Source organism: Nonomuraea sp. B1E8 (genome assembly GCF_039871515.1).
Taxonomy (GTDB): Bacteria; Actinomycetota; Actinomycetes; order Streptosporangiales; family Streptosporangiaceae; genus Nonomuraea.
The window spans coordinates 168,825-368,257 of sequence record NZ_JBDPLS010000011.1 but is presented as its reverse complement, the minus strand read 5'-3'; the positions used below and the strand labels follow the sequence as shown (position 1 = coordinate 368,257).

The 199,433-nt window shown below is 71.2% G+C and carries 186 protein-coding genes, 2 rRNA genes and 2 pseudogenes (1 of these 190 only partly in view); 114 read left to right on the top strand and 76 right to left on the bottom strand.

Annotation, left to right across the window (positions count from 1 at the left end; genetic code table 11):
- Together ABGA98_RS32990 and rrf are read left to right on the top strand one after the other, a co-directional pair.
- A 23S ribosomal RNA gene (locus tag ABGA98_RS32990) occupies positions 1–112 on the top strand; the annotation flags it as partial.
- A 140-nt stretch (positions 113–252) separates the two neighbouring features.
- Positions 253–369 (top strand): 5S ribosomal RNA (gene rrf, locus ABGA98_RS32985).
- Between the two features lie 59 nt (positions 370–428).
- On the opposite strand, the gene ABGA98_RS32980 is transcribed toward rrf, so the two are convergent.
- A complete protein-coding gene (locus tag ABGA98_RS32980) occupies positions 429–1,175 on the bottom strand; it encodes a class I SAM-dependent methyltransferase (RefSeq protein ID WP_347622309.1) in 747 nt (248 codons plus the stop codon).
- Positions 1,176–2,474: 1,299 nt separating this feature from the next.
- Between ABGA98_RS32980 and ABGA98_RS32975 the strand changes: the two genes are divergently transcribed.
- Positions 2,475–3,728, top strand: coding sequence for a hypothetical protein (locus ABGA98_RS32975; RefSeq protein WP_347622308.1), 1,254 nt, complete (start codon positions 2,475–2,477; stop codon positions 3,726–3,728).
- A 92-nt stretch (positions 3,729–3,820) separates the two neighbouring features.
- Here ABGA98_RS32975 and ABGA98_RS32970 read toward each other — a convergent pair whose 3' ends face one another.
- Entirely contained in the window at positions 3,821–4,747 is a 927-nt protein-coding gene (locus ABGA98_RS32970) for an MBL fold metallo-hydrolase (RefSeq protein WP_347622307.1), read from the bottom strand.
- 112 nt (positions 4,748–4,859) lie between these two features.
- Here ABGA98_RS32970 and ABGA98_RS32965 point away from each other — a divergent pair, with 112 nt between their 5' ends.
- The gene (locus tag ABGA98_RS32965) at positions 4,860–5,279 is read left to right on the top strand and encodes a single-stranded DNA-binding protein (RefSeq protein WP_347622306.1); all 420 of its coding nucleotides are present in this window, start codon (positions 4,860–4,862) and stop codon (positions 5,277–5,279) included.
- Positions 5,280–5,510: 231 nt separating this feature from the next.
- Here ABGA98_RS32965 and ABGA98_RS32960 read toward each other — a convergent pair whose 3' ends face one another.
- A complete protein-coding gene (locus ABGA98_RS32960; protein WP_347622305.1) occupies positions 5,511–7,040 on the bottom strand; it encodes a DUF1015 domain-containing protein in 1,530 nt (509 codons plus the stop codon).
- A 110-nt stretch (positions 7,041–7,150) separates the two neighbouring features.
- On the opposite strand from ABGA98_RS32960, the gene ABGA98_RS32955 reads away from it, so the two are divergent.
- Entirely contained in the window at positions 7,151–7,573 is a 423-nt protein-coding gene (locus ABGA98_RS32955; protein WP_347622304.1) for a tetratricopeptide repeat protein, read from the top strand.
- A gap of 219 nt (positions 7,574–7,792) precedes the next feature.
- The gene (locus tag ABGA98_RS32950; protein ID WP_347622303.1) at positions 7,793–8,764 is read left to right on the top strand and encodes an HAD-IIA family hydrolase; all 972 of its coding nucleotides are present in this window, start codon (positions 7,793–7,795) and stop codon (positions 8,762–8,764) included.
- Positions 8,765–8,777: 13 nt separating this feature from the next.
- On the opposite strand, the gene ABGA98_RS32945 is transcribed toward ABGA98_RS32950, so the two are convergent.
- From ABGA98_RS32945 to ABGA98_RS32935, 3 genes are all read right to left on the bottom strand, one after another.
- Positions 8,778–9,554 (bottom strand): ABC transporter permease, encoded by a 777-nt coding sequence (locus tag ABGA98_RS32945; RefSeq protein WP_347622302.1) that lies wholly within the window; start codon positions 9,552–9,554, stop codon positions 8,778–8,780.
- Positions 9,551–10,303 (bottom strand): ATP-binding cassette domain-containing protein, encoded by a 753-nt coding sequence (locus ABGA98_RS32940; RefSeq protein WP_347622301.1) that lies wholly within the window; start codon positions 10,301–10,303, stop codon positions 9,551–9,553. The genes ABGA98_RS32945 and ABGA98_RS32940 overlap by 4 nt, the downstream gene beginning before the upstream one ends.
- Before the next feature lie 70 nt (positions 10,304–10,373).
- Entirely contained in the window at positions 10,374–10,721 is a 348-nt protein-coding gene (locus tag ABGA98_RS32935) for an SCP2 sterol-binding domain-containing protein (RefSeq protein ID WP_347622300.1), read from the bottom strand.
- A gap of 125 nt (positions 10,722–10,846) precedes the next feature.
- Between ABGA98_RS32935 and ABGA98_RS32930 the strand changes: the two genes are divergently transcribed.
- The 13 genes from ABGA98_RS32930 (at position 10,847) to ABGA98_RS32870 (ending at position 24,192) form a co-directional block, all read left to right on the top strand.
- Positions 10,847–11,044 (top strand): hypothetical protein, encoded by a 198-nt coding sequence (locus tag ABGA98_RS32930; protein WP_347622299.1) that lies wholly within the window; start codon positions 10,847–10,849, stop codon positions 11,042–11,044.
- Positions 11,041–11,853 (top strand): TlyA family RNA methyltransferase, encoded by an 813-nt coding sequence (locus ABGA98_RS32925; protein ID WP_347622298.1) that lies wholly within the window; start codon positions 11,041–11,043, stop codon positions 11,851–11,853. The genes ABGA98_RS32930 and ABGA98_RS32925 overlap by 4 nt, the downstream gene beginning before the upstream one ends.
- Positions 11,850–12,749: an NAD kinase gene (locus ABGA98_RS32920; RefSeq protein WP_347622297.1), complete on the top strand. Its 900-nt coding sequence runs from the start codon at positions 11,850–11,852 to the stop codon at positions 12,747–12,749. The genes ABGA98_RS32925 and ABGA98_RS32920 overlap by 4 nt, the downstream gene beginning before the upstream one ends.
- Before the next feature lie 156 nt (positions 12,750–12,905).
- Complete coding sequence (recN, locus tag ABGA98_RS32915; RefSeq protein ID WP_347622296.1) at positions 12,906–14,615, top strand: DNA repair protein RecN; 1,710 nt, start codon at positions 12,906–12,908, stop codon at positions 14,613–14,615.
- 73 nt (positions 14,616–14,688) lie between these two features.
- Positions 14,689–15,885: a putative cytokinetic ring protein SteA gene (gene steA / locus ABGA98_RS32910; protein WP_347622295.1), complete on the top strand. Its 1,197-nt coding sequence runs from the start codon at positions 14,689–14,691 to the stop codon at positions 15,883–15,885.
- Positions 15,882–16,862 (top strand): copper transporter, encoded by a 981-nt coding sequence (locus ABGA98_RS32905; RefSeq protein WP_347622294.1) that lies wholly within the window; start codon positions 15,882–15,884, stop codon positions 16,860–16,862. The genes steA and ABGA98_RS32905 overlap by 4 nt, the downstream gene beginning before the upstream one ends.
- 1 nt (position 16,863) lies before the next feature.
- On the top strand, positions 16,864–17,727 hold the full coding sequence (locus ABGA98_RS32900) for a hypothetical protein (protein ID WP_347622293.1): 864 nt from the start codon (positions 16,864–16,866) through the stop codon (positions 17,725–17,727).
- Positions 17,728–17,793: 66 nt separating this feature from the next.
- Positions 17,794–19,422 carry a lipid II flippase MurJ gene (locus tag ABGA98_RS32895; protein WP_347622292.1) on the top strand — a complete coding sequence of 543 codons (1,629 nt, stop codon included), beginning with the start codon at positions 17,794–17,796 and terminating at the stop codon, positions 19,420–19,422.
- A gap of 197 nt (positions 19,423–19,619) precedes the next feature.
- Positions 19,620–21,155 carry a glycosyltransferase family 4 protein gene (locus ABGA98_RS32890; protein ID WP_347622291.1) on the top strand — a complete coding sequence of 512 codons (1,536 nt, stop codon included), beginning with the start codon at positions 19,620–19,622 and terminating at the stop codon, positions 21,153–21,155.
- Between the two features lie 174 nt (positions 21,156–21,329).
- A complete protein-coding gene (locus ABGA98_RS32885) occupies positions 21,330–22,313 on the top strand; it encodes a TerC family protein (protein WP_347622290.1) in 984 nt (327 codons plus the stop codon).
- A 108-nt stretch (positions 22,314–22,421) separates the two neighbouring features.
- The gene (locus ABGA98_RS32880; RefSeq protein WP_347622289.1) at positions 22,422–23,069 is read left to right on the top strand and encodes a phosphatidylserine decarboxylase; all 648 of its coding nucleotides are present in this window, start codon (positions 22,422–22,424) and stop codon (positions 23,067–23,069) included.
- Positions 23,056–23,880 carry a CDP-diacylglycerol--serine O-phosphatidyltransferase gene (gene pssA / locus ABGA98_RS32875; RefSeq protein WP_347622288.1) on the top strand — a complete coding sequence of 275 codons (825 nt, stop codon included), beginning with the start codon at positions 23,056–23,058 and terminating at the stop codon, positions 23,878–23,880. The genes ABGA98_RS32880 and pssA overlap by 14 nt, the downstream gene beginning before the upstream one ends.
- 36 nt (positions 23,881–23,916) lie before the next feature.
- Positions 23,917–24,192 carry a hypothetical protein gene (locus ABGA98_RS32870; protein WP_347622287.1) on the top strand — a complete coding sequence of 92 codons (276 nt, stop codon included), beginning with the start codon at positions 23,917–23,919 and terminating at the stop codon, positions 24,190–24,192.
- A 17-nt stretch (positions 24,193–24,209) separates the two neighbouring features.
- On the opposite strand, the gene ABGA98_RS32865 is transcribed toward ABGA98_RS32870, so the two are convergent.
- Together ABGA98_RS32865 and ABGA98_RS32860 are read right to left on the bottom strand one after the other, a co-directional pair.
- On the bottom strand, positions 24,210–24,866 hold the full coding sequence (locus ABGA98_RS32865) for an MBL fold metallo-hydrolase (protein ID WP_347622286.1): 657 nt from the start codon (positions 24,864–24,866) through the stop codon (positions 24,210–24,212).
- Entirely contained in the window at positions 24,863–25,672 is an 810-nt protein-coding gene (locus ABGA98_RS32860; protein WP_347622285.1) for a maleylpyruvate isomerase family mycothiol-dependent enzyme, read from the bottom strand. The genes ABGA98_RS32865 and ABGA98_RS32860 overlap by 4 nt, the downstream gene beginning before the upstream one ends.
- Positions 25,673–25,886: 214 nt before the next feature.
- Here ABGA98_RS32860 and uvrA point away from each other — a divergent pair, with 214 nt between their 5' ends.
- Positions 25,887–28,727 carry an excinuclease ABC subunit UvrA gene (uvrA, locus tag ABGA98_RS32855; protein ID WP_347622284.1) on the top strand — a complete coding sequence of 947 codons (2,841 nt, stop codon included), beginning with the start codon at positions 25,887–25,889 and terminating at the stop codon, positions 28,725–28,727.
- 235 nt (positions 28,728–28,962) lie between these two features.
- Here uvrA and ABGA98_RS32850 read toward each other — a convergent pair whose 3' ends face one another.
- A complete protein-coding gene (locus ABGA98_RS32850; RefSeq protein WP_347622283.1) occupies positions 28,963–29,724 on the bottom strand; it encodes a DUF2306 domain-containing protein in 762 nt (253 codons plus the stop codon).
- A 164-nt stretch (positions 29,725–29,888) separates the two neighbouring features.
- Here ABGA98_RS32850 and ABGA98_RS32845 point away from each other — a divergent pair, with 164 nt between their 5' ends.
- The 7 genes from ABGA98_RS32845 to whiA all read left to right on the top strand — a co-directional run bounded on the left by ABGA98_RS32845 (position 29,889) and on the right by whiA (position 36,887).
- Positions 29,889–30,383 carry a Rieske (2Fe-2S) protein gene (locus ABGA98_RS32845; protein WP_347622282.1) on the top strand — a complete coding sequence of 165 codons (495 nt, stop codon included), beginning with the start codon at positions 29,889–29,891 and terminating at the stop codon, positions 30,381–30,383.
- Between the two features lie 148 nt (positions 30,384–30,531).
- Positions 30,532–30,981 (top strand): Rieske (2Fe-2S) protein, encoded by a 450-nt coding sequence (locus ABGA98_RS32840; RefSeq protein ID WP_347622281.1) that lies wholly within the window; start codon positions 30,532–30,534, stop codon positions 30,979–30,981.
- A gap of 46 nt (positions 30,982–31,027) precedes the next feature.
- Positions 31,028–31,489: a Rieske (2Fe-2S) protein gene (locus tag ABGA98_RS32835; RefSeq protein ID WP_347622280.1), complete on the top strand. Its 462-nt coding sequence runs from the start codon at positions 31,028–31,030 to the stop codon at positions 31,487–31,489.
- Between the two features lie 107 nt (positions 31,490–31,596).
- Entirely contained in the window at positions 31,597–33,501 is a 1,905-nt protein-coding gene (gene uvrC, locus ABGA98_RS32830) for an excinuclease ABC subunit UvrC (protein WP_347622325.1), read from the top strand.
- Positions 33,502–33,628: 127 nt separating this feature from the next.
- Positions 33,629–34,495 (top strand): RNase adapter RapZ, encoded by an 867-nt coding sequence (gene rapZ, locus ABGA98_RS32825; protein WP_347622279.1) that lies wholly within the window; start codon positions 33,629–33,631, stop codon positions 34,493–34,495.
- A 422-nt stretch (positions 34,496–34,917) separates the two neighbouring features.
- Complete coding sequence (gene yvcK / locus ABGA98_RS32820; protein ID WP_347622324.1) at positions 34,918–35,835, top strand: uridine diphosphate-N-acetylglucosamine-binding protein YvcK; 918 nt, start codon at positions 34,918–34,920, stop codon at positions 35,833–35,835.
- Between the two features lie 71 nt (positions 35,836–35,906).
- Complete coding sequence (gene whiA, locus ABGA98_RS32815) at positions 35,907–36,887, top strand: DNA-binding protein WhiA (RefSeq protein ID WP_026214667.1); 981 nt, start codon at positions 35,907–35,909, stop codon at positions 36,885–36,887.
- 228 nt (positions 36,888–37,115) lie between these two features.
- Here the strand turns inward: whiA and ABGA98_RS32810 are convergent, their stop codons facing one another.
- Positions 37,116–37,760, bottom strand: coding sequence for a hypothetical protein (locus ABGA98_RS32810; protein WP_347622278.1), 645 nt, complete (start codon positions 37,758–37,760; stop codon positions 37,116–37,118).
- A 186-nt stretch (positions 37,761–37,946) separates the two neighbouring features.
- Here ABGA98_RS32810 and gap point away from each other — a divergent pair, with 186 nt between their 5' ends.
- From gap to ABGA98_RS32785, 5 genes are all read left to right on the top strand, one after another.
- Positions 37,947–38,951: a type I glyceraldehyde-3-phosphate dehydrogenase gene (gap, locus tag ABGA98_RS32805; RefSeq protein WP_347622277.1), complete on the top strand. Its 1,005-nt coding sequence runs from the start codon at positions 37,947–37,949 to the stop codon at positions 38,949–38,951.
- 118 nt (positions 38,952–39,069) lie between these two features.
- Positions 39,070–40,269 carry a phosphoglycerate kinase gene (locus ABGA98_RS32800; protein WP_347622323.1) on the top strand — a complete coding sequence of 400 codons (1,200 nt, stop codon included), beginning with the start codon at positions 39,070–39,072 and terminating at the stop codon, positions 40,267–40,269.
- A 1-nt stretch (position 40,270) separates the two neighbouring features.
- Positions 40,271–41,053 carry a triose-phosphate isomerase gene (tpiA, locus tag ABGA98_RS32795; RefSeq protein ID WP_347622276.1) on the top strand — a complete coding sequence of 261 codons (783 nt, stop codon included), beginning with the start codon at positions 40,271–40,273 and terminating at the stop codon, positions 41,051–41,053.
- A 99-nt stretch (positions 41,054–41,152) separates the two neighbouring features.
- Entirely contained in the window at positions 41,153–41,383 is a 231-nt protein-coding gene (secG, locus tag ABGA98_RS32790) for a preprotein translocase subunit SecG (RefSeq protein ID WP_347622275.1), read from the top strand.
- Between the two features lie 74 nt (positions 41,384–41,457).
- Positions 41,458–41,802 (top strand): RNA polymerase-binding protein RbpA, encoded by a 345-nt coding sequence (locus tag ABGA98_RS32785; protein WP_132632554.1) that lies wholly within the window; start codon positions 41,458–41,460, stop codon positions 41,800–41,802.
- 72 nt (positions 41,803–41,874) lie between these two features.
- On the opposite strand, the gene ABGA98_RS32780 is transcribed toward ABGA98_RS32785, so the two are convergent.
- Positions 41,875–43,476: an amidohydrolase family protein gene (locus tag ABGA98_RS32780; protein ID WP_347622274.1), complete on the bottom strand. Its 1,602-nt coding sequence runs from the start codon at positions 43,474–43,476 to the stop codon at positions 41,875–41,877.
- A gap of 160 nt (positions 43,477–43,636) precedes the next feature.
- Between ABGA98_RS32780 and ABGA98_RS32775 the strand changes: the two genes are divergently transcribed.
- A complete protein-coding gene (locus tag ABGA98_RS32775; protein WP_347622273.1) occupies positions 43,637–44,659 on the top strand; it encodes a GNAT family N-acetyltransferase in 1,023 nt (340 codons plus the stop codon).
- A gap of 162 nt (positions 44,660–44,821) precedes the next feature.
- On the opposite strand, the pseudogene ABGA98_RS32770 reads toward ABGA98_RS32775, so the two are convergent.
- Positions 44,822–45,238: pseudogene (locus ABGA98_RS32770) on the bottom strand (Clp protease N-terminal domain-containing protein); the annotation flags it as partial.
- A 74-nt stretch (positions 45,239–45,312) separates the two neighbouring features.
- On the opposite strand from ABGA98_RS32770, the gene ABGA98_RS32765 reads away from it, so the two are divergent.
- From ABGA98_RS32765 to add, 3 genes are all read left to right on the top strand, one after another.
- Positions 45,313–46,077, top strand: a complete 765-nt coding sequence (locus ABGA98_RS32765; protein WP_347622272.1) for a hypothetical protein — start codon at positions 45,313–45,315, stop codon at positions 46,075–46,077.
- Between the two features lie 140 nt (positions 46,078–46,217).
- Positions 46,218–47,096 (top strand): oxidoreductase, encoded by an 879-nt coding sequence (locus tag ABGA98_RS32760; protein ID WP_347622271.1) that lies wholly within the window; start codon positions 46,218–46,220, stop codon positions 47,094–47,096.
- 201 nt (positions 47,097–47,297) lie between these two features.
- Complete coding sequence (add, locus tag ABGA98_RS32755; protein ID WP_347622270.1) at positions 47,298–48,317, top strand: adenosine deaminase; 1,020 nt, start codon at positions 47,298–47,300, stop codon at positions 48,315–48,317.
- Positions 48,318–48,402: 85 nt separating this feature from the next.
- Here the strand turns inward: add and pgl are convergent, their stop codons facing one another.
- The 6 genes from pgl to tkt all read right to left on the bottom strand — a co-directional run bounded on the left by pgl (position 48,403) and on the right by tkt (position 56,651).
- Positions 48,403–49,176 carry a 6-phosphogluconolactonase gene (pgl, locus tag ABGA98_RS32750; protein WP_347622269.1) on the bottom strand — a complete coding sequence of 258 codons (774 nt, stop codon included), beginning with the start codon at positions 49,174–49,176 and terminating at the stop codon, positions 48,403–48,405.
- Between the two features lie 64 nt (positions 49,177–49,240).
- Complete coding sequence (locus ABGA98_RS32745) at positions 49,241–50,155, bottom strand: glucose-6-phosphate dehydrogenase assembly protein OpcA (RefSeq protein ID WP_347622268.1); 915 nt, start codon at positions 50,153–50,155, stop codon at positions 49,241–49,243.
- Positions 50,156–50,216: 61 nt separating this feature from the next.
- Positions 50,217–51,746: a glucose-6-phosphate dehydrogenase gene (gene zwf / locus ABGA98_RS32740; RefSeq protein ID WP_347622322.1), complete on the bottom strand. Its 1,530-nt coding sequence runs from the start codon at positions 51,744–51,746 to the stop codon at positions 50,217–50,219.
- A 73-nt stretch (positions 51,747–51,819) separates the two neighbouring features.
- The gene (locus ABGA98_RS32735) at positions 51,820–53,445 is read right to left on the bottom strand and encodes a glucose-6-phosphate isomerase (protein ID WP_347622321.1); all 1,626 of its coding nucleotides are present in this window, start codon (positions 53,443–53,445) and stop codon (positions 51,820–51,822) included.
- The gene (tal, locus tag ABGA98_RS32730; protein WP_347622267.1) at positions 53,445–54,536 is read right to left on the bottom strand and encodes a transaldolase; all 1,092 of its coding nucleotides are present in this window, start codon (positions 54,534–54,536) and stop codon (positions 53,445–53,447) included. The genes ABGA98_RS32735 and tal overlap by 1 nt, the downstream gene beginning before the upstream one ends.
- A gap of 6 nt (positions 54,537–54,542) precedes the next feature.
- Positions 54,543–56,651: a transketolase gene (gene tkt / locus ABGA98_RS32725; RefSeq protein WP_347622266.1), complete on the bottom strand. Its 2,109-nt coding sequence runs from the start codon at positions 56,649–56,651 to the stop codon at positions 54,543–54,545.
- 256 nt (positions 56,652–56,907) lie between these two features.
- Here tkt and ABGA98_RS32720 point away from each other — a divergent pair, with 256 nt between their 5' ends.
- The 4 genes from ABGA98_RS32720 to ABGA98_RS32705 are packed head-to-tail and all read left to right on the top strand — an operon-like array spanning position 56,908 to position 59,633.
- Positions 56,908–57,852, top strand: a complete 945-nt coding sequence (locus ABGA98_RS32720) for a heme o synthase (RefSeq protein ID WP_347622265.1) — start codon at positions 56,908–56,910, stop codon at positions 57,850–57,852.
- Between the two features lie 53 nt (positions 57,853–57,905).
- Positions 57,906–58,289, top strand: a complete 384-nt coding sequence (locus tag ABGA98_RS32715) for a metalloregulator ArsR/SmtB family transcription factor (protein WP_347622264.1) — start codon at positions 57,906–57,908, stop codon at positions 58,287–58,289.
- Positions 58,286–58,453, top strand: coding sequence for a hypothetical protein (locus ABGA98_RS32710; RefSeq protein ID WP_347622263.1), 168 nt, complete (start codon positions 58,286–58,288; stop codon positions 58,451–58,453). Before ABGA98_RS32715 ends, ABGA98_RS32710 begins: the two co-directional genes overlap by 4 nt.
- Complete coding sequence (locus ABGA98_RS32705) at positions 58,440–59,633, top strand: PrsW family intramembrane metalloprotease (protein ID WP_347622262.1); 1,194 nt, start codon at positions 58,440–58,442, stop codon at positions 59,631–59,633. Before ABGA98_RS32710 ends, ABGA98_RS32705 begins: the two co-directional genes overlap by 14 nt.
- A 117-nt stretch (positions 59,634–59,750) precedes the next feature.
- Here ABGA98_RS32705 and ABGA98_RS32700 read toward each other — a convergent pair whose 3' ends face one another.
- Complete coding sequence (locus tag ABGA98_RS32700) at positions 59,751–60,737, bottom strand: COX15/CtaA family protein (protein WP_347622261.1); 987 nt, start codon at positions 60,735–60,737, stop codon at positions 59,751–59,753.
- Positions 60,738–60,841: 104 nt separating this feature from the next.
- Here ABGA98_RS32700 and ABGA98_RS32695 point away from each other — a divergent pair, with 104 nt between their 5' ends.
- Genes ABGA98_RS32695 through ABGA98_RS32665 form a run of 7 tightly spaced genes read left to right on the top strand, consistent with a single transcriptional unit; the run spans position 60,842 to position 67,302 of the window.
- Positions 60,842–61,999 carry an FAD-binding oxidoreductase gene (locus ABGA98_RS32695; RefSeq protein ID WP_347622320.1) on the top strand — a complete coding sequence of 386 codons (1,158 nt, stop codon included), beginning with the start codon at positions 60,842–60,844 and terminating at the stop codon, positions 61,997–61,999.
- Complete coding sequence (locus tag ABGA98_RS32690; RefSeq protein ID WP_347622260.1) at positions 61,996–62,238, top strand: (2Fe-2S)-binding protein; 243 nt, start codon at positions 61,996–61,998, stop codon at positions 62,236–62,238. Before ABGA98_RS32695 ends, ABGA98_RS32690 begins: the two co-directional genes overlap by 4 nt.
- Positions 62,235–63,686: an FAD-dependent oxidoreductase gene (locus ABGA98_RS32685; RefSeq protein WP_347622259.1), complete on the top strand. Its 1,452-nt coding sequence runs from the start codon at positions 62,235–62,237 to the stop codon at positions 63,684–63,686. The genes ABGA98_RS32690 and ABGA98_RS32685 overlap by 4 nt, the downstream gene beginning before the upstream one ends.
- A gap of 13 nt (positions 63,687–63,699) precedes the next feature.
- Positions 63,700–64,701: a proline racemase family protein gene (locus ABGA98_RS32680; RefSeq protein WP_347622258.1), complete on the top strand. Its 1,002-nt coding sequence runs from the start codon at positions 63,700–63,702 to the stop codon at positions 64,699–64,701.
- Entirely contained in the window at positions 64,698–65,678 is a 981-nt protein-coding gene (locus tag ABGA98_RS32675; RefSeq protein WP_347622257.1) for a proline racemase family protein, read from the top strand. Before ABGA98_RS32680 ends, ABGA98_RS32675 begins: the two co-directional genes overlap by 4 nt.
- Positions 65,675–66,619, top strand: coding sequence for an ornithine cyclodeaminase family protein (locus ABGA98_RS32670; RefSeq protein WP_347622256.1), 945 nt, complete (start codon positions 65,675–65,677; stop codon positions 66,617–66,619). Before ABGA98_RS32675 ends, ABGA98_RS32670 begins: the two co-directional genes overlap by 4 nt.
- 14 nt (positions 66,620–66,633) lie before the next feature.
- Positions 66,634–67,302, top strand: coding sequence for a GntR family transcriptional regulator (locus ABGA98_RS32665; RefSeq protein ID WP_347622255.1), 669 nt, complete (start codon positions 66,634–66,636; stop codon positions 67,300–67,302).
- Positions 67,303–67,666: 364 nt separating this feature from the next.
- Here ABGA98_RS32665 and ABGA98_RS32660 read toward each other — a convergent pair whose 3' ends face one another.
- A complete protein-coding gene (locus ABGA98_RS32660; RefSeq protein ID WP_347622254.1) occupies positions 67,667–68,587 on the bottom strand; it encodes an EamA family transporter in 921 nt (306 codons plus the stop codon).
- A 113-nt stretch (positions 68,588–68,700) separates the two neighbouring features.
- Here ABGA98_RS32660 and ABGA98_RS32655 point away from each other — a divergent pair, with 113 nt between their 5' ends.
- A complete protein-coding gene (locus ABGA98_RS32655) occupies positions 68,701–69,909 on the top strand; it encodes an MFS transporter (RefSeq protein WP_347622253.1) in 1,209 nt (402 codons plus the stop codon).
- 48 nt (positions 69,910–69,957) lie between these two features.
- Here the strand turns inward: ABGA98_RS32655 and ABGA98_RS32650 are convergent, their stop codons facing one another.
- Both ABGA98_RS32650 and ABGA98_RS32645 read right to left on the bottom strand, forming a co-directional pair.
- Positions 69,958–70,722 carry an ABC transporter permease gene (locus ABGA98_RS32650; protein ID WP_347622252.1) on the bottom strand — a complete coding sequence of 255 codons (765 nt, stop codon included), beginning with the start codon at positions 70,720–70,722 and terminating at the stop codon, positions 69,958–69,960.
- Between the two features lie 29 nt (positions 70,723–70,751).
- Positions 70,752–71,660 (bottom strand): ABC transporter ATP-binding protein, encoded by a 909-nt coding sequence (locus tag ABGA98_RS32645; RefSeq protein ID WP_347622251.1) that lies wholly within the window; start codon positions 71,658–71,660, stop codon positions 70,752–70,754.
- Between the two features lie 183 nt (positions 71,661–71,843).
- On the opposite strand from ABGA98_RS32645, the gene ABGA98_RS32640 reads away from it, so the two are divergent.
- The 12 genes from ABGA98_RS32640 to hisG all read left to right on the top strand — a co-directional run bounded on the left by ABGA98_RS32640 (position 71,844) and on the right by hisG (position 83,103).
- Positions 71,844–73,070, top strand: coding sequence for a multidrug effflux MFS transporter (locus ABGA98_RS32640; protein WP_347622250.1), 1,227 nt, complete (start codon positions 71,844–71,846; stop codon positions 73,068–73,070).
- Positions 73,071–73,161: 91 nt separating this feature from the next.
- Entirely contained in the window at positions 73,162–73,860 is a 699-nt protein-coding gene (locus ABGA98_RS32635) for a metalloregulator ArsR/SmtB family transcription factor (RefSeq protein ID WP_347622319.1), read from the top strand.
- Positions 73,857–75,269 carry a Fe-S cluster assembly protein SufB gene (gene sufB, locus ABGA98_RS32630; protein ID WP_347622249.1) on the top strand — a complete coding sequence of 471 codons (1,413 nt, stop codon included), beginning with the start codon at positions 73,857–73,859 and terminating at the stop codon, positions 75,267–75,269. Before ABGA98_RS32635 ends, sufB begins: the two co-directional genes overlap by 4 nt.
- Complete coding sequence (gene sufD / locus ABGA98_RS32625) at positions 75,269–76,393, top strand: Fe-S cluster assembly protein SufD (RefSeq protein ID WP_347622248.1); 1,125 nt, start codon at positions 75,269–75,271, stop codon at positions 76,391–76,393. Before sufB ends, sufD begins: the two co-directional genes overlap by 1 nt.
- Positions 76,390–76,710 (top strand): non-heme iron oxygenase ferredoxin subunit, encoded by a 321-nt coding sequence (locus ABGA98_RS32620; protein WP_347622247.1) that lies wholly within the window; start codon positions 76,390–76,392, stop codon positions 76,708–76,710. The genes sufD and ABGA98_RS32620 overlap by 4 nt, the downstream gene beginning before the upstream one ends.
- A 5-nt stretch (positions 76,711–76,715) precedes the next feature.
- A complete protein-coding gene (gene sufC / locus ABGA98_RS32615) occupies positions 76,716–77,462 on the top strand; it encodes a Fe-S cluster assembly ATPase SufC (protein WP_347622246.1) in 747 nt (248 codons plus the stop codon).
- A complete protein-coding gene (locus tag ABGA98_RS32610; RefSeq protein ID WP_347622245.1) occupies positions 77,459–78,715 on the top strand; it encodes a cysteine desulfurase in 1,257 nt (418 codons plus the stop codon). Before sufC ends, ABGA98_RS32610 begins: the two co-directional genes overlap by 4 nt.
- A 2-nt stretch (positions 78,716–78,717) precedes the next feature.
- Entirely contained in the window at positions 78,718–79,158 is a 441-nt protein-coding gene (gene sufU, locus ABGA98_RS32605) for a Fe-S cluster assembly sulfur transfer protein SufU (protein WP_132333233.1), read from the top strand.
- 61 nt (positions 79,159–79,219) lie between these two features.
- Complete coding sequence (locus ABGA98_RS32600) at positions 79,220–79,579, top strand: metal-sulfur cluster assembly factor (RefSeq protein WP_347622244.1); 360 nt, start codon at positions 79,220–79,222, stop codon at positions 79,577–79,579.
- 305 nt (positions 79,580–79,884) lie between these two features.
- Positions 79,885–81,654, top strand: a complete 1,770-nt coding sequence (locus tag ABGA98_RS32595; protein ID WP_347622243.1) for a DEAD/DEAH box helicase — start codon at positions 79,885–79,887, stop codon at positions 81,652–81,654.
- A 277-nt stretch (positions 81,655–81,931) separates the two neighbouring features.
- The gene (locus tag ABGA98_RS32590) at positions 81,932–82,195 is read left to right on the top strand and encodes a phosphoribosyl-ATP diphosphatase (protein WP_132593280.1); all 264 of its coding nucleotides are present in this window, start codon (positions 81,932–81,934) and stop codon (positions 82,193–82,195) included.
- 62 nt (positions 82,196–82,257) lie between these two features.
- A complete protein-coding gene (gene hisG / locus ABGA98_RS32585; protein ID WP_347622242.1) occupies positions 82,258–83,103 on the top strand; it encodes an ATP phosphoribosyltransferase in 846 nt (281 codons plus the stop codon).
- Positions 83,104–83,185: 82 nt separating this feature from the next.
- On the opposite strand, the gene ABGA98_RS32580 is transcribed toward hisG, so the two are convergent.
- Positions 83,186–84,211: an EAL domain-containing protein gene (locus ABGA98_RS32580; protein WP_347622241.1), complete on the bottom strand. Its 1,026-nt coding sequence runs from the start codon at positions 84,209–84,211 to the stop codon at positions 83,186–83,188.
- Positions 84,212–84,425: 214 nt separating this feature from the next.
- On the opposite strand from ABGA98_RS32580, the gene ABGA98_RS32575 reads away from it, so the two are divergent.
- The 13 genes from ABGA98_RS32575 to ABGA98_RS32515 all read left to right on the top strand — a co-directional run bounded on the left by ABGA98_RS32575 (position 84,426) and on the right by ABGA98_RS32515 (position 99,831).
- Entirely contained in the window at positions 84,426–85,154 is a 729-nt protein-coding gene (locus tag ABGA98_RS32575; protein WP_347622240.1) for an acVLRF1 family peptidyl-tRNA hydrolase, read from the top strand.
- Positions 85,155–85,284: 130 nt separating this feature from the next.
- The gene (locus ABGA98_RS32570) at positions 85,285–85,896 is read left to right on the top strand and encodes a Uma2 family endonuclease (RefSeq protein WP_347622239.1); all 612 of its coding nucleotides are present in this window, start codon (positions 85,285–85,287) and stop codon (positions 85,894–85,896) included.
- 270 nt (positions 85,897–86,166) lie between these two features.
- Positions 86,167–87,189 carry a substrate-binding domain-containing protein gene (locus ABGA98_RS32565; protein ID WP_347622238.1) on the top strand — a complete coding sequence of 341 codons (1,023 nt, stop codon included), beginning with the start codon at positions 86,167–86,169 and terminating at the stop codon, positions 87,187–87,189.
- A gap of 91 nt (positions 87,190–87,280) precedes the next feature.
- On the top strand, positions 87,281–87,937 hold the full coding sequence (locus tag ABGA98_RS32560) for a DUF1961 family protein (protein WP_347622237.1): 657 nt from the start codon (positions 87,281–87,283) through the stop codon (positions 87,935–87,937).
- Between the two features lie 125 nt (positions 87,938–88,062).
- On the top strand, positions 88,063–88,689 hold the full coding sequence (locus ABGA98_RS32555; RefSeq protein WP_347622236.1) for a DUF624 domain-containing protein: 627 nt from the start codon (positions 88,063–88,065) through the stop codon (positions 88,687–88,689).
- A 32-nt stretch (positions 88,690–88,721) separates the two neighbouring features.
- A complete protein-coding gene (locus tag ABGA98_RS32550) occupies positions 88,722–90,239 on the top strand; it encodes an extracellular solute-binding protein (protein WP_347622235.1) in 1,518 nt (505 codons plus the stop codon).
- Between the two features lie 62 nt (positions 90,240–90,301).
- Positions 90,302–91,279 carry an ABC transporter permease subunit gene (locus ABGA98_RS32545; protein WP_347622234.1) on the top strand — a complete coding sequence of 326 codons (978 nt, stop codon included), beginning with the start codon at positions 90,302–90,304 and terminating at the stop codon, positions 91,277–91,279.
- An 11-nt stretch (positions 91,280–91,290) separates the two neighbouring features.
- A complete protein-coding gene (locus tag ABGA98_RS32540) occupies positions 91,291–92,199 on the top strand; it encodes a carbohydrate ABC transporter permease (RefSeq protein WP_347622232.1) in 909 nt (302 codons plus the stop codon).
- A 35-nt stretch (positions 92,200–92,234) separates the two neighbouring features.
- Positions 92,235–94,814, top strand: a complete 2,580-nt coding sequence (locus ABGA98_RS32535; protein WP_347622231.1) for a Tat pathway signal sequence domain protein — start codon at positions 92,235–92,237, stop codon at positions 94,812–94,814.
- A 111-nt stretch (positions 94,815–94,925) separates the two neighbouring features.
- Positions 94,926–96,524, top strand: a complete 1,599-nt coding sequence (locus tag ABGA98_RS32530; RefSeq protein ID WP_347622230.1) for an ABC-F family ATP-binding cassette domain-containing protein — start codon at positions 94,926–94,928, stop codon at positions 96,522–96,524.
- A 113-nt stretch (positions 96,525–96,637) separates the two neighbouring features.
- The gene (locus ABGA98_RS32525; protein ID WP_125642298.1) at positions 96,638–96,853 is read left to right on the top strand and encodes a helix-turn-helix domain-containing protein; all 216 of its coding nucleotides are present in this window, start codon (positions 96,638–96,640) and stop codon (positions 96,851–96,853) included.
- A 147-nt stretch (positions 96,854–97,000) separates the two neighbouring features.
- The gene (locus ABGA98_RS32520) at positions 97,001–97,822 is read left to right on the top strand and encodes an enoyl-CoA hydratase/isomerase family protein (RefSeq protein ID WP_347622229.1); all 822 of its coding nucleotides are present in this window, start codon (positions 97,001–97,003) and stop codon (positions 97,820–97,822) included.
- Between the two features lie 119 nt (positions 97,823–97,941).
- Positions 97,942–99,831, top strand: coding sequence for an ABC transporter ATP-binding protein (locus ABGA98_RS32515; protein ID WP_347622228.1), 1,890 nt, complete (start codon positions 97,942–97,944; stop codon positions 99,829–99,831).
- Here ABGA98_RS32515 and ABGA98_RS32510 read toward each other — a convergent pair.
- Entirely contained in the window at positions 99,800–100,687 is an 888-nt protein-coding gene (locus ABGA98_RS32510) for a sulfotransferase (protein ID WP_347622227.1), read from the bottom strand. The genes ABGA98_RS32515 and ABGA98_RS32510 overlap by 32 nt on opposite strands.
- A gap of 88 nt (positions 100,688–100,775) precedes the next feature.
- Here ABGA98_RS32510 and ABGA98_RS32505 point away from each other — a divergent pair, with 88 nt between their 5' ends.
- Together ABGA98_RS32505 and ABGA98_RS32500 are read left to right on the top strand one after the other, a co-directional pair.
- On the top strand, positions 100,776–101,684 hold the full coding sequence (locus tag ABGA98_RS32505) for an LD-carboxypeptidase (protein ID WP_347622226.1): 909 nt from the start codon (positions 100,776–100,778) through the stop codon (positions 101,682–101,684).
- A gap of 31 nt (positions 101,685–101,715) precedes the next feature.
- Positions 101,716–102,597 carry a hypothetical protein gene (locus tag ABGA98_RS32500; protein WP_347622225.1) on the top strand — a complete coding sequence of 294 codons (882 nt, stop codon included), beginning with the start codon at positions 101,716–101,718 and terminating at the stop codon, positions 102,595–102,597.
- Positions 102,598–102,642: 45 nt separating this feature from the next.
- Here the strand turns inward: ABGA98_RS32500 and ABGA98_RS32495 are convergent, their stop codons facing one another.
- The 3 genes from ABGA98_RS32495 to ABGA98_RS32485 all read right to left on the bottom strand — a co-directional run bounded on the left by ABGA98_RS32495 (position 102,643) and on the right by ABGA98_RS32485 (position 106,844).
- The gene (locus ABGA98_RS32495) at positions 102,643–103,305 is read right to left on the bottom strand and encodes a hypothetical protein (RefSeq protein WP_347622224.1); all 663 of its coding nucleotides are present in this window, start codon (positions 103,303–103,305) and stop codon (positions 102,643–102,645) included.
- Positions 103,306–103,313: 8 nt separating this feature from the next.
- Complete coding sequence (locus ABGA98_RS32490; protein WP_347622223.1) at positions 103,314–105,626, bottom strand: excinuclease ABC subunit UvrA; 2,313 nt, start codon at positions 105,624–105,626, stop codon at positions 103,314–103,316.
- Between the two features lie 108 nt (positions 105,627–105,734).
- On the bottom strand, positions 105,735–106,844 hold the full coding sequence (locus ABGA98_RS32485; protein WP_347622222.1) for a PP2C family protein-serine/threonine phosphatase: 1,110 nt from the start codon (positions 106,842–106,844) through the stop codon (positions 105,735–105,737).
- 285 nt (positions 106,845–107,129) lie between these two features.
- Here ABGA98_RS32485 and ABGA98_RS32480 point away from each other — a divergent pair, with 285 nt between their 5' ends.
- Positions 107,130–107,975: an NAD-dependent protein deacetylase gene (locus ABGA98_RS32480; protein ID WP_347622221.1), complete on the top strand. Its 846-nt coding sequence runs from the start codon at positions 107,130–107,132 to the stop codon at positions 107,973–107,975.
- A gap of 68 nt (positions 107,976–108,043) precedes the next feature.
- Positions 108,044–108,421, top strand: a complete 378-nt coding sequence (locus ABGA98_RS32475) for a YchJ family metal-binding protein (protein WP_347622220.1) — start codon at positions 108,044–108,046, stop codon at positions 108,419–108,421.
- Positions 108,422–108,685: 264 nt separating this feature from the next.
- Here ABGA98_RS32475 and ABGA98_RS32470 read toward each other — a convergent pair whose 3' ends face one another.
- From ABGA98_RS32470 to ABGA98_RS32455, 4 genes and pseudogenes are all read right to left on the bottom strand, one after another.
- Positions 108,686–109,504 carry a hypothetical protein gene (locus ABGA98_RS32470; protein WP_347622219.1) on the bottom strand — a complete coding sequence of 273 codons (819 nt, stop codon included), beginning with the start codon at positions 109,502–109,504 and terminating at the stop codon, positions 108,686–108,688.
- A gap of 157 nt (positions 109,505–109,661) precedes the next feature.
- Positions 109,662–110,819, bottom strand: coding sequence for a hypothetical protein (locus tag ABGA98_RS32465; protein ID WP_347622218.1), 1,158 nt, complete (start codon positions 110,817–110,819; stop codon positions 109,662–109,664).
- A gap of 893 nt (positions 110,820–111,712) precedes the next feature.
- Entirely contained in the window at positions 111,713–112,081 is a 369-nt protein-coding gene (locus ABGA98_RS32460; protein WP_347622217.1) for a hypothetical protein, read from the bottom strand.
- 19 nt (positions 112,082–112,100) lie between these two features.
- Positions 112,101–112,648 (bottom strand): annotated as a pseudogene (locus ABGA98_RS32455) (transposase).
- Positions 112,649–112,947: 299 nt separating this feature from the next.
- Between ABGA98_RS32455 and ABGA98_RS32450 the strand changes: the two are divergent.
- Positions 112,948–113,409: an NUDIX domain-containing protein gene (locus ABGA98_RS32450; RefSeq protein WP_347622216.1), complete on the top strand. Its 462-nt coding sequence runs from the start codon at positions 112,948–112,950 to the stop codon at positions 113,407–113,409.
- A gap of 4 nt (positions 113,410–113,413) precedes the next feature.
- On the opposite strand, the gene ABGA98_RS32445 is transcribed toward ABGA98_RS32450, so the two are convergent.
- The 5 genes from ABGA98_RS32445 to ABGA98_RS32425 form a co-directional block, all read right to left on the bottom strand.
- Complete coding sequence (locus tag ABGA98_RS32445) at positions 113,414–114,244, bottom strand: SAM-dependent methyltransferase (RefSeq protein WP_347622215.1); 831 nt, start codon at positions 114,242–114,244, stop codon at positions 113,414–113,416.
- A gap of 122 nt (positions 114,245–114,366) precedes the next feature.
- Positions 114,367–115,362: a LacI family DNA-binding transcriptional regulator gene (locus ABGA98_RS32440; protein ID WP_347622214.1), complete on the bottom strand. Its 996-nt coding sequence runs from the start codon at positions 115,360–115,362 to the stop codon at positions 114,367–114,369.
- On the bottom strand, positions 115,359–116,243 hold the full coding sequence (locus ABGA98_RS32435) for a carbohydrate ABC transporter permease (protein ID WP_347622213.1): 885 nt from the start codon (positions 116,241–116,243) through the stop codon (positions 115,359–115,361). The genes ABGA98_RS32440 and ABGA98_RS32435 overlap by 4 nt, the downstream gene beginning before the upstream one ends.
- Entirely contained in the window at positions 116,243–117,127 is an 885-nt protein-coding gene (locus ABGA98_RS32430; protein WP_347622212.1) for a sugar ABC transporter permease, read from the bottom strand. Before ABGA98_RS32430 ends, ABGA98_RS32435 begins: the two co-directional genes overlap by 1 nt.
- The gene (locus ABGA98_RS32425) at positions 117,124–118,437 is read right to left on the bottom strand and encodes an extracellular solute-binding protein (protein WP_347622211.1); all 1,314 of its coding nucleotides are present in this window, start codon (positions 118,435–118,437) and stop codon (positions 117,124–117,126) included. Before ABGA98_RS32425 ends, ABGA98_RS32430 begins: the two co-directional genes overlap by 4 nt.
- A 178-nt stretch (positions 118,438–118,615) precedes the next feature.
- Between ABGA98_RS32425 and ABGA98_RS32420 the strand changes: the two genes are divergently transcribed.
- From ABGA98_RS32420 to ABGA98_RS32395, 6 genes are all read left to right on the top strand, one after another.
- Positions 118,616–120,607 (top strand): beta-galactosidase, encoded by a 1,992-nt coding sequence (locus tag ABGA98_RS32420; RefSeq protein WP_347622210.1) that lies wholly within the window; start codon positions 118,616–118,618, stop codon positions 120,605–120,607.
- A 9-nt stretch (positions 120,608–120,616) separates the two neighbouring features.
- A complete protein-coding gene (locus ABGA98_RS32415) occupies positions 120,617–120,874 on the top strand; it encodes a hypothetical protein (RefSeq protein WP_347622209.1) in 258 nt (85 codons plus the stop codon).
- Entirely contained in the window at positions 120,871–121,749 is an 879-nt protein-coding gene (locus ABGA98_RS32410) for a glycosyl hydrolase 53 family protein (RefSeq protein ID WP_347622208.1), read from the top strand. The genes ABGA98_RS32415 and ABGA98_RS32410 overlap by 4 nt, the downstream gene beginning before the upstream one ends.
- A gap of 61 nt (positions 121,750–121,810) precedes the next feature.
- The gene (locus ABGA98_RS32405; RefSeq protein WP_347622207.1) at positions 121,811–122,458 is read left to right on the top strand and encodes a nitroreductase family protein; all 648 of its coding nucleotides are present in this window, start codon (positions 121,811–121,813) and stop codon (positions 122,456–122,458) included.
- A 236-nt stretch (positions 122,459–122,694) separates the two neighbouring features.
- The gene (locus tag ABGA98_RS32400; RefSeq protein WP_347622206.1) at positions 122,695–123,681 is read left to right on the top strand and encodes an acetylxylan esterase; all 987 of its coding nucleotides are present in this window, start codon (positions 122,695–122,697) and stop codon (positions 123,679–123,681) included.
- A gap of 72 nt (positions 123,682–123,753) precedes the next feature.
- The gene (locus tag ABGA98_RS32395) at positions 123,754–124,584 is read left to right on the top strand and encodes an SAM-dependent methyltransferase (RefSeq protein WP_347622205.1); all 831 of its coding nucleotides are present in this window, start codon (positions 123,754–123,756) and stop codon (positions 124,582–124,584) included.
- Here ABGA98_RS32395 and ABGA98_RS32390 read toward each other — a convergent pair.
- From ABGA98_RS32390 to ABGA98_RS32330, 13 genes are all read right to left on the bottom strand, one after another.
- Positions 124,581–125,975 (bottom strand): GH1 family beta-glucosidase, encoded by a 1,395-nt coding sequence (locus ABGA98_RS32390; RefSeq protein WP_347622204.1) that lies wholly within the window; start codon positions 125,973–125,975, stop codon positions 124,581–124,583. The genes ABGA98_RS32395 and ABGA98_RS32390 overlap by 4 nt on opposite strands.
- Positions 125,972–128,287, bottom strand: a complete 2,316-nt coding sequence (gene yicI, locus ABGA98_RS32385; protein ID WP_347622203.1) for an alpha-xylosidase — start codon at positions 128,285–128,287, stop codon at positions 125,972–125,974. The genes ABGA98_RS32390 and yicI overlap by 4 nt, the downstream gene beginning before the upstream one ends.
- A gap of 77 nt (positions 128,288–128,364) precedes the next feature.
- Positions 128,365–130,374: a beta-galactosidase gene (locus ABGA98_RS32380; protein WP_347622202.1), complete on the bottom strand. Its 2,010-nt coding sequence runs from the start codon at positions 130,372–130,374 to the stop codon at positions 128,365–128,367.
- Positions 130,371–131,411 carry a LacI family DNA-binding transcriptional regulator gene (locus ABGA98_RS32375; protein ID WP_347622201.1) on the bottom strand — a complete coding sequence of 347 codons (1,041 nt, stop codon included), beginning with the start codon at positions 131,409–131,411 and terminating at the stop codon, positions 130,371–130,373. Before ABGA98_RS32375 ends, ABGA98_RS32380 begins: the two co-directional genes overlap by 4 nt.
- 396 nt (positions 131,412–131,807) lie before the next feature.
- Positions 131,808–132,812, bottom strand: a complete 1,005-nt coding sequence (locus ABGA98_RS32370; protein WP_347622200.1) for a LacI family DNA-binding transcriptional regulator — start codon at positions 132,810–132,812, stop codon at positions 131,808–131,810.
- The gene (locus ABGA98_RS32365) at positions 132,809–133,897 is read right to left on the bottom strand and encodes a Gfo/Idh/MocA family oxidoreductase (protein ID WP_347622199.1); all 1,089 of its coding nucleotides are present in this window, start codon (positions 133,895–133,897) and stop codon (positions 132,809–132,811) included. Before ABGA98_RS32365 ends, ABGA98_RS32370 begins: the two co-directional genes overlap by 4 nt.
- Complete coding sequence (locus ABGA98_RS32360) at positions 133,894–134,742, bottom strand: amidohydrolase family protein (RefSeq protein ID WP_347622198.1); 849 nt, start codon at positions 134,740–134,742, stop codon at positions 133,894–133,896. Before ABGA98_RS32360 ends, ABGA98_RS32365 begins: the two co-directional genes overlap by 4 nt.
- Entirely contained in the window at positions 134,739–135,227 is a 489-nt protein-coding gene (locus ABGA98_RS32355) for a VOC family protein (protein WP_347622197.1), read from the bottom strand. The genes ABGA98_RS32360 and ABGA98_RS32355 overlap by 4 nt, the downstream gene beginning before the upstream one ends.
- Positions 135,224–136,216 (bottom strand): transketolase C-terminal domain-containing protein, encoded by a 993-nt coding sequence (locus ABGA98_RS32350; RefSeq protein ID WP_347622196.1) that lies wholly within the window; start codon positions 136,214–136,216, stop codon positions 135,224–135,226. Before ABGA98_RS32350 ends, ABGA98_RS32355 begins: the two co-directional genes overlap by 4 nt.
- Positions 136,209–137,156 carry a thiamine pyrophosphate-dependent dehydrogenase E1 component subunit alpha gene (locus tag ABGA98_RS32345; RefSeq protein WP_347622195.1) on the bottom strand — a complete coding sequence of 316 codons (948 nt, stop codon included), beginning with the start codon at positions 137,154–137,156 and terminating at the stop codon, positions 136,209–136,211. Before ABGA98_RS32345 ends, ABGA98_RS32350 begins: the two co-directional genes overlap by 8 nt.
- On the bottom strand, positions 137,149–138,504 hold the full coding sequence (locus tag ABGA98_RS32340; RefSeq protein WP_347622194.1) for an adenylosuccinate lyase family protein: 1,356 nt from the start codon (positions 138,502–138,504) through the stop codon (positions 137,149–137,151). Before ABGA98_RS32340 ends, ABGA98_RS32345 begins: the two co-directional genes overlap by 8 nt.
- A 2-nt stretch (positions 138,505–138,506) precedes the next feature.
- Positions 138,507–139,265: an SDR family NAD(P)-dependent oxidoreductase gene (locus tag ABGA98_RS32335; protein ID WP_347622193.1), complete on the bottom strand. Its 759-nt coding sequence runs from the start codon at positions 139,263–139,265 to the stop codon at positions 138,507–138,509.
- 87 nt (positions 139,266–139,352) lie between these two features.
- The gene (locus ABGA98_RS32330; RefSeq protein ID WP_347622192.1) at positions 139,353–141,140 is read right to left on the bottom strand and encodes an aldehyde ferredoxin oxidoreductase C-terminal domain-containing protein; all 1,788 of its coding nucleotides are present in this window, start codon (positions 141,138–141,140) and stop codon (positions 139,353–139,355) included.
- A gap of 185 nt (positions 141,141–141,325) precedes the next feature.
- Between ABGA98_RS32330 and ABGA98_RS32325 the strand changes: the two genes are divergently transcribed.
- On the top strand, positions 141,326–141,514 hold the full coding sequence (locus tag ABGA98_RS32325; protein WP_347622191.1) for a hypothetical protein: 189 nt from the start codon (positions 141,326–141,328) through the stop codon (positions 141,512–141,514).
- Positions 141,515–141,617: 103 nt separating this feature from the next.
- Here ABGA98_RS32325 and ABGA98_RS32320 read toward each other — a convergent pair whose 3' ends face one another.
- Entirely contained in the window at positions 141,618–143,852 is a 2,235-nt protein-coding gene (locus ABGA98_RS32320) for a protein kinase (protein WP_347622190.1), read from the bottom strand.
- A gap of 207 nt (positions 143,853–144,059) precedes the next feature.
- Here ABGA98_RS32320 and ABGA98_RS32315 point away from each other — a divergent pair, with 207 nt between their 5' ends.
- Positions 144,060–144,989 carry a lytic murein transglycosylase gene (locus tag ABGA98_RS32315; RefSeq protein WP_347622189.1) on the top strand — a complete coding sequence of 310 codons (930 nt, stop codon included), beginning with the start codon at positions 144,060–144,062 and terminating at the stop codon, positions 144,987–144,989.
- On the opposite strand, the gene ABGA98_RS32310 is transcribed toward ABGA98_RS32315, so the two are convergent.
- The 3 genes from ABGA98_RS32310 to ABGA98_RS32300 all read right to left on the bottom strand — a co-directional run bounded on the left by ABGA98_RS32310 (position 144,952) and on the right by ABGA98_RS32300 (position 147,774).
- Positions 144,952–145,272, bottom strand: a complete 321-nt coding sequence (locus ABGA98_RS32310) for a hypothetical protein (RefSeq protein ID WP_347622188.1) — start codon at positions 145,270–145,272, stop codon at positions 144,952–144,954. The genes ABGA98_RS32315 and ABGA98_RS32310 overlap by 38 nt on opposite strands.
- A gap of 39 nt (positions 145,273–145,311) precedes the next feature.
- A complete protein-coding gene (locus ABGA98_RS32305) occupies positions 145,312–147,066 on the bottom strand; it encodes a glycoside hydrolase family 15 protein (RefSeq protein WP_347622187.1) in 1,755 nt (584 codons plus the stop codon).
- A 105-nt stretch (positions 147,067–147,171) separates the two neighbouring features.
- On the bottom strand, positions 147,172–147,774 hold the full coding sequence (locus ABGA98_RS32300) for a hypothetical protein (RefSeq protein ID WP_347622186.1): 603 nt from the start codon (positions 147,772–147,774) through the stop codon (positions 147,172–147,174).
- 63 nt (positions 147,775–147,837) lie between these two features.
- On the opposite strand from ABGA98_RS32300, the gene ABGA98_RS32295 reads away from it, so the two are divergent.
- Entirely contained in the window at positions 147,838–149,268 is a 1,431-nt protein-coding gene (locus ABGA98_RS32295; RefSeq protein ID WP_347622185.1) for a PLP-dependent aminotransferase family protein, read from the top strand.
- Positions 149,269–149,275: 7 nt separating this feature from the next.
- Here the strand turns inward: ABGA98_RS32295 and ABGA98_RS32290 are convergent, their stop codons facing one another.
- Complete coding sequence (locus ABGA98_RS32290; RefSeq protein ID WP_347622184.1) at positions 149,276–149,884, bottom strand: trimeric intracellular cation channel family protein; 609 nt, start codon at positions 149,882–149,884, stop codon at positions 149,276–149,278.
- An 11-nt stretch (positions 149,885–149,895) separates the two neighbouring features.
- Complete coding sequence (locus ABGA98_RS32285) at positions 149,896–151,392, bottom strand: oligopeptide:H+ symporter (protein WP_347622183.1); 1,497 nt, start codon at positions 151,390–151,392, stop codon at positions 149,896–149,898.
- Positions 151,393–151,526: 134 nt separating this feature from the next.
- On the opposite strand from ABGA98_RS32285, the gene ABGA98_RS32280 reads away from it, so the two are divergent.
- The 3 genes from ABGA98_RS32280 (at position 151,527) to ABGA98_RS32270 (ending at position 154,986) form a co-directional block, all read left to right on the top strand.
- Entirely contained in the window at positions 151,527–153,368 is a 1,842-nt protein-coding gene (locus ABGA98_RS32280; protein ID WP_347622182.1) for a long-chain fatty acid--CoA ligase, read from the top strand.
- A 104-nt stretch (positions 153,369–153,472) separates the two neighbouring features.
- Positions 153,473–154,330, top strand: a complete 858-nt coding sequence (locus tag ABGA98_RS32275; RefSeq protein ID WP_347622181.1) for a hypothetical protein — start codon at positions 153,473–153,475, stop codon at positions 154,328–154,330.
- A 152-nt stretch (positions 154,331–154,482) separates the two neighbouring features.
- Positions 154,483–154,986, top strand: a complete 504-nt coding sequence (locus ABGA98_RS32270; protein ID WP_347622180.1) for a hypothetical protein — start codon at positions 154,483–154,485, stop codon at positions 154,984–154,986.
- A 74-nt stretch (positions 154,987–155,060) separates the two neighbouring features.
- On the opposite strand, the gene ABGA98_RS32265 is transcribed toward ABGA98_RS32270, so the two are convergent.
- On the bottom strand, positions 155,061–155,708 hold the full coding sequence (locus ABGA98_RS32265; protein ID WP_347622179.1) for an NAD(P)H-binding protein: 648 nt from the start codon (positions 155,706–155,708) through the stop codon (positions 155,061–155,063).
- 104 nt (positions 155,709–155,812) lie between these two features.
- Here ABGA98_RS32265 and ABGA98_RS32260 point away from each other — a divergent pair, with 104 nt between their 5' ends.
- From ABGA98_RS32260 to ABGA98_RS32250, 3 genes are all read left to right on the top strand, one after another.
- Positions 155,813–156,181, top strand: a complete 369-nt coding sequence (locus ABGA98_RS32260) for a helix-turn-helix domain-containing protein (protein WP_347622178.1) — start codon at positions 155,813–155,815, stop codon at positions 156,179–156,181.
- A gap of 213 nt (positions 156,182–156,394) precedes the next feature.
- Complete coding sequence (gene moaA / locus ABGA98_RS32255; RefSeq protein WP_347622177.1) at positions 156,395–157,384, top strand: GTP 3',8-cyclase MoaA; 990 nt, start codon at positions 156,395–156,397, stop codon at positions 157,382–157,384.
- A gap of 153 nt (positions 157,385–157,537) precedes the next feature.
- Entirely contained in the window at positions 157,538–158,329 is a 792-nt protein-coding gene (locus ABGA98_RS32250; protein ID WP_347622176.1) for an NTP transferase domain-containing protein, read from the top strand.
- 299 nt (positions 158,330–158,628) lie between these two features.
- On the opposite strand, the gene ABGA98_RS32245 is transcribed toward ABGA98_RS32250, so the two are convergent.
- A complete protein-coding gene (locus tag ABGA98_RS32245) occupies positions 158,629–158,943 on the bottom strand; it encodes a DUF3099 domain-containing protein (RefSeq protein ID WP_347622175.1) in 315 nt (104 codons plus the stop codon).
- A 99-nt stretch (positions 158,944–159,042) separates the two neighbouring features.
- Between ABGA98_RS32245 and ABGA98_RS32240 the strand changes: the two genes are divergently transcribed.
- Positions 159,043–159,255, top strand: coding sequence for a dodecin (locus ABGA98_RS32240; RefSeq protein ID WP_347622174.1), 213 nt, complete (start codon positions 159,043–159,045; stop codon positions 159,253–159,255).
- Positions 159,256–159,696: 441 nt separating this feature from the next.
- Here ABGA98_RS32240 and ABGA98_RS32235 read toward each other — a convergent pair whose 3' ends face one another.
- Both ABGA98_RS32235 and ABGA98_RS32230 read right to left on the bottom strand, forming a co-directional pair.
- Positions 159,697–161,052, bottom strand: coding sequence for a metallopeptidase TldD-related protein (locus tag ABGA98_RS32235; RefSeq protein ID WP_347622318.1), 1,356 nt, complete (start codon positions 161,050–161,052; stop codon positions 159,697–159,699).
- A 62-nt stretch (positions 161,053–161,114) separates the two neighbouring features.
- On the bottom strand, positions 161,115–162,608 hold the full coding sequence (locus tag ABGA98_RS32230; RefSeq protein WP_347622173.1) for a TldD/PmbA family protein: 1,494 nt from the start codon (positions 162,606–162,608) through the stop codon (positions 161,115–161,117).
- A gap of 77 nt (positions 162,609–162,685) precedes the next feature.
- On the opposite strand from ABGA98_RS32230, the gene ABGA98_RS32225 reads away from it, so the two are divergent.
- A complete protein-coding gene (locus tag ABGA98_RS32225; protein ID WP_347622172.1) occupies positions 162,686–163,381 on the top strand; it encodes a beta-ketoacyl-ACP reductase in 696 nt (231 codons plus the stop codon).
- A gap of 1 nt (position 163,382) precedes the next feature.
- A complete protein-coding gene (fabI, locus tag ABGA98_RS32220; protein WP_347622171.1) occupies positions 163,383–164,147 on the top strand; it encodes an enoyl-ACP reductase FabI in 765 nt (254 codons plus the stop codon).
- 131 nt (positions 164,148–164,278) lie between these two features.
- On the opposite strand, the gene ABGA98_RS32215 is transcribed toward fabI, so the two are convergent.
- Positions 164,279–165,097, bottom strand: a complete 819-nt coding sequence (locus ABGA98_RS32215) for a hypothetical protein (protein WP_347622170.1) — start codon at positions 165,095–165,097, stop codon at positions 164,279–164,281.
- A gap of 127 nt (positions 165,098–165,224) precedes the next feature.
- The gene (locus ABGA98_RS32210; RefSeq protein ID WP_347622169.1) at positions 165,225–166,172 is read right to left on the bottom strand and encodes an aldo/keto reductase; all 948 of its coding nucleotides are present in this window, start codon (positions 166,170–166,172) and stop codon (positions 165,225–165,227) included.
- Between the two features lie 251 nt (positions 166,173–166,423).
- Between ABGA98_RS32210 and ABGA98_RS32205 the strand changes: the two genes are divergently transcribed.
- The 5 genes from ABGA98_RS32205 to mshC are packed head-to-tail and all read left to right on the top strand — an operon-like array spanning position 166,424 to position 170,377.
- Positions 166,424–167,110 carry an MSMEG_4193 family putative phosphomutase gene (locus ABGA98_RS32205; protein WP_347622317.1) on the top strand — a complete coding sequence of 229 codons (687 nt, stop codon included), beginning with the start codon at positions 166,424–166,426 and terminating at the stop codon, positions 167,108–167,110.
- Positions 167,111–167,119: 9 nt separating this feature from the next.
- Positions 167,120–167,668, top strand: a complete 549-nt coding sequence (locus tag ABGA98_RS32200; RefSeq protein WP_132516004.1) for a DUF3090 domain-containing protein — start codon at positions 167,120–167,122, stop codon at positions 167,666–167,668.
- A complete protein-coding gene (locus ABGA98_RS32195) occupies positions 167,665–168,429 on the top strand; it encodes an SCO1664 family protein (RefSeq protein ID WP_347622168.1) in 765 nt (254 codons plus the stop codon). Before ABGA98_RS32200 ends, ABGA98_RS32195 begins: the two co-directional genes overlap by 4 nt.
- Before the next feature lie 48 nt (positions 168,430–168,477).
- Positions 168,478–169,128 (top strand): NRDE family protein, encoded by a 651-nt coding sequence (locus ABGA98_RS32190; RefSeq protein ID WP_347622167.1) that lies wholly within the window; start codon positions 168,478–168,480, stop codon positions 169,126–169,128.
- Positions 169,129–169,138: 10 nt separating this feature from the next.
- Positions 169,139–170,377: a cysteine--1-D-myo-inosityl 2-amino-2-deoxy-alpha-D-glucopyranoside ligase gene (gene mshC, locus ABGA98_RS32185; RefSeq protein ID WP_347622166.1), complete on the top strand. Its 1,239-nt coding sequence runs from the start codon at positions 169,139–169,141 to the stop codon at positions 170,375–170,377.
- Positions 170,378–170,384: 7 nt separating this feature from the next.
- Here the strand turns inward: mshC and ABGA98_RS32180 are convergent, their stop codons facing one another.
- Genes ABGA98_RS32180 through ABGA98_RS32135 form a run of 10 tightly spaced genes read right to left on the bottom strand, consistent with a single transcriptional unit; the run spans position 170,385 to position 180,413 of the window.
- Positions 170,385–170,924 carry an isochorismatase family cysteine hydrolase gene (locus tag ABGA98_RS32180; protein WP_347622165.1) on the bottom strand — a complete coding sequence of 180 codons (540 nt, stop codon included), beginning with the start codon at positions 170,922–170,924 and terminating at the stop codon, positions 170,385–170,387.
- Positions 170,925–170,926: 2 nt separating this feature from the next.
- On the bottom strand, positions 170,927–171,889 hold the full coding sequence (locus ABGA98_RS32175; protein WP_347622164.1) for a UDP-glucuronic acid decarboxylase family protein: 963 nt from the start codon (positions 171,887–171,889) through the stop codon (positions 170,927–170,929).
- Positions 171,886–172,773 carry a glycosyltransferase family 9 protein gene (locus ABGA98_RS32170; RefSeq protein WP_347622163.1) on the bottom strand — a complete coding sequence of 296 codons (888 nt, stop codon included), beginning with the start codon at positions 172,771–172,773 and terminating at the stop codon, positions 171,886–171,888. Before ABGA98_RS32170 ends, ABGA98_RS32175 begins: the two co-directional genes overlap by 4 nt.
- A complete protein-coding gene (locus tag ABGA98_RS32165; RefSeq protein WP_347622162.1) occupies positions 172,764–173,438 on the bottom strand; it encodes an SDR family oxidoreductase in 675 nt (224 codons plus the stop codon). Before ABGA98_RS32165 ends, ABGA98_RS32170 begins: the two co-directional genes overlap by 10 nt.
- Positions 173,435–174,769, bottom strand: a complete 1,335-nt coding sequence (locus tag ABGA98_RS32160; protein ID WP_347622161.1) for a PfkB family carbohydrate kinase — start codon at positions 174,767–174,769, stop codon at positions 173,435–173,437. The genes ABGA98_RS32165 and ABGA98_RS32160 overlap by 4 nt, the downstream gene beginning before the upstream one ends.
- Positions 174,766–175,314, bottom strand: a complete 549-nt coding sequence (locus tag ABGA98_RS32155; protein ID WP_347622160.1) for an SIS domain-containing protein — start codon at positions 175,312–175,314, stop codon at positions 174,766–174,768. The genes ABGA98_RS32160 and ABGA98_RS32155 overlap by 4 nt, the downstream gene beginning before the upstream one ends.
- Positions 175,315–175,316: 2 nt before the next feature.
- Positions 175,317–176,504, bottom strand: a complete 1,188-nt coding sequence (locus ABGA98_RS32150) for a glycosyltransferase (protein WP_347622159.1) — start codon at positions 176,502–176,504, stop codon at positions 175,317–175,319.
- Entirely contained in the window at positions 176,501–177,760 is a 1,260-nt protein-coding gene (locus ABGA98_RS32145; RefSeq protein WP_347622158.1) for a glycosyltransferase family 9 protein, read from the bottom strand. Before ABGA98_RS32145 ends, ABGA98_RS32150 begins: the two co-directional genes overlap by 4 nt.
- Positions 177,757–178,773: a glycosyltransferase gene (locus tag ABGA98_RS32140; RefSeq protein WP_347622157.1), complete on the bottom strand. Its 1,017-nt coding sequence runs from the start codon at positions 178,771–178,773 to the stop codon at positions 177,757–177,759. The genes ABGA98_RS32145 and ABGA98_RS32140 overlap by 4 nt, the downstream gene beginning before the upstream one ends.
- Positions 178,770–180,413, bottom strand: coding sequence for a carbamoyltransferase C-terminal domain-containing protein (locus tag ABGA98_RS32135; RefSeq protein ID WP_347622156.1), 1,644 nt, complete (start codon positions 180,411–180,413; stop codon positions 178,770–178,772). The genes ABGA98_RS32140 and ABGA98_RS32135 overlap by 4 nt, the downstream gene beginning before the upstream one ends.
- Before the next feature lie 170 nt (positions 180,414–180,583).
- Between ABGA98_RS32135 and ABGA98_RS32130 the strand changes: the two genes are divergently transcribed.
- From ABGA98_RS32130 to ABGA98_RS32120, 3 genes are read left to right on the top strand one after another with little or no spacing between them, the layout of a single operon-like run.
- Positions 180,584–181,177 carry an HAD-IIIA family hydrolase gene (locus ABGA98_RS32130; RefSeq protein ID WP_347622155.1) on the top strand — a complete coding sequence of 198 codons (594 nt, stop codon included), beginning with the start codon at positions 180,584–180,586 and terminating at the stop codon, positions 181,175–181,177.
- A complete protein-coding gene (locus ABGA98_RS32125; protein ID WP_347622154.1) occupies positions 181,174–182,094 on the top strand; it encodes a glycosyltransferase in 921 nt (306 codons plus the stop codon). The genes ABGA98_RS32130 and ABGA98_RS32125 overlap by 4 nt, the downstream gene beginning before the upstream one ends.
- A 34-nt stretch (positions 182,095–182,128) precedes the next feature.
- Complete coding sequence (locus ABGA98_RS32120) at positions 182,129–182,431, top strand: WhiB family transcriptional regulator (RefSeq protein WP_347622316.1); 303 nt, start codon at positions 182,129–182,131, stop codon at positions 182,429–182,431.
- Here the strand turns inward: ABGA98_RS32120 and ABGA98_RS32115 are convergent.
- Positions 182,367–182,852: a peptide deformylase gene (locus tag ABGA98_RS32115; protein ID WP_347622153.1), complete on the bottom strand. Its 486-nt coding sequence runs from the start codon at positions 182,850–182,852 to the stop codon at positions 182,367–182,369. The two genes, ABGA98_RS32120 and ABGA98_RS32115, sit on opposite strands and share 65 nt — an antisense overlap.
- A 238-nt stretch (positions 182,853–183,090) precedes the next feature.
- Between ABGA98_RS32115 and ABGA98_RS32110 the strand changes: the two genes are divergently transcribed.
- Complete coding sequence (locus ABGA98_RS32110) at positions 183,091–184,242, top strand: uroporphyrinogen-III synthase (RefSeq protein ID WP_347622152.1); 1,152 nt, start codon at positions 183,091–183,093, stop codon at positions 184,240–184,242.
- Positions 184,239–184,976 (top strand): CbiX/SirB N-terminal domain-containing protein, encoded by a 738-nt coding sequence (locus tag ABGA98_RS32105; protein ID WP_347622151.1) that lies wholly within the window; start codon positions 184,239–184,241, stop codon positions 184,974–184,976. Before ABGA98_RS32110 ends, ABGA98_RS32105 begins: the two co-directional genes overlap by 4 nt.
- A gap of 33 nt (positions 184,977–185,009) precedes the next feature.
- Here ABGA98_RS32105 and ABGA98_RS32100 read toward each other — a convergent pair whose 3' ends face one another.
- Together ABGA98_RS32100 and ABGA98_RS32095 are read right to left on the bottom strand one after the other, a co-directional pair.
- Positions 185,010–185,564 (bottom strand): hypothetical protein, encoded by a 555-nt coding sequence (locus tag ABGA98_RS32100; RefSeq protein ID WP_347622150.1) that lies wholly within the window; start codon positions 185,562–185,564, stop codon positions 185,010–185,012.
- Between the two features lie 157 nt (positions 185,565–185,721).
- On the bottom strand, positions 185,722–186,576 hold the full coding sequence (locus tag ABGA98_RS32095) for a PAC2 family protein (RefSeq protein ID WP_132604671.1): 855 nt from the start codon (positions 186,574–186,576) through the stop codon (positions 185,722–185,724).
- Between the two features lie 373 nt (positions 186,577–186,949).
- Here ABGA98_RS32095 and metH point away from each other — a divergent pair, with 373 nt between their 5' ends.
- The 8 genes from metH to ABGA98_RS32055 all read left to right on the top strand — a co-directional run bounded on the left by metH (position 186,950) and on the right by ABGA98_RS32055 (position 198,232).
- Positions 186,950–190,414 carry a methionine synthase gene (gene metH, locus ABGA98_RS32090; protein WP_347622149.1) on the top strand — a complete coding sequence of 1,155 codons (3,465 nt, stop codon included), beginning with the start codon at positions 186,950–186,952 and terminating at the stop codon, positions 190,412–190,414.
- 96 nt (positions 190,415–190,510) lie between these two features.
- Entirely contained in the window at positions 190,511–191,197 is a 687-nt protein-coding gene (locus tag ABGA98_RS32085) for an HAD family phosphatase (RefSeq protein WP_347622148.1), read from the top strand.
- A 105-nt stretch (positions 191,198–191,302) separates the two neighbouring features.
- Positions 191,303–191,794 carry a cellulose synthase gene (locus ABGA98_RS32080; RefSeq protein ID WP_347622147.1) on the top strand — a complete coding sequence of 164 codons (492 nt, stop codon included), beginning with the start codon at positions 191,303–191,305 and terminating at the stop codon, positions 191,792–191,794.
- Between the two features lie 228 nt (positions 191,795–192,022).
- The gene (locus ABGA98_RS32075) at positions 192,023–193,015 is read left to right on the top strand and encodes an ABC transporter permease (RefSeq protein ID WP_347622146.1); all 993 of its coding nucleotides are present in this window, start codon (positions 192,023–192,025) and stop codon (positions 193,013–193,015) included.
- A gap of 48 nt (positions 193,016–193,063) precedes the next feature.
- Complete coding sequence (locus ABGA98_RS32070; RefSeq protein WP_347622145.1) at positions 193,064–194,824, top strand: ABC transporter substrate-binding protein; 1,761 nt, start codon at positions 193,064–193,066, stop codon at positions 194,822–194,824.
- An 84-nt stretch (positions 194,825–194,908) separates the two neighbouring features.
- A complete protein-coding gene (locus ABGA98_RS32065; RefSeq protein ID WP_132604661.1) occupies positions 194,909–195,922 on the top strand; it encodes an ABC transporter permease in 1,014 nt (337 codons plus the stop codon).
- Positions 195,919–196,944, top strand: coding sequence for an ABC transporter ATP-binding protein (locus ABGA98_RS32060; protein ID WP_347622144.1), 1,026 nt, complete (start codon positions 195,919–195,921; stop codon positions 196,942–196,944). The genes ABGA98_RS32065 and ABGA98_RS32060 overlap by 4 nt, the downstream gene beginning before the upstream one ends.
- Before the next feature lie 250 nt (positions 196,945–197,194).
- On the top strand, positions 197,195–198,232 hold the full coding sequence (locus tag ABGA98_RS32055) for a dipeptide ABC transporter ATP-binding protein (RefSeq protein WP_347622143.1): 1,038 nt from the start codon (positions 197,195–197,197) through the stop codon (positions 198,230–198,232).
- A gap of 291 nt (positions 198,233–198,523) precedes the next feature.
- Here ABGA98_RS32055 and ABGA98_RS32050 read toward each other — a convergent pair whose 3' ends face one another.
- Both ABGA98_RS32050 and ABGA98_RS32045 read right to left on the bottom strand, forming a co-directional pair.
- Complete coding sequence (locus ABGA98_RS32050) at positions 198,524–199,207, bottom strand: response regulator transcription factor (protein WP_132340456.1); 684 nt, start codon at positions 199,205–199,207, stop codon at positions 198,524–198,526.
- Positions 199,204–199,433, bottom strand: the 3' portion of a protein-coding gene (locus tag ABGA98_RS32045) for a sensor histidine kinase (protein WP_347622142.1). Its footprint extends 946 nt past the window's final position; the window shows 230 of its 1,176 coding nt (coding positions 947–1,176); its start codon lies beyond the right edge, outside the window — the gene reads right to left on this strand; its stop codon occupies positions 199,204–199,206. The genes ABGA98_RS32050 and ABGA98_RS32045 overlap by 4 nt, the downstream gene beginning before the upstream one ends.

Sequence of the window (199,433 nt, the reverse complement as noted above, 5' to 3'; positions counted from 1 at the left end):
CTCCCTGTTGAGGGGGTAAGGCTCCCGGTAGACGACCGGGTTGATAGGCCGGGTGTGGAAGCACGGTAACGTGTGGAGCTGACCGGTACTAATAGGCCGAGGACTTGACCACAAAGCATACTTTTCGGTGTGTGCAGCGCTCTGTTACCTTTGCTAGGTCCGGAGCCGCGCCGCATCGTGGTGAGGTTTCTTGCTCGCGTCCACTAGGCAATTCTGAGACAGCAAACGGTGGTGTTTGTTGTTTCGCAGGGTTACGGCGGTTATGGCGGGAAGGAAACACCCGGTTACATTCCGAACCCGGAAGTTAAGCTTCTCTGCGCCGATGGTACTGCACTCGGGAGGGTGTGGGAGAGTAGGTCACCGCCGGACAATCTTTAAAGAAGGGGCCCCGACGCCAAGAGCGTCGGGGCCCCTTCTGTATGTACGGATCAGGGCAGCTGCGGGCGGGCCACGAAAACACCCCAGCCCAGATACTGGCGCCCGTATTCGAGATGCGAGCGGCGCGCGCGGGTGAGGAAGTCGCGCATGGCGGGAGCGTCGGCATCGTCGGGGTTCTCGCGTAGCCAGTCGCTGATCGTCCACCATTGGCTGGCCACATACCTGTCCCAGCCGTCCTGGTCGGCGAGCACCATTTCCAGGAGTTCGAAACCTGCATTGTCGAAGCGGTCCGCCGTGCCGGCCAGCGACGTGAACAGGCCATCCGCTATGCCGAGCGCCTCGTATGCCTCCTGCGGCGGCGGCGTCATCCAATAACACTCACCGACCAGGGCGATGCCGTTCGGACGGAGATGCCGGCGCATCAATGACAGCGTGCCCTCAAGACCATCGCCGATCCAGGTCGCACCGATACAGGACACGATGTCGAACGACTCCGGGATGTCTTCGTACGTGGCTGCGTCGGCCTCCACCAGATTGAGCTGATCGGCGACGCCGAGTTCGCCGGCGCGGGCTCTGGCCGCTTCCAGAAAGACCTTGCTGATGTCCACGCCGACGCCCTGAACTCCATAATCGGCCGCCCACCGAGAAAGCAGCTCGCCTTTTCCGCAGGCGAGGTCGAGTTGGCGGGAACCGGTAGCGATGCGGCAGATCCGGCCCAGGAGATCCAGCTTTTCATCGGTCAGAGGATTGAGCGTGCGGTGATTGGACTCGGCTATTTCATGGAAGCGAAGTAACATGCGGGCCAGTCTTGCCGATCGGTCGATTTCCGGTCGAACGATTAAATCGGTTGCCGACAGGCTCATGGACGTGTCAGGGCTTGCTACCCTGGAAGGACCGGGCCACCCCACAGGTGGCCTTCGTCGCGTTAGGCCCGAGGGCGGGCGGCGACCAGCCCCGGCAGACCGTTGTTGTGAGTCCGCCGGGTGAGCCAACGAAATGGACCAGAAGTGAACAGAGATAACGGATCGGACGGCGGACAGCGCGGCCGCGGAGACAACGACGACCGGCACTCCGGCGGAGGCGGCCGAAGCGGCGGCTACGGCTCGCGCGGGCGCGACTCTGGCGGCGACCGTCCGTTCCGTTCCGACGATAGGTCGCGCTGGGGCAACCGAGGAGACAGAGGACCGCGACGGGACGAAGGTCACCGCGAGTCGCGCGGTCCGCGGCGTGAGGATGACGATCGTCGTTCGTTCCGTGATCGGGACGATCGGGGTCCGCGTCGTGAAGGTGGTTACGGTCCTCGCCGTGACAGTGATCGTGGTCCGCGGCGTGAGGGTGGATTCGAGCGGGGTCCGCGTCGTGAGGGTGACGATCGTGGGGCTCGGGGTGGCGATCGTCGTTCGTTCCGTGATCGGGATGATCGTGGTTCGTGGCGTGAGGATGATGGTCGTCGTTCGTTCCGTGATCGGGACGATCGGGGTCCGCGGCGTGAGGGCGGTTACGGTTCTCGTCGTGAGGGCGAGCGTGGTCCGCGGCGTGAGGGTGGGTTCGACCGTGGTCCCCGTCGTGAGGGTGGCTATGGGGAGCGGCGTGAGGGCGGTTACGGTTCTCGTCGTGAGGGCGAGCGTGGTCCGCGGCGTGAGGGTGGATTCGACCGTGGTCCCCGTCGTGAGGGTGGCTATGGGGAGCGGCGTGAGGGCGGTTACGGTTCTCGTCGTGAGGGCGAGCGTGGTCCGCGGCGTGAGGGTGGATACGATCGCGGTCCCCGTCGTGAGGATGATGGTCGTCGGCCGTTCCGAGACCGGGATGACCGTGGTCCCCGTCGTGAGGGCGGTTACGGTCCGCGGCGTGAGGGTGGATACGACCGTGGTCCCCGTCGTGAGGATGATGGTCGTCGGCCGTTCCGAGACCGGGACGATCGCGGCCCCCGTCGCGGCGGTTATGGGGAGCGGCGTGAGGGCGGTTACGGCGCTCGCGGCGACAGCAGCTCTCGCGATGACCGGCCGTTCTCCCGGGACGACCGCGAGGAGCGCACCGTATCCCGAGCCAGATACGGCAGGTCCGATCGCGAGGCCGAGGCGCCACAGCGCGAGCGGTTGCCCGAGGTCGCGCCCGACATCACCGCGGACGAACTCGACAAGGAAGTCCTGGAAGAACTCCGTTCGCTGCCCGGTGACCTCGCCGACCTGGTCGGCCGGCACCTGGTGGCCGCCGAACGCGCGCTCGAGGACGACGACCCCGACCGGGCGCATGAGCACACGAAGGTCGCGCGCAGGTTCGCGGCGCGTATCGGTGTCGTACGCGAGGCCGCAGGCATCGTCGCCTACCGCGCGGGCCATTTCTCCGAGGCGCTGAGCGATCTGCGGGCGGCCAGGCGGATGACGGGCTCGGATGTGTACCTCGCGGTCATGGCCGACTGCGAGCGGGGCCTCGGCCGTCCGGAAAGGGCCATCGACCTCGTACGCTCGCCAGAAGCCGAACGTCTCGACAGAGCCGGGCGCATCGAGCTGACCATCGTCGAATCCGGGGCCCGGCGCGACCTGGGCCAGCACGACGCCGCCGTGATCACTCTGCAGCGCCTGCCCGAGCTTCGCGACCCGCAGCCCAAGCCGTGGTCGGCCCGGCTGGCGTTCGCCTACGCGGACGCACTGGCCGATGCCGGCCATCAGGAGGCGGCCACCGACTGGTTCGGGAGGGCGATGGCGTTCGACGAGGACGGGGAGACGGACGCGGCGGAACGGTACGCGGAGCTGACCGGGTCCGTTATCGAGGACCTTGAGGAAGACTTCGACGAAGAAGTCCCCGGCGACGGCGAGAGCGAGGCCGGTGACCTCGCTGCGGGGAGCCTCCTGGAGAGGGAGGCGGAGCAGGTCAGGGCCGTCGACGTGCCGGCCGCGGAGCAGGCGGACGCACCTGATGAGAAGGGCGCGGCCGCTGAGGAAGCGCCCGGGCCTGAGGGAGCTTCGGCAGGCGTTCAGGGCGTCGAGGTCCGGGATGCGCCGGACGCTCGTGACGTCGAGGTTCGGAAGGCGGAGGTCGAGGCTCCCGATCGCGACGCCGGCGTTCGTGACGGTGAGGGCAGGAGGGACGAGGCTGCGGTTCCCGAGGTTCGTGACGTCGAGGTCCGGGAAGCCGATGTAGCGGACGCGGCGGGTCGGGACGCGAAGCCGACAGCTGAGGGGCAGGAGCAGGGCGAGAAGTCATCGGATCGCGCTGCTGACCGTCAGGACGCTCCTGCGGCCAGGGATGAGGATGGCGAAATCCCGGCTATCACACCGGCGTTCATCGAACCTGACTTCGGCGACGTACTTGATGAGCCCACCTCAGACCGGCCCAAGTCGGACGACTGACGCCGGACACCCCGCCGCTACCCGATCCGGGGCGGCGGGGTGTCGCGCCCCAAGACTGCTATCGGCCCTGCGTCACGCGCAATGATGACCCGTCACGGTGAGACGCGGTCGAGCCAGTGGAGAATCCCCGCCACGTTCGAGGGTGCTCCGCTCAGCAACTCGAAGTGCTCGGCCGTCGGGTCGGCGGCCTTGAGCGCGGTGTAGCGCTCCTTGGTGCGGTCTCTGACCATGGCGACGGCGTGGTCCAGGTCCATGCCCTCGGAATGAGCCTGCCGGGTGAGATCAACCCAGACGCGGAGCTCCTCCGCGGACCGCTCAAGAGTCTCCTGAACGGCGTCGACCGGCCCGTAGTGGCTGAACAGCAGGCGTTGTGGCCCGAGCGCCTCGAACAGCGCGATCGAGTCGAGCGCCGTCTGCAGGTCGAAGTCCGGCGGAGGCGTCGCGGGGCGCAGATCGCCCGTCTCGGGCAAGTAGACGCCTGCGGCGTCGCCGACGTACAGATCGCCGGTGGCGGAGTCGACCAGCCCCACGTGGTGTTTGGCGTGCCCGGGCGAGTAGTGGCTGCTCAGCGTGCGCCCGTTGCCCAGGTCGATGGCGCCGGTGTCGCCGAGGGCGACGATGCGCTCGGACTCGGTGGGGGACAGTTCGCCGAAAAGCGTGTCGAGACGGTCACCCCAGACCATGCGGGCACTGGCCATCAACCGGGCCGGATCCGCGAGGTGCCGGGCCCCTTTCTCGTGGACGACGACCTGGGCGGAGGGGAAGAATCTGGCGATGTCCCCCACGCCTCCGGCGTGATCCAGATGAATGTGGGTCACCACGACGGTGGCCAGGTCCTCCGGCCCGACGCCGAGTGACGCGAGCGCGTCACGTACTACAGGAGCGGACGTCGAGGTGCCCGTCTCCACCAGGCACGGTCGATCGCCCAGGATCAGATAGCCGGCCGTGATGCCCGAGTATCCCGCCATTTTGGTGTCGATCTCATAGACGTCGCCGCCCAAAGCGGTGATGTTGTCCACAGGCACTCCCGCGCGTTCAGCCGTTATCCCCAGAACGGCATTCCAGCCGGTCCGGCTTCCTCCTCATCGTAGAGAGTGATCTCCACCAGAGCACCGACAGGGAGGATGGCAAGTGGACCGCAACGAGGTCTTGCTGGTGGGGAGGCTGTCAGCGGCGGCCGAGGAGCACGCGCTGCCGAGCGGCGACACCGTGACGAAGTGGCGCGTCATCGTGCGTCGGCGACGGCACAGGCGCGGCGCCGCCCTGACGGACAGCATTCCGTGTGTCACCTTCAACCCGGAGGTCGCCGCCATAGTCCGCGCTCTCAAACCTCGCGACCACATCGAGGTGACAGGGTCATTCCGCTGCCGGGTCTTCGGCCCGTCGGCGGCCAAGATCTGGAGGTATGAGGTGGAGGTGAGCTCCGCCAAACCGTTCGAGGCCGAGCTCACCGAACCCGCCGACCCGGGCACCGATCCGCCCTCCGGCTCCGAGGGGAGCGTCACCGCTCTGATCCCCAGGCAGGTGGCCTACCTGGCGCGAGCCAGCTGACCTCGGCCACTCGCCCGGGTCCGCACGGCCTCGCGACCGCCGGAACCGCGCGGGGCCCGTGGGGCTGCACGCATGCACGCGGTCCTGCGCGGTCGGAGCTCCCGGACTACGGGGCTTCGAGGGTGGGCGCTCGTGGTCGAGGCTACGGAGGACGCGGTCGGGCGGCGGTGTCCGGCTGCCCCGAAGCAGTGCCTCAGCGCATCGCGTCAGGCATCGAGGAAAAGGGAGGCCTCAGTCGATCGCGAACGTGCGCAGGACCAGACCGGTCCTGGGTTTCGGGCCGAAGGAGGTGCTCTTGCGGGGCACGCGTTCGCCGCCGGCGGCGACGGCAAGCACCTCCTCGGCCTTGAGGGGTTTGAGAATCACGGCGGTGCCACCAGAGCGGGCAGCCAGCCGCACCGCTGCCCACGCGTCGTGATGCACGATGCGCACGGTTCGCTCGTCGTCGCGCATTCCCCACACCTTGGGCATGACGAACTCGGAAAGGACGGAAGTGTTGAGGGAGTTCCAGCGGCCGGAGCGGTCGGGCGGCATCGCGTGGGCGAGCTGCACCGGGTCGGGATCGGTGAGCAGGTGCGCACCGCTCTTCCCGGCGAGCAGGAACGCCGGCTCCGCAGCCTCCTCGAGCGCCGCCAGCCCCAGTGCCAGGTCGTCATAGTCGTGCACGCGCCACGACCCCTTCGCCCTGGCGGCCGCCTCGTCCAGAGGAAGCCCGGGGATCACGCGGTGGATGGCCTTCAAGTCGGGTGGGTACGCGGAGGTGTCGACGAGCAGGGCCAGCCCGAAGTCCCACGGCCCGGCCGTCGAGCGGCCCGCGTCCGCCGCAGGGCCGTCCTTACCGGCCTCCTGGGCGCCATCGACCTGGTGAGAAGGGTCGTGCTGCCCAGCCCTGGCGCTATCGACCTGTTGCGATGCCGGACCGATCGGCTCCGGCACCGGACGGGCCGGTTCGGCCTGAAGGTGGGTTTCGTGCTCCTGGCGCTGGAGGACGCGGTACGTCGCATACCTGTGGTGTCCGTCGGCGATCAGCGCCTGCCGGTCATGGAGGTCGGCGTTGATGGCGGCGATCTCTTCCGGGTCCGTGATGGCCCAGAGGCGGTGTGTGAGGCCGTCCTCCGTGCGGGCCGACACCTGGGGCTGCCGATCCGAGGCCACTGCGTCGACCAGGTGGGTGGCGGTGCCGTTGGCGCCGTCGTAGAGGAGGAAGATGGGCTCGAGGTTGGCCTGAGTGGTGCTCATCAGGGCAAGCCGGTCGGCGACGGGGCCCGGCATGACGTCCTCGTGCGGGAGGATGATGCGCTGCTCGGGGTCGGTCAGGCCCACGTCGCCGATGAGGCCGCGCTGCAGCACGCCTGCCCCGCTCTGCTCATAGACGTAGAGCGCCGGCACGTCGTCGGCCACCAGCACGCCGGAGTCCAGCCACGCCTTCAGCGTGTCCCTCGCCGCGGTGTACCGCGATTCGAGCGGCGCCTGGGCCGGTGCGTCCGGAGAGGAAGGGGCGCTGTCGGCGGGCTGGGGCTCGGTGTCGCGCCCGGGGACGGAAGCGGAGGACGAATCGGCAGCGGGCGAGCAGGGAAGGATGAGCCGGACGACGTTGTTGGGGTGGGAGTTGACGAGGGCTTCCACGTCGGCGTCGGAGATCAGGTCGTACGGCGGGGAGGTCACCTTGGCTGGATCTTCGACAGCGAAACGCACGCCACGGAAGGGCCGTAGCACCAGTCCATCAGGCGCCGGCAGTTCAGGAGTCCCCATACCGGGCATGCTCCCATAAATGTCTACGCCGTCCGGAAGTCGCCCCGGGGTTGCCGTCGGTCCCGTTCCGCAGCAGGGCGAACGGGGATCATCATTCAGAGATGAAGGAGTCCTCACGTATGGATCAGAGTGGCAACGTTCACGATGAGAGCTCGGGAGCTCCTGAGGGCGGTGTTTACGACTGGTACCAGCGTGGGGTGCGACTGTTGAAGGACGGCAGTCCGGCCGCGGCCGCGGCTCTGCTGGAGAGAGCCGCCGCGGCCGAGCCGGAGTCACGCAGCATCTTGGAGGCGCTGGCCAGGGCGCAGTTCAACTCCCGGCAGTACGCCGAGGCGGCGGCCAGCTTCCGCCAGATCGTGGACGCCAATCCGGCAGAGGACTACGCCTATTTCGGGCTCGGATTGTCGTTGTGGCGGACCGGGGATGTGAAGGGCGCGCAGGAACCGCTGGCCATCGCGGTCGCGATGCGGCCGGACGAGCGGCACTACGTGTCCGCGTTGAAGAGTGTCCGCGCGACCCTGCGGGCACGCCGGGAGTCGTAGGCGTCTGGCCTGACCCAGGCTGTCGCGGGACGTACGCGGCGGCCCTGAGCGCCGCCCGGCCTCCGCCGCGTGCTCGTCCGCATGGAAATCGCCGAACAGGTCGGTGCGTTCCTCGGTAGTGAGGTTCAGTTCCGCGGACATGGTCATCCCTTCTGCGGTTGCGCACGGGGGCGACGCTAAAGTCTCACGCGACGTGAGAGTCGAAGAGGAAGAGGCGCTGTGCTGATCGACGGCTATGACACCCTGCTGCTCGACCTCGATGGCGTGGTCTACCTCGGCGGTTACGCGGTGCCCGGGGCTCCGGCGGCGCTGGAGGAGGCGCGGCGGAAGGGGGTGCGGCTGGCGTATGTGACCAACAACGCCTCCCGGACGCCGGCGGCCATCGCGGCGCACCTGCGTGAGCTCGGGGCGCCCGCCACGGCCTCCGACGTGGTCACATCGGCTCAGGCGGCCGCCCGGCTGGTCGCGGAGCGGGTTCCGCCGGGGTCGAACGTGCTGGTGGTCGGCGGGTCCGGGCTGCGGCTGGCCGTACGGGATCGAGGGTTGCGGCCCGTTTCGGCCGCCGCCGAGTCTCCTGCCGCCGTGGTGCAGGGGATCGCGCCCGGCCTGTCGTACGAGCTGCTGGCGGAGGGGACGCTCGCGGTGCGGCAGGGGGCGCTTTTCGTGGCCTCCAACGGCGACAGCACGATGCCCACGCGCCGGGGCGAGTTGCCGGGCAACGGGTCGATGGTCCGGGTGATCGCCTCTGCCACGGGGGTCGAGCCGGTGTACGCGGGCAAGCCCGATCCGCCGCTGCACCGGGAGTCGATGCTGCGTACGAGGGCCCGGCGGCCGCTGGTGGTGGGCGACCGGCTCGACACCGACATCGAGGGGGCCTCCAACGCCGGGGTCGAGAGTTTGCTGGTCCTGACGGGGGTGGCCACGCCGGTCGAGGTGCTGACGGCGGCGCCCCGGCACCGGCCCACGTACGTTGGGGAGGATCTCGGGACGTTGCTGCGGCCCTATCCCGAGGTGCGCGACGGTTCGTGCGGCGGCTGGCGGGCCCGGTGGCGCGACGGCGTGTTGTGCCTCGACGGTGAGGGCAGCCGGATCGACGGGCTGCGGGCCGCCTGTGACGCCGCCTGGTTGGCGGCCGGCGACGGGCAGATCGACGAGGGCGCCGTCAAGCCCGTGCTGGATCGCGTCGGGTAGCGGCGGACCACGGTCATGCGATCCGTTCGCTGGTCTGGCGGGCGAACTGCCAGGCGCCCACGGCGAGGAGCAGGACGCAGGCTACGACCAGCACCGCGAGGGACAGCGGTACGCCGCCGCCCCAGCCCCGCAGCACCAGCAGCCGGATGGCCTCGATGGCGTAGGTGAGCGGGTTGACCCTGGCCACGGCTTCCATCCACGCCGGCATGGCCGACAGGGGCACGAACGCGTTGCTCATGAACAGCAGCGGCAGTGAGACGAACCCCGTGATCGCGAAGAACGTGCCGTGCGAGGGCACCGCGCAGGCCAGGGCCATCGCCGCGGACGTGAGCGCCAGCGTCAGCAGGGCCGTCGCCACCAGGATCGCCGGCACCCCCAGCGGCCCGGACTCCAGGCGGACGCCCAGGGCCAGCGCCACCACCAGGATCACCAGCGTCTGAGCCGCGTTCATGCCCGTCTGGAACAGGAACCGCGAAAGGATCAGCGAGCTGCGCCTGATCGGCATGCTGAGCAACTTGTCCAGATATCCCGTCTCCTTGTCGAACAGCAGCGGCATCGCCGCCGTCACCCCGTTGCCCACCACGGTGAAGGCGATGACGCCCGGCACCGCGAACGCGATGTAGTCGCCCGTCCCCACCAGCCGGGGATCTACCGCGCCCCCGAGCGCACCGGCGAAGAAGACCAGCCACACGGCCGGCTGCAGCACGCTGAACAGCAGGCTGAGCCGTTCGCGCAGCGCCACGAGCAACCATCGCCTGGACAGCGCCAGCACCTCCTGCGCCACCATCATGCGATCTCCTCCCGCAGCGCGTGCCCGGTGTGCCGGAGGAGGACCGCGTCGAGTGACGGCGCTCCGATGGCCGCCTTGAGCTCGGCCGGTGTGCCACCGGCCACCTGCCGCCCGCGGTCGATGATCGACAGCCGGTCGCAGAGCCGGTCCGCCTCGTCCATGTAGTTGGTGGCCAGCAGAACGCTCATGCCCTCGTCGCAGAGCGAGCGGATGTGCTCCCACATGTGATGGCGCGACTGCACGTCGAGACCGAGCGTCGGCTCGTCGAGGATCAGCAGATCGGGCCGGTGCAGCAGGCCGCAGGCCAGGTCGAGGCGTTTCTGCATGCCCCCCGAATATCCCGCCACGAGGCGGTCGGCGCTGTCCGACAGCCCCACCAGCTCCAGGACCTCGCGGGCCCTGGCCTTCACCTGCCGCCGCGGCACGTGGTAGAGGGAGGCCTCGATCTCGGTCTTCTCCCTGCCGGTCAGCAGGTAGTGGCCCATGGGCGAGACCTGCTGCATCACGTAGCCGATGCGGCGGCGTACGGCTCCCGCCTCCGTCACCACGTCGAACCCGCACACCCGCGCCGCGCCCGCGCTCGGCGGGAGCAGCGTGGACAACATCCTGATCGTGGTGGTCTTGCCCGCGCCGTTGGGGCCGAGCAGGCCGAAGATCTCGCCGGGCGCGACCGCCAGGCTCAGCTCCCCGACGGCGTGGTGGTCGCCGAAGGCGCGGCAGAGGCCCTCGGTCTCGATGATCCAGCGCATTGCTTAACTGTATCGCCCAACAATTAACCTGTCCATTAATTAATCGAGCGATGGCGCGGGTCAGCGCCCCTCAGATCAGCCTGCGCAGCCGCAGCAGGTCGCCGAAGCTGGCGTCGACCTTCACCCGCCCCCCGAGCAGCGCGCGGGCCAGATCGAGCTCCCCGTCGACCAGCGCGATCAGGTCGTCGCTCACGATCGTGAGCTTGACGTCGGCGGGCTTGCCGTCACCCGGCGGCGTCTCGGTGAACGGATCGAGCCCTCCGTGGGTCAGGCGGCCGTAAAAGGTCACGTCGAGGTCGGAGACCCGGCAGCTGACCGTGCGCTCGACGACGTGCTTGGCACGATCTGCCTCGTCGATCTCGTCGAACTGGTCGACGAGCCTGGCCAGTGCCGCCCGGCACTCCTCGACGCTTGCCATGATGCGCATCCCTTCTTTCTTTAGCGGGCGGTAGCGTTCCACATCAGTAGCACCCCGTACGAGCTACAACGACTGACGGGCCTGCCAAGGTCCCGGACGCTCGCGGGAGGCGTTAACGTCAAGACATGAGTGAGCTGCCGGGAGGGACCGGCGACGAGCGGGTCGACGCCATCGTGACCGGCCTGGGCCGTCTGGGCGAGCAGCCGGTGAGCGAGCACGTGGCATTCTTCGACGAGGCGTTCTCCGGGCTGGAGAGCGCGCTGGCGGTCGTGGACGAGCCGGGCGGGCAGGCCGCGGGAGAGCGGCCCGCGGGAGAGCGGTGAGCCGCAGGATCCGCCTCGACAGCGAGCTGGTGCGCCGAGGGCTGGCCAGGTCGCGCGAACAGGCCACCCAGCTCATCGAGGCCGGCCGGGTCAGCGTCGGAGGCCGGCGGGCCGGCAAACCGGCCACCCAGGTCGACACCGCCTCCGCCATCGTCGTGGCCGACTCGCAGGACGGGCCCGACTACGTCTCGCGCGGAGCGCACAAGCTGCTCGGCGCGCTGGAAGCGTTCGGGAGCCTGGCGGTCGAGGGGCGCCGCTGCCTCGACGCGGGCGCCTCCACCGGCGGGTTCACCGACGTGCTGCTGCGCCGGGGGGCCGCACACGTGCTGGCCGTCGACGTCGGATACGGCCAGCTGGCCTGGTCCCTGCGCACCGACGAGCGGGTGACGGTGATGGAGCGCGTCAACGTGCGCGACCTCACCCCCGGCATGGTCGGCGAGCCGCCCACGCTGGTCGTGGGCGACCTGTCGTTCATCTCGCTCCGGCTCGTGCTGCCCGCCCTGGCCGAGGTGGCCGCGTCGCGAGCCGATCTCGTGATGCTGGTCAAACCGCAGTTCGAAGTGGGTAAGGATCGTGTCGGGGCGGGTGGCGTGGTGCGCGATCCCGGGCTGCGGGCGAGGTCCGTGCGCGACGCCGCCGCGAAGGCTCAGGACCTGGGGCTGACCGTACGCGGCGTGACCGCGAGCCCGCTGCCGGGGCCGTCGGGAAACGTGGAATATCTCCTCTGGCTGGGCAAAGGGGAAGGCGAGCCGCCGGTCGCCGACCTCGACGCAGAGATCCAGCGGGCCGTCGAGGAAGGGCCGCAATGAACCGGACCGTGCTGGTCGCCGCACACACCGGGCGTGACGCCGCGGTCGAGAGCGCGCGCCTCGTCGTCGACCGGCTGATCGACGCCGGCATCACCGTCAGGGTGCTCGATTCCGAGGCCGGCGAAATCGGCAGCGACCGGGTCGAGGCCGTGCCAGGCGATCCGGGCGCGGTCAAGGACGCCGAGGTCATGATCGTGCTCGGCGGCGACGGGACGTTGCTGCGCGCGGCCGAACTGGCCAGGCCGGCCGGCACACCGCTGCTGGGGGTCAACCTCGGGCACGTCGGCTTCCTGGCGGAGGCGGAGGTCGCCGACCTGGCCACGGCCGTCGACAGCGTCGTGGCGGGGCGCTACGACGTCGAGGAGCGCATGACGGTCGACGTCGTCGCCAGGCTGAACGGGCAGGTGCTGGCCGACACCTGGGCGCTCAACGAGGTCACCGTCGAAAAGCAGGAGCGCCTGCTCGAGGTCGTCGCGGAGATCGACGGCCGGCCGCTGTCCAGGTGGGGCTGCGACGGCGTGATCTGCGCCACCCCGACGGGCTCGACCGCCTACGCCTTCTCCGCCGGTGGCCCCGTCGTGTGGCCGGAGGTCGAGGCGCTGCTCATGGTGCCCATCAGCGCCCACGCGCTGTTCGCCAAACCGCTGGTCATCTCGCCTCGCTCCACGCTGGCCGTCGAGATCCTGCCCGACACGCCGTGCGGGGTCCTGTGGTGCGACGGGCGCCGCAGGTTCGAGCTGCCGCCCGGCACGCGCGTGGAGGTCCGCAGAGGCTCCGAGCCCGTACGCCTGGCGCGCCTGCACGGTGTGGAGAGCACCGGTGCGCCCTTCACCGACAGGCTGGTGGCCAAGTTCGAGCTGCCCGTGCAGGGATGGCGCGGAAGGGTGCGACCCTGAATGAATGGAGGGCAGAGCGCGTAGGATCACGTGGGCGTACACGTGGGCATGGTGGGCCGCCCCCAGCGGTCCAGCGCCTGCAGCGGCGACCGCGGCTGCGGGCTTCCGGAGGCGATCCGGGTGACCATCAGACAGGGCAGTGAACGGGAGTGGGCAGTGCGACCAAGGGTCGAGGAGGTCCGCATCCAAGGGCTCGGCGTCATCGATGAGGCCGTTCTCGAGCTCTCGCCGGGCTTCAACGTGGTCACCGGCGAGACCGGCGCGGGCAAGACGATGGTCGTCACTGGGCTCGGCCTGCTGTTCGGCGGCCGGGCCGATCCTTCGCGCATCCGGCCGGGCGCCGACAAGGCGACCGTCGAGGGCACGCTCGTCGTCCAATCGGGCGGTCACGTCGCCCAGCAGGTCGAGGACATCGGTGGCGAGGTCGAGGACGGCACGCTGATCATCTCGCGCGTCGTCTCCGCGGAGGGCAGGTCAAGGGCCTGGCTCGGCGGGCGCACGGTGCCCGTCGGCACCCTGACTTACCTCGCCGACGACCTGGTGGCGGTGCACGGGCAGATGGACCAGCAGCGGCTGCTCCAGGCGACCCGGCAACGCGCGGCGCTCGACCGCTACGCCGGCGACGAGCTGGTCAAGCCGCTGCGGGCCTACACGCAGGCGTACAAACGGCACAAGAATGTCACCGCGCTGCTCGAGGAGCTGACCACGAGGGCCAGGGAGCGGGCGCAGGAGGCCGACATGCTCCGCTTCGGGCTGGAGGAGATCGAGAAGGTCGACCCCAAACCGGGCGAGGACGCCGAGCTGCGCGGCGAGGAGGAGCGGCTCTCGCACGCCGACGCGCTGCGCAGCGCCGCCACCACGGCGCACACGGCGCTGCTCGGCGATCCGATGGAGGCCGCGGGCGGCCCGCACGACGTGATCTCGCTGCTTGGCGAGGCGAAGTCGGCGGTGGAAGCGGTACGCGACTTCGACGCCCAGCTCGCCGGGGTGGCCGACCGGCTGGCCGAGGCCGGCTACCTGATCTCCGACGTGGCCACCGACCTGGCGGCGTACGCGGAGTCGATCGAGGCGGACCCCGCGCGGCTGGCGGCGGTGCAGGAACGCCGGTCGGTGCTGTCCGGCCTGATCCGCAAGTACGGCGAGGACAGCGCCGGGGTGCTGGCCTGGGCCCAGCGGGCCGCCGCACGCCTGTCCGAGCTCGAAGGCGACGACGAGCGCATCGACGAGCTGACCCGCGAGTGCGACGAGCTGACCGACCGGCTCACCGAGCTGGCGGCCGAGCTCACCAAGGTGCGCCAGGCCGCCGCCGAGCGGTTCGGCCAGGCCGTGACCGAGGAGCTGACGGCGCTGGCCATGCCGCACGCCAAGGTCGTCGTCCAGCTCGGCCAGAGCGAGGAGTTCGGCCCCGAGGGCCGCGACGAGGTGGAGCTGCGGATGGCCGCCCATCCGGCCGCGCCGCCGCTGCCGCTCAACAAGGGAGCGTCCGGCGGCGAGCTGAGCCGGGTGATGCTCGCGATCGAAGTGGTGTTCGCCGGCGCGGATCCGGTACCGACGTTCGTGTTCGACGAGGTCGACGCGGGCGTCGGCGGCAAGGCCGCGGTCGAGATCGGGCGCCGCCTCGCCCGGCTGGCCCGCACCGCGCAGGTGATCGTGGTGACCCACCTGCCGCAGGTGGCGGCCTTCGCCGACCAGCATCTGGTGGTCGAGAAGGCGAGCGACGGCAGCGTCGTGCGCAGCGGGGTCGTGGCGCTCGACCACGAGGGGCGGGTGCGGGAGCTCTCCCGCATGCTGGCCGGTCTGGAGGACTCCGAACTCGGCCGCGCGCACGCCGAGGAACTGCTGGGGCTCGCCGCGGCCGACAGGTGATCCTGGGTGACATAGTGGACACGCCGCGTCATGCGTGGCCCCTGCGCGGTTTCTCTCTGGCAGGATGGTCTTGATGAAGGTTCCGGGGAGCAGGATGCCGGGCCTCCGCGGTTGGAAGGTCGAGAGCCTTCCCGGTGTAACGGCAGTGGCGAGAATCGACCGGCGTACCAAGAGGCTCACCAAACGCCTCCAGCCGGGGGAAATTGCGATCATCGACCATGTCGACGTAGACCGGGTCAGCGCGGAGGCTCTTGTCGCATGCGAGGCTGCGGCCGTGGTCAACACCGCCGCCGGCATCAGCGGCCGCTATCCCAACCTAGGGCCGCAGATCCTGCTGGAAGCGGGCGTTCCGTTCATCGACAACGCCAACCAGGATCTGTTCGAGCGGGTCAAGGATGGCGACGTCGTCCGGGTCTGCGACGGTGTGGTCTACCTCGACGACGACATCGTCGGCAAGGGCGACGAGCAGAGCGTCGAGACGGTCGAGGCCGCCATGGCCGAGGCACGCGCGGGGCTGGCCGTCCAGATCGAGGCGTTCGCCGTCAACACCATGGAATACGTACGCGGTGAGGGCAGGCTCCTCATCGAAGGCGTCGGCGTGCCCGAGATCCGCACCTCCATGGAGGGCAGGCACGTCCTCATCGTGGTGCGCGGCTACCACTACAGAGAAGACATCGCCACGCTGCGGCCCTACATCCGCGAATACCGTCCGGTGCTCGTCGGCGTCGACGGTGGCGCCGACGCGCTGCTGGACGCCGGCTACCAGCCCGACGTGATCGTCGGCGACTTCGACTCCGTCTCCACCAAGGCCCTGACCTGCGGTGCCGAGCTCGTCGTGCACGCCTACCGCGACGGCCGGGCCCCCGGGCTCGAGCGTGTCCACCAGCTGGGCCGCGAAGCCGTGATCTTCCCCGCCACCGGCACCAGCGAGGACATCGCGATGCTCCTGGCCGACGACAAGGGCGCCGAGCTGATCGTCGCGGTCGGCACCCACGGCACGCTGGAGGAGTTCCTCGACAAGGGCCGGCCCGGCATGGCCAGCACCTTCCTCACCCGCCTGATCATCGGCAGCAAGCTCATCGACGCCAAAGGCGTGAGCAGGCTCTACCGCAGCCGCATCACCACCCCGCAGCTCCTCCTGCTGGTGATCACCGCGCTGATCACCATGGGGGTCGCGCTCTTCCTCTCGCCGATCGGCCAGACCTGGCTGAACGGCCTGCAAGACGCCTGGAACGCATTCATCTTCTGGCTGGTCGGACTCTTCTCGTGATCGATTTTCGTTACCACCTCGTCTCCATCGTCGCGGTCTTCCTGGCGCTGGCGGTGGGGATCGTGCTGGGCACCACGCTGTTGCAGGAGCCCGCGGTCAAGTCGGCGCAGGAGATGACGGCCGCGCTCACCAAGACGAAAGAGGAGCTGCGCGGGCAGATCGACACGCTGCAGGGCCGTGAGGTGGCCAACGACGCGCTCATCACCTCCATGACGCCCGACATCGTGGCGGGCGACCTGGCCGGGCAGAGCGTGCTCCTCATCGAGACGCCCGGCTCCAGCACCACGATCCGCGAGGCGGCGCAGCAGGTGCTCGGCCAGGCGGGCGCGGAGATCTCCGGACGCGTCACGCTGACGGAGAAGTTCTTCGATCCCAAGGGCACCGGCGTGCTCGACGGCCTGGTCAACCAGCTCAAACCGGCCAACATGATCTTCCCAGAGACCGCCACCGCCTGGGACCGCGCTGCCACGTTGCTCTCCGCCGCCCTGGTCACCTCCGACCCCGCCCAGCTCGGCACTCCCAACGCCGCCACCACCGAGGTGCTGAGCGCCTTCGAGACGGGAGGGCTGCTCAGCGTCGACGGCGAGCCCGGCAAGCGGGCCACGCTCGCCGTGGTGCTCGCGCCGGAGAAGCCGTTCGAAGGGGAGAACGCGGAGACCCAGGCGGGGGCGATCGCCTCGATGGCCGACGCGCTCGACGTGGGCGGCAAGGGCACGGTGCTCGCCGGAGGCCCGGCCGCCGCCACCGCCGTCCCCGGCGACCCGATCGGCCACGCCCGCGACGACAGCGACATCGCCAAGCGCGTCACCACCGTCGACGCGGGCGACATGCCGCTGGGGCGCGTCGTGATCGTCCAGTCTCTCCAGGAGCAGCTGGCCGGGCGCTCCGGTCACTACGGCGTGGGCATCGGGGCGTCGGCCCCCATGCCGGCGGTGCCGTCCGCCACTCCATCCCCCACCAGCGAGTCAGGGAGCTGACATGCCTGCGAGCCGGGCCCGTGGCCTGCTCTACGCCCTAGCGGGAGCCGCGATCGGCGCCGTCGCCGCCCGCGCCGCCTACACCGCGTTCACCCGCAACCGGCCGGCCGAGCTGAGCGGCCGGTGGACGCGCAAGAACCACCGCGGCGAGCCCATCACCCTGCTGGAAGGCCCCGCTTTCGTCGCCGGCGCGGGCGCCGCCGCCGCGCTCACGCCCGGCATCCCCGGTCGCGTACGCGCCGCCGCGCTGCTCGCGGGCGCCGGCAGCGGCGCGCTCGGCGCCTACGACGACCTCTACGGCACCACGGCCTCCAAGGGCTTCAAGGGGCACCTGACCGCGCTCGCCCGCGGCGAGGTCACCAGCGGAGCCGTCAAGATCCTCGGCATCGGCGCCACCGGCCTCGGCGCCGCCGCCCTCGTCTCCGACGGCCCCGCCGACACCCTGGTCAACGGTGCGGCCATCGCCGGCGCAGCCAACCTCGCCAACCTCTTCGACCTGCGCCCGGGCCGTGCCATCAAGGTCGGCCTGCTCGCCGGCGGGCCGCTGCTCGCCGCCTCGGTCCTGCGTGACTCGCCCGCCGCCGCGGCGCTCGCCGCCGTCCCGCTCGGGGCCGCGGCCGCGCTGCTGCCCGACGACCTCGGCGAGCGCGCCATGCTCGGCGACGCCGGCGCCAACTCCCTGGGCGCGCTGCTCGGGCTCGCCGCTGTGACCAAGCTCGGCAGGCCAGGCCGCTACGTCCTGCTCGGCACCGTCGTGGCCCTGACCGCGGCCGCGGAGAAGATCAGCTTCACCAAGGTCATCGCCGGAAACCCGGTGCTCGATCGTCTCGACATGATGGGCCGCCGTCCCGTCGGCCCCGCGTGACCCGCCTTCTGTCGGTACGACCTGCCAGGATGTCCGCGTAAGCATGATCGTGCGCGGGGAGGCGGCGTGCGGGTGGTGACGGCGCGGGGCGTTGCCGGCGGGGCCCTGCTCATCGGGGCGCTCACGGTGCTGGCACGCATCGCCGGTTTCGCCAAGCAATATGCCTTCGCGCAGACGGTCGGCACCAACTGCCTGTCCACCGCCTACATGACGGCCAACCAGATCCCCAACATCGTGTTCGAGGTGGTCGTCGGCGGCGCCCTGGCGGGGATGGTCGTTCCCGTCCTCGCGGGGGCGTCCGGGCGCGGCGCGGACGCGGCTGACGGCGGCGGGCCCGGCGAGCGGGCAGGCTGGATCAGCTCGGCGCTGCTGACGTGGGTGGTCGTCGTGCTCGTCCCGCTGGGCGTGCTCACCGCGCTGCTCGCCGAGCCGATCACCGGGCTGTTCTTCGGCGACGTCATCGACGACTGCCGCGACGCCGGCGCTGTGACGGCCGTCGCCACCCGGATGCTGGTCGTCTTCGCCCCCCAGATCCCCCTGTACGGCGTCGCCGTCGTGCTCTACGGCGTGCTGCAGTCGCACAAGCGCTTCGCCGGGCCCGCGGTCGCGCCCCTGGTGTCCAGCATCGTGGTCATCGTGGCCTATCTGCTGTTCGTGCCGCTCAGCGGCGGGATCCGCGATCCCGCCGAGGTGCCGCGGGGGGCCGAGCTGGCGCTGTCGATCGGCACGAGCCTCGGCGTGCTGTCCCTGGTGCTGGCCGTGGCCGGCCCCGTGGCCCGGCTGGGCTTGCGGTGGCGGCCCACCTTACGTTTCCCCAGCGGCGTAGCCGTGCAGGTGCGCAGGCTCGCCCTGGCCGGGATCGCGGCCCTCCTCGCCCAGCAGGCCGCCATGATCGTGGTCCTTCTGCTGTCGAACAACGCGATCGGCAACGGCGCCATCACCATCTACAACTACGCGTGGGCGATCTACCTGATGCCGTACGCCGTGCTGGCCGTGCCCATCGCCACCAGCGCGTTCCCCCGGCTGTCCGCGCAGGCCGGCGACCCGGAGGCGTTCTCGGCGCTGGCCGCGCGCACGACGCGGGCCGTGGTGCTGGTGTCAGGGCTGGCCGCCGGGGTGCTGGCCGCCGCCTCAGGTCCGGGAGCCGTGGTGTTCCTCGGGGCCAGGAGCGAGGTGCCCGCGCCCGAGCTGGCCGCGGCGATCGCCCTGTTCGCTCCCGGTCTGGTGGGATACGGGCTCATCGCGCACGCGAGCCGGGTGCTGTACGCGGCCGGCCGTGGCCGGGCGGCCGCCACCGGCACCGTGGCGGGGTGGATGGTGGTGATGGCCGCACAGGTCGTCTTCGTGCTGCTGCTGCCCGAAGGGTGGAAGATCGGCGGGATGGCGCTCGGCATGAGCGTGGGCATGAGCGTGGGCGGGGCGCTGCTGCTCGTTTCGATCGTGCGGGCCCGGGGGCGCGGCGCCGTGGCGGGGCTCGCCAGGGCCGCCGGCGCCGCCGCTGCCGGTGGGGTGTCGGGCTACCTGGCGGGGACATCCGTGGCTGGACGGCTGGACTGGGGCGGCGGCTGGGCGAGCCTGGGGGCCGTGGTGGTGGCGGCGGCCGTCGCGCTGGCCGTGGGCGTCGGTGTCGTGGCCCTGGCGGACCGGCCCGACGCCGCGGCCGTCGCCGAGCTGCTGCGGCGCAGGCGGACGTGACCGGCGGGCATGGTGTGACCGTGCGCCGGTTGCGCGAGGCGCGGTGTTGTTCGGGGGGTGCCCGGCGGTCGTGAGCGGGCACGTATGGCGAACGGGTGTGTGCCGCGAACGGGCGTGCGCGGTGAGCGGGCGTGCGGTGAGCGGGTTCTTGCGGTGAGCGGCTCGTGCCGGTGGGCCGGGAGAGGAAGGAGAGGGTCGTGCGGGTGGCTTTCGTGCTGGGCACCACGTCCGGAGGCACCGGGCGGTATGTCCTGATGCTGGTTGAGGGGCTGGTGCGGCGGGGGCACCGGGTGCTCGTGGTCGGGCCACGCAGCGTGGAGGAGCAGTTCTCGTACGCCGGGGCCGGTGCGCGTTTCGTGGAGGTCGACGTCGCAGATCGGCCGCATCCGGTCAACGACCTGCGCGCGGTGCTGGCGATAAGGCGGCTGACGCGCGACGCGGACGTGGTGCACGCCCACGGGTTGCGGGCCGGGGCACTCGCCGCCCTGGCCAGGCCGGGCACCTTGGTCAGGCGAGGCACGGCGGCGGGCCCGGATGCGGTGGCGGCGCCGGGTGCGACCACCGGTTTCCGCGGGAGCTCTGGAACGGTGGCGGCGCCGGATGCGGCCGCAGGTTCAGGCGGGGGCTCTGGAACGGTGGCGGCGCCGGATGCGGCCGCAGGTCCACGCGGGAGCTCTGAAACGGTGCTGGAGCCGGACGGGGCGGACCGTCCGGGCTCGCGGGGAGCGGGGCACCCGGGGAAGGCCGGTGGGCGGGGGAGGAGCGCGCCCAGGCTGGTGGTCACGCTGCACAACGCGCTGACCGCCGGAGGCTTCGTCGGGGCCGTCTACGGGGTGCTGGAGCGGCTCGTGGCCAGGGGCGCCGGGCAGGTCGTCGTGGTGTCGCCCGACCTGGGCACGCGGATGGCCCGGCTCGGTGCCAGGGACGTGCGGGCCGCGGTGGTGCCCGCGCCCGTGCCGGGGCCGGCCAGGCGCACACCCCAGGAGGTCAGGGACGAACTGGACGCCGGCGAACGGCCGATCCTGCTGACCGTCGCCAGGCTCGCCCAGCAGAAGGGCCTCGAGACGCTGCTCGACGTCGCAGCCGGGCCGTGGGAGGAGGGCCGTGCGCCGGGGTCCGCTCCTACGTCTGCGGCTGAGCCTGCTTCTGAGCTTCGATCCGCCCCTGGGGTCGAGTCCCCTCTCGAGCCCGCGTCTGCGTCCGAACCGGCCTCTGCGTCCGAGCCTGCGCTTGGGTCGGGGCTCGGCGATGGGGCGGGGGCGGGGGCGGGTGGCGTACGCGGCGGCGCGAGGGTGCCCCTGTTCGTGGTGGCGGGTGACGGGCCCCTGCGCGTGGAGCTGCAGCGGAGGATCGACGCGGAACACCTTCCCGTGAGGTTGCTGGGGCACCGGGAGGATGTGCCCGACCTGTTGCATGCCGCCGTCGCCCTGGTGATGCCGAGCCGCTGGGAAGGGCAGCCGCTGACCCTGCGAGAGTCGCTGATGACGGGCACACCGGCGATCGCGTCCAATGTCGGTGGCATCCCAGAGATCCTGGGCAACGCTGGAATCCTCGTCCCATACGGGGACGTGGAGGGGTTGCGGAGGGCCGTACGGAAGCTGCTCGCAGAACCGGGAACCGCGGAGAGGCTCGCCGCGGAGGCCGGGCGGCGGGGGCGGGAGATGCCCGGCGAGGACGACGCCGTGCGGAGCGTGCTGACCGTCTACGGCGGGGAGGATCCCAAGGATGATTAGGCGGGATCAGGGCGTTCTCGTATACTGCCTGGGTTAGGGAGGGGAGTATCCCTTCGCGACAGCCTCGTCATCACGGTGCAGCCCCGCTCCACGGGGCCCCCGGGGCTGCCGGTCCGCAGGTGACGCGGGCGGGAGAGACCTCCGGCAATGATTCGTGTATGCCGGAGGCTTTGAGTGAGCGTACCCGTGTGGGCCTGGATCGCCGTGATCGGCGGTCTTCTTGTTGTGCTGGCCGTTGATCTGTGGATCGTCGACCGCGGCGAAGCCCGTGAGTTCTCCATGCGGCAGGCCGGCTACTGGGTGACGTTCTACGTCGTTTTGGCCGCGGCGTTCGGTGTCGTGTTGTGGACCACGTACGGCGGCGCCAAGGCGGGTGAGTTCTTCGCCGGCTACATCACCGAATACAGCCTCAGCGTCGACAATCTTTTCGTCTTTTTCATCATCATGGGCAGGTTCGCCGTGCCGCGGGCCTACCAGCACAAGGTTCTGCTCGTCGGCATCGTCCTCGCGCTCGTCATGCGCGGCATCTTCATCGCGCTCGGCGCCGCCGCGCTCCAGCGGTTCAGTTGGCTCTTCTACGTGTTCGGCGCCTTCCTCATCTACACCGCGGTCAACATCGTCCGTGACCACCTCAGGGGCAAAGAGGAAGAGGTCAACGAGAACATCCTGCTCCGGTGGGTGCGCGGGACGTTCCCCACGACCGAGGGGTATGTCGGGTCGAAGGTCACCGTCAAGATCGACGGCAAGCGCATGGTGACGCCGATGCTCATCGTGATGGTCGCGATCGGGAGCACCGATTTGTTGTTCGCGCTCGACTCGATCCCCGCCATCTTCGGGCTCACCAAGGATCCGTTCATCGTCTTCACGGCCAACGCGTTCGCCCTGATGGGGCTGCGTCAGCTGTACTTCCTCCTCGGTGGGCTTCTGCAGCGGCTCGTCTACATCAGCTATGGTTTGGCGTTCATCCTCGGGTTCATCGGGGTTAAGCTGGTTATGGAGGCCTTGCATGCCAGCCATGTCTCCTGGGCGCCCGAAATTCCTATCTGGGTGTCGCTCTCGGTCATCGGTGCAACCATGGTCATCACCACCGTGGCGAGCCTGGTCAAGGCCCGTATGGACACGCGCAAGGGCGAGGCGGCTCATTCAGAGCAGGTCTAGCTGTTGGACTTCGTGGCGCTTTGCTTGTGTAGTTGCGCTGTGTCATAGTTGCTAGCTTTGTAACGTCACAGCAAAGCGCCCAGTCCAGTCCACCACCAAAGGTTGTACGTGTCCGATTCTGCCAAGTCGAGCCGCGCAAACTCTGTCAGGCTCGCACGCGGGGTCTCCCCGTGGCTCATCCCCACAGCGGCCGCGGCGGCCGCCACCGCGTTGTTGACGCGCAGAGACCGGCGATGGGCGCTCGCGGCGGTGCCGCTGGGCGCGCTCACCGGGGGCATGCTCTGGTTCTTCCGCGATCCTGACCGCACGCCGGGTCAGGGACGCATCCTGTCGCCCGCCGACGGCGTGGTGCAGAGCATCGATCCGTGGCCGGACGGCCGCACCCGGATCGCGATCTTCATGAGCCCGCTGAACGTTCACGTCAATCGCGCCCCCCTTGCGGGAAATGTCACATCCGTGCAGCATGTGCCAGGTGGGTTCTTGCCGGCGTTCAACAAGGACAGCGACCAGAACGAGCGCGTGGTGTGGCATTTCGAGACCGCGCTGGGCGACATCGAGATGGTGCAGATCGCGGGCGCGGTGGCGCGCAGGATCGTGCCGTACCTGAGCGCGGGCGCGAAGGTCACGCCGGGCGAGCGAATCGGGCTCATCCGGTTCGGTTCGCGGGTCGACATCTACCTTCCCGAAGGGATCACTCCTGCGGTGTCCGTGGGAGAGAAGACAGTTGCGGGGGTGACCAGAATTGACCGCGGCTGACGCCGGTAGTTGGCAGGCGGATGAGGAAGAGCCTCGTGGCCCCGTCGGCAAGGCGTTCCGCCTGTCCGCCGCCGACTCCCTCTCGCTGGGCAACGCGGTCTGCGGGTTCATGGCGGTGTGCGTCCTGGCCTACTCCGCGATCATGCAGCTCCAGATGGCCGGTGGCCCGTTCGTGCCCAATCCGAGCTATTTCGCCACCGCCATCGTGCTGCTGCTCATCGGGGCGACGTGCGACCTGTTCGACGGCCTCGTCGCGCGGCGCTTCCGCGCGTCGGCGATGGGCGCCGAGCTCGACAACCTGGCCGACGTCATCAGCTTCGGGTTCGCGCCCGCGTTCATGGTCGTGATCTGGGGCGGGTTCACCGATCAGGTGCCGTTCACCGCGGTGCTGGTCGCGGCGGCGTCCGTGCTGGTCGCCGGGGTCGTGCGGCTGGCCAGGTTCGCCTGCGTCAAGACCAAGAGCGGCGACTTCATGGGCCTGCCGATCCCGATGGGCGCCATGACGGTGATCTCGATCGTGCTGCTGTTCCAGCCGAGCATCTATGCGCTGCTGGGCGTGCTCGGCGTGGCGTGGCTGATGGTCAGCCGGATCGAGTATCCCAAGCCGAAGGGCCAGCTCGCGGCGGTCGTGCTCGGTTGGATCATGGTGAACGTGGCGTTCCTCACGTTCTGGGTCGCCTGGCCGGAAGGGGGCGACCTGCCGATCAAGATCGGCGCGAGCATGCAGATCGCGCTCGTGGCGGCGATTCCGCTCCGGATGCTCTTCTACAAGCGCGAACTCCGTAAAGAAGCCGAGCGCATCGGCAACTGATGGGATTTCCCGCCCGCCGTCGGATGTGATGGAACCATGCCGGCCCAGCCACGCGAGCACACGCGCACCTACTTCCTCGCCAAGCTGGCCGAGGAACTGGAGCAACGCGGACTGACCGCCACGCTGCGGTCCCATCCGCCGGCGTTGCGGATCAGCGATCCCGACACGATCCTGCTGGCCGAGACCGTCGACTGCGTACCCCTCTCGGAGGGGTGGTTCTACCGGTGGTCGTGGGGCGAGCTCGTCGGCCTGGCCGACGATCCCGCCCTCGCGGCCGAGCGGATCGTGCACGTGCTCGCCGCCCGGCACTGACCCTTGCCCGCGCGCGACTACCAGCCGCGGGCCTTCCACTCGGGCAGCGCAGGGCGCTCGGCCCTGAGCGTCGTGTCCTTGCCGTGGCCCGGATAGACCCAGGTCTCGTCGGGGAGGCGGTCGAAGACGCGCTCCACCACGTCGTTGTAGAGCTGGGTGAACCGCTCGGGATCCTTCCACGTGTTGCCGACGCCGCCGGGGAACAGGGAATCTCCGGTGAAAAGGTGATGGCCCGCCTCGCCGCCGTCGTAGAGCAGCGCGATCGACCCTGGCGTGTGCCCCCGCAGGTGGATGACCTCAAGGCTGACCGCGCCGACGGTGATCGTGTCGCCGTGCTCGACCGTGCGGTTGACCGGCACGGGCAGCTCGGGCGCGTCGAGCGGATGGGCGATCGCCTGAGCCCCGGTCACCCTGATCACCTGCTCCAGCGCCTGCCAGTGGTCGGGGTGCTGGTGCGTGGTGACGACCGCGCGGATCGGCTGGTCGGCGATCAGCGCCAGCAGACGGTCGGAGTCGGCGGCCGCGTCGATGAGCAGGCCCTCGCCCGTCTCCGTGCAGCGCAGCAGATAGGCGTTGTTGTCGTAAGGGCCGACGGCGAGCTTGGAGATAGTGAGCGCGGGCAGCTCTCGCACGTCGGCGGGGCCACCGACCTGGACGTCACCTGTATAGGTCATGGGTAGTCCTCCGGGGGCGTCGCGGGCAGATCAGCGGGGGCCGTAGCCGTCAGCCACGGCGGAGGCGCCGGAAGCGCCGCCGGGTCTGGTGTCGACAACCGCCCCATGGGCACCAGCGTAACGCCCTCGCCGCCCGACCTGCCGGTGAGCCAGGCCAGCACGGCCGCGGGGGCTCCTTCGACGGCGGGGCCGGAGCCGAGCCGCGGCCACCTGGCGACGATCCCGCCCGACTGGCTCCTGAGGACGATTTCGCTCACCGTGCCGCCGTCGCGGGGCCAGCACGCCCGGCAGTCGTGGAGCTCCCGGGCGACGAACGGCTCCGGCCAGTCCGCCGGGCCGTACCCGGCGTCGAGGTCCACGTGGTGGAAGCCGACCTCGCGCAGGCGGCGTACGAGGAGGTACCAGGCGGGGTGCGGCGGCGGGCGCATGCCCTCCACCCGCGCGGACCAGCACTCGTCCGGCATGTCGCGGATCGCGGCGGCCACGCGGGCGGCGCCCTCCTCGAGGTCGGCCAGGTGACGGGCGACCGGGCGAGTGGCCGCGGCCTCGATCGCCGTGGCCCTGGCCTGGAGTGAGGCGTACTGCGGGGTTCGTACGCCGGTCCTGGCCCAGGCCAGCAGGTTGAGGTGGGAGCCGGCGTTCTGGGCGACGTGGGCGAGCACGTGGCCCCTGGTCCAGCCCGGCAGGAGGGAAGGGGCGCCCAGGTCGGCGTCACTGAGCGACGCGGCCGTGGCCAGCAGCCGGTTGGTCGCGGCGGAGAGTTCGGCTTGGAGCGCGGGTAGGACCACCCTGTCTGGATTTTTCATCATTTCTGGGTGTCCCCACTGGATCGGGGATGAAAGCAGCAGGTCAGGAGGTTGAGCGGTGAAGGGCTCCTGCGAGGTGGGAGATGGCCGTAACCTGTGATGGACGCGTTTCGGGGGCCGGTCACTCGCACGTGAGTCCGCGCCGCCGAAATTGTCGGAGCCCCCGTCTACCATCCGCCGTGGACCTATCCGCCTTTCGACCTCCGGGATCGCCGTGGCAGACCGCCTGATCGTGCGTGGTGCACGAGAACACAACCTCAAAGACGTCTCGCTCGACCTGCCGCGAGACTCGCTGATCGTCTTCACCGGCCTGTCCGGCTCCGGGAAGTCGAGCCTGGCCTTCGACACGATCTTCGCCGAAGGCCAGCGGCGCTATGTCGAGTCGTTGTCGGCCTATGCCCGCCAGTTCCTCGGTCAGATGGACAAGCCCGACGTCGACTTCATCGAGGGCCTGTCTCCCGCGGTGTCGATCGACCAGAAGGCGACCAGTAAAAACCCCCGCTCGACGGTCGGCACGATCACCGAGGTCTACGACTACCTCAGGCTGCTGTGGGCGCGCATCGGCAAGCCCCACTGCCCGGTGTGCACCCGCCCGATCGCCAGGCAGACCCCGCAGCAGATCGTCGACCGGGTGATGGACCTCGACGAGGGCACCCGTTTCCAGGTGCTCGCCCCGGTCATCAGGGGCCGCAAGGGCGAATACGCCGAGTTGTTCCGCGAGTTGCAGACCAAGGGCTTCGCCCGGGCCAGGGTCGACGGCACCGTCGTACGCCTGGAGGAGCCGCCCACCCTGAAGAAGTACGAGAAGCACGACATCGAGGTCATCGTCGACCGCCTGTCGGTCAAGGAGTCGGCCCGGCGCAGGCTGACCGACTCGGTCGAGACGGCGTTGCAGTTGTCCGGCGGCACCATCACGCTCGAGTTCGTCGATCTCCCCGAAGACGACCCCAACCGCGAGCGCTTCTATTCCGAGCACCTCTACTGCCCCTACGACGACCTGTCGTTCGAGGAGCTGGAGCCGCGCTCGTTCTCGTTCAACTCGCCGTTCGGCGCCTGCCCCGAGTGCACGGGCCTGGGCACCAAGATGGAGGTCGACCCCGACCTGGTGGTCCCCGACCCCGAGCGCACACTGCGCGACGGCGCGCTGCACCCGTGGTCGGGCGGCCACACCAGCGAATACTTCAGCAGGCTGGTCGAGGCGCTCGGCCACACGGTCGGATTCACGCTCGACACGTCGTGGGAGAAGCTGCCGAAGAAGGCGCAGAAGTCACTGCTGTACGGCCACGACGAGCAGGTGCACGTCCGCTACAGCAACCGTTACGGCAGGCAGCGCTCCTACTACACGACCTACGACGGCGTCATCCCATGGGTGCAGCGCAGGCACGCGGAGGCGGAGAGCGACACGGCCCGCGAGCGGTTCGAGGGCTACATGCGGGAGATCCCGTGCCCCACCTGCAAGGGGGCCAGGCTCAAGCCGGTCACCCTCGCCGTGACGGTGGCAGGGAAGTCGATCGCCGAGGTGGCGGCGATGTCGATCGGCGAGTGCGCGAAGTTCCTGGCCGCGCTCAAGTTGTCCGACCGCGACATGCAGATCGCCGAGCGGGTGGTCAAGGAGATCAACGCCCGCATGGGCTTCCTGCTCGACGTCGGCCTCGACTATCTCACCATGGACCGCGCGGCCGCGACCCTCGCGGGCGGCGAGGCCCAGCGCATCAGGCTGGCCACCCAGATCGGCTCCGGCCTGGTCGGTGTCCTTTACGTGCTCGACGAGCCGTCCATCGGCCTGCACCAGCGTGACAACATGCGCCTGCTCGACACGCTGGTCAGGCTGCGCGACATGGGCAACACGCTGATCGTCGTCGAGCACGACGAGGACACGATCGCGGCGGCCGACTGGGTCGTCGACATCGGGCCGGGCGCCGGCGAGCACGGCGGCCAGGTGGTCGTCTCCGGCACGGTCCAGGACCTGCTCACCAGTGAGGGGTCGCTCACCGGGCAATACCTGTCTGGGCGCAGAAGCATCCCGATTCCCGCCAACCGCCGAAAGCGCGACAAGAAGCGGCAGATCACCGTCAAGGGTGCGCGCGAGCACAACCTCCAGGGCGTCGACATCGAATTCCCGCTGGGCGTGTTCACGGCGGTGACCGGCGTGTCGGGCTCCGGCAAGTCGACGCTGGTCAACGACATCCTCTACAACGCGCTGGCCAAGGAGCTCAACGGCGCCCGCACGGTGCCGGGGCGGCACTCGCGGATCAACGGCATGGACCAGGTCGACAAGGTCGTTCACGTCGACCAGTCGCCCATCGGGCGCACGCCACGCTCCAACCCGGCCACCTACACCGGCGTGTTCGACCACGTGCGGAAACTGTTCGCGGCCACGTCCGAGGCCAAGGTGCGCGGCTACCAGCCGGGGCGCTTCAGCTTCAACGTCAAGGGCGGCCGCTGCGAGGCGTGCGCGGGCGACGGCACCATCAAGATCGAGATGAACTTCCTGCCCGACGTCTACGTCCCCTGCGAGGTCTGCCACGGCGCCCGCTACAACCGGGAGACGCTGGAGGTCCACTACAAGGGCAAGACGATCGCCGAGGTGCTCGACATGCCGATCGAGGAGGCCCTCGGCTTCTTCGACGCGATCCCCGCGATCAAGCGCCACCTGCAGACGCTCAACGACGTGGGCCTGGGCTACGTGCGTCTCGGACAGCCGGCCACGACCCTGTCCGGCGGCGAGGCGCAGCGCGTCAAGCTCGCCTCCGAGCTGCAGCGACGGCAGACCGGCCGGACGATCTACGTGCTCGACGAGCCGACCACCGGCCTGCACTTCGAGGACATCCGGCGGCTGCTCGGCGTGCTCGGGCGGCTGGTCGACGGCGGCAACACGGTGATCGTCATCGAGCACAACCTCGACGTCATCAAGACCGCCGACTGGATCATCGACATGGGGCCCGAGGGCGGGTCGCGCGGCGGCACGCTCGTCGCCAGCGGCACGCCGGAGGAGGTCGCCCTCGTGGACGAGAGTCACACGGGGCGGTTCCTGCGCAAGATCCTGGCGCACTGACCTCCGTACGAGCGGCGCATCGCCGGGCGGCGACAGGGGCGCGGCCGGGCGGGGCGTGGTCCGCAGGGCGGCGACGGCCCGGGTTCGTGGTGGTCGCCCCACTGCGGTTCACGGGTCGGTGGCGGTTCACGGCGTGACGGTTGTCACGCCGTGGCTGACGAATCGGTGGTGGGCCGTCGTGCCCGATCGGGTGTGCGGTGCAGCGCCGGGTTTCGCTCGCAGGGCTCGGGGTGGTTCAGCTCTGCGGCGTACGGAGGTCCGCTGCCACCGGCGTCGTTGCCGCGTGCCTGCGGGCGAGGCGGCGGCGCTTGGCGGCGTCGCCGCGCTCCAGCCACCACTCGGCCAGCAGCAGCGGCAGCACCCAGCCCAGCCAGGCGCTCAGCGCCGCCACCGTGTTCCCCATGACGGCCTCGTCGCCGCCGAACGTCGTTTCGAGCTGCGGTGTGAACAGGATGATCAGCGCCACGCCATAAAGACGGTTCGTGATGATGGACATGGTCAGGGCGAAACTGCGCACCATCCACCTGCGGTGATCGACGAACCTGCGCTGCCTGGCCATCCGCCATCCGGCGAACGTGCAGCCCAGCCAGAGCAGCGCCAGCAGCACGTTGCTGACCATGCTCACCGGGCCCCACGGGGTGGCCACCCCGACCACCAGGCCCATGACCCCGCTGGGAAGGCAGCCGCCGAAGACGTACACGCGGCCGATCCAGCGGTGCGCTCGCGGATGACGCGCGCGGAACCAGGGCCAGATCTGCAGGCAGCACGTGATCATCGCCACCGAGCCGAACACGACGTGCGCCGAGAGGACCACGAAGTGCGGCGGGAAGAAGTCCGGTGCGGGGACGCGCGACTGGCTCGGATCCAGGGACAGGTACGGCGGGAGCGAGAACGCGACGAACGCCGCCGCCACCACCATCAGCGGCGCCACCCAGGGACGCCGCCACCATCGGGGCCTGTCGGGTGCGGCGGGCGGCTGTGTCGAGGACAGAGTCATGACCGCAGATTCGGCGCCGCCGCTGACCGCGCGCCTACCACCCGCTGACCGGACCGAGGGGGCAGGCCCATAAAGTTGACTTTGACAGCGGCCTGACCTGCAGGGGGTCAGTGGCGACGCGAAGGGTCGGCAGAACAATGACGGTTACGGAGCCGGGCGGAGCCATGCCCGGAAACAGGCACGAGCCGGCGGCCGGGCAGGGTCACGCTCCGGCGGCGGGGCCGGCGCACGCTCCGGCGGGGCGCGGGTGTGCGCCGGGGACCAGCGGGCCCGGGCGGCGTGCGGTGCTGGGAGCGGCCGGGGTGGCGGCGTGCGGGCTGGCGCTCGCCGGCTGCGGGGCGGGCGGAGCCGAGCCCAAGCCGAGCCTCAAGGGCAAGGTTCTCGCCAAGACGGCTGACGTGCCCGTGGGCGGGGGCACGCTGGTCGAAGACCTGAAGATCGTGGTCACGCAGCCGACGCAGGGCGTTTACAAGGCGTTCAGCGCGCTCTGCCCCCACAAGGGCTGCGTCGTCAGCACGCCCGAGGACAACGTCATCGCGTGCGCCTGCCACGGCAGCGAGTTCGCCGCCGACAGCGGGAAGGCCACCAAGGGCCCCGCCACCGGCGCGCTGGCCTCGTACCAGGTCAGGGTCGAGGGCGACGGCATCGTGGTCGCCTGACGTGGCGCGGAGCGGTGGGCTGAACAGGTAAATGTGCGTGGTCACCGGGATTGGGCTCAGGCACGCTGAACCGGCGCGGGAGCGCTGCCGTACCTGAAGTGGAACCGATCTGGGAGGACGCACCATGACGGAGACGACACGCCGGAATGTGGTGCTCGGCGCTGGAGGTGCCGGGCTCGCGGCGATTCTGACGGCCTGCGCGAGCTACGGTTCGCCGACGACGGAAGCGGTCGCGGAGCCACCGGCGGAGGAGCCGTCGTCTGAGGCGCCGGAGAAGAAGCCGGAGAAAAAGAAGGCGGCGGCCGGCGGAGGAAAGGCTCTGGCCGACACCAGCGACATCCCCGAGGGCGGCGGGAAGGTCTTCGAGAACGAGAAGGTCGTCGTCACGCAGCCGACCGCGGGCGATTTCAAGGCGTTCAGCGCGGTGTGCACCCACGCGGGGTGCACCGTCGCCACGGTCTCGAACAACACGATCAACTGCCCGTGCCACGGCAGCAAGTTCAGCATCGAGGACGGCTCGGTGGCGGACGGGCCGGCCGGCGGGCCGCTCGAGGAAAAGAAGATCAGCGTGGACGGCGATAAGATCAGACTCGCCTAAACCTTGTCTCATGATTTTCTCACCTAGGTGCGTTTGGGTGAGGCGCATGGGAAACGACCTTCAGAGCCGCCGGGCGGTGATCGCGGGTGTCGGGGCCAGTGGCCTCGCGCTGGCGGTCACCGCGTGTGGCGGCGGCACGGACACCGCACAGGACGCCGGCACTGCCGCGGAGTCGAGCGCACCTCAGTCGAGCGCACCTGAGTCCGGCGCGCCGCAGGCCGGTGGTGCGCTGGCCAAGACCGCTGACATCCCCGTCGGCGGCGGCACGATCTTCAAGGACCAGAAGATCGTGATCACCCAGCCCACCGAGGGCGACTTCAAGGCGTTCAGCGCGCTGTGCTCGCACAAGGGCTGCCCGGTCGCCAGCGTCGAGGGCGGTTCGATCGTCTGCCCGTGCCACGGCAGCAAGTTCGCGATCGCCGACGGCGCGGTGACCGACGGCCCTGCCGACAAGCCGCTGGCGGCGCAGGAGATCAAGGTTGACGGCGACCAGATCACCCTGGCTTAGCGGGCGCGGCCGGCCGGTCGCGCCGTGGCGCGGGCGCGGCGGGACGGGCAACCTTGTCGGTAGGGGCTACTAGTCTTTGAACCGTGGCGAGATCAGCGGGCAGCCCCTTGAGTTTCCGGCCCAGACCAGGCGCGATCCCCGATTCCCCGGGGGTCTACCGGTTCAGGGACGCGCACGGCCGGGTGATCTACGTCGGCAAGGCCAAGAGCCTGCGCCAGCGGCTCAACTCCTACTTCGCCGACTTCTCCGCGCTCCACCCGCGCACCCAGTCGATGCTGACCACGGCGGCCGACGTCGACTGGACGGTGGTGGGCACCGAGGTCGAGGCGTTGCAGCTCGAATACTCCTGGATCAAGGAGTTCGACCCGCGCTTCAACGTGAAATACCGCGACGACAAGTCCTACCCCTATCTCGCGGTCACCATGGCCGACGACTTTCCGCGCGTGCAGGTCATGCGCGGGGCCAAGCGCAAGGGCACACGTTACTTCGGCCCCTACTCCCACGCGTGGGCCATCCGCGAGACGGTCGACCTGCTGCTGCGGGTCTTCCCTGTGCGCACGTGCAGCGCCGGCGTGTTCAAGCGGGCCGGGCAGATCGGCCGGCCGTGTCTGCTCGGCTACATCGACAAGTGCTCGGCCCCGTGCGTCGGCCGGGTCACCCCGGAGGAGCACCGCGAGCTCGCCGAAGACTTCTGCGACTTCATGGCGGGCAACACCAGCCGCTTCATCAAGCGGCTGGAGAAGGAGATGCGCGAGGCGGCCGCCGAGCAGGAATACGAGCGTGCCGCGCGGCTGCGCGACGACGTCCAGGCGCTCCAGCGCGCCCTCGAGAAGCAGGCGGTCGTGCTCGGCGAGGGCACCGACGCCGACGTGATCGCGCTCGCGGAAGACCCGCTCGAAGCCGCCGTGCAGGTCTTCTACGTGCGCGGCGGCCGCATCCGCGGCCAGCGCGGCTGGGTGATCGACAAGGTCGAGGAGATCACGCCGGGCGAGCTGGTCGAGCAGTTCCTGCTGCAGATGTACGCCGAGGCGAGCCCCGACGCGATGCCCCGCGAAGTGCTCGTGCCCGCGCTGCCGCCAGACCACGAGGCGGTCGCCGAGCTGCTGACCGAGCAGCGGCGCGCCCGCGTCGAGGTGCGCGTGCCCCAGCGCGGCGACAAGAGGTCGCTGATGGAGACGGTCGAGCGCAACGCCCAGGAGTCGCTCGCCCAGCACAAGGTCCGCCGGGCCGGCGATCTGACCACGCGCAGCAAGGCCCTGCAGGAGATCGCCGACGCGCTCGACCTCGACCAGGCGCCGCTGCGGATCGAATGCTACGACGTCTCCCACCTTCAGGGGGAGAACGTCGTGGCGTCGATGGTGGTGTTCGAGGACGGCCTGGCGCGCAAAAGCGAATATCGCCGCTTCGCCGTCAAGACCAAGGAGGGCGACGTCGCATCGATCCACGAGGTGATCATGCGGCGCTTCCGCCGCTACCTCGAAGAACGCTCCGCCACCGGTGAGCTGACCCCCGACACCGAGGACGGCCACGGCCCGATCGATCCCGAGACGGGCAAGCCCCGCAAGTTCGCCTATCCACCCAACCTGGTGGTGGTCGACGGCGCGGGGCCCCAGGCGGCCGCCGCGCAGCGGGCGCTCGACGAGCTCGGCATCGACGACGTGGCCGTGTGCGGCCTGGCCAAGCGGCTGGAGGAGGTCTGGCTGCCCGGCGACGACCAGCCCGTGATCATGCCTCGTTCAAGCGAGGGCCTTTATCTGTTGCAGCGCGTGCGTGACGAGGCGCATCGGTTCGCCATCACTTACCATCGTTCCAAGAGGTCCAAGACGGTGAAGGAGAGCGCGCTCGACGGCGTTCCAGGTCTCGGGCCGGCGCGCAGGCAAGCGCTTCTCAAGCACTTCGGCTCCGTGAAGAAGCTCCGTGCGGCCACGGCCGCCGAGATCTGCGAGGTTCCCGGCATCGGCCCGTCCATCGCCGAGGTGATCGTGTCGACGCTGAAGGGAGATTCGCCTTGATCTCGCCAGGATGCCAGGACGTGCACGTCGCCGGCCGCCCGCTTGCCCGCCTCCGCTATGGTGATGAGGCCGGGAGGGCCGCTGACATGGACATTCGTGAGGCCGAGCCGGCGGACGGAGTGAGACAATGAGCACCGAGCCGGCGTTCGTCATCGTCACCGGCATGTCGGGCGCGGGGCGCAGCACGGCGGCCAAAGCGCTTGAGGACCTGGGCTGGTTCGTCATCGACAACCTGCCGCCCGGGCTGTTGTTCGCGATGGCCGAGGAGGCGGGCAAGGTCAAGCTGGCCGCCGACAAGGTGGCGGCCGTCGTCGACGTGCGCAGCCTGGCCTTCACCACCGACCTCAACGCCGCCATCGAGGAGCTCGAAGGGCGCGGCGTGCGCGTACGGGTGGTGTTCCTGGAAGCCAGCGACGAAGAGCTGGTGCGCCGGTTCGAGAACGTCCGCAGGCCGCATCCGCTGCAGGGCGAGGGGCGTCTGGTCGATGGCATCGCCAGGGAGCGGGGCATCCTGCGTGAGGTCAGGGCCAACGCCGACCTCGTGATCGACACGTCGTCGCACAATGTGCACGAGCTGCGTCACAAGATCGTCTCCTTCTTCGGCGGGGAGGATCGGCCGGGACTGCGGGTCAACGTCGTGTCGTTCGGGTTCAAGTACGGGCTCCCGGTCGACGCCGACCTCGTGGTCGACTGCCGCTTCCTGCCCAACCCGCACTGGGTGCCCGACCTGCGGCCGATGAACGGGCTCGACACCCCGGTCCGCGACTACGTGCTCGGCCAGCCAGGGGCCAAGGAGTTCCTCGACGCCTACGAGGAGGTGCTGCAGGTGGTCGCCGCCGGCTACGCGCGCGAGGGCAAGAGCTACGCCACGCTCGCGGTCGGTTGCACGGGCGGCAAGCACCGCAGCGTCGCCATGGCCGAGCAGGTCGCCGCCCGCCTGCGCGACCGCGGGATGGAGGTCCAGGTGAGCCATCGGGATGTGGGGCGGGAGTGACCGATGAGGGCGTCCAAGCCGCCTCGCCGCATCCGGTAGCCGGCGGGGAGCGAGCTCCGCGCGGCGGTGCGGGGGACGTCGCCGAGGGCCCGGCGGAGAGTGGCCCGGGTGAAGGTACCGGGGGTCCCTCGGGAAGTGGTGCCGGCGGGGTTGTCGTGCATCCGTCGGGGAGTGACTCGGGCGGAGTCGTTGCGGGCTCGGCGAATGGCGTAAGGGTGCCGGGTGCGGGTGCGGCCCTCCCCGGTGGTGGCGTGGCGCCTCTCGGTGATGGCGCGCGAGCGCGGGGCGACGTCGCACATGAGGGTGTGCGGTCCCTGAATGCGGACGCTGACGATGGTGAGGACTTCACGGGCGGTGACGCCAGGTCGCTGGCTGCCGGCCCGGATGGGCGCGGGGCCCGGGCCGGCGGGATCGGGCCGAAAGTGGTGGCGCTCGGAGGCGGGCACGGGCTCTACGCCTCCCTGTCGGCCTTACGCATGGTCACCGACCAGCTGACCGCCGTGGTGACCGTCGCCGACGACGGCGGATCGAGCGGCCGGTTGCGCCGCGAGCTCGGCGTGCTGCCGCCCGGCGACCTGCGGATGGCGCTGGCCGCTCTGTGCGGCGACGACGAGTGGGGCAGCACGTGGAGCGAGGTCGTGCAGCACCGCTTCCGCAGCGAGGGCGAGCTGCACGGGCACGCCGTGGGCAACCTGCTGATCGTCGCGCTGTGGGAACTGCTCGGCGACTCCGTGGCCGGGCTCGACTGGGTCGGACGGCTGCTCGGCGCGCACGGCCGGGTGTTGCCGATGGCGTCGGTGCCACTCGACATCGTTGCCGAGGTGGAGCTGGACGGCGTCATCTCGACCGTACGCGGGCAGGTGGCGTGTGCGCTGACGCCCGGCAGGGTGCAGGCGATCTCGCTCGTCCCCGAAGACCCGCCGGCGCGGCCCGAGGCCGTCGCGGCCGTGCTCGACGCCGACTGGGTGGTGTTCGGGCCCGGGTCGTGGTTCACCAGCGTGTTGCCGCACCTCAAGGTGCCCGAGCTGGCCAGGGCCCTGCACGCGACCAGCGCCAGGCGGCTCGTCACGCTCAACCTGGCGCCCCAGCCGGGCGAGACCGACGACTTCTCTCCCCAGCAACATCTGGAGGTGCTCAGACAGCACGCTCCCGACTTGTCGATGGACGTCGTGCTCGCCGACACCGGGATCGTCGACGATCCCGGCGCGCTGGAGAAAGCCGCCGCCGCCTTCGACGCCCGGCTGGTGATGGCCGACGTGGCGGCCGCTGATGGCTCTCCCCGGCATGACCCACGACGTCTTGCCTCCGTCCTGGACGAGATTTTCCTCCAGAAGCGTTGATCCTGGTCGGCGTGGCGCCAAGGTGCGAGAGACTGACGGGAGCCGGTCTGAATGGGGGAGGACTAACGCTTATGGCGATGACAGGTGTGGTGAAAGACGAGCTGAGCCGCCTGCCGGTGCTGAAGCCGTGCTGCCGCAAGGCGGAGGTTTCGACGCTGCTGCGGTTCGCCAGCGGCCTGCACCTGGTGGGCGGGCGGATCGTGATCGAGGCCGAGCTCGACACCAACGCCACGGCGCGGCGGCTGATCAAGGACATCGGTGAGGTGTTCGGACACAAGGCGGAGGTCCTGGTGCTCGCGCCCGCCGGGCTGCGCAAGGGCTCGCGCTACGTGGTCCGCGTCTACCGCGACGGCGAGGCGCTCGCCCGGCAGACGGGCCTCATCGACAACCACGGCCGGCCGGTTCGCGGGCTGCCCCGCCAGGTGGTGGCGGGGGCGGCCTGCGACGCCGAGGCCGCCTGGCGCGGGGCCTTCCTCGCCCACGGCTCGCTGACCGAGCCGGGCCGCTCGATGTCGCTCGAGGTCACCTGCCCGGGGCCGGAGGCCGCCCTCGCGCTGGTGGGCTCGGCACGGCGGCTGAAGATCCACGCCAAGGCGCGCGAGGTGCGCGGCGTCGACCGCGTCGTGGTGCGCGACGGCGACGCGATCAGCGCGCTGCTCACCCGGCTCGGGGCGCACGACAGCGTGCTCGCCTGGGAGGAGCGGCGCATGCGCCGCGAGGTGCGGGCCACCGCCAACCGGCTGGCCAACTTCGACGACGCCAACCTGCGGCGCTCGGCACGGGCCGCGGTGGCGGCCGGAGCGCGGGTGCAGCGGGCGCTCGAGATCCTCGGCGACGAGGCGCCCGAACACCTGGTCGTGGCCGGACGGTTGCGGGTGGAGCACAAGCAGGCGTCCCTGGAGGAACTGGGGCAGATCGCCGACCCGCCGCTGACGAAGGACGCGATCGCCGGCCGCATCCGGCGGCTGCTCGCCATGGCCGACAAGCGCGCCTCCGACCTGGGCATCCCCAACACCGAGGCCAATCTCACCGTCGACATGCTCGCCCCCTGACCGTCGTTACGGTGCTTCCCCCCGCACCGACCTTTTCCCATCCTTTACGGCACAGCACAGTGCACCGCACGCGCCGACGTGGGTTGCCGTCTGTCCTGGCCGGTCGTGAAGGCTCACGGAGTGCTCGCCGTGACGAGCGCGCTGTCGGCCGGGTTCCGTGGTTCGCGAGGACGGCGGGTGCCGGATGGCTTGTGCCCTGGGCCGTGTGGTCGTGAAGGGTGGCGGTGGTCAGTCGCGGGCCGGTTTGCGGGGGGTGAACAGGTCCGTGGTGGGCTTCGGCACCGGGGCCTGGGCGGGCTCGAACGGCGCCCGGTACTCCGGCTCGCGCGGCTCCTCGGCCTCCTCCACCTGGGCTTCCTGGACCCGCTGCGAGCGGCGTACGCGGGTGACCCGGAGGGCGACCAGGACGAGGGCGGCCAGAGCGGCGACGGCGATGTAGAGCCAGGCGGGCCAGGTTTCCGTCAGCGGGTCACGATAGAGGGCCAGCGCCTCGGGAAGGCCTTCGGTGAAGGAGGGCAGGGTGATGTCGGACAGACCGGCCGGGGTCTGCCTGCCGGGTGCGCGCTTGGCGGAGCCGATCATGATGGCCAGCCCCGCGATCTGTCCCGCGGCCACGGCGCCGCCCGCGTACAGCGTGGCGATGGGCACCAGGACGAAGGTGCGCGGGCGCACCGAGCCCATGGCGAAGGAGACCACCAGAGCGATGACGAGAGACAGGGCCAAGGGGAGAGGAAGCCCGTTGCCGAACGTCGTGATGTCGCCGGGCAGGCTCTCCTGCAAGAGCACGGCCGCCCCCAGCCCCGCCGCGCAGACCAGCCCCGCCAGCAGGCCGACGATCAGTCCGGACAGCAGGCCGGACCGCTTGTGTGACATCTCAGCCCCCAGAGAATCACGAATTTACTCCGACGAGTCGGGCACTTTACTCGAACCTCCCAAAACGCGCCTACAGAACGACGATTCACAGCGGGGCACCTGACGTGGTCTAAACCAATTTGAGTCCGATAAGGTTCGTGGTTGAGGTACCAGCCCGCCATCATTTGTTCGAGGAGATCGGTTCCCGTGAGCATCCGAGTAGGCGTCAACGGCTTCGGCCGCATCGGTCGCAACTTCTGGCGCGCTGTCGCCGCCAGCGGCAAGGACATCGAGATCGTCGCGGTCAATGACCTGACCGACAACGCGACGCTCGCTCACCTGCTGAAGTACGACAGCATCCTCGGCCGGCTGCCCTACGAGGTGAAGGCCACCAGCGACGAGATCACCGTCGACGGCAAGGCGATCAAGGTCTTCGAGGAGCGTGACCCGGCCAAGCTGCCCTGGGGCGACCTCGGCGTCGACGTCGTGCTCGAGTCCACGGGCCTGTTCACCGACGCCACCAAGGCCAAGGTGCACGCCGACAACGGCGCGAAGAAGGTCATCATCTCCGCGCCCGCGAAGAACGAGGATGTCACGATCGTCCTGGGCGTCAACGACGGCGCCTACGACCCGGCCAAGCACACCATCATCTCCAACGCCTCCTGCACCACCAACTGCCTGGCGCCGATGGCCAAGGTCCTGCACGACACCTTCACCATCGAGAAGGGTCTGATGACCACCATCCACGCCTACACGCAGGACCAGAACCTGCAGGACGGCCCGCACAAGGACCTGCGCCGCGCCCGCGCCGCCGCGCTCAACGTGGTGCCCACCTCGACCGGCGCCGCCAAGGCCATCGGCCTGGTCCTGCCCGAGCTCAAGGGCAAGCTCGACGGCTTCGCCATGCGCGTGCCGATCCCCACCGGATCGGCCACCGACCTCACCGTCGACGTCAGCCGCGAGGTCAGCGTCGACGAGGTCAACGCCGCCGTCAAGGCCGCCGCCGAGGGCCCGCTCAAGGGCATCATCAGCTACACCGAGGACGCGATCGTCTCCTCTGACATCGTCACCGACCCGGCCTCCTGCATCTTCGACGCGGGCCTCACCAAGGTCATCGGCAACCAGGTCAAGGTCGTCGGCTGGTACGACAACGAGTGGGGCTACTCCAACCGCCTCGCCGACCTGATCGAGCTGGTCGGCCGCGGCCTGTGATCCTGCGAGGGAGTGCCGCCGCCTGGAGAAGCGGCGGGAGTGAAGCGACCACAGTGGGGGAAGGCGGCGGCATATGGCGACCGGGCCCGCCTCACGGAGTGAGGCCATGAGCATGAGTATGCGCACGCTCGACGATCTCGACGTGAAGGGCCGGCGCGTGCTCGTGCGCGCCGACCTCAACGTCCCCCTCGACGGGGAGGAGATCACCGACGACGGCCGCATCCGGGCGTCCGTGCCGACGATCAGCGCGCTGACCGGCGCGGGCGCCAAGGTCGTGGTCTGCGCCCACCTGGGCCGGCCCAAGGGCCAGGTCACGCCGAAATACTCGCTCCGGCCGGTGGCCAGGCGGCTCGGCGAGCTGCTCGGCCAGGACGTGGCCTTCGCCTCCGACGTGGTCGGTGACAACGCCCGCGGTTGTGTCGAGTCGCTCCAGGACGGCCAGGTCGTCCTGCTGGAAAACCTGCGCTTCGAGCCCGGCGAGGAGTCGAAGGACGACGCCACGCGGCGCGCCTTCGCGGAGCGGCTGGCAGGGCTGGCCGAGCTCTACGTCGGCGACGGCTTCGGCGCGGTGCACCGCAAGCACGCCAGCGTCTACGACGTCCCCCAGTTGCTGCCGCACGCGGCGGGCGGGCTCGTCGTGGCCGAGGTCGAGGTGCTCAAGAAGCTGACGCAGGAGCCCGAGCGGCCCTACGCGGTCGTGCTGGGCGGCGCCAAGGTCTCCGACAAGCTGGGTGTCATCGCCAACCTGCTGACCAAGGTCGACCGGCTGCTCGTCGGCGGCGGCATGGCCTACACCTTCCTCAAGGCGCAGGGCCACGAGGTCGGCAGGTCGCTGCTCCAGGAAGACCAGCTCGACCAGGTCCGCGGCTTCCTCGACGAGGCCGCCGAGCGGGGTGTCGAGCTCGTTCTGCCGGTCGACGTCCTGGCCGCGGTCACCTTCGCCGCCGACGCGGAGCACGAGGTGGTCGACGCCACGGCGATCCCGGCCGACCGGGAGGGTCTCGACATCGGGCCCAGAACGCGCGAACTGTTCGCGAGCAAGCTGGCCGACGCCAAGACCGTGTTCTGGAACGGCCCGATGGGCGTGTTCGAGTTCGACGCGTTCGCGGGTGGCACGAGGGCGGTGGCCGAGGCGCTGATCGCCCGGACCGGCGGTGAGGGCGCCTTCACCGTGGTGGGTGGCGGTGACTCCGCGGCGGCCGTGCGCAGGCTGGGGCTGCCGGAAGACGGGTTCTCGCACATCTCCACAGGTGGCGGGGCCAGTCTCGAATACCTTGAGGGCAAGACCCTTCCCGGACTCGCGGCTCTGGAGGCGTGACGTGACCACTCGCAAGCCGCTCATCGCCGGCAACTGGAAGATGAACCTCAACCACCTCGAGGCCATCGCGCTGGTCCAGAAGCTGGCCTTCGGGCTGAGTGACAAAGACTTCGACAAGGTCGAGGTCGCCGTCCTGCCGCCGTTCACCGACCTGCGCAGCGTCCAGACCCTGGTCGACGGCGACAAACTGCGCATCGTCTACGGCGCCCAGGATCTCTCCGAGCATGACGCCGGGGCCCACACCGGCGAGGTGTCGGGCGCCATGCTGGCCAAGCTGGGCTGCACGTACGTCACGATCGGGCACTCCGAGCGGCGGCAGTACCACGACGAGGACGACGACGTCGTCAACGCCAAGGTGCGGGCCGCCTACCGGCACTCGCTCACGCCCATCCTGTGCGTGGGCGAAGGGCTGGAGGTGCGTCAAGAGGGCCGCCACATCGCGCACAGTCTTGGCCAACTCGACGGCGCGCTGCGCAAAATCACGGCCGAGCAGGCAAAATCGATAGTGGTGGCCTACGAACCGGTGTGGGCGATCGGCACCGGCGAGGTGGCCACCCCGGAGGACGCTCAGGAGGTCTGCGGAGCTTTGCGAGTGAGACTCGCTGAGCTCTACGACTCCGAAGTGGCCTCCGCGGTCCGTATCCTTTACGGTGGCTCGGTCAAGTCAGGCAATATCGCAGGGATCATGGCTCAGCCCGATGTCGATGGCGCGCTCGTTGGTGGTGCGAGCATCGACGCCGGGGAGTACACGAAGATCTGCCGTTTCTCCGATATGCCCGGCTAACTGAGCCGTTCTGGGGGTGCGACTTGACATCAGGCCGTACCCTCAAGAGGCAAGTCTGAATCGTCACGCGTAACAGAGCATTGAAGGAACAGGCATACCGTGGAACTCGGAATCTCCATCGCCCTCATCCTGGCGAGCCTTCTCATGATCCTGCTCGTCCTGATGCACAAGGGCAAGGGCGGCGGTCTGTCCGACATGTTCGGCGGCGGGTTCTCGTCGAACTTCGGTGGTTCCTCGGTGGTGGAGCGCAACCTCGACCGGCTGACCGTCATCACCGGCATCATCTGGTTGGTCTGCATCATCGCTCTCGGCCTGCTCGTGCGGCCCTGAGCAAGCAAGTCGACGCGTGACAGTGATTCTCCCCCCGTGTCTGCGCGCGGGGCGATCGAGCGAGGAGTTCATCCGTGGGTAGTGGCAACGCGATCCGTGGCAGCCGAGTCGGCGCCGGCCCTATGGGGGAGGCCGAGCGCGGCGAGGCAGCTCCGAGAGTGCGGGTCTCGTTCTGGTGCGCCAACATGCACGAGACTCGCCCCAGTTTCGCCAGTGACGCGGCGGTCCCCGAGCTATGGGACTGCCCGCGGTGCGGCCTCCCAGCCGGACAGGACGAGGAGGCCCCGCCTGCCCCGCCCAAGAACGAGCCGTACAAAACGCACCTGGCTTACGTGAAGGAGCGCAGGAGCGACAAGGACGGCAAGGCGATCCTCGAGGAGGCACTGGAGCGCCTGCGCAGCAACAAGTCCCCCTGGTAGGCGTGCCAACGTAAGGGTCCCGGCGTCGTGCGGGGCCCTTTCGCCGTTCCCGGCCCAGGAGGGCCGGGCTCGTCAGCCCTGTTCGTGGACCGGCTCGCCGTCCACGAACGTCATGCGCACCCGCGTCGTCCAGAGGTCGCCGGGCGGCAGTTCGAACGGGTCGCGGTCCAGGACCACCAGGTCGGCGGGGCGCCCCGGTTCGACGACGCCCGCCGGGGAGCGGTTGATCCAGGCCGAGCCCGCGGTGTAGGCGGTCATGATCGTCGCCAGGTCGAGGCGCTGGCCGGGCAGGAACGGGGTCTGCGCGGTGGGGTAGCCGGCGTGCACCGAGCCGCCCGGCTCCGTACGGTTCACCGCGACGTGCATGCCCTGGAGCGGGTCGGCGTCCGAGACCGGCCAGTCGCTGCCCGCGCAGCACCGGGCGCCGTGCGCGACCAGGTCGGCGAAGGGATACTGCCACGACGCGCGCGGCTCGCCCAGGAACGGCAGCGTCAGCTCGTCCATCTGCGCGTGGTGGGTGGCCCAGAGCGGCTGCAGGTTGGCCGTGACGCCCAGGGCGGCGAAGCGCGGCACGTCGGAGGGCTCGATGATCTGCAGGTGGGCGATGTGGTGGCGGTTGGCGGGGTCGGTGCCCTCGAAGCCGTCGAGGGCCTCGCGTACCGCCCGCTCTCCGATCGCGTGGACGTGCACCTGGAAGCCATGCCTGTCCAGCTCGGCCACATAGCGCTTGAGCTCGACCGGGTCCACGTACGACAGGCCCGTGCCGCCGCACAGGCAGTACGGCTCCAGCGTGGCCGCGGTGAAGTTCTCCGTGATCCCGTCCTGCATGATCTTGACTGAGGTGGCGCGGAACCGGTCGAGTCCGTCGGCTGCGGCCCGCCGCGCGAGCAGGCCGGGTATCTGGTCCAGGCCACGCGTCCTGTCCCACCACAGGGCGCCCACCACGCGGGCCCGCAGCAGGCCGGAGCCGGCCGCCGCCACATAGGTGGGCAGCTGGTCGTCGGAGCCCGCGTAGGAGCCCACGATGGCGTCCTGCCAGCCCGTGATGCCCAGCGAGAACAGATGTTCCTGCGCCCGTGCCAGCGCGTCGAGCAGATCCTGGGCGGACGGGCGCGGGGTGAGCAGGCCGACGAGCTCCATCGCGCCCTCGTGCAGGACCCCGGTGGGCGCGCCCCCGGCGTCGCGCTCGATCCGGCCGCCGGGCGGATCGGGGGTGGCGGCGGTGATGCCGGCCAGTTCGAGTGCCCGGCCGTTGACCCAGGCGGCGTGGTGGTCGCGCTGGATGAGGTACGCGGGCCGGTCGAGGAAGTCGAGCTGGTCGCGGTGGGGGAGCCCGTTCGGGAATGCCGACATATCCCAGCCACCGCCGTCAACCCACGATTTATCTGGATTTTTCGCAGCATAGGCGGCGATCATCCCGACATATGCATCAAGGCCGAATACCTCCGACAAATCGCACCTCGCGCGTTCGAGGCCCGCCTGCACCGGGTGCATGTGCGCGTCGATGAACCCCGGCGTCAGCAGCCCGCCCTCCAGGTCCACGGTCTCGTGGGGGAGGCGCGCCAGGTCTCGCTCGGGGCCCACCGCGGCGATCACGCCGCCGCGTACGAGCACCGCCTCCGCCACGACGCCGCGGGGCGTGAAGACGCGGCCTCCTCGGAAGAGGATGTTCATGGGGTCTCCCTCTCTCGGCAGGTCGTCCGGCGTCCATCGTGCCGCTGTGCGGCGTCCCCCGATGAGGGCAGGTGTCGCCAGATAACGCGATAAACCAGCACATATCCCGATGAAACACTTCGTTAGCGGTGGTGTAACAGCCACCAGGCATGCTCGTCGCATGGGATTCTTGCGCATCCGGACCACGGTGGACGAGCGACCCGGACGGCTGGCGTCACTGGCGGCGGCCCTGGCCGACAGGGGCGGCAACATCCTCGGGCTGAGCGTCCAGCCCGACACCGACGGCACCGTCGACGAGTTCGTCGCCGACATCCCCGCCCACCCCGAGACCGTGCGCCAGGCGCTGGAGGCGGCCGGTGGCCGCCGGGTCCAGGTGGTCCCCGCCACGGCCCACGAGCTCACCGACGAGCCCACCAGGGCCCTGCTGCTGGCCTCCCGGCTACGCTCGATGCCGTGGCGGCTGCCCGAGCTGCTGGCCGAGCTGCTGCGCGCGGACGATGCCCGGTGGATCTATGGTGAACCCGTGCCTGATCTTCCCGACCCCACCCTGCTCGTCGTGCCCGTGGCCGCCCGGCGCGCGGTCCGGTTGCGCCGCGGCGAGCTGCCCTTCACCTCGACCGAGGCGGCGAGGGCGGCCGCCTTCGCCCGGCTCGCCCAGCCGGCGGCCGAGCGGGAGGGCGCCGAGCGCGGGATCAAACTCGCCGACGGGGTGGAGGTCACGGTCCGCCCGCTCACCTCGATCTACCGCGAGGCCGTATGCGACCTGCATGACAGGTGCTCGCCGGAGTCGCGCAGGTTCCGCTACTTCACCGCGCTGCCGGTGCTGCCCGAGCGCGTGTTCGACCGGATGTGCGACAGGAATCGGGGGCATTCGCTGGTCGCCGGGCACGACGGGCAGGTCGTGGGGCTGGCGAACCTCATGTTCACCGCCGATCCCGGCAGCGCCGAGATGGCCGTCCTGGTCGAAGACCGCTGGCAGGGGCGCGGTCTGGGCGCGGTGATGGCCAGGATGCTGGTGCAGGCGGCCCGCGACCTCGGATACGCCGAGGTCAGGGCCACCATGTTGGCCGACAACGCCAGGATGCGCAGGCTCCTGATCTCTCTGGGCGCCACGCTCGGCTACACCGAGGACCCCGGGGTGGTGGCGGCCAGGCTGCCCGTGGGCGCGATGGCCTCAGCCTAGGCCCTCCTCGTCCTGCGGCCTCCTGGCCGGCGGCTGGATGCCCAGGTGGCGTTCGATGCGCTCCAGGCTCTCCTGGATCTGCGCGAGCCGTTCGTTGAGGGCGGCGCCGCCGGAGTGGAACGTCTCGCCGGGGCGTTCCCTGGAGCCGCGGCCCACCCGGTCCAGCAGGCGCTGGCGTACGTCGGCCAGGTCCGCGCCGGCGTCCACGAGCGCCTGGGCGGACAGCCCTTCACCCTCCCTGACCAGCCCGAGCAGGATGTGCTCGGTGCCGATGTAGTTGTGGCGCAACTGCAGCGCCTCGCGCAACGACAACTCCAGCACCTTCTTGGCGCGCGGCGTGAACGGGATGTGCCCGCCCGGCGACTTCACGCCGCGGCCCGCCACGCGCTCGACGAAGGCGCGTACGGGATCCAGCTCCACGCCGCAGCCGTCGAGCACCAGGGCGGCCAGCCCTTCGCCCTCGTGAATGAGGCCGAGCAGGATGTGCTCGGTGCCGATGCGGTCGTGGTTCAGCCTCCGCGCCTCCTCCTGGGCGAGGACGACGACCCTGCGCGCACGGTCGGTGAAGCGCTCGAACACCGGATGTCTCCGTTCGACTCGGGGCTGTTTCCACTATGCGCTAGAAACCCGCGGATGTGGGGTATTTGTCCTGTGTGGATCTTGACGAGGTGGCCGACCGGCTCTACGCACTGCCGCCGTCCGAGTTCACCGCCGCCCGCGCGGCCGAGGCCCGTGCGGCCAAGGACGCGGGTGACGTACGGCTGTCGCGCGAGATCGCGAAGCTGCGCAAGCCGACCGTGTCCGCCTGGGCGGTGAACAGGGTCGCCCGCGAGCACCCAGGCGAGCTGGGCGAGCTGCTGGAGGTGGGGGAGCGGCTGCGGGAGGCCTGGGAGGAGCAGGACGCCTCCGCGCTGGCCGAGCTCACCCGCCGCCGCGGCGAGGTGACGCGTATGGTGGGCAGGCTCGTCAGGCGGGCCGGGGACCTGTCGGCCGCGGCGTCCGCCGAGGTGGACCAGACCCTGGACGCCGCCATGGTCGACGCCGGCGCGGCCGGGCAGGTGCGGCGCGGCACCCTGGCGAAGCCGCTCAGCTACAGCGGCTTCGCCCCCGCTCCGGTCCCGCGCGAGCGGCCGGCGGGCCGCAGGAAGCCGTCGCCCGACGAGGAGGCCGCCCGGGCGAGGGAGCGCGAGGAGGCAGAGGCCAGGAAGGCTAAGGAACGCCAGGAGGCCGAGGCCGCGCACCGCGAGTGGCGCGAGGCGCTCGAAGCGGCCACGAAGGAGCACGACGAGCGCGCGGAGAAGGTCGCGTCGCTGGAGCGCAGGCTGGCCAAGGCACGCGGAAGGCTGGCCGACAGCCGGCAGCGGCTCGAGGTCGCCCAGCGCGAGGAACGGCACGCACGCCAGCGGCTGGAGCGCTGACCGGCCGGAACGCTCCGCGTGTCGGCGGCCGAGGCGCCGACCTGCGGGGAACGCCCCGGGTGGAGCGCCGACCTGCGGAGTGGATCTTCCTGGGCGGCTTGTAGCGTGAAGGAAACGCTGCGCACCACCCAGGAGTGGCAATGAGCTGGACTCCCGCCTCGATGCCCGGCCTCGCGGGCACGACGGCCATCGTGACCGGCGCCAACGCCGGCATCGGCAAGCCCACCGCCCTCGAACTGGCCAGGCACGGCGCCCACGTGGTCGTGGCGGCGCGCGACCCGGCCAGGGGCGCCGCGGCCGTCGCGGAGATCCGGCGGGCCGCGCCCGGCGCGCGCGTCGGGTACGGGCGGCTCGACCTGGCCGACCTGGCCTCCGTCAAGGAGTTCGCCAGGGAGTTCGCCGCCGGGGCCGAGCGGCTCGACCTGCTGGTGAACAACGCGGGCGTCGGCATGGTCCCCAGGCGGGAGACCAGGGACGGGTTCGAGCTGCAGCTCGGCACCAACCACCTGGGCCACTTCGCGCTCACCGGGTTGTTGCTGCCGCTCCTGCTCGCCGCCCCCGCCGCCCGCGTGGTGACCGTCGCCAGCGACGCGCACGCCGCGGGCCGGATCGACCTCGACGACCTGGGCATGCGGCGCGGTTACGGCAGGATGAAGGCCTATGCCCGCTCCAAGCTGGCCAACATGCTCTTCGCCCTGGAGCTCCAGCGGCGCGCTGAGCGGGCCGGCGCGGGCCTGATCAGCGTCGCCACCCATCCGGGCATGACCGCCACGGGCATCTTCGGCACCGGGCTGGTCAAACCTGTCGTGAACCTGCTCATGAAGCGGCCCGAACGCGGCGCCGTGTCCTCGCTCCACGCCGCGACCTCGCCGGACGTCCGCGGCGGCGAGTACATCGGCCCCACGCTCAAGCGGCTCACGCCCTCCCCTGCGGCCAGGTCGGAGGAGCTCGCCCGGCGGCTCTGGGAGGCCTCCACGGAGCTGACGGGCGTGCGTTTCGAGGAACTCGCCCCCGGCTGACGTCAGCGGGTGGCTCGGGCCAGGTGGGCGCAGACCGGAAACCCTTCCAGCGCGTACGGCGCCGCGAGCCGGGCGAAGCCGCGCTCGTACGCTTCGGCGTTGGTCCCGCATCTCAGCCTTACCTCGGAAACTAACAATCTAGTGTGAAATTTCATACCAAAGCCTGTTTTCCCATGTGAAGCCGCTCGTATCGTCGTCGCCATGACCATCGACGCCTTCATCGACGCCCTGCCCAAAGTCGAACTCCACGTGCACCTGATCGGCTCGGCCTCCGTCGCGACCGTGCTGGAGCTCTCGCGCCGCCACCCCGGCAGCGAGGTTCCCGCGACGGAGGAGGAACTGCGCCGCTTCTACGCCTTCCGCGACTTCCCCCACTTCGCCCAGGTGTACGGCGCCGTCAACTCGCTCGTACGCGAGCCGGAGGACGTGGCCACGCTCGTGCTCGGCCTGGCCCGCGACCTCGCACCCCAGAGGGCCCGCTACGTCGAACTGCAGGTGACGCCCTACGCCCACCACGTCGTCGGCATGCCCAGGCGCGAGGTCACCGAGGCTCTGGACCTGGCCGCGCGCCGGTCGCGGGCCGAGTACGGCGTGGAGATGGCCTACATCTTCGACATCCCCGGCGAGTACGGAGAGGAGGCCGCCAGGGTCACCGTCGAGCACGCCCTGCAGGAACCTCCCGCCGCGCTGGTAGGTTTCGGCATCGGCGGGATCGAGCAGGAGCGCCCGAAATATCGTGATGCCTACCGTTCGGCCTTCTCGGCGGCGCGCGCGGCCGGCCTGCACAGCGTCCCGCACGGCGGCGAGATGAGCGGGCCAGAGACCATCTGGGAGGTCATCGAGGGCTACGGCGCCGAGCGCATCGGCCACGGCATCACCTGCCTGGCCGACGACCGCCTGGTCGCCCACCTGCGCGAGACGCAGATCCCCTTGGACGTCTGCCCCACCTCCAACCTCCGCACCGGCCAGGTCGCCCGCATCGAGGACCACCCGCTGCCACGCATGCTGGAGGAAGGCCTGTACGTCACGCTCAACAGCGACGACCCGCCCATGTTCGCCACCACGCTGGCCGAGGAGTACCGGCTCGCCGCGGACGTCTTCGGACTCGGCGCTCCCGAACTGGCCCACCTCGCCCGCAACGGCGTCCGGGCCTCCTACCTGGCCGAGGAGCGCAAGCGGGCCCTGGTGGCGGAGATCGGCGCGCTCGTCGCGGCCTGCTGACCGGACGAGGCGACCGCCCGGCTCACGGGAGGAGGCCGGTGGCGGGCCCGCGGCTCACGGCGCGGTCGCCGCCGGAACGGCTGGGCTACGGCGAGGCCATGCGGCCGAGCCCCGGCGGGATCTTGCCGGCCGCCGCACGGTCCAGGAGGAACAGGGTGCGCCCCCGGCCCCTGGCGCCCGCCGCCGGCACCTGCACGGGCCCCGAGTCGGACAGGGCCAGGCGTACCGCCCCCGACTTCTCCTCCCCGGCGGCCACCACCCACACCTCGCGCGCGGCCTGGATGGCGGGCAGGGTCAGGGAGATGCGCGTGGGCGGCGGTTTCGGCGAGCCGTGCACGGCCACCACCGGGCGCGTGTCGTAGAGCGCGGGCATGCCGGGGAACAGGGAGGCCACGTGGGAGTCGGGGCCCATGCCGAGCAGCATGACGTCGAAGCTCGGCACCGGTCCGTGATCCTCCGGCCTGGCGGCCTTGCGCAGTTCGGCGGCGTAGGACTCGGCGGACTCCTCGGCCGTCATCCCCGCGTCGGGGCCGCGCATGACGTGCACCCGCTCCGGGTCGATGTCGACGTGGTCGAGCAGCGCCTCGCGGGCGCCGGTCTCGTTGCGTTCCTTGTCGCCCGCGGGCACGAACCGCTCGTCGCCCCACCAGACGTCGAGGCGCCGCCAGTCGACCGCGTCGCGGGCGGGCGTCGCGGCGATGGCGGCCAGCGTGGCGATGCCGACCGTGCCGCCGGTCAGCACGATGGACGCCGCCCCCTTGGCCGACTGCACGTCGACCAGCCGGGTGATGATCCGCGCCGCCACGGCCTTGGCCAGGACGTCGGCGTTGCGGTGTACGACAACATTAGGCACGCTCACGAGCACTACTTTCTCACCAGGATCAGCAGGAGGCCCCGGACGGCCGGGGCCGCCCGGGGAAGGGTCATCCCTTGTACGTGCGGGCGAAGTGCTTGACCGCGGCCTCGTAGACCTCGTCGCTGTCGAGCCTGCGCAGCTCCTCGGCCAGCAGCTCGGAGGTGTGGCGCCGGGCCAGCGCCACGTTCCTGTCGGGCTGCCCCGGCCGCGACAGCGTGGCCAGGCGGGCGTCGCTCCGGCAGATGGACAGCTCGCCGTCGCCCAGGCGCAGCCGCACGGACGTCAGCCCGGGGCCCGCCGAGTCGGCGACCTCGATCGGTGTGCCGAGGCGCTCCGACAGCCAGGAGGCCAGCAGCGGCGCGCTCGGATGATCCTTCGCGCTCTCCACGACCCCCTCGTGCACCTGGCCCACCGGCTGGTCGAACGCGGCGGCCAGCAGGCTGCGCCACGGCGTCAGCCTCGCCCACGACAGGTCGGTGTCGCCGCGGGCGTACCCCTTGGCCCTGGTCACCAGCGACTGGATGCCGCCCTCGTCCAGGCCCTTGGCGTCGGTGATGCGCCGCTGCGCCAGAGCTCCGATGGCGTCCTTCGACGGCACCTCGGGCGCCGCGCCCGGCCACCACACCACGACCGGGGTGTCGGGCAGCAGCAGCGGGCTGACCACGGAGTCGGCGTGCTCGGTGAGCTCGCCGTACAGGCGCAGCACCACGACCTCGCCGGGCGTGGACTCGCCGATGCGCAGCTCGGCGTCGAGCCTGATCGGCTCGTCCTCCTCACGCTTGATCACGACGATGATGCGGGAGGGGTGTTCGCGGGCCGCCTCGGTGGCGGCGCGCAGGGCGTCGTACTGGTGGCGCTCCTCGCAGACGACCACGAGCGTCAGCACCATGCCGATGGCGGGCGCGCCCATCTGGTGGCGCAGGTGCATGAACTGCGCCGAGATCTTGCCCGCCGTGGTGTCGGACAACATGAAGGTCGTCACGGGCGCTCCTCCGTCGGTCTCGCGGCGACAGCCGTACTGGGTGGGTCAACGCGTCCGCTCACTAGAGCCTCCTCCAGACGCGGCCGTCGCGGGCCATCATCGCATCGGCCGACTCCGGCCCCCACGAACCCGACTCGTAGCCTTCCGGCTGGCCCTGCGTGGCCCAGAACTCCTCGATCGGGTCGAGGATCTTCCACGACAGCTCGACCTCCCGCTGGTGCGGGAAGAGCGGCGGATCGCCGATCATCACGTCGAGCAGCAGCCGCTCGTACGCCTCGGGGGACGACTCGAGGAACGACTCGCCGTAGGCGAAGTCCATGGAGACGTCGCGCACCTCCATGGCCGTGCCCGGCACCTTGCTGCCGAACCTGACGGTGATGCCCTCGTCCGGCTGGACCCTGATGACGAGCGCGTTGTGGCCGAGTATCTCGGTGTCGTCGGCGCTGAAGGGCAGGTGCGGCGCCCGCTGGAACACCACGGCGACCTCCGTCACCCGGCGGCCCAGGCGCTTGCCGGTGCGCAGGTAGAACGGCACGCCCGCCCACCGCCGGTTGGCGATCTCCAGCTTGATGGCGGCGTACGTCTCCGTGGTGGACGCGGACGAGATGCCGTCCTCCTGGAGGTAGCCGACGACCTTCTCGCCGCCCTGCCAGCCCGCTTTGTACTGTCCGCGCGCGGTGTTGAGCCCGAGGTTGGCCGGCAGCCGCACGGCCTTGAGCACCTTCTCCTTCTCCCGGCGCAGCGCGGAGGCGTCGAACGAGGTCGGGTCCTCCATCGCGACCAGCGCGAGCAACTGGAGCAGGTGGTTCTGGATCACGTCGCGGGCGGCGCCGATGCCGTCGTAGTAGCCGGCCCGCCCCCCGATGCCGATGTCCTCGGCCATCGTGATCTGCACGTGGTCGACGAAGCTGCGGTTCCAGATCGGCTCATAGAGGTTGTTGGCGAACCGCAGCGCCATGATGTTCTGGACGGTCTCCTTGCCCAGGTAGTGGTCGATCCTGAAGATCGAGCTCTCCGGGAAGGCGGAGGTGGTGATCTCGTTCAGCTCGTGCGCCGAGCGCAGGTCGTGACCGAACGGCTTCTCGATGACCACCCGCCGCCACGAGCCCTCGGGCGCGTCGGACAGCTTCGTCCGCTTGAGCTGCTCGACCACCACGGGAAAGAACTTCGGCGGCACCGACAGGTAGAAGGCGTAGTTTCCCCCGGTGCCCCGTGTCTCGTCGATCTCGTTCAAGGCCATGGCCAGCGCGTCGAACGCCCCGTCGTCGTTGAACTCGCCGGGCACGAAGTGGATGCCCTCACGAAGCTGCTTCCATACCTCCTCGCGGAAGGGCGTCCTCGCGTGCGCCTTGACGGCGTCGTGCGTCAGCTGGGCGAAATCCTGGTCCTTCCAGTCGCGCCTGGCGAACCCGACCAGCGAGAAGCCGGGCGGCAGCAGCCCCCGGTTCCCCAGGTCGTAGATCGCCGGCAGCAGCTTGCGCTTGGCCAGGTCGCCTGTCACGCCGAACAACACCATCACGCACGGTCCGGCCACCCGGGGCAGCCGCTTGTCACGCGGGTCGCGCAGCGGGTTGGCCGCCAGGACTTCCATGGTGGTGGAGGTGCCCGCGGCCGAGGTGGCCACCGTGGCGGCCTCCTCCGCGGGTGCTGCCGGGTCTGTCATCTCAAGCCTCCTGTGCGGCTGCGAGCAGGTGCGCGACTCCCGCCGCGCGGTCGGTCAGATGCAGGCGTACGGCGGGACGCCCGCGGGTCTCCACGGCGCCGAGATCGCCGAGAGCCTGCGCCAGCTGGAGCCGGCCCAGGGTGTACGGCCGCCCGGGGACCGCGACGTCCTGGGCCACCGCTCCCGTGATCATCAGGAACACGCCGTTCGGGGGGCCGCCCTTGTGATACTGGCCGGTCGCGTGCAGACAGCGCGGGCCCCAGCCGAAGGTCACGGGCCGGTCGGTACGCAGCGCGAGCAGCGCCCGCAGCGTCGCCGCGTCGGCCATCATCCATGCGTCGGTCATCTGCTCGAAGTCGGCCCCGCCGGGCACCGGAGCGTCGAACGCGGCCAGCCGGTCGAGGTAGGCCATGATCGACAGATATCCGCCGGCCGGGACGGTGTGCAGCAGCTCGGCGAACAGCCCGGGCAGGTCCTTGGCCGTGACCCCGCCGTACACCTCGACAGGGCCGTCGGTGAACGCGGGAGCGCCGGTCGGCAGGTCGGGCAGCGCCAGCAGCGCGACGGTGTTGTCGCGCGCCCCGGCCTCGTCGGGCCGGTCGAACGGGTCGACGTCCAGCGCCAGCCCGGCGACGGCGGCGGCATATTCCCACACCGGGAACTGCGCGCCGAGAGGCCCGTCGACGCGCACGTCGCCGACGTCGGACTCGATGGCGACGACCAGTTCGTCGCCACTGCGGTGGGGGTCGGCGCCGACGATGGGAAGGATGCCCCTGCCCCGCTTGCCGGTGGCCCCGGCGACGAGCTCCTCGATCCAGCCGGGCAGCCCGGCGATGGCCGAGAGCTGGTCTTCGAGCAGCAGCTTGTCGCGCCCGCCGAGCGCCGCGCCGCCGAGCGCCGCCCCCAGGTCGAGCCCGGGGTTGCCGGTGTCGAGGGACAACAGCGGCAGCGCCTGCTCGGCGTCGTCGAGCAGCCGCTCCACGCGGGCGCCCGCCAGCGCGCAGGCCACCAGCGTGTACGCCGACAGCGCCGGAGCACGGCCGCCCGCGACCAGGGCGGCCGGCACCACCTGGTGGCCGCTCTCACGCGCGCGCCGCTCCAGCGGCGAGCCGGGGCCGGTGACGACCACGATGCGCTCGGCCGGCGCGATGCCCGCGTCGGTGAAGTGACGTTCGTAGATCCGCAGCAGGCAGTCGGTCTCCAGGGCCGAGCCGCCCGCGTCGGCCACGACCACGATCGTGGCGTCCGGCGGCTCGGCGAGCGCGCGGAGCACCTGCCCGGGGTCGGTCGTGTCGAGAACGGTGAGCGGCACGTCGTCGGTGTCGCAGATCACCTCGGCGGCGGCGGGCGAGCCGCCCGCCCCCGCCAGCACCACGTTCGTCAGTCCCTGCGCGCGTGCTCGCTCGGCGAGCCCGCCCAGCTCGGGCAGCAGCTCGCGCGAGGTGCGGGACGGCGTTCGCGGGCGCGCCGGCCGGTAGGGGCCGGCCTGCGCGCCCGCATCGGCGTCCTCACCCCACAGCGTGGGGTCGCCGGCGGCGAGCCGCGCGGGCACGCCGCCGGCGACGAGGCGCCCCGCGAAGGAGGCGGCGGCGGACGCCACCCCCTCATCGCGGCAGGAGACCTTCATCACGGGACCAGGTTCTTGGTGACGCTCTCGAGCAGCTCGTTCCAGGACGCCTCGAACTTGTCGACGCCCTCGTCCTCCAGGACCTTCACCACGTCGTCGTAGTCGACGCCGGCCTCCTTGAGCGCGGCCATGGTGTTCCAGGCCTGCTCGTAGAAGGGACGCACGGTGTCGCCCGAGACGTTGGCGTGGTCGGCCGTCGCGTCGAGCGTCTTCTCCGGCATCGTGTTGACGGTGCCGGGGACGACGAGCTGGTCGACGTAGAGGGTGTCGGAGTATTCGGGGTTCTTCACGCCGGTCGAGGCCCACAGCGGCCGCTGCGGGCGGGCGCCCGCGGCGCGCAGCCGCTGCCAGCGCTCGGAGTTCATCACGTCCTCGAACGCCGCGTACGCCAGGCGCGCGTTGGCCACGCCCGCCTTGCCCTTCAGCTCGGGCTTGCCGAGCTTGTCGAGCCGCTTGTCGATCTCGGTGTCGACCCGGCTGACGAAGAACGACGCCACCGAATCGATCTTGCTGAGGTCGAGGCCCTTGGCCTGCGCCGCCTCGAGACCGGCCAGCCAGGCGTCCATGACCGCGCGGTACCGCTCGAGGGAGAAGATCAGCGTGACGTTGACGCTGATGCCCTCCGACAGCGCCTGCGTGATCGCGGGCAGCCCCTCCACCGTCGAAGGAATCTTGATGAACAGGTTGGGCCGGTCGACCAGCCACCACAGCGCCCGCGCCTCGGCCACGGTCTTCTCGCTCTCGCGGGCCAGGCGCGGGTCGACCTCGAGCGACACCCGGCCGTCCACGCCGCCGGTGGCGTCGTAGACGGGACGCAGCACGTCCGCGGCCCAGCGGATGTCGTAGGTGGTGATGGCGCGTACGGCCTCGCCCACGTCGACGCCGCGTACGGCGAGGTCGTGCAGCTGGGCGTTGTACGCGTCGCCCTTGCTGAGCGCGTTGGCGAAGATCGTCGGGTTAGAGGTCACCCCGACGACGTTCTTCTCGCGGATCAGCTGCTCGAGGTTGCCGGTGCGCAGGCGCTCACGGCTGATGTCGTCGAGCCAGATGGCGACGCCCTGGCCGGACAGCTTGTTCAGGATCTCACTCATGTTCGTTCAGTTTCCCGTCGTCTCGCCCTTTTCCCGGCCAAGCTTGGCCAGGCTCGCATGTGCCGCCGCGGCCACGCGCTCCGCCGTCAGCCCGAACTGCTCGTACACGGTCTTGTACGGGGCCGACGCGCCGAAGTGTTCGAGGCCGACCACCTCGCCGCACTCGCCGACGAACTGGTGCCAGCCGAGAGCGACGCCCGCCTCGACCGCGACCCGGGCCCGGATCGACGCAGGCAGGACCGTCTGCCTGTAGGCGATGTCCTGCCCGTTGAACCATTCGACACACGGCATCGACACCACGCGCGTCGGGATGCCCTGGGCCTCCAGCAGGTCGCGGGCGTTCACCGCGATCTCCACCTCGCTGCCCGTGGCGATGAGCAGGACCTGCGGCTGGCCGTCGGAGGCCTCGCGCAGGACGTAGCCGCCCTTGGCCACGCCCTCGGCGCTGGTGCCCTCGAAGACGGGCAGGTTCTGCCTCGTCAGGGCCAGGGCCGCGGGCCGGTCGGTGTGCTGGAGGACCGCCTTCCACGCGTACGCGGTCTCGTTGGCGTCGGCCGGGCGGACGACGTCGAGGCCGGGGATCGCGCGCAGCGCCCACAGGTGCTCGATCGGCTGGTGCGTGGGGCCGTCCTCGCCCAGGCCGATGGAGTCGTGCGTCCACACGTAGGTGACCGGCAGCTTCATCAGCGCGGCCAGGCGCACCGCCGGTCGCATGTAGTCGGAGAAGACCAGGAACGTGCCGCCGTAGGGGCGGGTGCCGCCGTGCAGGGCGATGCCGTTGAGAATGGCGCCCATGGCGTGCTCGCGGATGCCGAAGTGCAGCGTGCGTCCGTAGCGGTTTCCGGGGAACTCCTTGGTCTGGTATTCCTCGGGGATGAAGGACGGCTCGCCCTTCATGGTGGTGTTGTTCGACTCCGCCAGGTCGGCCGAGCCGCCCCACAGCTCGGGCAGCACCGGCGCCAGCGCGCTCAGCACCTCGCCGGAGGCCTTGCGGGTGGCCATCGAGGCGCCGGGCTCGAACGACGGCAGCGCCCTGGCCCAGCCGTTGGGCAGCTGGCGCTGGGAGATGCGGTCGAGCTCCTCGGCCCGCTCGGCGTTGGCCGAGCGCCACTCCGCGTAGCCCTTCTCCCACTCGGCGTGCTCGGCGCGGCCGCGCTGGGCGACGGCGCGGGCGTGCTTGAGCACCTCGTCCGGCACGTCGAAGCTCTTGGTGGGGTCCATGCCGAGGACTTCCTTGGTGGCGGCGACCTCCGCCTCGCCCAGGGCCGAGCCGTGGATCTTGCCGGTGTTCCGCTTGTTGGGCGCGGGCCAGCCGATGATGGTGCGCAGCCGGATGAACGACGGCCGGCCGGTCTCGGACCTGGCCGCCTGCAGCGCGTCGTAGAGCGCCTGGACGTCCTCGGCGTAGTCGCCGTTCTCGGTCCAGTCGACGCTCTGGGTGTGCCAGCCGTAGGCGTCGTAGCGGGCGACGACGTCCTCCGACTTGGCGATGAGCGTGTCGTCCTCGATGGAGATCTGGTTGTCGTCCCAGATGACGATGAGGTTGCCCAGCTTCTGGTGGCCCGCGAGCGAGCTGGCCTCGTGGCTGATGCCCTCCTCGATGTCGCCGTCGCTGACGAGGCACCAGATGTGGTGGTCGAACGGCGAGGCGCCCGGCTCGGCGGCGGGGTCGAACAGGCCGCGCTCGCGGCGGGCCGCCATCGCCATGCCGACCGCGTTGCCCAGACCCTGGCCGAGCGGACCCGTCGTGGTCTCGACGCCGGCCGTGTGGCCGTGCTCGGGGTGACCGGGCGTGAGGCTGTCCCACTGGCGCAGCCGCCTGAGGTCGTCGAGCGACAGGCCGTAGCCGGAGAGGAAGAGCTGGATGTAGAGCGTCAGGCTGGTGTGGCCGCACGACAGCACGAAGCGGTCGCGTCCGATCCATCCGGGATCGGTCGGGTCGTGGCGCATCACACGCTGGAAAAGCAGGTATGCGGCGGGGGCGAGGCTCATGGCGGTGCCGGGATGACCCGAGCCCGCCTTCTCCACTGCGTCCATCGCCAGGGCTCGAACGACGTCGACCGCCTTCTTGTCGAGGTCGGTCCATTCGAGGGCTGGCACGAGTTCGGTGCTCAAGTGCTCGATCTCCGGAATCTAGTTGTCATTGGTCACGCCGGTTTGGCTATCCCGCCCACAGGGACCCTAACCGAGTGGAGGTGACGATCAATTCCCGTTCCACCCCGGCGTCCCACGTGGGGCGCAAGCCCCCCATTGGCCGGACCGGCCGACCCTGCGACTACAGTTTGGTTGTTCGCAGAGGCGTCACGGCGCCCACCCATGGATCCGCTCTAATCAGAGGTTACGCGTTGACCCCGCACAGGCTGGAAGCGCCTTGACGGTGCTCACCAACAGGCAGGCGACGGCCCCGTCCCCGAAGGTGGGCGAGCCGCGTTCGATCGGCATGATCGTCAAGGCCTACATCGCGCTCACCAAGCCGCGGATCATCGAGCTGCTGCTGATCACGACGCTGCCCGTGATGTTCCTCGCCGCGGGCGGGTTGCCGCCGCTGTGGACGTCCGTCGCCGTCATGGTGTTCGGCACCCTGTCGGCCGGCAGCGCCAACGCGCTCAACTGCTACGTCGACCGTGACATCGACCAGAAGATGCGCCGCACCCGCCGCAGGCCGCTGGCCAGGCACCAGGTGTCGCCGCGCGCGGCGCTCGTCTTCGGCATCGTGCTCGGCGTGCTCTCCACCGTCGGCCTGTGGCTCACCACCAACGCGCTGGCCGCCCTGCTGTCCACCGGCGCGATCCTGTTCTACGTGCTGGTCTACTCGATGATCCTCAAGCGGCGCACGGCCCAGAACATCGTGTGGGGCGGCATCGCGGGCTGCATGCCGGTGATGATCGGCTGGGCGGGCATCACCGACCGGCTCGCCTGGGCGCCGCTGGTGCTGTTCGGGGTGGTGTTCTTCTGGACGCCGCCGCACACCTGGACGCTGGCCATGCGCTACAAGGAGGACTACGCGGCGGCCAAGGTGCCGATGCTGCCGGTGGTGGCCACCGAGCGGCGGGTCGTCCTGGAGTCCATCGCCTACACGTGGGCGACCGTGCTGTGCTCGCTGGCGCTGTGGCCGGTGGCCGGCACCACGTTGTTCTACCCCGTCGTGGCGGCCGTGCTCGGCGCCGTGTGCCTGTGGGAGGTGCACCGCCTGCTGGGCCGGCTCAACGCCGGCAAGAGCGGTGTCGACCTGCGCCCGATGCGGTTCTTCCACTGGTCCAACGCCTACCTGGCGCTGCTCTTCCTCGCGGTCGCGATCGACCCGCTGCTCGCCTGAAACCCTCCGCCCGGCCGTTGCGCCGGGCCCGTTCCCGTTCTTATAGTGCACATATGAATAGCTCTTCAGGTGTTATCACGGGTCTGGACGGCTGCACGGTGCAGGAGCCGGACGCCGCCAGGGTCGCGGCCACCCGCGACCGGCTCGTGACGCCGGAAGAGGCCGCCCGCCTGGCCGAGTTGTTCCGCCTGCTCGGGGACCCGACCCGGGCCCGCCTGCTCTACGCCCTGCTGGAGGCGGGGGAGTTGTGCGTGTGCGACCTGGCCGACGCCGTCGAGGTGACCGACACGGCCGTCTCCCACGCGCTGCGCCTGCTGCGTACGGCGGGGATCGTGGCCAGCCGCAGGGCCGGGCGGATGATCTACTACCGGCTGGCCGACGCCCATGTCCGCATGCTGCTCGACCTGAGCCGGGAGCATCTGAAGGAGGCCGGATGAGCGGAGATCATCACGGCCTGGCCCGCCTGCTGCACGAGCGCTTCGAGATCGGCCACACCACGCTCCAGGCCGATCACGGCCTGCCCGGCCTCGACCCGCACTGTTCCGACCCGCACGGACCCCGGCACTCTGATCCGTTAAGGTCACCCTATGGCGACCCGTGATCCACGCTGGGTGTTCAAGGACCGCCCATCGTTCGCGTTGATCATCGGGCTGGTGCTCACCGGCATCTGCGCACTCGTCTCGTTCTCGTTCGACGTGGTGTTCAACGGCGCGCCGGTGCAGTTCTTCATCGCCCTCATGCTCGCGCTGGCGCCGGTGCCGCTGCTGCTGGCCGCGGTGCTGGCGCTCGACCGGATGGAGCCGGAGCCGCGCAGTAACCTGATCTTCGCGTTCGCGTGGGGCGCGGGCATCGCGGTGCTGGTCGCCGGCGTGGTCAACTCGCTCAACCTGCACTACATCATCGACACCGCCCGCCTGTCGGAGGCCAGTGCCCGCAACATCGCGGCCACGTTCGGCGCGCCCGTGGTGGAGGAGACGATGAAGGGCCTGGTGCTGCTGGGCCTGCTCAGGTTCCGCAGGGCCGAGCTCGACGGGCCGACCGACGGCGTCATCTACGCGAGCATGGTCGGCCTCGGCTTCGCCATGAGCGAGAACGTCAGCTACTACATCGCCGCGCTGTCCGGCTCGGGCGTCAAAGGGCTGGCGGTCACGGTGGTGCTGCGCGGCATCCTGTCACCGCTCGCGCACCCGCTGTTCAGCTCCATGATCGGCGTCGCGGTCGCCTACGCGGCCCAGCGCGCCGGCGGCGACCGGATCTTCCCCGTCCTGGCCGGCTGGTCGGCCGCGATGATCCTGCACGGCCTGTGGAACGGCCTGGCCTCCTACGGCGGCTTCCCCGGGCTCGTGGTGGCCTACCTGACGCTGCTGGTCGTGCTGGTCGTGCTCATCGGCGTGGTGTTCAGGGACCGGCGGCGCATCGTCGCCCTCATCCAGCGCTATCTCCCGCCCTACGAGCCGACCAAGCTGGTCACCCAGGCCGACATCTACATGTTGTCGGCGTTCACCAGGCGGCGGCAGGCCAGGCAGTGGGCCAAGGCCCACGGCGGCAAGCGGGGGCTGCGCGCGATGCGCGACTACCAGCTGGCCGCCACCGAGCTGGGCCTGCTGCATGAGCGGGCGGCCCGCCACGTGGTCGACGAGCAGACCTTCCACGAGGAGCAGCGGGCGCTGCTGGAGTGCATGAGCACCGCCAGGGCGGACTTCCCGGCGCGGTCGGTGCACGCCGGCTCGGTCGCCAGGGGTTCACCGCCGCCGGGCTACGCCCCCGGCGCTCGCGGCTGAGGCTGGGTGCGTCCGGCGCGGTGGTGTGCGGAGCGCGGCGGACGTTTCCGTGCAAATCACGCCTGCGTCAGGGCGGGGGAGTGGCGGACCTAACACCCCAAATCCCGGCTTATCCCCTCAGACGGCGGCGTGCGCCGCGGTGGGGGAGGGGCCTGCCGAGGCGGCCTCAGGGGAACGGGTGCGCAGCGAGGTGACCACCCTCAGCGCGGCGATCCAGACCAGGGTCGAGCCGAGGACGTGCAGCAGGACCAGCATGGCGGGCACGGCGAGGAAATACTGGGTGTAGCCGATCAAGCCCTGGGCCAGCTCCACCGCGAAGAGCGCCAGGGCCGCCCGGCGCGCGGGGCGCGGGGCGTTGTTCACGTGCAGCGCGAACGCCAGCGCGAACGTCAGCCCCACCACGACGTAGGCGATGTCGGCGTGGATGCGCGCCACGGTCTCGATGTCCAGGTCGAAGCGGGAGGCCATGGCGTCGCCCGAGTGCGGCCCCGTGCCGCTCACCACCACGCCGGCCACCAGCAGCACGAACACCGCCGCGAGCAGCACGTGCCCGAGCCGCCTGATGTCGCGGTGCGTCACCCGGCGCGCGGGGGCGTCGCCCTCGCCCGCGCGGGCGTACAGCACCCAGCAGGCGGCGATCAGGCCGCTGGAGATCAGGAAGTGCATGCCGACCGTGAACGGGTTGAGCATGGTGGTGACCACCAGCCCGCCCCACAGCGCCTGGGCCACGATGCCGACCGGCTGGAGCCAGGCCAGCAGCACCAGCGAGCGCCTGCGCGGCGTCATCCGCAGCGCGGAGAGCACGCACGCGACCCCCACGGCCAGCACCAGGAAGGTGAGCAGCCGGTTGCCGAACTCGACGGCCATGTTGAGCGGTGAGACCTCGGGGTGCGCGACCGGGATGAAGCTGTCGGGCGTGCACCTCGGCCAGGTCGGGCAGCCCAGCCCGGAGCCGGTGACCCGCACTCCCGCGCCCGTCACCGTGATGCCCGCGTTGACCACCACGGACGCCATGGCCCAGCCGCGCATCGACCTCTCGGTGGGCGCCCAGAAGGAGAACAGGCGGCGCACAAGGGGGTGGGGATGGTCCGTGGGTAGCTTCACGTATCGATGGTAAGGGCCGGGCGGGCCGGTCCCTGGAACGGGGCTTCTCAAGGCTGCTGGGTATGTGACATATTACTGCTGGGAGGTGGTGGCGCTTGTCCGACGTGATCGTCGTCGGCGCCGGCGTGGTGGGAGCGGCCTGCGCCTACTACGCCGCACGGGCGGGACTCGACGTGACCGTGATCGACCGTGGGCCCGTGGCGGGCGGCACGACCGGATCGGGCGAGGGCAACGTCCTGGTGTCCGACAAGGAACCAGGGCCCGAACTGGAGCTGGCCGTCCTGTCGAACCGGCTGTGGCGCTCGCTGGCGGAGCGGCACGGCGGGAACGGCGGGTTCGAGTTCGAGGCCAAGGGCGGGCTCGTCGTCGCCGAGACCCCCGAGGTCCAGGAGCGGCTCGCCGACCTCGCCGCCGGACAGGCCGCCGAGCATGACGTCGAGCACACCCTGGTGCCCGCAGGGTCGCTGCGCGACTACGAGCCGCACCTCGCCGGCGACCTGGCAGGCGGCGTGCACTACCCGCAGGACGCCCAGGTGCAGCCCATGCTGGCCGCCGCCGCCCTGCTCAGGCACGGGGCGCGCAGCTTCGGCCGCGGCACTTTGCGCCTGCGGCTGGGCGCCGCGGTGACGGCGGTCACGCGTTCCGGCGGCCGGGTGACGGGCGTCCGCACCTCGCGGGGCGACGTCCGCGGCGGCGCGGTGATCAACGCGGCGGGCACCTGGGGCGGCGAGGTGGCCGCGCTGGCGGGCGTCGACCTGCCGATCCTGCCCAGGCGCGGGTTCATCCTCGTCACCGAACCCCTGCGCGAGCCGCTGATCAGGCACAAGGTCTACACCGCCGCCTACGTCACGAACGTCGCCAGCGACTCGGCGGGGCTGGAGACGTCCGCCGTCGTCGAGGGCACCCCGGCGGGGACCGTGCTCATCGGGGCCAGCAGGGAACGGGTCGGCTTCGACCGGACGACGTCGGTGCCGGTGCTCGCGCGGCTGGCCGGGCAGGCGGTCGCGCTCTTCCCCGCGCTGCGCGAGGTGCGGGCCATCAGGTCCTACTGCGGGTTCCGGCCGTACTGCCCCGACCACCTGCCCGTCATCGGCGCCGACCCGCGCCTGGCCGGGCTGTACCACGCGTGCGGGCACGAAGGCGCGGGGATCGGGCTCGCCCCCGCGACCGGGCACCTGCTCGCCCAGCTCATCGCCGGTCAGAAGCCCGACCTCGACCTGAGCCCCTTCCGGCCCGGACGTTTCTCCGAGGAGGACCAGTGACGTTCCACATCACGGTCGACGGCCGGTCCGTGCCGGTCGTCCCCGGGCAGACGATCGGCGCGGCCCTGCACGCGGCCGGCGTGCGGTCATGGCGCAGCACCCGCTTCGGCGGGCGGCCCAGAGGGCTGTTCTGCGGGATCGGCGTCTGCTTCGACTGCCTGATCTCCGTCAACGGGCGGGCGCCCGAGCGGGCCTGCCTCCTGGAGGCCACGCCCGGGGACGAGGTGACGACGTCGTGACGTACGACCTCGTGGTGATCGGCGGCGGGCCGGCGGGGGTCGCGGGCGCGCTCACGGCGGCGCGGGCGGGCCTGCGGGTGGCGCTCGTGGACTCCGGGGCCCGGCTCGGCGGCCAGTACTTCCGCCACTCCGCCGTCCCGGGCGCGGAGCCCGGGCTCGGCCGGTTCCTGCGCCAGGGCCGGGCCCTCGGCGAGCGTGCCGACGTGCTGCTGCGGCACCAGGCGTGGAGCGCCGCCCGCGAACCGGACGGGACCCTGGTCGTGCACTGCGTGACGCGGTCATCCCCGGCTCGGGACGGAAGGGCGGGTGAGCTGCCGGTCGCTCTCCGGGCGCGGCGGCTGCTCATCGCCACCGGCGCGCACGACCGGCCACTGCCCTTTCCCGGATGGGACCTGCCCGGCGTGCTCACCGCGGGCGGCGCGCAGGCGCTGCTCAAGGGCAGCGGCGTCGTGGCCGGCCGGCGGATCGTCGTCTCCGGCACCGGGCCGTTCCTGCTCCCCGTGGCCGGCGGGCTGGCCGGGGCGGGGGCGCGCGTGCTCGGCGTGTTCGAGGCCGGCAGCGGGCTCGGGCTGGCCAGGCGGCCGCTCCTCGCCCTGGACAAGGCAGGCGAAGCGGCACAGTACGCGGTGGCCCTGGCCCGGCACCGGGTGCCGTACCGCACGCGCCAGGCGGTGGTCGCGGCGCACGGCGAGCGCGAGGTGGAGGCCGTCACCGTGGCCCGCCTCGACGAGGGGTGGAACATCCTCGCCACCCGCGTCGTCGCGTGCGACACCGTGGCCGCCGGATACGGTTTCGTGCCGCAGATCGAGCTGGGCACACAACTCGGCTGCCAGACCCGGCACGACGTGGACGGCAGCCCGGTGCTCACCGTGGACGCCGCCCAGCGCACCACCGTCCCCGGCGTCTGGGCGGCGGGCGAGCCCACGGGGGTCGGCGGGTGGCGGCTGTCCGAACTGGAGGGCCGCATCGCCGGCCTGGCCATCGTGGCCGGCTCCCGGACGGCGCCCGAGGCGGCCGGGGTGCCCGCGGTGCCGGGGGTGCTCGCGGTGCCGGGGGTGCTCGCGCGGCGGCGGGCGCGGTGGCGGGCGTTCGGGGAGGCGCTGCAGCGGGCCTACCCCGTCCAGCCGGGCTGGCAGGGGTGGCTGCGCGACGACACGCTGGTGTGCCGGTGCGAGGAGGTGCCGCTGGCCCGCGTACGCGAGGCGCAGGACCTCGGCGCGACCGACGCGCGCTCCATCAAGTCGCTGGCCCGGCCGGGCATGGGCTGGTGCCAGGGCCGCATCTGCGGATACGCCGTCTCGTGCCTGGCAGGGGAGCCGCCGCAGCCGCCCCGCCGCCCCATCGCCCAGCCGGTCACCCTCGGCGCGCTCAGCGAGAGCGGCGAGGCGACCGGTCCGGCTCCCGCGGACGATCCACCCCCTCACCCGAACCCCCGGAGGACCTCGTGACGGAAGGGCTGCAATGAGGACCAAGCGCGTTTTCCACGCCGTCGACTCCCACACCGAGGGCATGCCCACGCGCGTGATCACCGGCGGCGTGGGCGTGATCCCCGGCGCGAGCATGGCCGAGCGGCGCGTCTACTTCCGCGACCACCTCGACCACGTCCGCACGCTGCTGATGACCGAGCCGCGCGGCCACTCGGCGATGAGCGGCGCCATCCTGCAGCCGCCCACCCGGCCGGACGCCGACTGGGGCGTGCTGTTCATCGAGGTGTCAGGGCTGTTGCCGATGTGCGGGCACGGCACCATCGGCGTGGCCACCGTGCTCGTCGAGACCGGCATGGTGGAGGTCACCGAGCCGGTCACCACCGTGCGCCTGGAGGTGCCCGCCGGGCTGGTGGCGGTGGACGTGGCCGTCGAGGACGGCATGGCCATGTCGGTGACGCTGCGCAACGTGCCCTCCTACTGCGACCGGCTGGACGCCGCCGTGACCGTGCCGGGGTTCGGGACGATCCCGTACGACCTGGCCTACGGCGGCAACTTCTACGCGATCGTCGACCTCGGCTCCTACGGCCTGCCGTTCGACCGCAAGGCCAAGAACGAGATCATCGCGGCCGGTCTGGCCACCATGGAGGCCGTCAACGCCGCCGACGAGCCCGTGCACCGCGAGGACGACCGCATCCGCGGCTGTCACCACGTCTATTTCGCCGCGCCCGGCTCCGACGCCCATCACTCCCGGCACGCCATGGCCATCCACCCCGGCTGGTTCGACCGCTCGCCGTGCGGCACCGGAACCAGCGCCCGCATGGCGCAGCTGCACGCCCGCGGCGAGCTGCCGCTCGGGCGGGACTTCGTGAACGAGTCGTTCATCGGCACCCGGTTCATCGGCCGGCTGCTGGAGGAGACCACCGTGGGCGGCGGCCCCGCGGTGGTGCCGTCGATCACCGGCCGCGCGTGGATCACCGGCACCGCCCAATACTTCCTCGACCCCCGCGACCCCTTCCCCGCCGGATTCGAGCTGTGAGCGGGGAGCCCGTGATCACGACGGTCGACTACCACACGGGTGGCGAGCCGTTCAGGATCGTGACCGGCGGCGTGCCCGAGATCCCCGGCTCCGGCGTGCTCGACCGCCGCTCCACGGCGATGGCGGACTTCGACCACGTGCGGCGGCTGCTGTGCCACGAGCCGCGGGGCCACGCCGACATGTACGGGTGCTTCCTGGTCCCGCCCGACGACCCCGGCGCGCGGTTCGGCGCGCTGTTCTGGCACAAGGACGGCTTCTCCACCGCCTGCGGCCACGGCACGATCGCGCTGGGCGTGCACGCGGTGCGCGAGGGCCTGGCCGACGCGGCTCCCGACGGCGAGACGGACGTGGTCATCGACGTGCCGTCGGGGCGGGTCACGGCGCGGGTGCGCTGCTCCGGGGGCCGGGTGCGGGGGGTGACGTTCGTCAGCGTGCCGTCGTTCGTGATCGCCCGCGGCGTGCCGGCCGGAGGGGTGACGGTCGACGTCTCCTACGGCGGCGCCATCTACGCCTCCGTGCCCGCCGCGGCGGTGGGGCTGTCCGTGGAGCCGTGGCACCTGCCCGCGCTCATCGGGCACGCCCGGCGCGTCAAGGCCGGCCTGGCCGGCCATCCCGCCTCCCGGCATCCCTCCGACGACCGGCTCTCCGGCGTCTACGGGGTGATCTTCTACGACGAGCTGCCCGACGTGGACGGCGTGGCGCACCAGCGCAACGTGGCGGTGTTCGCCGACGGGGAGGTGGACCGCTCGCCCTGCGGGTCGGGCACCGCCGCCCGGCTGGCGCTGCTGCACGACTCGGGGCTGCGCGGCCCGCTGATCCACACCAGCGTCGTCGGCAGCACCTTCCGCGCCCGGGTGGCCGGCGTCGCCGAGGGCGCGGTCGTCCCGGAGATCGAGGGCATGGCGTACCGGACCGGGCGGCACTCCTTCGAGCTCGATCCCGACGATCCGATGGGAACGGGGTTCACCCTGCGATGAGCACACTGCCGTACCTCGACGCCGCCACGCTGGAGCGGCTGGTGCCGCCCGGGCGGGCCGTGCAGGTTCTCGAGGACGCCCTCACGGCCGGGCTCGACCCGGAGGACACGCCGCAGCGGTCGGTCGTGGACGTGCCCGCCGGGCAACTGCTGCTGATGCCCGCCGCGGCCGGGCGGTACGCGGGGGTGAAGGCCGCCACCGTCGCGCCGGCCAACCCCGGGCGGGGGCTGCCCCGGATCCAGGGGACGTACCTGCTGCTGGACGGCGAGACGCTGGCCCCGCTCGCGGCCATGGACGGGATCGCGCTCACCTCGTTGCGTACGCCCGCCGTCTCGGCGCTGGCCGTCCGCCACCTGGCCGAGCCGGGAGCGCGGCGGCTGGTGGTGTACGGCAGCGGGCCGCAGGCGTGGGGGCACGTGGCGGCGTTGCGCGAGGTGGCGCCCGTCGCGGAGGTCACGGTCGTCGGGCGCGATCACGGACGCGCGGAGGCGCTCGCCGGGCACTGCCGCACGCTCGGGCTGGACGCGCGGGCGCTGACCTCGGCCGAGGACGGCAGGAGCCACGAGGCGGTGGCCGGGGCCGACCTCGTGGCCTGCTGCACCACCGCCAGGGAACCCCTGTTCCCCGGTAAGCTCGCCCGCGACGGCGCCACCGTCGTCGCCGTAGGGTCGCACGAGCCCGGCGCCCGCGAGCTCGACGGCGATCTCGTCGCGCGTGCCACCGTGGTCGTGGAGGCCAGGGCGGCCGCCATGGAAGAGGCGGGTGACCTGATCGTCCCGATCCGCCAAGGTACGATCACCACTGGTCATCTCGCCGGCAACCTCGCGGACCTGATCGCCGGAAGAGTGCTCACAGGGCCGGGGCCGCGCGTGTTCAAAGGCACGGGCATGGCGTGGGAGGACCTCGTGGTAGCGGCTGCCGCTTACGAGGCCTGGACGTAGGAGGGGGTGGCGGGATGCTCGCCGACGACCGGCTCGACCTGCCGATGGTGGGGGAGCGGCAGAGCCTGCGGGAGCAGGTCGCTCATGCGCTGCGCGCCGCGCTGATCACCGGTGAGATGCGGCCGGGAGTGGTCTACTCCGCGCCGGTGCTGGCCGCCCAGTTCGGCGTCTCGGCCACGCCCGTCCGCGAGGCCATGCTCGACCTGGCCAAGGAGGGCCTGGTCGAGGCGGTGCGCAACAAGGGTTTCCGGGTGACCGAGCTGTCCGACCGCGATCTCGACGAGCTCACCGAGATCCGCCAGCTCATCGAGGTGCCCACGGTGGCCAGGCTGGCCGACAGCGCGCGGGCCGAGGAGTTCGAGCGGCTCAGGCCCACCGCCGAGGAGATCGTCTCGGCCGGCGAGCGGGGTGACCTGCTGGCGTACGTCGACGCCGACCTGCGCTTCCACGTCGAGCTGCTGGCCCTGTGCGGCAACGCCCACCTGGTCTCCGTGGTGCGCGACCTGCGCACCAGGGCCAGGCTCTACGGGCTGTCCCAGCTCTCCGAGCGGGGTTCCCTGGCCGATTCGGCCAGGGAGCACCTGGCGCTGCTCGACGCGCTCAAGAGCGGCGACGCCGCCGCCGTCACCCAGATCATGGAAGAGCACATCGGTCATGTACGCGGCATCTGGGCCGAGCACTGAGCCCGATAATCCGGTTAACCCGCGATCCGAGCGGTAAGTTCCGACATTTAGGGATCGTGTGCTCCCCGATCGAGGTAACCTCGATGCGGGCCGGCTGAGCGGCGCCTCGCGCGGGCGCCCGGCGGCCCTGTCGTCCCGGTCCATCGGACCACCGGACCACGCCATCCCCGCCGCCGGGCGGTGGCGTCAGCCTGGTCACGCGGACTCCCGCACTCCGCTGACCTTCACCGGGCTCGGCACACCCGCCCACCGAGGCCGAGCCCCCCGCCGCGCGCCCGAGACCCCATCCCACGGGCGCGCGGCGGCCCGTCTTGCAGGCCCGTCTTGCAGGCCCGTCTCGTGGGTCCGTCTCGTGGGGCCGCCGCTATTTCGCGCGGCCGGCCATCCGCGTCGAGCCGAGGCTCGCGGCCACGATGCAGATGATCGCCGCCCACTGCTGCACGTGCAGGAACTCGCTCAGCAGCAGCACCCCTATCAGCGCCGCCGCGGCCGGCTCCATGCTCATCAGGATGCCGAACACATGCTTGGGCATGCGCCGCAGCGCCCGCAGCTCCAGCGAGTAGGGGATCACCGACGACAGCAGCCCCACGCCGAGCCCGATCAGCAGCAGCTCGGGCTGGAGCAGGTCCGTCCCGCCGGTGGTGATCCCGACGGGCGCGATCATCACGGCCGACACGATCATCGCGAACGACAATCCGCTCGTGCCGGGAAAACGTTGCCCGGCCGCCGCCGACAGCAGGATGTATCCGGCCCAGCAGGCCCCCGCCAGCATCGCGAAGGCGATCCCCGCCCAGCTCACCGACGCCGACTCTCCCCACGGCGCGAGCAGCACCACGCCCGCGCCGGCCAGGCCCACCCACAGCAGGTCGATCCTGCGCCGGGAGGCCGCCACCGCCACGCCCAGCGGCCCGAGGAACTCGATGGCCACGGCGATTCCCATCGGCAGCCGTGACAGGGCCTCGTAGAAGGTCAGGTTCATCACCGCGAGCGTCACGCCGAAGCCGATGCCCAGCGCCCAGTCACGCCCGGCCAGCCCTTTGAGCCGCGGTCTGACGAACGCGCCCAGGATGAGCGCCCCCGCCGCGATGCGCAGGAACACCACCGCGCTCGGCGGCAGCGCCGCGAACAGCTGTTTGGCGAATCCGGCGCCGAGCTGCACGCTGAAGATCCCCAGCAGGACGAGGCTGGAGGGCGGTATCGAGTCGGCGGCGGCGCGCAGCACGCTGCCCGCCCGCGACAGGCCGGGGCGGCGATCGAACGGTTCGTCGAGGGCGAAGGCGGACACGGGATTCCTCACCTGTGAAGAAGGGCAACCCCAAGAGCCTACTGACGCCCTTCGACATTTGCCCACTTAGAGTGGTACACGATCGTTTAGTTAGGCGAACGAACTATGGACGTATGAGAGCCTCTGACCCCCCTGTGAGCATCGAGCGGCCGCCGGCGGCCCTGTCCGTGTCGTCGTTCGTCAGCAGCTTCGACCGCTTCGCCGTCACCCCCATGCTCGTGCTGATCGCCAGGGACCTGGACGTGTCCCTGTCGGCGTCCGTCACCGCCGCCAGCGGCTACTACCTGGCCTACGGGTTGTCCCAGCCGCTGTGGGGGCTGCTGTCCGACCGGTTCGGCAGGGTGCCGGTGATGCGCGGAGCGCTGCTCGGCGCGGCGCTGGCAGGGCTGGTCTCCGCCCTCATGCCCGTGCTCGGGGCGCTGGTGGCGGCCAGGATCGTCGCAGGGGCCTGCTTCGGCGCGGTGATCCCCACCGGCCTGACGTACGTGGGCGACACGGTCCGGGCGTCGGTCCGGCAGCGCGCGCTCACGGACCTGATGGCCGCCGCCTCCCTCGGCACCGCGCTGGCCACCGGCCTCGGCGGAGTGCTCGCCGGCCTGCTCGACTGGCGGGTGGCCTTCGTGGTGCCCGCCGCCTGCGCGCTGGCCTGCGCGTACGCGCTCCGCTCGCTGCCCGAGCCGCCCCGAGCCGGGCCCGCGGGCGCCGCGCGGGGCGTGGGCCGCCACCTGGGGGCGGTGCTCGGGCACGGATGGGCGCTGCTGGTGTTCGGGCTGGCGTTCGTCGAAGGGGCGATCCTGCTCGGCGTCATGCCCTTCCTGGCCACCGCGCTGGAGCACGCCGGGTTCGCCGCCGCCGTGGCAGGGCTCGCCATCACCGCGTACGGGCTGGGTCTGTGGGCGTTGTCCAAGCTCGTCAAGCGGCTGGTGGGACGCTGGCCCGCGCCGGTGCTGATGACGGTGGGCGGCGCGCAGCTGTGCGCCGGCTTCGCGATCGTGACCGTGCACGTGAGCCTGCCGACCGTGACCGTGACGGCGCTGCTGCTCGGCGGCGGCTGGTCGTTCCTGCACTCGTCGCTGCAGACGTGGGCCACCTCGGTGGTGCCGCAGGCCAGGGGGACGACGATCGCGTTCTTCGCCTCGGCGCTGTTCGTGGGCAGCGCGGCGGCGTCCTGGGCGGCCGGGCCGCTGGCCGACCACGGCAGGTACGCGCTGCTGTTCGGCCTGGCGGCGGGCGCGGCGGTCCCGCTGACCGTGGTGGCCGCGCTCGCCAGGCGCCGTTACGGAGCCCTCGGCCCCGAGGCGCCCCAGCCGCAACCGGAATGAGGCCCGGGCGGTCCCCGCCTCGCGGTCACCGCCGCCCGGGGCTCTCCTTCACTCCCAGCGGAAGGTGCGCGAGACCAGCCCCAGCGACAACACCGCCCACGCCGCCAGCACGGCCAGCGGGACGAGCGGCAGCGCCGCGCCCTGCGCGAGCACCGATCGCAGCCCGCCGGTCAGCGCCGAGATCGGCAGGATCTCCAGCACCGGCCGCATCCCCTCGGGGAACTTCGACAGCGGGAAGACCACCCCGCCGGCGCCCAGCAGCACCAGGTAGACGACGTTGGCGGCGGCCAGCGTCGCCTCGGCGCGCAGCGTGCCCGCCATGAGCAGCCCCAGGCCGCTGAACGCCGCCGTGCCGACGACGACGAGCAGCGCGGCGCTCAGGAACGACCCGTGCGGCCGCCACCCCAGCGCCAGCCCCACGGCCACGATCACGACGGCCTGGATGACCTCCACGGCCACGACGGCGGCCGTCTTGGCCAGCATGAGACCGGCTCTGGACAGCGGGGTCGCGCCCAGCCGCTTCAGCACGCCGTAGCGGCGCTCGAACCCGGTCGCGATGGCCTGGCCGGTGAACGCCGTGGACATGACGGCCAGGGCCAGCACGCCGGGCGTCAGGAAGTCGACCCGGCTGCCGCCGACGTCGATCAGCGGCATCATCGAGAACCCCGCCAGCAGCAACACCGGGAGGACCAGGGTGAGCGCCAACTGCTCGCCGTTGCGCAGGGTCGCGCGGACCTCGGCGCACGCCTGCGCGAACACCATGCGCGGGAACGGCGCCGCGCCGGGCGCGGGGGTGAGGTCCAGCGTGGTCATCGCGCCTCCAGCGGGTGCGGGCCGAGCGGTCATCGCAGCTCCCTGCCGGTCAGCTCCAGGAACACGTCTTCGAGGGTGCGGCGCTCGATGCGCAGGTCGTCGGCCGTGACGCCCTCGGAGGCGCACCAGGCCGTCACCGTGCCCAGCAGCTCGGGCCCGACCAGGCCCTCGATGATGTAGTGCCCGGCGGGTGACTCCTTGGCCGCGCTGCCCGTGGGCAGCGCGTTGAGCAGCTCTTCCAGGGCCAGCCCCGGCCGCGCCCTGAACCGCAGCTGGCGCTCGGCGCCCGTGAGCGAGGCGGGGCTGCCCTCGGCCACGACCCGCCCCCTGTCGATGATCGCGACGTGGTCGGCCAGCCGCTCGGCCTCGTCCATGTGGTGGGTGGTCAGCACCACGGACACGCCCGCGCCGCGCAGCTCGCCCACCAGATCCCAGCAGGCGTGCCTGGCCTGCGGGTCGAGCCCTGCCGTCGGCTCGTCGAGGAAGACCAGCTCCGGCCGCCCGACGACGGCCGCGGCCAGCGACAGGCGCTGCTGCTGCCCGCCCGACAGCCGCCGGTAGGGGGTGCGTACGTGCTCCGTCAGCCCCAGCCGGGCGAGCAGCGCGTCCGTGTCGAGGGGACGGGCGTAGAAGCGGGAGACCAGGCGCAGCCACTCGGCGCAGCGCATCGCCGGCGGCACGCCGCCCGCCTGCAGCATGACTCCCACGCGCGGCCGCAGCTCGGGCAGCGCGGGCGCCAGGCCGAGCACTCTGACGGTGCCCGCGTCGGCCTCGCGGAAGCCCTCGCAGATCTCCACCGTGGACGTCTTGCCCGCGCCGTTGGGGCCGAGGACCGCGGTGACCGCCCCGCGTTCGGCGCGGAGCGTGAGGCCGTCGACGGCGGTGGTGCCGCCATAACGTTTGACCAGGTCGATGATCTCGACGGCTGGGGAGTCCATGCCATGAGTTTAGGGACTGCGGCGGGCGGTCCCGGCCGCAGGTGAGCCCGGCCGGATCGGCGTTCCTCGTCCGGGTCATGGGATTCCCAAGAAATATCTGATGACCGGGAATCAGGAGAAGCCGGTGGTGGTTTGATCCATCGGCCCTCGTGGGCCACCGGTCCGCGAGGGAGAGGGGCATCCATGTCCGTGGCAGAGGCCACGTCCGCCGTCGTCGTTCATGAGCGAAGGAGCCGCCGCGGGCTGCTGCTGCTGATCCTCGGAGCGCTGTCGGCGATCGGGCCGCTCTCCATCGACATGTACCTTCCCGCGCTGCCCGCCATCACCTCCGAGATGCTGAGCGCCCCCGCGCAGGTGCAGCTCACCCTCACCGCCTGCCTCATCGGCGTCTCCGTCGGCCAGGTGATCGCCGGGCCGGTCAGCGACGTGCGCGGCAGGAGGGTGCCGCTGATGGTGGGCGTGGCCGGATTCATGGCGGCCTCGCTGTTGTGCGCGTTCGCGCCGTCGGTGCCCATGCTCATCGCGTTCCGGCTGCTGCAGGGCATGCTGGGCGGCGCGGCGCTGGTCATCGTGCGGGCTGTCGTGCGCGACCTTTACGACGGCGCCGCCATCGCCCGCATCTTCGCCACGCTCATGCTGGTGAGCGGCCTGGCCCCCATCCTGGCGCCGATCGCGGGCGCCCAGCTGCTGGCGTTCACGTCGTGGCGGGGCGTGTTCGTGGTGCTCAGCCTCATCGGCCTGGTGCTGCTGCTGGCCATGCTGGCGGGCGTGCGCGAGACGCTGCCCGCGGCCGAGCGCGAGAGCGGCGGCCTCAGGCACACCGTGCGCACGTTCTGGCGGCTGCTGCGTGACCGCCCGTTCATGGGCTCCGCCCTGACGGCCGGGCTGGCGTTCGGGGCGATGTTCAGCTACATCTCCGGCTCGCCGTTCGTGCTCCAGGAGGTGTACGGCGCCACGCCCCAGCAGTACTCCCTCATCTTCGGGCTCAACGCGCTCGCCCTCATCGTCACGGCCCAGCTGGGCGGCAGGCTGTCGGGGCGGGTGCCGCCGGCCCGGCTGGTGCTCATCGGGCTGGCCATCGGCCTGACCGGAGCCGCGCTGCTGTTGTCGGCCGCGCTCGCCGGGCTCGGCCTGTGGTACATCGTCGGCGGGTTGTTCGTCATCATGCTCGGCCAGGGTCTGGTGTTGCCGGGCACGGGCGCGCTGGCGCTGGCCTCGCAGCCCGCACAGGTGGCGGGCAGCGCCTCCGCGCTGCTCGGCGTGCTGCAGTTCGCGCTCGGCGCGGTCGCGGCCCCGCTGGTCGGGCTGGTCGGATCCGCCAGTGCCGTGCCCATGGCCGGTGTCATGCTGGCGCTCATCCTCGGCTCGGCCCTGACCTTCGCCGTCCTGGGCCGCCCGCAAGTTAGGTAAGCCTACCCTGCGTGAGAAATTGCATTCACCCCGTTTCCGGATCCGTTTGTGAAGCGGGAAGGAATTACGGCACACTGATGTTGTGAAAAACATGCACCTGAGCGAGCCCGGCAACGAGCGCGGCACCCGCGCCCGTGTCGCCAGGCTGATTCTGGAGCATGGTCCCGTCACGGCCGGAGCGCTCGGCGAGCGGCTCGGGCTCACGCCCGCCGCCGTCCGCAGGCACCTGGACGCGCTGCTGGCCGGCGGGATGATCGAGCCTCGCATGGCGCGCCCGCGCGGACAGCGCGGTCGCGGGCGGCCGGCCAAGCTGTTCGCCATCACCGACGCGGGGCGCAGCGCTTTCGAGCACGCCTATGACGACCTGGCCGGGAGCGCGCTGCGTTTCCTGGCCGAGCGCATGGGAGAGGAAGCGGTGGCCGACTTCGCCCGCTCGCAGGTCTCGAGCCTGGTGAGGCGGCTGGAGCCGGCCATGCGGACGGTGCCGGCGGACCAGCGCGTGCAGGTGCTGGCGCAGGCGCTGTCGGCGGAGGGGTACGCCGCCTCGGCCAGCAAGGCCAAATCGGGGGGCGACCAGCTCTGCCAGCATCACTGCCCGGTGGCACACGCGGCCGCGGAGTTCCCGCAGCTGTGCGAGGCCGAGACGGAGGCGTTCGCGCAGCTGCTCGGCGTCCCGGTGCAGCGCCTGGCCACGATCGCCCACGGCGACGGGGTCTGCACGACACACGTGAGCCCGCAGACGCTGGGCGAATCCGCACATAGAGACAAGAGCAAGGAGACCGGAAGGTGACTGTCACCGACCGCCCGGAGCTGGAAGGCCTCGGGAATTACAAGTTCGGCTGGTCCGACTCGGATGCCGCCGGTTCGACGGCCAGGCGTGGCCTGTCCGAGGAGGTCGTCCGCAACATCTCCGCGCTCAAGAACGAGCCGGAGTGGATGCTCGACCTTCGCCTGAAGGGCCTCCGCCTGTTCGGCAAGAAGCCGCTGCCGACCTGGGGCTCCGACCTCACGGACATCGACTTCGACAACATCAAATACTTCGTACGCTCGACCGAGAAGCAGGCCACGTCCTGGGACGAGCTGCCCGCCGACATCAAGAACACCTACGACAAGCTCGGCATCCCCGAGGCGGAGAAGCAGCGCCTCATCGCCGGCGTCGCCGCCCAGTACGAGTCCGAGGTCGTCTACCACAAGATCCGTGAGGACCTCGAGGAGAAGGGCGTCGTCTTCGTCGACACCGACACGGGCCTGAAGGAGCACGAAGACCTCTTCAGGGAATACTTCGGCTCGGTCATCCCGGTGGGCGACAACAAGTTCGCCGCGCTCAACACGGCCGTGTGGTCGGGCGGCTCGTTCATCTACGTGCCGCCGAACGTCGAGGTCGAGATCCCGCTGCAGGCCTATTTCCGGATCAACACCGAGAACATGGGCCAGTTCGAGCGGACCCTGATCATCGTCGACGAGAACAGCTACGTCCACTACGTGGAGGGCTGCACCGCGCCGATCTACTCCTCCGACTCGCTGCACAGCGCGGTCGTCGAGATCATCGTCAAGAAGAACGCCCGCTGCCGTTACACGACCATCCAGAACTGGTCCAACAACGTCTACAACCTGGTCACCAAGCGCGCCGTGGCGTACGAAGGCGCGACCATGGAGTGGATCGACGGCAACATCGGCTCCAAGGTCACGATGAAATACCCGGCCGTCTACCTCATGGGCGAGCACGCCAAGGGCGAGACGCTGAGCGTCGCGTTCGCCGGCGAGGGCCAGCACCAGGATGCCGGCTCCAAGATGGTGCACCTGGCGCCCCACACGAGCTCCAGCGTCATCTCCAAGTCGGTGGCGCGCGGCGGCGGCCGCACCTCCTACCGCGGTCTCGTGCAGATCGAGGAGGGCGCCCACGGCAGCGCCAGCACCGTCAAGTGCGACGCGCTGCTGGTCGACCAGATCAGCCGCTCCGACACCTACCCGTACGTCGACGTCCGCGAGGACGACGTGTCGATGGGGCACGAGGCCACGGTCTCCAAGGTCAGCGAGGACCAGCTCTTCTACCTCATGAGCCGCGGGCTCGACGAGGACGAGGCGATGGCCATGATCGTGCGCGGCTTCGTGGAGCCGATCGCGCGCGAGCTGCCCATGGAATACGCCCTCGAGCTCAACCGGCTGATCGAGCTGCAGATGGAAGGAGCCGTCGGCTGATGGGCCTGAACGAGAAGCCCCTGTCGACCCTGCACGAGAAGGCGTCCTACGAGCTGGCCGACTTCGCCGTCCCGACCGGGCGCGAGGAGGCGTGGCGGTTCACGCCGCTCTCGCGCCTGAAGGGGCTGCACAACGGCAAGGCCGAGATCACCGGCCAGGCGCTCACCCAGGTCTCCACACCTGCCGGCGTCACGGCCGAGTGGGTGGGGCGCGGCGACCCCCGCATCGGCCAGGCCTACGTGCCGGCCGACCGGGTCAGCGCGCAGGCCTACTCCGCCTTCGAGAAGGCGCTGGTCGTGACCGTGCCCAAGGAGGCCACGCCGGACGAGCCGGTCCGCGTCGAGGTGCGCGGCGGCGGCCTCGACGGCGCCACCTTCGGCCACATCGTGGTCAAGGTCGAGCCGCTCGCCGAGGCCGTGGTGATCATCGAGCACCAGGGGCACGCGGTCTACGCCGACAACGTCGAGTTCGTCGTCGGCGACGGCGCCACGCTCAAGGTCGTCAGCCTGCAGGACTGGGAGGACGACGCCGTCCACGTCTCCCACCACCACGCCCAGCTCGCCAAGGACGCGACCTTCCGCAGCTTCGTGGTGACGCTCGGCGGCGACCTCGTACGCCTGTCGCCCAGCGTGTCCTACACCGCCCCCGGCGGCGACGCCGACCTGTCGGGCGTCTACTTCGTCGACGCCGGCCAGCACCTTGAGCACCGCCTGCTCGTCGACCACTCGCAGCCCAACTGCAAGAGCAACGTCGACTACCGCGGCGCCCTGCAGGGCGAGGAGGCGCACGCCGTCTGGATCGGCGATGTGATCATCAGGGTGGAGGCCGAGGGCACCGACACCTACGAGCTCAACCGCAACCTCATCCTCACCGACGGCGCGCGCGCCGACTCGGTGCCCAACCTGGAGATCCTCACCGGCGAGGTCGCGGGAGCGGGGCACGCCTCCGCGTCCGGCCGCCTCGACGACGAGCACATCTTCTACCTCCAGGCCCGCGGCATCCCCTACGACGAGGCCCGCCGCCTGGTCATCAGGGGCTTCCTCGGCCAGCTCATCGAGAAGATCCAGGTCGAGGAGATCCGCGAGCGCGTGCTCAGCGCGGTGGAGGCGGAGCTGTCCCGATGACCGCATTCGAGAAGGTGTGCGCACTCGACGATATCCCCGACGGGGGAGTGATCGGCGTCGAGGTGGAGGAGACCCCCGTCGCGCTCGTGCGCAAGGGCGGCGAGGTCTTCGCCCTGCGCGACGTCTGCTCCCACGCCGAGGTGAAGCTCAGCGAGGGCGAGGTCTACGACGGCACGCTGGAGTGCTGGCTGCACGGCTCGTGCTTCGACGTCCGTACGGGCAAGCCCACGGGGCCGCCCGCGACCCGGCCGGTGAACGTATACACAGTCAAGATCGACGGCGATGACGTCCTCGTCTCGCTCTCGAAGGAGTCATAGAAGACATGTCCACCCTAGAGATCCGTGACCTGAAGGTCGCCGTCGAGGACAAGGAAATCCTGCGCGGCGTCAACCTGACCGTGAAGTCCGGCGAGACCCACGCCATCATGGGCCCCAACGGCTCGGGCAAGTCGACGCTCGCCTACGCGATCGCCGGTCACCCGAAATACACCATCACCGGCGGCGAGGTGCTGCTCGACGGCGTCGACCTGCTGGAGCTGTCGGTCGACGAGCGGGCCCGCGCCGGCCTGTTCCTGGCCATGCAGTATCCCGTCGAGGTTCCCGGCGTGTCGGTCTCCAACTTCCTGCGCTCGGCGGTCACCGCCGTCCAGGGCGAGGCGCCCAAGCTGCGCCAGTTCGCCAAGGACCTGAAGAACGGCATGGACGCGCTGGCCATCGACGCCGCCTTCGCCCAGCGTAACCTCAACGAGGGCTTCTCCGGCGGCGAGAAGAAGCGCCACGAGATCCTCCAGCTCGAGCTGCTCAAGCCGAAGATCGCGGTGCTCGACGAGACCGACTCCGGTCTCGACGTCGACGCGCTGCGCGTGGTGTCGGAGGGCATCAACCGCTTCCGCGCCACCGGCGAGACCGGCGTGCTGCTGATCACCCACTACACGCGCATCCTGCGGTACGTGAAGCCCGAATTCGTGCACGTCTTCGCGGGCGGCAGGATCGTCGAGGAGGGCGGCCCCGAGCTGGCCGACAAGCTCGAGTCGGAGGGCTACGAGCAGTACACGAAGGCATCTGCATGACATACGACGGCTTGGACGTGGAGAAGATCAGGAAGGACTTCCCGGTCTTCTCCCGCGAGCTGCCCGACGGGCGACCGCTCGTCTACCTCGACTCGGGCAACTCCTCGCAGAAGCCCAACCAGGTCATCGAGACCATGCGCGACCACCTCGCGCTCCACTACAGCAACGTCGGCCGGGCGATGCACGTGCTGGGCGCGGAGTCGACCGACGCCTACGAGAGCGCCCGTGACAAGGTCGCGGGCTTCATCGGGGCGCCCTCGCGCGACGAGGTCGTCTTCACCAAGAACGCCTCCGAGGCGCTCAACCTGGTCGCCTACTCCTTCGGCAACCCCGCCTCTACCGATCCGCGGTTCACGCTCGGCCCCGGCGACGAGATCGTCATCTCCGAGATGGAACACCACTCCAACATCGTGCCGTGGCAGCTGCTCGTGCAGCGCACCGGCGCGACGCTGAAGTGGTTCGGGGTCACCGGCGACGGGCGGCTCGACTACGACCCCGGCCTCATCACCGAGCGGACGAAGATCGTTTCGATCGCCCACCAGTCCAATGTGCTCGGCACCGTCAACCCGGTCGCCGAGGTGGCCGCGCGGGCCCACGAGGTGGGCGCGCTCGTCCTGCTCGACGCCTCCCAGTCCGTGCCGCACCACCCGGTGGACGTGGCCCGGCTCGGCGCCGACCTCGTGGCCTTCACCGGTCACAAGATGGTCGGCCCCTCGGGCATCGGCGTGTTGTGGGGCAGGGCCGAGGTGCTCGACGCGATGCCGCCGTTCCTGGGCGGAGGCGAGATGATCGAGGCGGTCTGGATGGACCGCTCGACGTACGCGCCCATCCCGCACAAGTTCGAGGCGGGCACGCCGCCGATCGTCGAGGCCATCGGGCTCGGCGCGGCCGTCGACTACCTCACCGGCGTCGGCATGGAGGCCGTGGAGGCCCACGAGCGCACGCTGACGGCCTACGCGCTCGACGCCCTGCGCGAGGTGCCCGGCCTGCGTCTCATCGGTCCTGACACGATCGAGGAGCGCGGCGGCACGCTGTCGTTCACGCTGGAGGGCATCCACCCGCACGACGTGGGGCAGATTCTCGACGACCAGTTCGGCGTCGCCGTGCGTGTGGGGCACCACTGCGCGCGCCCCCTGCATCTACGCTTCGGAATACCGGCGACCACGCGGGCGTCGTTCTATCTGTACAACACCACGGGCGAGATCGACGCTCTGGTGCGTGGCCTCCATCACGTTCAGAAGGTGTTCGCATAGCCATGATCGGCGAGTCGATGTACCAGGAGCTGATCCTGGAACACTACAAGCACCCGCAGGGGCGGGGGCTGCGCGAGCCGTACGACGCCGAGGTTCATCACGTGAACCCGACGTGCGGCGACGAGATCACGCTCAGGGTCAAGGTGGGCGACGCCGGCAAGATCCTCGATGTCTCCTACGACGGCCAGGGTTGTTCGATCAGCCAGGCGGCCGCGTCCGTGCTGCACGAGCTGGCCACCGGCTCGACGGTCGAGGAGACGCTCTCCGTGGTCGACGAGTTCACCCGGCTCATGCAGGGCAGGGGCAAGGTGGAGGCCGACGAGGAGGTGCTCGGCGACGCGGTCGCGTTCGCGGGCGTCGCCAAGTTCCCGGCGCGGGTGAAATGTGCGTTGCTTTCCTGGATGGCCTACAAAGACGCTGTAGTGAGGAGCGCTGCCACGTGAGCGAGCGCAACGAAGGCATGATGCGACCCGGCGGTTCACTCACGACGGCGAAGGAGAGGTCATGAGCAAGCCAGTGGAGACCCCGACCGGCTTCGACGGTGACACGAGTGTCGACGAGGTCATGGAGGCGCTCAAGGACGTCGTCGACCCCGAGCTCGGCATCAACGTGGTCGATCTGGGCCTCATCTACGGGCTCAACCTCGACCCGTCCGACGGCGGGCAGCCGGTGGCGACCATCGACATGACGCTGACCAGCGCGGCCTGCCCGCTGACCGACGTCATCGAGGATCAGGCCCACTCCGCGCTGGACGGCATGGTCTCCGACGTCAAGATCAACTGGGTCTGGTTGCCGCCATGGGGGCCTGACAAGATCACCGACGAGGGCCGCGAGCAACTGCGTATGCTAGGCTTCAACGTCTGATCTTTTCTGCTGTCACGGCTGGCGTAAAGCGTCGGCCGTCTCAGTGTGTGCCAGAGCGGGTTCTGGAAGGTCCGTACCCATCCGGGGAATATCCGATAACATCCCGGCGTTGGCACCAAACGCACCTGACGTCTCATTGCGCGTCTCGCGTCGTCTGCGGCCGGTGCCCCGGTGTGTCCCCCTCATTCTCGACCCGCCCCGACGGCGGGTGCCCTTGAACATGTACGGCCAGCGCCGTACGTCCCGGCTCGTCCTTTCGCAGAAGTGACGCGCCACTTCGACGGAAAGGCACGACTTTCGTGACCATGCTTGACGCTGTCATGCCCGAGCTCGGCGAGACCACTCCCGAGCCTGGCCCCTCCGAGTTCGAGCTGCTCGGCCTGCCGAAGCCGCTCGTCAACGGGCTGGCCAAGCTGGGCTTCGACAGCCCCTTCCCCATCCAGAGCGCGACGATCCCCGACGTGCTCGCCGGCCACGACGTGCTCGGCCGGGGCCAGACCGGCTCCGGCAAGACGCTCGCCTTCGGCCTGCCCACCATGGCCCGCATCGCGGGTGTGCGGCCCGCCCCCGGCCGGCCCAAGGCCATGATCCTCGTGCCGACCCGCGAGCTCGCGCTCCAGGTGCACGACGCCCTCGAGCCTCTCGGCCGCGGCCTCGGGCTACGCATGAAGGTCGTCGTCGGCGGCATGTCCATGGGCAAGCAGATCGAGGCGCTGCGGCGCGGCGTCGACGTCGTCATCGCCACCCCCGGCCGCCTGGGCGACCTGATCAGGCAGGGCGAGTGCTCCCTGTCCGATGTCGAGGTCAGCGTCCTCGACGAGGCCGACCACATGTGCGACCTCGGCTTCTTCCCCGTCGTCACCGAGCTGCTCGCGCAGACGCCGGCCGACGGGCAGCGGCTGCTGTTCTCCGCCACGCTCGACGGCGACGTCGACAAGCTCGTACGGCGCTTCCTGAAGGACCCGATCACCCACTCCGTGGCCCCCGCGACCTCTCCGGTCGACACCATGGAGCACCACGTGATGCAGGTCACGCGCGACGACAAGTTCGACGTCACGGCCGCGATCGCCAACCGCGAGGGCCGTACGATCATCTTCGTCCGCACCCAGCACGGCGTCGACCGGCTCTGCAAGCAGCTGGCCAGGGTCGGCGTCAAGGCCGGCGGCCTGCACGGCGGCAAGCGCCAGAACCAGCGCACCCGCATCCTCGCCGAGTTCCGCGAGGGCTCCATCGGTGTGCTCGTCTGCACCGACGTCGCGGCGCGCGGCATCCACGTCGACAACATCAGCCTCGTGCTGCACGTCGACCCGCCGCAGGACCACAAGAGCTACCTGCACCGGGGCGGCCGTACGGCCCGCGCCGGCGAGAAGGGCACCGTGGTCACGCTGGTGCTGCCCAACGAGCGGCGCTCGACCGACGCGCTCACCCGGCGCGCCGGCATCCACCCGTTCCGCCTGAAGGTCACGCCGGGCCACCCCAGGCTCGCCGAGGTCGCCGGGGCCCGCACGCCGAGCGGTGAAGCCGTCCCCGTCTGGGAGCCCGACGTGCGCAAGCCGCTGCGGCCCCGCCGCGACGGCGGCCACAACGGCTCCGAGCGCCGCGGCCGCCGCCCGCGCCGCGACTTCGACGGCGACCGGCGTCCGCGCCGCCACGACGAGGGCGGCGAGCGGCCGTTCGCGTCGGGTGACGACCGCCGCCCGCGCAGGGAGTTCGACGGTGACCGGCGTCCGCGCCGGCACGCCGAGGGCGAGCGTCCCTTCAGCCGCGGCCAGGAGCCTCGTGACGGTAGGCCGCGCGGCGGCCACCGCTCCGACGACCGCCCCTACCGCCAGGACGACCGCGGCCAGCGGGGCGGGTTCCGCTCCGACGACCGCGCTGCCACGGGGCCGCGCTACGCCTCCGACCGCGGCCGCCCGTTCTCGGCCGACCGCGAGCGCGGCTACCGCACCGACGAGCGCGGTCCGCGCGACGGTTACCGCTCCGGCGGCGGGCGCCCGGACGACCGCGGACCGCGTGACGGCTACCGCTCGGGGGAGCGCGGCAAGGGCGGCTACCGCCGCAACTCCGGCCGCTAAGAGCGCTGACGCCTTCGACCATGTGCTGCCCGCCGCACCCCACCAGGTGCGGCGGGCAGCGCCGTTTCAGCCCTTGAGACCGCTGGAAGTACCGCTCTTCTGCCCGTGGCTGGTCTCAGGGCTTCGCAGACCGATCACCAGGTTGGATACAGTGCAGTGAATGTCCGATGTGTCCCCGCTCGTCTGTGCAGGCGTCCGCGTGGCGGACACCGGGCAGCGCCAGTGCCTGGCGCAGACTAGGCTTGACAGGCACGTCAGCCAATCGACGAGAGAGACCATGAAGACCTTCGAAGAGCTGTTCGCCGAGCTGTCAGAGAAAGCCGCCACCCGGCCTGCGGGCTCGGGCACCGTGGCCGCGCTCGACGCCGGCGTCCATGCCATCGGCAAGAAGGTCGTCGAGGAGGCCGCCGAGAGCTGGATGGCCGCCGAGCACGAGTCGGACGACAGAGCCGCCGAGGAGATCTCACAACTGCTCTACCACGTGCAGGTGCTCATGATCGCCAAGGGCATCGGGCTCGACCAGGTCTACAAGCATCTCTAGGGCGCGACGCGCCCGTCACCGGCAAGCCCTGGAGAAGCGACAGAGACAACGAAGGACCTGACATGCTGCGTCTGGCAGTACCCAACAAGGGCGCCCTCAGCGAGGCCGCCCAAGCCATGCTCAAAGAGGCCGGCTACCGGCCGCGCAGGGACAACAAGGAACTCGTCGTGGTCGACGAGGCCAGCGGCTGCGAGCTGTTCTTCCTGCGCCCCCGTGACATCGCCGTCTACGTCGGCGAGGGCACCCTCGACGCCGGCATCACCGGCCGCGACATGCTGATCGACTCGGGCGCCCCGGTCGAGGAGATCATGCCGCTCGGTTTCGGCGGCTCCACCTTCCGGCTGGCCGCCATGGCGGGCACGATGGCGTCGGTCAAAGACCTCGACGGCCGGCGCATCGCCACCTCCTACGCGGGGCTGCTCGACAAATACCTCTCCGACCAGGGCGTCGACGCACGCGTGATCAAGCTCGACGGCGCCGTCGAGACCGCGATCCGCCTGGGCGTGGCCGATGCCGTCGCCGACGTCGTGGAGACCGGCACCACGCTGCGCAACGTCGGCCTCGAGGTGTTCGGCGAGCCGATCATGCGCTCGGAGGGCGTGCTGATCAAGCAGCAGAGCGCGCCGGAGACGCAGGGCCTCGACCAGCTCGTACGCCGCCTCCAGGGCGTCGTGCACGCCCGCGACTTCGTCATGATGGACTACGACATCCGTGCCGAGCGCATCGAGGAGGCCATCGCCCTCACCCCCGGCATGGAGGGGCCGACGGTCTCCCCGCTGCACCGCGAGGGCTGGGTGGCCGTGCGCGCGATGGTCCGGCGCAAGGGCCACCAGCAGGTGATGGACCAGCTCTGGGACATCGGCGCGCGGGCCATCCTGGTCACCGACATCTACGCCTGCCGCCTCTGACACCCCGGTCTGGCCCGTGCCGGGGGAGACCCTGACACGCCCGCCCGGCCCTCCAGTGAGGGGTCCGGCCTGCGGCAGGTCGTCAGCTTCTGATCGACGTTACCTGCCTGATCAGGTCGGAGACGCGCACGATGCCCAGGCAGCGGTTGAGCTCGTCGGTCACCACCAGGTCGTCGTAGACGCGGGCCGCGTCCCGGCCCGCCGCCTGCATGGCCGCGACCGCAGGAGTCGTCCGCGGGACCGTGCGCGGCGGGTCGGCCAGCCGCCGCGCCGGCTTCGCGCCGTGCAGGGCGTGCCCGTAGCGGGCGGCGAACGACAGCAGGAAACGGCTGCGGTCGAGGCTGCCCTTGGGCCGCTGGAACTCGTCCACCAGGATCACGCTGGTGATCGTCGGCTCGTGCCCGAACGCCGCCACCGCCTCCTCCGCCCGCGCCGCCTCCGGCAGCGTCACGGCCGGGATCAGCAGCTCCTGCACGCGCGGGCCGAGCATCACGGTGGCGGGCGACTCGTCGGTGACGGGCAGCGGCACCCGTACCTCGCCGTCAGGGCCGGGGGCGAGCAGGGGCCCGTGCGCGAGGCGTACGCCGAGGCCGCGTACCACCGCCACCTGCGGCTCGCGCTCGACGCCAGGGGCGAGGACGTGCGCCCCGATGCCGCGGGACAGCGACACCACCGCCCGCGCCACCGCGGTCGCCCGGTGGTCGGAGGGGATGCGCGCCACCAGTTCGGGGCCGAGGGCCAGCAGGTACGGAGACGACTCCGCGACCAGGTCGAGCGCCGCGCCGCAGGTGCCGGCATCCGCGAAGCCGAGCAGGTAGCCGAGCGTGCGCAGGCCGTCCAGCCCGACCCTGAGCAGCGGCCGGTCCTGCGCGTGGCACGTCCCGGTGAGCAGCAGGATCGCCTCCCGCGGGTGTCTGCCCGCCCTCCTGAGCGCCTCGTGCAGGGGAGCCAGCGCGCCCGCGCCTGACAACACCACCCGGATGGGCAGTTCGAGCACCATGGGCAGCGGGGCCGCCCTGAGGACGCCGGCGGAGTCGACGACGGCCGGGTGCGCGATGACGGCCCCGGTGTCGAGATCCACCATGGGGCTGTTGAGCAGGGAGGACACGTACAGATGGTGCTGGAGCCACCTCCGCCGCAGAAGTCCCGCGAACCAAAGTTAACCGACATTTCCGCTTCGGTTCTGTTCTCACTCGCCCTGACCGCGATGGTGTCGGTCAGCCTTCCTCCCGCGACCGCACGTCCGGCGGCGACGGTGGTGGATGGCCCTCCGCCCGTGGGCGCGCCGTCCGGCCGTGATGGTGTCGGCTAGCCTTCGGATCATGAGCGCGCGTCCGGGCGGCGGCGGCGGCCGGTGGGTGACCGTGCCGCCGGAGCGCCTGCATCCGTGGATCGACGGGTTCGCCGGCCGTCACGGACCCTTCTCCCCCTCGGGTGACGACCGGGTGGTCCGGCTGCTCGCCGACGACGGCGCGCTGGCCGAGCTGCACGTCCCCTTCCCTCCCATGACGCCCCCCGGGCCGCCGCACGTCACCCGGCTGGTCGCCCACGCGTCGGCGGAGCGGCGGGTGGGGGTGTTCCTGGTGCGGCTCGGCGGCTACGCCGCCGGTGTCTTCCACGGCTCCGCCCTGGTCGCGTCGAAGGTGGGGTCACGGCTGGTGCAGGGGCGCACGGCGGCCGGGGGATGGTCGCAGCAGCGCTACGCCCGGCGGCGGCGTAAGCAGGCGGCCGAGGCGTTCGACGACGCGGTGGCGACGGCGGTGCGGGTGCTCTCGCCGCACCTGGCGGAGCTGGACGCGGTGGTGCTCGGAGGGGACCGGCGGGCGGTCGGCGCCCTGCGGCAGGACCGGCGGCTCGCGCCCCTGCTGGCCCTGGAGACCGAGCCGTTCCTGGTGGTGCCCGACCCGAAACTGGCGGTGCTGAAGGACACTCCGGCCATGTTCCGCGCGGTCCGCGTCCGTGTGGTGGATCCTCCAGGCGTCAGCGCCGAACCGGCCGGGTCCCTCCCCGGGCCGGGATCAGGTGGCCCTCCGCAGCCGCCTGATCGATGACGAGCATCCGGGTCCGGCGGAAGGCGGAGACAAGGCCCGTTGTGACATTGAGCAGCCCTACCGGTCGGCTGGGTGGCACCTCGACGATGCGGTACCCTTCGTGACTGTACGAACACGTAGGGAGCCCGACATGGTAATGGCATCACCCGGGCGCCCCTGCAGGCTCACGCCCGAGACCGACACCGCACGTCTTCCTGCCACAGCCCGCGAGCTGTTCGACGCGTTGCCGTCCCTTCCCGGCCTACGCGCCGAAGTCATCGATGGGAGATTGATCGTCCGCCCCGTCGGCACCCCCGAGCATGCGAGAATCGCGATGCTGATCTACCGTGCGTTGCTTCCTCTGCTTGTTGAACGTGGCTGGGACGGCTTCGCGGGCAACGTGGATGTCTGCGTCGATGGACCTCGGACCCCGGTCGAGCCCGATTTCGTGCTCTCCCCGCCTGACTGCCGTCGCTGGGGCGAGCGGGAGTTGATGTCTTCGGGTCTGCTGATGGTGGCCGAGGTGATCTCGCCGAGCAGCGTCGAAGACGATCGAGTGAAAAAGCCTCTCATGTACGCCGCGGGCGGCGTTCCCGTCATGCTGCTGGTGGACCCGATCGCCGTACCGCCCACCGTCACCGTGCTCAGCGATGTCGAAGAAGGCGAGTACCAAACCGTCACCCGGGTCGCCATGGGATCCACCCTGCACATCCCCGACCCGATCGGCTTCGACCTCGACACCGCTGTCTTCGCCGAGCCTTAGAGCTCTTCGGAGCCACGACCTCGCACCCTGGAGACGGTGAACGTACCAATCCGGGACCACGCAGGGCGCAGGGGGGCGGGCCACCGCATGTTCGGCCGGGTTGAGACGATTCAACTCAATCTTGATTGCCGCTATGATGGCCGGGTTCACGGTGGGCGGCGTCCGGCCGTCCCCGCCGGCAGGCAGCGGTTTCTGCACGGTGGCCGCGTCCGCGGACCACGTCCGAGTAGCGGCTCATGCACTTACAGCGGCACGGCCTCGTGAGGATCGATGGCGACCAGGAACATCAAGGAGGTCGCGCAGCTCGCGCGCGTCTCGGTGGGCACGGTGAGCAATGTGCTCAACCGTCCGGAGATCGTGTCGCCCGCCACCCGCGAACGCGTCTTCGAAGCGATCAAGAAGCTGGGGTTCGTCCGCAACGAGGTGGCCCGCCACCTGCGGGTGGGCCGCAGCCGCACGGTCGGGCTCGTCGTGCTCGACGTGGCCAACCCGTTCTTCGTGGACGTGGCCCAGGGCGCCGAGTCGGTGGCCGACGACCACGACACGATGGTGGTGCTGTGCAACAGCGCCGGTGACGCCGGCCGCGAGCGCCGCCACCTCGACCAGCTCGAACAGCAGCGGGTGATGGGCATCCTGATCACCCCCGTCGAGGCGGAGACGCCCTGGCTGGAGGAGCTGGCCGCCCGGGGCACTCCCGTGGTGCTGGTCGACAGCCCGGCCACCGGGCTCCAGTGCTCGGTGGCGGTCGACGACCGGCTGGGCGGGCAGATCGCCGGCGCGCACCTCATCGAGCGCGGGCACCGACGCATCATGTTCGTCGGCGGGCCGATGTCGGTCAAACAGGTGGCCGACCGGCACGCGGGCGTGGCCGGGGCGGTGGCCGCCGCCGGGGGCGACGTCGAGCTGCTCACCGCCACCGCCCCCACGCTGACCGTCGCCGAGGGCCGGGTGATCGGCGAGCGCATGGCGGAGCTGCCGGCCGCCGAGCGGCCCACGGCGGCCTTCTGCGCCAACGACATGATGGCACTCGGCCTGCTCCAGGCGATGGCCACGCACGGCCTGCGGGTGCCCGACGACCTGGCCATCATCGGCTATGACGACATCGACTTCGCCGCGGCGGCCGCGGTGCCGCTGTCCTCGGTGCGGCAGCCGCGCGAGTTACTGGGGCGCACGGCCATCGACTTACTGCTCGAAGAGGTGGCCGAGCCCGAGCAGCACCGGCACCGGCAGGTCATCTTCCAGCCCGACCTGGTGATCCGCGAGTCGAGCGCGCCCTATCGCCCCCAGCCCTGAACCGTTTCATCCGGCGGGCCCCACCGCCGAGGGCCCCGTACGCGAGCGTCCCGGCGCGCCCGGGGCACCGCGATTCCGGAAGGAGCCCTCCTTGACCGAGCTCTACCGCAACGCCCTGGCCTGCCCGGAAGACCTGGCGGGCTTCCGCATGGAAGGTGACGGGGTCACGTCCTTCCCCCAGGGCCGGATGCGCCTGGAGAGCCGCAGGCCGCCGTCCGACGGCCAGGCGGCCAACGTCGTGCTGTGGTGTCCCGCGGAGTTTCCCGCCGACGTGCGGATCGAGTGGGACTTTCTGCCGATCAGGGAGCCGGGCCTGGCCATCATGTTCTTCCACGCCAGGGGCAGGAACGGCGCCGACCTCTTCGACCCGGGCCTGGCCGCCCGCACCGGCCCCTACGAGCAGTACCACCACGGTGACATCGACGCCTATCACGTCTCCTACTTCCGCCGCATGTGGGCGTCGGAGCGCGCCCTGCACACCTGCAACCTGCGCAAGAGCCACGGATTTCACCTGGTCGCGCAGGGGGCCGACCCGCTGCCCTCGGTGCTCGACGCCGACGGCCCGTACACGATGCGCATCGACGTACGCGGCGGTGAGGTCACGTTCTCGGTCAACGATTTGGTCTCGTTCCGCTGGACGGACGAGGGTTCCGTGGGCGGACCTGCCCTGGCAGGAGGCAAGATCGGGTTCCGGCAGATGGCCCCGCTTATCGGCGAGTACGGAAATCTCCGGATTTCGCGTCATTGACTTTGAGTCGATTCAACACTAATTTCGCAACACCACCGGGGTTCACCCTCCTGTCACGGCGGGGGAACCACGGCGCAACACTCCGCCCCCGTGTCCGCGCACACGCCGTCAGAAGGTGCTGCGGGATGAGCCATCCAGCCATGTCAATGAAGGTTCAAGCGGTCTGCTCAGAGATCTTCTGGGCGGCCAGGCTGAACCTGATGTGGATCGCCTTCACCCTGCTCGGCGGCGTGGTCCTCGGAATCGGGCCCGCCACCGTGGCCGCCTACACCGTCGCACGTCGCCACGCTCGGGGTGAATCGATTCATTGGGGGGACTTCTGGAGCGTCTACCGGCGGGAGTTCGTTCGCGCCTCGTTGCTGATCCTTCCCGTCGCGGTGCTCGCCACCGTGCTGATCGGCAACTACCTGTACCTGTCCGCCGCCGGGCCGAGCATGGGGACGTTGCGGATCGCGACCTTCGTGGCGCTCGTCGCGCTGGCCGGTGTGGGGGCCTACGTCGGGCCGCTCTACGTGCACTACGACCTTCCGCTGTGGGCCTACTGGCCCAAAGCGACACAGCTAGCGCTCATGCGTCCGGCTTCGTCCGTGCTGTTGCTGCTAGTGCTCTCGTCCATCGCCTACGCGACCGCGGTGCTGCCCGTCCTGGCACCGGTGGCCGGCTTCGGCGCGTGGATCTACCTCAACACGTGGCTCTGCCAGCGCTTCTTCGAGGAGAACGAGGCGCGGCTGCATTCGAAAGGGAACTCATGAGCGCATCCCGTCGCCGGCGGCTCCTTGCCGGTGTGTTAACGCTAACGGTCGCCCTCACCGCCTCCGCCTGCTCCGGCGGCGACGCGCCCCAGGCGGATCCCGGCACGATCACCTTCATGTCGAAGCTGTTCGGCACCGCGCCGGACCCCAAGGGCGAGATGCACCAGGCGGTCGAGAAGTTCCTCGGCAAGAAGCTGAAGATCACCTGGGTGCCCAACGCCGAGTACACCGAGAAGCTGAACGTCACGCTCGCCTCGGACGACATCCCGCAGGTCATGGTCGTGGACCCGCACCTGCCGGCGTTCGTCAAGGCCGCCCAGGCCGGAGCGTTCTGGGATCTGACCGACAAGCTGGACAAGTATCCGAACCTCAAGCCCGCCGACGCGCAGACGGCGCTCAACGCCTCCATCAACGGCAAGACCTACGGCCTCTACCGGATGCGGCCGCTGCTGCGCTCGGCGGTCATCATCCGCAAGGACTGGCTGGAGAAGGTCGGCCTCGACGAGCCCGAGACGGTCGACGACCTCTACGAGATCGCCAAGGCGTTCACGGAGAAGGATCCGGACGGCAACGGCAAGAAGGACACCTACGGCCTCGTCATCCCGAAGTGGCCGGGCAACTACGCCAGCGCCAGCCCCTACGACGTGATCGAGACCTGGTTCGGCGCGCCGAACGGCTGGGGCGAGCGCGACGGCAAGATCGTGCCGGGCTTCGACACCCCCGAGTTCCTCGAGGCCAACCGGTGGCTGAAGAAGATGGTCGACGGCGGCATGGTCAACCCCGACTTCGCCACCCTCGACGCCGCCAAGTGGAACGACCCCGTCCAGCAGAACAGGGGCGGCATCATCATCGACGTCAACATCCGCTCCAGGCAGTGGCTCGACCTGTTCTACGAGCAGGACAAGGAGACCTACGGCGACAAGGTCACCATGGTCGGCAACCTCAAGCGCTCGGACGGGAAGAAATTCTCCTACCCGTTCACCGGCTACCTCGACACCCTGGCCATCTCGAAGCAGAGCGTGCGGACCGAGGCGGAGCTCGACAACGTGCTGAAGACCCTCGACAAGCTGGCGACCAAGGAGGGCCAGGTCCTGCTCACCAACGGCATCGAGGGCCGCAACTTCAAGGTCGAGAACGGCGACACCGCCGCGCTGATCAACGAGGACGACCCCGCGGTCAAGACCGTCCAGAACGACGTGGACGACGCCTTCATCCAGCTCAGCACCAAGGGTGACGTGTCCATCGGCGGGATCGCCTACCAGCGTGTGCCGTCAGGGGAGCCGTACCAGGAGATGCTCAAGCTCCAGCAGGAACTGGTGGAGGAGGACCTCAAGACGGCCGTGCACAACGTGGCACTGCCCGTGATCTCGCCCACCGCCGTCGCTAAGGGCGCGCAGATCGACACGATCGTCTCGGACGCCCGGATCAAGTACCTGTCGGGCACCTTCACCGAGGAGCAGCTCAAGGCCGAGATCAAGCGCTGGTACGACAGCGGCGGCACGCAGGTGGCCGCCGAGATCAACGACCTGGTGTCCAAGCTCGGGCAGTAGCCGTCGCGTCGAGAGGCCCGGGGCCCGCGCGTCCCGGGCCTCTCACATGAAAGGAGGCCGCTGTGGCCACCGACCTGGCGCCGCCTCCCCCGAAGGCGGCCACCAAGGCGAAGAAGCGGAGGGCCGGCAAGGTGCCGCTCCGTGCGGCGCTGGCGCGCTATCGCTGGCTCTACCTGATGCTCATCCCGGGCGTCGCCTACTTCGTGATCTTCAAGTATCTGCCGATGTACGGCGTGACGATCGCGTTCCAGGACTTCCTGCCCTTCCTCGGCTACTCGGGCAGCCCCTGGGTCGGCTTCAAGCACTTCGAGGATCTCTTCGCCGGCCCCGACTTCGGCCGGCTGCTGTTCAACACGCTGTTCCTGGCGTTGCTGCACATCGTCATCGTCTTCCCGGCGCCGATCGTCGTCGCGCTGATGCTCAACGAGCTGCGGGTCAGCCTCGTCAAGCGCTCGGTCCAGTCGCTGATCTACATCCCGCACTTCCTGTCCTGGACGATCGTCGCGTCGCTGACGTACCTGCTGTTCGCGGCGGACTTCGGCGTGATCTCCGGATGGATCCGCGACCTGCTGGGCGACACCGCGAAGGTCGACTACATGGCGCAGGAGGAGTGGTTCCGGCCGCTGATCATCCTGCAGCAGTTGTGGAAGCTGACCGGCTGGGGCACGATCATCTACCTCGCCGCGCTGGCGGGCGTGGACCCCAACCTGTACGAAGCCGCCCGCATGGATGGCGCGGGACGTTTCCGGCAACTCTGGCACGTCACCCTGCCCGCGATCCGCCCGACGGTCGTCGTGATGGCGATCCTCGCCTCGGGCAACCTGCTCGACTCCGGTTTCGAGCAGATCTGGCTCATGACCACCTCGCTGAACCGCTCGGTGGCCGACGTGTTCGACACCTACGTCTACTACGCCGGCATCACCCAGGGCGCCATCAGCTACTCCACCGCCGTCGGCCTGTTCAAGGGCGTGGCGGGCGTCATCCTGATCTTCGGCTCGAACTGGCTGGCCAAGCGCCTCGGCCAGCGTGGACTGTTCTAAGGAGCCCCGGCATGCCGACCATGACCGAGACCAAGGCCACGCAGCCGGTCGACAACAACAGCTCGCTCGGCAGCCGCGTGTTCGACGCGCTCAACGTCGTCGTGCTCGTCGGGCTGGCGCTGATCACGATGCTGCCGCTGCTCTATGTGCTGGCCGGATCGTTCGCGGGTGAGGCGGAGATCTCCTCGCGGCCGTTCTTCCTGTGGCCGGAGAAGTTCGTCACGGAGTCCTACGCGTACATCTTCGCCACCGACACGTTCGTCCGCGCCCTGCTCACGACCGTCGTCGTGACGGCGGTCGGCACGGTGGTCCAGCTGCTGCTGACCTTCACCATGGCCTACCCGCTGGCCAAGCGGTATCTCCCGGGCAGGACGCTGATCCTGAACCTGGTCATCTTCACGATGGTCTTCTCCGGCGGCATGATCCCCACCTACCTGGTGGTGCGTGACCTGGGACTGCTCGACAGCTACTGGGCGCTGATCCTGCCGCTGGCGATCAACCCGTTCTACCTGATCATCGTGAAGAGCTTCTTCCAGGAGCTGCCGCAGGCGCTGGAGGAGGCGGCGCGCATTGACGGCTGCAACGAGATGGGCGTGTTCTTCAGAATCGTCCTGCCGCTGTCCAAGCCGGTCATCGCGACGTTCTCGCTGTTCTACGCGGTGGCCATCTGGAACGACTACATGTCGCCGTTGTTGTACATCACCGATCCCAGCAAGTGGACCCTGCAGATCCTGGTACGCCAGCTCACCAGCACCGACGCCGCCACCGCCCTGTCGCAGATGGACCGGACCTGGGTGCCACCGGAGCAGGGCCTGAAGTTCGCCGTCGTCGTCATCGCGACCCTGCCGATCCTGTTCTTCTACCCGTTCCTGCAGAAACACTTCGCCAAGGGCGTGCTGATCGGGTCGGTCAAAGAATGAGGCAAGGCCCGGAGTCCCCGACTGAAGGAGATCACATGACCGAGCTTCGCTGGCTGGACCGGCCGGGTGAGGAGGGGACGACCTGGGGGGTCCCGTGGCCGCGCGGCACTGTGGCGCGGGACGCGCCGTTCGCCCTGGCCGACGACGCGGGCCGCGAGGTGCCCGTGCAGAGCTGGGTGACCGCAACCTGGCCCGACGGCTCGGTCAAGTGGTCGGCCCACGCCATCGGGGCGCAGCGGGACGTCGCGCGGGCGTACCGGCTCGAACCGGGCCGTGAGCCCGCCGTGCCCGGGACGGCCGTCACGGTCGCCCGCGAGCGCGGCGGGCTGGTCGTGAGCACGGGCGTGGTCACCTGGGAGCTCGGCGGCGGGACGGTCGCCCGCTCGATCTCGCGCGGGAGCCGCGAGATCGCCAGGAACGTCCGCCTGGTCAGCCTCCGGCAGGGTGAGCCGACTCCCGACGAGGGCGGCGCCGTGGCCCGCGAGCAGGGCGAGGGCGTGGTCGAGAGCGTCACCGTCGAGCAGGACGGCCCCCTGCGCGCGGTCGTGCGGCTGGAGGGCCGGCACGGAGACTGGCTGCCGTTCACCGTGCGCCTCTACTTCCACGCCGGCGCCGAGCAGGTGCGGATCATGCACACGTTCGTCTACGACGGCGACCCGGAGCGCGACTTCCTGGCGGGGCTCGGCCTGCGCGCCGACGTGGTCATGCACGATCGGCTCCACGACAGGCACGTACGGCTGGCCGGTGCGGAAGGCTTCCTCACCGAGGCGGTACGCGGCCTGACCGGCCTGCGCCGCGACCCCGGCGAGCGCGTACGCAGGGCACAGGTCGAGGGCAGGCCCGCGGGGGAGATCGCCCCCGACGTCGCGAGCCGGCTGCACCTCATCCCCGCCTGGAACGACTACACCCTCGACCAGGGCTCGGCCGACAGCTACACGCTGCGCAAGCGCACCGCGGAAGGCCACGCGTGGGTGACGATCCCCTCGGGGACGCGCTCGGGCGGCTACGGCTACGTCGGCGGCGTCAGCGGCGGCCTCGGGTTCGGGCTGCGCGACTTCTGGCGCCTGCACCCCACCCGCCTCGACGTCAGGAACGCCGCCACCGGCCTGGCCACCGCCACCGTCTGGTTGTGGTCGCCGTCCGCGCCGGCCATGGACCTGCGTTTCTACCACGACGGGATGGGCCAGGACACGTTCGCCGAGCAGCTCGAGGGCCTGGAGATCACGTACGAGGACTACGAGCCGGGCTTCGGCGACGCCCACGGCGTGGCGCGTACGCACGAGCTGACCCTGCGCGCCTGCGACGCCACGCCCTCGGCCGCGGACCTGGCCGCGCACGCCGCCGCCATGAACGAGCCCGGCCTGCTGCGCGTCTCCCCGGAGCGGATCAAGCAGGCCGGCGTGTTCGGCGTGTGGGGGCTGCCCGACCGCTCCACGCCCGCGCGCGCCCTGATCGAGGACCGCCTGGACTTCCTGTTCGACCTGTACGTGCGCGAGCGCGAGCAGCGCAGGTGGTACGGCTTCTGGGACTACGGCGACGTCATGCACACCTACGACTCCGACCGGCACACCTGGCGTTACGACGTGGGCGGCTACGCCTGGGACAACTCGGAGCTGTCGCCCGACCTGTGGTTGTGGCTGCAGTATCTGCGCACGGGGCGCGCCGACGTCTTCCGTTTCGCCGAGGCCATGACCCGCCACACGGGCGAGGTCGACGTCTATCATCTCGGCAGGTGGAAGGGCCTGGGCAGCCGCCACAACGTGCAGCACTGGGGCTGCAGCTGCAAGCAGCTGCGCATCTCCAACGCCGCCTACCGCCGCTTCTACCACTACCTGACCGCCGACGAGCGCACCGGCGACCTCATGGACGAGCTGAGCACGCCGGAGGAGACGTTCCTGGCGATCGACCCCACGCGCAAGGTGCGCGAGGACGTCTACACCCCCGACCCGGCCGGGTTGTCGGTCGGGCTGGGCACGGACTGGGGGTCGCTGGCGGCGGCGTGGCTGACTCGGTGGGAGCGGCACGGCGACGAGCGGGCCAGGGACCGGCTGCTGGGCACGATGGCCGACATCGGGGCGATGCCGCGCCGGTTCCTGACGGGTGAGGGCCGGCTGAACCTGGAGACGGGCCGCTTCGACACCTCACGGGACCAGATCTCCGTCTCGCACCTGTCGTCGTTGTTCGGGTTGCCGGAGATGTGCGCGGAGCTCATCGCGCTCGACCTCGGCGTGCCGGGCTTCGAGGAGGCGTGGCTGGAGTACTGCCGCCTCTATCTCGCCGCCCCCGAGGAGCAGGAGGCCGAGGTGGGCCGGCGGCTGAGCGGGATCTCGCTGATCCAGGCGCACAGCAGGCTCACCGCGTACGCGGCCGCGCGCACCGGCGACGCCGAGCTGGCCGCGTGGGCGTGGCGCAAGTTCCGCCTCGGCGAGGGCGACCAGCTCAACCGCAACCCGCTGCAGCACCAGGAGAAGTGGGAGCTGACGCTGGTCGACGGCCCCGAGGTGCCGTCGCCGGTGCGCGAGGCGCCGTTCGTGTCCACCAACAGCGCCGCGCAGTACGGTCTGGCCGCGATCTGCAACCTGGCCCTGATCGCGGAGCACCTGGCGGAGGATTAACCAGGGGTGGGGCCCCTCCGGGGGCCCTACACTGATCGGTATGCATGCTCCCGATTGATCGGCGTCGCACGCCCCAACCCTCGTTTCCTAGCTCGGGAGTGTTCCGCCATCATGATCATCGCCAGTGATATCGAGCTGCGCGCGGGCGCGCGCCTGCTCATCGAGAAAGCCACGTTCCGGGTCAATCCCGGCGACAAGATCGGGCTCGTCGGCCGCAACGGCGCGGGCAAGACGACCCTGACCAAGGTGCTGGCGGGCGAGGGGTTGCCCGCGTCCGGCGCCGTCACCAGGTCCGGCAGCGTCGGCTACCTCCCTCAGGACCCGCGCACCGGCGACCTGCAGGTGCTGGCCCGCGACCGCATCCTGTCGGCGCGCGGGCTCGACGAGGTGCTCCGCAAGCTGCGTGAGGCCGAGCTCGGCATGTCCTCCGCCGACGACCGCACGCGCGAGCGGGCGGTGAAGCAGTACGGCCGCCTCGAAGACCAGATGCACGTGCTCGGCGGCTACGCGGCCGAGTCGGAGGCCGCCTCCATCGCCTCCAGTCTCGGCCTGCCCGACAGGGTGCTCACGCAGCCGCTGCAAACGCTTTCCGGGGGTCAGCGCAGGCGCGTTGAATTGGCGAGAATTCTTTTCAGCGGAGCGGAAACTCTCCTTCTCGACGAGCCGACAAACCACCTAGATGCCGACTCAATCGGGTGGCTTCGTGATTTTTTGCGATCCCATCAAGGCGGCTTGGTGATCATCAGCCACGACGTCGGCCTTCTTGAAGCCACGGTCAACAAGGTCCTGCACCTCGACGCCAACCGCTCGGTGATCGACCACTACAACGTGGGCTGGAAGGCCTACCTCGCCCAGCGCGAGACCGACGAGAAGCGCAGGAAGCGGGAGCGGGCCAACGCGGAGAAGCAGGCGGGCGCGCTGCTGGCGCAGGCCGACAAGATGCGCGCCAAGGCCACCAAGGCCAAGGCCGCCCAGGACATGATGCGGCGCGCCCACCGGCTGCTGGCGGGCACGGAGGAGGAGCGCCAGAGCGACAAGGTGGCCAGGCTGCGCTTTCCCGAGCCCCAGCCGTGCGGGCGCACCCCGCTCACGGCGGAAGGGCTGTCGAAGTCGTACGGCTCGCTCGAGGTCTTCACCGACGTCAACGTGGCCATCGACCGCGGCCGCAGGGTCGTCATCCTGGGCCTCAACGGCGCCGGCAAGACCACGCTGCTCCGCCTGCTCGGCGGCATAGAAAAGCCCGACACCGGCGAGCTCAGGCCCGGTCACGGCCTCAAGATCGGCTATTACGCCCAGGAGCACGAGACCCTCGACAACGATCGCACGCTCCTGGAGAACATGCGCTCGGCCGGTGGCCAGTTCACCGACACCGAGCTGCGCAAGGTGCTCGGCTCGTTCCTGTTCACGGGGGAGGACGCCGACAAGCCGGCCGGGGTGCTCTCCGGCGGCGAGAAGACCCGGCTCGCCCTGGCCATCCTCGTGCTTTCGAGCGCCAATGTGCTCCTTCTCGACGAGCCGACGAACAACCTCGACCCCGTCAGCCGCGAGCAGGTTCTCAATGCTCTACGGTCCTATTCAGGGGCAATCGTCCTAGTCACACATGACGAGGGTGCCGTTGACGCCCTGTCACCGGATAGGGTGATCTTGCTACCTGACGGAACTGAAGACGCATGGAGCGACGAATTTTCCGATCTTGTGGCACTTGCCTGATCTTAATTTGAGTGGGTACGGATCTTTTCCCGTGGAGTAGGTAGCCGATCCCGCTGAAATGACTGATCATGGCGGAGTAACGCTGCGGAAGTCCGGCACTACAGGAGGTACTCGTGGCCGAGACACTGAAGAAGGGCACCCGGGTCACCGGGGCCGACCGGGAAAAACTGGCCGGTGATCTCAAGAAGCGCTACGCGCAGGGCGAGAGCATCCGCGCCCTGGCCGCTTCTACCGGCCGGTCCTACGGGTTCATCCACCGCATCCTTAGCGAGTCCGGCGTGACTCTGCGCGGGCGCGGCGGGGCGACCCGGGGCAAGTCCAAGCGCTGACGGCCGCCTCGGAACGTGCGACCGCAGCCGCTCGTCCCTTGACAGCCGACGTCGCGCCCGGGCCAGAACGACATTCTGTAGGCTCGGGCGCGACGATCAGCACTCCGCGGCGCACCCTGTGCGCGGCCGGGACACGAGGAGCGGGCGATGGCGGAAGCGCGGGCGCAACAGCGCGGGGGGTATGCGGAGGACGCCTCAGCCGGGAATCCGGCGGACGGCGGGCTCCGATTCGAGGTGGACGGTGAGATAGCGACGATCACGCTGGACCGGCCGGAGAAGCGCAACGCCATGACGTTCGCGACATGGTCGGCGCTGGCTCGGATCGGCGAGAACCTGCCCGAGCAGGTGCGCGTCGTCGTCGTGAAAGGTGAGGGACCGTCCTTCTCGGCAGGAATCGACCTGCGAATGTTCACACCAGAGGGGGTGCCCGGACAGGGCTCGTTCAGCTCGGCGGCCGCTGCTGACGCCGCCACCTTCGAGCAGCGCCTGCAGCAGGCTCAGGCGGGATACCTGTGGCTGCGCCGCCCGGAGATCGTTTCCATCGCCGCCGTGCGGGGGCACGCGATCGGCGCTGGATTTCAACTGGCGCTCGCCTGCGATCTGCGGATCGTCGCCGACGACGTCGCGTTCTGCATGAAGGAGGCCGCGCTGGGCCTCGTGCCCGACCTGACCGGCACCAAGCCCTTGGTCGAGCTGGTGGGCCTGGCCAAGGCGAAAGACCTGTGCCTGACGGCCAGGGTGGTGCACGCGGACGAGGCCGTGCGGATCGGCCTCGCGGAGAACGTGGTCGCGGGGAACGACCTCGACCAGGCCGTACACGACAAGATCGCGGAGCTGCTCGCCGTCAACCGGGACGCGGCCGCCGCGACCAAGCGACTCCTCCAGGGGGCGCAGGGCCGTTCCCTGGAGGAGCAGTGCGCAGCCGAGGGGGCCGAGCAGGCCGCCCGGCTCAAAGCCCTCTTCGGCTGAGGCGGGAGCGCCGGGGCAGGGGTGCCGGGCGGATACTGGAAGGCCCCGGGATTACGCGGTGAGCTGACTCGGGAATCCTCGTACGCCATGGTGGCGCTGTCCCGGGAGGAGGACCCCGAATGGCGATGATGGGCGGGGGCTTCGGCCCCGGTGTGATGGCGTCCCTGCGGCGCGACGAATCGGTGACCAGGCAGCGGCTGCGGCCCGGCATCGTAGGGCGTATCGCGCGTTACGCCAGGCCTTACACCAGGCAGATCGTGGCGTTTCTCGTGCTCGTCGTGCTGGGCGCGGTGATCGTGGTCGCCAACCCGCTGCTGATGAAGGCGATCATCGACGACGGCATCCTGCCCAAGCGGACCGGCGTCGTGGTCGGGCTGGCCGTGGCGATCGCCGCGCTGGCGGTGGTCGACGCCGGTCTGACACTGGTGCAGCGGTGGTTCTCGGCGCGCATCGGCGAGGGCCTGATCTTCGACCTGCGCACCGAGGTGTTCGGCCACGTGCAGCGCATGCCGGTGGCGTTCTTCATGCGGGCCCAGACCGGCGCGCTGGTGAGCAGGCTCAACACCGACGTGATCGGCGCCCAGCGGGCGCTGACGAGCACGCTGTCGTCCGTGGTCTCCAACGTGGTCAGCCTGGTCCTGGTGCTGGGCGCGATGCTGGCCCTGTCGTGGCAGGTCACCCTGGTCGCGCTGGTGCTGCTGCCGATCTTCATCGTCCCCGCCAAGTTCGTGGGCCGCCGCATGTCCGCGCTGACCCGGGAGCAGATGCAGCTCGACGCCGAGATGAGCTCGGTCACCACCGAGCGGTTCAACGTCGCGGGCGCGACGGTCGCCAAGCTCTACGGCCGGCCTGAGGACGACGCCGAGATGTTCGGCAGCCGGGCCGCCAGGGTCCGCGACGTGGGCGTGACCATCGGCATGTACGGCACCGTGTTCAGGGTCGCCCTCGGGCTCGTGGCCGCGCTGGCCACCGCCCTGGTGTACGGCATCGGCGGCGTGCTGTCCGTCTCCGACGTCTTCGAGCTGGGCACGCTGGTGGCCCTGGCAGCCCTGCTGATGCGCCTGTACGGCCCGCTGACGTCGCTGTCCAACGTGCACGTGGACGTGATGACGGCCCTCGTGAGCTTCGACCGGGTCTTCGAGATCCTCGACCTCGAGCCCATGGTGGCGCAGCGCCCCGGCGCCGTTCCGGTGCCCGAGGGGCCGGTGACGATCGAGTTCGACGACGTGCGCTTCCGCTATCCCGCCGCCGAGGAGGTCTCGCTGGCCTCGCTGGAGTCGGTGGCCCGGCAGGACACCGGCCCGTCCCATCCGGTGCTGAAGGGCGTCTCGTTCCGGGCCGAGCCGGGGCAGCTGATCGCCCTCGTCGGCCACTCTGGAGCCGGCAAGACGACGATGACCTCGCTGGTCTCCCGCCTCTACGACGTCAACGAGGGCGCGGTCAGGATCAACGGGCTCGACGTGCGCGACGCCACGCTCGACTCCCTGCGCGACACCGTGGGGGTGGTCATGCAGGACGCTCATCTCTTCCATGACACGATCGCGGCCAACCTCCGCTATGCCAGGCCAGGGGCGAGCGACGAGGAGATCTGGGACGCTCTCAGAGCCGCGCAGATAGGTGACCTCGTGGAGGGCCTGCCCGACGGGCTGGAGACGGTCGTGGGCGATCGCGGCTACCGGCTGTCCGGCGGCGAGAAGCAGCGCCTCGCGCTGGCCAGGCTGCTGCTCAAGGCGCCGCGGGTGGTGGTGCTCGACGAGGCCACCGCCCACCTCGACTCCGAGTCGGAGGCGGCGGTGCAGGTGGCGCTGAAGACCGCGCTGGCGGGTCGCACGTCGCTGGTCATCGCGCACCGGCTGTCGACGATCAGGGAGGCCGACGAGATCCTCGTCGTCCACGACGGCCGCATCGCCGAGCGCGGCCGGCACGACGAGCTGCTGGCGCGCGACGGGCTCTACGCCGAGCTCTACCGCACCCAGTTCACCTCTTCTTCAGGTAGCCCAGCCGCTTGAGCTCCTCGCGGGCGACCTTCTCCACCAGCTTGACGTCGTCGCGCCCGAGCCGGGACGTGTAGGCGCCCGGCTTGGGGACACCGGGGTCGTACAGGACGACCTTGGACACCCGCGTCCCCAGGAACTCCGTGAGCGTGGCCACCGTCTGCTGCGGCCTGAGCACGAGGTCCTCGTAGCGCAGCGTCAGCAGCTGCTCCTCGGGCAGTGTCCTGCGCAGCTCGGCGCTGACCCGCACGGCGCTGCGCCAGCGCAGAGCGCTCTTGCCCGCGTCCGGCATGTCACGCCACCGGTCGAGGTGCTCGTCCTTGCTGACGCCGAAGAACGCGTTGGGGAACTCGGTCTGGCCCGTCAGCATCGCCGGCTTGAACCAGGCCAGGCACGCAGGATCGGCCAGCATGCCGGCCACGGCGTCCCTGCCGTCGCGGATGAGCTGCACGAACCGGGCGTCGGGGAACGCCTGGAGCAGCACGGGAACGCTGTAGAGCAGGTCGGGGCTGCCGTCGCCGAACCGGGTGACGTCGCCGGCGCTCACGCAGGGGCCGGTGCCGATGACGCCACCGGCCTCCCTGCACGGCTCGGCGCACTGGCCGCACGACCGGGGCAGCACCTGCCACGACTCGGAGAGGGCGTCACGCATGACGCGAACGGCGCCGGACGTGGCGGCGAGCGACGGTTTGCGGGCGAAGGCGTACACCACGTGCGCCACGCTCGCGCGGCCCATCGTCACGTGGAAGCCAGGGGATCGTTTCAGGGCGCGGGCGAGCAGATCCGTACCGGAATGCGGGGCTCCGAGCAGGAAGACCGGCCGGCGGACCTTGATGCCGTTGACCACGAGGATGTGGGGCGGAAGTCGCATACGACAGGTAAGTGTGGCACCGTTTGGCACGTGGAAAAGCCAGTGCCGCATCGGTGCTCACCGGAGCAGGCATGTAAGGAGTTGGTCGATGCAGCCAGGTGACACCGTCGCGATCGTCTCGCCGTCAGGCCCTCCCGACGCCGTGATGCTCAGGCGCGGCGCCGGGCGTCTGGAGAGCCTCGGGCTGAAGGTGGTGGTCGGCGCGCACGCGCTCGACCGCCAGGAGCTCGGCTACCTCGCGGGCGGCGACGCGGAGAGGGCGGCCGACCTGCAGGCGGCCTGGTGCGACCCGGCCGTCTCCGCGGTGTTCTGCTGCAGGGGCGGCTACGGCGCCGCGCGGCTGCTCGACCGGCTCGACTGGAACGCCATGCGGGCGGCGGGCCGCAAGGTCCTCGTCGGGTCCAGCGACATCACGGCGCTGCACAACGCGTTCGCCGTCGAGCTGGGCGTGCCGACCCTGCACGGGCCGATGCCCGCCTCCCGGATCATGGCCGACGAGAAGCAGCCGGAGCCGCGGAGCTGGGAGAGCCTGCAGGCGGCGCTGTTCGGCGCGGACGGCCCCGCACACGACTACCGGGTGCACGGTGACCGGGTGCTGGTGCCGGGACGGGCCGAGGGCGTGCTGTCCGGCGGTAACCTGTCGCTGCTGGCCTCCATGTGCGGCACCCGGTGGCAGCCGTCGTTCCAGGGCAAGATCGCCTTTCTGGAAGACGTGACCGAGGAGCCCTACCGGATCGACCGCATGCTGACGCAGCTGCTGCAGGCGGGGGTGTTCGAGGGCGTGCGGGGCATCGCGCTCGGCTCGTGGGTCGACTGCGGCGATCCCTATCCGGTGCTGCGCGACCGCCTGGCGCCGCTGGGGGTGCCCGTGGTGGCGGGGTTGCCGGTGGGTCACGGGTCGCCACAGATGAGCGTGTGGCTGGGCGCGCTTGGTGTTATCGATACCGAATCGTGCTCCCTGGCTGGTCGGATCGGCGATGCGGAGCAGGCAAGGTAGGAGGACGAAACCGACAGAAGGGACACGGCGCGTGAATTTGTTCGGGCGCGACCGCGAACCCTCACGCCGGCCGGTCGAGGACGTCGACCTCGATTCCCTGCTCGCGCTCGTCGCGGAGTCCCTCGGATACACCTTCGCGTTCGCCCGCGACGGAGGCTCCGTGAGGTTGACGAGCGCCACGGAAGCAGGCGAGCCGCTGGTCGTCCGGCTCACCGGGCTGCGGCGCGAGGCCGCGCGCAGAGCCAGGGAAGACTGGCCGATGCTGGTCTCCGAGCACCTCGCGCACGCCGTCGCCACCGCCGGCGACCGGCTCGACGTCTGCGACCTGGAGCAGGCCAGGCCGCTGATGCGCACCCGGGTGGAGTCCGTCGACGAGGTGAGCGACCTGACCCGCGTGGTGGGCCGCCACCTCAACGCCGACCTCGTGGAGCTGCTCACCATCGGCACGCGGGCCGTGCGCCCCGAGGAGGCGGGCTGCTGGCCCGTCCCGCCGGCGCGGGCCCTCGACCTGGCCGTGGCCAACGTGCGGCGCGAGGAGCGGCTGCTGGCCGAGCGGATCGAGCTGTCGGGCACGCCGGTGACCCGCCTGACCGCGGCCACCCCCGCCGCGGCCACGCATCTGCGGTGGCTCGGCTCCTACCTGCCCGTGCCCGCCGACGGGGCGCTCGTGGTGCTGCCCGACCCGTACACCCTGCTCGTCCATCCGGTCGACGGGATCGGGGTGGTGCGGGCCATCGAGCGGCTGCGGGTGCACGCGGCCCGCACCGACGGGCTCAGCACGCAGGTCTACTGGTGGCACCGTGGAGTGCTGACGCTCATCAAGGCCGACATCGTGCTGCAGCGCGGCCACGCCCGCCTCGTCGTGGCGCCGCCGCCGGAGTTCGCCGAGGTCCTGGCCCGCCTGGCCGTCTGACACCCCCTCCTGGCCGTCGTTGCGATCGGAGCGGCCGCCCGCCGTTCAGAGCCCGAACGCCGCCGTCACCCGATCGGTCAGGTCGTCCTCGGTCATCGTGCCGTCGACCTCGATGACGGGCAGCCCGAGCCCGCGCGCCTCCCCGGCGAGGCGTTCGGTGAACATCCGGTCGCGTTCGAGCAGGTTGCGCAGCGCCCTGTCAGGATCGCCCGTCCTCCCGGCGATCCGCCAGAGCGAACCCCGGCTGCGGAAGGCGTCCCGGCGGAACCCGGGCGACGGAACCAGCCAGACGGCCCGGTCCGCCGCGGCCAGCAGGGGCTCCACCAGGTGCGGCAGCAGCCGGAAGCCCTCGGCGACCACGGGAGGACCGGCGGGAAGCCGCAGGAGGTCCTCGACGATCAGGTCGAAACCCTCACCCCGGAACCAGTGGAACGTCTCCAGCATGGTCTCGGGGGACCGGTTCACCCACCGCTCGTCCATGTCCATGGCCATGAACGCGTGCAGGTGCGGGCACTCGCCGGGCGTGCTCCTGGCGGCGTGATCCGGCATCACGTCGTCGGTGGCGTACAGGCGCAGGCCGTGCCGGTCCGCGAGGCGGCGGGCGACGGCCGACTTGCCCGCGCCGCTCCCGCCGCCGATCCAGTAGACGTGCCGGAGCCGGGCACGCAGGTCCGCCGCGCGGGCTTCGCCCGGCCGGCCAGGCCGCATACTCCCCCCTACGGGCGCTGTGGACGGCTCACGTAGTCGCGCAGGTGCAGCGCGGTGAGCGAGGATCCGGTGGCGACCAGCTCGTCAGGGGTGCCGGAGAACACGACCTGGCCGCCGTCGTGGCCCGCTCCCGGGCCCAGGTCGACGATCCAGTCGGCGTGGGCCATGACGGCCTGGTGGTGCTCGATCACGATGACCGTGTTGCCGTCGTCCACCAGGCGGTCGAGCAGGGCGAGGAGCTGGTCGACGTCCGCCAGGTGCAGCCCCGTGGTGGGCTCGTCCAGCACGTACGTGGTGCCGTTCTTCGCCATGTTGATGGCCAGCTTGAGCCGCTGCCGCTCGCCGCCCGACAGAGTGGTCAGCGGCTGCCCGAGCCCGATGTAGCCGAGGCCGACCGAGGCCAGCCGGTCGAGGATCGTGCGGGCCTGGCCGGTGGTGAAGAAGTCGCGGGCCTCGGCCACCGGCATGGCGAGCACCTCGCTGATGTTCTTGCCCCGCAGCGTGTACGTCAGCACCTCCGGCGTGAACCGCTTGCCCTCGCACTCCTCGCACACCGACGCCACCTCGGCCATCATCGCGAGGTCGGTGTAGATGAGCCCGATGCCCTTGCACTTCGGGCAGGCGCCCGCGGAGTTGGCGCTGAACAGGCCCGGCTTGACGCCGTTGGCCTTGGCGAAGGCCGCGCGGATCGGGTCGAGCACCCCGGTGTAGGTGGCCGGGTTGCTCCTGCGCGAGCCGCGGATCGGCGACTGGTCGGCCACCACGACGCCGTCTCGGCCCGCGACGTAGCCGTGGATCAGCGAGCTCTTGCCCGATCCGGCCACGCCGGTGACCACGGTCAGCACGCCCAGCGGGATGTCGACGCTCACGTCGCGCAGGTTGTGCAAAGCGGCGTTCCTGATCGGCAGCTGCCCGGACGGGCGGCGGTGCTCCTCGCGCAGGCGTACCCGGTGGTCGAGGTAGCGGCCGGTCAGCGTGCCGGAGGCGCGCAGCCCGTCGAGGTCGCCGTCGTAGTAGAGCTGCCCGCCGGCCGCGCCGGCGCCGGGGCCGAGGTCGACGACGTGGTCGGCGATGGCGATGGTCTCCGGCTTGTGCTCGACGACGAGCACCGTGTTGCCCTTGTCGCGCAGTTGCAGCAGCAGGTTGTTCATCCGCTGGATGTCGTGCGGGTGCAGGCCGGCCGTCGGCTCGTCGAAGACGTAGGTGACGTCGGTCAGGCTGGAGTTGAGGTGGCGCACCATCTTGACCCGCTGCGCCTCGCCGCCGGACAGCGTGGACGACTCGCGGTCGAGGCTGAGATAGCCGAGCCCGATCTCCACCAGCGAGTCGAGGGTGGAGAGCAGGCCGTCCAGCACCGGGCCGACGGCCTGGCTGCCGATGCCGCGGACGAAGGCGGCCAGGTCGTTGACCTGCATGGCCGAGCACTCGGCGATGTTCCTGCCGTCGATCCGGCAGGCGAGCGCGGCCTCGTTGAGCCGGGAGCCCGCGCAGGACGGGCAGCGGATCAGCTTGACCGCCCGGTCGGCGAACGCCCGCGCCGACGGCTGCATCGACTCGCGGTCCTTGGCGAGGTAGGCGCGCCTGACCCGGGGGACGAGACCTTCGTAGGTGAAGTTGTTGGAGCCGTACTTGAGCTTGGCGGGCGGCTTGTTAAGGAGGTCGTCCCACTGCTCGGGGGTGAAGTCCTTGAGCTTGACGGCGGGGTCGAACAGGCCGGATCCGGCCACGACCTGCCACGGCCAGCTGTCGACGGCGTAGCCGGGGATCTTGATGGCGCCGTCGTTGAGCGACAGCTCCCTGTCGACCAGCTCGTCCACGTCGATGTCGGAGGCCTTGCCCAGCCCTTCGCACTCGGGGCACATGCCTTCGGCCGTGTTGAAGCTGAAGGCGCCGGCCGAGCCGGCGTGCGGCTCGCCGAGCCGGCTGAAGAGGATGCGCAGCATGGTGTGCGCGTCGGTGGCCGTGCCCACGGTCGAGCGGGCGTTGGCGCCCATGCGCTCCTGGTCGACGATGATCGCCGCGCTCAGGTTGTGCAGCGCGTCGACGTCGGGGCGGGCCAGGCTCGGCATGAAGGCCTGGATGAACGCGGTGTACGTCTCGTCGATCATCCGCCGGGACTCGGCGGCGATCGTGTCGAAGACGAGCGAGGACTTGCCGGAGCCCGACACTCCGGTGAAGACGGTGAGACGCCGCTTGGGGATGTCGAGGGAGACGCCCTTGAGGTTGTTCTCCCTGGCGCCACGGACCTGGATGTGGTCGTGGCTGTCAGCGGCGGTGTGATCGTGAGGCTGGACGGCGCTTGCCTGCTGGCTGGAGAGCACGGAACCCTTCCGTCATCGGCCGACTGTTTATGCTGTAAGGCGATAGCGGGGACAGCTTACAACGGCGGCCGGCCGTTCGCGCCCGCCGTCGGAGGCGGGCGCTTCCGGTCAGCCGGCGGACGCCGTTCTCCGCGCCCTTCTGCGCAGGGTGAGCAGGGCGACGTCGTCGCGCGGCGCGCCGCCGGTGAACTCCCGCAGGTCCGCGCCCACCGCCTGGGCGAGCCTGGCGGGCGGGTCGGCGGCCCACGCGCGCAGGCGCCGCCCGAGCGGGTAGAACGTGCCGCCGGGGTCGCGCGCCTCGGTGACGCCGTCCGTGCACAGCAGCAGGGTCGCGCCCGGAGGGAACGCGAAGCGCGCCACCGTGCGCGGCTCGGCCGTCAGCGCGGCCAGGCCGAGGGGCACGGCCGGCTCGCCGAGAGGCACCTGGCCGGCGTCGCCGTCGCGGATGACGTACGGGGCCAGGTGCCCGCAGTTGATCGCCTCGGCCTCCGCGTCGCGGCCGATGTCGAGCACCAGCGCCGTGACGAACCGCTCGCGTTCCCCCGTCTGGGCGGCGAACGTGTTCTGCCTGACCACCGACTTCTCCAGCGCGTCCACCACGCCGGCGAGCGTGGCCTCGCGGTAGGCGGCCTCCCTGAACGAGCCGAGCACGACCAGCGCCGTCCCGATCGCCGGCAGGCCCTTGCCCTGCACGTCGGCGATCAGCACCCGCATGCCGTGACGGGTCGCGGCCACTTCGTACATGTCGCCGCCGACCAGCGTGTCCTCCGTCGCCGGCTGGTAGAGGCCATCGACCTCCACGTCGGCGGTGCGCAGCGGCAGCGGGCGCACGATCAGGCGCTGCAGGGCGGAGGCCGACGAACGCAGCCGGTCGACCTCCTCCTCGCGCCGCACCCGGTAGCGGCACCCGGCCACGCTCAGCACCCCGAACACCGCCGTGAACCCGGCCGCCATCAGCTTGTCGTCCAGCTCCGCGCCCAGGAAGTAGGTGCTGCCCGTCACCACGAGCACCACCCACGCCGAGGCGGCGGCCGTTTGCCGCACTGAGCCGAGCCCCGAAGCGATCGCGGGCAGGAAGATCAGCAGCGGGAACAGCCGGACCGCCGTGCCGGTGACGACGTCGAGCACGATGACCACGGCCGTGACGAGCAGCACGCCCGCCACGAACGCCGGCATGGGGAGCCTGGGCCGGCCGGGCCGCCGCCGTTCACGCGCCACGACCGTCCCTCGTCCGGTGCCTGCGGCGTGGTCCGGGACGGGGAGGGAACACGGAACGGCCAGGCACTGTCGTCTCCCGATGTCGTCGATGGCGATCGGTAGCATACCGTGCATCTAACGTTACTATCTGAAATCGTCGCCGGTCGGGGCGCGAGCGCGGGCGGGCCGAACCCATCAGGCGGAACAGCGTGCCCGCTGGAAACCAGGGCAGGCGGGTCCGCCGAGCGGTGCGGCCGGCCGCACCGGAAGGTGAGGCACGGTGCGGGGTCGGGCACCATGGATGGTGTGACGACGACGACCGCGAAGCTCGCGGAGCTGGCCGGGCTGGTCGCCCGGGGCGGGGTGGCGGTGCTCAGCGGCGCCGGCCTGTCCACGGAGTCGGGCATCCCCGACTACCGGGGGCCGACGGGCCGCTCGCGCCGCGCCGAGCCGATGACGTACCAGAAGTTCGTCGGCAGCGCGCAGGCGCGGCGGCGCTACTGGGCGCGCAGCCACGTCGGCTGGCGGCAGATCGGCGACGCGCGGCCCAACGCCGGGCACCGGGCCGTGGCCGACCTGGAGCGGCGCGGCCTGCTGGCCGGCATCGTCACCCAGAACGTCGACGGCCTGCACCAGGCGGCGGGCGCGCGGCGGGTGATCGAGCTGCACGGCGGGCTCGACCGGGTCGTCTGCCTGTCGTGCCGGGAGCGCACCCCCCGCGCCGAGCTCGAACGCCGGCTGCGCGAGGCCAACGCCGGGTGGGCAGCCTCCGGCACGATCAACCCCGACGGCGACGCCGTGCTCACCGACGCGCAGGTGGCCGGGTTCCAGGTGGTCGACTGCACGGGGTGCGGCGGGCTGCTCAAGCCCGACGTCGTGTTCTTCGGCGAGAACGTGCCCCGGCCCCGCGTCGACGAATGCTTCGCCATGGTGGCGGGGGCGCGGGCGCTGCTCGTGCTCGGCTCCTCGCTCAAGGTCAGGTCGGGGCTGCGGTTCGTCACCAGGGCCGCCGAGCTCGGCATCCCGATCGCCATCGTCAACCAGGGCCCGACCGGCGGCGACGCCGACGCCACCCTCACCGTGGACGCCCCGCTGGGCCCGACGCTGTCCGGCCTCACCGCACAACTCGGGAAGGTCACTCGGGCGGGGTAGCGGCGCGACGGGGGCGCGGAGGCGGCGGTGCGGCTCGGCGAGGGCACTCGGGCGGCACAATGGAGCGCATGGCTTCTCGTTCCTGCCCCTGCGGCCTGCCCACCCCCTACCAGGACTGCTGCGGCAGGTTCCACCGGGGCGAGGCGGTCGCCGCCACCGCCGAGCAGCTCATGCGGTCGAGGTTCAGCGCGTTCGCGACGGGCGACGAGGCATACCTGCTGCGCACCTGGCATCCCTCCACCCGCCCGGCCCACCTCGGGCTCGACAGGAAGATGCGCTGGGTGCGGCTGGAAGTGCTGGAGAGCACCGGCGGCAGCGTCGTGCACACCGAGGGCACCGTACGGTTCCGCGCCCACTACGTCGAGCGCGGGCGGGCGGGGGAGCAGGAGGAGCACAGCAGGTTCGTCCGCCTGGACGGCCGCTGGGTCTACGCGGGCGCTTTGTGAACCGTCACGAACGCTTCGTGAACCGTCACGAACGATTGAACAGAGTCCTGAAGTGATCAGAGAAATGCGAGCTGCACGCAGGCCGATGTGGCTGCTGATTCATTCCACCGGCAAGATTCGGCCCGGACTCGCCTCCTCGCACAGTCCTGGAATATGGGAAGCCTCGATGAGGGTGACTTTCGCTGTTCGATGATGCTTGCGGCGGTTGCCACGGTCAAGGCGTCGACTATGCTCTCATGTTCGCACAAGCGCCGCATGCCTTGGTCACCAGGTCCATGTCCTTGCGATTCGAATCGTTCGGACCTCAGGTCGGTTCAGGATCTCTAACAACTTGGGCTTGGGGTAGCCGTACGTGAGTAGTCCGTAGATGCGGCCCTCGCGCGCCGACTGTTGCAAGTGATCGAGGTCCAAGCCGAGTTGCCGGAGGCCGATTCTGTCCAGCCATGCGATTCGGGATGTCCATCGGCGATACAGTTCCAGGCTGGACGTCGTCTCGCATTTCAGCTTATAAACTGCGCATGCCCGCCAATAGACAGGCCTTGTCATCCCCTCTTCGATGCCGGAAAGGAAGAGGAAGGTCGAATCTCCTTGCATGTGAACTAAATCCGCGAAGCTGTTTCTCAGCTGCTTTTCACTCAACGGGCTTGCCAGCTCGATTATCGCGTTTGCGAAGGTGTCGTCCGATAGGTCGAATAATTCACTCCGCGCTTGATTCTTTGCTGCCGCGTCCATTCCCTGCCCGCCGCCAAAGGATTCCAGCAGTGGAGTCATTCGTGTGGGTGGAAGCTCTGGCCAGCTAACGCGCCTTGTGACATCCACTGAGACTGAGCCATTGAGGCTCGCCGATGTTTCGCCGGGTTTCGTCCTCCCGTATGGGGAGCTTCCGATCTCAAACCCCGTTGATATTGGATTGAAACTAGCTCGAGAGCCCTGTCCGATGAAGTATTCTGGGTATGCGGATTGAATGGCTCCGGCGTAAATTTCCTCGAAATGCTCCGGCCGATCGGCGAGAAGATGGACTACTTCGAGAAGGAGGAGAGCCAGTACTGCTGTAAAGGTAATTACTGCTTTCTTTGACATCATGGCTTTTCCTTCAATTGAGAAATTGCGAGATGGCCGTGGATATGAATCTTGCCCCGGCCATCTCGCCGGCTGCCGAACATCGCGCGCGCTCCGCGAGCGCCATTCTATGCTTGTTTTGACCGATAGCGTGTAGCTCGGTTAGAGTGCTATCTCATGTTTATCCTCTATGGCCATCGTCGTAATTAAAGGGCCACGTGGTAGGAGCCCACCAATGCTTGGGCAGGATCCGGAGTGGCTTCGCCTGCTCCTCGCAGTCCTTTGGCTTGGATGGATTCGGCTTACATGAGATGGGAATGATCAGCGTTCCTGTCACGGTGTGTTTGATCCGGTCAAACCCTTCGCAGAAGAGGTTTCCGCAGGTCGTGGAGAACTTGGTCGGCTCGACGAGCAGCCTCTTCACGCCGACGCTGGCATCGAAGGAAAGAGTTCCAGTGTCACTGCCCCCGGATACACCCACGCCCGGAGGCCAGCTGATGGAAGGTGATGCAAGCACGGAGCTGAAGGTCAGGCTGGTTTCGAGCTTCAGTCGAAGATTGTTGAGAACGTACTTGTCGATCTTGCTCTTGCCGAACGATCCGGTCTTCTTGACCGATACGTATCCGCTCCATTCTTTGACGTTGAAAACGGCATCTCGCATCATGGCCGGATACACCCATCGCAGGACGCCTCCGGCCTCAAAGGCGAGTCCCTTCGTGAGATAGTTCCACCCGAAGAGATCGGACCTGCATCCCGAATTCGCGCAAACCCTGAGAGCACCCCATCCTTCCAGTCCTCGAGGTCCTGCGCTTCCGCCGCCATCGCCGCCAGAGGCTTCGCACACCTGATGCTCGCTTCCATCTGGGTTGACGAAGCCGGAGCACGGGTCGTGGCCGTCCGTGGAGTCCTGGTACCTGGGCAATGGCGCCTCGATGATGGTCAGCCCTCCGCATCGGTCGAAGACGAAGATGGACAGGGTCTGCTCGGAGCCTTCGACAAGCCCGGATGTGCTGGCCTTGTCCTTCGCCTGAGCGGCTTCGCTCCCGGACTCGCTCTGCTCGATCCAGGTGCGTTTCACATCCGCCATGACCCGGACGCTGCCATCGGGCCTGCTTTGGACAACGGCATCAACGATCTCGACCGCCGACTCGGTGCGAGTTGTCTCCGCACGCTCCATTGCCTCCCGCTGGCTGACCAGCGTCGCATTAAGGATGGACAGCTTGGCCGTGTTGCGCCCTTGGGGCGTCACCCCGGGCGCGTCCCAAATGGTCTCGGCCCCGCCTTCCAGCACATTGTCCTGACTTCGGCCCGCTGTAGGACTGGCTGGAAAGATGCCCATCCGGATAGGCCCAGGTGCGCGAGGTTTCTGTGAAGACTTCTTCGACCGCTACGGGCTTGTTCTGTTTTCTGGCTTCACGAATAGCTGCGCGTAACGCCGCATCGGGATCCTCTGGACGCGGGAACGTGGTCACCGAAGGGCCGGAAGGGCCGGCGGTGGGCTCCGGATCGGCTTGGGCGGCACCCGACGCGCCCGCTACCAGCAGCGATGCTGCCATCGTGAGCGCCGTTGCGCATGCTAGACGCCGGCTCGGCGGCCGACTGCCTCTCGCCTTGCTGCCTGATTTTCTCACGGTCACCTTCCCGTCGATGTGCGTCTGAAATGGCTAACAATCTTTACTTTTGTCAAGATCGCCTAGCAATATGAGAAGAAACACATCAACGCGAGGCGGTTAACCTGTAACGCCTGTCTTGGTGGCAGCGATATCCTGATTCAGGTGTGCAGAGAAGTGGTAATGAACATTTTCGGAAGTGGCGACCGTCGCGCTCTGTGCTGATTTGTTACGCAAAGCTGTGCGGCTCAATCTCACCTCGCGATAGAACCTTCCGAGCCGAACAGGTTGCAGATCGTCAACATGAAGGGGTAGGCCCTATTGGGTGCGGTCTGCCGCCCGCAGCATGGAACCGGGGTGGATGCCAAAATGCCTCTCCTCGCGAGACACGAGAAGGGGTTGGGGGCAAAGGGCCTGGCTGATATCCGCAGTCAGGTACGGCAGCTGTAGATCGAGATCTTGAGGGATGGGTCACGTGATCGCTGCTGCCGTCACCTCGTTCCACCTGCGGTGGTAGGCAGCTGCCCGATGTTGGTGACGGCGGCGCCACAGTGACCAGTGCAGGGCGTGGTCGGCGTCGATGTCATGCCGGGGCGAGGCAGAGCGAGCCGGCGCAGCAGTTTCACCAGCTCGGGGCAGCTGATCGAGACGAGATCCAGCGGCTGGCTGTACGGCTGGCTCCTAATGAGAGGCTGGTCGTGATGGCCAGTAAGGCGTAAGCGATCATGCTGATCAGGCTCCACCGATGCCAGGACGTCCACCTGGTGACCTGGCCCTGGTCCAGCCCGGTCACGCCCTTGGCCACCTGGAGATCCTCCTCGATCCGCCACCTGCGACACACCACCGACACCAGGATGCCCAGCGGGACCGACGTCGCTGACCAGCACCGATAGAACGACAGGGTGCGGGTATAGCGGTGCCGGCGAATCAGCAGGGTGCTGTGGCCGTCGGGGCTCCCGTCGGGAGTGTCGTCGGCGAGCACCTTAATCATCGCCCAGTCGTAGTGGCGGTCACCCTTGGTCCCATGGCCGGTCCGCAACCGCTGCCACGACCGGGCAGGAACGCGCGGCTACCCAGGCCTGGCCCGCGCCGTGTCCGCGCAGACCGGCGAGCATATCGGCGGCCAGCTGCGGCTTGGTGGCGAACATCGTCTCGGCCGGCACCCCGACCAACTCGCGGCGCTCCTCATCGGCGACCCACGCCGACGGCAGGAACAGCCGCCGGTCGATCAGCGCGTGCCCGGCCGCGGTGGCGTACGACAGATGCACCACCACCTGGCACAATCCCACTCCGCCGAGAGCTCCCGAGTACTGGCGGGCCGCACCCACGGCATCGGAGGAGGACTTCTCACCCCCGTCTCATCGATGACCAGGACCACGTCCTGCTCCCCGAGAGCTTCGACGGCCCACGACACGGTGCGTTCACGAACTGCTTGGTCATCCCAGCACGCCCGGGACAGGAAGTGCTGCAGAACGTGAGGGCCGCGGTGTCCGACGGCCTCGCCGAGCGTCCAGCAGTTGGCCGACCCCTGCGGGCAACGCGGCGGCACGACATCCATCAGCGATCAAGACCCCTGACCACCGGTGAGGGCACGGTCTGACCCTAGGACTCGAGGTCCGGAGGCCGGGAGTGCTCACTCACCAGTCGGCTATCAGGCACCGAGTCTGCCCCAAGAGCATCCTCAGTAGCTCCCATTAGAGGCCGGGGCGGCTGCCGCTGGGTGTCCTTTTCTGCGGGATAAGCGGCCTTTGAGCGTGGGGGTGGGCTGCGCTCGCGCCGGTAAAGTCGTATCGATCTCGTTCCGGGCTCGGGCGCCCGGGCACGCCTCACGCACGTCAACGCGAAGGATCCTCCCGCATGGAGACCACTGAGCTCGGTGACATGACCGGACTCACCGTCAGAGTCACCGCCGGTGTCGTGCTGCGCGATGCCGATGGTCGCATCCTGCTCCTGCGGCGCGCGGAGGACGCCACGTGGGGCATCCCGGGCGGCGGCCTGGAGCCGGGTGAGTCGTGGAGCGAGGCCGCGCTCCGCGAGTGCAGGGAGGAGACCGGGTGGGAGGCCCGAATCGACGGCCTGCTCGGCATCTACAGCGAGCCGGCGACGCAGGTCCACCGCTATCCCGGCGGTTCGCTGCGGCACTTCGTCGGAGCCGTCTTCCTGGGCACGGCCCTGGCCCGGACGGGAAGCGGCGACGGGGAAGCCGCCGAGCTGCGCTGGTGCGCGCCCGGCGCCCTGCCCGAGCCCCTGTTCGCCCCTGACGTGCCGGTGCTCCGGGACGCGCTGGCCGGCGGCCTGCGCCTTCCCGTGATCGGGTGAGCCGTCAGGGTTTGCGGGCCACCGCTCCGATGAAGGTGTGGTACGTGATGCCGGGCTCCGCCTGGTCGCCGGGGTCTGGCCGCCATTCCGGCACGGGCACGAGGCCGGGCTCCAGGAGGTCGAGCCCGTCGAAGAAGGCGAGGATCTCCTCCCGGGTGCGCCACCGGCCGGTGCCCAGGTGCTCGTTGAAGAGCTTCTCCGCGGTGTACGCCTGCCTCGACACCTCGGGGTGCGCCTGGCCGGGGTTGCAGAAGTGGGAGACGGCCAGGTGGCTGCCGGGCGCCAGGCGGGAGACGAACCTCGAGACGATCCCGGCCGGGTCCGCCGCGTCCGGCAGATGGTGGAGGACCGCGAACATCAGCAGCCCCACCGGCTCGCCGAAGTCGATGAGCTTGCCGACCTCGGGGTGGCCGAGGATCTTCTCGGGGTCGCGGAGGTCGGCCTCGACGACCGTGGTGGCGTCGTCCACGGCGAGCAGCGCGCGGCCGTGCACGAGGACGATCGGGTCGTGGTCGACGTACACCACGCGCGTGCCGGGGGCGCGGGCCTGGGCGATCTCGTGCACGTTGCCCGGGGCCGGCAGGCCGGAGCCGAGGTCAAGGAACTGGCGGATGCCGGCTTCGGCGGCCAGACAGCGGACCACGCGCTTGAGGAACTCCCTGTTGGCCCGCGCCGCCTCGGGCGCGTCGGGGGCGACATCGAGGGCCAGCCGCGCGAACTCGCGATCGGACGCGTAGTTGTCCTTGCCGCCGAGCATGAAGTCGTAGACGCGGGAGACGCTGGGTCTCGTGGTGTCCACCTCTCGCGGCGGGCGCTCCGGCTCGCTATCGGCCAATACGTCGGCTCCTTCGGAAAGGTCGCGAAGACGACTGGCGCGATCATACTGCTGAATTTGGCGGTATTTACGGATTTTCGTGGATCCGGGTAAAGGTTTGTCAGCAATGCTGTCAGGAGGGGTCAGGCGGACTCGCGGATGACGAGTTCGGTGGGCAGGATCACCGGCTCGAGCTGCCCGGCCCCGTCGATGAGCGCCAGCAGCAGGCGGATGGTCTCCTGCGCCATTTCGGTCAGCGGCTGGCGGATCGTGGTCAGCGGCGGATGCGTGGAGACGGCCACCGAGGAGTCGTCGAACCCGCCCACCGCCACGTCGTCCGGCACGCCGCGCCCGGCCGCCCGCAACGCCGCCAGCGCGCCCGCCGCCATCAGGTCGGAGGCGACGAACACGGCGTCGATGTCGGGGGCGCGCTCCAGCAGCTCGGCCATCGCCCGCTCGCCGCTGGCCTGGGTCCAGTCGCCGTGGGCGATCAGCTTCGAGGTGGCCTTGCGGCCCAGCACCTCCGCGAACCCCTCCAGGCGCTGGATGCCGCCCGGCGTGTCCATCGGCCCGGTGATCATGGCGATGCGCCTGCGGCCCTGGGTGACGAAGTATTCGGTCATCTGCCGGGCGCCGAGCCGCTCGTCGGCGGCGGCGTACGGGATGACGTTCTCGTGGCCGATGACGGCGCCGCAGGAGACGGCGGGCGGCCCGGAGCCGAGCGCCTCGACGAGGGGGTCGCCCGCGTGCGTCGAGACCAGCAGCACGCCGTCGGCGTGGCCGCCGCGCACGAAGCGCACCACCCGCTCGCGCTCGGCCGCGTCGCCGGCCAGCATCATGACCAGCGACAGGTCGCGCTCGGCCAGCATCTTGATCGCGACCCGGATGAGCGTGCTGTAGTTGGGGTCCTCGAACAACTTCTCGTACGGCTCCGAGAGCACCATCACGACGGATCCGGTGCGCTGGGTGACCAGGCTGCGGGCGGCCCGGTTGACGACGTAACCCGTCTCGGAGATCGCCCTCTCGATGGCCACGCGTGCCGCCGGGCTCACGTATCTGTCGCCGTTGAGCAGGCGGGACACCGTGCCGCGGGACACGCCCGCGGCGGCGGCGACATCGTGGATCGTAGGGCGTTTCACTTGACGGCTCCGGAGGACAGGTCGGTCTTCCAGTATCGCTGCATCGTGAGGAAGAGCGCGATCAAGGGCACGATCGACAGCAGCGCGCCCGTGAGGATCAGGTTGTAGAGAGCCGGCTGGTTCGCCCCTGCCTGCAGCAGCGTGAAGAGGCCGACCGTGAGCGGGAACTTCTGGTCGTCGCCGAGCATGATGAACGGCAGCAGGAAGTTGTTCCAGATGGCCACGAACTGGAACAGGAAGATCGTCACCATGCCCGGCACCATGAGCGGCAGCGCCACCCGCGTCATCAGGTGTCCCTCGCCGGCCCCGTCGATTCGCCCGGCCTCCAGCAGCGAGTCGGGGATCGCCGCGGCCGCGTAGACGCGGGCCAGATAGATGCCGTACGGGTGCAGGATCTGCGGCAGCAGCACGGCCCAGTGGCTGTCGGCCAGGCCGATCTCGGAGAACAGCAGGTACTGCGGGATGGCCAGCACCACGGCGGGCACGAGGATGCCGCCGATGAGCAGGTTGAAGATCGCGTTGCGGCCGGGGAAGCGGTATTTCGCCAGCGCGTACCCCGAGACGGCCGAGACGGCGGTCGACAGCAGCGCGCCGCCGCCCGCGTAGATCAGGGTGTTGGCCGCCCAGAGCCAGAACACCCCGTCGCGGTAGGCGAACAGCTCCGCGACGTTGCCGAAGAAGCCGGTGCCGAAGGAGAGCGTCGAGGTGCTGAACAGCTCGCCGGGCGACTTGGTGGCCGCGATCAGCACCCAGAACACGGGGAACAGGCAGTAGATCGCGCCGAGGAGGAGCAGCGCCGTGGGCGCCACCCCCCACGGCCCGCGCGCGGACGCGCCGCGCGCGCGGCGGCGGTGTGCGGTGGCGGCGGTGACCCCGGCCATCAGCCCTCCCTGAAGGCGCGGTCGCGGACCACGCGCAGGAACCCGAACGACAGGACGAGAGAGATCGCCGCGATGACGATCGAGGTGGCGGCGGCCGAGTACAGGTCGCCGGTGACGAACGCGTCGCGGTAGACCTTCATGAGCGGGCTCCACGTGGAGCTGATCGTGTTCGTCAGCGGCCGGAGCGCGGTGGGCTCGGTGAACACCTGGATGGTCGCGATGATCGAGAACACCGTGGTGAGGACGATCGCGGGAGCCAGCATCGGGATCTTGACCCGGAGCGCGATCTGCACCTCGGAGGCGCCGTCGAGCCGCGCGGCCTCGTACAGGTCGCGGGGGATCGCCCGGAGCGCGGTGTAGAGCACCAGCATGTTGAAGCCGGTCCCGCCCCACACCGCCACGTTCGCCATGGAGTACGTGACCGTCGTCGCGCCGAGGTAGTCGACGTCCAGGACGGTCCTGAGCGGGCTGAGGGAGGGGAGGTAGAGGAAGCCCCACAGCAGGGTGGCCGCCACCCCCGGCACCGCGTACGGCAGGAAGATCGCGATGCGGGAGAAGCGGGCCAGCCGCACCCGCGCCGAGTCCAGCAGCAGGGCGAACAGCAGCGCCAGGCCGAGCATCACGACCAGCACCAGCGCGCCGTAGCCGAGCACCCGCAGCCAGCCCTGCCACAACTCGGCGTCGGCCAGGGCTGCGGCGAAGTTGTCGAACCCGACGAAGACCTCGCGCCGCGCGCCCTTGCCGAGCCCAAGCCCCGACACCTTGGTCCGGCGCATCGCCAGGTGGACGGTGTAGGCGATGGGCACCGCGAGGAAGAGCGTGAACAACACGATCGCGGGGGTCAGGAACAGGTACGGCCACGCCCCCCTTCCCGGCCGCCTCATGACGCGATCTGGAAGCCGGACCTGCGCATGTCGGCGACCGTGGCGTCCTGCATGGCCCGCACTGCCGCGGAGAACGGCGTGCCGTCCTGCAGCGCCTTGTCGAAGCCGTCCTTGAAGGCGTTGTACGTCACGCCGACGTTCGGCCCGAAGGTGAAGCCGCGCGCCCCCGCGGACACGGCGGCGGCCTGCTGCCAGAAGTCGGGCTGGTTGGAGAAGTAGCCGGGCGCCTCACCGAGGGCCGACTGCGCCTTGGTCGCCGCCGGGTAGATCGCGGCCTCCTTGACGAGCAGGTCGATGGCCTTCTGGTCGGTGTTGAGCCACGTGGCGAACTTCGCGGCGGCGGCCTGGTGCGGCGTCGTGGCCGACACGGCGGTGGACGAGCCACCCCAGAAGCCGCTGAAGCTCTCGCCGGCGTTCCACTGGGGGAGCGGCGCGACGGCCCACTTGCCCTTGGCCTTGGGCGCGTTGCTCGACAACACGCCCGGCGCCCACACGGCCGACGGCCAGGTCAGCAGCTTGCCGTCGTTGAGAGCCTTGTTCCATTCGGGGGTGAAGTACGGCATGTCGTCGATGGCGCCCTCCTTGACCAGACCGCCCCAGTAGTCGGCGACCTTCCTGGTGGGCTCGTCGGCGACGTCGACCTTCCACGACTCGCCGCTGATCGACCACCATTGCGCGCCGGCCTGCTGGGCGAGCCCTGTGAACGCTCCCGGGTCCTTGCTGGAGAACGTGCCGAGGTACGCCTTGGGGTCCTTCCTGCGCACCGTGCGGGCCGCCTCGGCGTACTCCTGCCAGGTCTCCGGGACCTCGATGCCGTACTCGTCGAAGAGGTCCTTGCGGTAGAAGAGCATCATCGGGCCGCTGTCCTGCGGGATGCCGTAGACCGCGTCGGTGCCGAGGGTGACGAGGTTCCACAGGCCGTCGGAGAACTCGCCCTCGATGGGGGCGGTCGCGGCCTTGAGGTCGGCCACGGCGTCGGCGGCGATGAACGACGGCAGGTGCTGGTATTCGGCCTGCACCAGGTCGGGCGGGTTGCCGGCCTTGGCGGCCGTGAGGTATTTCGCGGCCGCGTCGTCGCCGCCGGCCTGCTTGCTGACCGTCACCTGGATGTCGGGGTTGGCGTCGTTCCAGACCTTGACGATCTTGTCCATGTTGGGGGCCCAGGTCCAGTACGTGAGCTTGACGGGACCCTGGGGAGCGGCCGTGGCCGGCGCCGCCTCGGGGCTCTCGGCGGGCTCGCCGGACCCGCAGCTCGCGAGGGCAGCCGTGAGGGCGACGGCCAGGGCTGCTCCAAGGCGGTTGGCGCGCATGCGTACCTCCAGAATGTCTGTGAACGTGCACAGAGTGGAGGAGCGCGGAAATCGCCGTCAAGGGGTTGTTACGCTCTCGTTAATCTTCCGCGTTTGCAGGAATTTGCAGGGGGCCGGTTTCCCTCTTCCGGGATCTGCCTTACTGTGCACGTTCACAGAGACTTTTCGAGGGGGATGGATGTATCCGGAGCGTCCTGCCGGTATCGCCTTTGGCGGGGACTACAACCCAGAGCAGTGGCCGCGCGAGACTCTCGACGAGGACGTGGCCCTCATGCGCGAGGCCGGGGTCAACCTCGTCAGCCTGGGCATGTTCTCGTGGGCGCTGATGGAGCCCGGGGAGGGGCGCTACACGTTCGGCTGGCTGGACGAGGTCATCGACCGGCTGCACGGGGCCGGCGTCGCGGTCGACCTGGCCACGCCGACCGCCGCGCCGCCCGCCTGGTTCGTCGCCCGCCATCCCGACGTGCTGCCGGTGACCAGGGAGGGGACGCGGATCGGGTTCGGCGGCAGGCAGAGCGCCTGCTCCAGCGCCCCGGCCTTCCGCGCGGCGACCGCGCGCCTGGTGCGCGCGCTGGGGGAGCACTACCGCGGCCATCCCGCCGTGGTGATGTGGCACGTGCACAACGAGTACGGGGCGCCGCTCGGCGAGTGTTACTGCGAGCACAGCGTGGCGGCCTGGCGCGGCTGGCTCCGCGAGACGTACCGCGATATATCAGCACTGAACGATGCCTGGGGCGCCACGTTCTGGGGGCAGACCTACACCGACTGGTCCGAGATCGACGCCCCGCGCGCCAACCACACGGTGCTCAACCCGGCCCAGCGGCTCGACTACGCCCGCTTCAGCGACGGCCAGCACCGTGAGCACTACGCGCTCCAGCGCGACATCCTGCGCGAGCTCACCCCGGGCGTCCCGGTGACCACGAACTTCGCCGGCACCGTCAACTGCAAGTCCACCGACCTGTGGCGGTGGGCCCGCGAGGTCGACGTGATCGCCAACGACCACTACCTGAAGGCCGAGCTGCCCGACAACCACATCGACCTGGCGATGTCCGCCGACCTGGCCCGCTCGGTGGCCGGCGGCGAGCCGTGGATGCTCATGGAGCACTCGGCGGGCGCGGTCAACTGGCAGCCGCGCAACCTCGCCAAGCGGCCTGGGGAGCTGCGCCGCAACAGCCTCGCGCACGTCGCCCGGGGCTCGGACAGCGTGCTGTTCTTCCAGTGGAGGGCCTCGCGGTTCGGGGCGGAGAAGTTCCACTCCGGCCTGGTCCCGCACGCCGGGACCGACTCCGCGCAGTGGCGAGACGTGGTGCGGCTGGGCGCCGACCTGCGCGCGCTCGCCGGCGTCAGGGGCGGCCGGGTGCGGGCCGAGGCGGCGATCGTCTGGGACTGGGAGTCGTACTGGGCGCTGGAGCTGGACTGGCGGCCGTCGGTGGACCTGACGTTCCGGGAGCGGGTGGACGCCTTCTACGAGGCGCTGTGGCGGGAGCATGTCACGGTGGACTTCGTCCACCCTTCCGCTGATATTTCGGGATATCGGGTGGTGGTCGCGCCCAGCTCGTACCTCCTCACCGAGGCCTCCGCCAAGAACCTGCACCGGTACGTCGAAGCGGGCGGCAACCTGCTCGTGTCGTACTTCTCCGGCATCGTCGACGAGCACGACACCCTCCACCCGGGCGCCTACCCGGGCGCGCTGCGCGAGCTGCTCGGCCTGTCGATCGAGGAGTTCCACCCGCTGCGCGCGGACGAGACCGTAGACCTGGCCGGCCAGGAAGGCATCACCGCCCGCGTCTGGTCGGAGCGGGTCCGCCCGGCCGGAGCGGTCACCGTACGCGCCTTCGCCGGCGGGCCCGACGCGGGACACCCCGCCTTCACCCGCCACGACCTCGGCGGCGGAACGGCCTGGTACCTCGCCACCGCTCCCGTCACCGGCCTGCGCGAACTGCTCGCGCAGGTGCTCGACCACGCCGACGTGTCCCGGCCGCGCGGCCTCCCCGACACCCTGGAGCTGGTGCGCAGGGGCGGCCACGTCTTCCTGATCAACCACGGCGACGAGCCCGTGACGGTCGAGGGGGTGAGCGGCGTCAGCGTGTTCGACGGCGTGCGGCACGACGGCGCGGTCACCGTCGCGCCCGGCGCGGTCACCGTCGTCGTGGAAACCCCCCACCCCTAGGGAGACCCGATGAAACGGTTACTCGCCGCACTGCTGTTACTCGCCGCCCCCGTCGTCCAGCTCGCCGTCGTCCAGCTCGCCGTCGTCCAGCCCGCGCATGCCGGCACGTCCGGGGCGGCGCTGCAGATCAGGGGCGCCGACGTCTCCAGCCTGGCCAAGTCGGAGGCGCTCGGCGGCGTCTACCGCGACGCCCGCGGCCGCAGGGGCGAGCGCTGGGCATCCTGTCGCGGGCCGGGCTCAACCACGTCAGGCTCAAGGTCTGGGTGAACCCGGCCGACGGCTACAACACCAAGACCCAGGTGCTCGACCTCGCCAGGCGGGTCAAGGCCCAGGGCATGAAACTCCTGGTCGACTTCCACTACTCCGACACGTGGGCCGACCCGGGCAAGCAGTTCAAGCCCGCCGCCTGGGAGTCGCTGCCGTTCGACCGGCTCAGGCAGGCCGTGTACGACCACACGTACGACGTGCTCGACGCGCTGCGCCGCCAGGGCACCACGGCGGACATGGTGCAGGTCGGCAACGAGATCAACGGCGGCCTGCTCTGGCCCGACGGCTCGAACTCGACGTGGCCCAACACGGCGGCGCTGCTGAACGCCGGGTACGACGCGGTCAAGCGGGTGTCGGGCTCGACCAAGGTCGTGCTGCACCTGGCCGACGGCGGTGACAACGACCTCTACCGGTGGTGGTTCGACAACGCGAACGCGAACGGCGTCCGTTACGACGTGATCGGCATGTCGTACTACGCCTACTGGCACGGCACGCTGGAGACGTTCAGGGCCAACATCAACGACGTGGCCGGCAGGTACGGCAAGCCGGTCGTCGTGGTCGAGACCGCGTACCCGTTCACGACGGCCGACGACGACGGCTGGGCCAACATCATCACCGCCGGCGAGCCCTACCCGGGTTACCGGGCGACCCCGGAGGGGCAGGCGGCGATGCTGGCCGCCGTGGCCGACATCGTCCGCCAGGTGCCGGGCGGCCTCGGTCTCGGGCTGTTCACCTGGGAGGCCACGTGGACCGGTGTGCGCGGCAACGGCTGGGACCCGGCCGACCCGTCGTCGGGCAACGCCTGGGAGAACCAGGCCCTGTTCGGCTACGACGACCGGGCGCTGCCCGCGATGGAGACGCTCGGCCGCCTGTGATGGGCAGGTTCGGGTCGAAGAGGTCCTCCGGATCACGCGGTCAGGTTGACATGATGGCCGTATGACGATCACACCGCTGAGCCCGGACGCGCTGCTCACCACCACCCGCAGCGTGCGCAAGCGCCTCGACCTGACCCGTCCCGTGCCGATGGACCTGGTGCGCGAGTGCCTGGAGATCGCGCTCCAGGCGCCCAGCGGCAGCAACCGGCAGGGCTGGCACTGGCTCGTGGTGACGGATCCGGAGCTGCGCGGGGCGATCGGCGGCTACTACCGGCGCTCGTTCGGCGCGTACCGGACCTCGGGCGGCTCGGCCGGGTCGTTGTTCAAGGACGACCCGGCGCGGGCCGCCACCCAGCGGCGGGTCTCCGAGAGCGCCGACTACCTGAGCGAGCGCATGGGCGACGTGCCGGTGCTGGTGCTCGGGTGCATCCACACGCCCGGCGGGCTGCCCGAGGGCAACCAGGCGGGGTTGTGGGGTTCGCTGCTGCCCGCGGCGTGGAGCTACATGCTGGCCGCCCGCGCTCGCGGTCTCGGCACCGCCTGGACCTCCCTGCACCTGGCGTACGAGAGCGAGATCGCCGAACTGCTCGGCATCCCCGCCGACGTACGCCAGGGCGTGCTCATCCCCACCGCCTACTACACGGGCGAGACGTTCAGGCCCGCGCAGCGGCAGCCGCTGGACGAGGTGCTTCACCTCGATCGCTGGTAGGAGCACAGCCGGTAGGAGCACGGTGGAAGGCACCGCCTACGTGAAGGCGAGCCCGTGACCCCCTGCCCACGCTGCCGACGTCATCGCCACGGACTGCGGGATGAAATATCTGCCCAGGCAGTCGGCGGAGGGCAAGATGCGCGCCATGGCCGGCGCGGCCCGCCTGCTGCGTGGCGAGCTCGGCTGTTCATGACCGCCGCTGGCGCGCGGCGGCGCCGCTCCTTCACCATGATCGTATGAACCACGCCGCTCACATGAGCCACCAGGGCGCCCGCGTGCACCACGCCTACCCCTTCGACCCCACGCACGGCTACGACCTGGACGGGCTGCTCGCCGTCCCCGCCCCCGAGGAGCCGGACGGCTTCGCCGATTTCTGGCGAGGGCTGCGCGCCCGTGCGGCGGCGGTGGACGTGGACGCCTGGGCGGGGCCTCCGGAGGGAGAGGCGGACGGCGTGGTCGTGCGTCCCGTGCGCTACACCTCGCTCGGCGGGGTCCGCCTCGGCGGCTGGCTCACCGTGCCCGCGGACGGCCGGGTCACGCGGGGCTGCGTGGTGGGCCACGGCTACGGCGGACGCGACGGCGTCGGCCCGCTGCCGCTCACCCGGGGCACGGCGGCGATCTGGCCGTGCGCGCGCGGCCTGGGCGACCGCGGCACGCAGCCCGGCATCCCCTCCGACGCCGCGCGGCACGTGCTGCACGGCATCGAGTCCAGGGACACGTACGTGCACGGCGGCTGCGCGGCCGACCTGTGGTGCGCGGCGACCGCCCTGCTGGATCTCGTGCCCGAGGCCGCGGGCAGGCTCGACTACATCGGCGCCAGTTTCGGGGGCGGCATCGGCGCGCTGGCGCTGCCCTGGGACGACCGCTTCACCGCCGCCGCCCTCGTCGTCCCCAGCTTCGGCGCCCACCCCCTGCGCCTCACCCTGCCCTGCACCGGCAGCGGCGAGGCCGTCCGTGCCAGGCACGCGAGCCATCCGGAGACGGCCGGGGTGCTGAGGTACTTCGACGCGGCCACGGCGGCCGCCCGGATCACGATCCCGGTGCACGTGGCCGCCGCGCTCTTCGACCCGGCCGTGCCGCCGCCCGGCCAGTTCGCCGTGCACAACGCGCTGGCCGGACCCAGGGAGCTGCACGTGCTGGAGACCGGCCACCACGACCACCCCGGGGTGCCGGCGGCGGAGAGGAGGCTGGCGGCGTCCCAGCGGGCGTTCCTTTGTTCATGAAATGTCGGCATATAGCGGGGTGCCGACTTAGGATCATGGGCCTACCCCCTATGACCATCCGAGGAGCCGGCCGTGTCCGAGAGCGAGCAGGAAAGCGCCCCGCCCGGTGTCGACACCAGCAAGCCCAGCGTCTCCCGCGTCTACGACCACATGCTCGGCGGCAAGGACAACTACGAGGTCGACCGCCAGGTGGCCGCCATGGCGCTGGAGGTCGCGCCCGACGCGCCCGAGGCGGCCAGGGCCAACAGGGAGTTCCTCCGCCGCACCGTACGCCATCTGACCGCGCGGGCCGGCATCCGCCAGTACCTCGACCTCGGCTCGGGGCTGCCGACGCAGGGCAACGTGCACGAGATCGCCCAGGCCGTCGCCCCGCGCTCCCGGGTCGTCTACGTCGACCACGACCCGATCGTGCTCGTGCACGGCCGCGCGCTGCTGGCCGTCGACCAGACCACCACGATCATCGAGGCCGACGTCCGCGACCCCGAGGCCATCCTCGCCGACAGGAAGACGCGCGGCCTCATCGACTTCTCCGAGCCGGTCGGGCTGCTCATGTTCGCGATCCTGCACCACCTCGGCGACGACGAGGACCCGGCCGGCATCGTGGCCCGGCTCGTCCGGCCGCTCGCCCCGGGCAGCCACGTGGTGATCTCGCACTTCTGCAACCCGGGGGAGGCCATGCCGGAGGTGTCGCGGCAGGCGTACGCGGCGGAGAAGATCTTCAACGAGCACCTCGGCACCGGGCGCTGGCGCGCCCGCGAGGAGATCCTCGCCTTCTTCGACGGGCTGGAGCTGCTGGAGCCCGGCCTGGTGCCGCTGCCCGAGTGGCGGCCCGGCGCCGACGACCACGCGGCGCCGGGCATCACGTACCACACCTTCGTCGGAGGCGTGGCCCGCAAACCCTAGTAGGAGGGCAGCTTGCCGGTGGCGACCACCTCGCGGTACCAGTGGGCGCTGTCCTTCCAGGTGCGCTCCATGGTGTCGCGGTCCACCCGCACGATGCCGAACCGCTTGGCGTACCCGTGCGCCCACTCGAAGTTGTCCATCAGCGACCACACGAAGTAGCCGCGCACGTCCGCACCGGCCGCGATCGCCTCGGTCACGGCCGTCAGGTGGCGGCGCAGGTAGTCGACGCGGCGCTCGTCACGGATGCGCCCGTCGGCGTCCACGACGTCGGCGAACGCGGCCCCGTTCTCGGTGATCATCAGTGGCAGGCCGGGGTGGTCGCGGTGCAGCCGCAGCAGCAGCTCGGTCAGGCCGGTCTCGTCGATGTTCCAGCCCATCTCGGTGTACGGCCCCGGCTGGCGGACGAACTCGACGTCCTCGCACGCGATCCACGGCGAGGCCGCTCCGTCCTGGTGCCCGTCGGCGGTCTCCCGCTGCGCGGAGCCGTCCCACTGGCGTACCAGGGTGGGGTTGTAGTAGTTGACCCCGAGCACGTCCAGCGGCTGGCACGCGGCCGCCTCGTCGCCGTCGCGCACGAACGACCAGTCGGTCACCGAGGCGGTGTCGGCGATGAGGTCGCGCGGGTAGGCGCCCTCCAGCATGGGGCCGAGGAACGCCCGGTTGGCCAGCGCGTCCGCGCGCCGCACGGCGTCGGCGTCGCGCTCGGACACGCCGCGCACGTGGTGCAGGTTGAGCGTGACCGACATCTGCGCCGCGGCGGCGGCCGTCGTGCGCAGCGCCTGGACGGCCAGGCCGTGGCCGAGGTTCAGGTGGTGCAGGGCGGCCAGCGCGGCGGCGGGCTCGGTCCTGGCCGGGGCGTGCACGCCGGAGGCGTAGCCGAGGTAGGCCGAGCACCACGGCTCGTTCAGCGTGATCCAGGTGCGCACACGGTCGCCGAGCGCGTCGCCCATGAGCCGGGCGTACTCGCCGAAGCGCAGCGCGGTGTCGCGGTGCGGCCAGCCGCCGGCGTCCTCCAGCTCCTGCGGCAGGTCCCAGTGGTAGAGCGTGGCCACGGGCGCGATGTTCCTGGTGAGCAGGCCGTCCACCAGCCGGGAGTAGAAGTCCACGCCGGGCGTGTTGACCGGGCCGGTGCCGCCGGGCTGCACGCGCGGCCAGGAGATGGAGAACCGGTACGCTCCGACGCCGAGCGCGGCCAGGTGGTCGAGGTCCTCCTCAAGGCGGTGGTAGTGGTCGCAGGCCACGTCGCCGGTGTCGCCGTTCGCGACGAGCCCGGGCGTGTGGGAGAAGGTGTCCCAGATCGACGGGCCTCTGCCGTCCTCGTTCCAGGCCCCCTCCACCTGGTAGGCGGCGGTGGCGGTGCCCCACAGGAAGTTCTCGGGAAAGGTGGTCATGCTGCTCCTCGGAGGATGATCTCGATGTCGTCGGTGTCCGGCCCGGCGGCCACCCGCACGCCGCCGGGGGTGGTCTCAAGGTCGGGGTGCCGGGCCTCGCGCACCCCGGCGAGCAGCAGGTTCCAGGGCGCGGGCGCGCCCAGGACGCGGCGGGCGCGGACCCGCTCGCCCACGCGCGCGACCTCGAACACCGCGGCGTCGCCGCCGTCGGCCGCGGGCACGGTGACCGTGCGGCTCCGGCCGTCGGCGAGCTGGTGGACCCGCAGGGTGACGCCGTCGGCGTAGTCGTAGTCGGGCCGGTCGTCGTGGGCCCCGATCGGCAGCACCGCGCCGGGCCGCACCAGCAGCGGCAGGCTGTCGAACCCGTGCCGCTCGGTACGCCAGCCGGGTCCGGTGACGGTCTCGCCGTCGAGCAGGCGGGTCCACACCCCGTCAGGGACGTAATACGAAATGTCGCCATCGGCGGACATCACCGGCGCCACCAGCAGGTCCGGGCCCAGCATGTACTGGGCGTCCAGGTGGTCGCAGGCCCGGTCACCGGGGAACTCCAGCTGCATCGCCCGCATCACCGGCAGGCCCTCGCGAGCGGCCTGGACGGCGGCGCCGTACAGGTAGGGCATCAGCCGCGCCTTGAGCCGGGTGAACGCGCGCAGCACGTCGACCGACTCCTCGTCGAACAACCACGGCACCCGGTAGGACCCGCTGCCGTGCAGCCGGCTGTGCGACGACAGCAGCCCGAAGGCCACCCACCGCTTGAACACGGCCGGATCGGGCCGCCCCTCGAAACCGCCGATGTCGTGGCTCCAGAACCCGAACCCGGCCAGGCCGAGCGACAGGCCGCCCCGCAGCGACTCGGCCATCGCCTCGAACGTCGACTCGCAGTCGCCGCCCCAGTGCACCGGCATCCGCTGCCCGCCCACGGTGGCCGACCTGGCGAACACCACGGGCGCGCCCCGCTCGGCCAGCACCCGGTGCACGGTCTCGTTGTAGACGAGGCTGTAGTAGTTGTGCATCCGCTCGGGGTCGGAGCCGTCGGCGTAGACGACGTCGGTCGGGACGCGCTCGCCGAAGTCGGTCTTGAACGCGTCCACCCCCATGTCGAGCAGCCCGCGCAGCCTGCCCGCATACCACTCCCTGGCGGCGGGGGAGGTGAAGTCCACCAGCGCCCGGCCGGCCTGCCAGTGGTCATCCTGCCAGACGGTCCCGTCGGGGCGGCGCAGCAGATGCCCGGCGGCGGCGCCCTCGTCGAACAACGCCGACGCCTGCCCGATGTACGGGTTGATCCACACGCACACGCGCAGCCCGCGCTCCTTGAGCCGGCGCAGCATGCCCTCCGGGGCGGGGAACACCTCCGGGTCCCACTCGAAGTCGCACCACCGGTAGCGCCGCATCCAGAAACAGTCGAAGTGGAAGACGCTCAGCGGCAGGTCCCGCCCGGCCATCCCGTCCACGAACGACGTCACCGTGGCCTCGTCGTAGTCGGTGGTGAACGACGTCGACAACCAGAGCCCGAACGACCACGCGGGCGGCAGCGCGGGGCGGCCGGTCAGCGCCGTGTAGCGGCGCAGGACGTCGGCCGGCGTCGGCCCGTGGATGACCAGGTATTCCAGGTCGTGGCCCTCGGTGCTGAACTGCACCCGCGACACCGACTCCGAGCCCACCTCGAACGACACCCGGCCGGGATGGTTGACGAACACGCCGTAGCCGCGGTTGGTGAGGTAGAAGGGCACGTTCTTGTAGGCCATCTCGCTGCTGGTGCCGCCGTCGTCGTTCCAGACGTCCACGGACTGCCCGTTGCGCACCAGAGGGCCGAAGCGCTCGCCGAGCCCGTACACGAGCTCCCCGGCGCTCAGGCGCAGCTGCTCGACCATGAAGTGCCGCTCCTCGGCGTCGTGCATCACGCCGAGGCTCTTGCCGGCGCTGCGGGTCAGCTCGCGGCCACCGGCGCTGAACGCCATCTCCCACGGCGCTTTTCTGCTCACCCGCACGGTGAGGGCGCCGCTGGCCAGGCTCGCGCTCTCGCCGTCCACGGCGACCCGCACGTCCGGCCGCTCGTCGCGCACCTCGAAGGCCGGCGCGTCCGGCACCGATCCGGCGAAGTGCACCGTACGGACCCTGATCACGTCCGGCATGGGGGACGAGAGGTCGAGCCGCAGCACCGGGCCGTCGAGGGTGTGGCCGCGGCGGGTGATCTCCCTCGTCGGGGCGAGCACCCGCAGCGAGCCGGCGTCCTCGGTCACGTCGTGGGCCGAGGCGGCGTAGTCGCCGCGCACCCCGGGGCGCATCCGCCAGTAGCCGTCTTTGAACTTCATCGGGATCGTGGCGCGGCGTCCCCGCCGTCAGGACCGGCGGGAGGCGCCGCCCCTCCTTTCGCAACAGTGAGGGGGAGTTATTCCGTGCGGGGGCGCAGCGCGACGACGTCGCGGGGAGCCAGCGTGACCTCGCCGCCCGCGACGGCTCCGGTCAGCAGGTCCTCCGCCTGCCCGGGGACGGGCACGACGGCCGTCTCGGCGCCGTGGTTGAGCAGGAACAGCACGTCGCCGCGGCGTACCGCCTCGACGCCCGGCGGCAGCCGTGGCAGCGCGCCGGCCACGCCGGCGTCGGCCAGCGCCCGCTCGACGATCTCGCCGAGCGCGGCGGCCTCGGGCATGGTCGCCACGTACCAGGCGACGCCGTCGCCGGCGCGATGCCGCAGCACGGCGGGGCTGCCAGCGAGGTCGCCGCCGGCGAACTCCGCCACCGCCTGCGCGCCCTCGGCCGCCACCAGCTCCGTCCAGGTGTGCGCGGTGAAGGCGGCGCCGCCGGCCCACCGGCAGCGCACCGGCACGTCATCGGGCGCCGGCAGCCACTCGTCGCCGGACGCGCCCAGCACCTCGCGCAGCGGCGCGGGGAACCTTCCGGTACGCACGTGCGAGCGTTCGTCCACCACCCCGGAGAACGGCCCGACCAGCAGCACGCCGCCGCCGCGCGCGTACGCGGTCAGCGCCGCCGCGTCCCGGTCGCCGACGAGGAACAGGTTCGGGACCACCACCAGCGCGTAGCCGGACAGGTCGGCCGAGGGCGGCACCACGTCCACGCTCACGCCGCGCTCCCACAGCGGCAGGTAGTAGCCGAGCAACTGGTCGGTCGCGTTGAGCCGGTCGCTGGGCCGGCCGCGCTCCTCCAGCGCCCACCAGCTCGCCCAGTCGAACACCATCGCCACCCGGGCGGGAACCGGCGTGCCCGCCACGGAGGCGAGCCCGCGCAGCTCCCGGCCGTGGGCGCGGACCGCGGTGTGCAGCCGCGTGTCCGGCCCGGCGTGCGGCACCATCGCGGCGTGGAAACGCTCGGCGCCGAACCTGGAGGCCCGCCACTGGAAGTAGCAGAGCCCGTCCGCGCCGCGGGCCAGCGCCTGCAGCGACTCCAGCCGGAACTGGCCGGGCGGTTTGGGCAGGTTGTGCGGGCGCCAGTTGACGGCGCTCGTGGCCTGCTCCATCAGCAGCCACGGCCGGCCCTCCGCGAGCCCGCGCATCAGGTCGTGGGTGAGCGCCGTGCGCGCCGGGGCCAGCGGGTCGCCCGGCTCGGGATACCAGTCGTTGGAGACGACGTCCTCCTCGGCCGCCCACGACCAGTAGTCGACCGGCTTGAACAGCCCCATGAAGTTCGTGGTGACCGGCGTTCCGGGGGTGTGCTCCCGCAGGATGTCGCGCTCGGCCCGGTAGTGCTCCAGCAGCGCGTCGGAGCAGAACCTCCGCCAGTCGAGGCGCTGCGACGGGTTGATGATGTACGGGGCCAGCCGCGGAGGGACGATCTCGGCCCAGTCGCCGTAGCGCTGGCTCCAGAACGTGGTGCCCCACGCCTCGTTGAGCGTCTCCAGGTCGCCGTAGCGCTCGCGCAGCCAGGCGCGGAACGCGGCCGCCGACTCGTCGCAGTGGCAGACCTGGCCGTACTCGTTGCCGACGTGCCACAGGGCCAGCGCCGGGTGGCCGGCGTACCGGGAGGCCAGGGCGGAGACGATCGACAGGGCGCGCTCGCGGTAGACGGGCGAGGAGGGGCAGAACTGGTTGCGCGCGCCGTACCAGAGCCGGTGGCCCGCCTCGTCGACCGGCAGCGTCTGCGGCCAGCGGTGCCCCAGCCACGGCGGCGGCGAGGCGGTGGGGGTGGCCAGGTCGACCGCGACGCCGTTCTCGTCCATGAGGTCGAGCACCCGGTCCAGCCAGCCGAAGTCCCGCACGTCCGGTTCGGGTTCGAGCCGGGCCCAGCTGAACACGCCGACGGTGACCAGGTTGACCCCGGCCTCGCGCATCAGCTCGGCGTCCTGCGCCCACACCTCCTCCGGCCACTGCTCGGGGTTGTAGTCGCCGCCGAACAGCAGCCCGCGGCCCGCGGTGAGCGTGTGCATCCCCAGCCGCGCGGTCATGCCCGCCTCCTCCCTTCCCGCCCGGTCGTACGTGGGGGCGCGGAGCTGTCGCCGGCCACCAGCCGGCAGGGCACCAGCCGCTGCTGGGGCGGCCCGTCGCCGCGCAGCCGGTCGATGAGCATGCGCGCGCCGAGCCTGCCGAGCTCCGTGCCGGGCGGCTCCAGCGCCGTCAGCCTGGGATGGAACATCTCCGCGACCCGGGCCGACGACAACACCAGCATCAGGGTCAGGTCGTCGGGGATCCGCCATCCGCGCGCCGCCACGGCCGCGATCACCCCGACCGCCGCGTGGTCGTCCATCACGGCCAGCGCGGTCACGCGGGGATGCGCGTCCATGAGCCGCTCGAACGCCGCGCGGCCCTCCTCCGCCGACCCCGGGCGGTAGCCGTCCACGTAGCCGATCCCGGCCGCCCGCGCGGCGGCGGCGAACTCCTCGCCGGCGCGGACCGCGGGGCCGTAGCCGTCGGCGTACGCGTCGGCGGAGAGGTTGAAGAAGGCCAGCTCGCGATGGCCGAGCGCGGCCACGTGCGCCACGGCGGACCCGGCCGTGGCCGCGAAGTCGATGTCGGCGTAGTCGATCGAGCCGGGGTCGCGGGTGCGCCCGATCATGCTGAACGGCACGCCCGCCGCCGTCAGGAAGGCCGCGCGCTCGTCGTCGAGGCCGACCTCCATGAGCAGCACGCCGTCGACCAGCCCGAGGCCGGTGAGGTGGCGCAGCTCCTCGATCGGGTCGGCGTGCTCGGGGGAGAGCAGCAGGTGGTGGCCCAGCTCGCGGGCCGCCTCGGCGGCGCCGGTGGCGAACTGCATCTCCGTCAGGCCGAAGCCGCTGCGCGGGGCGGGGTAGAGCAGCGCGAGGATCCGGGTCCGCTTGCTCTGCAGACCCCTGGCCAGCAGGTTGGGGCGGTAGCCGAGCTCGGCCGCGGCCTGCTCGATGCGCCGCTTGGTCTCGGCCGCGACCGGCCGGGTGCCGTTGAGCGCGGCCGACACGGTGCTGATCGCGACCTGTGCGCGCTCGGCCACGTCTCGTAATGAGGACATCCTGCTCCCGACCCTGGGCACGCTCGGCCGGAGAGGGCCGATACGGTTGTCGAAACGTTTCGCACAACGTAGGGTCCGTTTTGTGCGGATGTCAATGGTCTTGATTCGGATGTCCAGAAAGGCGGCCCCGGCCGCGCCGGTGTGACCGGTGGTAGACGAGCGGGCCGCCGTCGACGTCCCGCATGATGCTCTGCCCGCCGGGGCCCGACGAACCGGCCGTGCGTCTCCAGGACCGGCGTGCCGCCGCCGCTCAGCATGGGCCGCCCCGAGCGGTCGGCGTACGGGCCGGTCGGGCTGGTGGAGCGGCCGACCTTGACCTTGTGCGTGCTGCTCGTGCCGGCGCGGCACCGGTCGTAGGGCCGCGCTGCGCCACAACGGCAACACGGCACCGGCGCGTCACCCGGGCGGCGGCGCGGTGGACCGGCGCTGGATGAGCTCGATCGGCCCGGCCAGCACCTCGGCCACCTTGTCGTCCGGCTTGAGCCCGGCGAGCAGGGTGACGCCGCGGCGGCCCAGCTCCGCCAGCGGCATCCGCACCGTGGTCAGGGCAGGGAACAGGTAACTGGCCAGCTCCAGGTCGTGCACGGCCACGATCGACACGTCCCGCGGGATCTCGAAACCGGCCGAGCGCGCGCCCTCCATCGCGCCGATCGCCGAGGCCACGTTCGCCACGAACACCGCCGTCGGCCGCTCGGGGCCGTCGAGCAGGCGGGCCATCGCCGCCGCGCCGCCGGCCGGCGTGTAGCCCGCCGCCACGATCGGGCCCTCCGGCAGCCGCGCCTCGCGCATCGCCGCCGAGTAGCCCGCCGACCTGCGGCCGGCCGTGTCGGCGGCGGAGGGCCCGGCCAGGTGGGCGATCCGGCGGTGACCGAGGCGTACGAGGTGCTCCACCGCGAGCGCGGCGGCCCGCTCGTCGTCGAGGATGACGTACCGCTCGACGCTCCTGCTGCGGTTGTTGAGCATGATCCACGGGATGGCGGCCCGGTCGAGGTGCTCGACGAGCCCGGCCTCGTCGCCCGCCCCGGCCAGCAGCAGGCCGTCGATGCGGCCCTGCCCGATCCGGTCCATGTACTCGCCGAGCCCGGCGCCGATGGCGCTGCCGGTGACCAGGACGTACCCCTGGGAGGCCGCCTCCGACTCCGCGCCCTTGATGATCTCCGCGTAGACGGGGTTGGCGAAGTCGGGGATGAACAGCCCGAACATGTGCGCACGCGCGGTGCGCAGGCTCCGCGCGGCCACGTTGGGCCGGTAGCCGAGCCTGTCGATCGCGGTCAGCACCCGCTCCCGCGTCTCCTGGCGGATGTTGAGCGTGGGGTCCTTGTTGATGACGCGGGAGACGACGGCCCTGTCGACCCTCGCCATCGCGGCGACGTCGGCGAGCGTGACCCGTGAACGCTTCATGCCGACGATCCTGGACGCACGCTCTCGCCGTTGTCCATCGAGCGGTAGAGGGCGTGGATCAGGCGCAGCGTGCCGAGGTTGTCGGCCCCGGACGTCTCCGGCTCGCCGCCCTCGGCGATCGCCCGCAGCAGTGAGCCCATCGGCCCGGCCACCGCGTCGGGCAACCACCGCGTGGTCACCGGGTACGGCAGCCAGCCGTCGGTCGGCAACGAGCGGCTGTTGACGGCCAGGGTGTCGGGGCGGCCGTGCGGATAGTCGTAGAGCAGGCCGAGCGTGCCCTTGATCGCGCCTTCCGTCCCGTCGATGCGGAACGACGCCTCCTGGTCGCCGGTGCGGTTCTCGTGCGTGGCGTGGACCAGCGCCCGCACGTCGCCCGGATAGACCAGCGTGCTCATCGTCCTGGTCTCGCCCTTGGCGACCTGGCCCGGCGTGCGGCTGCCGGTGCAGAAGACGAGCTCGGGGTCGCCGAGGACCGAGCGGATCGCGTCGAGATAGTGGATGGAGTGGTAGACGATCTCCAGCCGTTCGGAGCTGACGAGCCAGTCCCAGGCGCTCCAGTCGGTGTGGATGTTCACCGTGAACGTCATGGCCGTCGGCTCGCCGATCCAGCCCGCGCGGACCATGGCGCGGGCGGCGGCGACGCCCTCGTCGAAGCGGAGCTGCTGGTTGACCGCGACCTTCAGCCCGTGGGCCGCCGCCAGCTCGACGATCTCCTGCCCGGTCGCGACGTCGGGCGCGAACGGCTTCTGGCACAGCAGGTGCTTGCCGGCCGCCAGCGCCGCCCGCGCGATGGCGGGCTGCGCCCCCGGCGCGACCGCGATGTCGACCACGGCGGCCCGCTCGTCGGCCAGCAGCTCCTCCAGCGACCCGTACGTCCTGGGCACCCCGTGGCGGCCGGCCACCTCGGCGGCCCGCCCGGCGTCGAGGTCGAACAGCCCGGTCACCTCCAGCCCGGCCTGCCGGTAGGCGGGCAGGTGCGCGACGTCGACGATCGCCCCGGCGCCGACCACCGCGATCGGCAGCCGGTGTTCGGCGGGGACGGACAGGCCGGCCGCGGCGGCGATGGGCGCGAAAACGTCGATCATGCGGGCTCCTCGATGCCGTAGAACCGGGTCGCGGTGCCGCCCAGCACGGCCGCGCGGTCGGCCGGCGACAGCCCGGACAGCGCCGCGCCCGTCTCCCGCCACACCTTCGCGTAGTCGCCGGCCAGCAGCGCCACCGGCCAGTCGCTGCCGAACATGAGCCGCTCGGGCCCGAACAACTCCAGCGCGTGCTCCACGTACGGCCGCAGGTCGGCGGCCGTCCAGGTCCCGGCGTCGGCCGCGGTGTTCAGCCCGGACACCTTGGCGTACACCTGCGGGCACCCGGCCGCGCGGGCGAGCAGCGACGCCCACGGCTCCCAGCCCCTCTCCCTGATCGGCGGCTTGGCGAGGTGGTCGATGACCATCCGCAGCCCCGGCACCCGCTCGGCCAGCACCGGCACGTGCTCCAGGTGCCGGGGCAGCACGGCCACCACGTCGAACGGCAGCCCGGCCGCCGCCAGCAGCCGCAGCCCCTCGATCACGGAGTCCTGCAGCACCCAGTCGGGGTCGGGCTCGTCGTGGATGAGGTGGCGCACCCCGGCGAACTTCGGATGGCGCCCGTAGCGCCCCAGCGCCTCGGCCGCCTCGTCCGGCCGCCGCAGCGGCACCCAGCCCACCACCGCGCCGATCACGTCGTGGGCGTCGGCCTGCGCGAGCATGGCGTCGGTGTCGGCGTAGGAGTCCATCGCCTGCACCAGGACCGTGCGCTCTACTCCGGCGGCGGCGAGCTGGGGGAGCAGCTCGTCCGGCTCGAACGTGCGGAAGATGGGCCCCGACTCCGGGGTCAGCCACGGGTAGGAGCCGGTCTCGAGGTTCCAGAAGTGCTGGTGGGCGTCTACGACGGTCATCCGGCCTCCTCACCAGATCGTCCGAGCGGGTTCGCGGGGGGTTGGACCAGCTCCAGTGTGATCGCGTCGGGGTCGAGGAAGTAGCAGGCGTAGCCGCCCCTGTTGACGCCCGCGGTGATCTCGGCGGGCGGGTTGACGAAGCATACGCCGGCCGCCGACAGCCGGGCGTGCTCCGCGCGGGCGTCCTCGACCGTGAGCGCCAGGTGGGCGGCGCCGGGCAGGTGGCGGGCGGGGTCGCGCGGCCGGCCGCGGGGCCGTACGTACTCGACCAGTTCCAGGTCGTGGGTGGAGACGCCGCGGGGCTGGCCGGGCACGGCGAGCTGGGCGACGCGGAGCACCGCGTCGGGGTAGCCGACGAGCCTGCGAGTGTAGGCGTTGTCCTGCTCCTGCCGGTGCACGAGGGCGAATCCGAGCAGGTCGCGGTAGAAGACCACGGACCTGTCGAGGTCGGCCACCGTGAAGGAGAAGTGCCAGACGCCTCTCATCGCGGCGCCTCCCGCCCGGCCAGGGCGCGCAGCTCGTCCGCGACACGATCGGCGCCGGGCACCAGGGCCCGCGCCAGCGTCTGCGCGGCCGGCATCCGCACGTCGGGCGTCCCGATCCTGACGGGCGGCGCGAGCAGCGGCACCCCGGCGCCGGCCACGCGGGCGACGACCTCCGCGCCGAAGCCGCCGGTGACGTTCGCCTCGTGCACGACCGCCAGCCTGCGGGTGCGGCGGGTGCTCTCCAGCACCGCCCCGGTGTCGAACGGGTTGAGCCACGGCGTCTCCAGCACCTCGGCGTCGATCCCCTCGCCGGCCAGCGCCTCGGCCGCCTCCAGCACCCGGTGCGTCATGGCGCCCCAGGTGACGACCGTGACGTCGGAGCCGGGACGGCGGGTGCGCGCCCCGCCCATCGGCTCGACCGGGCCGCCGACCCGGACCTGCTCCTTCGCGCCGAAGTACAGCGTGCGGTTCTCGATCACCAGCACCGGGTCGTCGCAGTGCACGGCCGTCACCAGCAGGTCGTAGGCGTCCTGCGGCGTGCTCGGCATGCACACCCTCAGCCCCGGCACGTGCAGGAACAGCGCCTCCAGGCATTGGGAGTGCTGGGCGCACGCGCCCGGCGCGTTGCCCTGCTGGGTGCGGATCGTCAGCGGGGCGCTCAGCCGCCCGCCCGAGACGTAGCGCACGTTGGCCGCCTGGTTGACGATCTGGTCGAGCGCCACCAGGGAGAAGTCGGCCCACATGATCTCGACGATCGGGCGGCGGCCCATCATCGCCGCGCCCACCGCGCTGCCGAGGATGGCCGACTCGCTGATCGGCGTGTCGAACACCCGGTCGCCGTGCTGCTTGCGCAGGCCCCTGGTGACGCCGAACACGCCGCCCGGCACGGCGACGTCCTCGCCGTAGACGAGTGTCTCCGGCACCTCCTCCATGAGCCGGTGCAGGGCCGCGTTCACGGCCTCGCCGTAGGTGAGATCGCGCTCAGGCATACAGGTGCTCCCTCGCGGTCGCGGGGTCGGCGAACGGCGCGCCGAGCGCCGCGGCGGCGGCGGACTCCATCTCCGCCCGCGCCCGGCGCTCCACCGCGTCGACGTCGCCGGCGGGCACCCCGTCGGCGAGCAGGCCCTCGCGCAGCCGGGCGATCGGCTCCCTGCGCCTGATCCGCTCCAGCTCACCGGGCTGACGGTACGCCTCGGCGTCGCCGATGTAGTGGCCCACCAGCCGTTCGGTCATGCACTCCAGCAGCGTCGGCCCGCCACCCTCGCGGGCGACCTCCAGGGCGTCGCGCATGTGGAAGCGCACCGCCTCGGCGTCGTTGCCGTCGATCCGGTGCCCGGGCATCCCGTACGCGGCCGCGCGGTCGGCCAGGCGCGGCGCGCGCACCATGTCGGCAATCGGCGTCAGCTCCGAGTAACGGTTGTTCTCGCAGACGAAGACGACCGGCAGGGAGAAGGCGGCGGCGAAGTTCATCGCCTCGTGCACCGCGCCCTGGTTCATCGCGCCGTCGCCGAAGACGCTCACGGCGGCCCGGCCCGAGCCGTCGAACCTGCCCGCCAGGGCGGCCCCGCACGCGATCGGCGCGCCGGCGCCCACGATCGAGTTCTCGCCGTGGAAGCCGTGCTCGGCGGCCGTGAAGTACGCCGAGCCGCCCCGGCCGCCGTTGACGCCCGCGGCCCGGCCCATCAGCTCGGCGAACAGCGGCTCCGCCGGCACGCCCCTGGCCAGCGCCCAGCCGTGACCGCGGTAGGTGGCGAACAGCGCGTCCCGCGGCTCCAGCACGTCGCACGCGCCGGCCGGGATGGCCTCCTGGCCGATGCACAGGTGCACAGACCCCACGATCGGACCCTCAGCGCGCAGATCGCGCACCTTCTCCTCGAACGCGCGGATCCGCCACATGGCCAGCAGGTCCGCGAGCCGTCTCTCACTCATCGCTTTCTCTCCAGGCGTCCAGGGCCGCGGCGCAGGTCGCCCCGGCGTCGCCGATGTAGGACTCGGGCGGGATGGGCAGCGTGCCCAGGCTCGCCAGGTCGTCGGGGCCGGCGACGTCGCGCAGGGCGTCGGCCAGCGCGCGCCCGCGCTCGCGCGCCTCGTGGGCCGCCCGGTAGACCAGGTCGTGCGCCTTCTCCCGGCCCAGCACGGGCGCCAGGCGCATCATGTACGCCTCCGCCATGATCAGGCCGCCCTCCGCGCCCAGGTTGGCCCGCATGGCGGCAGGATAGACGCGCAGCCCGGCGGCGACGTCGGCGGCCGTGGCCAGCGCGCCCGCGGCCAGCTCGGCCAGCAGCGGCACGACGTACCACTCGACCTGCCACTCGCCGGCCGCCCGTTCGTGGCCGGCCTCCATCGCGCGGAACAGGCCGGAGCTGAGCGCCCCCGCCGTGCCGGACATGCCGATGACGGCTTCGCAGCCGATCGGGTTGGCCTTCTGCGGCATCGTGGAGGACGCCCCCCGGTGGTGGCCGCCGGCCTCGCGCACCTCGCCGACCTCGGTCCTGGACAGGTCCACGACCTCGCGGGCGAAGCGGGCGGCCGTGGCCGCCAGGCTCGCGCAGGTCACGCCGAACTCGGCGACGCCGTCCCTGGCCACGTGCCACGGCACGTCCGTGGTGCGCAGGCCGAGCCGACCGGCCACGCCCTCGCGCACCTGGCGGGCGCGCTCGCCCATCGCCGCGGACGTGCCGCCGGCGCCGAACAGCGACACGACCCGCACCTGGCGGGAGGCGGCGGCGACCCGCTCGCGCTGCCGCGCCGCCTCCGCCAGCAGCACCGCCATCTTCGCGCCGAACGTCGTGGGCACCGCCTGCTGGGCGTGCGTGCGCGCGGCGATGACGGTGCCCGCGTGCCCGGCCACGAGACGGGCGAGCGCCTCGCCGAAGGAGGCGAGCAGCGTGGCCAGGCGGTCGAGGGCCTCGCCCATCTGCAGGGCGAGGCCGGTGTCCATGATGTCCTGCGTGGTGGCGCCGTAGTGGACCCGGCCGTCGGGCCCGTCCGGGAGGGCCGCCGCGATCATCCGGACGAGGGGGAGGATCGGATAGCCCACGTTCGCCGCCTCGTCCCAGAGGCGGTCGAGGTCGATGATGCGCGGGACGCAGGCCGCGGCGATGGCCTCCGCGTCGGCCTCGGTGATGATCCCCGCCTCGGCCTGGGCACGGGAGAGCGCGGCCTCGGTGCGCAGCCAGGCGAGCACGGTGCGCTCGGCGGAGAAGATTTCGGCCATCGCGCGGTCGCCGAACAGCTCGGGCAGCAGCTTGAACGTCTGCGCGGAGGATCCGGCCACGGTCAGTTCATCTCCAGTCCGCCGTCGACGTTCAGCGCCTGGCCCGTGACGAACGAGGCCAGATCGCTGGCCAGGAACAACACCGCGGAGGCGACCTCCTCGGGCCGGCCGGGGCGGCCCAGCGGCGTACGCTCGCCGACCTCCTTGAGGTGGGCGGCGCCCGCGCCGGGGCCGAAGCGCCGGTCGCGGTCGGCGATGATCTCGTCCCACATGGGGGTGAGGAAGACGCCGGGGCAGACCGCGTTGACCCGCACGGGGGCGAGCGCCTCGGCCGCCGACTTCGTCAAGGAGAGCAGCGCCGTCTTGGTGGCCGAGTAGTGGGCGGCGTTCGGGCGGCCCGAGCGGGCGGCGACGGAGGCGAGGGTGATGATCGAGCCGCCGCCCTGCTCGGCCATCCGCCGGCCGACGGCCTGGGTGAGCCAGAAGGCGGCGTTGAGGTTGGTGTCCACGATCCGCAGCCATTCGTCCGGCTCGATGTCCAGCAGCGGCGTGGTGCGCATGACCCCGGCGCAGTTCACCAGCACGTCGATCCGGCCGGGATGGGCGGCCAGGGCCTGGGCCTGGGACCGGTCGGTGAGGTCGGCCGGCCGCGCGGTGACGCCCAGCGTGGCCGCCGCCTCGGCGAGCCTCGGGCCCTCCAGGTCGGAGAGCACGACGTCCGCTCCTGCCTCGGCCAGCGCGCGGGCGCACGCCGGCCCGAGGCCGCCCGCACCGCCCGTGACGAGCGCCGTACGCCCGCTCAGGTCGATCGTGACAGCCATCCCCGATGGTCTCCCTCTCGTCAGTCAAACGATTGACCTGACCTTAACAGCGGCCTCGCAAACCGAACAAGAGGGAGATCAATTGTTCTATCGGGAAATGTCCTGCCAGCCGAGTTCCGCGCAGAACGCCGCGCTCGCCCGCGCGAACGCGGCGCGGTCGAGCACCGCGCCCTTGTGGCGGCCCTCCGTGATCGGCTCGTCGTGCATCCGCGCGGGCAGCCCGCCGGGGCCGACGCCCTCCCTGGCCGCGTACGCGCGCATCTCGTCGAGCCGGAGCTGCCCGGCCGCCAGCAGGTCCTCCAGCGTGAACGCGTCGCCGAGCACGGCGGTGACCAGCGCCGTCAGGCGGTCGACGGTCAGCGGGCGCGTGGGGGAGGAGGCGAAGACGCACAGGTTGAGCGCGTCGAGCCCGCTCCAGAGCCGCAGCAGCCGGGCAGTGCGCCGCCCGCGCTCCTCGTCCAGCACCCCGGCGGGGGCGGGCTCGGCGCCGATCCGCCGCGCCTCGGGAAAGCTGTAGCCCAGCCCCGCGACGGGATCGAAGTCGAGGTCGTGCTCCAGGGCGTCGTAGCGCGGGCCACCCGGCGCGAGCGCGTACCCGAGCCCGACACCGGGCTGGATCCGGGGATCGAAACACGGCAGCTCCGCGCCCCGGGCGGTCATCGCGTACGCCGCCGCCCCCGGCCCCACCCGCGCCGCCGCCCTGGCCGACCCCTCCGCCAGCAGGTCGCCCAGCGCGCCGGCACGGGCGGCCACGTCCCTGATCAGTCCCGGCAACGCCGCCACGTCGCCGAACGCCGGCCCGCCGGGCAGCAGGCCGCGCGCCGCGCACTCCATCGCGAAGGCGAGCGTCCCGCCGAGCGAGACGGGATCGAGGCCGAGGTCGTTGCAGAGGGCGTTCGCGGCGAGCACGGTGTCGAGGTCGTCGATCCCCAGGTTCCACCCGAGCGACAGGAACGCCTCCTGGCCGAGCCCGCCGGAGCGCCGCTCGGTCAGCCCGGGCGGGGCGTACACCTTGAGGCAGTCGTTCGGGCACCCCGGGCACGCGCCCGTGGTCGCCACAGCCCGCCCGTCGTAGTCGCGGACGGCCGGAACGCGCAGCCCGCCCGCCCCCGGCACCGAGAAGTTCCGCACGGACGCGTAGCCGGGATCGAGAGGGTCGCCCGCCCACCCGGCGAACCCCGGCTCGCCCGCCTGCAGCGCCGCCAGCGGGTTCGTGGCCAGCGACTCCCGGTAGAAGGCCGCCAGCGCGGCGATCGTGCCCGGGTCGGCGACCGGCGCGGGAGCGTCGCCCGCGCACACGATCGCCTTGAGGTTCTTGGCGCCGAAGACCGCGCCCAGGCCGTACCGCCCGGCGGGGTGGGCGTGGCCGGTGACCACGCTCGCGTACCTGACGAGGTTCTCCCCGGCGGGCCCGATGGCCGCCACCTGGGCCGTCGCGCCGTGCCTGGCGCGCAGGGCGTCCGTCGTCGCGGCGACGCCGAGCCCCCACACGTCGCCGGCGTCGCGGCACACGACCTCGCCGTCTTCGACCAGCAGGTACGACGGCCGCTCCGCCCGCCCCAGCACGGCCAGCGCCTTCGCCCCCGCCCCGCGCATCCCGGCCGCGAACGGCCCCAGCGCGTGCGCCTCCCCGGCCACCCCGGTCAGCGGCGACTTGGCCAGAAAAACGGCCTTGGCCAGGCCGGGCGCCGCCGTCCCGCCCAGCATGCCCGCGGCCACGTACAGCAGGGCGCGGGGGTCGTACGGATCCAGTCCGGCGGGCGTGCGCTCGGCCATCAGCCGCAGCCCGAGGATGGACCCGCCGTAGTGTCCCCTCTCGGCCGAGCGGTCTTCGCGTTCGACGCTCCCGCTGGTCAGATCGACAATGAACGGCAACAAAGCCTCCTTGAGTCGAAGGAGGCGGCCGGCCCCGGGCTGGCCCGTCGCCGTCCGCCAGGCCTCAGGAGCGGCACACCATCACATATCACGCATACGACGCAACCCCGTCCTTGATGTGCGAGAACAGCGCGGACGGCGTTCGACACGGATTTTCCTTCGCCGCCCGGGCAGAAGATCAGGCGATGACCACTCCCGATCTCGTCCTCGCCCTGGGCGGTGGCTCGTTCCTCGGCATCCGGGGGATCGGGTCGCTGTTCTACCTGGCGTACGCGCTGGGCCAGGCCCGCTTCGGCGTGCCCGCCGAGGAGTCTGGCGGTGACCGGCTTCGCCGTGGTGGCCTCGGTCGTCCTGCACGGCCACCCCGGTCATGAAGCCGCATCGACGCACTCCGCGACCGCGCCGAAACCAACGCACCGGCCACCCAGCCCTCCCCCTGACCACCCCGGCCGTCATGTCGGTCGTGACCGGGGCGAGTCAGGCCGGGCCGAGACTCCAGACCTGCGCCTTCCCGTACTCGCCCGCGCCCGCGATCACCGGCCTGCCGTCGAGCTGGGCCAGGGTGAGGGCGTGGACGGCGCCGCCGTCCGCGGGACGCAGCGCGCCGATGACCCGGCCGTCGTCGAGGTCCCAGATCCGGACGATGACCTCACCGCCCACGGGGGCGTGGGTCACGGCCGCGATGGGGAGGTCGCCGAGCCGCCCGGCCACGAGCGCGGTGGTGCCACGGTCATCGGGGCTTCTGCCGCTGAAGTTCCACCTCTTCCTGCGCTTGCCCGTCATCAGGTCGTGCACGCGGAGGGTGGCGTTGTCGTGCGTCGAGACGACCACCGGCCGGCCCCCGATCTCGCCGCAGGCCAGCAACTGGATCCCGCTGTACCTGCCCATGCCGAACGAGTGCCGCGGCTTTCCCGTCGACAGGCGCCACACCCGGACGCGCCCGCGGCCGTCCCCCGTGACGAGCACGTCGTCGGTGCCGAGCCGGCCGAACGCCAGGCCGTGGACGCCCTGGAAGTGGTCGCTGATCGCCGGGCCGATCTGCTTGCCGGTGGCGATGTCCCACAGCCGTACGACGCTGTACAGGTCTTTGACGAGGTCGTACTTCTGCGACACGGCGATCGCTCTGCCCCCGCTTGCGCCCCCGCGTGTGATCGTGACCGCGATGACCGGGTCGCCGGCCCGGTGGTCGGCCAGGCTCTCGCCCGTCAGGGTCCACAGCCGCATCCTGCCGTCGGCGTGCCCGGAGGCCACCGCCGGCCGGTCGCCCACCCGGCCGGCGGCCACCGAGGTGGCCGTGCCTCCGCCGTCACCGAGCGCGGTGACCGCCGCCGCGCCGTCGCCCGCCGCGTTCACGTCCCAGGCGAGTACGCGGCCCGTTGTGGTGGCGCACACGACCGTCGTCTCCGAGGCGGCCATGGAAACCGGATCGCCGGACTTCGAGGGCAGCGGCACGGGGCCCCTCACCGGCGTGCCGAACGGCTCGGCCGAGGCGGCCGGTGTGGGTGCCGGGGTGCCGGCGCCGGTGCCGGTCGCTCGCGGGGAGGCGGACGAGGAGACCTCCTGGCCGGGACGGTTCGTGTGCTCGCTGCCTGGCGGGAGCGGTGTGCGGCTGGGATCGAGGAAGGCGCGGTCGGGCCGTAACACGGCGAACGCGGACACCCCTGCCGCGGCCGCAGCGGCCACCCCGCCGATCACGACCCGGCGGCTGAGCGGCCTGGTCCGGTGCGGCGCGGTCTCCACCTCGGGCGGGCGCCCACGCCCGTCCGCCACCCCACGGCCCGGCACGCCCGCCGGCCCGTAGCGCGGCGGGGGCGGCACACTGTCGCCCGGGGAGGGGGGCGCCGCCTTGATCGGCGACCGTCCCTCTCGTGGGCCTGGCGTCGTGAGGTGCGGCCCGCCCCCGGGGTTCGTCCGCCGGATGATGTCCTGCAGCAGGTCGGTGGGGGTGGGCCGGGAGGCGGGGTCCTTGGACAGGCACGTCTCGATCAGCGGCAGCAGGTGCCCCGGCACTCCAGAAAGATCCGGCACGCCGTTGATCACGCTGTTCACGACGGCGGCCACCGTCGTGCCCGCGAAGGGCGTGCGTCCCGTGGCCGCGAACACGATCGTGCCCGCCCAGCTGAACACGTCCGACGCCGGCCCCACCCGCTCGGTCCCGAACTGCTCGGGCGACATGTACGCAGGAGTCCCGACCAGCCCGGACGTGTGCGTCGAGGCGTCGAGTGCCTTGGCGATCCCGAAGTCGATGACGATCGGCCCGTCGGGGCCCATCAGGACGTTGCCCGGCTTGAAGTCCCGGTGTACAACCCCGGCCTGGTGGATGGCCGTCAGCGCGGTCAGCGTGGAGATCGCGAGCCGGTCGAGCGCCCCGCCGGCGCGCGGCCCGTGGGAGCGGACGACCGCCTGCAGCGTGTCGCCGGGGACGTACTCGCTCACGATGTACGGCCGATCGCCCAGCATGCCGACGTCCAGCACCGCTGCCGTGCAGAACGCGGCCACCCGCCGCGCCGCCTCCACCTCCCGCATGAAGTCGGCGGTGGCGCCGCCGTCGTGGCTCAGGTGGCTGTGCAGTACCTTGATGGCGACGTCAGGCCCCGGGTCGCCGGCGCCCCGGTAGACCAATCCCTGCCCGCCGGTGCCGAGCACGCCGAGCAGCCGGTAGCCGCCGATGTGCTGCGGATCGTCCGGCCGGAGCGGGCGTATCTCTGGCATCCCGCCTCTTTGCTCGATCTGTTTGAACGATCCACACAATATGGCCATAAAGGTCATCGAACGAAGAACCGGCGCTCGAAAACGACCGACGGCAGCATCGCCCTCCACCTGCCGGAGCACGGGGTGCTGTTCGCCGGCGACACCTCGTATGCCGGATCGCCCGCGCGGCCGGTGCGCGCGGGCCCGAACCGGGTAGGTTGGCGGCCCATGGAGGAACGCCAGAAGCACCCACGACTCACCGGCCGGGGTCGCGCGCTCGCCGCGCTGGCGGCCGTGGCCCTCACAGGGACGGCGGCCTGCGGAAACCCGGCGCCCGTGCAGAACGCCCCCGCGCGCCAGCCGCTGGCGGCCCCTGCCGGCACCGCGACACCCACGCCGAGCCGGACGCTCCCCGACCCCGACGAGAAGATCCCCGCGAACGCCGCGACGCTCGCCTCAGCCCTGAAGGGGACCACCTCCGCGCTCAACGACGCCATCGACGCCTGGAAGGGCAAGAAGGGCAAGCCGCCGGAGGACGTCGAGCTCCTGGCCCTCCACCACCAGCGCATCTACCGTTACGCCGCCCGCCATCCCAAGCTCGCCTCCCGCGCCTTCGCCCGCCTGCCGAAGGGCCTTGCCGCCCAGGCCAAGGACAACACGCGCGCCATCCGCGAGCTCCTGGCCCTGGCCCACCCGATCAAGCCGTCGACGCCGTTCAAGGTCCAGCCCGCCCGCCCGGCCGCCGAACTGCTCGGGTTCTTCAAGAAGGCCGAGCGCCGGTTCGGGGTGGAGTGGGAGGTGCTGGCGGCGGTGATGCTCTCGGAGACGAAGTTCGGCCGGGTGAAGTCGGCCAGCCACGTGGGCGCCCAGGGGCCGATGCAGTTCATGCCGGCGACCTGGAAGGCGTACGGGATGGGCGGCGACGTGCACGACCCGCGCGACGCCGTGATGGCCGCGGCCAACTATCTCAAGGCCAGCGGCGCACCCCGCGACTATCGGCGGGCGCTGCACGCCTACAACCCGTCGCAGGCGTACGTGAACGCCATCCTCCTGCACGCCCGCCAGATCAAGCGCGATCCGCGGAACTACTACGTCTACTACAACTGGCAGGTGTACGTCATCACCACCGCCGGCGAGCGCCGCCTGACAGGTCCCTAGCCGCGGCGAAGGGCCGGTCAGGCGGCGCGCCTACGTGTGGTCGGCGCAGCAGAGGGTGGGGTCGGGCACCTCGGCCGGGGCGAGCCGCCCGCCGGCCGCCGGCATGGTGAGCAGGGTCAATGGTCAGCTCGACCCGGTCGCCCCTGCGTACGTCGAGGGTCTCGCCGAGCGTCACCCCGCGCTGCCCGTGGCCGGCCGTCCTGGCCCGCACCACCCGCACCACCAGGCCGCTGATGAGCCCGCCGTGGTCGACCCAGACGCGCCCGGCCCGCAGCCCGTCCATGAGCGCCTCGTAGGAGAAGGTGCGGCTGCCGACGTGCGCCTATGTCAGGGCGCGGGCGGCGTGCACCAGAGGCACGTGGCTGAACGCCTGCGGGAAGTTGCCCACCAGGCGGTGGTAGCGGGGGTCGTACTCCTCCGCGAGCAGGCCCACGTCGTTGCGGAGCGACAGCAGGCGCTCGAACAGGTTTTTCGCCTCGTCCTTCCTGCCCTGCATCGCCATCACCTCCACCAGCCAGAAACTGCAGGCCAGGAACGCGCCCTCGCCGCCGGGCAGGCCGTCGACGTCGTTGTCCTCGGCCAGCGGGTAACGCAGCACGAAGCCCTCGGACATGAGCTCCTTCTCGATCGCCGCCACCGTGCCCGCCATGCGCGGGTCGTCGATCGGCAGGAACCCGACCATCGGCAGCATCAGCAGGGCCGCGTCCAGCTCCATCGACCCGTACGACTGGGTGAAGGTGTTGCGCGTCTCGTCGAAGCCCTTCTCGCAGATCTCGGCGTGAATGTCGTCGCGCAGGGCCCGCCACTTCTCCACGGGACCCGTACGGCCGAACCGCTCGACGTATTTGACGGCCCGGTCGAGCGCCACCCAGCACATCACCTTGGAGTGCACGAAGTGCCGGCGCGGCCCGCGCACCTCCCACAATCCCTCGTCGGGCTCGTCCCAGTGCTCGGTCACGTAGTCGAGCAGCTGCCGCTGGATGGCCCACGCCCGGTCGTCGGGGGACAGGCCGCGCTCGCGGGCGACGAACAGGGAGTTCATCACCTCGCCGTACACGTCGAGCTGCAGCTGCTTGACCGCCTCGTTGCCGATGCGCACGGGGCGGGAGTCCTCGTAGCCGTCGAGCCAGTCGAGGCGCAGCTCGGGCAGCCGCCGCTCGCCCGCGACGCCGTACATGATCTGCAGGTCCTGCGGCCGCCCGGCGATGGCGCGCAGCAGCCAGGCACGCCAGTCGGCGGCCTCTTCGAGGTAGCCGGACGAGATGAGCGCGTCGAGCGTCAGCGTCGCGTCGCGCAGCCAGCAGAAGCGGTAGTCCCAGTTGCGCACGCCGCCGAGGTCCTCGGGCAGCGACGTGGTGGGCGCGGCGACGATGCCGCCCGTCGGCGCGTAGGTGAGCGCCTTCAACGTGATCAGCGACCGCGTCACGGCCTCGCGGTAGGGGCCGTCGTAGGTGCACCGCGCCACCCACTCCGCCCAGAACGCCGCACTCTCGGCGAGTTGTTCCTCGCACGCGATCTGCGGCGGCATCGGCTCGTGCGACGGGTGCCAGGTGAACACGAACGGCAGCCGCTGGCCCTCCTCGACGGTGAACGTCGCCCGGTGGGCGTAGTCGCCGCCCTTCAGCGGCACGGGGGCGTGCAGCCACACGGAGTCGGGACCGCCGACGGCCTGGAGGTGACCGTCGGTCCTGCGCACCCACGGCACGATCCGGCCGTAGTCGAAGCGCACCCTGACCACCGTGGACATCTCCACCGTGCCGGACACGCCCTCGACGATGCGTACGACGTCGGGGTTCTTGTCGCGGGGAGGCATGAAGTCGATCACGCGGACGGTGCCCGTCGGAGTGTCCCACTCGCTCTCCAGGATGAGCGTGTCGGGACGGTAACGTCGCCTGGTGGCCGGTTTCCTGCCGGTGGGCCCGAGCCACCAGTGGCCGTGGCGCTCGCTGCCCAGCAGCGCCGCGAAACACGCCGGCGAGTCGAACCTGGGCAGGCACAACCAGTCGATGGAGCCGTCCCTGGCCACCAGCGCGGCCGACTGCATGTCTCCGATCAGGGCATAATGCTCGATCCGCATGCCTAGACGCTACCGGAACCGTCCGCGGTGGACCGGCCTCGTGCCGTCCGGGTGATCCGTGACCGGGCCGGATCATGTCGCGTCATGCCCGGACCGGCCACGGGATCACGTCAGCGGGAACCAGCGGGTGAACAGCTGCGTCGCCGGCCCGATGGCCAGCGCGAACACCAGCGTTCCCACGCCCACGGTGCCGCCGAGCAGCCACCCGGCGGCCAGCACGGTGACCTCGATGAGGAAACGGCCGAGTCGTACGGACAGGCCGAGCCGCATCAGCCCGGTCATGATGCCGTCGCGCGGACCCGCCCCCATCCCCGCGCCGATGTACAGCCCCGTGGCCAGGGCGATGGAGACCACCGCGAGCACGATGTACGACGCCTGCACCGCGAGGTGCCCCGGGGTGGGCAGCAGGTGGATCGACGCGTCGGCGAACAACCCCACGAACACCACGTTGCTGATGGTCCCGAGGCCCGGCTTCTGCTTCAGCGGGATCCACAGCAGCATGACCAGGGCGCCGACGATGATGATGATGGTGCCGATGGTCATCCCGGTCTTGAAGGCCAGGCCCTGGTGGAATACGTCCCACGGGCCGTTGCCCAGGCCGGACTCCACCTGGAGCCCGATGCCGGTCCCGTAGAGGGCGAGCCCGCCGTAGAGGCGGAGCAGGCGGGCGGGCAGGGACGCCACTCGGGGGGCGGTCGTATCGCTCATAGTGGACCCAGAATGGCAGGGCACCCGCTTGCCAAAACAGAACCAATCACGAAAAGTGGCCTTATGCGATACGTATCCGCGACGCAGGCCGCCAGGCTCCTCACGATCGATCCGGCCGCGCGGCCGTATTACCGCGCCCTGGCCGCCGGCGTGCGGGCACTGATCATGGACGGCCGGCTCGCCGTGCGGGTCCGCATGCCCGCCGAGCGCCACCTCGCCGAGACCCTCAAGGTCAGCCGCACCACCGTGACCGCCGCCTACGACCTGCTGCGCGAACAAGGCTACCTGGAGAGCCGGCAGGGCTCGGGCAGCTGGACGGCCCTGCCCGATCCGGCCATCACCGCGGACAACCCGTGGCTCGGCACCGACGGCGACGGCCTGATCCAGCTCCAGACCGCCGCCCCGCCCGCGCCGACGGCGCTGCGCGAGGCCATGGCGGAGGCGCTGGAAGACCTGCCGAGGTACGGCATGGGCATCGGCTACGACCCCATGGGCCTGCCGGTGCTCAGGGAGCGCATCGCCGCCGCCTACACCGCGAGAGGCCTGGCGACCAGGCCCGAGCAGATCGTCGTCACCACCGGCTCCCAGCACGCCATCCAGCTCGTGACCGGGCTGCTCGTCGGCCGCGGTGACGCCGTGATCGTGGAGTCGCCCACGTACCCGCACGCCATCGACGCGGCCCGCCGCGCCGGCGCCAGGATCGTCCCCGTCGGGATCACTCACGAAGGCTGGCAGGAGGACCTGCTGACCAGCGCCATGCGCCAGTCGGCCGGTCGCCTCGCCTACCTCATGCCCGACTTCCAGAACCCGACGGGCGCCCTCATGGACGACGCCACCCGCGCCGCCGTCGTGGGCGCCGCCCGGCGCGTGGGCACGCTGCTGCTGGTGGACGAGACCTGGTCGGAGCTGGCGCTGGACGAGGTGCCGCGCACGTCGCCGATGGGCTCGTTCGACACCGACAACCGCGTGATCAGCATCGGCTCCGCCTCGAAGCTGTGGTGGGGCGGGCTGCGCATCGGCTGGATCCGAGCCACGGCCGCGCTGGCCCGGCGGCTGGCCACGTCCCGCTCCGCCGTGGACATCGCCAGCCCCGTGATGGAGCAGCTCGCGGTGGCGCGCCTGTTCGACCGGCTGGAGGAGACGCGGGCCGAGCGCCGCCGCACGCTGCGCGCCTCCCGCGACGCGCTGGTGTCCGGGCTGCGCGAGCACCTGCCGGAGTGGACGTTCACCGTGCCGCGCGGCGGGGGCACGCTCTGGGTGCGCCTCGACCGGGGCGGCTCCACCCCGCTCGCCGAGGCGGCGGCCTGCCACGGCGTACGCCTCGCGCCCGGACCCTGGTTCGGCCTGGAAGGGACGCTCGAGGGTTACCTGCGGCTGCCGTACACCCAGCCGCCCCCGATCCTGGAGGACGCGCTCGTCCGGATCCGCGCCGCCCGCGACCACGGCGCGGCCGGTGGCTCCCGCCCGCCCGAGTCCCTCATCGCGATGGTGTGAGGGGCGCTCACTCGCCGGCTCCACGGGCCAGCGGCGCCTGCCACTTGCGGCGCATCGCCACGATGCGCAGGCCGAACGCGAGCAGGGCCGCCGCCAGCGTCACGGGCCAGCCGTGCAGGCCGTAGGAGGACAGCGCGGCCATCGTCGCCGCCCCCACCAGGGCGGGCACGGCGTAGAGCTGCCGGTCGTAGAGCAGCGTCGGAATCTGCCCGGCCAGCACGTCGCGCAGCATGCCTCCGCCCACGGCCGTGGTGATCCCCAGCACGGTGGCGTGCAGCGGGCTGAGGCCGTACTCCATGGCCTTGGCCGTGCCGACCGAGCAGAACAGGCCGAGCCCCGCCGCGTCCAGCACCAGGATGACCGGCATCACCTTCGTGACGTGCGGATGCCAGTAGAAGACGATCGCCGTCGCCACCAGCGGCACCAGCACGTAGCCGACGCTCTGGAAGGCGGCGGGCCGGACGTTGAGGATCAGGTCGCGTACGACGCCCCCGCCCAGGGCGGTGATCTCGGCGAGCATCGCCATCCCGACCACGTCGAGCCGCTTGCGCACCCCCATCAACGCCCCCGTCAACGCGAAGACGAAGATGCCTGCCAGATCGAGAATCTCGGACACGTTGACAGTGTCTACCGCATGGCGGGCTCATGATGCTCGGCCATCATCACCCGCAGCCGCCGGGTGAACATGAACAGCGCGAGTCCCGCCACGATCGCCACCAGCGCCAGCACCAGGTAGTACATCGGGTCGGACAGTACGGCGGTGAGCCGCCCCGTCTGCCCGCCGACCGCGTCGCCCACCGACACCGCGATGAACCAGACGCCGAGCATCTGCCCCTTGAACACCTCCGGCGCCAGCTTCGCCGTCACCGACAGCCCGACGGGGCTCAGCGACAGCTCGCCGAACACCTGGATCAGGTAGACCAGCACCAGCCACCACACCGACACCCTGCCCGCCCCGGCCAGCGCCGCCGCGACCGCCATGACGACGAAGCTCGCCCCCACCATGACCAGCGCGAAGCCGAACTTCTGCGGGGTGCTCACCCGCGTGCCCAGCCGCAGCCACAACGCCGCGAACACCGGTGCGAAGATCATGATGAAGAGGGGGTTGAACGACTGCGTCGTGGCCGGCTGGATCGGGATCCCGAACAGCGACAGCTCGGTGTGGTCGCGGGCGAAGAAGAGCAGCTTGCTGGGCGCCAGATCGAAGATCATCCAGAAGATGGCCGCGGCCACGAACAGCCAGATGTACGCCTTCATCCGGATCCGCTCGTCCTGCGTGAGATTGTGGCTGCCCAGCAGGATGTAGCCGAAGTACGCGACGGGCACGAGCAGGATGATCACCGTGACCACCACGGTGAACCGGTCGACCGTGAACGTGCCGGTCGCCGCCCACCCGGCCAGCAGGGCCGCCGTCGCGCCCACCGCCAGGGCGAGCAGGCGGCCGAACCTCCGGCGTTCCCCCGGCGACAGGCGAAGGCCCGGCCGCTCGCCCACGCCTCTGAGGGCCTTGCCGCCCCAGACGTACTGGATGAGGCCGAACGCCATGCCTACCGCGGCGGCGCTGAAGCCGAGGTGCCAGCGGTCGCCCGCGGCTAGCCAGCCGACGACGAGGGGCGCGAAGAAGGCGCCCAGGTTGATGCCGAAGTAGAACAACGAGAACGCCGCGTCGCGGCGCGCGTCGTCGCTGTCGGAGTAGAGGCGGCCGACCATGACGGAGATGTTCGGCTTGAGCAGGCCGGTGCCGGAGATGATGAGCAGCAGGCCGAGCCAGACGAAGAACGCCGACGTCACCGGGATCGCCATGCTGATGTGCCCCAGCATGATGACGAACCCGCCCCAGAACACCGACCTGCGCGCCCCGAGGATGCGGTCGGCGATCCACCCGCCGGGCAGGGCCACCAGGTAGATGAGCGCCGCGTAGACGCCCACGACCGCCTGGGCGGTCACGGGCGACATGCCGAGGCCCTGGTGAGCGGGCGATGCGGCCAGGAACGTGGCCAGGATCGCGCGCAGGCCGTACCAGCTGAACCGCTCCCACATCTCGGTGCCGAACAGCGTGGCCAGGCCCCACGGGTGCCCGAAGAACGTCCTGCCGCCGCCGGTCATGCGCAGCCCCCCTCCCACGGCACCGAACGTAACCGAAGTCTCGCTCCAGGTGAGGGACGCGGGTGTTTCCCCGCGAGCTCTTGCCGCTACCCCGGTGGTGTGGTGCGATGCATGCCATTCATGCAAGTGAATACTGACGGGAGGCGCGCGCCATGGCCGAAGTCCTCGACGTGCGGGCGGAGATCCAGCGGCAGATCGCCGGCATGACCGTCTGCCGGCAGCTCGCCCAGGCCGCCGAGCAGCACCCCGACGCACCCGCCTACTCCGATCCCGACGGCGACGGCTGGCGCACGCTGACCTACGCGCAGGCCAGGGAGCGGGTCCTGGAGATCGCCGCCGGATTCGCCGCGCTCGGGCTCCAGGCCGGCGACACCGTGGCGCTCATGATGGTCAACCGCAGCGAGCACGTGCTCGCCGACCTGGGCGTGGTGCACGCGGGCGGGGCCGGCTGCACGGTCTACTCGACGTTCGCGCCCGACCAGATCGCGTTCGTGGCCGGCGACGTCGGGGCGAAATACGCGGTGCTGGGCGGACCGGCCGAACTGGCCCGCTGGCAGCCCGTGCTCGACCGGCTCGACGGCCTGCGCACGATCATCATGCTGGAGGGAACGCCCGACGGCGAACGTTTCCTCGCGTGGACGGACTTCCTCCGGCTCGGCCGCGAACGCCTGGCCGCCGACCCCGGCCACATCGAGACGCGCTGGCGCGCGGTCACCCCCGACGACGTGGCCACCGTGCTGTACACCTCCGGCACCACCGGCATGCCCAAGGGCGTGCCCCTGACGCACACGAACATCCTCTACGAGGCCGCCTCCACCGACCGGATGGCCTCGCTGCCCACCGAGGGCACCCAGATCTCCTACCTGACCTACGCGCACATCGCCGAGCGGGTGCTCAGCCTCTACCTGCCGCTGGTCAAGGCCTCCCACGTCTACTTCTGCACCGACCTGGCCAACCTGGGCGGCACGCTGGGGCAGGTCAGGCCGATGATGTTCTTCGGGGTGCCCCGGGTGTGGGAGAAGATGATGGCCCGCCTGTCAGCCGTGCTCGCCACCCAGCCGGAGGAGCGGCAGGCGGCCGTGCGCGCGGCCATGAAGGCCGGCGTCGCCTACATCGAGGCCGGCCAGTACGGCCACACCGTCACCCCCGAGATCCGGTCGGCCTACGAGCAGGCCGACGCCTCCCTCCTGTCGGTCATCCGCGGCATGATCGGGTTCGACCGCGCCGTGTGGACCGCCACCGGCGCCGCGCCCCTGTCCGCCGAGGTGCAGCGCTTCTACGCCGGGCTCGGCCTCAAGGTCATCGACGTGTACGGCATGACGGAGACGACCGGCGCGTTCACCGGCAACAGCCCCGACTGCTACCGCCTGGGCAGCGTCGGCAGGGCCGAGCCCGGCGTGGAGATCCGCATCGCCGAGGACGGCGAGATCCTCACCCGCAGCCCGCTCAACACCCGCGGCTACCTCAACCGCCCGGAGGCCACCGCCGAGCTCGTCGACGACGGCGGCTGGCTGCACACCGGCGACATCGGCACGGTCGACGGCGACGGCTTCTACCGGGTCGTCGACCGCAAGAAGGAGCTGATCATCACCGCGGGCGGCGAGAACATCTCCCCGGCGGCGATCGAGAACCATCTCAAGGAGCACACGCTCATCGGTCAGGCCCTCGCCTACGGCGACAACCGCCCGCACCCGGTGGCGGTGCTGACCCTCGACGGCGAGGTCGCGCCGGGCTGGGCGCGGGCGCGCGGCATCACGTTCTCCTCGCTCGCCGAGCTGGCCGGGCATCCCGAGGTGCTCAAGGAGGTGGAGGCCGCGGTCGAGGCCGCCAACTCCAAGCTCGCGCAGGTGCAGCAGGTGAAGAAGTGGGCCCTGCTCGGGGTCGAGTGGACCGCCGAGACCGAGGAGCTCACCCCGAGCCTCAAGCTCAAGCGGCGCGTCGTGCACCAGAAGTACGCCGACGTCATCGAAGGGCTCTACACCGGTCCCCGCTGAGCGGGCGGGGCGCGCCCGGCGGACGGGCCGCTCCGAGCGGTTTTGCCAATCGGGGCGTGTGTTGTGGTCCTGGTCATGACCGGCGGGTTCCTACCGTCTCGCTCATGACCAGAAGCCTTCTTCTCGTCTCGCTCGCGGCGGGATCGCTCACAGCGGGGTCGCTCATGGCGCCCGCGCCCGCGACCTCCGCCGCGACCGAGCTCGCCATCCGATCCATCACCGTACGTCCAGCGGAGCCCGTCGTCGGGCCGAAGGGCTCCGTCCGCCTGGTGATCGACGTGATCGCCCGGGGGACACGGGGCAAGCACGGCGTCTCCGTCAAGGTCGAACCCGGCTCCCCGCCGGCCCCGGCGCTCAGCTCGAAGACCCCGGCCCAGGACACGCCTGCGGCCACGCCGTCGCCGAAGGTCTCCGGGGCCCCGCGGCTGGCCTCCGGCGCCGAGCCCGCCGCGGACCTCCCGCCGATGATGGCGTGGCGGGCAGGCTCGCCCGCCGCATCGCCCTCGGCGGCCGAGGGCTGGGAGACCTGGCGTTTCCTGCCCGACAAGAGGCTGAACCGCTACTACCCCACGGGCACCTGGACGATCGCCGCCACCGCGACGGGCCGGGGCGGCGCGACGGTCACCGAGTACGAGTCGTTCCAGTTCAGGCGTGACACGAAGCTCGCCTCCGTGCGGGTGGACGGGACGGCGGGCGGAAAGGTACGGCTGCGGGGTTCGCTGACCAGGGTCGATCCGCGCGGTCTCACCGATTACGGGCCGTTCGCCAGGCAGACGATGGAAATCCTCTGGCGCGCCGATGAGTCCTCGGACTGGGAGCGCATCGGGGAGGTGCGTACCGACGCCGCCGGTTCGTTCGCCACGACGGTCTCGGGCCGTACCGGGGGATTCTGGCGCGTCCGCTATCCCGGAACAGGACACTACGCATCAGACATCTCCAAAGCCCAACAAATCACGCAATAGTGCAGCAAACATAAATAATTCCGCGCATGGCCTAAACCGCTGTTGCAGAATCGTGATCAATTACGTCGCAACTTTTCTTTACCCTTACGCGTCATTGGCCAATGACGTGCCCCGTCCCGGGGTGCGTTTCAGACGGGGAAGGAATTCCGATTGTGAAGATGCGACGTCTCGCCGCCGGCCTGGCGGCGGCCGCCCTGGGCGCGACGATGGTGGCCACCGCCGCCTCGCCCGCGCTCGCCGACCCGGGCATCGACCCGGTCGCGGGCGGGCACACGAGCCTGAAGTTCGACGCGAACCCGGAGCCCGCCTGGCGGGGCCGCCCCATCACCCTTGAGGGCAAGCTCTCCGTCGAGTGCGACAAGGACTACATCAGCGGTCTCGTCTCGGTGCACCACGCGGACCACTGCAAGAGCTCCGAGCGCTGGCACCGTCTGGCCTGGAAGCGGATCACGATCCTCTTCCAGCCGGCGGGCAGCGGCACGTGGGAATACGTCGAGACGGTCAGGACCAGCCGCAGCGGCTACTTCCACACGAAGGTGCCGGCTCGCACGTCGGGCACCTGGCGCGCGGTCTTCAAGGGCGCCAGGTGGCTGGACGGCGCCGAGGGCACGGACTGGGTCCGGGTCATCGGCCACCGCCACCGCCACCACCACTAGTCACACCCCGGACGCCCGGCCTCATCAGGCCGGGCGTTCGGCATGTGCGCCCGGCGACCGCCGCCCCGGGCGGCTCAGTACGACACGGCCACCTGGACCCGGCGGTGCCGGGGCGTCTCGGCCTCGTCCACCAGGGCGGCCGCGAGGTCGGCGTACGCGAACGCGGGATCGCCCTCGGCGGACGCCGGCACCTGCCCGCCCCCGACCCGGTAACGGCCCGTCCTCCCCGCCTGCTCGTCCAGGAAGACCGGCGGCGGCGCCAGCACCACCCAGTCCAGCGCCGACTCCTCGAACACCGCCAGCTCCGCCGCGTGCCCCAGCGAGAACGCGCGGGCGTCGGCGGGGAAGCCGGGCGTGTCCACGAGCCGGACCCCGGGTGAGACCTCCAGCAGGCTGCCGACGCCCAGCGCGACCAGGCGCGACACCCCGGCCCGCGCCAGCCCGTCCACCAGGGCGTGCGAGGCCGCCGTGTAGAACTCCTCCGACGGCATGTCCAGCCTGGCCGTGACCTGGATCGCCACGTCGTGACCCGCCGCCACCGCCGCCACCCGGTCGGCGTCGGTGACGTCCCCGGCGACCACCCGTACGTTCTCACCCGGCAGATCCGGATATTTGGCGGGATCCCGCACCACGGCCGTCACTTCATGCCCGCGCCCGGCCGCCTCCGCCGCCACCCGCGTCCCGGCCCGTCCACCGGCGCCGAACAGCACGAACCTGCTCATCGTCCACCCTCCGTTCTCCCGGCGACCGGACTCCCCGGCCGCCGGGAGAACGGTAGAGGGCGGGACCTCGCTTTCCGCAACGATAGTTACCTACGATGACGGGCATGGCCGACCCTCTCGATCCGGACATGTTCTACGGATGCCCTCCGACCGCCGCCCCCATCCGGATCGGCGACAAGTGGACCGCCAAGATCATCCGGTGTCTCGAACTGGGCCCGCGGCGCTTCACCGAGCTCCAGCGGCCGCTGCGCGGCATCACTCCCAAGGTGCTCACCGAGTCCCTGCGCGCGATGGAACGCGACGGCCTGCTCACCAGGACCGCCTACGACGAGATCCCGCCGCGCGTCGAATACGAGCTGACCGCCCTCGGCCGCAGCCTCCTCGAGCCGATGAACGCCGGCTGCGAATGGTCCAGGAAACACCTGGCCGAGCTGATGCGCGCCCGCGAGACCTGGCACGCGGGCACGCCCTAGCCCGCCCGAACGGGCCGGAGGACGCCTGGACGGATGAGGACACCGCAGCGGACGACGCCGCCCTCGCCGGCTGAGACGGGGCACGGTTCGCGTACCGAGGAGGAATCGATCAAGATGGGCATGTGTTGTCGTGGCAAGGAGGGGCGACGGGAAGCGCCTCCCGGCATGCGTCATAGTCTGGTCCCCTGGCGAACGAACAGGAGGTGACGCCCCATGTTGCGAGACTCGTTCGGACGGGTGGCGACTGATCTGCGGGTGTCCCTCACGGACAAGTGCAATCTGCGCTGCACCTACTGCATGCCGCCGGAAGGGCTCGACTGGCTCCCCAACCCGCAGTTGCTCACCGCCGACGAGATCGTCCGCCTGGTGACGATCGGCGTCGAGCGGCTGGGCATCACCGAGGTGCGCTACACCGGCGGCGAGCCTCTTCTCAGGCGCGAGCTGGCCGACGTCGTCGCCCGCACCACCGCGCTCACCCCCAGGCCGCAGGTGTCGCTCACCACCAACGGCATCGGCCTGGCCCGCCTGGCCGGCGCGCTGGCCGACGCGGGGCTCGACCGGGTCAACGTCTCGCTCGACACGCTCGACCCGGGCACGTTCAAGCGGCTCGCGCACCGTGACCGGCACGCCGACGTGATCGCCGGGCTGGCCGCGGCCGACGAGGCGGGCCTGCGGCCCGTGAAGGTCAACGCGGTCCTCATGCGCGGCGTCAACGACCACGAGGCGGTGCCGCTGCTGCGCTGGTGCCTCGACCAGGGCTACGAACTGCGCTTCATCGAGCAGATGCCGCTCGACGCCCAGCACGGCTGGAGCCGCGAGGGCATGGTCACCGCCGACGAGATCCTCGACCTGCTGTCCGCGTCGTTCGACCTGAAGGCCGACGACCTGGAGGACCGCGGCAGCGCGCCCGCCGAACGGTTCCTCGTGAACGGCGGGCCGGCGCGGGTGGGCGTGATCGGCTCGGTGACGCGCCCGTTCTGCGGCTCCTGCGACCGGGTCCGGCTCACCGCCGACGGCCAGGTGCGCAACTGCCTGTTCGCCACCGAGGAGTCCGACCTCAAGACCGCCATGCGCGCGGGCGCGTCCGACGACGAACTGGCCGAGAAGTGGGTGGCGGCGGTCGCGCGCAAGCGTGCCGGGCACGGCATCGACGACCCGTCCTTCCTCCAGCCCGCCCGCCCCATGTCCGCCATCGGCGGCTAGCCCCGGCGACGCGACCGGTGGCGGATCTCCATGGACGCCAGGACACGAGCCGCCGCGCCCGGGGCCCCGGAGGCCCCGCTGCCCGTGCACCCGGTGGGGTGCGGGCGGAGGACGTGGTGAGGTGCGGGACGCTTTCGAGCTGGGGGTGAGGGCGTGGACTTCGACGCGGTGATCCTGGCCGGGGGAGCGGCGCGCAGGCTGGGCGGAGCGGACAAACCCGGCCTGACCGTTGGCGGACGTACCCTGGTCGAGCACGTGGTCGCGGCCGTCGCGGGCGCCAGGAAGACGATCGTGGCCGGCCCCGAGCGTGCGATCCCGGGCGTCGTGTTCGTCAGGGAGGACCCCCCGCGCGGCGGCCCCGTGCCCGCGCTCGCCGCCGGCCTGGACGAGGTCACCGCGCCGTGGGTGGTGCTGCTCGCCGGTGACCTGCCCTTCATGACGGCGGCCCACGTGGCGGCCATGCTCCGGGCGGCCGAGCCGTCGGGCGGGGTCGTGCTGGTGGACGCGGGAGGGCGCGAACAGTGGCTGGCCGGCGCGTGGCCGGCCGCCGAACTGAAGGCGGCTCTCGCGGACTATCGGGGACGCTCGCTCAAGGGCCTGCTGGGCCCGCTCGTGACGGTGCGCCTGGCGCTGCGCGGGCGGCCGTGGTTCGACTGCGACACAATGGACGATCTGGAGGAGGCTCGTATGAACGTGCTCAACGAATGGACCGCCCTGGCCTGCAAGGAACTCGGCATCGACCCGGCCACCGTGGACCGTGACCTGATTCTCGACCTGACCAAGGAGGTCGCCCACGGGGTCGCCAGGCCGGCCGCGCCCCTGACCGCCTATCTGCTCGGGCTCGCCCAGGGCGCCGGCACCGCACCCGAGGACGCGGTGGCCAAACTGATCACATTGGCGAAAAACTGGTCGCAGGCGACCACCGAGACGTTGACCGACGACTGACACTCGAACGAACTGTTGAAGTCAAGCCCCTGCTCCCTGAAAGTTCCCTGTGAATTATGGGCAGGAGGGGTGTAAACGATTTCGGGAAAGCGGCCCTATCCGACTCGCCCGACGGCGCCGCACTGATCAAAAACTTCCGGAAAGGGGCGACGCCGGGTGGTTACGGGGGCAAACCACCCGGCGTCGCTTCATCGGCGTTCCGACGGGGGCCCGGAACGCCGGCACCAGCACTCCGACGGGGGACCGGAGCGCTTGGCTAAAGCGTACACCTACAACCCATGGGATGCGTCAAGACTTAGTCACGACCCGATCTCGCGTCGATGCAGCGGTATCTCGGTTTGGTTAGCCTCCGGCGACTGAAAGGTAGGAGGCGGGACAGCCTGGCCCCTCTCATTGGCCCCGATTACGGCTATGTATGGCAAAAAGATCGCGCCGGCGATGAACAGCAGCCGGTACGGCCACGGAAGCGGCACCACGACCGCCAGGATCAGGCAGATCGTCCGGATGCCCATCTTGATGAGGTAGCTGACCTCACGTTTGCGGATGTCCGCGGTCAGCGACGGCCTGGCGTCGGTGACGGCGTGGACATCCGGCTTCTTGCGCCACCCCTTCATACCCTCCACGGTAGACCTCGGATGGGCAGGGCGCGACGGCGCCCCCGGGCGTGGACGCAGGTCATGCGACCATGGCCTTCGAGTAAGGAGGATGGGGAGATGACGGACCGTACGTACCGGGTCACCGAGATCGTCGGCACCTCGGGGGAGAGCCTCGACGAGGCGATCCGCAACGGCCTCAGGAGGGCCTCACAGACGCTGCGCCACCTCGACTGGTTCGAGGTGACGGAGATCCGCGGCCACCTCGACGCCGGCGAGGTCGCGCACTTCCAGGTCGGCATGAAGGTGGGCTTCCGCCTGGAAGACGCCTGAGCGCCGGGCGCCACCGGCTGGATCGGCCCACGTGAACGGTGAGTTCCGCATCCTGCTCGTGTGCACGGCGAACATCTGCCGTTCCGCCATGCGGAGGTCATCACCAGGGCGATGCTCGCCGGCACGGGCCTGCCCGCCGCCGTCGCGGTCGGGCTCGACCCGGCCGCCGCGCGGAAGACGTTCACGCTGCCCGAGTTCGCCGCGCTCGCGGCGGGCACGGAGCAGCCACCACCGATCCGACACCGCGCAACGCGCGGGCGATCGTCGAGTCGGCCGCCGGGCGGCGCCGCCGGCGGCCCGCGCCCGACGTGCGCGATCCCTACGGAGGCCCGCCCGAGGGCTACGACACGTGCGCGAAGGCGCTCGGCGAGTCGCTCGGCCACACCCTGGGCGCCCTGCTGGGCCCCGCTGAGTCCGCCCGCCGCCTGCGGGCGGCGCGGGTCAGCTCGCCTGGCTCACCGTGGACATGTTGAAGTCGGGCACCCGCACCGGCGGCATGACCGTGTTCTGGAAGTAGTCGCCCCACTCCCTCGGCAGCGTGCGCTCGCTCGCCCCCACCTCAGCCAGCCTTCCCAGCAGGTCGACCGGGCTCTCGTTGAAGCGGAAGTTGTTCACCTCGCCCACGATCTCGCCGTGCTCCACCAGGTAGACGCCGTCACGGGTCAGCCCGGTCAGCAGGAGCGTCTGGGGGTCGACCTCGCGGATGTACCACAGGCACGTGACCAGGAGCCCGCGCCTGGTGGAGGCGATCATCTCGTCCAGCGACCTGCCGTCACCGGGACCCGACATGATCAGGTTGTCGATCCCCGGCGTCACCGGGAGCCCGCTCAGCCCCGCCGAGTAGCGGGTCTGCAGCAGCGCGTCGAGACGGCCGTCGGTGATCCAGCCGGTCGGCTCCAGCGGCAGCCCGTTGTCGAAGACCGAGCTGTCCCTGCCGGAGGCGTGAGCCGCCACGAACGGCGCGCACCCGATGCCCGGCGCCCCCGGGTCGCTCGACAGCGAGACGGGCAGCGTGGCCAGCTGCTCGCCCACCCGGGTGCCCCCGCCGCGCCTGGCGAACACCGAACGCCCGTCGAGCGCGTCGCGGGCGCCCGACGACCAGTACATGTAGATCATCAGGTCGGCCACCGCGCTCGGCGGCAGCAGTGTCTCGTAGCGGCCCGCGGGCAGGTCGACCCGCGTCTTGGCCCACTCCAGCCGCTGCGCCAGCGTGGACCCGAGCGCCGCCACGTCGACGTCGGTGAAGTCGGGTGTCGACACGCCGGTCCACGCGGAACGCTTCATGTCGTCGGACTTGGCGTTGAGCTCGACCTTGCCGGCCGGCTGGTCGTGGCGCAGCCGCAGCCCCGTGGACGAGCCGAGGAAGGTCGTGGTCACCTTGTGCTGGGCGAACCCGTACAGCTTGCCTCCGGCCGCCTCCGCGGCGGCGAACGCGTCGCCGAGCGCGGGGGCGAACGCCCCGAACACCCCGATGTCGGTCGGGCGTACCGGCTCGCTCCAGTCAGGCGAGGCGGGGACGCCCGCCACGAGGTCACGGGCGTCCTCGGCGGGCTGGGCCTCGCGAGCCGCCGCGTCGGCCGCCGCCACCACACCGGCGAGCTGGTCCTCGCGTACGGCGGACCGCGACACCACCCCGACGCCCTGCCCCGCGATCGAGATCACGGTCAGCCGCGCCGAGCGGGCGACGCCGTTCGTGGTCAGCGTGTTGCCCGCGAAGCGCAGGTTGGCCGTGGACCCCTCGTCCACCAGCACCACGCAGCCGTCATTACGGGAGATCTCCAGCGCCCTCTCCACCATCTCCTGAGGGGAGACGGGGCTCTCCACCGACCCGTGCCCGCCGGTCAGCTCGCCGCGCTCGTTCACTTGCCGCCCTCCTGCACCGTGTTGAGGATCCGCACGCCCCTGAAGAGCGCCGCCGGACAGCCGTGGCTGACCGGCGCGATCTGCCCCGGCTGGCCCTTGCCGCAGTTGAACGCACCGCCGAGCACGTAGGTCTGCGGCCCGCCCAAGGCCTCCATCGACTGCCAGAAGTCGGTCGTCGTCGCCTGGTAGGCGAAGTCCCTGACCTGACCGGCCAGCTTCCCGTGCGAGATCTTGTACGCCCGCTGCCCCGTGAACTGGAAGTTGTAGCGCTGCATGTCGATCGACCAGCTCTTGTCGCCGACGATGTAGAGGCCCCGCTCGACGCCCGCGATGAGCTCGTCGGTGGAGGGCCCGCCGGGCGCCGGCACCAGCGACACGTTGGCCATGCGCTGGATCGGCATGTGACCGGGGGAGTCGGCGAACGCGCAGCCGTTGGACCGCCCGAACCCCTTCATCAGCGCCATCCGCCGGTCGAGCTGGTAGCCGACCAGGATGCCGTCCCTGACGATGTCGAAGCTTTGCCCCTGCACGCCCTCATCGTCGTAGCCGATCGTGGCCAGGCCGTGCGTGACCGTGCGGTCGCCGGTCACGTTCATCAGCGGTGAACCGTAGACCAGCTCGCCCAGCTGGTCGAACGTGGCGAAGCTGGTGCCGGCGTAGGCCGCCTCGTAGCCGAGCGCCCGGTCGAGCTCGGTCGCGTGGCCGATGGACTCGTGGATCGTCAGCCACAGGTTGGACGGGTCGATCACCAGGTCGTGGTCCCCGGCCTCGACCGAGGGCGCGGCCAGCTTCTCCGCCAGCAGCTCGGGCAGCCTGGCCAGCTCGCCCTGCCAGTCCCAGCCCGTGCCCGTCAGATATTCGTAGCCCCTCCCGACCGGCGGCGCGAGGGTCGACATGTCGTCGAACCCGCCCTCGGCCGCTTTCATCGCGTTGAGCCTGGGGTGCACCCGCACCCGCTGCTGCGTGGTGACCGTGCCGGCCGTGTCGGCGTAGAACTTCTGCTCCTTGACCTGCAGCAGCCGCGCCGAGACGTGGTCGGCCCCCTTCAGCAGCCCGGCCGACCAGTCGGCCAGCAGGGCCACCTTGTCGGCCGGCGCCACCTCGAACGGGTCGACGTCGTACGCCGACACCCACACGGTGTCGGCGTGCACCGGCTCCGGGGCCAGCTCGATGGGCTCCCTGTTGATCGGGGCGCTCACCTCCGCCACCCGCACCGCCTGCTCGGCCACGGCCGCGGCGGCCTCAGGGGCCAGGTGGATGCCGGCCGCGAACCCCCACGTGCCGCCCTTCACGACGCGCACGGCGTAGCCCAGGTCGTCGGCGTCCATGGAGCCTTCGAGCCGGGCGTCATAGAGACTCAGCGTCTCGGCCCTGACGCGTTCGAGCCGGAAGTCGGCGTGTTCGGCGCCGAGGTCGCGGGCACGTTGCAGGGCGGCGTCCGCGAGCTGCCGCAACGGCAGCTCCAGGAAGTCGGGATCGATCTGGCGCATGTCCACGATCCTAACCCTGCGATCTTGTGTCACCCGGACAAGCGCATACCCGCCGGTAGGAGATAGCGTCAGGTGTCATGGCACGCTCTGTACTCGTCACCGGAGGCAATCGCGGCATAGGCCTCGCGATCGCCCGTGAACTCTCCGCGGCAGGCGACGCCGTCGCGGTCACCTACCGCTCAGGGGAGCCGCCCGAGGGCCTGTTCGGCGTGCGCTGCGACGTCACCAGCATGGCCGACGTCGAGGCCGCCTTCGACAAGGTGGAGGCCGAGCACGGCCCGGTCGAGGTCGTCGTCTCCAACGCCGGCATCACCAAGGACACCTTGCTGGCGATGATGCAGGAGGAGACCTTCACCGACGTCATCGACGCCAACCTCACCGGCGCCTACCGCGTCGCCAAGCGGGCCATCAGGCCCATGATGCGGCTCAAGCGCGGCCGGATCGTCCTCATCTCCTCGGTCATCGGCATGAGCGGCCAGGCCGGGCAGGCCAACTACGCCGCCTCCAAGGCCGGCCTCATCGGCTTCGCCCGCTCCATGGCCCGCGAATACGGCTCGCGCAACATCACGGTCAACGTCGTCTCGCCCGGCTTCGTCGCCACCGACATGACGGCCGACCTCGACCAGGAGCAGATCCTGGCGCGCATCCCGCTCGGGCGCCAGGCCACCCCCGAGGAGGTCGCGCGCGTCGTGCGCTTCGTGGCGAGCGACGACGCCTCCTACATCACCGGGGCCGTGATCCCCGTCGACGGCGGACTCGGAATGGGGCACTGACATGGGCATTCTCGAAGGCAAGCGGATCCTCGTGACGGGCGTGCTCACCGATGCCTCGATCGCGTTCAACGTGGCCAAGCTGGCCCAGGAGGAAGGCGCCACGGTGGTGCTCACCGGGTTCGGCCGGCTGAGCCTGGTCGAGCGCATCGCCAGGCGCCTGCCGTCGCCGGCCCCCGTGCTGGAGCTCGACGTCCAGGACACCGAGCACCTCGACACGCTCGCGGCCCGGGTCGGAGAGCACGTCGACGGTCTCGACGGCGTGGTCCACTCGATCGCCTTCGCACCGCAGAGCGCCCTGGGCGGCAACTTCCTCAACACCTCGTGGGACGACGTCGCGACCGCTGTGCAGGTGTCGACCTACTCGTTCAAGTCGCTGGCGGTCGCCTGCCTGCCGCTCATGAAGGAGGGCGGCTCCGTCGTCGGCCTCGACTTCGACGCCTCCAAGGCGTGGCCGGTCTACGACTGGATGGGCGTGGCCAAGGCGGGCCTGGAGTCCTGCAACCGCTACCTCGCCCGCGACCTGGGCAAGCACAACATCCGCGTCAACCTGGTGGCGGCCGGCCCGCTGCGCACGATGGCCGCCAGGTCGATCCCGGGCTTCAAGGAGTTCGAGGACAGCTGGCCGGAGAAGGCCCCGCTGGGCTGGGACCTGTCCGACACGGTCCCGGCGGCCAAGGCGTGCGTGGCGCTCATGTCCGACTGGTTCCCGGCGACGACGGGCGAGATCGTCCACGTGGACGGCGGCGTCCACGCCATCGGCGGCTGAGACACCCACCGGCGCGCAGGCGAGACGGCGGCCGGTGGGCATCAAGCCGAGCGGTCGCTTCGGGTGCCGGGCTTGCCGGACTGACCGACGCCGGCGGTGAGGGTCCGGCGGTGAGGGGCCGGCGGTGGTGCTCAGGCCAGGCGGTGGCGGCCGTTGCCGGCGCGGGCCGGCTCGAAGGGGATCGACTCGGCGGGTTCGTTGCGGCTGCGGCGCTGCTGGACGATGCGGGCGGCGAGCACCGCCGACCCCAGCAGCGCGATGGTCAGCGCCGTGCCCAGCACGTCGGAGGCGGGCGGGCTGGGCCGCACGACGCGTTGTTGCTGCATCGGCACGGTCAGCTCGTGCGCGAACGGGTTGGGCCACAGCAGGTCGACCCGCGGCTCCTCCGGGTCGGCCCGCTTCTTGTCGGCCAGCGGCCGGCGCGTGTCCATGAGCTGCGGCCGGCTCTCGGGCCTGCGCGTCCTCGACGTGCCGGGCACGGACGAGGAGTCCTTCTGACCCGCGCGCGGCCGCGCCGGGCGCCTGGCCGAGGACGTGGGCGGCGGCGACAGCGTGCTGTAGACCTCGCCGTCCGCGCAGGCCGGCCCCGGCAGGCATCCGTCGTCGGAGGGCACCCGCTCCTGCTCCGTCGCCCTGGGCGACGGTGGCGGCTCGTTCGTCCTGGTGGCCTTCGGCCTGGTGGTCGGCACGACCCTGCCCACCCTGCCGAGCACCTCGTCGGTGGTCTTGTCGAGGCCGTCGGTCACCGTGCCGGTGGCCCCGCCTGTCAGGGTGTCGACCGTGCCGGTCACCGCACCCACGACGTCGCACAACGTGTTGGTCACCCCTGAGAGCAGGCCGCCGCCCCGCGTGCAGTCCTGGGTGGCCGCCGCCGCGGCCGGCGCCGCCACCGGAACGGCCCCCAACGCCACCGCGAGAACTCCAGCCGAGATCGCGGTCCTGCTCCCCATCCGTCCCCTCCTGCGTTGCCTCAGGGAGAAATCCTGATGGACATCCCCGGTCGGACGCAGGCGTTTGCCGGGTAAAGTTGCGATTCGGTATCGACTAGTGATACACGAGAGAGTCTCTCGTTCCCGGTCAGTCGAGTGACGACACGTCATCGAGGGCCTCTCGGATCTCTATGGGCAGCACCACGTCTTCGGCGGGCAGGATGCCCTTGAGCTGCGCGTGTGTACGCGCTCCGACGATGGCGGAGGCGACGCCGGGCTGGTCGCGCACCCACGACAGCGCCACCGCCAGGGGCGAGACGCCGAGCCCGTCGGCGGCGGTCATGACCGATTCGACCACGCGCCGGCTGCGCTCGTCGAGATAGGGGCGGACGAAGTCGGCGAAGTGCGGGGTGGCGGCGCGCGAGTCGCCGGGGACGCCGGCGCGGTATTTGCCCGTCAGCACCCCCCGCCCCAGCGGCGACCAGGCCAGCATGCCCACGCCGAGGTGGTTGGCGGCGGGCAGCAACTCGCGCTCGGGCTCGCGGGCCAGCAGCGAGTATTCGGCCTGCGCCGAGGTGATCGGGATGCGGCCGGGGATCATCTTCTGGGTGACCGCGGCGGCGGCCAGTTGCCAGCCGGCGTAGTCGCAGACGCCGGCGTAGACGGCGCGGCCGGAGGAGACGATCGCGTCGAGCGCGGCCAGCGTCTCCTCCAGCGGCACCTCGGCGTCGTAGGTGTGCAGCTGCCAGAGGTCGACGTAGTCGAGCCCGAGCCGGTTGAGCGAGTCGTCGACGGCGGCGATCAGGTGGCGCCGTGAGGCGTCGCGGGGCCGCCGGCCCGTGGGGGTGACCACGGCCTTGGTGGAGATCACCAGCTCGGAGCGCGGCACCGAGTCGCGCAACATGCGCCCCAGCAGCCGCTCGGAGTCGCCGCCGGTGTAGACGTCGGCCGTGTCGACGAGGTTGCCGCCCGCGTCGAGGAACGTGCGGAGCTGGGCGGCCGCCTCGTCCGTGTCGGTGTCACGCCCCCAGGTCATCGTGCCGAGCCCCAGCCTGGACACCGACAGTCCGCTGTGGCCGACGTAGCGCTGCTCCATGATCCCGCCAGGTTACCAACAAGAAACCTGCCCAGCAGGCTGCCGCTCCGCTGTTCTCGGTGGTCAGGGCTGTGGCGGCGGCCCGCCATGCCGTTTTCTCATCGGCCGGCCGGAGACCTGCTCAGCGGGTTGTGGTTCGCGGTCCACGGGGGAGGGGCGGCCCTTCGTGCGGTCGGGCGGCGGGCGCCGGGACAGGGCGGGAGGCGTAGCCGTTGTGATCGACCGTGATCGGCGCCTGCGACACTGGTAGGGTGACCACGTTGCTTCTCGCCCGGCACGGGCTGACGGATCTCACAGGGCCGGTGCTGGCCGGCCGTACCCCGGGGGTGCACCTGAGCGAGGCGGGCAGAGCGCAGGCCGCGGCGCTCGCCGGGCGCATCGCGGGCGTCGGTCTCGACGCCATCGTCTCCAGCCCGCTCGAACGCTGCCGGGAGACGGCACAGGCGGTCGCCGACGGGCGCGCGGCGGAGGTGGTGATCGACGAGCGGTTCATCGAGTGCGGTTACGGCGAGTGGACCGGGCGGCCGCTGAAAGAGCTCGCCCGCGAGCCGCTGTGGCAGGTCGTCCAGGCGCATCCGAGCGCGGTGGCCTTCCCCGGCGGCGAGGCGCTGACGGCGATGCAACATCGGGCGGTCGCGGCGGTCAGGGAGTGGAACGAGCGGGTCGGGGAGAAGGGTGTCTACCTGGTCTGCAGCCACGGCGACGTGATCAAGGCGATCGTCGCGGACGCTCTGGGCCTCCACCTCGATCACTTTCAGCGGATAACGGCCGATCCTGGAGCGCTCACCGTCATTCGCTATGCGCCGCTGCGTCCCTTTGTTCTCAGGCTTAACGATATGGGGGAATTGAGGCTTCCCGAGGATTCGGAGGAGAAAGACGGGGGAGAAAACATCACCGGGAGCGATGCTGCCGTCGGCGGCGGACCCGGAACCACGTAAGGTCAGGCTATGCCGGTCTTCGACTACGACCCACCAGAGAGGTTCGTCGCCGGTGCCTTGGGGCAGCCGGGCGCGCGGGTCTTCTTTCTGCAGGCCAGGGCCGAGGGCAGACTGACCACGGTGGCGCTGGAGAAGTTGCAGGTCGCTGCGCTGGCGGGCAGGCTCGACGAGCTGCTCGACGAGGTGTTGCGCCTCAGCGGGGGCACCGCGCACGTGCCCGCGCTGGCGCCCGCCGACCTGGCCGACGACGCGCCCCTGGACGTGCCGGTCGCGGAGGACTTCCGGGTGGGGACCATGGCGCTCGCCTGGGACTCCGACAGATCGCAGGTGGTGATCGAGGCGCAGGAGGCCGTCGACGAGGACGACCTCGACGGCCCCGACCCCGCGGTGCTGCGCGTGCGCATCAGCGCCGGGGCCGCCCGGGCCTTCACCCAGCGAGCGCTGCAGATCGTCGCGGCGGGCCGTCCGCCGTGTCCCCTGTGCGGCCAGCCGCTCGACGCGGCCGGTCACGTGTGCGTCCGTCTCAACGGCTACCGCGGGGGTGAGGCGGCTTCATGACCGCTCCTGAGAGCGAACCGGCCGTCAAGTCGTCCCAGCCGCCGCCCCTGCACGAGGACGAGGCGCACACGCTCCTGCGTGACGGCCGCCTGGAGGTGGCCGGCCGGCTGGTCGAGGCGACCAACATGACGCTCTACTGCTCGGTCAAGCTGGGCTCCCGCACGGCGGCCTGCGTCTACAAGCCCGTACGCGGTGAGCGCCCGCTGTGGGATTTTCCCGACGGCACCCTGGCCGCCCGCGAGGTGGCCGCCTACGAGGTGTCCCAGGCGACCGGCTGGCGCATCGTGCCGCCCACGGTCTACCGCGACGGTCCCTTCGGGCCCGGCATGTGCCAGCTCTGGATCGACACCGAGCGTGAGATCGACCTCATGCGGCTGGTCAAGAGCCGCAACCCGCTCGTGCGCCGGATGGCGGTGTTCGACGCCGTGGTCAACAACGCCGACCGCAAGGGCGGTCACCTGCTGCCGCTGCCCACCGGCCACGTCTACGGCGTCGACCACGGGGTCTGCTTCTCCGTCGAGGACAAACTGCGCACGGTGCTGTGGCAGTGGCGCGGCAAGCCGCTGGCCCGCGAGGCGGTGGCGGTGCTGGCCAAGCTGGAGCGCGACCTCGAGTCTGGCTCGCTCGGGCGCAGGCTGCGCGAGCTGCTCACGCCGGCGGAGGTGGAGGCCACCTGGCAGCGCGTCAGGCGGCTGCTCGACACCGGCGTGCACCCCTACCCGCCGGAGGGCTGGCCTGCCATCCCCTGGCCGCCGATCTGACCCGACCCCGGGCGCCACGCGACTTGGCCCGTTGATTACCCTTTGCCCATGTGCACGCTGATCGTGAGAACCGGGCGGCCGCTGACGCTCATGGGTGTGAGAGACGAGTTCACCGACCGCCCGTGGGAGGGCCCGGGTGAGCACTGGCCCGAATACCCCGGCGTGATCGGCGGGCGCGACCTCAAGGTCGGCGGCACCTGGCTGGCCGTCAACCCGGCGGCCCGCCGCGCCGCCGCCCTCCTCAACGGCCGCGGCCGGGCCGCGCAGGAGACCACGAAGATCTCCCGGGGCGACCTGGCGCTGCGGGCCGCATACGGCGGGGACTTCCCCGACGGCGACCTGACCCGCTACGACCCCTTCCATCTGGTCCTGGCCGACCTGTCGGGGGTGCGGTTGTTCAGCTGGGACGGCGAGCGGCGCACCGAAGCCGAGCTGCCCGAGGGCACCAGCATGGTGGTCAACTCGGGCCTGGATCGGGAAGACGAGCGGGTGCTGGCCCACCTTCCCAGATTCGCGGAGACGAGCGCCTGGCACGAGCTGGCCGCGGCGGAGCCGTCCTCCGACCCGGGCGCGCTCATCGTCCGGCACGAGCTGGCCGACGGCCGCGTCTTCGCCTCCCTTTCGGTGATGGAGGTCGAGATCGAGACCGGCGGCGTGACGTACGACTTCACCGACCTGACCGCAGATCGGGACGGATAGGCTCGAAGACATGCGATCGTGGTCTGCCCCCAACATACCCAAGCTCCCTGGTGAGAGCATCCCGCTGCGTCTCCACGACACCTCCGCGAAGCAGGTCCGGCAGACCGATCCGGGGCCGACCGCCAGGATGTACGTCTGCGGCATCACCCCCTACGACGCCACCCATCTCGGCCACGCCAACACCTACCTCGCCTTCGACCTCGTCGGCCGGTTGTGGCGCGACGCGGGCCACGAGGTGCACTACACGCAGAACGCGACCGACGTGGACGATCCGCTGCTGGAACGGGCCACGCAGACCGGCGTCTCCTGGCGCGAGCTGGCGGAGCGGGAGATCGAGCTGTTCCGTGGCGACATGGAGGCGCTGCGGATCGTGCCGCCCCGCGAGTACGTCGGCGTGACCGAGGTCGTCGGTCAGGTCGCCGACCTGATCGGCAGGCTCTCCGCCAAGGGCGTCACCTACGACCTCGACGGCGACGTCTACTTCAGCGTGGCCGACGCGCCCAAGTTCGGGCAGGTCTCCGGCTACGACGAGGACGAGATGCCGGCGCTGTTCGCCGAGCGCGGCGGCGACCCCGACCGGCAGGGCAAGCGGCACCCGCTCGACTGGCTGCTGTGGCGCGCCGAGCGGCCCGGCGAGCCCGCCTGGGACTCGCCTCTCGGCAGGGGCCGGCCCGGCTGGCACATCGAGTGCACCGCGATCGCCCTCGACAACCTGGGCGCGGGCTACGACGTGGCCGGCGGCGGCTCCGACCTGATCTTCCCGCACCACGAGTGCGGCGCCTCCGAGGGCCACGCGGCCACGGGGGAGTGGCCCTTCGCCAAGTTCTACACGCACGCCGGCATGGTGGCGCTGCACGGGGAGAAGATGTCGAAGTCGAAGGGCAACCTGGTCTTCGTCTCCAAGCTGCGCGAGCAGCACGACCCGATGGCGGTCCGGCTCGTGCTGCTGGCCCACCACTACCGCGCCGACTGGGAATACGTGCCCGAGCTGATGGGCGAGGCCGAGCGCAGGCTGGAGTTGTGGCGACGGGCCGCGGCGCTGCCGTCGGGACCGCGCGCCGGCGAGCTTCTGGCCACGGTGCGCGAGCGCCTGGCCGACGACCTCGACGCGCCGGGCGCGCTGGCCGCCGTCGACGCCTGGGCCGCCGGGGCGCTGGCCGGTGAGGGCCCGGACACCGGCGCTCCCGGCCTGGTCAGGGACCTGGTGGACGCCCTGCTCGGCGTGGAGCTCCAGCAGGCCCCGGCGTGAGCCCGCGCTAGGTGAGGCAGCCCCTGGCCGGGGTCACCTCGGCTGACATGTTGCGCTCCATCATGCGCAGCGCCGCCAGCCCGAGGTCGCGATGGATCGCCGCCACGCAGTCCGGCGGCACCATGATCGAATAGTGCCGGATGTACGCGTCCAGCGCGCTGTACAGGATGCACTGCTCGGTCACCTGGCCCGCCAGCAGGACCGTGTCCGTCCCCAGCTGCCCGAGCAGGTACTCCAGCGGCGTCCCGAAGAACGCGCTGTGCCGCACCTTCGGCAGAAAGGAGCAGTCCGCCGGGGGTACGATCGGCTCGACCAGGTCCGGCCGGTGGCCGCCGAGCGCCCGCGCCACCAGGTCCTCCCTGGTCGCGGTGAAGTCGCCGTAGTTGTCGTTGACGTAGATCAGGTCCACGTCGCCGCGCGATCGTGCCCGGCCGATGAGCTCGGCCAGCGGGGGCAGGATCGGCTGGACGGAGCGCTCCAGCTGCTCGGCGTCCGCGTGCTCGTACGGGTTGAGCATGTCGACGACGACCATCGCGGTCCTGGCCATGATCAGACCTGGAGCTGTTCGAGCTGATCCATCGAGGCCAGCTCGGCGGTGAACCACTCGATCGTGCGCCTGAGCCCTTCGGCCGCCGGCACCCGCGCCCGCCAGCCCAGCTGCTCGGCCGCCAGCGAGGTGTCGGGCCGCCTGACCCTGGGATCGTCGGCGGGACGGTCGATGAAGACGATCTCCGACGACGACCCGGCCAGCTCCTTGATCATCGTGGCCAGCTCCAGCATGGTCAGCTCGTCCGGGTTGCCGATGTTGACCGGGCCGCCGAAGTGGCTGCGGGCCATCGCGAGGATGCCCGACACGGTGTCGTCCACGTAGCAGACCGAGCGCGTCTGGGAGCCGTCCCCGGTGATCGTGATCGGCTCGCCCTTCAGTGCCTGCCTGATGAACGTGGGGATCGCCCGGCCGTCGAACGGGCGCATGCGGGGCCCGTAGGTGTTGAAGATGCGCACGATCCCGGTGTCGGTGCCGCGCGAGTGGCGGTAGGCGGTGGTCAGCGACTCGGCGAAGCGCTTGGCCTCGTCGTAGACGCTGCGCGGGCCGACCGGGTTCACGTTGCCCCAGTACGTCTCGCGCTGCGGATGCTCCAGCGGGTCGCCGTACACCTCGCTGGTGGAGGCCAGCACGAACCTGGCGCCCTTCTCCCTGGCCAGCCCCAGCGCGTGCAGCGTGCCGGCGCTGCCCACCCGCAGGGTCTCGATCGGGTAGCGCAGGTAGTCGGCGGGCGAGGCGGCCGAGGCGAAGTGCAGCACGAGGTCCAGCCGGTCGGGCACGTGCACGTACCCGGTCAGGTCACACTCGATCAGCCGGAACTCAGGCCGGTCCATCAGATGCTCGACATTGCGCGGCCCGCCGGTCAGGAAGCTGTCCATGCAGACGACCTCCGCACCCTCGTCCAGCAGCCGCTCGCACAGGTAGGAACCGAGGAAGCCGGCGCCCCCGGTGACCAGAGCCCTCATGACGTGACCTCCAACGCAGCGTCGACGACTTCGGAAACTTCGATCTTCAACAGGCCGGGATCCGGCCGCTCGCCGTGCGGATCCCCGTTCCGCCCGGCCCACAGAGCCACGTGCCGCCAGCCGGGCGGCGGCCCCCACAGGGCGGGGGAGACCGGCCCGAACAGCACCACCGACGGGACGCAGAACGCCGTCGCCAGGTGCGCGACCCCGGTGTCGCCGCACACCACCAGCCGCGACCGGCTGACCAGATCGACCAGGTCGGCCATGGTGGTCCGCCCGGCCAGCACCCGCTCGGGCGGCAGCCCCGCCAGCTCGGCGACCCGCCTGGCCAGCGGCGCCTCCTCGGCGTTCCCCGTGACGACCACGTCGTCCAGCGCGGCGGCGACCTCCGCGAAACGTTCCGGCGGCCAGCGCCGGGCGGGATAGGCGGCGCCCGGATGCACGATCGCGGGCCCCGTACGGTCGGAGACGCCGAGCGTCAGGTCGGCGGGATCGGCGCCGATGCCGTGCCATTCCAGCAGCCCGCACCAGCGCCGCACCTCGTGCACACCCTCCGGGTACGCCGGGCCCGTGCCGAAGCTGATCAGCCGGCCGGGACCGGTCTCCCGCAGCGCCTCGATGCTCTGCGGGCCCTTGCCGTGCAGGTTCACCGCGATGTCGGGGCGCTCGAACGGCACCCCGTCCATGGGGATCGGCCCCGGCCCCGACACGTCCACCTGCTCGTCCACCGCCCCGGTCAGCGGCGGCAGGGCGTCCAGCGCCCGCGGCGCCGCCAGCGTGATCCGGTGCCGGGGAAAGGCCTGCCGCAGCGCCCGCAGCGCGGGCACGGCCGTGAGCAGGTCGCCCAGGCCGAGCCCGCGGAGCACCAGGAGATCTAGGGCCATGACGTCTCCGTGGACGGGCAGACGACGAGCTCTCTCACCTCGCATCCGGCCGGCTGCCGCAGCGCGAAGACGATGGACTGGGCGACGTGGGCCGGATCGTTCAGCCCGGCCTCGGGCCCCGGCTTGTACTGCTCGGGACGGCCGTCGAAGAAGCCCGTACGCATGCCGCCGGGGATCAGCAGGGTCACCCCGACCTCCCCGCGCAGCTCGGTCGCCAGCGCCCTGGTGAAGCCGACCACGCCGAACTTCGACGCCGAGTACGCCGACGCGTCGCTCAGCGGCCGAAGGCCCAGCGTCGACGCGCAGGTGACGACCGTGCCGCGGGTGTGCTTGAGATACGGCAGCGCCGCCCGTACGACGGAGGCCGTGCCGAGCAGGTTCACCCGGATCACCCGCTCCCAGTCGTCGGCGGGGACGTCCTCCAGGCGCCCGCACGCGTCGATGCCCGCGGCCGTCACCACGCCGTCCAGGCCGCCGGCCCGCTCGGCCAGCTCGCGTACGGCGCGCTCGGCCTCCCCCCGGTCGGCCAGGTCGGCCGTGACGTGCTCAAAACGCTGGTCGGGCGCTCGGACGTCGACGACCAGCGCCCGCCAGCCCTCCTTCTCCACGGCCTCGGCGGTGGCCAGTCCGAGCCCGGAAGCTCCCCCGGTGATGAGAATGTTCACTGGATCTCCTTGATCAGATTCGTGGTCGAACGCCCCGGCAGCGTGCTCAGCACGACGGTCTCCGCGCCGAGCCTGCCGAGGACCTCGGATTCGGGCAGGACCTCCCCCGTGTAGTCGCCGCCCTTGACCCACACGTCGGGCCGCAGCCGCTCGATGGCGGCCGCCGGGGTGTCCTCGTCGAACACCAGCACGGCGTCCACGCAGCTGAGCGCCCTGAGCACCTCGACCCGGTCGCGCGCGTCCACGATCGGCCTCGGCGGGCCCTTCAGCCGGCGTACCGATTCGTCGGAGTTGACGCAGACGACGAGCGCGTCGCCGAGGGCCCTGGCCCGCCGCAGCAGGCTCACGTGCCCCGCGTGCAGCAGGTCGAAGCAGCCGCCCGTCGCGATCAGCCGGCCGCCCTGGGCGCGGGTGAGCTCGGCCACCTCCAGCGCCGTGCGCGGCCGGTCGCCGAGCCGCTGCTCGCGGACCCTGACGGTGGCCGCGCCGCCGCGCTCGACGAACCGCGAGGCCTCGCCGACGCCGATCGTCACCGCGTCCTGCACGTCGGTGCCGTCGCGCAGCGCGAGCGCCGCGGTGGCGGCGAACCGGTCGCCCGCCCCGCACGCGTCCTGCCCGGCGGCGCGCACCGGCGGCGGCACCGCCGTCAGCGGGCCGCCCTCCACGGCCAGCGCGGCGCCCCGCTCGCCGGTCGTGACGGCCACCGCCCTGGCCTGCAGGGCCCTCACCAGGCAGCGGGCCGCCTGGTCCGGTCCGTGATAGCCGTCGGGGCACAGCAGCCGCGCCTCCGCCTCGCTCGGCGTCACCAGCGCGCAGCCGGGCATGGGACGCTCGCCGCGGGGATGCGGGTCCCACACCACCGGAACGGCGACGTCGCGCAGCAGCCCGCGGGCCATCCTGGCCACACCCCTGCCGTAGTCGGACACCAGCACCGCGCCCGCCTGGAGGATCGCCTGCGCCGCCTCCTCGCTGGGGGCGTACCTGGCGGCGCCGTCGCCGGTGTCCAGCCTGACCAGCGTCTGGCCCTTCGACCTGATCCTGGTCTTGCGCACGGTGCCGCCGCGCAGCGGGAGGCGTACCAGATCGAGCTCCTCGGACAGCAGCCCGCACAGGCGGTGGCCGTCGGGGTCGTCGCCCATCGCGGTGATCAGCACGACGTCGGCGCCGTCGCGGGCGGCCAGCAGCGCCGCCAGGCCCGCCCCGCCCGGGCGGGCCTGCTCGGCGGCCACGTCGACCACGGGGACGGGCGCGTCAGGGCAGAGCCGCTCCGCGTCGCCCTCGACGTCCACGTCCAGCAGCGAGTCGCCGATGACGACGAGCGGCCCTCTCACAGCGCCTCCTCCACCGCGTCGCACAACAGGTGGATCAGCGCGAGGTGCACCTCCTGTACGGTCGCCGTCTCCTCCGCCGGCACCGCGACCGCCTCGTCGCACAGGATGGCCAGCGGGTTCGGCGCGGGGCCCGTCATGGCCCAGGCGACGATCCCGCTCTCCTGCGCCGCGGCGGCCGCGGCCAGCACGTTGGGGCTGCGGCCGCTGGTGGACAGGCAGATCAGCACGTCGCCCGCGCGGCCGTGCGCCAGCACCTGGCGGGCGTAGACCTCCTCGTGGCCGAAGTCGTTCGCGATCGCCGTCAGCGCCGAGCCGTCGGCGTGCAGCGGGATCGCCGCGTACGGACGCCTGTCGTGCCGGAACCTGCCGACCAGCTCGGCCGTCAGATGCTGGGCCTCCGCGGCCGAGCCGCCGTTGCCGCAGGCCAGCAGCCTGCCTCCGGCGGACAGCACCCCGGCGAGCTTCCCACCCCAGGCCCGGACGGCGACCGCGTGGTCGTCGACCTTCTCCAGCGTGTTCCAGAGCTTCTCCAGATGAGCATCCATGATCAACCCCCCAGGGCCGCCAGATGGCCGACCTTGCCGTCGATGACCTGCGCGTACACGGCCTCCGTGCGCTCGGCCACGCGGGCCCAGCCGTACCTCTCGCGGGCCCGGCGCGCCCCCGCCGCGCCCAGCTCCGCCCGCCTGCCCGGGTCGCCGAGCACCTCGCGCAGCACCCTGGCCAGGGCGCGCGGGCGGCGCGGCGGCACCAGCACGCCCGCCCCCGCGACCGTGTCCAGGTGGCCGCCGACCGCCGAGGCCACGACGGGAACGCCGCACGCCATCGCCTCCACCGGCACCATGCCGAACGGCTCGTACCACGGCACCGTGACCACGACGTCGGCCGAGCGCATCAGCGCCGGCACGTGCGAGCGCGGCACGCTGCCGATCACGTGGACGCGGTGCTCCAGCCCGTACGCCCCGGCCAGCTCGCGCAGCCGGCGCGCCTCCGCGTCGTCCCGGTCCCCGCCGGCGATCACCAGGTCGGCGCCGGGCACCCCGCGCATCGCCCTGACGATGGTGTCGACACCCTTGCGCGGCACCATCCTGCCGATGCTCAGCACCAGGCTGCCCTCGGCGCGTGGCGCGACCGGGCCTTCCGGGCAGAACGCGGTCAGGTCCACCCCGCACGGCACGACCGCGACCCGCTGCTCGGGCACGCCCATCGCGCGCAGCTCGTGCACCTCGTCGGTGCAGGTCGCGAGCACGGCGTCGGCCCGTTTGGCGATCTCTCGCTCGGTGGCGATCCGGTGCGCGGGGCTGGAGTCCGCCCCGCCCTGCCAGCGCCGCTTGACGGTGCCGAGCGCGTGGAACGTCTGCACCACCGGCACGCCGGCGGCCGCCTGAAGGGCCGCCTGCCCGCTCATCCAGAAGTGGGCGTGCACGATGTCCGGCGGGCGCGCGGCCCACCGGCCGGCCAGCCGCTCGGTGAACTCCGGCATGTACGGAGGAAGCTCGTCCTTGGGGACCTGGGCCGCGGGGCCGGCGGGGACGTACTCGATCGTGACGCCCGGCGCCATGGTCATCGAGGCGGGCTGCGAGCCGCGGGTGCGCCGGGTGTGGACGACCACCGTGTGCCCGCGCTCCGCCAGCGCCACGGCCAGCGCGGCGACGTGCACGTTCTGGCCGCCGGAGTCCACGCCGCCCACCGCGGCCAGCGGGTCCGCGTGCTCGGAGATGAGATCCACCTTCACTGCGTCAGCTCCCTCACTGCCTTGACCACCTGCTCGCTCGTCACCTGGGACAGGCATGGGTGCCCGGGCACCGGGCAGGTGCGCGCCCTGCTGTCCCGGCACGGCGCCTGCTGGTCGCCGAGCAACACCGTGGGAACGCCGTACGGGGCCCACCGGACCGCGGGGACGACGGGGGCGAACAGGCTCACGACCGGAGTGCCGACGGCCGCGGCCAGGTGGGCGGGGCCGGTGTTGCCGGCCACCAGCACGCCCGCGTGCTCGATCACGGCGGCCAGTTCGGCGAGCGTGGTCATCCCGCCCAGGTCGACGGCGACGTCTCCGGCCACGTGGGCGGTGAGATCACGTTCTGTTCCGGTCACGACGACCCGGTGCCCGTCCTCGGCCAGCTCCCGCACCGCCTGCCGGTGCAGGCCGGCGGGCCAGGTGCGGGCGGGGGCCGAGGTGCCGGGGTGGACCACGATGTACGTGCGCCTGTCAGCGCCGGACGCGTTCCCCAGAAGTCCCGAAATATCCGGCAATGGCCGCTGAACAGCGAGTTTTCCGTCATCGTCCGGCGGCAGCAGGAACCCGGCCGCCGCGGCCACGGCCAGCATCCGCTCCGCCTCCGGCACGTCGGCGCTCTCGTCCACGACGTGCCTGACATCCAGCAGCGAGCCGGGATAGTCGTTGCTGATGGCGGTGATCCTGCGCACACCCGCCAGTCTCAGCAGCAGCGCCAGCGGCAGCGCCGACTGGTGGAACGACGTCAGCACCACCGCCTCGTCCACGCCGCGCAACCGGCCGACGAGGCCGGCGACGTCGTTCCTGCTGACCGGCGGCGGGGTGTGGTCGATCCACGGGGCGTGCCACCCGATCACCTGGTCCACGCCCGGCAGGAGCTCGGCGGCAGCCCTGCCGTTCGGGCCCGCCAGGAAGACCACCTCGGCGGCCAGCGTCCGCACGGCCCTGACGGCGGGTCCCGCGAGCAGCACGTCACCCGCGTCGTCCAGGCGTGCCACGAGCACCCGCCCCCGGCCCGCGCCGCTCCGCACCGGCTCTCCCCGCTCGGCCGGCGCCTGCCCGGACCTGTCGTGGACGGCCCGGTTCCGGCCGATCCCGCCCCGCTCCGCGCGCCGGCCCGTGCCCGCGCGTCGCCCGGTGCCCCCGCGCCGGGCGCCACCGGGCCTGCCGGTGTAGGCGGGCGCGCGCGCCGGCGCGCCCTCGGCCTGGCACGGGTTCGAGCCGCACGACACGGTTTCCGCCCAGCGAGCGCTCATCGCCGCGCCCTCCATTCCCCTCGCAGCCGGTGCACGCAGGCGACCGGCGGGATCACCACGCTGGTGACGACCATCCGCACCACCTCGGCCGGACTACGCGGCCCCGGCGCGATCCGGCGCCACGCGAACTCGGCGGTCAGCGCTCCCCAGGCGAGCGCCGCCACCCCCGCCGCCCGCCACCGTCGGGAACGGTCCCGAGCCGGTCCCGCGCCGATCGCCGGCACGCCGCGGAAGCCCGTGCGGCCCGTACCCCTGCCGCGCAGGGCGGCCGCGCCCAGAGCCGTCGCCGCGAGCGCGGCCGCCGTGGTGGCGGCGTGCAGGCGCAGGCGGCCGGGAGCGCCGCCGATGGCGGCCCGCCACCCCGGCCCGTGCAGGCGCCGCATGAGCGCGTCGTCGGCGTTGCCCCGCTGGAAGCGCACGCTCGCCCAGAACCCGTCGTCGCGCACCGGATGGGTCGTCACCCGCTGTCCGCGCACCAGCCGGTGCCCCGCCCGCGTCACCCTCAGCGCGAGGTCGGCGTCCTCCCGGTACGCCCGGGGAAAGCGCTCGTCGAACCCCCCGGCGGACTCCAGCACCGGACGCCGGTAGGCCATGTCGGCGGTCACCCACAGCGCGCCGGAGAGCCCGGCGGTGTGCCGCTCGCCGTCGGCGGGCCGCCGACGGGCAGGCAGCGGCACCACGATCCGCCCCTGGCTGCCGGCCACGTCGTCCGGCAGGTCCACGAGGTCCTTCCAGACCGCCTCCGCCCACCCGGGCCCGGGGATCACGTCGTCGTCGAGGAACACCACCCACGGCGTCTCCGCGGCCCGCCACCCCGCGTTGCGCGCCGCGGCGGGCCCCCTCCCGAAGGAGCGGACGACCCGCACCCGGCCGGGAAGCGACTCCACGACCCCGGCGGCGCCGCCCGGCGCCGTCCTGTCGTCGACCACGACCACCGGCAGGCCGGGGCCCACGGCGGCCAGCGCGTCCAGGAGCGTGGCGCGCCCGATGGTGGGGATCACCACGGTGATCACCGGGCGAACACCTCCCCGCGCCGCACCAGGTACGGCCCGAGCACGAGCACGTCCACCGGCGACGACCCGAAGCACTCCAGAGCGTCCCTGGGATCGTCGACCATGGGCCGCCCCGCGGTGTTCAGGCTCGTGTTGACCACCACGGGCAGCCCCGTCCGCGCCTCGAACTCGCGCAGCACCCGCGCCATCAGCGGGTCGGCGTCCGGCGAGACCGTCTGGATGCGCGCCGTCCCGTCCACGTGCACGACCGCGGGGATGCGCGGCGCCCAGCCGGGGTCCACGTCGTGGACGAACAACATGTACGGCGAGGGCACCGGCCCCCGTCCGAAGATCTGTGCCGCCCGCGACTCCAGCACCATCGGCGCGACCGGCCGGAACTGCTCGCGCCCCTTGACGTCGTTCAGCCGCTCGGTGTTGCGCGCGTGACCCGGGTGGGCCAGCAGCGACCGGTGGCCGAGCGCGCGCGGCCCGTACTCCGACCGCCCCTGGAACCAGGCCACGATCCGGTCGGCGGCCAGCTCGGCCGCCACCGCGGCGGCCAGGTCGGCGGGCCGGGTGTGGGGCACGCGCGCCACGTCCAGCCAGGCGCCCAGTTCCTCGTCGGTGAAGCCGCGCCCGAGCGCCGTGCCGGGCATGGGCGCGGCCGGCTCGCCGTACGCGTGCGCCAGGTGCAGCGCGCCGCCCAGCGCGGTGCCGGAGTCGCCCGCCGCCGGCTGGACCCAGACCTCCTCGAACGGCCCCTCGTCCAGCAGCCGGGTGTTGGCCACGCAGTTCAGGGCCACCCCGCCGGCCAGCGCCAGCCGCCGCTCGCCGGTCCGCTCGTGCAGCCAGCGCACCAGCTCCAGCAGCACCTCCTCCAGCCGGGCCTGCACGCTGGCGGCCAGGTCGGCGTGGTCGGAGGTCCAGGCCGCGCCCCCGCGCAGCGCCTTGGCGTAGCCGCCCCAGTCGACCGGCTCGACGCGGAAGCCGCCGTCCCCGGTCGTGTAGATCACCTCGCGCAGCGCGGCCAGGTGGCGGGGCCGGCCGTAGGAGGCCATCGCCATGACCTTGTACTCGTCGCTGGAGCGCAGGAAGCCGAGGTGTTCCGTGACGTCCTCGTACATGAGGCCGAGCGAGTGCGGCAGCTCCTGCGCGGCCAGCACCTCCAGCTCGCCGTCGCGGTAGCGGCCGGCCAGGTGGGAGACGTTCTCGCCGCGCCCGTCGCACACCAGGACCGCGCAGTCCCGCCCCGGCGTCGACCACCGGGAGGCCAGCCCCGCGGACGCGGCGTGCGCCACGTGGTGCGGCACATAGCTGACCTGGCCGGGGTCCAGGCCCGGCAGCGCGGTGGACAGGAACGCGGGCGCGCGCACGGCGTACCTCGTGCGCAGGTCCTCCCACGCGCCCTCCGGCTGCTGGACCACCAGAGAGGGGTCGTAGGAGTAGGCGACGGCGTCGATGTCCTCGGGGGAGAGTCCCGCCTCCCGCAGGCACCACGCGGCGGCCAGCTCGGGCAGTTCCCAGGCCGAGAACGCCAGCGGCCGCTTGCCGTGCTTGCGGCGGCTGAAGCGCTCCTCCTCCGCGGCGGCGACGATCTTCCCGTCGACCACGAGCGCGGCGGCCGGGTCGTGGAAGATCGCGTTGATGCCGAGAAACTTCATGTCCCCTCCCCACAGATGTCGAGAACCGCTACCGACAGGAGCGGCTCTCAAACATTCGGCAACCGGACGACGTGCGAAAACGGGCCTCTGTGCCGGGAGATTGTCACGCTAAGTAGTTGTTTGTCGGTTGAGGGCCCGGGTAGCTGCGGGACACGCGACGGAGGTGAATGGTGTTCGAAAAGCGACGTCCCGGCGCCGTGCTGTTCGACCGGGACGGGACCTTGATCAGGGACGTTCCGTACAACGGCGATCCCCGTCTCGTCGAGCCCATGCCAGGTGCGACGGAGGCGCTGGGCCGGTTGCGGCGCGCAGACGTCCCGGTGGCCGTGGTCACCAACCAGTCCGGGGTGGCCAAGGGGCTGGTCACGCCCGACGAGATGGACCAGGTGAACGCCAGGGTGGAGGAGCTGCTCGGGCCGTTCGACGCCTGGGCCATCTGCGTGCACGACGACACCGACGGCTGCACCTGCCGCAAGCCCGCGCCCGGACTCGTGATCAGGGCCGCCGCCGTGCTCGACGTCAGCCCGCGCGACTGCGTGGTGGTGGGCGACATCGGCAGGGACATGGAGGCGGCCAGAGCCGCCGGGGCCAGGGGAATCCTCGTCCCCACCATGGACACGCTGCCGGAGGAGATCGAGGAGGCCCCCGAGGTCGCCGACGATCTGACCGACGTCGTGGAGCGCGTGCTCAACGACGTCGGCGAGGCACCCGTGCCGGCGGCCGCCGCGCCCTGGGCCAGGGCGATGGGCTGGAGCCGCTGGTGAGGATCCTCATCTGGCACGTGCACGGCTCGTGGACCGGCGCCTTCATCAGGGGCGCCCACGACTACCTCCTCCCGCTCGTCCCCGGCCGCGGACCCGACGGCCGGGGCCGCGCCGCCACCTTCGACTGGCCGGCCGCGGCCCGCGAGGTGCCGTACGACCGGCTGCGCCACGAGCCCGTGGACGTGGTCGTCTACCAGCGCCCGCACGAGATCGGCCTGGCCCGCGAGTGGCTCGGCCGCGACGTGCCCGGCGTCTACGTCGAGCACAACACCCCGGCCGGCGACGTGCCCCGCACCCGCCACCACCTCGCCGGCCAGAACGACGTCACGCTCGTGCACGTCACCCACTTCAACGAGCTGTACTGGGACAACGGCCGGGCCCGCACGCGCGTCATCGAGCACGGAGTCCCCGATCCCGGCCACCTGTACACGGGCGAGCTCCCCCGGGCGGGCGTCGTGGTCAACGAACCGGTACGCCGCACCAGGGTCGCCGGCACCGACCTGCTGCCCCGCTTCGCCGAGCGGGTGCCCCTCGACGTGTTCGGCATGAAGGTGGACGGGCTGCCGTACGGCACCCACGAGGACCTGCCGCAGCACGTCATGCACGCCGAGCTGGCCAGGCGGCGCGTCTACCTGCACCCCTACCGGTGGACCTCGCTGGGGCTCGCCCTCGTCGAGGCCATGACGCTGGGCATGCCCGTGGTCGCGCTGGCCGCCACCGAGGCGATCGAGGCCGTGCCGCAGGAGGCCGGCGTCCTGTCGACGAAGGTGAACGTGCTCGCCGGCGCGCTGCACGATTTCGTGGCCGATCCGGAGCGCGCGAGCCAGGCGGGAAAGGCCGCCAGGGCCGCGGCTCTGGCGCGGTACGGGCTCGACCGGTTCCTCGCCGACTGGGATCGGCTGCTCGACGAGGTATGACGGCCAGACGTCTGGGTAGGCGCGCCCCATGATGATGCTCGACTGGACACGCAGGGCGGCCTGCCTCGACCTGGACCCGGAGCTGTTCTTCCCGATCTCCCAGGAAGGTCCCAGCCAGTCACAGGTCCAGCGGGCCAAGCACGTCTGCGGCGGCTGCCCCGTACAGGAGGCGTGCCTCGACTACGCGCTCAGCACCCGGCAGGCGTACGGCGTCTGGGGCGGCACCGATCCGGAACAACGGCGCGAGCTCAGGGCGGACGCCGCCGCCCGCCTCAGCCCGCAGGCAGCGCCTCGGCGAGAAACCGTGCCCGCTCGCTCTCTTCGAGATGGTCGCTGAACAACACGCCGTCGAGATGGTCGACCTCGTGCTGCAACACCCTCGCCAGGATGCCCAGCGCCCGCACCGTCACCGGCTTGCCGAACATGTCACGGCCACGCGCGGTGACCATGTAGGAACGTTCCAGCGGCCACCACACGCCGGGCGCCGACAGGCACGCCTCGTCCGCGGTGACGCGCCGCTCTGACAGCTCCAGGCGAGGGTTGACCAGATGGCCCGCCTTGCCGTCGTACGCGTAGACCACCACCCGCACCGCCTCGCCCACCTGCGGCGCCGCCAGGCCGGCCCGGCCGGCTCCCGCCCGCATCGTGGCCGTCAGCGTCTTCACCAGCCGCCTGAGCTCCCGGTCGAAGTCGTGCACCGGCGCCGCCACCGCGCGAAGCAGCGGATCGTCGAACATGCGAATAGGCCGGACCGTCACCAGCACTCCCCGATAGCCGTCGTCATGACGGACGTTTCCCTCCGCGGCGCCGCCCCAACCGCGAAGGTTCCTGCCTTGTAGCACAGCGGTAACAGAGGAGACCCAGTGGCGAAACCACCCGGAAGCAGGATCGGAGCGTGATCTCACTTGCGTCGTACGCGCCTGTGATGCCTGGCCGGGTGCTCGGGGCCCGGCCAGGCACAGGGGCAGAAATCCCTGTCCGGCCGGAGTGGTCCGCATGAGCGGGCGCTCGTCCCCGGAGACGGAGCCGGACGCGCTGGCCGGCTTCACCATCGGCGTGACCGCGACCAGGCGGCGGGAGGAGTTCGGGGCGCTGCTGGAGCGGCGCGGCGCGCGCGTGGTCAGCGCCCCCGCCATCAGGCTGGTCCCGCTGGCCGAGGACGCCGACCTGCTCGCCGCGACCCGGCACAGCCTGCAGGGGCCGCTCCACGACGTGGTGATCACCACCGGCGTCGGCTTCCGCGGCTGGATGGCCGCCGCGGAAGGCTGGGGGCTCTCCACCGACCTGGGCGAGCACCTGTCCAAGGCGCGCCTGCTGACGCGCGGGCCCAAGGCCAGGGGAGCCGTGCGGGCGGCCGGGCTCAACGACCACTGGACGCCCGCCACCGAATCGTGCGACGAGATCAAGCAGTACCTGCTGGCCCAGGACCTGAGAGGGCGGCGCATCGCGGTGCAGCAGCACGGTGAGCCGCTCACCGAGTTCGTGGCCGCCCTGCGGGCGGCGAGGGCCGAGGTGATCGAGATCCCGGTCTACCGGTGGCTGCCGTACCGCGACGCCTCGCCGCTGCGCCGGCTCATCAGCCAGACGGTCTCCGGCTCGGTGGACGCCGTCGCCTTCACCAGCGCCCCCGCCGTGCACGCCATGCTGGGCATGGCCCGCTCCGAAGGGCTGGAGGACGCGCTGCTGTCCGCCTTCAGCGGGCCCGTGGTGGCCGCCTGCGTGGGGCCCGTGACCGCGGGCCCGCTGGACTCGCGCGGCGTGCCCACGCTGCAGCCGGATCGTTCACGGCTCGGCGCGCTGGCCCGCGCCCTGGCCAGGCACCTGCCGGAGCACGGCGTCGCCAAGCTCGTGGCCGGCGATCACCAACTGGAGATCCGCGGCCACGCCGTGGTCGTCGACGGGGAACTGCGGCCGCTGCCGCCGGCCCCGATGGCGGTGCTCAAGCGCCTGGCCGACAAGCCGGGGCACGTGGTGTCCCGCGCCGACCTGCGTACCGTGCTGCCGGGCGGCGTCGCGCGCGAATCGGCCGAGCACGCGGTGGAGATGGCCATCACCCGGCTGCGCCGCGCCCTCGGGCCGAGCGGCATCGTGGAGACGGTGGTCAAGCGCGGCTACCGGCTCGCCTGCCGCTACGAGGCGGGGTCGTGACCCCCGCGCTCGTGCTGGCCGCGCACGGCACGCGCAGCCCCGAGGGTCAGCGAACCCTCACGGCCCTGGCGGAGACGGTCAGAAGAGCGCGCCCCGGCCGGCGGGTCGAGCTGAGCCATCTCGAGATCAGCGCGCCGCTGCTGGCCGAGGTGCTCCCCGCCGTCGCGGGCCCCGTCGTCGTCGTGCCGCTCCTGCTGGCCGGCGGCTACCACGTCCACATCGACCTGCCCGCGGTGATCGCGCGGAGCCGTCCGGACGCGGTGGTGGCCGGCCGGCTGGGGCCGCACCGGCTGCTCACGTCGGCGCTCGTCCGCAGGCTGGCGCGGGCCGGGCTGCGCGCGGACGACGCCGTCGTGCTCGGCGCGGCGGGCTCCTCCGACCCGGCCGCCCTCGCCGACGTGCGCGCCGCCGCCCACCGGCTCGGCGTGCGCCTGGCGCGCCCGGTCACCGCCGCCTTCGCCTCCGCCGGCGCTCCCTCGCTGGAGGAGGCGGTGGAACGGCTCGGCTCCGCCGCCCGGGTGGTGATCGCGTCGTACGTCCTCGCGCCCGGCTTCTTCCACGACAGGCTGACCGCGGCGGGGGCGGGACCGGTGAGCGAGCCGCTGGGGGCCGACCCGGACGTGGCGGCGCTGATCTGGCACCGCTACGAGGAGGCGCTCCGTGACCGCCGCGCGACGGCGCGTCACCCTCATCGCTGGCACGCCCCGACAACCCGCCGCCCCGCGACCCCCTGACCGCACCCCGCGACCCGCGGGGTGCGGGGGGCGTCAGGCGTGGACGGGTTCGAGGCGCAGCTCGCGGACGATCTCCCTGGCACTGTCGTCGAGGCTCGGCCCGGCGTCCCGTCCGACGAACATCTCGATGTAGGCCCGGTGGAAGCAGCCCGCGACCAGCAGTCGCGCGCTGGCCTCGGGGTCGGCGTCGGGCCGCACCCGCCCCAGCCGCTGCTCGGCGGCCAGGTACGCGGCGAGTGGCGTCGTCTCCGTGCGCGGCCCGAGCCCGGCGTCGCGCAGGGCCTCGCGGAACCGGACCGTCACGTCAGGCGAGGTGAAGGCGGGCAGCGCCGCGCTCTGCACCTCCCTGTAGTAGTCGATGCCCGCTCGCGCCACCGGCCGAAGATTGTCGGAGATGCATCCTTTCCCTACGCGATGGGTTAGATCGTGGAGGATGCTGAGCCAGAGCGGGAGCCGATCCTGCAGCAGCGCGAGGAAATAGTCGACATTGCCGCCGCTGCGGTCCTCCCTGACGGAGACGGCCATCTCAAGGATGCGCCGCCTGGTGTCCTGACTTCTTTGGTGCGGGTCCACGTGGGAAGTCGCCATGGCATGCCTAACGGTGCGCGGTCGGTTGATCAGGCATTACGGTGCGTCGTCGATGCTGATGGAAGGGGCGACGGCTGGTGTCCGGCTTTGTGCAATCGTGCGAGGCACCGATTATCACCCGAAACCGCGGAAAATGTGGAGATTCGCCCTCTAAAGGTCAGCTGTCGGTGTCGCGGTCCCTGCGCCGCAGGTAACGCTCGAACTCCGCGGCGATCGCGTCGCCGCTGGCCTCGGGCAACTCGGCGGCGTCCTTACGCTCCTCGAGCTCCTTGACGTACTCGGCGACCTCGCTGTCCTGCGAGGCCAGCTCGTCGACGCCACGCTCCCACGCGCGGGCCTCCTCGTCGAGGTCGCCCAGCGGCATGGGGATCTCCAGCACGTCTTCGAGACGGCGCAACAGCGCGACCGTGGCCTTGGGGTTGGGCGGCTGCGCGACGTAGTGGGGCACCGACGCCCACAGCGACACCGCGTCCATGCCGGCCCGGCCGAACTCGTGCTGCAGCACCCCCACGATGCCCGTCGGGCCCTCGTAGCGGCTCAGCTCCAGGTTGGTCGAACGCGCCAGCGTCTCGTCCGTGGCGCCGCCGAGAATGGGCACGGGCCGGGTGTGCGGCGAGTCGTTGAGCAGGGCCCCCAGCATCACGGCCAGCTCGACGCCGAGCTCGCGGCAGACCTCGATGATGTCGGCGCAGAACGAGCGCCAGCGCATGTTGGGCTCGATGCCGCGCAACAGCACGACGTCGCGCTCGACGCCCGGCGGGCGGGCGCGCAGCAGCCGCGTCGTCGGCCACACGATCGACTGGGCCAGCCCGTCGTTCATCTCGACCACGGGCCGGGTCACCTGGAAGTCGTAGTAGTCGTCGGGGTCGAGCGCGACCAGCGTCTCGGCCTTCCAGGCGGACTCGAGATGGGCGACCACACCGCTGGAGGCCTCGCCCGCGTCGTTCCACCCTTCGAACGCGGCTATGAGCACCGGGTCGACGAGCTCGGGGAGCCCTTCGAGGTCTATCACGTGTCGCCTCCTCTCTCCATCATCCCGCTAAGCCTATGCGGTTCGGGGTCGTCAGCGTCACCGATCTCCCTCCGCGACGCCCCGCGAACGCCTCACCACGGCGCTCGCGGGCCCCGTCCCCGGGCCGCCTCATGATCGCCGGAACCCGTACGCCCTCCGCCGGACATCATCCGGTCCTCGCCCAGAGCTTTCCCGCCGGGGCCGGATGCCGCACGGGGCGCGCTCCCTCATGGGCACGTACACGCACGGGGCACGAGCGTGGCGCCGGTCGCGCGGGCCGGGGACGCCTGACGCCACGCTCTGACGGGCGCGTCTACCGGCGCTCGAGGCGGCCTCGAACGATGGTTCAGGCACAGCCGATAAGCTTCACCTCATGAGCATCTCCCCGTCCTTCCGAGAAGTGTTGTCCCAGCGCGTCGTCGTCGCCGACGGGGCGATGGGCACGATGCTGCAGGCCCAGGACCCGACGCTCGACGATTTCCACGGCCACGAGGGCTGCAACGAGGTGCTCAATGTCACCCGGCCCGACATCGTCCGTGGCGTGCACGACGCCTATTTCGCCGTCGGCGTCGACTGCGTGGAGACCAACACCTTCGGTGCCAACCTGGCCGCGCTCGGCGAATACGACATCCCCGAGCGCGTCTTCGAATACTCCGAAGCCGGCGCGCGCATCGCGCGTGAGTCCGCCGACCACTGGTCCACCCCTGACCAGCCGAGGTTCGTGCTCGGCTCGATGGGCCCCGGCACCAAGCTGCCGACGCTGGGCCACCTGCCCTATGCCAGCCTGCGCGACGCCTACCGCGACAACGCCGCAGGCCTGATCGCCGGCGGCGCCGACGCCCTGATCGTCGAGACCTGCCAGGACCTGCTGCAGGTGAAGGCCGCCGTCATCGGCGCCAGGCGAGCCGTCGAAGACTCCGGCCGCGACGTGCCGATCATCGCCCAGGTGACGATCGAGACCAACGGCGCGATGCTGCTCGGTTCCGAGATCGGCGCCGCGCTGACCGCGATCGAGCCGCTCGGCGTCGACGTCGTCGGGCTCAACTGCGCGACCGGCCCCGCGGAGATGAGCGAGCACCTGCGCTACCTCGCCCGACACTCGCGGCTCAAGCTCTCCTGCATGCCCAACGCCGGCCTGCCGGTGCTCACCTCCGACGGCGCCTACTACCCGCTCAGCGCGGAGGAGCTGGCCGGCGCGCACGACACCTTCACCAGCGACTACGGCCTGTCCCTGGTCGGCGGCTGCTGCGGCACCACGCCCGAGCACCTTCGCCAGGTCGTCGAGCGGGTCAGGGGCAAGCAGCCCGTCCAGCGCCGCCCCCACCCCGAGCCCGGCGCGTCCTCCCTCTACCAGACCGTGCCGTTCCGGCAGGACACCTCCTACCTCGCCATCGGCGAGCGGTGCAACACCAACGGCTCCAAGGTCTTCCGTGAGGCCATGCTGGAGGGCCGCTGGGACGACTGCGTCGAGATGGCCCGCAACCAGGCCCGCGACGGCGCCCACATGCTCGACCTGTGCGTCGACTACGTCGGGCGCGACGGCGCGGCCGACATGAAGGAGCTGGCCTTCCGCTTCGCCACCGCCTCCACGCTGCCGATCATGCTCGACTCGACCGAGCCCGCGGTGCTGCAGGCCGGTCTGGAGATGCTCGGCGGGCGCGCCGCCGTCAACTCCGTCAACTACGAGGACGGCGCGGGCCCCGGCTCCCGCTTCCAGAAGATCATGCGCCTGGTGCGCGAGCACGGATCGGCCGTGGTGGCGCTGACCATCGACGAGGAGGGCCAGGCCCGCACCGCCGACCGGAAGGTGGGCGTCGCCGGCCGCCTCATCGACGACCTGACCGCCAACTGGGGCATGCGGGTCGAGGACATCATCGTCGACTGCCTGACCTTCCCCATCGCCACCGGCCAGGAGGAGACCAGGCGCGACGGCCTGGAGACCATCGAGGCCATCCGCGAGCTCAAGCGCCGCCATCCGGGCGTGCAGACCACGCTGGGGCTGTCCAACATCAGCTTCGGCCTCAACCCCGCCGCCCGCATGGTGCTCAACTCGGTGTTCCTCAACGAGTGCGTCAACGCCGGGCTCGACTCCGCCATCGTGCACGCCTCCAAGATCCTGCCGATGGCCCGCATCCCCGACGAGCAGCGCCAGGTCGCGCTCGACATGGTCTACGACCGCCGGCGCGAAGGCTACGACCCGCTGCAGCGCTTCATGGACCTGTTCGAGGGCGTCGACGCCGCCGCCATGCGCGCGGGCAAGGCCGAGGAGCTGGCCGCGCTTCCGCTGTGGGAGCGGCTCAAGCGGCGCATCATCGACGGCGAGAAGAAGGGCCTCGAGGCCGACCTCGACAGCGCGCTGGAGCAGCGCCCCGCCCTGGAGATCATCAACGACGTGCTGCTCGACGGCATGAAGACCGTGGGCGAGCTGTTCGGGTCGGGGCAGATGCAACTGCCGTTCGTGCTGCAGTCGGCCGAGGTGATGAAGGCGGCCGTCGCCTACCTCGAGCCCCACATGGAGCGGGTCGACGGTGAGACGAAGGGCCGCATCGTACTGGCCACCGTCAAGGGCGACGTGCACGACATCGGAAAGAACCTCGTCGACATCATCCTGTCCAACAACGGCTACCAGGTGGTCAACCTCGGCATCAAGCAGCCGGTCTCGGCCATCCTGGAGGCCGCGGACGAGCACAAGGCCGACGTCGTGGGCATGTCGGGCCTGCTGGTCAAGTCGACGGTCATCATGAAGGAAAACCTGGAGGAGATGAACTCCAGGGGCCTGGCGGAGCGCTATCCCGTGCTGCTCGGCGGGGCCGCGCTCACCCGCGCCTACGTCGAGCAGGATCTGGCCGAGCTGTTCGCGGGCGAGGTGCGCTACGCTCGCGACGCGTTCGAGGGGCTGCGGCTCATGGACTCGTTCATGGCCGTCAAGCGCGGCGTCGCCGGCGCCACGCTGCCGCCGCTGCGCGAGCGGCGCGTCAAGACCGGTGCCGTGCTCACCCGCACGCCCGTCGAGGAGTTGCCGGCCCGCTCCGACGTGGCGGAGGACAACCCCGTGCCGTCGCCGCCGTTCCACGGCGACCGCGTCGTCAAGGGCATCTCGCTGGCCGACTACAGCGCCTTCCTCGACGAGCGGGCGCTGTTCCTCGGCCAGTGGGGGCTCAAGCCCGCCAGGGGCGGCCAGGGGCCCGGCTACGACGAGCTGGTGGAGACCGAGGGGCGGCCGCGCCTGCGCATGTGGCTCGATCGCATCCAGACCGAGGGCCTGCTGGAGGCGGCCGTCGTCTACGGCTACTTCCCGTGCGTCTCCGACGGCGACTCGCTGATCATCCTGGACGACGACGGCGGCGAGCGCACCCGCTTCACGTTCCCGCGCCAGCGCCGCGACCGTCACCTGTGCCTGTCCGACTTCTTCCGCGGCAAGAGCTCCGGCGAGGTCGACGTGGTCGGCTTCCAGGTGGTCACCATGGGGCCGAAGATCGCCGAGGCCACCGCCGAGCTGTTCGCGAAAGACGCCTACCGCGACTACCTCGAGCTGCACGGCCTGTCGGTGCAGCTCACCGAGGCGCTGGCCGAATACTGGCACGCCCGTGTGCGCCAGGAGTGGGGGATCGGCGGAGACGAGTCGCTCGACGACATGCTCAAGGTCAACGTCCAGGGGTGCCGCTACTCGTTCGGCTACCCCGCCTGTCCCAACCTGGAGGACCAGCAGCAGCTGTTCCAGCTGCTCGATCCCGAGCGCATCGGGGTGACGCTGTCGGAGGAGTTCCAGCTCCACCCCGAGCAGGCCACCTCCGCGCTGGTCGCCCACCATCCCGAGGCGAAATACTTCAACGTCTGACCCGGCCCGGCACCCCTCGGTGGGAGCGGACCCACCGAGGGGCCCGGGCGCCCGCGAGGCGTGCCCGGAGACAGGAGCGGGGGAGGACGACGGCACATGGCGACCGAGCGGGCCGGACGGAGTGAGGCGATGGACATGCAGGCGGTCTTCTTCGACATGGACGGCCTGCTGGTCGACACCGAGAAGATCTGGCTCGAGATCGAGTCCGAGGTGATGGGCAGGCTCGGCGGCACATGGACGCCCGACCACCAGGCGCACCTCCTGGGCGGGTCCATGGAGCGCGCGGTCGGCTACATGTTGTCCGTGTCCGGCTCCGGCGAGAGCGCCGTGACGGTGGAGCAGTGGATGGTCTCCGGCATGGTCGAGCGCCTTTCCGGAGGGGTGCGCGTGATGCCGGGCGCGTCCGAGCTCCTCGACGCGCTGCGCGACGAGGGCGTCCCGGTCGGGCTGGTCACCTCCTCGTTGGGGGAGATCGCCGACGCGGTGCTCAAGGGCGTCGGCCGCGACCGGTTCGACATCGTGGTGACCGCCGACGACGTCGAGCGGACCAAACCCCACCCCGAGCCCTACCTGACGGCCGCGCGGACGCTCGGCATGCGGCCGGTCCGCTGCGTCGTCCTGGAGGACTCGCCGAACGGCGTGGCGGCGGCCACCGCCGCCGGCTGCGCGGTGGTGGCGGTGCCCAGCCTGCTGCCGGTCGAGGCGGCGGCCGGCCGCCTGGTGGTCTCCTCCCTGGAGGAGGTCACGGTCGACCGGCTGAGAGCTCTCCTGCCCGGCGCCTGAGGGGCCAGGGCCCGTCCCCTAGGGGAAATGTGGTTCTCGCGGAGGATGCCGTCCCGCGTTCGCGTGCCAGGATGGAGGCAGAGCCACAACGAGGGAGCGGGCAGGATGTCGTTTGACCAGATCGCTTGGCTGCCGCTGTGCGCCGGGGCGACCATCGCCGGGCTGGTGTTGAGTTTCCTGGCATTCCGGCGCAGGGGGGCCGCCTCCGGGCTGCGGGTGGCGGCGTGGGCGCTGCTGCCGGTGGCGGCCTATCTGACCGACGCGCTACGGTCGCTGTGGACCATCGGCGTCACCATCGTGGGCTTCGTGACCGGTCTGGTGTTCAACCCGCTCGTGTGGGCGGGAGTGGCCGTCGCGGGGCTGTCGGCGGTGCTCTTCGTCGTGTCCGGAGTGATGCGGGGCAGGAAGCTGAGGATCGTGAGGCGGCGGAAGAAGCCGTCCGCGGACGCTCAGCAGGAACAACCTGTTCAGCCCGCAGCGAACAAGCCGGCCGTTTCGAGCAAACCGCAGCCCGCAGCGGCCGCTCCCAAGGCGGGCAAGGGCGACGACGACTTCTCCGACATCGAAGAGCTGCTGAAGCGCCGGGGCATCAGCTGATCCGGTCGCTCTGTCACAGTTCCGAGACTCAACCGGGACGCAGGCTAGACATTGTCGTAAAGATCAATACGAATGAGTTTCGCATCAATCACAGATTAGCCACATAGCGGCCTGAGGGACTGGTCAGTGCAGCTCAGGCCATAGATTCTGCCTCCTGAGGTCGCGCGACTCGCGGTCTGAAGTCAACACTCCATAGACGCGTCGTCTGCTATCAGGGGGCAATCCGGCATGACCGCACCGCTAGACGTTTCCGGTTCCGCCGCAGAAGCGCAGCCGGAGTCGGTGCTCGCGGGAGCGGGCAAGGCCATCCAGGGCAGATCCCTCACCCGGATCGCCTGGATGCGGCTCAGGCGCGACAAGATCGCGCTTACCGGCGGCATCGTCGTCGTGCTGCTCATTCTCGTCGCGGTCTTCGCCTCGCCCATCATCGCCGTGTTCGGCCACCCGCCCCTGGAGTTCCACCAGGACCAGATCGACCAGAGCACGCTCCTGCCCAAGGGCGCGTTCGGCGGCATGAGCGGCGAATACCTGCTCGGCGTCGAGCCGATCAACGGCCGCGACATCTTCAGCCGCATCGTCGCCGGCGCGTGGATCTCGTTGCTGATCGGTTTCCTCGCCACGATGTTGTCGGTGCTCATCGGCACCACGCTGGGCGTCATCGCCGGCTACTTCGGCGGCTGGATCGACCTGGTGATCGGCCGGCTGATGGACGTCTTCCTGGCCTTCCCGCTGCTGGTCTTCGCGATCGCGCTGGCGGGCGTTGTGCCCGACAGGGGGTTCGGCCTCGAGGGCAACGGCCTGCGGATCGCCATGATGATCTTCATCATCGGCTTCTTCAGCTGGCCCAGCATCGGCCGCATCGTCCGCGGGCAGACGCTCTCGCTGCGCGAGCGGGAGTTCGTCGACGCTTCGCGAAGCCTGGGGGCGCGTAACGGCTACATCCTGTTCCGCGAGATCCTGCCCAACCTGATGGCGCCGATCCTGGTCTACGCGACCCTGCTCATCCCGACCAACATCCTGTTCGAGGCGGCGCTCTCCTTCCTTGGTGTCGGCGTCAACCCGCCCACTCCCACCTGGGGAGGCATGCTCTCGGAGGCGGTCCGGTTCTACACGCTGCCGCACTTCGTGCTCTTCCCGGGGCTGGCGATCTTCGTTACCGTCCTTGCGTTCAACCTGTTCGGCGACGGGTTGCGGGACGCCTTCGACCCGCGGGCGCACTGATCTTCGCCAACGCTCCATCCCCATCTCACTCATCAAGGGGTTACGTCAATGAGAAGGAAAACCGCACTGGCAGGGGCCGCGACAGCGGCGCTCGCCCTGGTGCTCTCCGCATGCGGCGGAGGCGGCGGCACACAACAGCCCGCCGATTCGTCCTCCGGCGGCGCCGCGCAACCCGCGTTCAACGCCGGCCTCAACGAGGTGTTCAACCCCTCGACGAAGAAGGGCGGCACCCTCAAGGCCGCCCACTCCGCCGACTGGGACAGCCTCGACCCGGGTGACACCTACTACGGCTACTCGTTCAACTTCGGCCGCCTCTACTGGCGGACGCTGACGACGTACAAGCCGGGTCCCGGCCCCGAGGGCAACACCGTCGTCCCCGACCTCGCCGAAGGGCTGGGCGAGGCGAGCGACGGCGGCAAGACCTGGACGTACAAGCTCAAGAGCGGGCTGAAGTTCGAGGACGGCACGGAGATCACCGCAAAGGACGTGGCCTACGCCGTGGCGCGCTCCTGGGACAAGAAGACCTTCCCGCACGGCCCCTCCTACCTCAACGAGCTGCTCGACTGGCCGAAGGACTTCAAGGGCGTCTACGACGACCCCGACGCCGACTACTCCTCGGCTGTCGAGGCGACCGACGACTCGACGGTGGTCTTCCACCTGAAGGAGCCGTTCGCGTCCATGGACTACGTCGTGCAGATGCCGATGACCGCCCCGGTTCCCAAGGACAAGGACACCGGCGCGAAATACAAGGAGAAGGTCGTCTCCTCGGGCCCGTACAAGTTCGAGACCAACGAGATCGGCAAGGGCTTCACACTGGTGCGCAACGACCAGTGGGACCCGGCGACCGACCCCATCCGTCCCGCGCTGCCCGACCGGATCGAGGTCCAGCTCAACGTCAACGCCGACGACCTGGACAACCAGCTCATCGCCGGTGACGTCCACCTTGACATCCCCGGCACCGGCATGCAGCCGGCCGCGCTGGGCAAGGTGCTGCCCGACCCCGCGCTGAAGGCGCGTACGGACAACCCCACCATCCCCAGGCTGTGGTACGTCTCGGTCATCCCCGACACGCCGCCGCTGGACAACATCGAGTGCCGCAAGGCGGTCATGTGGGCCGCCGACCGCGTCGCCAACCAGACCGCCTACGGAGGCGAGCTGGCCGGCGGCGAGATCGCCACGAACGTCCTGCCGCCGCCCATCGTCGGCCAGGAGAAGTTCGACATGTACGCGACGCCGGGCAACAAGGGCGACGTCAACAAGGCCAAGCAGGCCCTCGCCGCCTGTGGCCAGCCGAACGGCTTCTCCACCACCATGACCTACCGCTCCGACCGTCCTCGCGAGAAGGCGCTGGCCGAGGCCATGGAGCAGGCGCTGGCCAAGGTCGGCATCAAGCTGACGCTCAAGGGCTTCCCCGGCTCCAGCTACTTCTCCGACTACGCCGGCAACGTCAACTACGTGAAGAAGAACGGCATCGGCCTGGCCGCCCACGGCTGGGGCTCCGACTGGCCTGACGGCTACGGCTTCCTGCAGGCCATCGTCGACAGCCGTACGATCCGCGACGCCGGCAACTACAACCTCAGCGTCAAGAGCGACGAGGTCGACAAGCTGGTCGACCAGGCCTCCGCCGAGCTCGACGACGCGGCCCGCGCCAAGCTCTGGGTCGAGGTCGACAAGAAGGTCATGGAAGACGCCTCCATCCTTCCGGTGGTCTGGGCCAAGTCGCTGCTCATGCGCGGCAAGGGCGTGACGAACGTCGCCTACAACGAGGGCCAGAGCATGTTCGACTACATCTTGCTCGGCGTCGAGTGACCGTGCGAGGTACGGGGATCTAGCGAAGGCAGGTGAAGGCAGAAGTGGCCTGCTCGGCGACGGGCAGGCCACTCGGCCGTAGCGGTGTTCACATACATCATCAAACGGGTCATCGGCGCGTTCGCCATGCTCATCGTCATCAGCATGGTCACCTTCGGCATCTTCTACGTCGTCCCCCAGTGGGCCGGCGCCTCGCCGGAGGCCATGGCGTCGCGCTACGTCGGGCGCGCCGCGACGCCGGAGACGGTGCACCTGGTGGCCGAGCGGCTGGGCTTCAACGACCCGGTGGTCGTGCAGTACGGCAGGTTCGTCAAGGGCCTGGTCGCCGGAGCCGAGTACGACTACGGCGCCGGCGTCGAGCAGTGCCCCGCGCCCTGCTTCGGCTACTCCTTCATCAGCGGGCAGCCCGTCTGGCCCGACCTGCTGGACCGCATGCCGGTGACGTTCTCGCTGGCCATCGGCGCCGCCGTCCTCTGGGTGGTGGGCGGAGTCTGCGTGGGCGTGATCTCCGCGCTGCGCCGGGGCAGCTTCTTCGACCGCCTTTCCATGGGCACCGCGCTGGCCGGAGTCTCGCTGCCGATCTTCTTCACCGGCATGCTCTCCCTGGTCGTCTTCAGCTACGGCCTGGGCTGGACCCCGCCCGGCGGCGCCTGGACTGACATCTCCGTCAATCCAGCCCAATGGGCCTACAACCTGCTGCTGCCGTGGATCACGCTGGCGTTCCTGTTCGCCGCGACCTACGCCCGGCTCACCCGCGCCGGCATGCTGGAGACGATGGGCGAGGACTACATCCGCACCGCCAGGGCCAAGGGCCTGCACGAGCGGGAGGTCGTGGTCAAACACGGCCTGCGGGCCGCGCTGACGCCCATCCTGACCCTCTTCGGCATCGACTTCGGTCTGCTCATCGGCGGCGCCATCCTCACCGAGACCACCTACACTCTGCCCGGGCTCGGCCAGTTCGCCATCCTGGCGATCAGAAATCAGGACATGCCGCAGGTCATGGGCGTGGTGCTGGTCGCCGCGATGTTCGTGGTCGTGGCCAGCCTGGTCGTCGACCTGCTCTACGCCGTGGTCGACCCGAGGGTGAGGTTGTCGTGAGCTTCCTTGACGTCAAGGACCTGAAGATCCATTTCCCGACCGACGACGGCCTGGTCAAGTCCGTCGACGGGTTGTCGTTCAGCGTCGATCGCGGCAAGACCCTGGGCATCGTGGGGGAGTCGGGCTCGGGCAAGAGCGTGACCAGCCTCGGCGTCCTCGGCCTGCACAAGGGCGGGCGGGCGCGGATCTCCGGCGAGATCTGGCTCGACGGCGAGGAGCTCAACGGCGCCTCGGCCGAGCACGTACGCGGGCTGCGCGGCAAGAAGATGGCGATGATCTTCCAGGATCCGCTGTCGTCCATGCACCCTTACTACACGGTCGGCCACCAGATCATCGAGGCCTACCGCATCCACAACGACGTCTCCAAGCAGGTGGCCCGCAAGCACGCCGTCGACATGCTCGGCCGGGTCGGCATCCCGGAGCCGGGAAGGCGCGTCGACAGCTACCCGCACGAGTTCTCCGGCGGCATGCGCCAGCGCGCCATGATCGCCATGGCGCTCTCGTGCGACCCCGAGTTGCTCATCGCCGACGAGCCGACCACCGCGCTCGACGTGACCGTGCAGGCGCAGATCCTCGACCTGATGCGCGACCTGCAGCGCGAGTTCAACTCCGCGCTCATCATCATCACGCACGACCTCGGCGTGGTGGCGGAGCTGTCCAACGACATCCTCGTCATGTACGCGGGCAGATGCGTCGAATACGGCGCCACCGACGACATCTTCTACCGTCCCGAACACCCCTACACCTGGGGGCTGCTGGGCTCCATGCCCCGCCTCGACCGTGAACCCACCGAACGGCTGCTGCCGATCAAGGGCTCCCCGCCGTCGCTGATCAACGTGCCGGACGGCTGCGCCTTCCACCCCCGCTGCCCGTTCGCCGAGCGCACCGGGGGCAAGGCCGAGACCGAGGCGCCGGCGCTCGCCGAGACCGAGGGCGGCCACCTGGTGCGCTGCCACATGAGCCGGGACGAGCGGCGCACGCTGTGGGAGGACGAGATCAAGCCCGCGCTGGAGACCTCGTGACCTCCGCTCCTGCCCGCGAGGCCGGGGCATCCCCGACGAAGCCGGGTGGCGCGCGGGTCGCCACCCCGGCCCGCGCCTGGAAGGCTTCCCGCGCCGCCACACACCCCGAGGCGGTCGCGCTCGCCGGCGTCACCACCGACGCCGGTGACTCCGGGCCGCCGCGCCGACACGATCAGGAGAACGTCATGCCCTGGAGCCCTCTATTCGTTCACCGCGCCAGGGGACGCGGTCGTCACGCGGGAGGTGCGCGATGACCGAGGTGAGCGACAACGAGCTGCTGCTTTCCGTCCGGAACGTCGAAAAGCACTTTCCCGTGACGAAGGGCCTGCTCAAAAAGCAGGTCGGCGCCGTCAAGGCGGTCGACGGGATCAGCTTCGACGTGGTCAAGGGCGAGACGCTCGGTCTGGTGGGCGAGTCGGGCTGCGGCAAGTCCACGACCGGGAGGCTGATCACCCGGCTGCTCGAACCCACGGCCGGTAAGATCATCTTTGAGGGGGAGGACATCTCGCACATGTCGCAGGGCCGGCTCAGGCCGCTCCGCCGTGACATGCAGATGATCTTCCAGGACCCTTACTCGTCGCTCAACCCCCGGCACACCGTCGGTGCCATCGTCGGCGCCCCCTTCCGCATCCAGGGCGTGCGGACCGAGAACGGCGTCAAGAAGGCCGTCCAGGACATCCTGGAGCTCGTCGGGCTCAACCCCGAGCACTACAACCGCTACCCCCACGAGTTCTCCGGCGGGCAGCGGCAGCGCATCGGCATCGCCCGTACGCTCGCGCTCAGGCCCAAGCTGATCATCGCCGACGAGCCTGTTTCCGCGCTCGACGTGTCCATCCAGGCCCAGGTCGTCAACCTGCTCGAAGACCTGCAGAACGAGCTCGACCTGACCTACGTCGTGATCGCCCACGACCTGTCGGTGGTGCGCCACATCAGCGACCGGGTCGCCGTCATGTACCTGGGCAAGATCGTCGAGATCGCCGACCGCAAGCGCCTGTACAGCTCGCCCATGCACCCGTACACCAACGCCCTGCTGTCGGCGGTGCCGGTGCCCGACCCGAGGGGGCGGGCCGGGCGCGAGCGCATCCGGCTGACCGGCGACGTGCCGAGCCCGCTCAACCCGCCGCCCGCCTGCCGCTTCCACACCCGCTGCTGGAAGGCACAGGACATCTGCAAGCAGGTCGAGCCGCCGCTGGAGGAGCTGGCCGGCGGCCACCAGGTCGCCTGCCACTTCCCGGAGAACGCCCTCAAGGTCTCCACCACGGCCCCCGCGGCGACCGAGGACGCCTGACCCCTGCCAGGCGCCGCGGCCGAGTGCGGCGCCGCCGTGGACGCGTGAGCCGGGAATGCCGGCGACGTGGCCCGGCGGGGCCGGGGTGGCCGGATTCCGTGGCGCCGGTCTCGGCGCGAGGTGGCTGGAGTACTGCGCCGGCCGTCGTGGCGATGTGACACCGGCGCGCGTACGGCCCGGCTTCGTGCGCGTGCCGAATCCTGCGGGGCACAATCGGCGCGCGCCGTGACCTCGATGGCGTGCCGGACGCGGAGCGGCGCGTGAACCGGCCTCAGGGCGGGGGAGCGGGTGTCAGGGCATGGCGCCCGGTGTGATCAACCCCGTCTCGTACGCCAGCACCACGGCCTGCACCCGGTCGCGCAGGCCCAGCTTGGTCAGCACGTTGCCGACGTGCGTCTTCACCGTGGTCTCGCTCACCACGAGCTTGGCGGCGATCTCCGCGTTGGACATGCCCTTGGCGATCAGCCGCAGCACCTCCAGCTCCCGCTCGGTCAGCCGGTCGAGCCGTGCGGGGGTGGCCTGCTCGTGAGCGGGCGGCAGCCGCGTGGCGAACCGGTCGAGCAGCCGCCGCGTCACGCTGGGCGCCACGATCGCGTCGCCGGCCGCCACCACCCGGATCGCCTGCACCAGCTCGTCGGGCGGCACGTCCTTCAGCAGGAACCCCGAGGCGCCCGAGCGCAGCGCCTCCACGATGTACTCGTCCAGGTCGAACGTCGTCAGCACCAGCACTTTCGGCACGTGCGCCGACGGCGCCGCCTCCCGCACGATCCTGCGGGTGGCCTCGATGCCGTCGACCCCGGGCATCCGGATGTCCATGAGCACCACGTCGGGCAGCAGCGCCCGCGTCTGCTCCTGGGCGCCCTTGCCGTCGCCGGCCTGGCCCACCACCGTGATGTCGGGCTCGGCCTCGAGAATCAGGCGGAATCCCGTACGCAGCAGTGGCTGGTCGTCCACCAGCAGCACTCTGATCGTCATTGGCCGTCCTTCAACGGGAATCTCGCCCGCACTTCGAAACCGCCCCCGGGTAGCGGACCGACGCTGAGGGTTCCACCATAGAGGGCAACCCTTTCACGAATGCCCAGCAAACCATGACCTGACCGAGCCGGCGCCCCGGCGGCGCCCCGACCGTCGTCGGCCACGCGTACGTCCAGCTCGTGCGGCGCGTGGCGGACCGTCACCACGGCCGTCGTCCCGGCGCCCG

What these genes read in the sequence shown, in the direction of transcription:
- ABGA98_RS32980 (WP_347622309.1), bottom strand. Translation starts at nt 1,175, where the DNA reads ATGTTACTTCGCTTCCATGAAATAGCCGAGTCCAATCACCGCACGCTC.
- ABGA98_RS32960 (WP_347622305.1), bottom strand. Translation starts at nt 7,040, where the DNA reads ATGCCCGGTATGGGGACTCCTGAACTGCCGGCGCCTGATGGACTGGTG.
- ABGA98_RS32955 (WP_347622304.1), top strand. Translation starts at nt 7,151, where the DNA reads ATGGATCAGAGTGGCAACGTTCACGATGAGAGCTCGGGAGCTCCTGAG.
- ABGA98_RS32945 (WP_347622302.1), bottom strand. Translation starts at nt 9,554, where the DNA reads ATGATGGTGGCGCAGGAGGTGCTGGCGCTGTCCAGGCGATGGTTGCTC.
- ABGA98_RS32940 (WP_347622301.1), bottom strand. Translation starts at nt 10,303, where the DNA reads ATGCGCTGGATCATCGAGACCGAGGGCCTCTGCCGCGCCTTCGGCGAC.
- ABGA98_RS32935 (WP_347622300.1), bottom strand. Translation starts at nt 10,721, where the DNA reads ATGGCAAGCGTCGAGGAGTGCCGGGCGGCACTGGCCAGGCTCGTCGAC.
- ABGA98_RS32930 (WP_347622299.1), top strand. Translation starts at nt 10,847, where the DNA reads ATGAGTGAGCTGCCGGGAGGGACCGGCGACGAGCGGGTCGACGCCATC.
- ABGA98_RS32920 (WP_347622297.1), top strand. Translation starts at nt 11,850, where the DNA reads ATGAACCGGACCGTGCTGGTCGCCGCACACACCGGGCGTGACGCCGCG.
- steA (WP_347622295.1), top strand. Translation starts at nt 14,689, where the DNA reads ATGAAGGTTCCGGGGAGCAGGATGCCGGGCCTCCGCGGTTGGAAGGTC.
- ABGA98_RS32900 (WP_347622293.1), top strand. Translation starts at nt 16,864, where the DNA reads ATGCCTGCGAGCCGGGCCCGTGGCCTGCTCTACGCCCTAGCGGGAGCC.
- ABGA98_RS32870 (WP_347622287.1), top strand. Translation starts at nt 23,917, where the DNA reads ATGCCGGCCCAGCCACGCGAGCACACGCGCACCTACTTCCTCGCCAAG.
- ABGA98_RS32865 (WP_347622286.1), bottom strand. Translation starts at nt 24,866, where the DNA reads ATGACCTATACAGGTGACGTCCAGGTCGGTGGCCCCGCCGACGTGCGA.
- ABGA98_RS32860 (WP_347622285.1), bottom strand. Translation starts at nt 25,672, where the DNA reads ATGAAAAATCCAGACAGGGTGGTCCTACCCGCGCTCCAAGCCGAACTC.
- ABGA98_RS32850 (WP_347622283.1), bottom strand. Translation starts at nt 29,724, where the DNA reads ATGACTCTGTCCTCGACACAGCCGCCCGCCGCACCCGACAGGCCCCGA.
- ABGA98_RS32845 (WP_347622282.1), top strand. Translation starts at nt 29,889, where the DNA reads ATGCCCGGAAACAGGCACGAGCCGGCGGCCGGGCAGGGTCACGCTCCG.
- ABGA98_RS32835 (WP_347622280.1), top strand. Translation starts at nt 31,028, where the DNA reads ATGGGAAACGACCTTCAGAGCCGCCGGGCGGTGATCGCGGGTGTCGGG.
- rapZ (WP_347622279.1), top strand. Translation starts at nt 33,629, where the DNA reads ATGAGCACCGAGCCGGCGTTCGTCATCGTCACCGGCATGTCGGGCGCG.
- whiA (WP_026214667.1), top strand. Translation starts at nt 35,907, where the DNA reads ATGGCGATGACAGGTGTGGTGAAAGACGAGCTGAGCCGCCTGCCGGTG.
- ABGA98_RS32810 (WP_347622278.1), bottom strand. Translation starts at nt 37,760, where the DNA reads ATGTCACACAAGCGGTCCGGCCTGCTGTCCGGACTGATCGTCGGCCTG.
- ABGA98_RS32800 (WP_347622323.1), top strand. Translation starts at nt 39,070, where the DNA reads ATGCGCACGCTCGACGATCTCGACGTGAAGGGCCGGCGCGTGCTCGTG.
- ABGA98_RS32780 (WP_347622274.1), bottom strand. Translation starts at nt 43,476, where the DNA reads ATGAACATCCTCTTCCGAGGAGGCCGCGTCTTCACGCCCCGCGGCGTC.
- ABGA98_RS32775 (WP_347622273.1), top strand. Translation starts at nt 43,637, where the DNA reads ATGGGATTCTTGCGCATCCGGACCACGGTGGACGAGCGACCCGGACGG.
- ABGA98_RS32760 (WP_347622271.1), top strand. Translation starts at nt 46,218, where the DNA reads ATGAGCTGGACTCCCGCCTCGATGCCCGGCCTCGCGGGCACGACGGCC.
- add (WP_347622270.1), top strand. Translation starts at nt 47,298, where the DNA reads ATGACCATCGACGCCTTCATCGACGCCCTGCCCAAAGTCGAACTCCAC.
- zwf (WP_347622322.1), bottom strand. Translation starts at nt 51,746, where the DNA reads ATGGAAGTCCTGGCGGCCAACCCGCTGCGCGACCCGCGTGACAAGCGG.
- ABGA98_RS32735 (WP_347622321.1), bottom strand. Translation starts at nt 53,445, where the DNA reads ATGAAGGTCTCCTGCCGCGATGAGGGGGTGGCGTCCGCCGCCGCCTCC.
- tal (WP_347622267.1), bottom strand. Translation starts at nt 54,536, where the DNA reads ATGAGTGAGATCCTGAACAAGCTGTCCGGCCAGGGCGTCGCCATCTGG.
- ABGA98_RS32715 (WP_347622264.1), top strand. Translation starts at nt 57,906, where the DNA reads ATGAATAGCTCTTCAGGTGTTATCACGGGTCTGGACGGCTGCACGGTG.
- ABGA98_RS32710 (WP_347622263.1), top strand. Translation starts at nt 58,286, where the DNA reads ATGAGCGGAGATCATCACGGCCTGGCCCGCCTGCTGCACGAGCGCTTC.
- ABGA98_RS32705 (WP_347622262.1), top strand. Translation starts at nt 58,440, where the DNA reads ATGGCGACCCGTGATCCACGCTGGGTGTTCAAGGACCGCCCATCGTTC.
- ABGA98_RS32680 (WP_347622258.1), top strand. Translation starts at nt 63,700, where the DNA reads ATGAGGACCAAGCGCGTTTTCCACGCCGTCGACTCCCACACCGAGGGC.
- ABGA98_RS32670 (WP_347622256.1), top strand. Translation starts at nt 65,675, where the DNA reads ATGAGCACACTGCCGTACCTCGACGCCGCCACGCTGGAGCGGCTGGTG.
- ABGA98_RS32665 (WP_347622255.1), top strand. Translation starts at nt 66,634, where the DNA reads ATGCTCGCCGACGACCGGCTCGACCTGCCGATGGTGGGGGAGCGGCAG.
- ABGA98_RS32655 (WP_347622253.1), top strand. Translation starts at nt 68,701, where the DNA reads ATGAGAGCCTCTGACCCCCCTGTGAGCATCGAGCGGCCGCCGGCGGCC.
- ABGA98_RS32650 (WP_347622252.1), bottom strand. Translation starts at nt 70,722, where the DNA reads ATGACCACGCTGGACCTCACCCCCGCGCCCGGCGCGGCGCCGTTCCCG.
- ABGA98_RS32645 (WP_347622251.1), bottom strand. Translation starts at nt 71,660, where the DNA reads ATGGACTCCCCAGCCGTCGAGATCATCGACCTGGTCAAACGTTATGGC.
- ABGA98_RS32640 (WP_347622250.1), top strand. Translation starts at nt 71,844, where the DNA reads ATGTCCGTGGCAGAGGCCACGTCCGCCGTCGTCGTTCATGAGCGAAGG.
- ABGA98_RS32635 (WP_347622319.1), top strand. Translation starts at nt 73,162, where the DNA reads ATGCACCTGAGCGAGCCCGGCAACGAGCGCGGCACCCGCGCCCGTGTC.
- sufD (WP_347622248.1), top strand. Translation starts at nt 75,269, where the DNA reads ATGGGCCTGAACGAGAAGCCCCTGTCGACCCTGCACGAGAAGGCGTCC.
- ABGA98_RS32620 (WP_347622247.1), top strand. Translation starts at nt 76,390, where the DNA reads ATGACCGCATTCGAGAAGGTGTGCGCACTCGACGATATCCCCGACGGG.
- sufC (WP_347622246.1), top strand. Translation starts at nt 76,716, where the DNA reads ATGTCCACCCTAGAGATCCGTGACCTGAAGGTCGCCGTCGAGGACAAG.
- ABGA98_RS32610 (WP_347622245.1), top strand. Translation starts at nt 77,459, where the DNA reads ATGACATACGACGGCTTGGACGTGGAGAAGATCAGGAAGGACTTCCCG.
- sufU (WP_132333233.1), top strand. Translation starts at nt 78,718, where the DNA reads ATGATCGGCGAGTCGATGTACCAGGAGCTGATCCTGGAACACTACAAG.
- ABGA98_RS32600 (WP_347622244.1), top strand. Translation starts at nt 79,220, where the DNA reads ATGAGCAAGCCAGTGGAGACCCCGACCGGCTTCGACGGTGACACGAGT.
- ABGA98_RS32595 (WP_347622243.1), top strand. Translation starts at nt 79,885, where the DNA reads ATGCTTGACGCTGTCATGCCCGAGCTCGGCGAGACCACTCCCGAGCCT.
- ABGA98_RS32590 (WP_132593280.1), top strand. Translation starts at nt 81,932, where the DNA reads ATGAAGACCTTCGAAGAGCTGTTCGCCGAGCTGTCAGAGAAAGCCGCC.
- hisG (WP_347622242.1), top strand. Translation starts at nt 82,258, where the DNA reads ATGCTGCGTCTGGCAGTACCCAACAAGGGCGCCCTCAGCGAGGCCGCC.
- ABGA98_RS32575 (WP_347622240.1), top strand. Translation starts at nt 84,426, where the DNA reads ATGAGCGCGCGTCCGGGCGGCGGCGGCGGCCGGTGGGTGACCGTGCCG.
- ABGA98_RS32570 (WP_347622239.1), top strand. Translation starts at nt 85,285, where the DNA reads ATGGTAATGGCATCACCCGGGCGCCCCTGCAGGCTCACGCCCGAGACC.
- ABGA98_RS32565 (WP_347622238.1), top strand. Translation starts at nt 86,167, where the DNA reads ATGGCGACCAGGAACATCAAGGAGGTCGCGCAGCTCGCGCGCGTCTCG.
- ABGA98_RS32555 (WP_347622236.1), top strand. Translation starts at nt 88,063, where the DNA reads ATGAGCCATCCAGCCATGTCAATGAAGGTTCAAGCGGTCTGCTCAGAG.
- ABGA98_RS32540 (WP_347622232.1), top strand. Translation starts at nt 91,291, where the DNA reads ATGCCGACCATGACCGAGACCAAGGCCACGCAGCCGGTCGACAACAAC.
- ABGA98_RS32535 (WP_347622231.1), top strand. Translation starts at nt 92,235, where the DNA reads ATGACCGAGCTTCGCTGGCTGGACCGGCCGGGTGAGGAGGGGACGACC.
- ABGA98_RS32530 (WP_347622230.1), top strand. Translation starts at nt 94,926, where the DNA reads ATGATCATCGCCAGTGATATCGAGCTGCGCGCGGGCGCGCGCCTGCTC.
- ABGA98_RS32520 (WP_347622229.1), top strand. Translation starts at nt 97,001, where the DNA reads ATGGCGGAAGCGCGGGCGCAACAGCGCGGGGGGTATGCGGAGGACGCC.
- ABGA98_RS32515 (WP_347622228.1), top strand. Translation starts at nt 97,942, where the DNA reads ATGGCGATGATGGGCGGGGGCTTCGGCCCCGGTGTGATGGCGTCCCTG.
- ABGA98_RS32510 (WP_347622227.1), bottom strand. Translation starts at nt 100,687, where the DNA reads ATGCGACTTCCGCCCCACATCCTCGTGGTCAACGGCATCAAGGTCCGC.
- ABGA98_RS32505 (WP_347622226.1), top strand. Translation starts at nt 100,776, where the DNA reads ATGCAGCCAGGTGACACCGTCGCGATCGTCTCGCCGTCAGGCCCTCCC.
- ABGA98_RS32495 (WP_347622224.1), bottom strand. Translation starts at nt 103,305, where the DNA reads ATGCGGCCTGGCCGGCCGGGCGAAGCCCGCGCGGCGGACCTGCGTGCC.
- ABGA98_RS32475 (WP_347622220.1), top strand. Translation starts at nt 108,044, where the DNA reads ATGGCTTCTCGTTCCTGCCCCTGCGGCCTGCCCACCCCCTACCAGGAC.
- ABGA98_RS32470 (WP_347622219.1), bottom strand. Translation starts at nt 109,504, where the DNA reads ATGATGTCAAAGAAAGCAGTAATTACCTTTACAGCAGTACTGGCTCTC.
- ABGA98_RS32465 (WP_347622218.1), bottom strand. Translation starts at nt 110,819, where the DNA reads ATGGGCATCTTTCCAGCCAGTCCTACAGCGGGCCGAAGTCAGGACAAT.
- ABGA98_RS32460 (WP_347622217.1), bottom strand. Translation starts at nt 112,081, where the DNA reads ATGATTAAGGTGCTCGCCGACGACACTCCCGACGGGAGCCCCGACGGC.
- ABGA98_RS32450 (WP_347622216.1), top strand. Translation starts at nt 112,948, where the DNA reads ATGGAGACCACTGAGCTCGGTGACATGACCGGACTCACCGTCAGAGTC.
- ABGA98_RS32435 (WP_347622213.1), bottom strand. Translation starts at nt 116,243, where the DNA reads ATGGCCGGGGTCACCGCCGCCACCGCACACCGCCGCCGCGCGCGCGGC.
- ABGA98_RS32430 (WP_347622212.1), bottom strand. Translation starts at nt 117,127, where the DNA reads ATGAGGCGGCCGGGAAGGGGGGCGTGGCCGTACCTGTTCCTGACCCCC.
- ABGA98_RS32425 (WP_347622211.1), bottom strand. Translation starts at nt 118,437, where the DNA reads ATGCGCGCCAACCGCCTTGGAGCAGCCCTGGCCGTCGCCCTCACGGCT.
- ABGA98_RS32420 (WP_347622210.1), top strand. Translation starts at nt 118,616, where the DNA reads ATGTATCCGGAGCGTCCTGCCGGTATCGCCTTTGGCGGGGACTACAAC.
- ABGA98_RS32415 (WP_347622209.1), top strand. Translation starts at nt 120,617, where the DNA reads ATGAAACGGTTACTCGCCGCACTGCTGTTACTCGCCGCCCCCGTCGTC.
- ABGA98_RS32405 (WP_347622207.1), top strand. Translation starts at nt 121,811, where the DNA reads ATGACGATCACACCGCTGAGCCCGGACGCGCTGCTCACCACCACCCGC.
- ABGA98_RS32400 (WP_347622206.1), top strand. Translation starts at nt 122,695, where the DNA reads ATGAACCACGCCGCTCACATGAGCCACCAGGGCGCCCGCGTGCACCAC.
- ABGA98_RS32390 (WP_347622204.1), bottom strand. Translation starts at nt 125,975, where the DNA reads ATGACCACCTTTCCCGAGAACTTCCTGTGGGGCACCGCCACCGCCGCC.
- yicI (WP_347622203.1), bottom strand. Translation starts at nt 128,287, where the DNA reads ATGAAGTTCAAAGACGGCTACTGGCGGATGCGCCCCGGGGTGCGCGGC.
- ABGA98_RS32380 (WP_347622202.1), bottom strand. Translation starts at nt 130,374, where the DNA reads ATGACCGCGCGGCTGGGGATGCACACGCTCACCGCGGGCCGCGGGCTG.
- ABGA98_RS32375 (WP_347622201.1), bottom strand. Translation starts at nt 131,411, where the DNA reads ATGTCCTCATTACGAGACGTGGCCGAGCGCGCACAGGTCGCGATCAGC.
- ABGA98_RS32370 (WP_347622200.1), bottom strand. Translation starts at nt 132,812, where the DNA reads ATGAAGCGTTCACGGGTCACGCTCGCCGACGTCGCCGCGATGGCGAGG.
- ABGA98_RS32365 (WP_347622199.1), bottom strand. Translation starts at nt 133,897, where the DNA reads ATGATCGACGTTTTCGCGCCCATCGCCGCCGCGGCCGGCCTGTCCGTC.
- ABGA98_RS32360 (WP_347622198.1), bottom strand. Translation starts at nt 134,742, where the DNA reads ATGACCGTCGTAGACGCCCACCAGCACTTCTGGAACCTCGAGACCGGC.
- ABGA98_RS32355 (WP_347622197.1), bottom strand. Translation starts at nt 135,227, where the DNA reads ATGAGAGGCGTCTGGCACTTCTCCTTCACGGTGGCCGACCTCGACAGG.
- ABGA98_RS32350 (WP_347622196.1), bottom strand. Translation starts at nt 136,216, where the DNA reads ATGCCTGAGCGCGATCTCACCTACGGCGAGGCCGTGAACGCGGCCCTG.
- ABGA98_RS32345 (WP_347622195.1), bottom strand. Translation starts at nt 137,156, where the DNA reads ATGAGTGAGAGACGGCTCGCGGACCTGCTGGCCATGTGGCGGATCCGC.
- ABGA98_RS32335 (WP_347622193.1), bottom strand. Translation starts at nt 139,265, where the DNA reads ATGGCTGTCACGATCGACCTGAGCGGGCGTACGGCGCTCGTCACGGGC.
- ABGA98_RS32325 (WP_347622191.1), top strand. Translation starts at nt 141,326, where the DNA reads ATGACCACTCCCGATCTCGTCCTCGCCCTGGGCGGTGGCTCGTTCCTC.
- ABGA98_RS32320 (WP_347622190.1), bottom strand. Translation starts at nt 143,852, where the DNA reads ATGCCAGAGATACGCCCGCTCCGGCCGGACGATCCGCAGCACATCGGC.
- ABGA98_RS32315 (WP_347622189.1), top strand. Translation starts at nt 144,060, where the DNA reads ATGGAGGAACGCCAGAAGCACCCACGACTCACCGGCCGGGGTCGCGCG.
- ABGA98_RS32310 (WP_347622188.1), bottom strand. Translation starts at nt 145,272, where the DNA reads ATGGACGGGCTGCGGGCCGGGCGCGTCTGGGTCGACCACGGCGGGCTC.
- ABGA98_RS32305 (WP_347622187.1), bottom strand. Translation starts at nt 147,066, where the DNA reads ATGCGGATCGAGCATTATGCCCTGATCGGAGACATGCAGTCGGCCGCG.
- ABGA98_RS32300 (WP_347622186.1), bottom strand. Translation starts at nt 147,774, where the DNA reads ATGAGCGATACGACCGCCCCCCGAGTGGCGTCCCTGCCCGCCCGCCTG.
- ABGA98_RS32295 (WP_347622185.1), top strand. Translation starts at nt 147,838, where the DNA reads ATGCGATACGTATCCGCGACGCAGGCCGCCAGGCTCCTCACGATCGAT.
- ABGA98_RS32280 (WP_347622182.1), top strand. Translation starts at nt 151,527, where the DNA reads ATGGCCGAAGTCCTCGACGTGCGGGCGGAGATCCAGCGGCAGATCGCC.
- ABGA98_RS32275 (WP_347622181.1), top strand. Translation starts at nt 153,473, where the DNA reads ATGACCAGAAGCCTTCTTCTCGTCTCGCTCGCGGCGGGATCGCTCACA.
- ABGA98_RS32265 (WP_347622179.1), bottom strand. Translation starts at nt 155,708, where the DNA reads ATGAGCAGGTTCGTGCTGTTCGGCGCCGGTGGACGGGCCGGGACGCGG.
- ABGA98_RS32260 (WP_347622178.1), top strand. Translation starts at nt 155,813, where the DNA reads ATGGCCGACCCTCTCGATCCGGACATGTTCTACGGATGCCCTCCGACC.
- moaA (WP_347622177.1), top strand. Translation starts at nt 156,395, where the DNA reads ATGTTGCGAGACTCGTTCGGACGGGTGGCGACTGATCTGCGGGTGTCC.
- ABGA98_RS32245 (WP_347622175.1), bottom strand. Translation starts at nt 158,943, where the DNA reads ATGAAGGGGTGGCGCAAGAAGCCGGATGTCCACGCCGTCACCGACGCC.
- ABGA98_RS32240 (WP_347622174.1), top strand. Translation starts at nt 159,043, where the DNA reads ATGACGGACCGTACGTACCGGGTCACCGAGATCGTCGGCACCTCGGGG.
- ABGA98_RS32235 (WP_347622318.1), bottom strand. Translation starts at nt 161,052, where the DNA reads ATGGTGGAGAGGGCGCTGGAGATCTCCCGTAATGACGGCTGCGTGGTG.
- ABGA98_RS32230 (WP_347622173.1), bottom strand. Translation starts at nt 162,608, where the DNA reads ATGCGCCAGATCGATCCCGACTTCCTGGAGCTGCCGTTGCGGCAGCTC.
- ABGA98_RS32225 (WP_347622172.1), top strand. Translation starts at nt 162,686, where the DNA reads ATGGCACGCTCTGTACTCGTCACCGGAGGCAATCGCGGCATAGGCCTC.
- fabI (WP_347622171.1), top strand. Translation starts at nt 163,383, where the DNA reads ATGGGCATTCTCGAAGGCAAGCGGATCCTCGTGACGGGCGTGCTCACC.
- ABGA98_RS32215 (WP_347622170.1), bottom strand. Translation starts at nt 165,097, where the DNA reads ATGGGGAGCAGGACCGCGATCTCGGCTGGAGTTCTCGCGGTGGCGTTG.
- ABGA98_RS32210 (WP_347622169.1), bottom strand. Translation starts at nt 166,172, where the DNA reads ATGGAGCAGCGCTACGTCGGCCACAGCGGACTGTCGGTGTCCAGGCTG.
- ABGA98_RS32200 (WP_132516004.1), top strand. Translation starts at nt 167,120, where the DNA reads ATGCCGGTCTTCGACTACGACCCACCAGAGAGGTTCGTCGCCGGTGCC.
- ABGA98_RS32195 (WP_347622168.1), top strand. Translation starts at nt 167,665, where the DNA reads ATGACCGCTCCTGAGAGCGAACCGGCCGTCAAGTCGTCCCAGCCGCCG.
- ABGA98_RS32190 (WP_347622167.1), top strand. Translation starts at nt 168,478, where the DNA reads ATGTGCACGCTGATCGTGAGAACCGGGCGGCCGCTGACGCTCATGGGT.
- mshC (WP_347622166.1), top strand. Translation starts at nt 169,139, where the DNA reads ATGCGATCGTGGTCTGCCCCCAACATACCCAAGCTCCCTGGTGAGAGC.
- ABGA98_RS32180 (WP_347622165.1), bottom strand. Translation starts at nt 170,924, where the DNA reads ATGGCCAGGACCGCGATGGTCGTCGTCGACATGCTCAACCCGTACGAG.
- ABGA98_RS32175 (WP_347622164.1), bottom strand. Translation starts at nt 171,889, where the DNA reads ATGAGGGCTCTGGTCACCGGGGGCGCCGGCTTCCTCGGTTCCTACCTG.
- ABGA98_RS32170 (WP_347622163.1), bottom strand. Translation starts at nt 172,773, where the DNA reads ATGGCCCTAGATCTCCTGGTGCTCCGCGGGCTCGGCCTGGGCGACCTG.
- ABGA98_RS32155 (WP_347622160.1), bottom strand. Translation starts at nt 175,314, where the DNA reads ATGGATGCTCATCTGGAGAAGCTCTGGAACACGCTGGAGAAGGTCGAC.
- ABGA98_RS32145 (WP_347622158.1), bottom strand. Translation starts at nt 177,760, where the DNA reads ATGAGCGCTCGCTGGGCGGAAACCGTGTCGTGCGGCTCGAACCCGTGC.
- ABGA98_RS32135 (WP_347622156.1), bottom strand. Translation starts at nt 180,413, where the DNA reads ATGAAGTTTCTCGGCATCAACGCGATCTTCCACGACCCGGCCGCCGCG.
- ABGA98_RS32120 (WP_347622316.1), top strand. Translation starts at nt 182,129, where the DNA reads ATGCTCGACTGGACACGCAGGGCGGCCTGCCTCGACCTGGACCCGGAG.
- ABGA98_RS32110 (WP_347622152.1), top strand. Translation starts at nt 183,091, where the DNA reads ATGAGCGGGCGCTCGTCCCCGGAGACGGAGCCGGACGCGCTGGCCGGC.
- ABGA98_RS32100 (WP_347622150.1), bottom strand. Translation starts at nt 185,564, where the DNA reads ATGGCGACTTCCCACGTGGACCCGCACCAAAGAAGTCAGGACACCAGG.
- metH (WP_347622149.1), top strand. Translation starts at nt 186,950, where the DNA reads ATGAGCATCTCCCCGTCCTTCCGAGAAGTGTTGTCCCAGCGCGTCGTC.
- ABGA98_RS32085 (WP_347622148.1), top strand. Translation starts at nt 190,511, where the DNA reads ATGGCGACCGAGCGGGCCGGACGGAGTGAGGCGATGGACATGCAGGCG.
- ABGA98_RS32080 (WP_347622147.1), top strand. Translation starts at nt 191,303, where the DNA reads ATGTCGTTTGACCAGATCGCTTGGCTGCCGCTGTGCGCCGGGGCGACC.
- ABGA98_RS32075 (WP_347622146.1), top strand. Translation starts at nt 192,023, where the DNA reads ATGACCGCACCGCTAGACGTTTCCGGTTCCGCCGCAGAAGCGCAGCCG.
- ABGA98_RS32070 (WP_347622145.1), top strand. Translation starts at nt 193,064, where the DNA reads ATGAGAAGGAAAACCGCACTGGCAGGGGCCGCGACAGCGGCGCTCGCC.
- ABGA98_RS32055 (WP_347622143.1), top strand. Translation starts at nt 197,195, where the DNA reads ATGACCGAGGTGAGCGACAACGAGCTGCTGCTTTCCGTCCGGAACGTC.
- ABGA98_RS32050 (WP_132340456.1), bottom strand. Translation starts at nt 199,207, where the DNA reads ATGACGATCAGAGTGCTGCTGGTGGACGACCAGCCACTGCTGCGTACG.